The following is a 226,745-nucleotide window of genomic DNA, read 5'->3' as shown; positions in this document are numbered from 1 at the left end:
TACCCTCGCCGTACCGCTGTTCGCTTCGCGTGAGCTGTACCTGACGGCCTTCATCTACCTGCTGTTTTGGTGCAACGCCTGGTACGGCCTGTATCGCTGGCGCCGTGAATTGAACGCGCAGAACGTCTGACATGACCAGGCGATTCGCAATTGGCCTGGTGGTGGGCAAGTTCGCGCCGCTGCACCTAGGGCACGAATGGCTGATTCGTCAGGCGCAGGCCCAGTGCGAGCAGCTCGTGCTGCTCAGTTGGTCGCGACCGGAGCGTGCCGGCTGCGAGCCCGAGCGGCGGGCGAACTGGTTGCGGATACGCTTTCCCGAACTGCGCAGCTGGGTGGTGACGCCCGAGTGGGTGGCTCGGCAGCGTGCGCAGGGCCTGGCGCTGCCTGATCTGCCCGACGAATCCGAGCCCGATGCGGTGCAGCGCCAGTTCGTTGCCGACTTCTGCCTGGCCGTGCTGGGGCAGTCGGTCGATGCGGTATTCACCAGCGAGGCCTATGGCGAGGGCTTCGCGGCGCATCTGAGCCGATGCTTCGGGCGAGCGGTGCAACACGTCGAGATCGACCGGGCGCGCACGCAGGTGCCGGTGTCCGGGACACGTCTACGCGCCGATATCCATGGTTTGCGCGAGTATCTGGCGCCGCTGGTCTATGCCGACTTCGTCGAGCGCATCGCCTTGCTCGGCGGTGAGTCCACCGGCAAGAGCAGCCTTGCCGCGGCACTGGCCGAGGCGCTGGGCACGCGGCATGCCGCCGAGTACGGCCGCGAACTGTGGGAAGAGCAGGGCGGTGTGCTCGGTTATGACGACCTGCTGCGCATCGGCCGCACCCAGGTCGCGCGGGAGGGCGAGTTGGCCGGGCAGTGCCGGCGCTACCTGGTCTGCGACACCACGCCCCTGACCACGCTGTTCTACTGCCGTGAGCTGTTCGGCCGCGCCGAGGTCGAACTGGAGCAGTTGGCCGAGCGGCACTATCACCACCTGTTCCTGTGCGCCGATGACTTCCCCTTCGTGCAGGATGGTACGCGTCAGGACGAGACCTTTCGCCGTCGCCAGAACCAGTGGTACGAGCAGGAACTGACGCGGCGCGGCTGGCCATTCACCCGGCTGACCGGCTCGCTGCAGCAGCGCATCGAGCAGGTGCTGCATAGCCTGAGCGGAACCTAGTCGAGGCAGTTGGTGCGCACGGCGCACCCTACGCTCGAACGAGTGAAGCACTTGCCGGGATAGCCGCAGGTGGCTTTGCGTAGGGTGCGCTGCGCGCACCGGCTTCATAGAGCGATGCGTGAAACACGCCTGGAGTTCAGCCAGCCATAACTGCAATCACCGGCGCGCAATGTCTGGGCGGCCTTGCGACACGCTACGAAACTTGTCGGCCATCCATGGCTGGGCGAGGATGCGCGTTTTCGACCGAACCGGGATCGTCATGCGCCGTCTGCCCTCGCTCACCGCCCTGCGCACCTTCGAAGCCGCCGCGCGGCATGCCCATTTCGGCCGTGCCGCCGCCGAGCTATGCGTCACCGACAGCGCCGTCAGCCACCAGATTCGCCAACTGGAGGAACAACTGGGTAGCACCCTGTTCGAGCGTGATGGCCGTCAGGTACGCCCGACGCCCCAGGCGCGGCGCCTGCTCAGTCGTCTGCAGCAGGCCTTTGAGTTGATCGGCGAGGCCTGCGACGAACTGCGTGACCCCGGCTCGCAAGCCCAGTTGCGCATCGCGGTGACCGCCGAGCTGGCGCAGAAGTGGCTGGTGGCGCGCCTGGCCGATTTCGCCGAGCGCCATCCTCAGGTCACCCTGCACCTGCACGAGCAGCCGCTCGACGCCTCGCTGCCGGCGGCAGATATCGACATCGCCATCACCTACGGCACTGGCCCGGACGATGCCAGTGCCTACTTCGTGCGGCCGTTGCCGACCCTGCAATTCTTTCCGGTGTGCAGCCCTGGCCTGTTCAACCAGTTACCGCTCAAGCATCCGCGTGACCTGGCGCGCCACTGCCTGCTGCACGACGACCTGGACGGCAAGACCTGGACGGCCTGGCTGACCACCCATGCCGGCGACATCCGCCCCACGCGGCATCTCTATCTGGGTCATGCCGGCCTGACCATGGAAGCCGCCGCGCGTGGCCAGGGCGTGGCCATCGGCGACAACCTCACCAGCGGCGAGGATCTGGCCAGCGGTCGCCTGGTACGGCCCTTCGCCGCCCAGGTGCCCTCGCTGGGGCAGTACGCGCTGGTCTGTGAGCGCCTGCGCCTGGATAAGCCGGCGGTGGCCGGCTTCATCGAATGGTTCACCGATCAACTGGTCGACCTGTGAATTGAATTCAAGGGTTCCGCGATAAACCTCATTGGTCGCGCGCGGGCCGCGCGGGTAGTGTCTGGGCCGATTCCAGCCACCGACGAGGAGCCGCGAGATGGCCCGTACCCTGACTTCATCCCCCAAGGCCGATGGCTTTCGCCTGCCCGGCGAGTTCGAGCCCAAGCGCCGCTGCTGGCTTGGCTGGCCGGAGCGCCCGGACGTGTGGCGCAACGGCGGCAAGCCGGCGCAGCAGGTCTGGGTCGACGTGGTCAGCGCCATCGCCAGCAGCGAGCCGGTCACCGTCTGCGCCTCGGCCGCACAGTACGCCAACGCCCGCAGCCGTCTGCCGGCACAGGTGCGCGTGGTGGAGATGAGCTGCAACGACACCTGGTTCCGCGACAGCGGCCCGGCCTTCCTGGTCAACGACGCCACCGGTGAAGTGCGCGGCGTGGATTTTCAGTTCAACGCCTATGGCGGCTTCGATGGCGGGCTGTATTTCCCCTGGGACAAGGACGACCAGATCGCGCAGAAGATTCTCGAACTGGAAGAGTGCGATCGCTACCGCGCCTCGCTGATCGCCGAGATGGGCAGCATCCGCAGCGACGGCCAGGGTACCTTGCTGAGCACCAAGCAGTGCGTGCTCAACCGCAATCGCAATGGCCACCTGGGCAAGGCTGAGGTCACCCGGCGCCTGACCGATTACCTGGGCGCCGAGGAAATCATCTGGCTGCCACGTGGCTGCAAGTTCGACGAGACCGACGGGCACATCGACGACCTGGCCTGTTTCGTCAGGCCGGGCGTGGTGGTGATGCAGTGGACGGATGACCGCAGCGACCCTCAGTGGGAAATCTACCAGGAGGCCTACGATGTGCTACGCAGCGTCCGCGATGCTCGTGGCCGCACGCTGGAGGTGCACAAGCTGCCGCAACCACGAGTGCTGGAATGGAGCGCGGAGGAGGCCGAGGGGCTCGATGCGGTGGACGGCAGTATGGCGCGCCAGGCCGGGACGCTGATCTGCGCGTCCTACATCAACTTCTACACCGGCAACTCGGCGATCGTCATGCCGCTGTTCGATGACCCCAACGACCGCGCTGCCCAGGCGGTGCTGGCTGAGCTGTTCCCGCAGCATCGCATCATCGGCATCGAGCGCTCGCGCGAGCTGCTGCTCGGCGGCGGCAATGTTGGCTGTATAACGCTGCCGCAGTACGCGGCGCCCAGGGTTTAGCGATAGCGAGCGAGGATGGCGTCGAGCTCGCCATCCTCTTTCATCTGCACTATGGCCCTGAGCAAGGCCTGGGTCGGTACGTCCGCTTCGTTGCGGATGATGCAGGCCAGTGGGTCGCTGCCGATCTCGGCGATGCGCACCAGGCGTTTGTCTGCGGCGAGGTGGCGGTTGAACCAGTCCAGGGTCAGTTGGTTGGCGACGGCGAAGTCATAGCGCCGGGCTGCCAGCTTCTCCAGCACCTGATCCTGGGTACGCACATCTTCGCGCAGCAGGTCGCCGCTGAGAAAGCGTGCTTCCAGCGCGGCGTAGCCGAAGCCGAGTACCGTACCGATCCGTTCGCCAGCCTTGGGCTTGCGGTGCCGCATGTCGGCACGGGTCACCAGCACGTCGTGCTGGAACATGAACGGCAGGCTCCAGATGTACTGATGGTGCCCGCTGATCAGCCAGGCCGGGCTGACGTTGCAGCGCACGTCGATCTCGCCGTGCATCATCATGCTTTGCACGCGCAGGCGGGGCAGTACCAGCATCCTGGCCTCGCGCCCGACTTTCTGCGCCAGGCGCGATTGCAGGTCGTAGAGAATGCCGCCCACGGCTTCGCCATGCTCGATCTGCATCATCGGCATGGCGGTGCTTTCGGTGACGGCGAAGCGCAGCGCCGGCTGCTCGGCCTGCGCCTGCGTGCTAAGCAGGCAGGCCAGCAGAGCGCTCAGGCGACAAAGGGACGATGTACTCATGCAGGTGGCGATGACCAGCCGAGCGATGATGTCGTGCAGCGTGGGGTAAGCATGGCGACTCCTCGACGACCAGGCGCACGGCGAAGGTGTCACGCTTTCGTGCGCCGCTCAAGATGCTCGGGCGAAGGTCGGTGCGCTGGCTTAGGCCGGCGCCGGCTCGAAGCTGTCGGCACGCGCCATGCGCCACATGCGCTCGTAGAACTCGCCGCCGATCTGGCCGCTGAGCAGTTCGCCCGGTGCGAGAAATACATGCTGCTGCGAGAACAGCTTGATCTCGGTGGCCGACAGGCGTTGTACCAGGTGCTTGGCATCGATCTGCGAGGGGTGGTCGAGGCCAGCGGCGGCGAGCATCTCGGCCAGTGCCTTGAGCGTGTTGCGGTGGAAGTTGTAGACGCGCTGGGCCTTGTCCTCGACCACCAGGGCGCGCTGGCGCAGTGGATCCTGGGTGGCCACGCCGGTGGGGCACTTGTTGGTGTGGCACGACTGCGACTGGATGCAACCGATGGCGAACATGAAGCCGCGCGCCGAGTTGGCCCAGTCGGCGCCGATGGCCAGCACCCGGGCGATGTCGAAGGCACTGACGATCTTGCCGCTGGCGCCAAGCTTGATCTTGTCGCGCAGGTTGCTGCCGACCAGGGTGTTGTGCACGAACAGCAGGCCCTCGCGCAGCGGCACGCCAAGGTGATCGGTGAACTCCAGCGGCGCCGCGCCAGTGCCACCTTCCTTGCCGTCGACGACGATGAAGTCCGGCAGGATGCCGGTCTCCAGCATGGCCTTGACGATGCCCATGAACTCCCACGGGTGGCCCAGGCAGAACTTGAAGCCCACCGGCTTGCCACCTGACAACTCGCGTAGCTGGGCAATGAATTGCAGCAGCTCAGTTGGCGTGGAGAAGGCGCTGTGGCGCGACGGCGAGATGCAGTCCTCGCCCATTGGGACTCCGCGGGTATTGGCGATTTCCTCGGTTATCTTGTGCTTGGGCAGGATGCCGCCATGGCCCGGTTTGGCGCCTTGGCTGAGTTTGATCTCGATCATCTTCACTTGCGGGTTGGCGGCCTGGGCGGCGAAGCGCTCGGGGTCGAAACGCCCGTCGGAGGCGCGGCAGCCGAAGTAGCCGCTGCCCAGTTCCCAGACCAGATCGCCACCGTGCTCGCGGTGGTAGGGGCTGATGCTGCCCTCGCCGGTGTCGTGGTAGAACTCGCCCAGTTTCGCCCCCTCGTTAAGCGCGCGAATGGCGTTGGCGCTGAGCGAGCCGAAGCTCATTGCCGAGATGTTGAACAGGGAGGCCGAGTACGGCTGGCTGCATTGCGGCCCGCCGATCTCCACGCGAAAGCTGCACGGATCGGTGAGCGGCGCCGGGCGCATCGAGTGGCTGATGAACTCGAAGCCGTTCTGGTACACGTCGCTCAGGGTGCCGAAGGGTTTGTCGGCGCCTTCGTTCTTGGCGCGCGAATAGACCAGCGAGCGCTGGGCGCGGGAGAAGGGCAGTTGCTCGGCGTCGCCTTCGAGCAGGTACTGGCGAATCTCCGGGCGGATGCCTTCGACCAGGTAGCGGATATTGCCGAGGATCGGGTAGTTACGCCGCACAGCATGGCGTTTTTGCAGCAGATCGCCGATACCGATCAGGCTGAGCACACCGCCGAGCAGGGTGAACGGCCACAGCCATTCATGGCCCAGAAAGGGCAGGCTGGCCAGGGTGAACAGCACGCAGAAGGCAAAAAAAGCGTAACGGCTGAGTAGCGATAGGTTCATGCAGTCTCCATTGGTGCCGTGATCAAAGGCTTCACTCTAGCAGGACGCTGAAAGCTTCAGGCTAGACAGTGTGGATTGAGTATCCACAGGTTGTTGCCGGGAGAGTGCCTGCGTCGTCATGCGAGCTACCTATGGCTATCTCAAGATAGGTAGAGACTTTTTAATCGTTTTTGGTCATATAGTGGCCATATGGCCACTGATTCGGCTTGAGGACGAACGCAAACGGCTGTGGCAAACTCTTCTGATTGGGCAGGGGCCGCTATCAAAGCCCCGCTTGCTACTTCTCCATTTACCCACGCTCATCAGGCGCGGGTTTACTGCCTGAGGCCGCTCGGCGCGGCCGACAAGAGGAATGAACGTGCATAACGTCGTGATCAGTGGTACCGGCCTCTATACCCCGGCCAACAGCATTTCCAACGACGAGCTGGTGGCATCCTTCAATGCCTACGTGCAGCAGTTCAACGCCGACAATGCCGAGGCCATCGCCCGCGGTGAAGTCGAGGCGCTGAACGAATCCAGCAGTGGTTTCATCGAGAAGGCGTCGGGCATCAAGAGCCGCTTCGTCATCGACAAGGCCGGCATCCTCGACCCGCAGCGCATGGTGCCGCGCATTCCTGAGCGTTCCAACGAAGACTGGGGCATCCTCTGTGAAATGGCCGTCGGCGCTGCCAAGCAGGCGCTGGAGCGCGCCGGCAAGACCGTCGCCGATATCGACGGGGTGATCGTCGCCTGCTCGAATCTGCAGCGCGCCTACCCGGCGGTGGCCATCGAAGTGCAGGCCGCGCTGGGTATTCAGGGCTGGGGCTACGACATGAACGTGGCCTGCTCCTCGGCCACCTTCGGCATCCAGGCCGCGACCACCGCGATCCAGACCGGGCAGGCTCGCGCCATCCTCATGGTCAACCCGGAAATCTGCACCGGCCACCTCAACTTCCGTGACCGCGACAGCCACTTCATCTTCGGCGATGCCGCGACTGCGGTGATCATCGAGCGTGCCGACCAGGCCACCTCCAAGTACCAGTTCGACGTGGTCGGCACCAAGCTGCTGACCCAGTTCTCCAACAACATCCGCAACAACTTCGGCTTCCTCAACCGCGCCGCGGAAGAGGGCATCGGCGCGCGCGACAAGCTGTTCGTGCAGGAAGGCCGCAAGGTGTTCAAGGACGTCTGCCCGATGGTCGCCGAGCTGATCGCCGCGCACCTGGCGGAAAACCAACTCAACGTCAGCGACGTCAAGCGCTTCTGGCTGCACCAGGCCAACCTCAACATGAACCTGCTGATCACCCGCAAGCTGCTCGGTCGTGACGCTGAGCCGCACGAGGCACCGGTGATCCTCGATACCTACGCCAACACCAGTTCGGCCGGCTCGGTGATTGCCCTGCACAAGAACCAGGATGACCTGCCGGCGGGCAGCCTGGGGGTTCTAAGCTCCTTTGGTGCCGGTTATTCGATCGGCAGTGTAATTTTGCGCAAGCGTTGAACTCTCTGTAGGAATGCCTGATATGCACGGGGCGTTCGGCTTCGTGCGCAGGCTTGACCTACGGGAGTTCCATGTCCGATTCCGATCTCTTGGGCCGCCTGCTCGCCGGTGAGCAGAAGGCCTACCGCGAGCTGGTGGCGCGTTATCAGGGGGCGATGCGCGCGGTGGCCTACGCCATCGTCGGCAGCCGCCACGCCGACGAAGTGGTGCAGGATGCCTGGCTCGCCGTGGTGCGCAGCCTGGCAGGCTTTCAGGAGCGCGCCAGCCTCAAGACCTGGCTGCTGACCATCACCGCCAACACCGCCAAGACCCGCCTCAAGCACAACCGCCGCGAGGTGCTGCTCGACGACCTGGCCGCGCCGCATGGCACGGTGGGTGACGAGCGCTTTGCCGACGACGGTCACTGGCTGCTGGCGCCCCATGCCTGGCATCAGGACAGCCCCGAAGCCCTGCTCACCGAGGACGAATTGCGCCAGTGCCTGGAACACACCCTGGCCAGCCTGTCCGAACTGCAGGCCAGCGTGCTGGTGCTGCGCGAGCGTCAGGGCCTGGAGCTGGAGTCGATCTGTAATCTTCTCGACATCTCTCTCTCCAATGCTCGTGTGCTGCTACACCGGGCACGCCTGAAAGTCTTCGCCACCCTGGAACATTTCGAGGAGACAGGCCAATGCTGACCTGCAAGGAACTGGTCGCTCACTCCAGCGATTATCTCGACGGCCAACTGACCTTGCGCCAGCGCCTGGCCGTGCGCGCCCACCTGGCCATGTGCGGTAACTGCCGGCGTTTTATCCGTCAGATGAAACTGACCCAGGCAGTGATCCGGCAGATGCCGGAGGAGGAGCTACCCGAACTCGACGTCTTGGCCGAGCGCCTGGCGCAAAACCGGCGTAATCAGGGGTGAGCGAGAGCGTTGTTGGTTTTTCGGATATCCACCCCAGGAACAGGGCGAGTCCTGCAGCGGATCAAGGCCGATAACAATCATGGCCCCCGCGATCGATTGAACGCTTGGCCCCCGCTGCGCGAACTTCAGAATGACCAGGGTGGAAAAGCCCAGAACAGGTCGGGTATGCGAATGCAACCGCGCTGGCGACAGGTGCAAAAGCAAAGCTTCGCTCACTGCTTGTGGGGATAGTCCATATGCGACTAGTTAGGCCAAACCCAGGTGCTTTAACCATTTTCGACCTCAGGGCTAGGTTGCTCTATGCGCCAATTCCATACACTTGGCGTGTAGCCAATCTCTTCGGCTGCTTCGCCGGCAGTTATGACAACCAACTTGTTGCCGTACACGTCTTTGAACGCAAAGGAACATTCAGCGAGACCTGTGGGACACACCGATTGGATCTCGTAATAACCCTTCTTCCAGAAGTAGTCGCCATTGCCAAAGGTCATATCCCAATCGCCTCCTCGCGACCAGTGGTTCATGTATGGCTGCCACCCGGCGTGAATAAGCATTTCACGGGCCTGATCATAGTCATGTCCGCCGATACGCGGCAGAGGGGCATGTAGCGCCAACGAAGGCTGAGGAAAGAACTCAGAGTGCTGCGGCGCCCCCATTCCTCGGAGAGCCTCTCCTTCTGCTGCCACCTTCCAACGATAGAGCGTTGAGGATGAATAGGCTTGGGCATCGGTGTCGATGAGCTTGGCGCAGTTTTGGCATAGCCATATCGCGTTCTCGATAGATGCTCTATCTTCTGAGGATGCGCTTGGGTCGAATCGTGGCCCGCCTGATGCCGCCGCAGTAATGTGGGCGGCAACGCCAAGATTAATGGACTTACTAGCGTCGCTGTGTGGCCCACTGGTTGGTGCTCTGCAGGTTGGATTTGAACAACGTAAGCCAACTCGCCTTGCTAAAACGTCCTTTGTTACTTTGGAAAAATCATCGCGAGGCATATGTTTCACAGGGAGCTAAAGTTTGGTTAAGGGGCGGGCTTTAGCCCGTCCCAGTGAGCGAAGAGAACGGTTTGAACCAATTGTTAGAGCCGTTAGCCCAGAGTTGCTTTGCATGACGGGCATGACCATTTTCCGAATGTTCTAAATGCCCCGGATAGTGATGAAACTCTTACCTTTAGACTCTTGGTGTCAAAGCATGCTGTGCAAAATAGACCATCTTCTCCGTCGAATGCATAAGCACCGTCTGACAGCTTTGGAGCTTGGCTCGATCGTTGGTTGATAATTTTCTTTTGTGATTCGTTTTCTTCAAGAGCCTCTGCAAGAGCAATTTTTAAGTTAGCTGTTTCAAGCTTTGCATCTGCTAGCTCTACAGAAAGATCAGCTACAAGAATTTTGAAATCCGCATCTTCTATCTTTTTAGATAAAGCACGAAGCTTGCCAACGATTTCAATTGCGCTTTGAAGTGAGGCGATGACATCCATGATTCTTCCTCTAGGCTCTAACGATTAAGCTAACGGGCGGACAAAGGCGCAGCTTTTGGACGTCCAGCGAGCGGAGTGAGCGGTAGTTGAGCGCATTGTTAGGTGCGACTCCTCTCTTGATAATAGATCCTTTTCTTTGAGATTCGCTCGGCATCATCAATACCGTAATCCACACAAACCATTCTCCCTGCAACCACTCCCCAGTTTTCAGCCTTATATTCAATGTCGACATTGGGGTAGTAATCGCTGTAATCCTGATCGTTTGCGGATTTAACCTCCTCAAACGTAACCGGCTGGGATGCTCTGTCCATAACAAGAATAAGACCAAGAGGGCCGCAGAACCGAACGGGGCATAAGTGCTCCCACCCAAACTTCGGCCTCCATTTTCTCCATATCTCTGCTTCCCATCTGTTGCAGCGTGCCCCGCAGGTAATATTCCTTATTCGAGGTATTTTTATTGCCCATCTTGATGCAATGAAGACTCTTCGATAGACCCCTGTGGGCATGCTTTGGACACCTAACAGTGATTAGATGGATGGCGGTACTAATCCGATAGTAGAACCTTCCATCTAGCTCCGCACCATCCCGTTTCGCTTCGCACGAAAAATCCCTTCCAATCATGGCCTTATCGCTGTGCTCCGGCAGTCCGCTGTATTCGCTTGACCTCTTCTTTTTGCTCCAGCATTGCGCCTGGCACACCGCGCGGTGGATGTTCGGCTTCTGACTATCGAAAGCCTCGCCGCTGAAGCGCCTCCCACGGTGCGGTGGATGTTCCTGTGCCTGTGGGAGGGGTTCTCGGCTCTGGCATCCTGCTTCGCTCTACCTCCTGCATCCATGCAGTCGTAGCCGCGACTGGTGGCGGGCAAAGCGCCCCCGGATTTCATCCGGGCTACGAAAAATTTCAGCCTCTCTGTAACGCCCGCATCCCTGCCTCGTCCATTGCTGCGAGGGCGCCAACCTGGCCCCGTAGTCGAAACCGATGGAGAGATGCCATGAAACAACTCAATACCCTGACTGCCACCCTGGGCGCCGCACTGCTGACTTCCGTGGCCTTCACTGCCCATGCCGCCAGCAACCCCTTCGCTGCGCAGGAACTGGCCAGCGGCTACAGCCTGGCCGCTGCCGAGAAGGCGCAGGAAGGCTCCTGTGGTGAAGGCAAATGTGGTGGCGAGATGAAAGCCGACAAGGAAGGCAAGTGCGGCGAGGGCAAGTGTGGGGCCGAGAAGAAGGCTGACGCCGAGGGTAAATGCGGCGAGGGCAAGTGCGGCGGCGAGAAGAGCGAGTAAGGGCAAGGGGAGGACGGATCATGCGACTCGCAAATCTCACCGGCGCCGGCCTCGGCCTGCGGCGCGGGCTGCTCGCCGAGTTGATTAGCGATCATGCCAGCGGCGCCGACTTTCTCGAAGTGGCGCCGGAGAACTGGATCGGTGTCGGTGGCCGGCTGGGCAAGCAGTTGCGCGCCCTGAGCGAACGCCGGCCGTTGCTGTGCCATGGTCTGTCCCTCAACCTCGGCGGCTTCGCGCCGCTGAACCTGGATTTGCTGCACGCCATCAAGGGCTTTCTCGACGCGCATGGCGTGCTGGCTTACAGCGAGCATCTGTCGGCCTGCGCCGACGACGGCCAGCTGTATGACCTGATGCCGTTGCCGTTTTCCGAAGAGTCTGTGTTGCGCATCGCCGAGCGCGTGCGCATCGTGCAGGACGTGCTGGAGCGGCCGCTGATCATCGAGAACGTCTCGGCCTACGCGCGCCTGCCCGGCGAGCTGGACGAGGCGGATTTCGTTTGCGCCGTGCTGGAACGTGCCGACTGCCAACTGCTGCTGGACGTCAACAACGTCTACGTCAACAGCCTGAACTTCGGCTTCGATGCCGAGGCTTATATCGCTGCGATGCCCAGTGAGCGCATCGCCTATTTGCACGTCGCCGGGCATTACGACCAGGCGGCAGACCTGAAGATCGATACCCACGGTGCGCCGGTGATCGATCCGGTGTGGGCGCTGCTGAGCAGCGCTTATGCGCTGCATGGTGTGCGCCCGACGCTGCTGGAGCGCGATTTCAACTTCCCGCCGCTGGCCGAGCTGTATGCCGAGCTGGCGCATATCCGCAGCCTGCAACAGGCTGTGCAACCGCTGGGCAGGTATGGCACATGAGCGGCGTTCAGCAGCAGCGCGACTTCGCTGCACGTATTCGCCAGCCTGAGGCGCAGTCTTTGCTGCCGGGCATCAAGGCCGAGCGCATGGCGGTCTACGAGGAGCTGTTCTTCAACAACGTCGCCAGCCTGGTCGGAGGCGCCTTTCCGGTGCTGCGCGGGATTCTCGGGGCAGAGCGCTGGCAGCGGTTGATGCGGGCGTTCTTCGCCGAGCATCGGGCGAGCACGCCGTACTTTCTCGAGATCAGCCAGGAGTTCATCGCATGGCTGCAGCAGGGCTATCGCGCTGAGCCTGACGACCCTGCGTTCATGCTGGAGCTGGCGCACTACGAGTGGGTCGAGTTGGCCCTGGATGTCAGCGATGCGCAGTTGCCCGAGCGCGGCTGGTCGCCATTGGCCTGGCCGCTGGCGTATCGCTGGCCGGTTCAGATGATCGGTGCCGATCACTGCCCGGCGCAGCCGTCTGCCGAGCCGACCTGCCTGCTGGTTTGGCGTGATCGCCAGGATCAGGTGCGCTTCATGCAACTGGCGCCGTTCGCCTATCAACTGGCGCTGCGGCTGCAGGCCGGCGAGCCGCCTGTGCAGGCGCAGCTGGAGTTGGCCGCGGCCCATGGCCTGGCCGCTGATCGCAACTATTTCGACAATGCCCGCGCGCTGCTGGATGACTGGCAGGCGCGCGATATCTGGTTTCCGTATCCCGAGGACTGACCGCCATGATCGCTTTGCTCAATCGCTTCCAGGACGCGCTGGAGGCCACCCGGCGCCTGGATTTTCTCGGCCCGCTGTTGCTGCGCCTGTATCTGGTGCCGGTGTTCTGGATGGCCGGTATGCAGAAACTTTCCGATATCGATGCCACTGCCGCCTGGTTCGGCAATCCCGACTGGGGCCTGGGCCTGCCGTTTCCCGAGCTGCTGGCCTGGGCGGCGGCGCTGACCGAGGCCGGCGGCGCCATCCTGCTGCTGTTTGGCTTTGCCGTACGCTGGATCAGCATTCCGCTGATCATCACCATGCTGGTGGCGATCTTCGCCGTGCACTGGCCCTATGGCTGGCAGGCGATTGCCGACCCGTCCGCACCCTTCGCCAACGAGCGCGTACTGGCGGCTGCGGAGAAGCTGGAACGGGCGCGGGGCATCCTACGTGAGCACGGTAATTACGACTGGCTGACCGCCAGCGGCAAGTTCGTGGTGTTGAACAACGGCATCGAGTTCGCCGCCACTTACCTGGTGATGCTGCTGGCGCTGTTCTTCAGTGGCGCGGGGCGTTGGCTGAGCCTGGATTACTGGCTGGCGCGACGTTTCAGGTATTCGCGCTAGCCCAGCGGATTGTCCCGGCGCCGGCTCTCGCGAAACTCGCCCGGCGTCTGCCCGGTCCAGCTCTTGAAACTGCGGTGGAACGAGCGTGATTCGGTGAAGCCCAGGTAGCAGGCGATGTCCTGAATCGCCAGATCGCTGCGCAGCAGGTAGTGCTCGGCCAGTTCCTGGCGTAGCTCGTCGAGAATCTGCTGGTAGCTGGTGCCGGCCTGCTGTAGATGACGCTGCAGCGTGCGCACGGTCATGTCGAACTTCTCCGCTACCCGTTCCTTGCGCGGCAGGCCGTCCTTGAGCAGCAGGCGCAGGGCATTCTTCACCCGGCGCGGCAGCGGTTCGTCGTCATCCAGCCCGGCCATCAGGGTCAGGGCATGTTCTTCCAGTGTGCGCAGCAGATTGGCATCGGCCTGGCGCAGCGGCACGCCGAGATAGTCCAGCGGCACCAGCAGGGCGTTGCAGGGCTGTTCGAACAGCACCGGGCAGCCGAACAGTTGCTGGTATTCGGTCAGGTCGGTGGCGGCCGGTTGCGCGTGTTCGAACCAGACCTCGCGTGGCGAATGCTCGGAGTCAGCGATCCAGCGGGCGTACAGCAGCCAGGAGGCGAGCACGTTCTCGACCATATGGCGGCGCACGTCCGGTGCCTGATGTCGGCAGCTCCAGATCAGCCGCACGTGATCCTCGGCCGCCTCGATACGACTGGTGCCCATGTCGCCCACCAGCTTCTCGTAGGGCACGATGCGGCCCATGGCTTCGCCCAGGGTGGCGCAGTTCATGGCGATGTAGCCAAGCACGCTCCACGAGCCGGGCTGCACGAAACGCGCCGCATGCAGGCCGAACAAGGGATCGCCGGAAACCTCCATCAGATGCGCCAGCAGGCGCTCATGCACCTCGCTGGGCATGCGTTTGCCGTTGTCGGCCAGATCCTGCGCGGCAATACCGGCGGCGGTCAGGGCGCGGTCGATGTCCAGGCCGAGCTGTTCGGCCTGACGCAGGTATTTGAGCAGGGCGGGAACCGAGGTATAGCCGAGGTTTTCCATGGATTCTTCTTGTTCTGGGATGCCTGTCTTGATTGGCGATAGTGCTTGTCCCGATTCGACAGTGACGGAAATCGGCGGCTGGCTAGTATAGGCAGCCATAAGTGCTGATCGGAATGGGGGATGCGATGCGACGCTGGAACGGATGGGGTGACGAGGCGACCGAAGTGGAACTGCCGGCCCATGGCGAGGCCTTTCTCGCCGAGCTGGTCGGGCCGGGCCAGCGTCTGGCCGACGCCAGCCTGCAGGATGTGTTGGCGCGGGTGCCGGCGTCGCGTCTGGTGCCGCATCCGTTGATCAGTCAGGACGCCGAAGTGCGCGTGCGTCACGCCCGCGGCCAGAGCCTGCCGGACTGGCTGGCGATGCGCTCCGGTGACTTCGGTCTGTTTCCCGATGGCGTCGCCTGCCCGGAAAGCGCCGAGCAGATTCGTGAGCTGCTGGCCTGGGCGCAACAGCATGACGTGACCCTGATTCCCTACGGCGGCGGTACTTCGGTGGCTGGCCACATCAACCCGCAGGCTGGCCAGCGCCCGGTGCTGACCCTGTCGCTGGAGCGCATGACGCGCCTGCTGGATATCGACGAGGACAGCCTGATCGCCACCTTTGGCCCCGGCGCCAATGGCCCGCAGGTGGAAAGCCAGCTGCGCGCCCGTGGCTATACGCTTGGCCACTTTCCACAGTCCTGGGAGCTGTCCACCCTCGGTGGTTGGGTCGCCAGCCGCTCCAGCGGTCAGCAGTCGCTGCGTTACGGGCGCATCGAGCAATTGTTCGCGGGCGGCAAGCTGGAGACCTTCGCTGGCACCCTGGAGATTCCGACATTCCCGGCCTCGGCCGCAGGGCCCGATCTGCGCGAGCTGGTGATGGGTTCGGAAGGGCGCTTCGGGGTGATCTCCGAGGTGCGCGTGCGCATCAGTCGCCTGGCCGAGCAGGAGCGTTTCTACGCGGTGTTCCTGCCCAACTGGCAGCAGGCGCTGAGCGCCATTCGTAGCCTGGCGCAGGCGCGCGTGCCGCTGTCCATGCTGCGCCTGTCCAACGCCATCGAAACCCGTACCCAGTTGGCCCTGGCCGGTCACCCGCAGCAGATCGCGCTGCTGGAAAAATACCTGGCCCTGCGCGGCGCCCGCGACGGCAAGTGCATGCTGACCTTCGGCGTCACCGGCAGCCGGGTGCAGAACGCCGCTTCGCTGAAACAGGCGCGGCGCCTGCTGAAAGGCTTTGGCGGCGTGTTCACCGGCACCCTGCTGGGCAAGAAGTGGGAGCAGAACCGCTTCCGCTTCCCTTACCTGCGTCATGGCCTGTGGGAGCGCGGCTACCTGGTGGACACCCTGGAAACTGCCACCGACTGGTCGAACGTCGAGAACCTGCTGAACAAGGTCGAAGCCAGCCTGCGTGACGAGCTGACCGGCGACGGCGAGCGGGTGCACGTGTTCACCCACCTGTCGCACGTCTACGGCGAAGGTTCGAGCATCTACACCACCTACGTTTTCCGCCCCGGTACCGACTACGCCGAGGCCATGGCGCGCTGGCAGCGGCTCAAGGCGGTGGCCAGCCGTACCATTGCCGAGAATCGCGGCACCATCAGCCACCAGCACGGCGTCGGCCGCGACCACGCCCCTTACTTGGCCGCAGAGAAGGGCGAGCTGGGTATGGCCACGCTGCGCAGCCTGGCCACGCATTTCGATCCCGACCAGCGCCTGGCGCCTGGCGTGTTGCTGCAGGACTGAGCATGGAGCCCTGGAATGCCACCTGGCGCACGCGCGCGCTGCCTGAACTGGCCGCGCGCGACTGGGATCTGCTGGTGATCGGCGGCGGCATCTGCGGCGCCGGTATCCTCCGTGAGGCGGCGCGGCGTGGCTGGCGCTGCCTGTTGCTGGAGCAGCGCGATTTCGCCTGGGGGACGTCCAGCCGCTCGTCGAAGATGGTGCACGGTGGCCTGCGCTATGTCGCCAAGGGCCAGTTGGGGCTGACCCGTGACTCGGTGCGCGAGCGCCAGCGCCTGCTTGGTGAGGCGCCGGGGCTGGTGGAGCCGCTGAGCTTCGTCATGCCGCACTACCGCGGCGGTTTTCCCGGACCGAAGGTATTCGGCGGTCTGCTCAGCCTCTACGACGCCCTGGCCGGCAAGCGCAACCATCTGTTCTATCCGCTGCAGCAACTGCGTTACCTGGCGCCAGGCATTCGCGAGGACGGCCTGCTTGGTGGCACGCGCTTCTTCGATGCGGTGACCGATGATGCCCGCCTGGTGCAGCGCGTGCTGGGCGAGGCGCGCGCCGAGGGCGGCGAGGCACTCAACGGCATGCGCGTGGTCGAGTTGCTGCGTGAAGCGGGGCAGGTGGTCGGTGTGCTCGCCGAGGATGTGGAAACGGGCACTCAGTACCGCCTACGCAGCCGCGCCGTGGCGCAAGCCACTGGTGCCTGGGCCGACCGCCTGCGCCAGCCCGGCAATGGCCGCATTCGTCCGCTGCGTGGTAGTCACCTGCTACTGCCGAGCTGGCGCCTGCCGGTGGCGCATGCCTTCAGTTTCATGCACGCGGCTGATGGCCGGCCGGTATTCGTCTTCCCCTGGGAAGGCGCAACGGTGATCGGCACCACCGATCTCGATCATGCTGACGAGCTCGACCGTGAAGCCGCCATCAGCACCGAGGAGGTCGACTACCTGCTGGCTGCCTGCGCCCAGCAGTTCCCGGCTGCGCAGGTGAGCCTTGCCGACGTGCTGTCGACCTGGGCCGGCGTGCGCCCGGTGGTGAGCGATGGCAATGCCGGGCTGAAACCTTCGGACGAGAAGCGCGAGCATGCGCTGTGGATCGAGCCGGGCAGTGTGACGCTGGCCGGCGGCAAACTGACCACCTTCCGTCTGCTGGCGCTGGAGGTGCTGCGTGCCTGTGCCGGATTCGTCGGCAAGCCGGTGGATGATCGTGGCTGCGCCGTATTCCGTGACTGCACGCCGCCAGCCATGCCGCACCTGAGTCTGGCGCAGCAACGCCGGCTGCTTGGCCGTCATGGCCGGCAACTGAAGGATGTGCTGCGCTTGATCACGGAGATTGGCAGCGATTGCGTCGCCGGTACCGACACTCTGTGGGCTGAACTGGCCTGGGCTGCCGAAGGCGAGCTGGTGCTGCACCTGGACGACCTGCTGCTGCGCCGCACGCGCCTGGGTCTGCTGCTGGCCGAAGGCGGCCGCGCTGAGTTGCCGCGTATCCGTGCACTGTGCCAACCAAGGCTGGGCTGGAGCGATGCACGCTGGCAGCAGGAAGAGGGCGATTACCTGGCGTTGTGGCAACGCTGCTACAGCCTGCCATGACCCGGATCGCACTCCCCGTAGGGTGCGCCGTGCGCACCAACTCAGGTCTGCCAGTTGTAGCCCGGATGTAATCCGGGGATGAGTGAAGATGCCGCTCCCGGATTTCATCCGGGCTACGCATGGGCATAGGTATAACAAGAAGGATCACACCTTGAGCGAACCAAGCTACCTGCTGAGCATCGACAACGGCACCCAGAGCGTGCGGGCGCTGCTGTTCGATACCAACGGCAACCTGCTCGCCAAGGGCAAGGTCGAGCTCGACCCCTATTTCTCCAGCCAGCCAGGCTGGGCCGAACAGGATCCGGAGTACTACTGGGCCAGTCTCGGCGAAGCCTGCCGCCTGCTGTGGCAGCAGGTGGATATCGACCGCAGCCTGATCCGCGGCGTTGCTGTTACCACCCAGCGCGGCAGCATCATTCACGTCGATGAGCAGGGCGCACCGCTGCGCCCGGCAATTCTCTGGCTCGACCAGCGTCGCGCTGATGTGGCGGGGCGTATCCAGGGCCTGTGGGGCTGGTTGTTCAAGCTGGTGCGCGCCGAAGAGGCGGTCGATCACTTTCGTGGCCAGGCCGAGGTCAACTGGGTTGCCCAGCATCAGCCGGACATCGCCGATCGCGCGCACAAGGTGCTGTTGCTCTCGGGTTTTCTCACCCATCGCCTGTGTGGCCGCTTCGTTGACTCGACCAGCAGTTGCGTGGCCTACCTGCCGTTCGATTACAAGCGCCTGTGTTGGGCCGCGCCCGGCGACTGGAAATGGCAGGCGCTGAAGGTGCGCCGCGAGCAACTGCCCGAGCTGTTCAAGCCGGGTGAGCGACTGGGCCAGATCAGTGCCGAGGCCAGCCGCCATACCGGTATTCCCGAGGGACTGCCGCTGATCGCTGCCGGCGCCGACAAGGCCTGCGAGGTACTGGGTTCCGGTGCGCTGGAGCCCAGCACGGCGTGCCTCTCGTACGGCACCACGGCCACCATCAACACCACGCGCAGCCGTTACCTGGAAACCATTCCGCTGATCCCGCCGTATCCGGCGGCGCTGCCGAACCACTTCAACACCGAGGTGATGATCTACCGCGGTTTCTGGATGGTCAGTTGGTTCAAGCGCGAGTTTGGCCTGCGCGAGATGCAGCGTGCCGAGGCGTTGGGCGTACCGCCCGAGGCGCTGTTCGACGAGTTGGTCAACGCGGTGCCGCCGGGTTCCATGGGCCTGATGCTGCAGCCGTACTGGACGCCGGGAATCCGCGAGCCGGGGTTGGAAGCCAAGGGTTCGATCATCGGCTTTGGCGACGTACATACCCGCGCGCACCTCTACCGCGCGATCTTGGAGGGGCTGGCCTATGCCCTGCGTCAGGGTAAGGAGCGTATCGAAAAACGTTCAGGCACCCGTATCGAGCGCCTGCGCGTTTCCGGCGGTGGTTCGCAGAGCGATGCGGCGATGCAGCTGACGGCCGATATTTTTGGTTTGCCGGCCGAACGGCCACATCTGTACGAGACCAGCGGCCTGGGCGCGGCAATCAACTGCGCGGTGGGCCTGGGGCTGCATGCGGACTATCCGACAGCCATCGCCGCCATGACCCGCGTCGGCCAGGTATTTCAGCCCAACCCTGCGGCGCAGCGCACCTACGAGCAGCTCTACGGGCAGGTTTACCAGCGCATGTACCGCCAGCTCAAGCCGCTGTACCAGCGCATTCGCAAGATCACCGGCTACCCGGCGTAGAGCATGCGGTGGGCGTATGGACGTAGGGCGGACTCAGGAGCGAAGCGAACAGTCCGCCGCTCCTCGGTGTTACACAAATCCAGCGGCGTACTGCTTCGCGAGTACGCCCTACGCTATTTCTACTTGCCGCTTGAGGCTGCCGTCAGGCGACATCCACCAGCACGATCTCGCTGTCTTCCTGCGCTTCGACGCGGATCACCTCGACATCCGCAACGGCTACGCCGTCACGTGCCTTGGCAGCCACACCGTTGACGCTGAAGGCACCGCTCGCACCCACCAGATAGGCCTTGCGACCTGGCTGCAGGGTGTACTCGGCGCTCTGTCCAGCTTTGACCGTGGCGGCCACTAGGCGGGCGTCGGTGCGGATACGCAGTGCATCGACATCCTCCTCGTAACCGCTGGCCAGGGTGACGAAGGCTCCTGCGCGATCGCCTTTGGGGAACGGCTTGGCGCCCCAGGAGGGCGGCAGGCCGGCCTGGTTCGGCTGAATCCAGATCTGGAAGATCTTGGTGGTTTCATCCTCCAGGTTGTACTCGCTGTGGGCGATGCCGGTGCCGGCACTCATTACCTGTACGTCGCCAGCCTCGGTACGGCCCTTGTTGCCCAGGTTGTCCTCATGGCTGATCGCACCTTCGCGGACGTAGGTGATGATCTCCATGTCGCGATGCGGGTGCGGCGGAAAGCCCGAATGTGGCGCGATCTCGTCGTCGTTCCAGACGCGCAGGCGACCCCAGTTCATCCGCTCGGCGTCATAGTATTCGGCGAAGGAAAAGTGGTGACGGGCGTTGAGCCAGCCGTGGTGAGCGCCACCGAGTTGTTCGAACGGACGTACATCGATCATGGTCAATCCTCCAGTCATGCACGGGGTCAGTCCCGTGCAGCGTTGATGGATGAATGATCCATTTGGATTGGTCGATTTAAAAGCGCAATATTTGCCGTTTCAATATCTATTAATTTGATTAATTTTCGCGAAGGCCAAGCACTAGGCTTTCGCTGATCCTTTCAAGGAGGACTGCGATGCGCGAGCGCAAGGCCTGGCTGATCCTGCATGGCAAGCAGGCGTTGAACGAAGAGGTGAGAGCGGCGGTAAACGGCCTGCGTGAACGTGGCTGGGATCTGGCTGTGCGCCTGACCTGGGAAGGCGGCGACGCCGAGCGGCTGGTCGAGGAAGGATTGGCAGCCGGTTACCCAACGCTGATCGCCGGTGGTGGCGATGGTACCTTGCGCGATGTGGTCGAGGCGCTGGTCAAGGCACAGAGCGATGCGAGCCTGGCTCTGCTACCGCTGGGTACGGCCAATGATTTCGCCCACGCCGCTGGCATTCCGCTGACGCCTGCTGCCGCGCTGGCGCTGCTCGAGGTCGAACCCGTGGCCGTGGACGTGGGCATGGCCGGCGAGCGCGCTTTTCTGAACATGGCCACCGGCGGTTTCGGTTCCAACGTCACTGCCAATACCCCGGAAGAACTCAAGAAAGTCCTCGGTGGCGCCGCTTATCTGCTCACTGGGCTCAGTCGCTTTTCCGAAGTACGTGCGGCTGCCGGTCGTTTTCATGGGCCGGATTTCGAATGGCAGGGGGAGTTTCTGGCGTTGGGCATTGGGAATGGCCGTCAGGCTGGCGGTGGGCATCTGCTCTGCCCGGATGCGACCATCGACGATGGCCTGCTGGACGTATGCATTGTTCCTGCCGCGCAGGATGTGGTGAGCACCTTGGGCACGCTGCTCTCGGGCGGCATGCATGGTGTGCAGAGCGTTGCGGTCAGCGCGCGGCTGCCCTGGCTCGAGGTGGAGGCGCTGGAAGGGCTGGACTTGAATCTCGATGGCGAGCCGATGGAAAGCAAGGGCTTGCGCTTCAGCGCCGAACCCGATGCATTGCGTCTGCATTTGCCGAAGCATTCGCCGTTGCTCGGTCGCTGGTCAGGTGAAGAGGGCTAAGGCATGATGGCTGCGCGCCAGCAATGCTTCAGTCTGCCGGCAGTCCGCCGATAACCCGAACGGCAGACTAGACTCAATACATACACCTTGGAGCACAAGATGGCCGGCATCCTCGATTCAGTAGATCAACGCACGCAACTGGTCGGCGAGAACCGCCTGGAAATCCTCATGTTCCGCCTGGCCGGTCGGCAACTGTTCGCCATCAACGTGTTCAAGGTGCAGGAAGTCCTGCAGATGCCCAAGCTGACCTTGATGCCGCAGCGTCACCGCTTTGTCTGTGGCGTGGTCAACCTGCGCGGTCAGACCCTGCCGGTGATCGACCTGTCCCAGGCCATCGGCATGCGCCCACTGGTGCCGGATGAGCGCAGCACCATCATCGTCACCGAGTACAACCGCTCGGTACAGGCGTTCCTGGTCGGCAGCGTGGATCGCATCCTCAACCTCAACTGGGAGTCGATCCAGCCTCCGCCCGGCGGAGCCGGCCGTCAGCATTACCTGACCGCCATCACCAAGGTCGACGAGCAGATCGTCGAGGTCATCGACGTGGAAAAGGTGCTGGCCGAGATCGTGCCGATGAGCACCAAAGTCTCCGAGGAGAAGCTCGCCGATCCGCTGCTGGAAAAGGCGCGCGGACGCGAAGTGCTGCTGGTGGACGACTCCAGCGTCGCTCTCAGCCAGCTGCGCGATACCCTGTCGCAACTGGGCGTGCGGCTGCACATGGCCAGCGACGGTCTGAAAGCCCTCAACCTGCTGAAGAAGTGGGCTGACACCGACGAGGTCATGACCGACAAGCTGCTGATGATCTTCACCGATGCTGAGATGCCGGAAATGGACGGTTATCGTCTGACCAGCGAGATCCGCAACGACCCGCGCCTCAAGGATCTTTATGTGGTGCTGCATACCTCGTTGTCCGGCAGCTTCAACGAGGCGATGGTGAAGAAGGTCGGTTGCGACAACTTCCTCTCCAAGTTCCAGCCGGACAAGCTGGTAGACGTGGTTCGTCAACGGCTGGAGCTGGACGAACCCCGCTAGCGTTGGCGTAGGGCGGGTAACGCCCTCCGAGCGCTGATGGCCGCTTGTGTTCGCAGCTGATCTGCTAATTTTCCCCAGTCTTGGTGCTTGTGAGCATCGCCGTCAGCTCGTATAACGGCGTTTTGCCAACAGGAAGCTGCCCCATGCTGAGTCTCTCTGGACTGTACCGTTATCCGCTCAAGTCCGGCCGCGGCGAAGTGTTGCAGCGCAGTGCGGTTCACGGTCTTGGCCTGCAGGGCGATCGGCGCTGGATGTTGGTCGACGCCGACAATGGCCGTTTCATCACCCAACGCCTGTTGCCGCAGATGAGCCAGCTGAGCGCCCTGTACGATGCGCGTGGCGGCCTGACCTTGAGTGCGCCGGGTCGTGACGACCTATCGGTAACGCTGCCTGACCCTGAGCAGGAGCTACGCGGCGTTATCGTTTGGCGTGACAGCCTGCGCGTGCCGGATGCCGGCGATGAAGCGGCTGAATGGCTCAGCGCATTCTTGGGCAAATCCTGCCGCTTGGTGCAGGTGCCGGAGGAACGTACCCGTCAGGTCGATACCGCCTACGCCCAGCCAGGGGATCGTGTGGCATTCGCCGATGGTTTTCCGTTGCTGCTGATTGGTCAGGCGTCGCTGGACGATCTTTCCCAGCGTGTCGGGCAGCCGCTTTCCATGCTGCGTTTTCGCCCCAATCTGGTCGTCACCGGCAGTGAGCCGTATGCCGAAGACAGCTGGAAGCGCATTCGCATCGGCGAAGTGGAGTTCGAGGTAGCCAAGGGTTGCTCGCGCTGCATCCTCACCACCATCGATCCGCAGACCGGCGAGCGCAATGCCCAGCGCGAACCGCTGGCTACGCTCAAGACTTATCGGGAGCGCGATGGAGACGTTTACTTCGGACAGAATCTGCTGCCACGAGGCATTGGTGAGCTGCAGGTAGGAATGACGGTCGAAGTGCTGGAGTAGGGTGCGCCGTGCGCACCGGACGATCCGCTCGCGGCCGAAACAGCTGAATCATGAAGTGGCGCGACTGTCTTCGTCGCGCGGCACTGGACTGAAATGAAGTGCCGTTTTGCCCTAGTACAGAAAGTAGAGAGCCCCGATCGCACACCTGCCCGATCGGGGCTTTTGTTTTACTGGTCGTCGAAGAAACGCTCGTTCCACGCCACCAGCGGGTGCGGCGCATTGAGCTTCTGGCCGTAGATCACCGAGTAGGACAGCACGTTCTGCACGTACTGGCGGGTCTCGTCGAATGGAATGTTTTCCACCCAGACGTCGTAACTCAGGTGATTGGCGCCCCGCAGCCACTGACGTACACGACCGGGGCCGGCGTTGTAGGCAGCCGAAGCGAGCACGCGGTTGCCGTTGAACTGGCCATAGACCTGGCTCAGGTAGGCAGCGCCCAGCTGGATGTTGGTGTCCGGGTTGAGCGCCTGCTGTGGCGACGCCAGGGGGATGCCGAACTTGCGCGCGGTTTCCTTGGCTGTACCCGGCATCAGCTGCATCAGGCCCATGGCGCCGGCGTGAGAGCGGGCGTCGGCCATGAAGGCACTCTCCTGGCGGGTGATGGCGAACACCCAGCTCGAATGCAGGTCACGGCGCTTGGCTTCGCGTACCAGTTCGCTGCGGTGGGCCATGGGGAAGCGCACTTCCAGGTCGTCCCAGTACTGGGCCTGGCTGATGGTGCGAATGGCCGGGAAGTACCATTCCATTTCGTATGCGAGGCGTGCCTGGGCCACCAGCTCGTCGCGGCTGAACAGACGGCTGACGTGGTACCACTCACGGCGCCCATCGACGATCTGGCCGCGTGCATGGAATTCCATGGCGCGCTTGATACCGGCGGTGTTGCGCACTTTCTGCACCACCTTCGGATCGAGTGCCAGCGGCTGGTTGTTCAACTGATAGGGCGCCTTGACCTGATCCGCCGCCATGAAGCCATAGAAGTCGCGTTCCTTGGCCAGAGCCTGGAACAGCACTGCCGGTTGCTGGCTGTTGGGTTGGGCCAACTGCAGACTGCGTGCATTCCAGTAGCGCCAGCGGTTGCTGCTGGCCAGGTCGGACGGCATGCGTTGGGTCAGCTGATAGGCTTCATCCCAGCGGCCATGGCGCAGCAACAGGCGTGCACGCCACTCGCTGACCGTATTGTCACGCAGCTCCGGATCGTATTTGGTCATCACCTGCAGGCCGCGCAGGTCGAAGCGCTGCGCCAGGCGCAGGCCAATCTGCCGGGCGATGGCGACTTGTTCGTCGGAAGAGAACTTCATGCGCTGGGCATAGCCGTCGAGCAGGGCCATGGCATCTTCCGGATTTTGCCGGGCCAGACGGCGCAGGCCGAGGCCGACCACATCGCTCATGGCGTCATCGGCTGGCGCGAAGCGTGCGGTGTTCTTCAGCAGTTGCGGTTTCTGCGCCACCTCGACCATCAGTTTGCCGCGTTCGCCAAGCGTCGGCATGCCCTTGATCAGGAAGTTGGCCAGGCCGTAGTTGCCACTTTCCACCGCCAGCTTGGTGCGCTGCCAGCGACGTTGCTCGGTGAGCTGGCCATTGGCGGCCCAGCGCTCGAACAGCGGATCGCAGGCGTTGGGTTGGGATTTGCCCACCAGCCAGAGCTTCTCGGCGGTGGCGTTGCCTTCGGCGGTCAGGCCATGGCTGAGCTGGTATTGGCCGTAGAGGCAATCCAGTTCGGTGAAATTGAGCTTGGCGTCGTAGTGGTCGAGGAAGGGTTTCCAGTCACCCCGTTCGGCCAGAGCGCGCAACCAGCGCAGTTTCATCCAGCTGGCCTGGGGCAGGTCACCATGTTCGGCAAGAAACTTTTCTACTTCCGCATTGCTCGCCGATCTCAGGCGATTGGTCAGCTCGTCATAGGCCAAGTAGGGCGTCAGCGGATAGTCGCGCAGGGCACTGGCATAGCGCTGGTAAGGGCCTGCGTCGCCCTTGGCCAGGGCACGCTTGGCTTCGTCGTAGTACTGGCGTTGCTGCGTCAGGTTGGCGGCTTGGGCACTGGCCAGGCCAGCAGTGGTGGTGAAGATCAGGCAGGAAACTACAGAAAGAAGGCGACCGCGCATGGCATTTCCAGGGGGCAAGCAGAGAGTGGGGCAACAGGTTCCATATCGTTGCATGCCTTTAGCTTAGCGCTTCGGCGGGGCGCGGTGAATGCCGTCGCGTCAGATGGACACATGCAGAAAAAATGCGTGGCGCAGTGCCATTGCAGGTGCGTTGCCGAAGCACCGGCTACCGGGGTGGAAACGGCTACAGGCTGTCTGCAACTCGGGTAGAATGCGCCCCCTGTTTCTGGAGATGCCCATGACCCTGCTCAAGTTTGCCGATGTATCCCTCGCCTTTGGCGCCATGCCCCTGCTCGACGGCGTGTCCTGGCAGATTGCCCGGGGCGAACGGGTGTGCATCATCGGCCGCAACGGTACTGGCAAATCGAGCATGCTGCGTCTGGTCAAGGGCGATCAGACAGCCGATGACGGCGAGATCTGGCGCGCGCCGGGGCTGAAGATCGGTGAATTGCCGCAGGAGTTGCCGCGTGCCGACGAGCGCACGGTGTTCGATGTGGTCGCCGAAGGCCTGGCTGGCGTTGGCGAGTTGCTGGCGCGTTATCACCACCTGGCGCAGAACATCCATGGCGATGACGACCTCGAGCAACTGATGCACGTGCAGCAGGAACTGGAAGCCAAAGACGGTTGGCGCCTGCAGCAACTGGTCGACAGCACCCTGAGTCGCCTGCAGCTGCCGGCGGACAAGACCCTGGCCGAGCTCTCCGGTGGCTGGCGCCGTCGCGTGCTGCTGGCCCAGGCCCTGGTCTCCGAGCCCGACCTGCTGCTGCTCGACGAACCCACCAACCACCTGGATATCGGCGCCATCGCCTGGCTCGAAGAAGCATTGAAGGACTTTGGCGGCGCCGTACTGTTCATCACCCACGACCGCTCCTTCCTGCAGAACCTGGCTACGCGCATCCTCGAACTGGATCGTGGCGGCCTGATCGACTGGAACGGCGACTATGCCAGCTTCCTGGTGCACAAGGAGCAGCAGCTCGCTGCCGAGGAAACGGCCAACGCGTTGTTCGACAAGCGTCTGGCGCAGGAAGAGGTGTGGATTCGCCAGGGCATCAAGGCGCGTCGTACCCGTAACGAAGGACGTGTACGTGCGCTCAAGGCGATGCGTGCGGAGCGCTCCGAGCGGCGTGAGCGCCAGGGCAAGGCGAGCATCCAGATCGAGACGGCGGACAAATCCGGCAAGCAGGTGATAGTGGCAGAAAATGTCAGTTTTGCGCACGCAGGGGGAGTGCCGCTGGTGCGCGATTTCTCTCTGGTGCTGCAGCGTGGTGATCGTATCGGTCTGCTCGGAGCCAACGGCACCGGCAAGACCACGCTGTTGAAACTGCTGCTCGGCGACCTTGAACCCACTACTGGCACGATAGTGGCAGGTACGAAGCTGGAGGTGGCGTACTTCGATCAGTTGCGTCATCAGTTGGAGCCGGAAAAGACCGTTATCGACAACCTGGCTGAGGGGCGCGACTTCATTGTCATCGACGGTCAGAGCCGTCATGTCCTCAGCTATCTCGGAGACTTCCTGTTTAGCCCGCAACGTGCGCGTACACCGGTGAAAGCACTTTCCGGTGGCGAGCGTGCGCGCCTGCTGTTGGCCAAGTTGTTCAGCAAACCGGCGAACCTGCTGGTACTGGACGAACCGACCAACGACCTGGACGTGGAAACCCTGGAGCTACTCGAGGAAGTGCTGTTGAGCTTCCAGGGCACCGTGCTGATGGTCAGCCACGACCGGGCATTTCTCGATAACGTGGTCACCAGCACCCTGGTATTCGAGGGCGAAGGCAAGGTGCGTGAGTACGTCGGTGGCTATCAGGACTGGCTGCGTCAGGGTGGGTCGCCACGTCTGTTGGGCGTTGGCGAGACCAAGTCGGGCAAGGCCGAGCTGGCGAGTGCGATTGTCGAGACAGTAGCCCCCTCCGCAGCAACTCAGGCCACGGCAGATGCCGTGGCCGAGCCGAAAAAGAAACTGAGTTACAAGCTGCAGCGCGAGCTGGAAGCGATTCCCGGGCAGATCGATGCCCTGGAGCAGGAAATGGCGGGTCTGCAGGCGCAGATCGCCGATCCGGGCTTCTATCAGCAAGCGTCGCAGATCACCACACAAGTGTTGGCGCGCCTCGATGACCTGCAGAAGGAGTTGGACAGGTTGATCGAGCGCTGGGCAGAACTGGAAGCCTAGTAGAGAGGCTGTTCCCGTTTGCGCAGCTGCGTCGAAAACGGGAACAGACTCAAAAGGGGACGGAGAACCGCATGGCCATCGAGTACCGCATTACTCTCGACGACAATCATCAGTTCAGCTACAGGATCGAGCTGAACCGTGAGTACGATTCAGAACAAGCGCGGCAGGCACCTGCCTGGACCCGCCTCGGGCACCAGCAATGCAGCAATTGTCCGCTTAGCCGCGAGCAGTTCAGTCACTGTCCGGCGGCAGTCGACCTGCATCGTGTGATCGAGGATTTCCGTGGCCTGCCGGCCTTCAAGAAAGCCAGTGTCTGGGTGCGTACTCCCGAGCGGGAGTACACCAAGCATCTGAGCCTGGAGGAGGGGTTGCGTGCCTTGCTCGGGGTGATCATGGCCACCAGCGCGTGCCCGTTGCTGGGACGCTTGCGGCCGATGGCGCAGCACCATCTGCCGTTTGCCAATAATCAGGAGTTCATCCTGCGCGCCGTTTCGCTGTACCTGACACGGCAGTATTTCAATATGCGTGAAGGGCGCTTGGCCGATTGGGAATTGAAGGGGCTGGTTCGCCTGTTCCTGCAACTCAAGTTGGTCAATCAGGCCTTCTGGCAGCGCATTCACGACACCTGTGAAGGCGACTCCAACCTCAAGGCCTTCCTGACCTTCTTCTCCATGTCATCGAGCATGACGGTGTCGCTGGAGACTCAGCTGCAGAAGATTCGTCCGCTGATCATGAGTGCGGGCGAATCGTTCGACTGACTTTGGTGTTGTCATGGTGCAATTGAGCGGATAAACGTAGGGCGGGTGTAACCCGCCACCAGCACTCTGGCGGGTTGCACCCGCCCTACGTAGAACGGTATCCGGCATTGCTCCCAGGCGTCAGGCGCTTTTTTCCGCTTTCTTCAAACGTACCGCGAGCACGTCGCAGGGCGCACCGTGCAGCACGTCGTTGGCGGTGGAGCCGAGCAGCAGGGCCAGACCGTGGCGGCCGTGACTGCCGACGACGATCAGGTCGCAGCCTTGCTCTTCGGCCAGGCGGTGGATTTCCTGGCGCGGCTGGCCGTAAGCCAGGTGGCGCTGGTCTGCAGTGAGTTCCGGGTACTTGCCGGTAAAGCTATCCAGGCGTTCACGCGCCTGCTCGAACTGCTGCTGTTGCAGCATCGACAGATCCATTGGTACGTCGCCGCCAAACGCCATGGCCATTGGCTCGACGATGTGCACCAGGGACATCTTGGCACCACTGGCCTGAGCCAGCTTCTGTGCGCGAACCACCACGGGATCGCATTCTTCGGTCAGGTCGACGGCGACCAGAATGTGCTGATAGGGCATGGCGAACATCTCCTAAGGTTGAAAATGGCTCTGCATCAAGTATGGCCCCATTGCGTGGGACAAGTGGTGATTTGTCGTGACACTTTGCTGCAATGGATAAAGAAAGGCCCGGTGCGAACACCGGGCCTAACGGGGCCAGGCAGGCCGGAAAACAGGGGGATTACAGTTGACTGGCGGCGTATTGTGCGGAAACGCCCTCCAGTCCTTCGATGATGCTGTCGGAGTACTTGCTGATCAGGAAGGGTACTGTGTTCTCGTTGTAGTTACGCAGGGATTTCTCGATATAGCGCCACTTGGTGCCAATGGAGTTCAGTGCGGCAGTGATCTGCGGGGTGTTCTGCTGGGCACTGCTGAGGCTGTCGAGCTTGTTGGCGAATTCGCCAGCCAGCTCGTCGATGGCGCGTTCCTCGCCGCCGCCGAAGAAGCTGGCGCCGACCGAGGCGCTGCGTGAAGCATAGTCCAGAGCGATATTCTGCATCAGCAGGCTCTGCTCACGGCTTTTCTGCGTGAGCGGCGGAACGCTCTGGCCACTTTCCTGCTGAATCTTCTGATACAGCTCCTGGCTGATCGCCATCAGGCGCTGGTTGCTGTCGGCCAGGTCGGCGACCGGTTGCAGGTCGGTGAAACCCTGGGTGCGCATGGCATCCATCAATGCCTGCAGTCCGCTACGGTAGTTTTGCCAGTTGCTTTGCAATTGCGCACGCAGTGCCTTGCTGGCGTCCCCAGGCATCTCGCCCAGGCCATCCAGGTGCGCCTGGCCTTCTTGCAACGACTCGCCAATCATCCGGGCGTAGCGCTGATCCCCCTCCATGCCGTTGTACATATAGAAGTCGCCGAGGCTCTTCTGCGTCGCCAGGCGCAACTGATGCAGGCGCAGCAGATCGTCGGCTGGGGCGGCGTTGAGCATGAGTGGGGAGAGGAATGCGAAAAGGGAAGCGAGCAGGGCGCTCAGGGGAAATGCAAGCGGACGGCGGCTCGACATTGGTGACTCCGTGTGGCCCATCGTGGGGCTCGATTTGTTTTTGTATTGCCTTCGGATGGCGCTGTGCCAGCTGAAAGTGAGACGACTGTACCCGGAGCGTAGCGATTTGGCTAGGCACTCGGGCATGCCTGCAACAAACCCGAAAACGCCCGCAATGGCGCGATATTGACGCTGTTTATCGAAATTGTCTGGAGGCCACGAATGACCAGGCCTGCAGAAATCGTCGGGAAATCGACGAAAAGAGGCCAATTGACAAGCGCAGGCTTTTCCCTGAAGGTGTGCACACCCAAATCAAACGGGCGTATGAATTGAGCGTTTGCCTGGTTAGGCGCGCCATTACAGCCCGAATATCGCGTCGGTGGGTGTGTCGTACCGATTGGAGCTATGCTCGACGGCTGTGCCGTGAGCTGGCCTGCCGGTTGGCTCCGATGTGTACTGTTCAGCTTCCATACCGTGGAGATCAGTTGATGATTTACGAAGGTAAAGCCATCACGGTTAAGGCTCTTGAGAGTGGCATCGTCGAATTGAAGTTCGACCTCAAGGGTGAGTCCGTCAACAAATTCAACCGTCTTACCCTCAATGAGCTGCGCGCCTCCGTCGACGCGATCAAGGCTGACGGTTCGATCAAGGGCGTGATTGTCACCAGTGGCAAGGACGTGTTCATCGTCGGCGCCGATATCACCGAGTTCGTCGACAACTTCAAACTGCCCGACGAAGAACTGGTGGCTGGCAACCTGGAAGCCAACAAGATCTTCAGTGATTTCGAAGACCTCGCCGTGCCGACCGTTGTCGCCATCAACGGCATCGCCCTGGGTGGCGGTTTCGAGATGTGCCTGGCCGGTGACTACCGTGTCATGAGCGATAGCGCCAAGATCGGCCTGCCGGAAGTCAAACTGGGCATCTACCCGGGCTTCGGCGGTACCGTGCGTCTGCCGCGCGTGATCGGTACCGACAACGCCGTCGAGTGGATCGCCTCGGGCAAGGAAAACCGTGCCGAAGACGCCCTGAAAGTGGGCGCCGTCGATGCTGTGGTCAGCGCAGATAAACTGCAGGCCGCTGCTCTGGATCTGGTCAAGCGCGCCATCTCCGGCGAGCTGGACTACAAGGCCAAGCGTCAGCCCAAGCTGGAAAAGCTCAAGCTCAACGCCATCGAGCAAATGATGTGCTTCGAGACCGCCAAAGGTTTCGTCGCTGGCCAGGCCGGTCCGAACTACCCGGCTCCAGTCGAAGCCATCAAGACCATTCAGAAAGCTGCCAACCTCGGTCGTGACAAGGCGCTGGAAGTCGAGGCCGCCGGCTTCGTCAAGCTGGCCAAGACCTCGGTCGCCGAGAGCCTGATCGGTCTGTTCCTGAACGATCAGGAACTGAAGAAGAAGGCCAAGCACCATGACGAAATCGCTCGCGACGTGAAACTGGCTGCCGTCCTCGGCGCTGGCATCATGGGCGGCGGTATCGCCTATCAGTCGGCTTCCAAAGGTACGCCGATCCTGATGAAGGATATCCGTGAAGAGGGTATCCAGATGGGCCTGAACGAGGCGTCCAAGCTGCTTGGCAAGCGCGTCGAGAAAGGCCGCATGACTCCGGCGAAGATGGCCGAAGCCCTCAACGCCATTCGCCCGACCATGTCCTACGGTGATTTCGGCAACGTCGATATCGTCGTCGAAGCTGTGGTCGAGAACCCCAAGGTCAAGCAGATCGTGCTGGCCGAGGTGGAAGCTGTCGTGCGTGAAGACGCCATCCTGGCCTCCAATACCTCGACCATCTCCATCAGCCTGCTGGCCCAGGCGCTCAAGCGTCCGGAAAACTTCGTCGGCATGCACTTCTTCAACCCGGTGCACATGATGCCGCTGGTGGAAGTCATCCGTGGCGAGAAGTCCAGCGAAGTGGCCGTAGCCACCACCGTTGCCTACGCCAAGAAGATGGGCAAGAACCCGATCGTGGTCAACGACTGCCCCGGCTTCCTGGTCAACCGCGTACTATTCCCGTATTTCGGCGGCTTCTCCAAGCTGCTGGGCTTCGGCGTCGACTTCGTGCGCATCGACAAGATCATGGAGAAGTTCGGCTGGCCCATGGGCCCGGCTTACCTCTCCGACGTGGTCGGCATCGACACCGGTCACCACGGCCGTGATGTGATGGCCGAAGGCTTCCCGGATCGTATGGCCGTGGAAGGCAAGACCGCCGTCGACGTGATGTACGAAGCCAACCGCCTGGGCCAGAAGAATGGCAAGGGCTTCTACGCCTACGAGACCGACAAGCGCGGCAAGCCGAAGAAGGTCTCCGACCCTGCGGCCTACGAGCTGCTCAAGTCCATCGTGGTCGAAGAGCGTGAAGTCACTGACGAGGACATCATCAACTTCATGATGATCCCGCTGTGCCTGGAAACCGTTCGTTGCCTGGAAGACGGCATCGTCGACACCGCAGCTGAGGCCGATATGGGCCTGATCTACGGCATCGGCTTCCCTCCCTTCCGCGGCGGTGCGCTGCGCTACATCGATTCCATCGGTGTCGCCGAGTTCGTCGCCCTGGCCGACAAGTACGCCGACCTGGGCGCGCTGTACCACCCGACCGTCAAACTTCGCGAAATGGCCGCCAAGGGCCAGAAGTTCTTCGGTTAAGCGCGCAACGACTAGAGCGAGAATGAATATATGAGCCTGAATCCTAGAGATGCAGTGATCGTCGACTTCGGTCGTACCCCGATGGGTCGTTCCAAGGGCGGCATGCACCGTAACACCCGCGCTGAAACCATGTCGGCGCAGCTGATCAGCAAGCTGCTGGAGCGTAACGCCAAGGTCAATCCGGCCGAAGTGGAAGACGTGATCTGGGGCTGCGTCAACCAGACCCTGGAGCAGGGCTGGAACATCGCGCGCATGGCGTCGCTGATGACCCAGATCCCGCACACCAGCGCCGGCCAGACCGTTAGCCGTCTGTGTGGTTCGTCCATGAGCGCCCTGCACACTGCCGTGCAGGCGATCCAGACCGGCAACGGCGACGTGTTCGTCGTCGGCGGTGTGGAGCACATGGGCCACGTCGGCATGATGCACGGCGTCGACCCGAACCCGCACCTGTCGCTGTACGCCGCCAAGGCGTCCGGCATGATGGGCCTGACCGCCGAGATGCTGGGCAAGATGCACGGTATCAGCCGCGAGCAGCAGGACGCCTTCGGTGAGCGTTCGCACCGCTTGGCACACAAGGCCACCGTCGAAGGCAAGTTCAAGGATGAAATCATCCCGATGCAAGGCTACGACGAGAACGGTTTCCTGAAGATGTACGACTTCGACGAAACCATTCGTCCGGAAACCACCCTGGAGAGCCTGGCTGCGCTGAAGCCTGCGTTCAACCCGAAAGGCGGCACCGTGACTGCGGGTACTTCCTCGCAGATCACCGACGGTGCTTCCTGCATGATCGTCATGAGCGCCCAGCGTGCTCAGGATCTGGGCATCCAGCCGATGGCAGTGGTTCGCGCCATGGCCGTTGCCGGTGTCGATCCGGCGATCATGGGTTACGGCCCGGTGCCGTCCACGCAGAAGGCGCTCAAGCGTGCCGGTCTGAGCATGGCTGACATCGATTTCGTCGAACTCAACGAAGCCTTCGCGGCCCAGGCCCTGCCGGTGCTGAAGGATCTGAAGCTGCTCGACAAGATGGAAGAGAAGGTCAACCTGCACGGCGGCGCGATCGCTCTGGGTCACCCCTTCGGTTGTTCCGGGGCCCGTATCTCCGGTACCCTGCTCAACGTCATGAAGCAGAACGGCGGCACTTTCGGTGTCTCCACCATGTGCGTGGGCCTTGGCCAAGGCATCACCACCGTCTTCGAGCGCGTTTAAGCGTCAGCGGACAGAAACCGGGGCCCAGTGCCCCGGTTTTGCTTTTTACGGCTTTTTATTTTGGGAATAGCTCATGCAGTTGCAGCCAGGACTCTATCGTCATTACAAAGGCCCGCAGTACCGCGTATTCGGGGTGGCGCGCCATTCCGAGAGCGAGGAAGAGGTGGTGGTCTACCAGGCGTTGTACGGCGAGTTTGGTCTGTGGGTGCGGCCGCTGAGCATGTTCCGTGAAGAGATCGAGGTGGACGGCAAGCGTGTTCCACGCTTTGCTTTGGTTCAGGCCGAAGTCAGCCCTATCGGCAGTTCGGAAGTCTGACTGCGCAGCCCCTGCGCTTGACCTTCGCGCGGTCACCACTATATATAGCGGGGCCTCAAGGCTCCCTGCCTTCTATATTTCGCAATTCAGGAATTTTCTGATCCATGGGCAAATCGCTGGTCATCGTGGAATCCCCGGCCAAGGCCAAGACCATCAACAAGTACCTGGGCAGCCAGTACGTGGTGAAGTCGAGCATCGGCCATATCCGTGACCTGCCTACCAGCGGCTCGGCAAGCGCCACCAAGGAGCCTGCCAAGCGTGGCAAGGCGGCCGGTGAAGCGCCTGCGCTGTCGCCCAAGGAGAAGGCCAAACGCCAGCTGTTCACGCGTATGGGGGTCGACCCCGAGCACGGCTGGAAGGCCAAGTACGAGATCCTGCCCGGCAAGGAAAAGGTGATCGAAGAGCTGCGCCGCCTGGCCAAGGATGCCGACACCATCTATCTCGCAACCGACTTGGATCGCGAGGGGGAAGCCATTGCCTGGCACCTGCGCGAATCCATCGGTGGCGATGACAGCCGCTACAAGCGCGTGGTGTTCAACGAAATCACCAAGAAGGCGATTCAGGAAGCCTTCTCCAAGCCCGGCGAGCTGGATATCAACCGCGTCAACGCCCAGCAGGCGCGGCGTTTCCTCGACCGTGTGGTCGGCTATATGGTCTCGCCGCTGCTGTGGGCGAAGATCGCTCGCGGTCTGTCTGCCGGTCGTGTGCAGTCGGTGGCGGTGAAGTTGGTCGTGGCGCGTGAGAAAGAAATCCGCGCCTTCGTCCCGGAAGAATACTGGGAAGTGCACGCTGATCTCGGTACCGCGAAGAACGCCAAGGTGCGTTTCGAGGTGGTGCGCGAAGGTGGTGCCGCCTTCAAGCCGGTCAACGAAGCACAGGCCATGGCCGCGCTGGAGAAGCTCAAGGCTTCCAGCTACAGCGTGGTCAAGCGCGAAGACCGTCCGACCAGCAGCAAGCCCTCAGCGCCTTTCATTACCTCGACCCTGCAGCAGGCGGCGAGCAACCGCCTGGGCTTCGGCGTGAAGAAGACCATGATGATGGCTCAGCGTCTCTACGAGGCCGGCTACATCACCTATATGCGTACCGACTCGACCAACCTGTCCAACGACGCGGTGGAGATGGTGCGTGGCTTCATCGGCAGCGAGTACGGCGACAAGTACCTGCCGGGCAAGCCCAACCTGTATTCGAGCAAGGAAGGCGCTCAGGAGGCGCACGAAGCGATTCGTCCGTCCGACGTCAACCTGCGCCCGACCCAGCTGTCCGGCATGGAACGCGATGCTGAGCGCCTGTACGACCTGATCTGGCGCCAGTTCGTGGCCTGCCAGATGCCGCCGGCTGAATACCTGTCCACCAGCGTCACCGTTGCTGCTGGCGACTTCGAGTTGCGCGCCAAGGGCCGTATCCTCAAGTTCGACGGTTACACCCGTGTGCTGCCGCAGCAGAGCAAGCCGGGCGAGGACGATGTCCTGCCGGAAATGAAGGAAGGCGAGGGCCTCAAGCTGATCCAGCTCGACCCCAGCCAGCATTTCACCAAGCCGCCGGCGCGTTATTCCGAAGCCAGCCTGGTCAAGGAGCTGGAAAAGCGCGGTATCGGTCGCCCGTCCACCTATGCGGCGATCATTTCCACCATTCAGGATCGTGGCTACGTCACGGTGCACAATCGTCGCTTCTATGCCGAGAAGATGGGTGACATCGTCACCGAGCGTCTCGACGAGAGCTTCGCCAACCTGATGGATTACAGCTTCACTGCCACCATGGAAGAGCATCTCGACGATGTGGCCCAAGGTGAGCGCGAGTGGAAGAACCTGCTCGACGAGTTCTACGGCGACTTCAAGAAGAAGCTCGAAGCAGCCGAAGCCGGCGAGGGTGGCATGCGTGCCAACCAGCCGACCCTGACTGACATCCCCTGCCGCGAGTGCGGTCGGCCGATGATGATCCGTACCGCCTCTACCGGCGTGTTCCTCGGCTGTTCCGGTTATGCGCTGCCGCCGAAGGAGCGCTGCAAGGCCACCATCAACCTGGTGCCGGGCGATGAGATCGCAGCAGACGACGAGGGCGAGTCGGAGTCGCTGGTGTTGCTCGGCAAGCATCGCTGCCCGATCTGCTCCACCGCCATGGACGCTTACCTGCTGGATGAGACCCGCAAGCTGCATATCTGCGGCAATAACCCCGATTGCAGCGGCTACGAGATCGAGCAGGGCCAGTACCGCATCAAGGGCTACGAAGGCCCGAGCCTGGAGTGCGACAAGTGCGGCAGCCAGATGCAGCTCAAGACCGGCCGTTTCGGCAAGTTCTTCGGTTGCACCAATACGAGCTGCAAGAACACCCGCAAGCTGCTCAAGAATGGCGAAGCGGCGCCGCCGAAGATGGACAAGGTGGACATGCCCGAGCTCAAGTGCGAGAAGGTGGACGACACCTACGTGCTGCGTGATGGTGCTTCAGGCCTGTTCCTCGCCGCCAGTCAGTTCCCGAAGAACCGCGAGACGCGCGCTCCGCTGGTGCTGGAGATCGTCCCGCACAAGCATGAGATCGACCCCAAGTATCACTTCCTTTGCGATGCTCCGCAGAAGGATCCGGATGGCCGCCCAGCAGTGATTCGCTACAGCCGCAAGACCAAGGAGCAATACGTGCAATCCGAGGTCGATGGCAAGCCGACCGGATGGCGTGCGTTCTACGATGGTGGGAAGTGGAAGGTCGAGGACAAGCGCTGATCTCAGTGCTCTGACGAGATGCGCGTCTGGCTACAGGCTGACGCGCGTATCATGACCCGATCTGCTGTGGAGGTCGCCGCAATGGCCAAAGAAATCTATACCCGCACCAATCAAAAGATCTTCTTCGCCGGTATCGCCTTGGATAACTGGCGCAAGGCAGAGGCTTCCACGGCATTCAACGTGCAAGCGTTGGTGCAGGCCGAGCGCGAAGCAGCGCTGTTTCACCTGTATGGCGGACTGCTCGGACTGTGTCACGAAATTGCCGGCTACTACCGTATGAACGACGCTACGCCTTCGCGTGTCGAGGCCTTCGTTCAGCAGGCAGTACTCGATGGTGCGCCCAGCCCGGAGCTGGCCGAACTGGTTGAGCTGGCGCAACAGCCCGAAACCTGGATGGCGCAGCTGTTGGCTGCCTATGCTGCGCTGTTTCAGCCGCCGCGCGAGGAGCGCAAGGCCAAGGTAGACCCCTCCATGCCGCTGATCACGGCCGTCAGCGTGGGTGAGGAGCCGATTGAGCTGAGCCTCGACGATGTCGAAGCCTGGCGGCAGGATCTCAAGGCGCTGGTGCTGCGCTACCGTGAAGGGCTCAGCGAGTGCTGATTGCGTATATCTGGACAAGTGGGCTGGGGATGACCCCTGTCGGCTGTTACAATGGCGTGTTTTCGTACCGAGACTGACCCATGCCTACATCCTTTCTGGAAATCGTCGAACTGCCCGATGGGCGTATTGCCCTGCGTCGCGCAGAGGATGAAGAGGCGCTGGTGACTCTGGATTTCTCTGCCGATGCCAAGGCTTTCCTGCAGGGCCAGCATGTCGAGGTGGCCAAGGCCATGCTCAATGTGGGCGTGCAGATGGCTGGGCGACTGGCTGAAGGTGATTTCAGCAGCGAGGACGAAGGGCCGCGCGTGCTGCACTGATGACTGTTGGTCGCAAACGAAAACGGGCTCCCATTGGAGCCCGTTTTCGTTTGTGTATCGATCAGCCCAGGCTGATGTTGAGGCTCTGCGCGTTGCCCGCCCGAGCCGCTTTGGCAAGGCGTAGGCGAGTACTGTGCTCGACGGGGTGAAGCCAGCTGATCACGGTGTGGCTGCGGCCGAGCTTGAGCGCTTCTTCGGCCAGCTCCATCGCACTCTGCCCTTGGCGTGGATGCAGCAGCAGAATGCGCTCGCGGTTGAGGCCGGCGTCGCGCAACCAGGCCTGGGTCAGGCTGGCTGGAGGCGCGACCAGGGTCAGCCAGCGCGCGTCCTGATTCTGGCTCAGCTCCCGGAGAATTGGTGCCAGCAAGTGCAGGCAGTGGCCAGCAGCGCCGCGTAGAGCCAACTCGCTGAAACCCTGATCGTCTTCTGGGGAAGGAAGCAGTGCGTCGGGAGACGCGCTCGCGAGAAAAGCGTCGAACAGGGGAAGTTGGGGGCGCTCGAACGACTGCTGCAACTGCATGGGAGTCTCCTTTGCCGCTTATCGGCGAATCACGCCGACGCTCAGGCCTTCGATCACCAGATCCTGGTGTTCGAGATCCACTTCGATCGGGGAAAATTCCGGGTTCTCGGCGATCAGCCAGACTTTGTTGCCTTCGCGCTTGAAGCGCTTGACCGTCACTTCGTCATCGATGCGGGCGACCACGATCTGGCCGTTGCGTGCTTCGCGGGTGGTGTGTACGGCGAGCAGGTCGCCATCGAAGATACCGATGTCCTTCATGCTCATGCCGCGTACGCGTAGCAGATAGTCGGCTTTGGGCTGAAAGAATGCCGGGTTGATCTGGCAGGATTCTTCTACGTGCTGTTGGGCGAGAATCGGTGCGCCGGCAGCGACGCGGCCAATCACCGGCAGGCCTTCGTCTTCATTGGCTGCGCCTGGCTCGAAGCCTGGAATGCGGATGCCGCGGGAGGCGCCCGGTGTCATCTCGATGGCGCCTTTGCGTGCGAGGGCCTTGAGATGCTCCTCGGCAGCATTGGGGGATTTGAAGCCAAGCTCCTGAGCGATTTCCGCCCGGGTCGGCGGGTAGCCGTTGTCTTCCAGGCAGCGCTTGATGAAGGCGAGAATCTCGGCTTGGCGTGGCGTCAGTTTCAACATGGCGGGCTCTGTCTTTTTATACAGTGACTGGGATTATATACAGTAAGTTGCTCTTGGCAACGATCAATTTCTCTCCTTATCTGCCTGTGCTGTCGTGCGGGGTGATGAACGCGCGTCATTGCCTGTTGTAAGCTGTGACCGGTTGGCCAAAAGACGGCCGATGCGACTTGACAATTCGATAGGCTGAAACGTATGTTTCAAACGAGTGTTTGTCAGGTGATCATTCATGGCTCAGTCGGAAACCGTTGAACGCATTCTCGATGCTGCGGAACAGCTGTTCGCGGAAAAAGGCTTCGCCGAAACTTCGCTGCGCCTGATCACCAGCAAGGCCGGGGTGAACCTGGCTGCCGTCAACTATCACTTCGGTTCGAAGAAGGCGCTGATCCAGGCGGTCTTCTCGCGCTTTCTCGGGCCTTTCTGTGCCAGCCTCGAAAAAGAGCTCGACCGCCGTCAGACCAAGTCCGACGTTCAGGTCTCGCTGGAGGAACTGCTCGAGTTGCTGGTCGAGCAGGCACTGGCGGTAAAACCGCGTAGTGGCAATGATCTCTCCATCTTCATGCGTTTGCTCGGCCTGGCGTTCAGCCAGAGCCAGGGCCACCTGCGTAAATACCTGGAAGAGGTGTACGGCAAGGTATTTCGCCGTTACATGCTGCTGGTGCACGATGCTGCACCGCGCATTCCGCCGTTGGAGCTGTTTTGGCGGGTGCACTTCATGCTTGGCGCCGCGGCGTTCAGTATGTCCGGTATCAAGGCGTTGCGTGCCATGGCCGAAACCGACTTCGGCGTGAACACTTCCATCGAGCAGGTCATGCGCATGATGGTGCCGTTCCTCGCCGCCGGTATGCGTGCCGAGACGGGGGTTGCCGATCCTGCTCTGGCCGCCGCCCAACTCAAGCCGCGTAGCAAGACTACGAGCGCGCCGGCCAAAGTCTGACTGCGGTGGGCTTGCTGCGAGCCATCCGCTAAGCTAGGCGTCATGCCGGATCTCGACTTACTGCATATCTCCATTGCCGACCAGGCGCTCTACGGGTTCCGTTCGGGCCGTCTGCTCGTGCGTCTTCCTGTCTCTACTGCACTCAACGGGGCGGGGGAAAGCAACGGCAGTGGTTGCACGCCTCGTGGTTTGCATCAGGTGCGCGCGCGTATTGGCGCGGGGCTGCCACTGGCGGCGGTATTGCGCGGGCGACGCTGGACGGGTGAGGTCTGGTCGCCCGAGCTGCACCAGCAGTTTCCTGGCCGTGACTGGATCCTGACCCGCATTCTTTGGTTGAGCGGCATTGAGCCGGGGCGTAATCGTCTTGGCTCGGTCGATACGTTTCGTCGCTATATCTACCTGCACGGCACGCCGGACACGGAACCGATGGGCACGCCGTTGTCACATGGCTGCATTCGTCTGCGCAATACCGACATGCTGACGTTGTTCGAGCGTGTACCGACGCACTGTCAGGTGCGCATCGATGAGGCAGCATGCCCGCAGTGGGCCGCAGAACCCGATTTTCAGTAAGGAATACTCTTATGCAAGGCTCTTTGATGATGGACATCGCCGGTACCTGGCTGACCGCAGAGGATCGTCAGATGCTGCGCCAGCCGCAAGTGGGTGGCCTGATCATCTTTGCGCGCAATATCGAGTCGCCGCGCCAGGTGCGTGAGCTCTGTCAGTCTATTCGTGCGCTGCGCCCTGATCTGCTTTTGGCAGTGGATCAGGAGGGTGGCCGGGTGCAGCGTCTCCGTCAGGGCTTTCTGCGGCTGCCAGCGATACGTGCGATTGCCGACAACGATGATGCTGAGACGCTGGCCGAGCATTGTGGCTGGCTGATGGCGACCGAAGTGCTGGCGGTCGGGCTGGATCTGAGTTTCGCGCCAGTGCTGGATCTCGATCACCAGCGCAGTGCGGTGGTTGGCAGTCGGGCTTTCGAAGGCGATGCGCAGCGTGCCGCGTCTCTGGCCGGCGCTTTCATTCGTGGCATGCGCCAGGCTGGCATGGCGGCTACCGGTAAGCACTTCCCGGGGCATGGCTGGGCAGAGGCCGACTCGCATGTAGCGATTCCGCGAGACGAACGTAGCCTGGAAGCGCTTCGCGCTCGTGACATGCTGCCGTTCAAGCTGCTGGCTGGCGAGCTGGATGCGGTGATGCCGGCACATGTCATTTATCCGCAGGTGGACGAGCAGCCCGCTGGTTTTTCACGCCGCTGGCTGCAGGAGATTCTGCGTGGTGAGCTGGGCTTCGATGGTGTTATCTTCAGTGATGACCTGTCCATGGCCGGCGCTCATGTGGCAGGTGATGCCGGGCAGCGTATCGAGGCGGCGCTGAGTGCGGGTTGCGATATGGGGCTGGTGTGCAATGACCGTGCAGCCGCCGAACTGGCCCTTGCCACTCTGCAGTGCTTGAATGTGACCGCTCCGGCGCGCTTGGCGCGCATGCGCGGTCGTGGCCATGCCTGCACCGATTATCGCCAGGTACCACGTTGGCAGCAGGCGGTGTCCGCTCTGCGTGCCGCTCAGTTGCTGGCTTGAAGCCTACCGGGGTGGGGCGGGGCGGGGCGCGTAGGGTGCGCCGTGCGCACCGATGAGTTCATCAGGTGCGCGCGGTGCAAAGATGGATCAGAGCGGGTTGATGCGGATCAGCACGCCCAGGCTGCCGTGATCGAGATAGGTGAGCGCGTTGTCCTTCAGGCGCTGGGCGACCTTCAGGTGTTCACTGGCTTCCAGTAGACCGTCGCTGCTGAAGCGGTTGATCCACAGTTCGATATCCAGATCGGTGAATCGCTCCTGTACGAAATTCAACGTGCCCTCGACCGGGTAGTGGCCAAAATGCGCCTCGCCGCTGCTGATGGCTGCGCGATTTGGATTGCTGCCCAAGGTCTGGGCCCATGCCTTGTGCAGCAGCACCTGGTAGCCATTGCTTGCATTGAGCTTGGCGGCCTCGCTGTCGAGTGTCGTGGGGCGTTCGCTGCCGGCAATCGGTAGGGCGGTGCCGGCCCAATCGTCCGGTGCAACCTTGGGAGCCAGCACTGGCTCGCCAGCCTGGCGGAACACCAGCACCTCCACCTGGTAGAGGCGTTCGGCGAAGGCGCTCGGTGCGAGCAGGCAGAGCAGCAGGGCGATCAGGTGCAGTGGGCGCATGGAGGAGTCCTTCAGGTGGTTGGGGCAAGGCGTTCGAGCAGGGCTTCCAGGGTGTTGAAGCGTTCTTCGGCGCGCTCCATCGGTACCTGGATCTTGAACACGGTAGCGCCTTCGAACTTGTAGCGCTTGGGCTGAGCTTGGATCAGCTTGATCAGGGTCAGTGGGTCGACGCAGGTCTCTGCGGCAAATTCGATACGTCCGCCCTGCGGGCCGGCGTCGACCTTGGTGATGCCAAGCTTGTCGGCCTGCAGCTTGAGCAGGGTCAGGCGCATCAGGTTCTTGGTCGGCTCCGGCAGCAGGCCGAAGCGGTCGATCATCTCCACCTGCAGTTCCTTCAGCCCTTCTTCGTCACTGGCGTTGGCGATGCGCTTGTAGAGGATCAGGCGGCTGTGCACGTCGGGCAGGTAGTCCTCGGGGATCAGCGCCGGTACACGCAGGTTGATCTCCGGGCCGCCGCCCAGCGGCTGATCCAGATTGGGCTGCTCGCCTTTCTGGATGGACTTGACCGCACGCTCGAGCATTTCCATGTACAGGGTGAAACCCACGGCCTGGATCTGCCCGCTCTGGCCGTCGCCGAGCAGTTCGCCTGCGCCGCGGATTTCCAGGTCGTGGGTGGCCAGGACGAAGCCGGCGCCGAGATCCTGGGCATTGGCGATGGCTTCCAGGCGCTTTTCAGCGTCCGGAGTCATCTGCTTGCGTGGCGGCGTCAGCAGGTAGGCGTAGGCCTGGTGGTGACTACGGCCGACGCGGCCGCGCAGCTGGTGCAGTTGGGCCAGGCCGAATTTGTCGGCGCGGTCGATGATGATGGTGTTGGCGCTCGGTACGTCGATGCCGGTCTCGATGATGGTCGAGGCCACCAGCACGTTGAAGCGCTTGTGGTAGAAGTCGCTCATCACCTGTTCGAGATCGCGCTCGCGCAGTTGCCCGTGACCGATGCCGATACGTGCTTCGGGCACCAGTTCGGCGAGGTCGGCGGCGCACTTCTCGATGGTCTTCACGTCGTTGTGCAGGTAGTACACCTGGCCGCCGCGTAGCAGTTCGCGCAGCAGGGCTTCCTTGATGGTCGGCTTGTTGGCCTCCATGACGAAGGTGCGTACCGACAGGCGCCGCGCCGGCGGCGTGGCGATGATCGACAGATCGCGCATGCCGGCCACGGCCATGTTCAGCGTGCGCGGAATCGGCGTGGCGGTCAGGGTGAGGATATCCACTTCGCTGCGCAGGGCCTTGAGCTGCTCCTTCTGGCGCACGCCGAAACGGTGTTCCTCGTCGATGATCGCCAGGCCCAGATTCTGGAACTTGACGTCATCCTGCAGCAGCTTGTGGGTGCCGATGACGATATCCACCTTGCCTTCGGCCAGTTGCTGCACGGCGTCTTCGACTTCCTTGGCACTCTTGAAACGACTCATTACCTCGACTTTCACTGGCCAATCGGCGAAGCGGTCGCGGAAGCTGTTGTAGTGCTGTTGGGCGAGCAGGGTGGTGGGCACCAGCACCGCCACCTGTTTGCCACTATGCACGGCGATAAAGGCCGCGCGCATGGCCACTTCTGTCTTGCCGAAGCCGACATCGCCGCAGACCAGGCGATCCATCGGCTTGCCGGCCAGCATATCGCTGCGTACGGCGTCGATGGCGGCCTGCTGGTCCGGGGTTTCCTCGAAGGGGAAGCCGGCGCTGAAGGTGGCGTAGTCCAGCGCCGGGTCCTGGAAGGCGAAGCCTTCGCGGGCGGCGCGGCGGGCGTAGATATCGAGCAACTCGGCGGCGACGTCGCGTACCTGTTCGGCCGCCTTGCGCTTGGCCTTCTGCCAGACTTCCGAGCCGAGCCGGTGCAGCGGCGCCAGAGCGTCATCACTGCCGGTGTAACGGGCGATCAGGTGTAGGCTGGCCACCGGCACGTACAGCTTGGCTTCGTCGGCGTACTGCAGGGCGAGGAATTCGGCAGCCTGACCGTCGAACTCCATGGTCACCAGGCCCAGGTAGCGGCCGACGCCATGGTCGATATGCACCACCGGTGCGCCTTCGCGCAGTTCGGTGAGGTTCTTGATGACGTTGTCGCCGCCGTCACGGCCTTTCTCGCGACGACGACGCTGCATCACGCGCTGGCCGAACAGCGGGCTTTCGGCGATCAGCGCCAGTTCGTCGAGCAGCAGGCCTTCGTCTAGCGGAGCGATGCAGATGCCCAGGCGCTCGCTACCGCTGATGAACGCTGGCCAGCCGTCGACTTCCTTGGGCTTGAGCTTGAGGCGGGCGAGCAGCTCCAGCAGCACTTCACGGCGGCCGGCCGATTCGGCGCAGAACAGGATTCTGCCCGGGTGCTCCTCGATAAAGCGGCGCAGCGCCGCCAGCGGTTCGCCGGCTTTGGCCTGGATCGCCAGGTCAGGCAAGGGGCGTGCGTCGAAGCGGGTATTGCCGACGCCAGGCTCGATGTCCTGCTGGTTTGCTACCACGCGCGGCCAGCTTTTCAGACGGGCGAAGCAGTCTTCCACTGGCAGGAAGATATCGGCTGGCGGCAGTAGCGGACGTTCCGGATCAACGCGGCGGTCTTCGTAACGGTTTCTGGCGTCCGTCCAGAACTGTTCGGCGGCTTTCTCGATCCCTGGCAGGGAAAACACCTGGGTGTCACTCGGCAGGTAGTCGAACAGCGTGCCGGTTTCTTCGAAAAACAGCGGCAGGTAGTACTCGATGCCCGCGGGCGTGATGCCGGAGGACAGATCCTGATAGATCGGGCAGCGGCGGAAGTCGACGTCAAAGCGCTCGCGGAAGCGCCCACGGAAATCGGTGACGGCCTTTTTCTCCAGTGGGAACTCGCGGGCCGGTAGCAGGCGGATCGATTCCACCTTGTCTATCGAGCGCTGGGTTTCCGGGTCGAAGGTGCGCAGGGTCTCGATTTCGTCATCGAACAGGTCGATACGGTAGGGCGTGTCGCTGCCCATCGGGAACAGGTCGATCAGTGCGCCGCGTACGGTGAATTCGCCGTGTTCGTAAACCGTGTCCACGTAGCGATAGCCGGCAGCTTCGAAGCGGCTGCGCATCTCCTCGACGTCGAGTTTCTGGCCGACGTCCAGCACCAGGCTGCTACCCAGCAGGAAGCGCTTGGGTGCCAGGCGGTGCAGGGCGGTGGTGATCGGCACTACAAGAATGCCGCTGGTCAGCGCCGGAAGGCGATAGAGCGCGGCGATGCGCTGGGAAATGATGTCCTGATGCGGCGAAAACACATCGTAGGGCAGGGTTTCCCAGTCGGGAAAATGCAGCACCGGCAAGTCGGGGGCGAAGAACGCCAGTTCTTCCTGCAGGCGCTCGGCGCTCTGGCTGCCTTCTGTAAGAACGAGAGTGAAGCGGCCTGCGCTGCTGGCTGCCTCGGCGATGGCCAGAGAGAGGGCTGCACCAGGCAGATTGCCCCATTGCTGCTTGCCGGCGTTGGCCGGCAAGGACGGGAGTTTGAGTACGGACTGGGTCGTTGCGGACACGGGCGGCTCAAGGTTGCTCGGACAGGGCGCCGATTGTAGCGGGGCAGGGCGATGGTGTCAGTGTCGACAGGCGCGCATTGCTCCAGGCAGCAAGCACCGTCATAATGTAGCCCCTTTTTTCAGCCCCTACATGTGGAAGGTACTGCCCGTGACTCAGAAGCCCGACCAGTGTCTCGGTGAATGGATTGATCGTGAAGCACTCGCAGAAGCGATGATTCCGCTGATTGGTCAGCTCTATCGCAACAACAATGTGGTGACCTCGATCTATGGCCGTGGCCTGATCAACCGTTCGGTCATCGACATCCTCAAGGCTCACCGTTTTGCCCGTCACCGCCTGGCTGAAGATGCCGAGCTGTCGGTGCACGACACCTTCCCCATGCTCAAGGCGATGAGCGAGCTCAAACTGGGCGCCGCCTCCGTCGACCTGGGCAAGCTGGTTGCCAAATTCAAGGCCGAAGGTGCTGGTCGCGACGTCGTCCAGTTCGTCAAGGACGAGCTGGACGAGGTGGTTGGCAAGCAGAATGGCGCTGGTCGTGAAGGCACTGACGTCGTCCTGTATGGTTTCGGCCGCATCGGTCGTCTGCTGGCGCGCATCCTGATCGAGAAGACCGGTGGTGGCGACGGCCTGCGTCTGCGTGCCGTGGTGGTGCGCAAGGGGGCCGAGAACGACCTGGTCAAGCGCGCCAGCCTGCTGCGCCGCGACTCGGTGCATGGCAAGTTCAATGGCACCATCACCATCGATGAAGAGCACAACACCATCACCGCCAATGGCAACCTGATTCAGGTCATCTACTCCAACGACCCGGCGTCCATCGACTACACCCAGTACGGCATCAAGAATGCCCTGCTGGTGGACAACACCGGCAAATGGCGTGATGCCGAAGGCCTCGGTCAGCACCTCAAGTGCCCGGGCGTCGATCGTGTGGTACTGACCGCGCCGGGCAAGGGTGCGCTGAAGAACATCGTGCACGGCATCAACCACAGCGAAATCACCGCTGAGGACAAGATCATTTCCGCTGCCTCCTGCACCACCAACGCCATCGTGCCGGTGCTCAAGGCGGTCAATGATCAGTACGGTATCGTCAACGGTCACGTCGAGACCGTTCACTCGTACACCAACGACCAGAACCTGATCGACAACTTCCACAAGGGCAGTCGTCGTGGTCGTAGCGCCGCGCTGAACATGGTCATCACCGAAACCGGCGCCGCTACCGCTGCTGCCAAGGCTCTGCCCGTGCTGAAAGGCAAGCTGACCGGTAACGCCATTCGTGTACCGACGCCGAACGTGTCGATGGCCATTCTCAATCTGAACCTGGAGAAGGCCACCACTCGCGAAGAGATCAACGAGTACCTGCGCCAAATGGCCATGCACTCGGATCTGCAGAAGCAGATCGACTTCGTCAGTTCGCAGGAAGTGGTCTCGACTGATTTCGTCGGTTCGCGTCACGCTGGTGTGGTCGATGCCGAAGCCACCATCGCCAACGATAATCGTGTCGTGCTGTACGTCTGGTACGACAACGAGTTTGGCTACAGCTGCCAGGTGGTTCGCGTGATGGAAGACATGGCTGGGGTCAACCCGCCGGCTTTCCCGCGCTGATAGCGGGTTAGCGTGAAAAGGAACGGGAGCTTCGGCTCCCGTTTTTTATTGCCTGTCGTTCTAGGTGGCCAAATTTCCCCGTCGCTGCCAGGAAAATTTAAGAAAATTTTTCAGGATTTTTTATCGCTCTTTGTAGGGGCGGCGACCTCTCTTTACGCCTCTGCGTCATAACGCCGCATCCCGCGTGGTGGCTGGTTTTGGGGGAGTTGGCAGGGGGCAATCTCGTATCCGAACGTGACCGGCTGGACACGTCCTGACAGATGCAAGACTGTTGCCATCTGTTACCAAATGGTCAAAAAAAACAAGCGCTTGGGTGGTCAGGGTGGGGGGGGATATTTATAATCGGGCGGATTTCTTACCCGGTTTCGGTCTTGCTGTCCATGTCACCCAAAGGGCTGACGTGGTTCATTGCTTTGGGTCTTCCGACCCTCCGTCACCTAATTAAAATTTTTATAAATCAAGTGGTTAGGCAACCCTATGATCAAGATTAAGCATGGGCTCGATTTGCCCATAAAGGGAGGGCCAGCACAGCACATAGATGCTGCCAGGCCAATCCGGAGCGTGGCCGTCCTAGGCCCCGATTATCACGGTATGAAGCCAACCATGGAGGTGCAGGTCGGGGATCGGGTCAAGCTGGGACAGGTGCTATTCAGCGACAAGAAGACCCCTGGCGTTCACTTCACGTCGCCAGCAGCTGGTGTGGTCAGCGCCATTCACCGTGGTGAGCGTCGCGTATTGCAGTCGGTGGTTATCGACGTAGAAGGCGACGAGCAGATTACCTTCGCTCAGTATCCGGCCGAGCAACTGGCCAGCCTGACTCAGGAGCAGGTACGTGAGAACCTGCTGCAATCCGGCCTATGGACTGCACTGCGTACTCGCCCCTTCAGCAAGGTTCCGGCCCCCGAAGCCCAACCGAGTTCGATCTTCGTCACTGCCGTCGATACCCATCCGCTGGCTGCCGATCCGCAAGTCGTGATCACCGAGCAGGCCGCTGATTTCGAGAACGGCCTCAAGGTTCTGACCCGTCTGGCCAAGGTCTTCCTGTGCAAGGCCGAAGGTGTGAGTCTGCCGGGTGAGACGTTGACCGATGTGCGCAGCGAAAGCTTCTCTGGCCCGCATCCGGCCGGTCTGCCGGGTACTCACATTCACTTCCTTGACCCGGTCAGCGCGAGCAAGAGCGTCTGGCACATCGGTTATCAGGACGTGATCGCCATCGGCAAGCTGTTCACCACTGGGCAACTGTGGGTCGAGCGCGTCGTGGCGCTGGCCGGCCCCGTGGTGGAGCAGCCGCGTCTGCTGCGTACCCGTCTGGGCGCCAGTCTGGACGAACTGGCTGCTGGTCAGCTCAAGCCCGGCCACAACCGGGTCATTTCCGGTTCCGTATTCGGCGGTCGTACCGCTCGTGGGCCGTTCGCTTTCCTGGGGCGTTACCACAATCAGGTTTCTTGCCTGGGCGAAGGTCGTGACCGCGAAATGCTGCACTACCTGCGTGCCGGGGTGAACAAGCACTCGGTGCTCAACATCTTCGTGTCGAAGGTAATGGGCGGCAAGCTGTTCGACTTCACCACCACCACCAATGGCAGCCCGCGCGCCATGGTGCCGGTCGGCAACTATGAAGAAGTCATGCCGCTGGACATCCTGGCAACCCAACTGCTGCGCTCGCTGATCGTCGGTGATACCGAGATGGCTCAGCAACTCGGTTGCCTGGAGCTGGACGAGGAAGATCTGGCGCTGTGCACCTACGTGTGTGCCGGCAAGTATGAATACGGCCCGATCCTGCGCGACAACCTGGCCCACATCGAGAAGGAGGGTTGAGCATGGGTGTGCGTGAATTCCTCGACAAGATCGAGCACAACTTCGAGAAGGGCGGCAAGTACGAGAAGTGGTATGCCTTGTACGAAGCTGTGGACACTTTCTTCTATCGTCCTGGCAGCGTGACTCGCACCACCGCTCACGTGCGTGATGGTATCGACCTCAAGCGCATGATGATCACCGTCTGGGCTTGCACCTTCCCGGCCATGTTCTTCGGCATGTGGAACATCGGCTACCAGGCCAACCTGGTCTATGCGCAGAGCCCGGATCTGCTGGCTGCGCAGGAGGGCTGGCGCTTCGGCCTGATCGGCGCGCTGGGCGGTTTCGACCCGAGCAGCCTATGGGACAACTTCATCCAGGGTGCTGCGTACTTCCTGCCCATCTATCTGACGGCCTTCATCGTCGGTGGCTTCTGGGAAGTGCTGTTCGCTTCGATTCGCAAGCATGAGGTCAACGAAGGTTTCTTCGTCACCTCCGTGCTGTTCGCTCTGATCCTGCCACCGAGCATTCCACTCTGGCAGGTGGCCATGGGCATCAGCTTCGGTGTGGTGATCGGCAAGGAAATCTTCGGGGGTACCGGCAAGAACTTCCTCAACCCGGCACTGGTTGGTCGCGCCTTCCTGTTCTTCGCCTACCCGGCGCAGATTTCCGGTGAGGAAGTCTGGACCTCGGTAGACGGCTTCGCCGGAGCGACTGCACTGAACACCGCTGCAGCGTCCGGCATTCAGGGCGTGATCGAAGGTGGCCTGACCTGGACCCAAGCGTTCATTGGTCTGATGCCTGGCTCGATCGGCGAGACCAGCACCGCCGCCATCCTGCTCGGTGGTGCGTTCCTGCTGCTGACCAAGATCGCCTCGTGGCGCATTGTCAGCGGCGTGATGATCGGCATGATCGCCACCGCCACGCTGTTCAACGTCATCGGTTCGGAAACCAATTCGCTGTTCGCCATGCCTTGGTATTGGCACCTGGTCACCGGCGGCTTCGCCTTCGGCATGATCTTCATGGCCACCGACCCTGTGTCGGCTTCCATGACCAATACCGGCAAGTGGATCTTCGGCATCGTCATCGGCCTGCTGGTCACCGTGATTCGTGTGGTCAACCCGGCCTTCCCGGAAGGCATGATGCTGGCGATCCTGTTCGGCAACCTGTGTGCGCCCCTGATCGACCACTACGTGGTACGGGCCAACGTCAAGCGGAGGCTGGCACGTAATGTCTAAAATCAAAGAAACTCCTGTCCGCACCCTGGTGGTGGCGCTGGTCATGTGCCTGGTGTGCTCGATCGCCGTATCGGCTGCCGCACTGATCTTGCGTCCGGCCCAGCAGGAAAACGCGTTGGTCGATCGCCAGCGCGCGGTGCTGGAAATCGCCGGGCTGTGGCAGCCTGGCATGTCCAACGACGAGATTCGTGAGGTCTTCAGCGCCAAGGTCACCCCGCGTCTGGTCGACATGCGCAGCGGCCAGTTCAGCGATGCGCATGATCCGCACACCTTCGATCAGAACAAGGCCTCCAAGGAGCCGGGGCTGTCCAGCACCATTCCGGCCGCTCGCGATATCGCCTCGATCCGTCGTCTGGAGCACTACGCGGTGGTCTACGTGATCGAGCACGATGGCCAGATGGATCGCCTGATCCTGCCGGTGCGTGGCTATGGCCTGTGGTCGACCATGTACGGTTTTGTCGCACTGCAGCCGGATCTCGATACCGTCGCCGGCCTGGGTTTCTACCAGCATGGTGAAACACCCGGTCTTGGTGGTGAGATCGACAACCCCAATTGGCAAGCCAAGTGGGTCGGCAAGAAGGTCTACGACGACGGTGAGGCCGCTCTGCGCGTGATCAAGGGCAGCGTCAACCCGGAAAACCCGCAGGCTGACTACCAGGTCGACGCCATCGCAGGCGCGACCCTCACCGGCAACGGCGTCACTCACATGATTCAGTTCTGGCTTGGCGAGGACGGCTTTGGCCCGTTCCTCAAGAAGCTGGCCGCAGGGGAGGCTTGATCCATGTCCAAACCCACCATGAAAGAACTGTTGCTCGATCCGATTCTGAACAAGAACCCGATCGGCCTGCAGATTCTCGGCATCTGCTCGGCGCTGGCGGTTACCTCCAGCCTGAGCACGGCGCTGGTACTGTCCATCGCCCTGACCTTGGTCACCGGCTTCTCCGGTTTCTTCATCTCTCTGGTGCGTAGCCAGATTCCCGGCTCCATCCGCATGATCGCCCAGGTGGTGATCATCGCGTCGCTGGTGATCGTGGTCGACCAGTTCCTCAAGGCCTATGCCTACAGCCTGAGTCAGCGGCTGTCGGTGTTCGTCGGTCTGATCATCACCAACTGCATCGTGATGGGCCGGGCCGAAGCCTTCGCCATGTCCAACCCGCCGGTCGCCTCGTTCGTCGACGGTATCGGTAACGGCCTGGGCTACAGCGCCATGCTGATCGCTCTGGGTGTGGTGCGTGAACTGTTCGGTGCGGGCTCGCTGCTCGGCTATCAGATTCTGGAAACCGTCAACAACGGTGGCTGGTATCAACCCAACGGCCTGCTGCTGCTGCCGCCGTCGGCGTTCTTCCTGATCGGCCTGTTCATCTGGGCCCTGCGTAGCTACAAGACCGAGCAAGTGGAAAAGGTCGAGTACCGCATGGCGCCGCAGGTCAAGAATGAGGAGGCCTATTAATGGAACACTACATCAGCCTGTTCGTCCGTGCGGTGTTCATCGAGAACATGGCACTGGCGTTCTTCCTCGGCATGTGTACCTTCCTGGCGATTTCCAAGAAGGTCGAAACCTCCCTGATGCTGGGTCTGACGGTGATCGTGGTGATGATCATCACCGTGCCGCTGAACAACCTGCTCTATGTCTACCTGCTCAAGGAAGGCGCGTTGAGCTGGGCCGGCATGCCGGACACCGACCTGAGCTTCCTCGGCCTGATCTGCTACATCGGCCTGATCGCCGCGGTGGTGCAGATCATGGAAATGGTGCTCGACAAGTACCTGCCGGCGCTCTACAACGCGCTGGGTATCTTCCTGCCGCTGATCACCGTGCACTGCGCCATCTTCGGCGGCACGCTGTTCATGGTCGAGCGTGATTACAACTTCACCGAGAGCGTGGTCTACGGCGCCGGTGCCGGCGTCTCCTGGGCCCTGGCGATCATCCTGCTTGCCGCCATCCGCGAGAAGCTCAAGTACAGCGATCCGCCCGCCGGGCTGCGTGGCCTGGGCCTGACCTTCATCACCGTCGGCCTGATGTCGCTGGGCTTCATGTCGTTCTCCGGCGTACAGCTGTAAGGGGTTACTAATGGCTTTCGAGATTCTAGTGGCAGTCGCCATGTTCACCGGGGTCATCGTCGCCCTGGTGGCGGTGATCCTCATGGCTCGTGCGCGCCTGGTTTCCAGCGGCGACGTGAACATCGAGATCAATGGTGAGCGCACCATTACCGTTCCGGCTGGCGGCAAGCTGCTGCAGACCCTGGCCGAGAACGACATCTTCCTGTCTTCCGCCTGTGGCGGTGGCGGCACCTGCGCGCAGTGCAAGTGCATCGTCGAGAGCGGTGGCGGCGAGATGCTGTCCACCGAGGAGTCGCACTTCAACAAGCGCGAGGCTCGTGAGGGCTGGCGCCTGTCCTGCCAGACTCCGGTCAAGCAGGACATGAAGATCGAGGTTCCGGAAGAAGTCTTCGGTGTGAAAAAGTGGGAATGCACCGTCGAGTCCAACCCGAACGTCGCGACCTTCATCAAGGAGCTGACGCTCAAGCTGCCGGAAGGCGAGAACGTCGATTTCCGCGCCGGTGGTTACGTGCAGCTGGAGTGCCCGCCGCACACCGTGCACTACAAGGACTTCGACGTGCAGGAGGAGTATCGTGGCGACTGGGACAAGTTCAACCAGTGGAAGTACGTCTCCAAGGTCGACGAGACCGTGATCCGCGCCTACTCCATGGCCAACTATCCGGAAGAGCGCGGTCTGGTGAAGTTCAACATCCGTATCGCGTCGCCGCCTCCGGGTAAGGATCACTTGCCGCCAGGCAAGATGTCGTCCTGGGTGTTCAATCTCAAGCCGGGCGACAAGGTCACCGTGTACGGGCCGTTCGGTGAGTTCTTCGCCAAGGACACCGATGCCGAGATGGTCTTCATCGGCGGTGGTGCCGGCATGGCGCCGATGCGTTCGCACATCTTCGACCAGCTCAAGCGCCTGAACTCCAAGCGCAAGATCAGCTTCTGGTACGGCGCGCGCTCCATGCGCGAGGCGTTCTACGTCGAAGAGTACGACCAACTGCAGGCCGAGAACGAAAACTTCAAGTGGCACCTGGCGTTGTCCGATCCGCAGCCCGAAGACAACTGGACCGGCTACACCGGCTTCATCCATAACGTGCTGTACGAAAACTACCTCAAGGACCACCCGGCCCCCGAGGATTGCGAGTTCTACATGTGCGGCCCGCCCATGATGAACGCCGCCGTGATCAAGATGCTGGTGGATCTGGGCGTCGAGCGTGACAACATCCTGCTCGACGACTTCGGCGGCTGATATGGCCCTGCGCATCATCAAGCCCGTCATCGCTGCCGCATTAGCGGCAGCCCTGACGGGCTGCTTGTTTTCCGACACCCTGGAAAGTTTTGGCGGCCCGACCATGGGCAGCACCTACACGGTGAAGTACGTGCGCAGTTCCGGTGTGCCGCAACCCCATGAGCTGCAGCTCGAGGTGGAAGCGTTTCTCGCCGAGCTGGACGGGCAGATGTCCACCTACCGCAAGGATTCCGACATCGAGCGCTTCAACGATGCGCCGGCCGGAACCTGCCAGACCATGCCCGAACCCGTGTTGATGCTGGTGCGTTATGGCAAGGAGCTGTCGCAGATCAGTGACGGAGCCTTCGACCTGACCCTGGAGCCGCTGCTCAACCTGTGGGGCTTCGGGCCCAAAGGGCAGGGTGAGCGCGTGCCGAGTGCCGAAGCTCTGGCCGAAGTTCGTCAGCGCGTAGGGCACGAGCATCTGCGTATCGACGGACAGCAACTGTGCAAGGACGCGGCCGTGGAGGTGGATTTCAATGCCATCGCCGCCGGCTATGCCGTCGACAGCATTGGTGAACTGCTCCACCGCAAAGGTGTCCGCAGTTATATGGTCGAGGCTACCGGTGAGCTCAAGGCCGTGGGGCGCAAGCCCGATGGTTCGCCCTGGCGAATCGCGCTGGAAGAGCCGCGTGACGATCAGCGTGTGGCGCAGCGGATCATCGAGCTGGACGGTTACGGGGTTTCCACTTCCGGTGACTACCGCAACTACTTCGAGGAGAACGGTCAGCGCTACTCGCACACGCTCGATCCGTCGAGCGGGGCGCCGATCAATCACCGTCTGGCGGCTGTCACCGTCATCGTTCCGTCGGCGCTGCATGCCGATGGGTTGTCTACCGTATTAATGGTGCTTGGCCCGGATCGTGGCTATGCATTCGCCGAACGTGAGCAGATTGCCGCCTTCTTCATCACCCGTGAGAACGAAGGTTTCAGCACCCGCAGCACGCCGGCATTCGATGCGCTTTTCGGGGCGCAAGGAGAGAAACCATGACCTGGTTACTGGTATTCGTCATCATGCTGATGGTCGTACTTGGCATGGCCGTCGGCGTGCTCATGGGGCGCAAACCGATTGCCGGTTCCTGCGGCGGTATCGCCAACCTGGGGATCGAGAAGGAATGCTCCATCTGCGGCGGTGATCGCACCAAGTGCGAAGAAGCCAACGCCGAGGACGAGGCTGACAGCAGCCTGGCCTACGACGCGACCAAACGATAATGGCAGGACAGCGCGCAGATGAGTCATGCTGCGCGTTCCGATTCCTGTGGCTCGCCAATCAGGGCGGCCACTCTGGGTACCATGCTGAGCGATTGCGAAGATTTCCCCCGGAAGTTTTTGCCAGCCGTCATGCGGCCCGCGATAATCGATGCCCATCAATGGCCTGGCGCATGCCGGCGGTTGGTGCTGGGGCGCAACAATTTGAGGAGTGCTAGATGGCGGTCTACAACTATGACGTAGTGGTGCTGGGCTCCGGCCCTGCGGGCGAGGGCGCGGCGATGAACGCGGCCAAGGCCGGGCGCAAGGTGGCGGTGGTGGACAATCGTCCCCTGGTCGGCGGCAATTGCACCCACCTTGGCACCATTCCCTCCAAGGCGCTGCGTCACTCGGTGCGGCAGATCATGCAATTCAACACCAATCCGATGTTTCGCCAGATCGGCGAGCCGCGCTGGTTCTCCTTCCCTGACGTGCTCAAAAGCGCCGAGAAAGTGATCGCCAAGCAGGTCACCTCGCGTACCGGTTACTACGCGCGCAACCGCATCGATACCTATTTCGGTACGGCCAGCTTTTCCGACGAGCACACCGTCGAAGTGGTCTGCCTCAACGGTGCGGTCGAGAAACTGGTCGCCAAGAACGTCGTCATCGCCACCGGCTCGCGTCCGTATCGCCCGGCGGATGTCGACTTCCGCCATCCGCGTATCTATGACAGCGACACCATTCTCAGCATCGGCCACACGCCGCGCCGTCTGATCATCTACGGAGCGGGTGTCATCGGTTGCGAGTACGCCTCGATCTTCAGTGGTCTGGGTGTGCTGGTGGATCTGATCGACAACCGCGACCAGTTGTTGAGCTTCCTCGACTCGGAAATTTCCGATGCGCTGAGTTATCACCTGCGTAACAACAACGTGCTGATTCGTCACAACGAAGAGTACGAGCGCATCGAAGGCCTTGAGAACGGGGTCATCCTGCACCTCAAGTCGGGCAAGAAGATCAAGGCCGATGCGCTGCTGTGGTGTAACGGGCGTACTGGCAACACTGACCTGCTGGGCCTGGAGAACATCGGTATCAAGGTCAACAGCCGTGGCCAGATCCAGGTCGACGAGCACTACCGTACCGAAGTCGGCAACATCTACGCTGCCGGTGACGTGATCGGTTGGCCGAGCCTGGCCAGCGCAGCCTCCGACCAGGGCCGTTCGGCTGCCGGCAGCATCGTCGACAACGGCAGCTGGCGTTTCGTCAATGATGTGCCTACCGGCATCTACACCATTCCGGAGATCAGCTCCATTGGCAAAACCGAGCGTGAGCTGACTCAGGCCAAGGTGCCTTACGAAGTGGGCAAGGCCTTCTTCAAGGGCATGGCGCGGGCACAGATTTCCCACGAACCGGTGGGCATGCTGAAGATCCTGTTCCACCGTGAAACTCTGGAAGTGTTGGGCGTGCACTGCTTCGGTTACCAGGCTTCGGAGATCGTCCACATCGGTCAGGCGATCATGAACCAGAAGGGTGAAGCCAACACCATCAAGTACTTCATCAACACCACCTTCAACTACCCGACCATGGCGGAAGCCTATCGAGTGGCGGCGTTCGACGGCCTCAACCGGCTTTTTTGAGCGGCTCCGGCCGGCGGCCTGAGCCGGTCGGGGAGACAGGCTGGGTGGTAGCTTCCGAATGGCGCTGGCCGAATCGGGAGAGCTTCTAGCGTCTCAGGCGGCAGCAAAGAAAAACCGGCTCTTGGGCCGGTTTTTTCATTCTTGTGGGCGGGTATCCCCCGATTACCTAATGCTGATCGGATAAGGCTTGAGGTCTGGCGCGGATGGCTTTTGTAGGGTGCGCTGTGCGCACGGCGCACCCTACCCGGACATGTCTCGGCTTTTAACCGCGCAGCGTCTGCACCGCCAGGCCGGGGAAGTCGGTAATGATGCTATCGACGCCGAAATCGGCCAGGCGGCGCATCAGCGCTGGCTCGTTGACCGTCCACACTGACACGTGCAATCCCTGTTTCTGCGCCTTGAGCAATCGCTCCGGGGTGCACAGCGTCCAGTTCAGCGCCAACAGATGGCAGCCGTAATGGGCGGCGACCTTCAGTGGATCGAGCCAGGCATATTCCGCTACCAGGCCCAGTTGCAGGTGGGGTGTCAGTTCGCGTGCGGCCTTGAGCACGGCACGTGAGCTGGAGGTGATGGTGATGCGATCCTTCAGACCATGGCGCTCGACCAGCTCGGCGATGGCCAGCACGGTGCGGGCGGCGCGGATCTTCGAGGCACTCTTGACCTCCAGTTGCCAGTGTTCGAAGCGGCACTGCTCGAACAATTCATCCAGGCGCGGAATCGGGCAGGGGCGAACCCAGCCAGGGCCACTTTTGCGTGCGTCGTAGCGCACCAGGTCGGCTGCGTCATGTTCGACCACCTTGCCGCGTAGCCCGGTGGTGCGCTTGAGCGTGGGGTCGTGGATGACCATCAGCTCGCCGTCGCGTGACAGGTGCAGATCCAGTTCGCAGCGGTCGACACCATGCTCCAGGCAGCGCTGGAAGCTGGCCAGGGTATTTTCCGGGGCTTCGCCCTTGGCGCCGCGATGGCCGTAGATAAGAGTCACTGTTGCTCCTTGGCGGGGTCGAGGTGACGCGCGCGGTGATGGCGCACGCTGTTGATCACGTGATCGTATTCGAAGTAGACGCTGAATTCGCGGTAGTCCCAGCGAGTGATCGGTGGCTGGCCGACAGGCGCATGTTCCTCGTCAGCCAGGCCGAAGCGCTCCAGCACCGAGCGTTTGGACTCGCCCTTGTGCGGCAGGTTGCGCTCGTCGAGATCCGCCCCCTGGCTGCCCACCGGAATGGTCAGGGTTTCAGCGAGCAGGACGGTGGGGGCGAGCAGGGCAAGCAGAAGAACGAAGCGGTGCATGATGGGGCTCCTGAACAGCGATCACTCACGGGCCTGGCGACGCTCCAGTGCCTGTCTCTGCAGGATATGCCGAGCAAGCAGTTGACGCTGTGAGTCGGTCAACGCTTCGAACTCCGTGCCGATTTCATATTGGCCGTCGGCGCGCTGGCTGCAGTGCACCACCCGGGCACGCAGCAGAAGGCCGAGCGCCTGCGGCATCAGCACCATCTTGATCGCCAGGTGACTGTATTCGGGTACGGGCTGGGCATTGTTGAAACTGATGCCGCCTTCGGACAGCGACACCTTGCGCGGCAAGCCAATATCGCGCAGCAAGCTCTGCGCCACGGCCTGGCCAAGCAGATCGATGCGCTTGTTGATCACTTTCAGGTAATTGGCCAGGGTGCGATCGCGTTCGCTGATATGCCGCAGCAGGTGCTGTGACTCGAAGTCCATCAGATGCAGGTCGCTAAGCAGATTGAACAGCGGCGAGGCATCGTGAAGCACGTCACTGGAGTGGGCCGCTGCGCCAGAGAGCAGGGTGAATTCCAGTGCGATCGTATCCTCGATACGATAGTATTCGCGGCGATCATCTACATCGTATGTCGACATGGCGAACCCATGGCAGCGGTGGTGGTCAGAGAACTCGTTGACGATCCGGCACGTAGCGGGCTCGTACTGGTTCTGAGTGTAAGGCCGCTCGCCAGGGCCCGCCACAAGGACGTTCCTTTTTCCCCTGACCCTTCCCGACATGTTCAGACCTCTGTTCGTATACATCGGTACGCGTTACACGCGCGCAAAAAGACGAAGCCACTTCGTTTCCTTCATTTCCCTGACCTCCATGCTCGGCCTCACCCTGGGGGTGATGGTGATGATCCTGGTGTTGTCGGTGATGAACGGCTTCGACCATGAAATGCGGACCCGCGTACTGGGGATGATTCCGCATGCCACGGTCGAGTCGCCAACGCCGGTGAAGGACTGGCAGGCGCTGGCACGCCAGGTCGAGCAGCATGCGCGGGTCGAGGCCGTGGCGCCGTTCACCCAGATGCAAGGCCTGCTCACGCATGAGGGCAAGGTGCAGAAGGTGCTGATCAACGCCATCGATCCCGAGCAGGAGCGCAAGGTGTCGATCATCGACGGCTTCTTCCAGCAGGGCAGCCTGGATACGCTGCAGGCCGGCGAATTCGCCATGATCATCGGCGACAAGGCTGCGGCCAAGCTGGGCCTCAAGCTCGGTGACAAGGTCACCTTCGTCGCCCCCGAGGTCACCGTGACCCCGGCGGGCATGTTCCCACGCCTGAAGCGTTTCACCGTCACCGGTATCTTCCATGTCGGCGCCGGCGAGATCGACGGTGCCCTGGCCTTGGCCAACATCAGCGACCTGGCGCGCCTGCAACGCTGGCAGCCGGATCAGGTGCAGGGCCTGCGGTTGAAGTTCGACGACCTGTTCCAGGCACCGCGCGCGGCCTGGGAGATCGCCCAGAGTCTCGACGGCGACTTCTATGCCCGAGACTGGACGCGCACTCACGGCAATCTGTACCAGGCCATCCGCATGGAAAAGACCATGATCGGCCTGTTGCTGCTGCTGATCGTCGCGGTGGCCGCGTTCAACATCATTTCCACGCTGGTGATGGTGGTGGCCGACAAGAAAGCCGACATCGCCATCCTGCGTACCCTGGGCGCCACGCCGCGACAGATCATGGCCATCTTCATGGTGCAGGGCACGGTGATCGGCGTGGTCGGCACCCTGATCGGCGCCGTGCTCGGTATTCTCGCGGCGCTCAACATCAGCAGCCTGATCGCCGCTATCGAACGTCTGCTGGGCATCAAATTTCTCAATGCCGATGTCTACTTCATCGACTACCTGCCCTCGCAACTGCAGACCTCCGATGTGGTTACCGTCTGCGCGGCGGCGTTGCTGCTGAGCTTCTTCGCCACCCTGTATCCTGCCTGGCGTGCTGCGCGTACCCAGCCGGCCGAGGCCCTGCGTTATGAGTGATCTGATGAACGACCAAGCCAAGAATCCGCGCAACGCCGTCCTGAGCTGCCGTAACCTGGGCAAGCGCTACGAAGAGGGCCCCGAGTCCGTGGTGGTGCTCGATGGGCTCGAGCTGGAGCTGTTTCCCGGCGAGCGCGTGGCCATCGTCGGCAGTTCCGGTTCCGGTAAAAGTACGCTGCTCAACATGCTCGGTGGCCTGGATACGCCGAGCGAAGGCAGCGTATGGCTGGCGGGCGAGCAATTGTCGGCGCTCAGCGAAACCGCGCGTGGCCTGTTGCGCAACCGCGCACTGGGCTTCGTCTATCAGTTCCACCACCTGCTGGCCGAGTTCACCGCGCTGGAAAACGCCTGCATGCCGCTGCTGATCGGCAAGACGCCAATTGCCGAGGCCCGCCAGCGTGCGACCGCGCTGCTTGAGCGAGTCGGGCTGGGGCATCGCTTGCATCACAAGCCCTCCGAGTTGTCCGGTGGCGAGCGTCAGCGTGTGGCTATCGCCCGTGCCCTGGTCAATCGTCCGGGGCTGGTGCTGCTCGATGAGCCCACCGGCAACCTTGACCAACATACCGCCGAAGGTATTCAGGAACTGATGCGCGAGCTCAGCCGCGATTCCAATACCGCGTTCCTGGTGGTGACCCACGACATGCAGCTGGCGCGGCAGATGGATCGCGTGCTGAGCCTGCAGGACGGCAAGCTGGTGAGCCTCTGATGTTCCGCCCGCTGAGCCTGTTCATCGGCACCCGCTACACGCGGGCCAAGCGCCGCAACCACTTCATTTCCTTCATCTCGCTGACTTCGATGATCGGCCTGGCACTCGGCGTGCTGGCGATGATCGTGGTGCTGTCGGTGATGAATGGTTTTCAGAAGGAAATGAGCTCGCGCATTCTCGGCATGGTGCCGCACGCCATGCTCTATGGCGCCGAACCGGTCGCTGACTGGCGCGCGCTGGCTGACAAGGCCATGAGCAACCCGCAGGTGCAGGCTGCCGCGCCCTATGCCGAACTCGAAGGCATGCTGTCGCATCGCGGGCTGATGCAACCGATCCAGATTCATGGCATCGACCCGGCCGAAGAGGCCAAGGTGTCGATTCTGCCCGACCATATCCGCCAGGGCAGCCTGAGCAATCTGCAGCCTGGTGAGTTCGGCGTGGTCATCGGCGATATCACCGCGCGGCGCTTCGGCCTGCAGGTGGGTGACAAGTTGACCCTGATCATTCCCGAGCTGAGCAATGCTCCCGGTGGCGTTACCCCGCGCATGCAACGCCTGAACGTGGCGGCAGTGTTCAAGGTCGGTGCCGAGCTGGACAGCTCGCTGGCGCTGATTAACGTCGCTGACGCCGCCGCCATGCAGCGCCTGCCGGAAGGCACGGTGCCGGGCATCCGTCTGGCGCTGAAGGATCTGTACCAGGCGCCGCAGGTGTCCAAGGCGCTGGTCGCGTCACTGGGGGATGGTTACCGCGCCGATGATTGGACGCACACCCAGGGCAGCCTGTTCAGCGCGATGAAGATGGAAAAGACCATGATCGGCCTGCTGCTGCTGCTGATCGTCGCCGTCGCTGCATTCAACATCATCGCCACGCTGATCATGGTGGTGGCCGACAAGGGCGGCGATATCGCCATCCTGCGCACCCTCGGCGCCACGCCGCGGCAGATCATGGCGATCTTCATGGTGCAGGGCAGCGTGATCGGCGTGGTCGGTACGCTGATCGGCACCGTGCTCGGTGTGCTCGCCGCGCTCAATGTCAGTGCCCTGGTGGCCTGGCTGGAGTCTTTCGCCGGGCAGCAAGTGCTCAGCTCCGATGTCTACTTCATCAGCAGTCTGCCGTCTGATCTGCAATGGCTCGATGTGGCGCTGATCTGCTCAGCGGCGCTGATCCTGAGTTTCCTGGCGACGGTCTACCCGTCCTGGCGCGCCGCGCAGGTGCAGCCAGCCGAGGCGCTGCGCTACGAATAGCGGTTAGCTCGGATTTTATCCGGGCTACACTTCTGTTCGTCGGGCCAGATCGGCCCATGTGCAGGGAGCACATCAATGCGCGCAGGGATGCTGGCGCTGGCCTTGGGCTTATTGTCACTTCGATTTTTGCCGGCATTGCCGCCAGCCTGGTTGTTGCTCGTTTGTGCAGCGCTGGGCCTCGCACTGTTGGCCTCTCGCCTCTACCTAATCGGTTTTTTCCTGCTGGGCATGGTCTGGGCCTGTACCTCGGCGCAGTGGGCGCTGGATGATCGCCTGGTGCCAGCGTTCGATGGCCGCACCTTATGGTTGGAGGGGCAGGTGGTCGGGTTGCCAGCAGTCGCCAATGACGTGGTGCGTTTTCAGCTCGAAGATGCGTTGTCACGTCGCGGCGAGCTGCCGCAACTGATCCGCCTGTCCTGGCGTAATGGGCCGGAGATCCGCGGTGGGGAGCGTTGGCGTCTGGCGGTCAGTCTCCGTCAACCCCATGGTCTGGTTAATCCGCAGGCATTCGATTATGAGGCCTGGTTGCTGGCGCAGCGCATCGGTGCCACCGGTACGGTCAAGGCCGGGCAGCGCCTGAGCGAGGCGGGTGGGCTGGGGGCCTGGCGTGATCAGGTGCGTCAGCATCTGCTCGAGGTGGAGGCCTTCGGCCGCGCCGGCGGTCTTGCCGCGCTGGTGCTGGGTGACGGCTCGGGCCTGAGCACCGCCGACTGGCGCCTGTTGCAGCATACCGGCACGGTGCATCTGATGGTCATTTCCGGTCAGCACATCACCATGCTGGCCGGTCTGCTCTATGGTCTGGTAGCAGGCCTGGCCCGCCTGGGCTTGTGGCCGCGACGTTGGCCCTGGTTGCCCTGTGCCTGCGTGTTGGCATTGAGTGGGGCCCTGGCCTACGGACTGATGGCTGGTTTCGAGGTGCCGGTGCGGCGTGCTTGCGTGATGATCGCGCTGGTGCTGCTGTGGCGTTTGCGCTTCCGTCATCTGGGGGCTTGGTGGCCATTGCTGCTGGCGTTGGTGGTGGTGCTGCTGGCCGAGCCACTGGCGGTGTTGCAGCCGGGCTTCTGGTTGTCGTTCGCTGCGGTTGCCGTGCTGATAGTGGTCTTCGCGGGGCGCCTGGGTAGTTGGAGTGCCTGGCGTAGTCTGGGGCGAGCGCAATGGACAATGGCTTTCGGCCTGTTGCCAGCGATGTTGGCGTTGGGATTGCCGGTCAGCGCCAGCGGGCCGTTGGCCAATCTGATTGCCGTGCCCTGGGTGGGTGTACTGGTTGTGCCGCTGGCCTTGCTGGGAACACTGCTGCTGCCCATTCCCTGGTTGGGTGAAGGGTTGCTGACGCTGGCGGGCGGGTTGTTGGCGCTGCTGTTTCTCGTGCTGGGGCAGATCGCGTCGTGGTTGCCAGCCTGGCTGCCGTCGAGTGTGCCCTGGTGGGCGTTGCTGCTGGCGGTGTTGGGAGCAGCCTTGTTGCTGCTGCCATCGGGCGTGCCGTTGCGTCTGCCCGGGTTGTTTCTATTGCTGCCGGCACTGCTCGTGCAGAGCAAGCCTGTGCCGCATGGGTTGGCGCAGGTATGGGTATTCGATGTGGGGCAGGGCCTGTCGGTGCTGGTGCGTACCCGTGAGCACGCGCTGCTCTACGATGCTGGGCCGAGTTTCGGTGACTTCGACATGGGCGAGCGAGTGGTCTTGCCGTCGTTGCGTGCGCTCGATGTGCGGCGCCTGGATTTGCTGCTGCTCAGTCACGCTGACAACGATCATGCTGGCGGGGCCAGTGCCATCGTTCATGGCTTGCCCGTTGCCCTTGTGCGCAGTGGCGAGGTGGAGCGCCTGACGCTTGAACTGCAGGCCGAACCCTGTACCGCTCAGCGCTGGCAGTGGGATGACGTCGAGTTTCAGCTGTGGCGCTGGGCTGAGGGCGGGCCGGGTAACCCGAGTTCCTGCGTCCTGCGGGTCAGTGCCCGGGGTGAGAGCCTGCTGCTGACTGGCGACATCGACAATCGCACCGAGCGGGCATTGCTGGGCAGTGAGCTGCCAGCCCAGGCTGAATGGTTGCTGGTGCCGCACCACGGTAGTCGCAGCTCATCGAGCCCGGGCTTTCTCAACGCTGTCGCGCCGCATGGCGGGCTGTTGTCGCGTGGTCGGCACAACAGCTTCGGTCATCCCCACCCTCAGGTGGTGGCGCGTTATATCGCGCGTGACGTGGTGTTGCACGATACCGCTGAGCAGGGGGCTCTGATGCTATGGCTGGGCACTTATGGAGAGGTCAGCGGCTTGCGTGAGCAAAGGCGCTTCTGGCGGGAAAAATGAGAACCGCAGCGGTGCGTCAGGAAGGGGCTGTGCTAGAGTGGCGCCACTTTTTCGAGGGGGAATCTATACCGTGTGGGAACTGGTCAAGTCCGGCGGCTGGGTTATGCTGCCGATCATTCTCTGCTCCATCGCTGCTGCCGGCATCATTGCCGAGCGCCTGTGGACCCTGCGTCCTTCCCGTGTCGCCCCGGCCAACCTGCTGGCCCAGGTATGGCAGTGGATCAAGGACAAGAAGCTGAACAACCAGAAGCTCAAGGAACTGCGTGGGCATTCGCCGCTCGGCCAGATCCTCGCTGCCGGCCTGGCCAACTCCAAGCATGGTCGCGAGGTCATGAAGGAATGCATCGAAGAGGCCGCCGCTCGTGTCATTCATGATCTTGAACGCTACCTCAATGCCCTCGGCACCATTGCCGGTATTGCGCCGCTGCTCGGCTTGCTCGGCACCGTGCTGGCGATGATCGATATTTTCGGCGCCTTCATGGGCACGACCGGTGGTGCCAATACCCAGATGCTCGCCGGCGGTATCGCCAAGGCGCTGATCACCACGGCAACCGGTCTGATCGTGGCGATTCCGGCACTGTTCTTCCATCGTTTCCTCACCCGTCGTGTCGACGAACTGGTGGTGGGCATGGAGCAGGAGGCGATCAAACTGGTGGAAATGCTGCAGGGCGACCGTGAGGTCGATATGAGCGATGCCCCAGCCCCTGCTGCCACCGCCGAGAAACCGGGTCGCAAGGAAGGACGCAAAGCGTGAAGTTCCGGCGTAGTCGGCGTGAGAACGTCGAGATCAACCTGGCCTCACTGATCGATGTGGTGTTCATCCTGCTGCTGTTCTTCGTGGTCAGCACCACCTTCACCCGCGAGACCCAGCTCAAGGTGGATCTGCCTGAAGCGGCCAGCGGCACGCCGCCAGAGCAGACTGCTCTCAAGCAGCTGGAGATTCTGGTCGGCGCCGACGGTGCCTTTTCGGTGAATGGCCAGGCGTTGCTGGAGAGCAACCTGAGCAACCTCATGGCCGCGTTGCAGAAAGAGTCCGACGGCGACAACAGTCTGCCGCTGACCATCAGCGCCGATGGCAAGACGCCGCATCAGGCGGTGATCACTGCCATGGATGCGGCTGGCAAGCTGGGTTTCTCGCACCTGCGCATCACCACGGTGGAAGCACAGGAAGCCCCCTGAGTGAGCGCCGCCGATCGCCTGCTCGATGCCTGGTACCGTGGCCATCCGGCCCTCACGCTGCTGCGTCCGCTGGAATGGCTGTACCGCCGCGTGGTGCAGGGCAAGCGCGCCCGGTTTCTGGCCGGCGAGGGTGATATCTACCGTGCGCCGGTGCCGGTGCTGGTGGTGGGCAATATCACCGTCGGTGGCACTGGCAAGACGCCGCTGATCCTCTTTCTGATCGAGCACTGCCGTTCACGTGGGCTACGTGTCGGCGTGGTCAGCCGTGGTTATGGCGCCAAGCCGCCGAGCCTGCCCTGGCGGGTACGCAGTGAGCACGGTGCAGCGCAGGCGGGTGACGAACCTCTGTTGATCGTGCAGCGTACGGACGTGCCGCTGATGATCGACCCGGATCGCAGCCGTGCCGTGCGCGCGCTGCTGGCCGAGGAGCCGCTGGATCTGATCCTCTGCGACGACGGCCTGCAGCACTACCGCCTGGCGCGTGACCTGGAGCTGGTGTTGATCGACGCCGCCCGCGGTTTGGGCAATCGTCACTGCCTGCCGGCCGGACCCCTGCGTGAACCTGCCGAGCGTCTGAGCGAAGTCGATGCGGTGTTGCTCAACGGCGCCGAGTCTGACCGCGAGGATGGCTTCGCTTTTCGTCTGCAACCGACGGCGCTGGTGAATCTGGCCAGTGGTGAGCGTGTGGCGCTCGATCATTTCCCGCCGGGCCAGGCCGTGCATGCCGTCGCCGGTATCGGCAACCCGCAACGTTTCTTCAATACCCTCGAAGCGCTAAACTGGCGACCGGTTCCGCATCCCTTCGCCGACCATGCCCAGTACGACGCCGCCAGGCTCAGCTTCGAGCCGCCGCTGCCGCTGCTGATGACCGAGAAGGATGCGGTGAAATGCCGGGCCTTCGCCGCTGCCGACTGGTGGTACCTGGCCGTCGATGCCGTGCCCACGCCGGCCTTCGTCGATTGGCTGGATGGACAGCTGGCCCGCCTCATACCGGGGCGTACGTAACCCCATCAAGGACTCCGCCATGGACCTTAAACTGCTCGATATCCTCGCCTGCCCGATCTGCAAGGGCCCGCTGCAACTCTCCGAAGACAAGACCGAACTGATCAGCAAGGGCGCTGGTGTTGCCTACCCGATCCGCGATGGCATCCCGGTGATGCTGGAAAGCGAAGCACGCACCCTGAACACCGATGAGCGTCTGGACAAGTAAATGAGCGTAGCCTTTACCGTCGTCATCCCCGCCCGTTACGCCTCCACCCGTTTGCCCGGCAAACCGCTGCAGGACATTGCCGGCAAGCCCATGGTGCAACACGTCTGGGAGCAGGCCAGAAAGAGCTCGGCCAGCCGAGTGGTCGTGGCCACCGATGATGCGCGCATCGTCGAGGCCTGCCAGGCATTCGGTGCCGAGGTACTGCTGACTCGCGTGGATCACAACTCAGGCACCGATCGCCTGGCCGAAGTCGCCACTCAGCTCGGTTTGCCTGCCGATGCCATCGTGGTCAACGTGCAGGGCGATGAGCCGCTGATCCCTCCCGTGATCATCGATCAGGTGGCGGCCAACCTGGCGGCCAATCCGCAGGCGGGTATCGCTACCCTGGCCGAGCCCATCGAGGATGTCACTGCGCTGTTCAACCCCAATGTGGTCAAGGTGGTCGCCGACAAGCACGGCCTGGCCCTGACCTTCAGTCGGGCGCCGTTGGCATGGGCACGCGACGCCTTTGCCAAGACCCGTGATGTCCTGCCTGAAAGCGTGCCTTATCGTCGTCATATCGGCATCTATGCCTACCGCGCCGGCTTCCTGCATGACTTCGTGTCCTGGGGCCCGTGCTGGCTGGAGGATACCGAGTGCCTGGAGCAGCTTCGTGCGCTGTACCACGGCGTGCGTATCCACTTAGCCGATGCGCTCGAAGCGCCGGCCGCTGGGGTCGATACGGCTGAAGACCTGGAGCGGGTGCGCCACCTGCTGGGGGCCTGATGAAGGTTCTCTTCGTCTGTCTCGGCAACATCTGCCGTTCGCCTACTGCCGAAGGCGTCTTTCGCCACAAGCTGCGTGCTGTGGGGCTGGAGGAGCGCGTGCAGGTGGATTCCGCCGGTACCGGCGACTGGCACGTTGGCAAGGCGCCGGACAGCCGTACACGGCAGGCCGCCCTGCGCCGTGGTTATGACCTGTCCGCGCAGCGTGCACGGCAGGTCGAGGCTGCCGACTTTCAGCGTTTCGACCTGATCCTGGCCATGGATCAGAGCAACTTGCGCAACCTGCAGGCATTGCGTCCAGCCAATGCCCGTGCCGATCTCGACCTGTATCTGCGTCGTTACGAGCTGGCCCTGGATGAAGTGCCGGATCCTTATTACGGCGGGGAAGATGGCTTCGAGCAGGTGCTGGATTTGATCGAGCAGGCCAGTGATGCGTTGCTGGTCGAAATCAAGAGGCGTCTGTGAGCCTGAATCTACAGAGTGACGTTTCGCTCAAGGCCTTCAACAGTTTCGGTGTCGATGTACAGGCACGGCTGTTCGCCGAGGCGCATGACGATGAGGACGTACGCGAGGCGTTGAGCCTGGCCGCGCATCGGAATTTGCCGTTGCTGGTGATTGGTGGTGGCAGCAACCTGCTGCTCACTCGTGATGTCGAGGCGCTGGTGCTGCGCATGGCCAGCCGTGGCATCCGTATCCTCAGCGATGATGGCGAGCGGGTGTTGCTCGAGGCCGAGGCTGGCGAGCCGTGGCATCCCTTCGTGCAGTGGAGCCTGGCGCAAGGACTGAGCGGTTTGGAAAACCTCAGTCTGATCCCTGGCACCGTTGGCGCGGCACCGATGCAGAACATCGGCGCCTATGGCGTGGAGATCAAGGATCTGTTCGCTGGCCTCAGCGCGCTGGATCGACAGACTGGTGAGGTTCGTGATTTCACGCTGGACGAATGTGCCTTCGCCTACCGCGACAGCCTGTTCAAGCGCGAGGCTGGACGCTGGTTGATTCTGCGCGTGCGTTTCCAGTTGAGTCGGTTGGCATCGTTGCGCCTGGATTATGGGCCGGTGCGTCAGCGTCTGGCCGAGATGGGAATCGAAGCGCCGACGGCGAGTGACGTCAGTCGGGCGATCTGTGCGATCCGTAGTGAGAAGCTGCCGAATCCGGCCGAGTTGGGTAACGCTGGCAGTTTCTTCAAGAACCCTGTGGTGTCCTTCGAGCTGGCCGAGCAGATTCGCACGGAGCATGCCGATCTGGTCAGTTATCCGGCTGGTGACGGTTTGGTCAAGCTGGCAGCTGGCTGGTTGATCGAGCGGGCAGGGTGGAAGGGCTTTCGCGAGGGCGATGCCGGCGTGCATCGTCTGCAGGCATTGGTGCTGGTCAATTATGGTGGCGCCAGTGGCGCGCAGTTGCTGCAGTTGGCGCAGCGCATTCAGGCCGATGTACTGACGCGTTTCGGCGTCGTGCTGGAAATCGAACCTAACGTCCTTTGAGGGGTTACGCTCGTTGTAGGCGTTCGCTGCTGCAGAAATGAAAAGGGGGATGCCATGGCATCCCCCTTTTTCATCGTCGCTGAAGGATCAAACCTGAGGTTTGACCTCTTCCTTCTCGCGGCTTGCTTCTTCTTCCTGCTGCGGCTGCTCGACCACTTCGCTTGCAGTCTGCTCGCTGCTGGCAGGCGCGACTTCAGCGCTGGCTTCGGCTGCTGGAGTGGCCTCGCCCACGGCGGCTTCTGCTTCCACTGGGGCGCTTTCCACGACAGCAGGGGCTGCCTCGGCTACCACCGGTGTAGCGACAGCTGCTTCGGCGGCTTCGCGGGCCAGACGCTCGGCTTCACGCTTGCGGCGACGCACTTCACGCGGGTCGTTGGGGGCGCGACCGCCGGCGATCGGAGCGGCGGGTGCGGCTTCGACGGGCGCTTCGGTTACAACTGGAGCCTGTTCCGGCGCGGCAAGCTCGATCTCTACCTGGGCAGCGACTTCGGGCTGAGCGACGGGCTCTGGGACGTCGACCTGTGCCGGTGCCGGTGCGACCGGTGCAACTTCGGTCTCGACAACAGCGGCAGGTTGCTCGGCAGCCTCGACGACTTCCGCGGCTGCGACGGTTTCGCTGGTTTCACTTGCAGCAGGCTCTTGCTCCTGGGCAACTGCTGCTTGCTCAACGACCTGAGTCACGGGCACTTCGACCGGGGTAGGCTCGGTGGCGGCAGGGGCTTCTTCGCTAGCGACGTTGGCGCTGCTCTCGACGCTTTCGGCGACGACTGCGGCGGCAGCAACGGTAGCGGCGGCTGCGACCTGGCTTTCGCCTTCATCGGCTTCGGCGTTTTCGATCAGGTTACCGTCGGCATCACGCTGACGCTCACGACGGTTGCTGCGGCGACGCTGGCCACGGGAGCGACGGCGTGGACGCTCGCCATCATTGCTTTCCTGCTCGTCATCTTGCAGTTGCTCTTCGTTCGGCAGTGCTTCGTCCTGCAGCGCCTCGGCCTGCTCGGTACGTGGCTGGCGCTCTTCGCGCGGCGGACGTTGACGCTCTTGGCGCTCGCCACGGGGCTGACGCTCGGCACGCTCTTCGCGTTGCTCGTTACCGCCATCCAGCGGCTCGCGCAGTTCACGTACGCGTTCTTCACGCGGTGCACGCTCTTCGCGCGGCTTGCGCTCGCGGCGGTTCTCCTGGCCTTCACGCGGCTCGCGTGGGGCGCGTTCTTCACGCGGAGCACGCTCTTCACGAGGTTGGCGCTCTTCGCGCGGTTCGCGGGCCTGACGCTCTTCACGCGGAGCACGTTCTTCGCGCGGCTTGCGCTCTTCGTCGCGACGACCGCCGCGATTACGGCTCTGCTGACGACCGTTGCGGCGTTCTTCACGCGGCGGACGCTCGTTGCTCTTCTTCTCGACGACTGCTGGCTTGGCTTCTTCTTTGCCGGCGAACAGGCTGACCAGCGACTTCACCAGGCCTTTGAACAGGCTCGGCTCAGGCGCCTTGGTCGGGGCCAGTGGCGCTTGCGGCTCGGCTGCGACCGGAGCGCTGCTGCGCGGCGCGGCCTTGATTGCGGCCTCCTGGCGAACCAGGGTGCGCGTGGCGGCGGCCGGGTGAGCAGTGGCCTCTTCGGTTTCCGCAGTGGCGGCGATTTCGTAGCTGGTCTGGCCGCTCAGTGCTTCCGGGCTGTCGTCACGCAGACGCTGCACTTCGAAATGCGGCGTTTCCAGGTGATCGTTCGGCAGGATCACGATGCGCGCACGGGTGCGCAGTTCGATCTTGGTGATCGAGTTGCGCTTCTCGTTGAGCAGGAAGGCGGCGACCGGGATCGGTACCTGGGCGCGGACTTCGGCGGTGCGATCTTTCAGCGCTTCTTCTTCGATCAGGCGCAGGATGGCCAGCGACAGGGATTCGACGTCACGGATGATGCCTTGGCCGTTGCAACGCGGGCAGACGATGCCGCTGGTTTCACCCAGGGACGGACGCAGGCGCTGACGGGACATTTCCAGCAGGCCGAAGCGCGAGATGCGGCCGACCTGAACGCGGGCGCGGTCGGCTTCCAGGGCTTCACGCACCTTCTCTTCGACGGCACGCTGGTTCTTGGCCGGGGTCATGTCGATGAAGTCGATGACGATCAGGCCGCCGATGTCGCGCAGGCGCAGTTGGCGGGCGATTTCTTCAGCCGCTTCCAGGTTGGTCTGCAGTGCGGTTTCCTCGATGTCGCTGCCTTTGGTGGCGCGCGCCGAGTTGATGTCGATGGAAACCAGGGCTTCGGTCGGGTCGATGACGATGGAACCGCCGGACGGCAGCTTCACTTCACGCTGGAAGGCGGTTTCGATCTGGCTTTCGATCTGGAAACGGTTGAACAGCGGCACGCTGTCTTCGTACAGCTTGATCTTGCTGGCGTACTGCGGCATCACCTGCTGGATGAAGCTCAGGGCCTCTTCCTGGGCTTCGACGCTGTCGACCAGGACTTCGCCGATGTCCTGGCGCAGGTAGTCGCGGATGGCGCGGATGATGACGTTGGATTCCTGATAGATCAGGAACGGGGCAGGGCGGCTGGTGGAGGCTTCCTTGATGGCGCTCCACAGTTGCAGCAGGTAGTCGAGATCCCACTGCATTTCTTCGCTGGAGCGACCGAGGCCGGCGGTACGCACGATCAGGCCCATGTCGGCCGGCGCGTTGAGGCCGTTCAGTGCTTCGCGCAGTTCGTTGCGCTCTTCGCCTTCGATGCGGCGGGAGATGCCACCGGCACGTGGGTTGTTCGGCATCAGTACCAGGTAACGACCTGCGAGGCTGATGAAGGTGGTCAGGGCTGCGCCCTTGTTGCCGCGTTCTTCTTTCTCGACCTGGACGATGACTTCCTGGCCTTCCTTGAGCACGTCCTTGATGTTGACGCGGCCGCCTTCAGGAGACTTGGAGAAGTATTCGCGGGAGATTTCTTTGAGGGGGAGGAAGCCGTGACGTTCGGAGCCGAAGTCGACGAAGGCGGCTTCGAGGCTGGGTTCGACGCGAGTGATGCGGCCTTTGTAGATGTTGGCCTTCTTCTGTTCGCGGGCGCCGGACTCGATATCCAGATCGTAGAGTTTTTGGCCATCTACCAAGGCAACACGCAACTCTTCGGGCTGAGTTGCGTTAATTAGCATTCTTTTCATGTGGTACCAATGGATTCCGGGGCTACCGGAAGCCACGTTAGGCACACACGACTCTCAGGGTCGGTGTCAGGCGCGTCAGAAACGGTCGTAAATCGTTCCACTGTCGAGCGACGGCCAGTCATCAGAGGTGGCGGTCGCGACGGACGTCTCCTGCTTGCTGTGGTGACAGAAAGCACTCAGTCAGGAAGAGGAATCAACTGAAGGTCGCGGACGAGATGAGGCGTCTTTGATCAAGCCAGGGCTACGCAGGCCGACAGTTGTACATCTCCACCCTACACGTATCGCTGAAAATCGGGTGCCGCGCGCGGATTCCGCAGCGGTTGTCATTTACCGCGACCGCCTTGTCAGGGCGAGTCGCGCATCATACTCAAGGCGTTATTTCCGAACTCTTCGTGGCCACTTCGCGGCCTTTCTAACTCTGAAGAATCCGTCGGACGGCCTCACGTCCTGAATGGTTTGCGCGGGCAGGGGATGGCAAGGTTGGCGATCATCCGCAGGCCAGGCCGCTTTTGGCGGCGTTCGCGACTATATCAGTAATGATTAAGTGCTTCAATTCCATAAAAAATTGTTATGATTGCGCGATGACTACTCCTGCCTCTCCAACCTCCGGCGTTCAGCTGATCGAGGTTGCACCGGAACTCGCCGGCCAACGCATCGACAACTTCCTCAGGACACAGCTCAAAGGTGTGCCCAAGACCTTGATTTACCGCATCTTGCGCAAGGGAGAGGTGCGTGTGAACAAGGGGCGGATCAAGCCCGAATACAAACTCCAGGCCGGTGACATCGTGCGTGTGCCGCCGCTGCGTCTGGCTGAGCGCGATGAGCCTGAGCCGCTGGCGCAGGGGCTGCTCGAGCGCCTCGAAGCGGCCATTGTCTATGAGGACAAGGCACTGATCGTGCTGAACAAGCCGGCCGGTATTGCCGTGCATGGTGGTAGCGGCCTGAATTACGGGGTGATCGAGGCGTTCCGCCAGTTGCGTCCCGATGCCAAGGATCTGGAACTGGTACATCGGCTGGATCGCGATACCTCGGGCCTGCTGATGATTGCCAAGAAACGCAGCATGCTGCGCCATCTACATGAACAGTTGCGTGGCGACGGTGTCGACAAGCGCTACATGGCCTTGGTACGTGGCCATTGGGCAACCGCCAAGAAGCAGATCAATGCGCCATTGCAGAAGAGCAATCTGCGTTCTGGCGAGCGCATGGTCGAGGTCGATAGCGAGGGCAAGGAGGCGTTGACGCTGTTTCGTGTGCTGCGCCGTTTCGGTGAGTTCGCCACCTTGGTCGAAGCCAAGCCGGTGACTGGGCGTACCCACCAGATTCGTGTGCATGCCAAGCATGCTGGGCACTCCATTGCGGGCGACTCCAAGTATGGAGATGACGATTTCACTCGTGAAATCCGCGACTTGGGCGGCAAGCGCCTGTTCCTGCATGCCTACGAGTTGCATGTGCCATTGCCTGATGGCGGTGTGTTGAAGCTTGAGGCACCTGTGGATGAGATGTGGGCGAAAACCCTGGAGCGCCTGAGTGCCTGACTATCGGCTGCTGATCTTCGATTGGGACGGCACCTTGGTGGATTCCATCGGCCGTATTGTCGAGGCCATGCATCGTGCCGCTGACGTGGTTGGCCTGGTGCGCTGTAGTGACGCCGAGGTGCGCGGCATTATCGGCTTGGAGTTGGGGCATGCCATCCAGACCCTCTATCCGGAACTCCATGAGCCGGCTCGACTCGAAGTCATCCGTCGCGCCTACAGTGAGCAATACCTGCTGCTGGAGCGTGAACCCTCGCCGTTGTTCGAGGGTGTGAAGGAGTCGCTCGAAGCATTTCGTGAGCAGGGTTATCACTTGGCGGTGGCGACGGGCAAAGGGCGCAATGGTCTGCATCGTGTGCTGGCGGATAAAGGGTGGCTGGACTATTTCGATGTCACGCGCTGTGCGGACGAGACTGCCGGCAAGCCCGATCCGCGCATGCTGCACGAGATTCTGGCGCACTGCGGCGTGTCTCCTGAGCGTGCGCTGATGGTTGGGGATTCGACTTTCGATCTGTTGATGGCGCGTAATGCGGGTGTCGATAGCGTTGCTGTCGGGTACGGTGCTCAGCCGCTGTCGGTGCTGCGTGAGTGTGGGCCGCGCCTGGCTATCGAGCAATTCAATGAACTGCGTACGTGGCTGGAGAGTTATCCGCTACGGCGCGAAGCAAAGGTGAGCGAACATGTCGGATGAGTGGAAGTCATCGGCCTCCTCCCAGGGCGAGGATGCCAAGAGCTGGAAGCTGCTGGAAAAGGCCTTATTGTCCAGTGTGCAGGAGCAGCGACGTTCGCGGCGCTGGGGGATCTTCTTCAAGTTCCTGACTTTCATCTATCTGTTTGGCGCATTGGTGCTGTTCCTGCCGATCCTCGATCTGAAAAAGACCTCGACGAGCGAAGGGCATACGGCATTGATCGAGATTCGCGGGATGATCGCCGATCGCGAGGAGGCCAGTGCGGACAAGGTGGTCGGTAGTCTGCGTGCCGCCTTCGAGGATACTGGCACCAAGGGTGTGATCCTGCGCATCAATAGTCCGGGCGGCAGTCCGGTGCAGTCCGGCTACATCTATGACGAGATCCGCCGTCTGCGTGGTGAGTACCCGCAAACCAAGGTGTATGCGGTGATCTCCGATCTGGGGGCTTCGGGCGCCTATTACATTGCCAGTGCGGCGGACGAGATCTATGCCGACAAGGCCAGTCTGGTTGGCTCCATTGGTGTGACTGCGGCCAGTTTCGGTTTTGTCGAGACGATGGAAAAGCTCGGTGTCGAGCGTCGCGTCTACACCTCGGGTGAGCACAAGGCGTTTCTCGATCCCTTCCAGCCGCAAAAGGAAGAAGAGACCCGTTTCTGGAAGACCGTTCTCGATACCACGCATCGTCAGTTCATCGACAGTGTGAAGAAGGGGCGTGGTGAGCGGCTGAAGGCGGACGAGCATCCCGAACTGTTCTCCGGGTTGGTCTGGTCGGGTGAGCAGGCGCTGCAGTTGGGGTTGGTCGATGCGCTGGGTAGTGCCAGCTATGTCGCACGCGAAGTGATTGGTGAGAAAGAGTTGGTCGACTTCACTGTGCGTGATACGCCGTTCGATCGTTTCGCCAAGCGCCTGGGAACCAGTGTCGCGGATCGTATTGCACTGTGGATGGGCTTCCAGGGGCCGGCGCTGCGTTAGGGCGTGGCCCCGTAGGGCGGGTGAAGCCCGTCGACCGAGATTGGTGGGTTGCACCCGCCCTACGGCACTTCTATTCCTTCGTTGATCAGCATGTCCACCAGGCGAATGAGAGGCAGGCCGATCAGGCTGCTGGCATCTTCGCCTTCGGTGCTGCGAAACAGGCTGATGCCCAGTCCTTCGGATTTGAAGCTGCCGGCGCAGTCGAATGGCTGTTCACGTTGCAGGTAGCGCAGTATCTGTGTGTCGCTGAGCGAGCGGAAGTGCACGGTAAAGGGCACGCAATCGACCTGGCAGCGACCGCTCTGGCTGTTTAGCAGTGCCAGGCCTGTGAGAAAAGTCACGCTGCTGCCGCTGGCGGCGCGCAGCTGCTTCTGGGCGCGCTCCAGGTCGTGGGGCTTGCCGAGAATCTGCCCGTCGCCGAGTACGGCGACCTGGTCCGAACCGATGATCAGGTGGTCGTTGTATCGCTCGGCCAGTGCGCGCGCCTTCTCCTCGGCCAGGCGTTTGACCAGGTCGATGGCAGTTTCATCTTCGCGGCGGGTCTCGTCGATGCTCGGTGATTGCCAGGTGAAGGGCAGTTGCAGGCGGTCGAGCAGTTCGCGGCGATAGGGTGAGCTGGAGGCGAGCAGCAGTGCAGGCACGGTCTCTTCCTTCTTTTATATAGAGGGGCGGCAAATTCTACTGACCTCGCCCCTGTGGTGACAGGCTGAATTTCCTTTGACAGAGGCAGGGTGCATCCCTAGAATGCTGCGCCTATGTTGAATGGGCCGATTCCACCTCACGTTGATCCGCGCAAGCTCGCCGACCGCGAAGCTACCCTTGAAGGGCAGCTCGAACTGGCCAGCCTGCAGCGTCTCTGCGACCCGCTTGCCGATACGGCTGGCGTGGTGCAGGCGAAGTTTCATTTCGCCCGTGATGAGCAGAAAACTGTGGTTATCCGCAGTGAGCTCGAGGTTGAGGTCAAAATGGTCTGCCAGCGTTGTCTGGAGCTGGTCGCGCTACCCATCCGCAGCGAATGTGAATACGCAGTGGTTCGGGTTGGAGCGAACACTCAGTCCTTGCCGAAGGGCTACGACGTGCTGGAAGTGGGCGAGGAGCCGCTGGAGCTGCTCGGTCTGGTCGAGGAAGAGTTACTTCTCGCACTGCCGATCGTTCCTGCTCATGCCCCAGGTGATTGCCAGCAGCCGGACGGTCTCGATGAGCCCGAGCCAGGCGAGGACGAGGTATCGCGGTCCAACCCGTTCAGTGTATTGGCGCAGTTAAAGCGTGACCCAAACGTTTAGGAGTTAATGAGTTATGGCTGTTCAGCAGAACAAAAAATCCCGTTCCGCCCGCGACATGCGTCGTTCGCACGACGCTCTCGAGGCCAGCACCCTGTCCGTAGAGAAGAGCACCGGTGAAGTTCACCTGCGCCACCACGTTTCTCCGGAAGGTGTGTACCGCGGTCGCAAAGTGATCGACAAGGGCGCTGACGAGTAATCCTTGTCCGCCTCGATCATCGCGATTGATGCAATGGGTGGGGACTTCGGTCCCCGCTGCATTGTTCCGGCCTGCATTGCTGCGCTGGCCGAATTCCCCTCGCTACATCTGGCCCTTGTCGGCCAAGCCCCCCTTATCGAAGAACAGCTCGCTCGCCATTCTGGCGTCGATCGCGCTCGCCTGCAGGTTCATCACGCCAGCGAAGTGATCGCCATGGACGAGCGTCCGGCCCAGGCCTTGCGTGGCAAGCCCGATGCCTCGATGCGTGTGGCGCTGGAGATGGTGCGTCAGCGCCAGGCGCATGCCTGCGTCAGTGCCGGCAATACCGGTGCGCTGATGGCGTTGTCGCGCTATGTGCTGAAGACGCTGCCGGGTATCGACCGGCCCGCCATGGTCAGCCCGATTCCCACCGAGCGTGGCCACTGCTACTTGCTGGATCTGGGTGCCAACGTCGACTGCAGTGCCGAGCACCTCTACCAGTTCGCCATCATGGGCGCCGTGGCGGCCGAGACGCTGGGCGTGTCTCGACCACGAGTCGCTTTGCTCAATGTCGGTACCGAAGACATCAAGGGCAATCAGCAAGTGAAGTTGGCGGCCAGTCTGCTGCAGCAGGCTCGTGGGCTGAACTTCATTGGCTATATAGAGGGCGATGGGGTGTATCGCGGTGAGGCCGATGTAGTGGTGTGCGACGGCTTTGTCGGCAACATCCTGCTCAAATCCAGCGAAGGCCTGGCGCGGATGATTACCGGGCGGGTCGAGACGCTGTTCAACGAGGGTTTCTTCGCTCAGGCGGTAGGCGCCTTGGCGATGCCGTTGTTGCGGCGACTCAAGGCTGATCTGGCGCCGGCAAGACACAATGGCGCGAGCTTTCTCGGTCTGCAGGGCATTGTCGTCAAGAGCCACGGCGCGGCTGGGCAGGAGAGCTTTCAAAGCGCCATCCGTTGTGCGTTGCGCGAAGTGCAGGAAAATTTGCCGCAGCGACTGCATGGTCGACTTGAAGACTTGTTGTTGTAGACTCGTCGCCTTCGTTGGCCAGGACACATCGCCTGGAATGTGACCGCGACACGCGGCTTGCCATCCAACTGTCAGTTTTCTGCGCCGGATTCGTTCTGGTGTGGTTTTTTCGACTCAAGGGACTTTTTCATGTCTGCATCCCTCGCATTCGTCTTCCCCGGTCAGGGTTCGCAAGCCCTGGCCATGCTCGCCGATCACGGTGCCCAGCAGAAGCTGGTGCTCGATACGTTCGGCGAGGCCTCTGAAGCGCTCGGCTATGACCTCTGGGCATTGACCCAGCAAGGGCCGGAAGAGCAACTGAACCAGACCGACAAGACTCAGCCGGCCATTCTCACCGCTTCCATCGCCTTGTGGCGCCTGTGGCAGGCCGAGGGCGGCGCCAAGCCGGCATTCGTCGCCGGTCATAGCCTGGGTGAATACTCCGCTCTGGTGGCTGCTGGCAGCATTGGCTTGGTCGATGCCGTGAAGCTGGTGGAGCGTCGTGGTCAGTTGATGCAGCAGGCCGTACCGGCCGGGCAGGGTGGTATGGCTGCCATCCTTGGTCTGGAAGATGCCGATGTGCTGGCCGCTTGCGCCGAAGCGGCGCAGGGCGATGTGGTCAGCGCAGTGAACTTCAATGCGCCGGGTCAGGTGGTGATCGCAGGTAGCGCTGCTGCCGTCGAGCGCGCCATCGAGGCCTGCAAGGCGCGTGGTGCCAAGCGCGCCATGGCACTGCCGGTCAGCGTGCCGTCGCACTGTGCGCTGATGAAGCCGGCCGCCGAGCGTTTCGCCGAGTCGGTCGAGGCCTTGAACTGGCAAGCGCCACAGATTCCGCTGGTACAGAACGTCAGTGCCGCAGTGGTATCGGATCTGAACACTCTCAAGGCCGACTTGCTGGCGCAGCTGTACAGCCCGGTGCGTTGGGTCGAGTCGATGGTGCGTCTGTCCGAGCAGGGCGTGACCGACCTGGTCGAGTGCGGCCCAGGCAAGGTACTGAGCGGTCTGAACAAGCGCTGCGTCAAAGGCATCAATACCCATAATCTGGATACCCCCGACGCTTTCGCCGCTGCTCGTGCAGCTCTGGCCTGAAACGGGTTTTGAAAGGAGAAGAACATGAGTCTGCAAGGTAAAGTCGCGCTGGTCACTGGCGCCAGTCGTGGTATCGGCCAGGCAATCGCCCTGGAGCTGGGCCGTCAGGGCGCCATCGTCATCGGCACCGCCACCAGTCCTTCGGGCGCCGAGCGCATCGCCGAGACCCTGAAGGCCAATGGCGTCGAAGGTGCCGGCCTGGTGCTCGATGTGAGCAACGACGAATCCGTTGCCACCACCCTCGAACACATCCAGCAACATCTTGGTCAGCCGCTGATTCTGGTCAACAACGCCGGCATCACCCGCGATAACCTGATGCTGCGCATGAAGGACGACGAGTGGCATGACGTCATCAACACCAACCTGAACAGCCTCTACCGTCTGTCCAAGGCCGTGCTGCGCGGCATGACCAAGGCGCGTTTCGGGCGCATCATCAACATCGGCTCCGTGGTCGGTGCGATGGGCAATGCCGGTCAGGTCAACTACGCAGCAGCCAAGGCCGGTCTGGAAGGTTTCAGCCGTGCCCTGGCGCGTGAAGTCGGTTCTCGCGGTATCACGGTCAACTCGGTAGCGCCTGGTTTCATCGATACCGATATGACTCGCGAACTGCCGGAAGGTCAGCGCGATGCACTGCTGACGCAGATTCCGCTGGGCCGTCTGGGTCAGGCAGAAGAGATCGCCAAGGTGGTCGGTTTCCTGGCTTCCGATGGCGCAGGTTATGTCACAGGGGCTACTATCCCGGTGAACGGCGGTATGTACATGAGCTAAAAAGGGCGCCTTCGAATGATCGAAGGCTCTCGAATGTGACGCGAGCCATCAGAAAACTGTCATAGTGGCTGTCTAAAATCCGTTATAAAGCTGCAACAGGTTTATAGACAGATCGTTGAAGTGTTCCTGGGGGCTCCCCGGCATTCAGCTTGAAATGCTAAAAACCCTTTCTATACACTTGGCCGCTACCAGCTGCCTGGATTTGTCCAATAGGAGTGAAAACAAGGTATGAGCACCATCGAAGAACGCGTCAAGAAAATCGTTGCCGAGCAACTTGGCGTCAAGGAAGAGGAAGTCACCAACAGCGCTTCCTTCGTTGAAGACCTGGGTGCCGACTCTCTTGACACCGTTGAGCTGGTGATGGCTCTCGAGGAAGAATTCGAGACCGAGATCCCGGACGAGCAAGCCGAGAAGATCACCACCGTTCAGGAAGCTATCGACTACGTGACTGCCCACGCGCAATAAGTCACAGTCAGCTTTCTGACCGAGAGAAGCCGCACTGCCCTAATCAGGCGTGCGGCTTTTCTTTACGTGCAAGGCGCCTGCAGCGCCTGAGTAGAACAAGAGGAGATTGCTGTGTCGCGTAGACGCGTCGTGGTTACCGGTATGGGCATGCTGTCGCCGCTGGGTAACGATGTGCCGAGCAGCTGGCAGGGCATTTTGGCCGGGCGCAGTGGCATCGGTCTGATTGAACACATGGACCTGTCCGCCTACTCCACCCGTTTTGGCGGGTCGGTCAAAGGTTTCAATGTCGAGGAGTACCTCTCCGCCAAGGAGGCGCGCAAGCTCGACCTATTCATTCAGTACGGCCTCGCTGCGTGCTTCCAAGCAATGCGTGACTCCGGTCTGGAGGTCACTGACGCCAATCGTGAGCGTATCGGCGTGGCCATGGGCTCCGGCATCGGCGGCCTGACCAATATCGAGAACAACTGCAGATCGCTGCATGAGCAGGGGCCGCGGCGTATTTCGCCGTTCTTCGTGCCGGGCTCGATCATCAATATGATTTCCGGCTTCCTGTCGATCCATCTGGGTCTGCAGGGGCCGAACTACGCCATTACCACGGCGTGCACCACGGGTACCCATTGCATTGGTATGGCCGCACGCAACATCGCCTATGGCGAAGCTGACGTGATGGTTGCCGGTGGCGCCGAGATGGCTGCCTGCGGTCTGGGTATGGGTGGTTTCGGCGCTGCTCGCGCACTGTCGACTCGCAACGATGAGCCGACCAAGGCAAGTCGTCCCTGGGACAAGGGTCGTGATGGTTTCGTGCTCTCCGATGGTTCTGGCGCCCTGGTGCTGGAAGAGCTGGAACATGCCAAGGCGCGTGGCGCCACCATCTATGCCGAGCTGATTGGCTTCGGCATGAGTGGCGATGCCTTCCACATGACTTCGCCGCCCGAAGATGGCGCCGGTGCTGCCCGCTGCATGAAGGCGGCGCTGCGTGATGCTGGCATCAATGCCGATCAGGTGCAGTACATCAACGCTCACGGCACTTCGACCCCGGCTGGCGATATCGCCGAAGCCGCGGCAGTCAAGAGCGTGTTCGGTGATCACGCCTACCAGCTCTCGGTCAGCTCGACCAAGTCGATGACCGGCCACCTGCTTGGCGCCGCTGGTGCGGTGGAGGCGATCTTCAGCGTGCTGGCGATCCGTGATCAGGTCGCGCCGCCGACGATCAACCTGGACGAGCCGGACGAAGGCTGCGATCTGGACTTCGTTGCGCATCAGGCCAAAGCCAGGCCGATCGAGATCGCCCTGTCGAACTCCTTCGGCTTTGGCGGCACCAACGGCTCGCTGCTGTTCCGTCGGTTCAACGGCTGATGCGCAGCTGGGTCAACGGCGCGCCCGGCGAGCAGTTGTCGGTTCGCGACCGTGGCCTGGCTTACGGCGATGGTCTGTTCGAGACCATCGCCGTGCGCGGTGGGCGTATCCCGCTGCTGGCGCGACATTTGGCGCGCCTGGCCGATGGTTGTCGGCGCCTGTCCATCCCGCTCGATCTGGCGCAGATGGAGGCCGAATTACAGGCCTTCGCTGCGCAGCTCGGCGAGGGGGTGGCCAAGCTGGTCGTCACCCGCGGCGAGGGGCAGCGAGGTTACGCACCGCCACAACCCTGCCAGCCACTGCGTATCCTGCAGGCGGCTCCGCTGCCGCAGTATCCCGCTGTGCATGCCGAGCAGGGCGTGCGTCTGTTCCCCTGCGTAACCCGGCTGGCCGAGCAACCTGTATTGGCCGGACTCAAGCACCTCAACCGCCTGGAGCAGGTATTGGCGCGTGCCGAGTGGCAGGATGCCGAGTGCGCCGAAGGGCTGATGCGTGACAGCAGCGGCCGTGTCATCGAAGGGGTGTACAGCAATCTGTTTCTGGTCGTGGCCGGCGGGCTGGTCACTGCCGATCTGTCGCGCTGTGGGGTGGCCGGTGTGATGCGCGCCGAAATCCTGCAGCAGGCGCAGTTGCTCGGGTTGTCCATCGAGTTACGCGATATTTCCTTCGCCGAACTGCTGAGTGCGGACGAAGTCTTTCTCTGCAACAGCCTCTACGGCATCTGGCCTGTGCGGGCGCTGCAAGAGCGACACTGGTCGGTCGGGCCGCTCACCCGTAAACTGCAGGCCATCGTTTGCGACCTACTGAGTAAATAACTGGTGCTACGCAAGATTTTGGTGCTGCTCGAATGCGGCGTGCTGCTGGCTGCGTTGCTGGTGGTGGGAGCCGCCTGGCAACAGCAGAGGGCGCTGGAGCAACCCCTGCATCTGACTGAAGAAATGCTGCTGGAGGTGCCGACCGGTGCCACCCCGAGCGGTCTGCTCAATCGCCTGGAGGCGGAGGGCGTGATCGACAATGCCCTTTGGCTGCGTCTTTACTGGCGATTCAACCTGCGCGCGCCAGCCTTGCACAGTGGCGAGTATCGACTGCTGCCCGAGCACACTGCCAAGGACATGCTTGGTCTGTGGCAGCGTGGTGAAGTGGTGCAGTACAGCCTGACCCTGGTCGAGGGCTGGAATTTCCGCCAGGTGCGTGCTGCGTTAGGTCGCCAGGAGCGCCTTGAGCAGCGTCTGGCCGATCTTACCGACGCCCAGTTGATGGAGCGTCTAGGTCTCGCCGGACAGAACCCGGAAGGACGCTTCTTCCCCGATACCTATCGCTATGTGCGCGGTATGAGCGATGAGGATCTGCTCAAGCAGGCCAATGCGCGTCTCGAAGCCGTACTGGCTGAGGAATGGCAAAAGCGTGCCGAGGGCTTGCCCTATCGTGAGCCCTACGATGCCTTGATCATGGCGTCGATGATCGAGAAGGAAACCGGCGTACCCGAGGAGCGCGGTGAAATCGCCGGGGTATTCGTGCGCCGCCTGCGCATCGGCATGCGTCTGCAGACCGACCCCACGGTGATCTACGGTATGGGCGAGCGCTACAACGGCCGTATTACCCGTGCCGACCTGCGTACGCCGACGCCCTACAACACCTACACCATCGATGGCATGCCGCCCACGCCGATCGCCATGGTCGGCCGTGAGGCGATCAATGCGGCGCTCAATCCGCTCGATGGTTCCACGCTGTATTTCGTCGCACGAGGCGACGGCAGCCATGTGTTCTCCAGAACCTTGGACGAGCACAACCGCGCGGTGCGCGAATACCAGCTCAAGCGCCGTGCCGATTACCGTTCCAGCCCCGCACCACGCGCGGCTGCCGACACTGAATAAGGGCAATCCGTGACCGGTCTGTTTATTACTCTGGAAGGCCCGGAAGGCGCCGGTAAAAGCACCAATCGCGAGTACCTCGCCGAGCGTTTGCGCGAGCAGGGCGTCGAGGTGCTGCTGACCCGTGAGCCGGGCGGTACGCCGCTGGCCGAGCGTATTCGCGAATTGCTCCTGGCACCCAGCGACGAGCCCATGGCGGTCGATACCGAGCTGCTGCTGGTATTCGCCGCGCGTGCCCAGCATCTGCAACAGGTCATTCGCCCGGCCTTGGCCAAGGGCAGCGTGGTGCTGTGTGACCGTTTCACCGATGCCACATACGCCTACCAGGGCGGTGGGCGAGGGCTGTCCATCGAGCGCATCGCGCAACTGGAGCAGTTCGTTCAGGGTGAGTTGCGCCCGGATCTGACCTTGATCTTCGACTTGCCGGTCGAGGTCGGTCTGGCGCGTGCGGCTGCACGTGGCCGTCTGGATCGCTTCGAGCAGGAAGGTCGTGGTTTCTTCGAGGCGGTACGTCAGGCCTACCTGCAACGCGCTGAGCAGGCACCGCAGCGCTACCGCGTGCTGGACGCCGGGCAGACCCTGACTCAGGTGCAGGCCGATATCGATGCCTTGCTGCCGAGCCTGCTGGAGGCCTGCCGTGGCTGAAGTCTATCCCTGGCAGGAGACGCTCTGGCAGCAATTGGCCGGGCGTAGTCAGCATGCCCATGCCTACCTGCTGCATGGCCCGGCGGGCATCGGCAAGCGTGCGCTGGCCGAGCGCCTGATGGCCAGCCTGTTGTGCCAGAAGCCGAATGCGCTGGAGGCTTGCGGTAATTGCAAATCCTGCCACCTGCTGGCTGCTGGCACTCATCCGGATAACTTCGTCCTCGAACCCGAGGAAGCGGACAAGCCGATCAAGGTCGATCAGGTGCGCGAACTGGTCGAGTTCGTGGTGCAGACCGCTCAGCTTGGTGGGCGCAAGGTGGTGCTGCTGGAGCCGGCAGAGGCCATGAACCTCAATGCGGCCAACGCCTTGCTCAAGAGCCTGGAAGAACCGTCCGGCAATACCGTTTTGTTGCTGATCAGCCATCAGCCCAGCCGCCTGCTACCGACCATCAAGAGCCGTTGTGTTCAGCAGGCCTGCCCACTGCCGAGCGAGGCGATGAGTCTTGCCTGGCTGGCCAAGTCGTTGCCCGATCTGGGTGACGAAGAGCGTGCCGATCTGCTGACCTTGGCTGCGGGTTCGCCTTTGGCGGCGTTGCGTTTGCAGGAGCAGGGCGTGCGTGAGCAACGAGCCCTGGCTGTGGATGGCGTGAAGAAACTGCTCAAGCAGCAGGTGGCGCCGAGCCAATTGGCCGAGAGCTGGAAAGCGCTGCCGATGAACCTGTTGTTCGACTGGTTCTGTGATTGGGCGCAACTGATGCTGCGCTATCAGCTGACTCAGGATGAACGAGGGCTTGGCCTTGCCGATATGCACAAGGTCGTGCAGTACCTGGCGGACAAGACGCCGCAGTCCAGGGTGTTGGCGATGCAGAGCTGGCTACTGGAGCAGCGTCAGAAAGTGATGGGCAAAGCCAACCTCAACCAGGTGCTGCTGCTGGAGGCTCTATTGGTGCAGTGGGCGGCATTGCCTGGTACCGACCGCCGTTGATGCAAGGTTCTGGCGGATTCGGCAGGGCGTCACATTCTGCTAGCAGTATGCTGGCCAGCGGTTTGCACGCGAGCCCGCACAGGCCCTAGAATCGGGCACTACGCAATAGCTGCCAGGAATGCGCCAATGAGCCTGCCACCCAATCTGGGCCCCCGTAACGGAATTCTGTCCCTGACCATCAAGGACAAGTCCGTGCTCTATGCGGCGTACATGCCTTTTATCAAGAATGGCGGCCTCTTCATCCCCACCAACAAGAGCTACAAGCTTGGTGACGAAGTGTTCATGCTGCTCAACCTGATGGACGAGCCGGAAAAGATTCCGGTGGCCGGCAAGGTAGTGTGGATCACCCCGAAAGGCGCCCAGGGCAACCGCGCTGCCGGTGTCGGCGTGCAGTTCAATGACGGTGACAACACCGCGCGCAACAAGATCGAGACCTACCTGGCCGGTGCGCTGAAGTCCGACCGCCCGACCCATACGATGTAAGTCATCTGGCCGCGAACTCGTATCGTCGCGGCTAAAGCCCCTCCCGCACGACCAGGCATCCGCCGCTTTCGATTACAATTCGGGCTTTGTCATTGCCCGAGTTGTCGCTGTGCTGATCGATTCCCACTGCCACCTAGACCGTCTCGACCTCGCCGCCCATGGCGGTTCGCTGGATGCTGCCCTGGACGCGGCGCGTGCCGCAGGTGTTGGCCATTTCCTGTGCATCGGCGTGAGTGCCGACAACGCCGCAACAGTGAAGAACCTGGCCGAGCGTTACCCGGATGTCGATTGTTCGGTTGGCGTTCACCCACTGGATCTCGAGCCTGGCGCTGAGCCTGCTCTGGATTGGCTGCTCGGCGAGTTGGCGCATCCGAAGGTGGTGGCCATCGGCGAGACGGGGCTGGACTATCACTACGAGCCGGAGTCCGCCGCGTTGCAGCAGGCCTCGTTCCGGCTGCATCTGGACGCCGCGCGTATCACCGGCAAACCGGTGATCGTGCATACCCGCGAAGCCCGCGCCGATACCCTGGCATTGCTGCGCGAAGCGGCGCTGCCGCAGGCCGGCGTGCTGCACTGTTTCACCGAAGACTGGGAAATGGCCAAGGCGGCGCTGGATATCGGTTTCTATATTTCGCTGTCCGGTATCGTCACCTTCCGCAATGCCGAGGCCTTGCGCGAGGTGGCGCGTCAGGTGCCGGTCGACCGTCTGCTGGTGGAAACCGACTCGCCTTATCTGGCGCCGGTGCCCCATCGTGGCAAACCCAACCTGCCGCAATATGTGCGTGAAGTGGCCGAGTACCTGGCCGTGCTGCGTGGCGTGAGTTACGAGACGCTTGCCGAGCAGACCTCGAGCAACTTCAAACGTCTGTTCCCGCTGGCGAGCGTGGCCTGACACACAACGAACTGTAGGGTGCGCCATGTGTTCAGCCGGGGGACATGGTAAACACCTGTCGGGAGACATGGGTAACAGGTTGATGATCATGTTGCCCGTTGCCTCAGGTCTATTTGACGCAGCGTTTTGCGGATGAATACCACATCGTAGACACCCTCTTCAGCGGTTGAGCGTATGGCGACCTTCTCTCCATACAGACCTCCGCTTACGAAGACGTTGAGCCCTTTGAAATACACCTGCCCGGTCTGACGTACGTTTACAACGTGATCTCCCGGTTCATATTCGATGGCTGGCAGTTGCTCCGGGTAGTTTCGTGGACTTGGCCGATAGCGCTCTATGGGCGGCCGTTGATCAAGTGCTTCATGCGGACGGTAATGGTTGTACTCGTCTCGCCAACGGCTCATCACTTGCTGACAATGCTGCAAGTCGCTGAACGCGCGATGCAGCACTTCGCGTTTGAGTGTCTGGTGGAAGCGCTCCAGCTTGCCCTGAGTCTGTGGATGATGAGGTCGGCTATGGCTGACTTCGATCCCCAGCCGCATCAGCCAAACCTCCAGCTTCGATAGCCCACCGGCAATATTCGAACCCCAAGGCGGCCCATTGTCGGCGGTGATACGCAGCGGCAAGCCGTACTGACGGAAAACCTCGATCAGATGTGGTTTGACCAGTTCCAGTCGCTCTCCCTGGCAGGCTTGCAAGCAGAGCGAAAAGCGCGAGTGATCGTCCAGCAGGGTCAAGGGATGACAACAAGGCGAACGGCGATCATTGAGGGGGACGTTACCCTTGAAGTCGATCTGCCAGAGGTCGTTCGGGTTGGGATGCTCGAAACGGCGGTTAGCCGGCGCTTGCGACTGTTCATTGTGGTAGAGGACGTGGCAATCGTAGCGCTTGAGGATTGCGTCGATGGTGCTGTGGTGAGGCGGATCAATAGCTGCAGTCATCAACAAGCTTCGCAGTTTGCGAGCGCCCCAATAGGGATAGCGGTGGTGCAATTGCACCACCGTTTGTTCCAGCTTCGGATCGCTACGCCCTGGACTGCTCAGAGGACGCCGAGATCGATCCTGCAAGCCTGCATCGCCTTGCTCACGGTACCGAGCCAGCCACTTGTAGCCAGTTCTGGGACTGATGCCATACCGCCGACAGAGCTCCCGCACATTACTTTGGGGCTGCCCCGCCAGCAGAACAAACTCTCGCCTTATCGACATAGTGCTTCGCTCCAGCCACGGCATCATTCGATCTCCCAATTCGATGAACACCGTAAGCCTAAATGCGTTACCTATGTCTCCCGACACCCGTTACCTATGTCCCCCGGCTGAACACCATGCGCACCAAGCGATATAAGGTGTGGAATCGGCGCTGGGTTACACCGCGCCCAGATTCTGTGAAATCAAGGCGGCTGACCCTTCCTACAGAAGCGTCGATCTGCTGAGCAAAAAAAACCCGGATTCTGGGGGATGAATCCGGGTCAAGACCATTAGGAGTAAATCAAGGTACGCGATCCACGGTACCTTGGCTGGCGGGGCACTTGGGGGGAGATGCCGCACACCAGTAAGTTCCAGTATTGGTCATGAGAGGCGAGCGTCCAGGCTGAATTGGGTGTTTTTTAAACAGATTTGGAATACCGCGGCCGCTGCTGAGTCCTCACCCTTTTGCCAGCTGGGTTAGAAGCCCCAGTGTTTCCTCGATCACCTGCTCACTGGTATAGAAATGAGGCGACAGGCGGACACCTGGCCCACGTTGTACGCAGATCACCTGCTCCTCGCGCAAGCGCTGATAAAGCGTCGGATTCTCCCAGCCCGCCAGGCTGAAGCTGAGAATGCCGGCGCGGCGTGCTGTGTCGAGAGGGCTGTGGATGACTGAGCCGGGTAGTGCACGAATGCCATCGCTCAGACGTTGCACCCGTTCTTCCACCAGTGCGCCGACCTTGTCCATACCGACCTCCTCGAGCAGCGACAGGCTCGCCTCCAGGGCGAAGGCGCCGAGCATATTCGGGCTGCCGCACTCGAAGCGCCGTGCGCTGCGTGCCGGCTGCCAATCCGTGCGGGTGTAGTCGCCGGCATGTTCGAGCATGTGCCAGCCGTATTCGTGCAGCTTGAGTTGGCCGCGCACTTCGCTGCGGCAATAGAATACGCCCAGACCTTCCGGGCCGAGCATCCACTTGTGACCGTCGGCCATGGCGAAGTCGCAGTCATAGGCCTGGACGTCGAAGGGCAGGGCGCCGAGCTGCTGGATGGCATCGATGCAGAACAGTACGCCGTGCTGACGGCAGCCCCGGCCGAGACGCGGCAGATCCAGGCGCAGGCCGCTGGCGAACTGCACGGCGCTGATCGACAGCAGGCGTGTGCGTGGTGTGATGGCGGCGAGCAGGTCGGCTTCAGGGTCTGCACCGCTCAGGCTGACCTCGACCACCTCTACGCCTTGAGCGGCCAATGCCAGCCAGACGATGCGGTTGGAGGGAAACTCCTCGTCGCTGATGATCACCTGGTCGCCCGGGCGCCAATCCAGGCCGAAGGCCACGAAGGAGAGTGCTTCGGACGTATTCTTGACCAGTGCGATATCGCCGGTGCTTGATGCGTTCATCAGACGCATAAGGCGTTCGCGTAGGCTACGCTCCAACTTCAGCCAGTCTGAATAGTCACGTGCGCCACTGCTCACGTTCACTTCGGAGAACTTCCGAACCGCTTCAGCACTGCGTTTCGGCCAGGGAGCGACCGCCGCGTGGTTCAGATAGCGCAGTCCGTTTTCTTGGGGAAACTCATCATGAAACACGTACATGGTCGGATGATCCGTGCAATTTGGCGGCATTTGGGCATAATAAGCGGCTTCGATTTTTGACCCCATAGTCCCTTTATGCAGAAAGAACCCCGTAAGGTCCGCGAATTCCGTCGCCGCGAGCAAGAAATTCTCGATACCGCGCTGAAACTCTTCCTCGAACAGGGAGAGGACAGCGTTACCGTCGAGATGATCGCTGATGCGGTCGGTATCGGCAAAGGCACTATCTACAAGCACTTCAAGTCCAAGGCGGAGATCTATCTGCGCCTGATGCTCGACTACGAGCGCGATCTCAACACGCTGCTGCATTCGGCTGATGTGGATCGCGACAAGGAAGCGCTGTCGCGTGCCTACTTCGAGTTTCGCATGCGTGACCCGCAGCGCTACCGCCTGTTCGACCGCCTGGAAGAGAAGGTGGTCAAGGGCAACCAGGTGCCGGAGATGGTCGAGCAGTTGCACAAGATCCGTGCTTCCAACTTCGAGCGTCTGACCCAGTTGATCAAGGGGCGCATCGCCGAAGGCAAGCTGGAAGACGTACCGCCGTACTTCCACTACTGCGCCGCCTGGGCGCTGGTGCATGGCGCCGTGGCGCTGTACCACTCGCCGTTCTGGAGCAACGTGCTCGAGGATCAGGAAGGCTTCTTCCAGTTCCTTATGGATATCGGTGTGCGGATGGGTAACAAGCGCAAGCGCGACGCCTGATCAGAGGCCGCTTTTCGTCTCATCGACCATGACCTGTCATGGTCGGTGGCGCGATATACTCCAGCCATTCCTCCTCTGGAGTTCTCCATGATCGTCGACCGCCAGGGCAGACGCTTTCGCAATCTTCGTGTCAGCCTGACTGCTGCCTGCAACTACGCCTGCACTTACTGTGTGCCGAACGGCAAGCGCCTGGTTGCTGCTCAGGACGAGCTCTCGGCCGACGCCATGGCACGTGGTGTGGCTTATCTGATCGAGGCGGCCGGCATCGAACGCCTGCGTATCACCGGTGGTGAGCCTCTGGTCAGCACGCGCCTGGAACCCTTCCTGCGCCAGGTCAGCCAGCTCGGCCTTGACGACATCAGCCTGACCACCAATGGCCAGTTGCTCGGGCGCAAGCTGCCGTTGCTGGTGGAGTGCGGTATCCGCCGCCTGAATGTTTCCCTCGATACCCTCGACGCTGGCGCCTTTCGCAGTATCGCTCGTGGCGGTGACCTGGCCACCGTGCTCGCAGGCATGGAAGCGGCGCGCGAAGCCGGGATGAAGATCAAGGTCAACATGGTGCCGCTGCGCGGACAGAACCTGGATCAGGTATTGCCGCTGCTGGAGTACTGTCTGGAACGTGGCTTCGAGCTGCGCTTCATCGAACTGATGCGCATGGGCCACCTGGCGCGCGATGGCAATGCATTCAACCAGCAGTTTGTCGGCTTGCCCGAGCTGCTGGAGCTGATCGGCAGCCGTCACCAGTACGTCCAGGCCAGCGCTCCGGTGGATGCCACGGCGATGCGCTATGCCATTCCCGGTGCGGGTCACTTCGGTGTGATCGCCAACGAGAGCGTACCGTTCTGCCGTACCTGCTCGCGCCTGCGTCTGTCGTCCACCGGCTGGCTGCATGGCTGCCTGTCGTCGAGCAACCGCCACTTCGTCGGCGACTTGCTGGACAAGCCGCGTCACCAGGCCTTGCCGGCATTGCAGCGACTGCTGGTCAAGGCGTTGGGCGACAAACAGGATCTGGCCTTCTCCGGCGGCGTCACGGTGATGAAGATCATCGGTGGTTGATGCTGCCTTCGCTGCCGCCTGCAGGCCGCAGGCTGTTTCAAGCCCCTCCCAAAACAACGGTGCCGCGTCAGGCTTGCATAGCGACGCGGCACTGTTGCATTTCGTGCCTGCCTCGAATCAGCGGTTGCCCATGCGCTGCAGGTTGGCGGGTTTGAAGATGTCGCGTGAGGGGATCGGCTGGGTGAAGTCGAGCGTGCTGCTCTCTTCGTTTTCCAGCTTGTGCACCACGTAGCGACGCGATTGCAGGTCGTAGAACACGTCGATCGACGACCAGATGGTGGGCAGGTCGTAGAAGTTGGTGAGGTAGCCCATGCCGACACGCCAGAGTTCGCCACGGCTGTCGTAACGGTCGGTCATCGCCACCTGCCAGCTGTCCTCATCGAAGTACAAGGTGCGTTTGGAGTAGATGTGGCGCGCCGAACCTTTCAGGGTGCCTTCTACGACCCACACGCGGTGCAGTTCGAAGCGGGTCTGCTCGGGGGCGAGATGGCCGGGCTGGATCAGCTCCTTGTATTTGATCGACGGGCTGAGGATACGGTAGTTGTTGTAGGGGATGTACATCTCCTTTTTGCCGACCAGCTTCCATTCGTAGCGATCCGGCGAGCCGTTGAACATGTCCCGGTCGTCCAGCGTCATCAGGTTGTCGGAGTTTTCTTCCGGCGTGTCATAGGCCAGGGTCGGGGCGCGGCGAACCCGGCGCACGCCCGGTACGTAGCCCCAGGCCATGCGCGGTTCCTTGACCTGATCCAGCGTCTCGTAGACCAGCGCCGCCTGGCCGGCGATGCGGGCAGGGCTGCGGGCGGACGCCAGGTAGTAGAACAGGATGTTGTCGAGCTTCGCCGGGTCGCCATCCTTGATGTAGTAGTTGAACAACACACGCTGGTCGAAGGTGCTGAGGTTGTAGGCGCCGTTTGCCTGAACCGTGGCCTCGGAGAGGTTGCGCACCAGATAAGTGCCACGATAGCGCGCGATATGGTTCCACACCGCTTCCACGCCGCTCTGCGGGATGGGGAAGGGGATGCCGCCATAGGCATTGGTGAAACCGTTGCCACCGCCTACCAGGGTGGCGCTGGTAGCGTTCTTGCGGGTGTTGGCGTAGACCCAATCTGGCGCTGCTGCGGTGCGACGGGTCTGATAGACCGGGTAAGACAAGGTCTGTGGATAGGTCTTGAGCATGGCGATCTGGCCGTCCGAGAGCTTGTCCCGGTATTGCTCGAAGTTCTGCGCGGTGATGGTGAACAGTGGTTTGTCGTCGGGGAATGGATCGACATAGTGTTTGCCGGGCGTGAAGCCGGCGGGGGCGACGGTCAGGCCGCCATCCCAGGCCGGGATACTGCCGTCCGCGTTGCCGGCCCTTTCGCCGCCCAGCGGGGTGAGTTCGCCATCGAGGCGTTCAGCCTCCTGGGCGCTGATGGCTGCGTGCGCGATGCCAAGACTGAGAGAAGCTGCCGTTGCCAATGCCAGCAGGCAGCGTTTGCTGGAGAGTAGTGAGGTGCGCATGATGGGTCTCGTAATGGGAATGCTTGGCTGTCGTTAGAACGAGTACTGCATGTCGAAACTGACGTTGTCCCGGTCGCGGATCAGGTTGCTGGTGCCGGCGCCGGTGAACGCGGTGTATTGCAGGCTGGCCTCGAAGCGCCCCATGTAGTTGGCGCGCACGCCGACGGTGTAGGCCTTGCGACCTTCCATGAAGCTGCCGGTCAGGTGCGAGTTGCCCTTGAAGTCGTAGCTGTGAACGATGAAAGGCGAGAGGTTCACCCCGGCGTACACGTCGCTCCAGGTGCCACTCATGCTCACCGTGTAGCCATAGGACTCGCGGTCGATCGGGTTCGAGGCCAGGTCAGGCGAGCCGACGAACTTGCGTTTCTCCGCCGTCGGGGCGTAGCCGGTGTAGGTCAGGCTGCTGCCGTGCAGTTGCTCGGTGGCGACTTCCGCGACGCCGATCAGCGAGTCGAAGCCCAGCGAAGGGCCGAAGTTGTAGATGGTGCCAAGCGAGGCGTTGAAGGCTTCGACGCGCTCGTAGTTGGCGACGCGCCCGCCACGACACAGGCGCTGGTTTGCCACCTGGCCGCAGGCTGCGCTGTCTGCGACGTTGCCGTCGTAGATCGACGAGGTGCCAGCCAGGCCTTGGGTGAGCAGGTCGCCGAGGATGTCGTTGGTCGCACTCACGGCAATCGGCATGTTGGGTTTGTAGGCCAGCTCGCCGAATACCGAGGCATTACCGACGGTGGTGCTGAAGCTGACCCCCATTACGCGCACGTCCTCGACGTACTTGCGGCGTACGTTGGAATTCAGCGACATGTCGACGGTAGCCAGTGCTTGCGCGGTTTGGGCGCCGAGAATCGAAGCCAGGGTGTTCATGTCGACACCGCGGTAGCCGTCGAAGTCGACCTGCTGCACCGGTTCCTTGGTGTGGTAATTGACGTAGTAGAAACCGAAGTCGGTGTAGTTCAGCGATTCGGCGATGTAATGCAGGCTGATGCCGAACTGGCCACTGTCACGCGCCTCGGCATCGGAACCGACGTTGCCGACCTTGAAGGTGCCGGTGGTGGGGTCGATGTAGCGCGTTGCGTTGTGGGGGCCGCTGCCGATACCGCCGGGCAGGGCGCTGGCGAAGTCATAGGCGGCCAGTGCCGGGATCAGATCGGGGATGGTGGCATAGGCCGCTTCACCGCCAGCACCGAAGATGTCGGTGGTGGAGTAGTACGAGCCCACCGGATCCATCGCGGTCTCTTTCCACTTGAACTGGTAATAGGCCTCGAGGTTGAGGCTTTCGGTCAGGCCGACGTTGAAGCTGAGCGCCTCCACCGGCGTGATGACTTCCTTGATCTGTGCGCCGGGCAGTCGGTATTTCGTCGCGTTGAGCGGGTTGGCGACGCCGACGCCACGGTAGAACAGACCCTCGCCCCAGTTGAATACCTGCTTGCCGAAGCGCGCCGACAGGGGGCGCTCAAACACGTCCCAGGTGCCGTAAACGTAGGCATCGAGAATGTCGCCGGAGCGCCCGGCTGCGTGGCGCGTATCGCGGGTGAAACTGTCGTTGTCCGGGTAGTTCTGACTGGGCTCGTTGTTGGGGTTGTTCTTGTTGAAGTCGGTACGCTTGTCCATGATCTGCGTGTCATAGAACGCCGTACCGCGCACGAAAACGCCGTAGTTCTGGTAGCGGGCTTCGAGTTCGGAGGTGACCTTGAAGACTTCCGAGGCCAGCCCGGTGTCGAAGTTACGGTTGCCGTCGTTGCCATTGATCGCGTCGTTATCCTTGGCCTGACCCTGGACTCGCCAGAACTGTCCGTACGACACGGTGGTGTCGAGGGTGCCAGAGACTTCTCCGTCAGCGAAACTGAATTCGATGGCATTGACGGCGGTGCTGAAGGAAAGTGCGGATGCCAGCCCGAGCAGTGCGAAGCCATGCTTCGTCTGATGCCGCCGAGCCAAGGAGTAGGTGGTCATGATACTGCTCCACAGGTGTTGTTGTTTTTGTGAAAGCGTGTCATCGCGGGTGCAAGGCGGGCCTCATCACGGCTGTGTTAATCTGACGACACGTGACATCAAGATTAATCTGAAGGCAGGTCATGTCAATTTGTTTTGGCGTGTTTCATTCTGTTTTATCAGGGGCTTTGTTGCGATAATTAGAGTCATTGCAGGTTCGCTGATGCCTACTTGCTTCGTCGAATCTATCTGACTACAAGTGAAACCATATTTGGGGTGTTGAATGAGCAAGGGAAGCGGAGCAGGGGAGCGATCCTATCGCGGTGTGAGCCAGGAGCAGCGGGTGAAAGTGCGCCGGGAGGCGTTCCTTCAGGCGGGGATTCATCTATTCGGTTCGGCCGGCTATCGGGCGACCACCGTTCGCGATCTGTGTGCCCATGCCAAGCTCACCGATCGTTACTTCTACGAGTCGTTCAGCGGTACTGAAGATCTGCTCTGCGAGGTCTACGCCCTGGTCATGGGCGAGATCGAGCAGCGTATCAGCGCGCAGGTGCAGGGGATCAGCGCCGGCACTGCGGATGAGCAGCGAGCTGTTCTCACGAGCTTCTTCGAATGCATGCGCGACCCTTACGTCGCGCGCATCGTGCTGGTCGAGGTACTGGGCGTGAGTGAGCGGGTCGATAACCTGTATCAGCAGAACAACCTGCGCTTCTGCAACATCTTCCTGAGCGGTATGGGGCGTCTGTATGGCGGTCTCAAACCGGTCGCATCGGAGCTTTACGTGTGCATGGGGTTGCTCGGCGCGATCAACCAGATGGCGGTGTTCTGGCACCTGAGCAATTACCGCGACCCCATCGAGCAACTGGCCGAGAGCGCCAGGGCGATCATCGAGGGGTGCGCCAACTGAGGGCGCACCCGCATCGACTCAGTTCGGCGGGAACACCGAGCTGTAAGCCCCCAGTTCGACGAACACGGATTTGACCTTGGTGTGTTCGTACAGCGCATCGATGCCGTTTTCCTGGCCCAGGCCTGAGAGTTTCTGACCGGCTACCGGCATGTGCGCCGGTACCTGGCCCCAGGTGTTGATCCAGCAGATCCCTGCCTCCAACGCATGCACGATTCGGTGCGCGGTCGCCAGATCCTGGGTGACCACGCCGCCAGCCAGGCCCAGCTCCGAATCGTTGGCACGACGTAGCACTTCACTTTCGCTGTCGAAGCTCAGAATGCTCATCACCGGCCCGAAGATTTCCTCACGGACGATGCGCATCGTGTCGGTGCAGTCGGTGAATACCGTCGGCAGCAGGTAGCTGCCCGAGGCCAGGGTTGTAGCGCTCGGTGCGCCGCCACCGGTTAGCAGGCGTGCCTCTTCTTCGATCCCGCTGCGGATGTATCCCATCACCTTTTCCCTGTGTTCCAGGCTGACCAGCGGGCCGAAACGGGTGGCCGGGTCTGCCGGATCACCGATGGCGATTGCTCTGACGCGCGCCAGCAGCAACTCCTCGAACCTGGCCTTGACGCTGCGGTGGACGAAGACGCGGGTGCCGCTGGTGCACACCTGGCCGCTGCTGAAGAAGTTGGCCATGGTGGCGATGTCCGCGGCACGCTCAAGGTCGGCATCGGGCATGATGATCAGCGGTGATTTGCCGCCCAGCTCCATGGTCGTCTTCTTAAGTGTGCCAGCGGCCGCACTCATGACCTTCATGCCTGTCGGGACGCTGCCGGTGAAGGACACCTTGGCGATTCCCGGATGCTCGATTAGCGCGCGGCCGACCTCATGGTTGCCCTGCAGCACATTGAACAGGCCTGCGGGAACGCCGGCTTCCACCAGCAGTTCGGCCAGCCGATGGGTGCTCAGCGGCGTCACTTCGCTGGGCTTGAACAGCATGGCGTTGCCGGCTGCCAGAGCAGGCGCCAGTTTCCACATCGCGATCTGCACCGGGTAGTTCCAGGCACCGATGCCGGCGACGACTCCCAGTGGTTCGCGGCGGGTGTAGGTGAACGCGCTGCCGTTCACCGGGGATTGGCGCCCCTCCAGCGCTGCCGCCAGCCCGGCGAAGTAGCGCATCACCGCCACGCCGCCAGCGATGTCGACGCGTGCGGTGTCGTGTATCGGTTTGCCGGTGTCGGCCGTTTCCAGGTGGGCGAGTTCCTCGTTGTGCCGGGCGATGAGGTTCGCGGCATCCAGCAGGATGCCGGTGCGTGCAGTCGGGTTCAGCGCCGCCCAGGTGCGTTGGGCCTGCGCGGCCTGGCGTACGGCCTTGTCGATCTGCGCCTTGCTTGCCTGCTGGACGTGTGCGAGCACCTGGCCGTTGGCTGGGTTGAGGGTGGTGAAGCTGTCGCCACCTTCCACCACATGGTGTTCGCCGCCAATGAACTGGCCGATCAGTTTGGTTTCCATCTATGTGGCTCCGTGTTCGCTCAAGCGCAGGTTCTGTGGGCGGGCAGGAAGCGCCCATAGGATTGGGAGTGGCCCAGATCCTCGGCGTAGCCCTCGTCACGGCTGTAGGCGACGCTGCCGTTGACCAGGGTGGCCAGCACGGCACGGTCGTTGCGGTTGACCAGGCGCATCAGCGAGGTGTTCTCGATGCAGGCTTCCGTCACCTGGTCGAGGCTTTCGTCCAGGCCGCTCGGGTCGATGATGGCGATGTCCGCACGCGACCCTACGTACAGGTGTCCCGCATCCAGGCCGTACCAGTTGGCCAGTTCCGAGGTGACGCGGGCCACTGCTGCGCCGGTGCTCATGAACGATTTGCCGGTGCGCTCGGCGTCGTGCACGTACTTGAGCAGGCGCAGTGGGAAGTTGTAGAAGGCCAGACCGCGAATATGTGCGCCTGAATCGGCGAAGCCGACGTGCACGTTCGGGCTCCTGATCAGGGTGCGCATCACGTCCTCGCGGTTGTTGCCCATCAGTACGGTCCAGACCAGGTCGGTCTTGTAGGTCACGGCGAGGTCGAGGAAGCAGTCCACAGGATCTTGCCCGCGCCGGGTGGCAACCTCGGCGAAGTTCTTGCCGATCAGCGATTGATCCGGGCAAGCGACGATGTAGGCGTCGGAGAAGTCGCGATGCCACAGGCCGATCTTCGAACCGCTCTGAATGTCGCGCTTGAACACCTGGCGAAACTCGGGTTTGGCGGCTTCCGCGTACTGATCGGCCTCGTTCTGGAAGTTACGCAGAATCAGGCCGCCGGAGAATTCATCAAAGTTGTTGAAGTTGAGGCCGGCGCTGTACACGCGCAGCGGGGCGGGCAGGAACTGCCACTTGAGATTGCCCTGCAGCAGCCAGTTGGAAATCCAGCCGCTGAGCCGCGCCTGCATGTGCAGCAGCGGCGCGACCTTCAGATCCAGTGCGGTCAGCAGCGTGGTTTTCAGCTTCGGGCGGAACCAGCCGGCAGTGGCGAACATCAGTCGTACCGCGCTGCTGGGTTCGGCCACATCCGGGGCGCCCTGGAGAATCGCGCCGCGCTTGCGCAGCGTAGCGAACAGGCGCTTGAACTCCTTCCAGCTGGCGAAGGTGGAGGGCAGTGGGCGCGACCAGGCACGTTCGCCAGCAACGCGGTCGATCTTGGTCTTCATCACCGACAAGCCGAGGAAGCCATTGTCGAGCGCATCGTTGAGCAAGGTTTCCATGTGGCGCATCTCGGCTTCGCTGGGCGTGCGCTCGGTCGTTGCATCCAGCAGCCCCATGGCGGCGGAGCGAATGTCCGAGTGACCGATGTAGCAGGCCACGTTAGGGCCCAGCGGCAAGCCTTCGAGGAAGCTGCGGTACTCCGACGGAGTGCTCCACTGCTTCTTCTCCTTGAGCAGCGAGAGCACGTGATCGTGAGGAATGGACTCGACTCGACTGAACAGATCCGCGCAGTCCTCAGCGCTGGCCGCCACCATGCTCAGCGAGCAGAGGCCGGTGGCCACCGTGGTGACGCCATGACGGATCGACTCCTTCAAGGCCGCGGACGTGAGGATTTCGGCATCGTAGTGCGAGTGCATTTCCAGGAAGCCTGGCATCACCCAGCAGCCCTTGGCATCGATTACATTCTGACAATTTTTGTCATCAGTAATGTTGCTTCCAACAGCTGCAATCTTTCCTGCCTTGATCGCGACGTCAGCCTTGACGCCATTTTCATTGACGCCATCGAAGACGATGCCGTTTCTGATGACCAAATCATAGTTCATTGTTCTTGTCCTGTAATTTGACTACAACTGACATCAGAATACAGGCGAAGCAATACCTGTCAATACACCGGGTGGTGGCTTATCGGAAGGCTTGCATCTGGCTCGTAAGTACCTGAAGCATCCGGCTGGAGGCCATGGACAGACGTCGGCCGGCACGCGTTATCAGGTGAGCCTCGGCTTCCAGGAACAGCGGATGATCGATATCGCGGCAGAAAATCTCGCTGGATTTCAACTCGCTATCGATGGCGAACGCGGGAAGAAAGGCGATGCCCAATCCCGATTTGGCGAACTGTTTCAGGGTGGCGATGGAGTTGGTGGTCATCACCGGATCGAAGCGCACCTTCTCGGCGAATTCCAGTACATCCAGCAACTGGCGCACGCCATGGGTGGGGTAGGTGACGGCCAGCGGGTAGTTCAGCAGATCCCTGGCCTTGAGCGGCGTTTCCGAGCCGCGCAGCGGAGAGTCCGCGCCGAAGATGACCTTCATCGGTTGCTTGCGCACGGAGCGTGAAACCAGCTTGGGGTGGCTGGGCGGGTTATAGACCAGGCCGATTTCCGCCTCGTCTTCGAGCACCTTGCGGATCACCTCGTTGGTGCCTGCCGAGTCCAGGCTCAGCTTGATCCCCGGGTGCTCACGGCAGAATCGGCCGAGTGGGCCGGCCAGGATGTCGTTGATGAAGCCTTCACCCAGCACCACGCTGACGCGGCCCGAGCGCATTTCGCGCAGCGATTGCAGCCGAGCCTGCAAGTCCGCGACGTGGGCCTCCTGTTCACGGTGGAACTCCAGCACCTGCAGCCCGGCGTCCGTCACGGCGACGCCGCGACCGCGGCGTTCCAGCAGCGCCGTGCCCAGCTCGGCCTCGAGTAACTGAACCTGCCGGGTGACGGCTGATGGCGCTACGTTGAGCAGGTCGGCGGCTGCACGGATGCTGCCCAGGCGAGCCGCTTCGTAGAAGTACGCGATGCGGGAAAGATTCAGCGAACTGGACATCGGATCACCTCTGCGGTGTTCGAATTAAGAGAACAAAAAGTGAAATTCTGTTGATTGAAGTCACTCTTTCTCGATCCTAGCATCAGCCCCACTCCAGCGGACAACACAAATTCCGCTCACTCTTTTGGGCTGCTCAGCATGCGACCGAGCGTTTCTCATCGCGCCAGAGAAGAACTTCAACGGGCTGGCCCGAACGCGTCCGTGGCGTTCCGTGCCGAGGCCGTTCGTTCAGCAGAGCAGCGCGCCCTGCACCCGGCGCCGACGAGCCGTCGGCTGCCACGTCCATCCGCCTTACAAGAAAACCGCCGTAGTCCGCTTGCCGTCACGCCCTGCGCGTGTTGACGGTGCGGCCGACTCCATCTGCCTGAAGGGCCTTGAAATGCCATCCGAAACCTTTCTCACTGCATACCCCTGGGTCGAGCGACTGATCCGCCTGGACACCACCAGTGCCTTGTCGAATCTGCACCTGATCGAGGAGGTGCGTGGCTATTTCTCGGCCCATGGCATCGACAGTGTGCTGACCTATGACGAGGACAGACGCAAGGCCAACCTGTTTTCCACGGTGCCGGCGCATGACGGCAGCGTGACCGGCGGACTAGTGCTTTCCGGCCATACCGATGTCGTGCCGGTGAAGGGGCAGAACTGGACGTCCGATCCCTTCGTGCCTGCCGTACGTGACGGCAAGTTGTATGGCCGTGGCGCCTGCGACATGAAGGGCTTCATCGGTGTGGCGCTGGAAATGTTGCCGGTGATGCTGGCGTCGAAGCTGTCGGCGCCGCTGCATTTCGCGCTGTCCTACGATGAAGAAATCGGCTGTGCCGGTGCGCCGTCGATGGTGCGTGATCTGGTGGCGAGGGGGGTGGCACCCAAGGGTTGCGTGGTGGGCGAGCCGACCGGCATGGGCATCGTCGTGGCGCATAAGGGCATCAACGCCTATCGCTGTTGCGTGCGTGGCCATGCGGCGCATTCGTCCCTGCAACCGCAGGGCATCAATGCCATCGAGTACGCGGCCCGGCTGATCACCTTCATCAGCGATCTGGCGCGTCAGTCGGCGGCCGAGGGCCCCTTCGACAATGGCTTCGATGTGCCCTACAGCACGGCGCAGACCGGCACCATCCAGGGCGGCATCGCCATCAATACCATTCCCGAGCACTGCGAATTCCAGTTCGAGTTTCGCAACCTGCCAGGTATCAACCCGGACGCCATTTTCGAGCGCATCGAGCAGTACGCGAAGCAGGTGCTGCAACCCGAGATGCAGGCTCGCATCGAGGGAGCGGGGATCTCGTTCGAGACCATTTCCCGTGCCCCGGCGCTGGACAGCGGCGAGAAGGCCGCGCTCTGCGCCCTGATCGCCGGGCTGCGTCAGGACAGCGCCACGCGCCAGGTTTCCTACGCCACCGAGGCCGGATTGTTCCAGGAGGTCGGGGTGCCGACCATCGTCTGCGGCCCCGGCCATATCGCCCAGGCCCACAAGGCCGACGAGTACGTCGCGCTCGAGCAACTGGCCGAGTGCGAGCGCTTCCTGCGTCAGTTGATCGCCAGCCAGAGCCTCTAGGCCCAGGGCTGCCGCTGCATTCCAGAAAACAAACACAACAGGTGGAGTCGAGCATGAACATCAGGCAGTCGGAGCTGGATACCGGCGCGGCGCATACGCTGCCGCAAACCCGGGTCAACGGTATTTTCATCGGCACCATGGCGCTGTCCTTGCTGGGGGTATGGCTGTCCGTATTCGCCCCCATTCAGGTGCTGCTCGCCCAGCAGATGGAGTTGATCGCTCCACTGGGCAAGGAGGCCGCGCTGGGCATGGTGATGGGGTTGGGCTCGGCGGTGGCGCTGCTGGCGCAGCCGCTGATCGGCGCCATGTCTGACCGGACGACGCTCCGGCTGGGACGGCGCCACCCCTGGAACCTGGCCGGCATCGTGCTGGGCGCGCTGGCGCTGGTGATGCTCGGTCAGCAGACCAGTCTTCCTGGCGTCCTGTTGTGGTGGGGCGTGGTGCAACTGGGTACGAGCGCGGTGCTGTGCTCGGTGACCGCTGCCGTGCCGGATCGTGTGCCGCTGCAGCAGCGCGCGACCGTCAGTGCCTGGAACGGCGTGACGCTGTCCATGGCCGTGGTGATCGGCGCGATGCTGACGACCGTATTCACCTCGGGCATCGCCAGCGGTTACCTGCTGGTGGCGGTGGGCTTCGTACTGTTTTCCACGCCTTTCATCCTGGCGACTCGCGACCAGTCGATTACCAAGGCATCGCTGCCACCCTTCAGCTTTTCCGGATTGCTGAAAAGCTTCTGGATCAGCCCGAAGAAGCACCCCGATTTCGCCTGGGCCTGGTCGACGCGTTTTCTGGTGGGGTTGAGCAGTGCGACCGGCACCATGTTCTTTCTCTACTTCCTGCGCGACGGGCTGCAGTACGAGAAGCTGTTCCCCGGTGAGCGCGCCGAGGACGGCTTGCTGATTCTGGTACTGATCTACACGACGGCGGTGGTGTTGTCGGCCTTCGTCAGCGCGATCATTTCCGACCGCACCGGGCGTCGGCGGATCATCGTGGTACTCGCTGGGCTGGTGATGGGTTGCGCGTCGCTGCTCCTGGCGTTCTGGCAGAGCTGGCCGCTGGCGATGCTGTCTTCGGCCGTGCTGGGGCTGGGCTATGGCGCCTATGTCGCGGTGGATCAGGCGCTGATCAGCCAGGTGCTGCCCAGCTCGTCCGACCATGCCAAGGATCTGGGTGTGATCAACATCGCCATCGTCGGGCCGCAGATCTTGGCGCCGATTATCTGTGCGCTGCTGATCACCCAGCTGGGCGGCTATCACGCCTTGTACGCCTTCTCGGGGTTGGTCGGGATACTCGGCGGTTTGCTGGTGTTCAAGATCAAGAGTGTGCCGTGAGGCTGTACTCGTGTAGCTAAAAGAAACGCCGCGACTCTCTTCGAGGATCGCGGCGTTTTTCGTGGGCGGCTGTCAGGGTTTGTGTCGTGTCACGCCCAATGCAGTCAGGCGCTGGTGTCTTCGAGCGTGCGGCCATTCGCCCGGGCGGTTGTGAGCGCTGCCACTGCCAGGTGCATCTCCTCGCGCGCGCTGCGGCTCACGCCCATCATGTTGGCGAAACCGTGGATCAACCCAGGCGCTCGACGCCGTTGTGTGGCTGGAGCGCAGGCCTTGAGTCGTGTGGCATAGCGTTCGCCTTCGTCGCGTAGCACATCGAACTCTGCGGTCGCGACATAGGCGGGTGGCAGGCCTTGCAGCGAGGTGGCGAGCAGCGGCGAAAGAGCGGGATCGGCGTAATTGCCCTGCGGCGCATAGAGCGCTTTGGCCCAGTCCATCTGCGCTTCACTGAGCACGTAGCCGCTGCTGAAAAGGCGGTACGACTCGGATTTGTTCAGTACGTCCATGACCGGATAGAACAGCAGCTGAAAGTGCGGCATCGGCAGGTTCGAGGTCGTCAGTCGCTGGCAGAGGGAAGCGGCGATATTGCCGCCGGCACTGTCGCCGCCGATCGCGACGAAGCAGGCTTCGCTGCCTGGCAGCGACAGCGCGAATCGATAGGCAGCCAGCGCATCGTCCAGTGCCGCCGGGTAGGCATGTTCGGGGGCGAGCCGATAGTCGACCGAGAGCACGCGAATGTCGGCGTGTCTGGCGATGAATCGGCAGATGGAGTCGCAGCTGTCCAGGCCGCCTGAAACCCAGGCTCCGCCATGGAAGTAGATCAGGATTCCACTGGATGTTGGGGTTCCCAGGTAATACCGCGCCGGGATTTCCTCAGCCCTGCTCGGTATGCGCAGGTCACTGACACTGTGTAGCGCAATCTCCGGGCCGCCGAACGTCCAGGCGTCGAGATCGGTCTGCGCTCGTACTTGGGCAATGGGACGGTTCTGTGGGCTGGCGGCTTCTATGTCGCCCATCAGGCGCAGGAACATCGACACCTCCGGACAAAGCCTGTGGCCGGGAAGATCCAGGCGACCCGCGCCTATCCGTTGCTGAATCGAGGCAGGCAGTGCCCCCAGCGCTTGAACGGCAAACTTCATCAGGTGATGTGAGACACTTCTGCGCATGAGGGGCGGTCATCCGAAGGTGATTGGGGGGAGGGTTCCATCCTAGTTTCGCCGGCGAGTGGTGAACAATCGCCAGCTCTTCGCTGTTTTGTTCTGTTAATTCGAACGGCGCGCCGGGCGGGATATCCGCGAGCGAGTCCGCCTTGATCGGGAGGCTGGCGCAGAACCTGCATTCCCTCCTTATCCGCCGGTTTTCCGTCACCGGTACGAGGAGGATTCATTCATGCGTAACCTGCTTCTATTGGTGGCGCTGCTGGGGCTGGCTGGCTGCATGAAGGTCAGCGACATGGCCAGTGGCGCCGAATACCACCTGCGCGATGCCGGGTTTCTCGATCATGGCCGCACTGAGCGCATGGCTTCGCGGCGCCTGCAGCAGGACTCCTTCATCTATATCGCTCAAGGGCACTTCGTGCCGCCGGGGCACGGCTATCCGCGGCCCAATGTGGTGGCCGAGGAAGCCTTCAAGGGCTTCGTTGAATACTTCCCGCTGGTGCGTCGTGCGCGCCAGCCGGCCGGCCTGGACGAGGCAATGACCGAAGCGCGTGCGGCAGGCGCGCACTATCTGTTATACGCCCGCTTCGCCTATAGCGACGACCGCATCGGCACCATGGAGGAGTGGGAAGATCAGGAGGCCGTGGATCGCCTCGGCACCGACCGTGCGGTGATCCAGTTGATGTTGATCGAAACCAACACTCGCTATCTGGTGGACACCGCACGCATTCGCAGTCGCGGCGGATTCCTGACGTTCTACGACGTACAGCCGCAGGACATCATCGGCCCGCCACTGCGTGACTACGCGCGTAGCCTGCTGGGTGTGGCGAACTGACTAGGTGCCGCGGCTGATGCTCCAGCGAGGGTAAGGTATCCTCGTCGGTCTGACCCGTTATGTCGGGCAACGGACGAGGAGAGAGCATGAGCGATCCAGGCAAGGCCGGCGACCTGCTGGCGCAGATCCCCAAGGGCGAAGGCAAGGGCCTGCCCCCCGTGCACCTGTGGAACCCCGATTTCTGTGGCGATATCGACATGCGTATCGCCCGCGATGGCACCTGGTACTACCTGGGTACGCCCATCGGTCGCAAACCCATGGTGCGACTGTTTTCCACCATCATCCGCCGCGATGGCGACGACTACTTCCTGATCACGCCGGTGGAGAAGGTCGGTATCCAGGTCGAGGACGCTCCCTTCGTTGCCGTGACTCTGCAGGTCGAGGGGGAGGGCGAGGCGCAGGTGCTGCGTTTCACCACCAATGCCGAGGACGAAGTCGTGGCGGGTGCCGAGCATCCGATCCGTGTGGAGATCGATCCTGCGACACTCGAGCCCTCGCCGTACATTCTGGTGCGGCGTAACCTCGAAGCATTGATTCATCGCAACGTGTTCTACCAGCTGGTGGAACTGGCGGTGGAGCGTGAGGTCGACGGAGAACCCTGGTTGGGCGTGTGGAGTGGCGGGCAGTTCTATCCCATCGGGCCTGTGCCAGTCTGAGCGACCATGCCCAGCAGCACTGCCGCGAGTGAGCCTGGGGGGAGGCGCAGGTGCGTATGACGCACCCTACGGATTTGACAGGAGACGCAGATGGATGAGCATCGCATCGAGACCGAACGCCTGACGCTACGCCCACCGCAACCTCAGGACGCGGCCGAGGTGCAGCGTTTGGCCGGAGATTTTCGCATTGCCGATGTCACCGGCAGCATTCCTCATCCCTATCCACCCGAGCTGGCGCAGCAGTGGATCGAGCGCTGTGCGCAGGACTGGGCCAGTGGCGTGGCGGCCCACTTCATCATCACCGAGTCCGACAGCGGCAGGCTGGTCGGCAGCATGGCGCTCAAGGACATCAGGCGAGGTGAAGCCGAGGTGGGTTACTGGATCGGCGTGCCGTACTGGAGCCGTGGTTACGCCAGTGAAGCCTGCAGTGCGCTGGTGGATTTCGCCTTCCGCCAGCTGCGCCTGCGCCGCTTGCACGCCAGCCATCTGGCGCGCAATCCGCAGTCTGGCCGGGTGCTGTTCAAGGCCGGTTTCCGCCACCTGGGGCTGGGCCACAGCGAGTGCGGTTGCCAGGGCAAGGTCGAACCGGTCGAACTCTACGAGCGGGTCTCCGGCGAGTAACCTGACTGCCTGTCAGCGCACCCGGTCGCGGCTCTGCACCGCCAGATCCAGCGCTTTCTGCATATCCAGCCGCGCCGAGCGGCCCACGTCCTTGTCGCTCATCTTGTAGTTGCGTTCCGACGGCAGGATGGGCGCGGTCAGGTCTTCGGCGTCCATCGGTTCGAAGTCGTAATCACCGCCAATGGTCATGGCGCTGCGGCGCAGCAACATGCGCACTTGTTCCGGTTGCAGGCGCGGGTTGATCGACAGCATGGCGGCGACTACGCCGGTCACCAGCGGTGTGGCGTAGGAGGTGCCGCAATGCACGTCGCCGGTGGCGTCGATCTCGCGAGTGGAGGCACGCGCGCAGGCCGCTGCGGTGATGTCGACGCGCATGTCGACATTCGACGAGTCGCGTTTGACCACGTAGGTCGGGTCGTCGATTTCGACCTCTTTCTCCTTGTTGCGCTGATGTCCGCCGACCACCAGCAATTGCTCGGTGATGAAGGAGGAGGGCAGGCGGTATTCGTCCCGGCCGGAGTAGGACGAACCGTTACCAGCCGAGTTGATCACCAGCACGTCCGGGTGCTCCTCACGCAACCACAGGAAGAACTCCTCCAGCAGTTCTTCGTAACCGCTCATGGCGATGCCGGAGCGCACCAGCGAGTCGATCTCGTCGCCTTCGACATTGCGTGTGCCGACCCGGTGAATGCCCCAACTCCAGTTGAGTACGCGTACGCCGTCCTCCACCAGATTGACCGACGCGGCGATATTGGCGGTGATGCCGGCGTCCGAGTTGCGCTCGACGATCACCTCGAAGCCCTGGCTGGCCTTGTCCAGCCCGCGCAGGAATCCGGTGTTGCCACCCTTGTCCCAGTGAGCGGCGAGAATACCGGCAACGGTGCTGCCATGGTTGTCCGGCTCGTCGGCATCGCGCGCATAGACGCAGGTGCGCGGTTTGCCATCTGGGCAGGCGCCCAGGTAGTCGGCGAAGTCGGGCGCGTCGAAATCGACATTACGCTCGATCACGCCGACGCGGATCGGCTCGGCTTCGATAGGCGAGTCGCCTGCAGGTATGCGCCGCTGGTAATAGTTGACCGCATCCATGAAGCGATTCGCCGCCCACTCCTCGGAGTTCTTCTCCGGTTTGCGTGCCGGCTTGCGCGCGGCTTCGCTTTCTTCACCGCGCTCCGGCGCGCTTTCTTCCACCACCACGGCGTCGACGCTGGTTTCGCTGCCAATGCGCAGCACCAGTGCATCGCGCTCGGTCAGGTTCTTCACCGGCAGGCGCAGCTGGTAGACGTTCAAGGGGGGTATGGCGCCGACTACCTTGGCGTCATATTTCTTCGCCAGGCGTTTGGCCTCGTCGAGGCCGTCGTGGCTTTCCTCGATCAGCAGGCTGACCAGGTCGACGTAGGTGGTCAGGCCGTCCATGTTCTTCGCCACTTCATCCGGGCCGGCGGCGAGCACATGGCTGCGATGCCGCGACAGCCAGACCGGGTTGCTGGAGCGTGAGCCGTCCTCCAGCCACAGCGCCGCGCTGCGATGTTCGTCGCTGTTCAACTGCAGGCGTAGGCCGTCACCGCTGCGCTTCACCGCCGAGGCGGGCAGGGTATCGTCGCCGAGCCGCAACCTGGGCAGCTTCTCGCCAAGGCCACTCACCTGCAGGCACCAGTCCTGACGCTCAGTGGCGAGCAGATCGCCGCAGCGTTGCAGGCTCTGGATGCGCAGAGGCTCCTGCGCACTGGCAAGAGGGTTCAGCACAGCCATGACCAGGGCAGCGAGAAGGGGGCGGTTGAGCAGCATGGGGCAGAGCCTCCGTAGCAAATGTTCTGCCTTTTTCCGACTTTCTCCGCCGCGCTTCGTTCAGATGGGTTATGCCGTGCCGGTCGCGTGAGAATGTGCGCATCGGTCACACCGCTTCGTCGATAAATGGTTATATTATTACGTTTCTCACGCCCATAATTCGAAGCCTTTCATGTCCTCCAATCGCCTGCTCTCGATCGATGCCCTGCGCGGCTTGGTCATCCTCTTCATGTTGCTCGATCACGTTCGCGAAACCTTCTACCTGCATCAGCAGGTGGGCGACCCGATGGACGTAACGGCTACGGAACCTGCGTTGTTCTTCAGTCGCACCCTGGCGCACCTGTGCGCGCCGGTATTCATTTTGCTCACCGGACTTTCGGCCTTTCTCTACGGCGAGAAGCAGATGAGTCGTGCGGCGACCTGTGCCTTTCTGTTCAAGCGCGGGCTGTTCCTCGTGGTACTGGAGCTCACCCTGGTCAACTTCGCCTGGACGTTCCAGTTCCCGCCCACGGTGATCTACCTGCAAGTGATCTGGGCCATCGGCCTGAGCATGTTGGCGCTGTCTCTGCTGCTATGGCTGCCGCGCGCGCTACTGGCCGTGCTGGGCCTGGTGCTGGTGACCGGGCACAACCTGCTCGATGGCTTGCACTTTCCGCTGGAGTCGGCGATGCACGTGCCGTGGGCGGTGCTGCATGACCGTGGCTGGATCGAGTTCTCCGACACGCTGCGTCTGCGTACCTCGTACCCGGTATTGCCGTGGATAGGCGTGATCGCGCTGGGCTATGTGATCGGCCCGTGGTTTCGCTGGTCGAGCGCGCCTGAGCAACGCCTGCAGCATTTACGCACTGCCGGTTTCGGCGCGCTGACACTGTTCGTGGTGCTGCGCCTGGTCAATGGCTATGGCGAGAAGCCCTGGGCAATCGAGGAGACCGGCCTGCAAATGCTGATGGCATTGTTCAACATCACCAAGTACCCGCCGTCGCTGCTGTTCCTGGCATTGACGCTGGGGCTTGGCCTGCTGCTGCTGGCGTATTTCGAGCGGCGCAATGACGGCCGCATGGTAAGGGTTCTGGCCGTATTCGGCAGTGCGCCGATGTTCTTCTATCTACTGCACCTGTACGTGCTGAAGCTGCTCTACGTCAGTGCCCTCGCCATCTGGGGCGCGAACCAGGGGCACTACTTCGGTTTCGATTCGATGCCCTGGGTGTGGGCCGCCACGGTGCTGTTGGCTGTGTTGTTGTTCCCGCCGACGCAGTGGTTCGCCCGGCTCAAGGCGCGTCGCCGTGACATCCGCTGGTTGAAATACCTCTGAGCCGCCGTGGCGGGCGATGCCAGGCATCGCTCCGCCTCTACGCGATGCCTGCCTTTTCCAGCAGCGCCTGCTCGTCCACCTCGTCGATCTGCTCGGCCTTCATGAAGCGTTCGGCGTAGCGCCGATGAATACCGCTGCGCAGGAACAGGGCGAACAATTGCGGATCGATGTGCGCGCCCTTGCACATGCCGACCATGATGTTCAGCGCTTCGGACAAGGTCTTGCCCTTCTTGTAGGGGCGATCCACCGCGGTCAGCGCTTCGAAGATATCGGCAATCGCCATCATGCGTGCCGGCAGGCTCATCTGCTCGCGGGTCAGGCGCTTGGGATAACCAGTGCCGTCCATTTTCTCGTGATGACCACCGGCGATTTCGGAGACGTTGCGCAAGTGCTTGGGGAAGGGCAGCCGGTCGAGCATCAGGATGGTCTGCACGATGTGGTGGTTGATGATGTAGCGCTCTTCGGCCGTCAGGGTGCCGCGGGCGATGCTCAGGTTATGCAGTTCGCCACGGTTGAACTTGTATTGCGGCACGTCCAGTTTGAAGCCCCAGCGATTGTCCGCCGTGATCGATTCCTGGGCCGCACGCTCGATCAGGTGTTCGGGGCGGTCTGCCAGCAACGGCTCTTCCACCGGCAGGCTGGCGGCAGGCGACTGTTCCAGGCGTTTGCCTTCCTCCCAGGAGACTCCTAGCCGATTGTCGAGGGTACGCAGCCAGCGCCGTTCGGCGATCTGTCCAAGGCGCGCCTGGTCGGCATCGGCCATGGCCTCGCCGCCGAGGTTGATGCGGGCGATGAAGGCGAACTCGTCATCCAGGGTCGCCAGCAGTTCCTCGCGCAGGGCGGCCAGCGCCGTTTCGTCGCCGCCTTCGGCGCGACCTTTCCAGTAAGCGATCCAGGCATCGCGCTTGAGCACTTCGAAACGCATGCGTATTTCATGGATGCGGTCGTAGAGGGTCTCCAGCTTGGTTGCCTTGTCCACCACGTACTCGGGGGTGGTGACCTTGCCGCAATCGTGCAGCCAGGCGGCGATGTGCAGCGCCTCCCACTCCTCGTCGCTGGGCTTGTAGTCACGAAACTCGGGGGCGTCGCTGTCGGCAGCGGCGCGGGCCAGCATCAGGGTGATTTCCGGTACGCGCTGGCAGTGGCCGCCGGTATAAGGGCTCTTGGCGTCGATGGCGCCGGCGATCAACTGGATGAAGGCGTCGAGCAACTGTTTCTGCCTGGCCAGCAGGCGTTGGCTTTCGATACACAGCGCGGCGCTGCCGGACACCGCATCGACGAAAGCCACACGCTCCGGGCTGAGCATGCTTTCGCTGTTCTCGCCGGTATCGCGTTGCAGCAGCACCAGCACGCCCACCGTATCGCCCTGGCGGTTGTGCAGGCCGGCCGCGATCAGGTGCAGGCGTGGGCTATCGACCATCGCCAACAGGCGCCGGAAGATCCCGGCCTGATCGAAGCCGATGGAGGTGGCGCTGCTGGTGCCACCGGTCGCGGGCCTGCGTAGCCATTCAGGCAACTGCGGATCGTCATGGCGAATACCGTGAAGGTCGGCCTCGCTGAGCGGGCGAGCCTGTCCGTCGATCACCAGCCCCTGCGGTTCCAGGCGGCCGGTGTCGCTGTCGAGCAGGTAGAGCAGGCCGCCCTGAGCGCTGCTGATGGACACGGTGGCGTCCATCACGCGCTTGAGCAGCGTTTCGAAGTGGGTTTCGGCGGAGAGGCTGGCGGCGATATCGAGGAAGCTCGACAACGTGTCTTTCATGCTGCTCATCGACACGGCCAGTTGGTCGACCTCCAGAATCGGCGAGCGGCCGCTGGCTGGGTGAGTGAAGTCGAAACGGCGTATGGCCTGTGCTTCCTGTACCAGGCTGCGCAGCGGTTTGACCACCAGGCGCGAGGTCAGCCAGCCCAGGGGCAGGCACAGCAGCAGGGTGGTCAGGGTGATCAGCGCGCCTTGCCAGCGAATGCGGTAGGCCTCGGCCAGCATCTCCTGTTCGGGCACCAGCAGTGCCAGGTGCAAGCCTTGCGGGCCACCTTCCTGAATATGTCGGTGGGCCATGACCCAGCGCTGCTTGGCCAGCTCGACGACGCCCTGATCCTGCTCGGTTAGGTCGCCCGCCAGCAGCTCGCCAAGCGCCGGGTTGAGTTCGCGCACCTTGACCAGCGATACCTTGCCGTCGACCTCCTTGAGCAGGCGGCTGCTGTCGATGTAGGCCACGGCATTGCCGTCGGCATCGGCCAGTACCACTTCACTGTTGGGTGTGACGCGATGGCTGGCCAGCGTGGCGGACAGGTCGTCTAGGGTCAGGTCGGCGCCGAGCACGGTGGTCAGGCCGCTGCGTCTGGCCAGGGTGGTGCCGATTTCCTGGGTCGAGAAGAACAGGTAGGGCGCCGTGGTGATCTGCCCACCATCGCTGCGCGCGCGTTTGAACCAGTCGCGCTCACGTGGATCGTAAGGTTCGCTGAGCTTCTGGCGGCGGCTCAGCTGATTCAGCGAGCCATCGTAGAACAGGTAGTCGCTGGCGGTGCCGGTGGCGCTGCGGTCGATCGACCAGACCTGATAGGCCGCCTTGTCGGGGGCATCGAAGCGCTGCTTGAGCATGTCGCTACGCAGCGGGCGCACCATGAAGAAATCACCATCCTCGTAGCCCAGATAGACCGAGGCCAGCTTCGGATTGTCGCGCAGCGCCTGGACGAACAATGGCAGCAGGGCCAGGCGATCCTCCAGGTTGTTGGCCTGGGTCGATGGGTTCAGGGCCAGCAGGCTGAGCAGATGACGGATCGGTCGATAGGTGCTGTCCAGATCCTTCTGCACATCGACCTGAATGCGTTCGAACAGCGTCTCGCTGCTGGAAAAGATCAGGCGGCTGGTCTGCTGATAGTTGAACAGCCCCAGGATCACCCCGGTAAACAGCAGGAGCAGGGTGAACAGAACGCTGATATGGACGTGTAGGGGAAAGCGGCGTTGGCGGGGAACAGCGGTGTTGGACATCGCACTTCACTCCTTGCTGGCGCTGCAGGCTCCAACAGCATAGTGAAGAGTGAGCGAATCTGCCGAAACGTTATAAAGGCTGCTGCGAACCATCCTCGTTCTTGTTCGACTTGTTCAGTTGCAGGCGTAGTCCGTGTACCAGCAAGGCTACTGTCAGGGTCAGGGCGACACCGATCAGGGCGTTGAGCAGGCGCACTTCGGCCAGGTGCCAGTCCTGTGCCAGGCTCTCGGCCAGCAGTACGAAGCACAGGGTGGTCTGCAGTACGAAAAGCCCATAGTGGTTGGCCTGCAGCGCACGGCTGAGGATCACCAGCACCAGCAGGGTCATCACCATCAGCGGCGGGCTTTGCAGGCTGTGACCGAAGAGGATCAGCAGACCAGCCGCTGCCAGACTGGCCAGGCTGGCTTGCAGGGCACGCACCAGGCTGCCCTGGAATTCCAGTTGCAAGGTGCTGATCACTGTCAGGGTCAGCCAGTAACCACGTGACAATCCGGCCAGGTTGACGATCAGCCCCGATGCGGCGAAGGCCAGCATGCACGCCAGGGCATGCAGACGCCATTGCTGGCGTGGCAGGCGCTGGGCGTGGCGCTTGAGCACCTTGAGGATGGCCAGAAAGCGCGGCATGTACGGCCACATGCGCAGGCCGTGGAGGCCACGCAGGCCGAAGGCCAGCAGCATCACCCAGAGTCCGCCGAGAATGAACAGCATGGCCACCGCATAAGGGTTGTGCAGGTTGCCGATGCCGAACTGTCCCTGGCCGAGGCACAGGCAGATGCACAGGCCGATGCCCAGCTTGCCGGCCTCGCTACCGAAGCGTTGCAGCCAGGCCAGCAGCAGGCCGAAGGCGGCGAAGATGCCCAGGCTGATCAGCGGGTGACTGCCGGCCCAGAAACCGAGGCCTGCGCTGCAGGCGCCGAGACCGGTGAGCAGCAACATGCGCAGCATGCCAAAGCGGTGCAGCGGGTTGGCCTGGGCGGCCTGGAAGGCGCCTGCCGAGGCCCAGAGAAAACCGCTGTGCGCGGTGGTCAGGCCGAGCAACAACGGCAGAGCACAGCCTAACCCGGCGACCACCGCCGGGCCCCAGGCCGGTGGTCCGGCATGCCAGGTGAAGCTGTTGCGAATCAGGTTCTTCATGGGGTAACGGAACGTCCGGTCATCTCCCTTGCCATTTCCGTAGCGTAGCTGTCGGTCATGCCGGCGATGAAGTCGATCACGCGCATGAACGAGCGGTACAGTGGCCAGCCCGGTTCGGGAGCGTAGTAGCTGAGCAAATCGAGAATACGCCGGTGCTTGAATGACGGCGCACGTCCGCCGTGTTGTTCCAGCACCGCGCCGCAGAAGGCGTTGAGCAGGATCTCCAGGGTGGTGTAGGCGCCGATCTCATGCAGGGTCTTGCGCTTGTCGTGGAAGATCTTTTCCCGGGCCAGCAACTTGGCGCTCTGCACGCAGTGTTTCGCCGCGCCATGCATGTGCTCGACCAGGTCGCCCTGCAGGCGGCCGGCAAGCAGGTCATGCTGCTGCTCGACGAAGGCTCCGGCGGCGGCATTGGTCAGGTGTTCGATGGCCTTGCCGCGCAGGATCGCCAGTTTGCGCCGACGTGAATCCTTGGGGCCGAGCTGGCGATAGGTTTCCGGCAGGTCGTCGCCGACCAGATCGAGTAGCAGCGCTTCCACTTCGCTGTAGTCGAGCAGCTCCATCTCCACGCCGTCTTCCAGGTCGATCAGGCCGTAGCAGATGTCGTCCGCCGCCTCCATCAGGTAAACCAGCGGGTGACGCGCCCAACGCTGTGCTTCCAGTTGCGGCAGCTCCAGCTTGGCGGCGATCTGTTCGAGCAGTGGCAGTTCGCTCTGGTAGCAGCCGAACTTGTGCTTCTTGTAGCCCTGCGCGTCTGCGTGGCGGGCTGTCCAGGGGTATTTCAGATAGGTGCCGAGCGTGGCGTAAGTCAGGCGCGTGCCGCCATCGAACTGGTGATATTCCAACTGGGTGAGCACGCGAAAGCCCTGGGCATTGCCTTCGAAATTGAGAAAGTCGGCGCGCTCGACATCGCTCATCGCGTCCAGCCAGCCCCGGCCGGCCGCTTGCTGGAACCAGTAGCGAATGGCGTCTTCGCCGGAGTGGCCGAAGGGCGGATTGCCGATGTCGTGGGCCAGGCAGGCCGACTGCACGACCATGCCCAGATCGCTCGGCGTACACCAGTCCGGCAGGTCGTCGCGCAGCATCTCACCGACGCGCATGGCCAGCGAGCGGCCGACGCAGCTGACTTCCAGCGAATGGGTCAGGCGGGTGTGGATGTGGTCGTTGCTCGACACCGGATGCACCTGGGTCTTGCGGCCCAGGCGGCGGAAGGCGCCAGAGAAGATGATGCGGTCGTGATCCTTGTGGAAGGGACTGCGCCCCAGTTCTGCCGAGCTGGGTGCGGGTTTGCCGAGACGTTCACGGGTGAGCAGGGTGTGCCAATCCAAGGCCGATCCTCGCCGGGTTGATCCAGGCCCCTAGCTTGGGTGTTCGGGCAGCAGCCTGCAAGCCTGGGTTGCCTAAAGACCCGCGGCGTCGATATCGACCAGCAGCAGGCGGCGGCCGTTGTCGATGAACTGGCCGGCGGTCAGGCAGTACTGGTTGCTGGTGGCGTCGCGGTAGGTGGTGGACAGCGTCAGGCGGCGTTCTTCCCAACCTTCTGCAAGCAATTGATAGAAGTAGGGGCGCCATGACCAGTTGTGCCCGAGGTAGCGGTCGTCGGCCTGCCAGCTCTGCTTGCGCCATTCCAGGTTCGGCGTGAGCTGGGTGCCATGGCGGTCGCATTGATAGATGCGCAGCAACCAGGGGTAGTTGTCCGGAGCTTTCAGGCTGGTTGCCGGTGCGCCACTTTCGGCCCATAGCCTCAGTTCGCTCATCAGTTCCGCCAGTTGCTGACGCAGGCTGACCAGGCGCGCGCGCTCGGCGAGTTTCTGCTGCACGTAACTGTCACGCAGGCGGGCGAAACGTCCGACGAAGGCATCGCTGGCGAACAGTGCTTCTTCCGGCCTGGCGAACAGGAAACCCTGCACGTAGCGAGCGCCGCACTCCAGGGCGAAGTTCAGCTCGGCTTCGGTTTCCACGCCCTCGGCGATGATCCAGCAGCCGGTCTTTTCCGCCATTTGCGCCAGCGCCTTGACCACTTCACCGCTCGGCCCGCCGCGTGCGGCCTCCTGAAAGAGGCGCATGTCGAGTTTGAGAATGTCCGGCTGCAGGGCCAGCACGCGGTCGAGCTGCGAGTAGCCGGCGCCGAAATCGTCGATGGCGATGCGTGCGCCGGCTTCGCGGTAGCGCGACACCACGTCGGGCAGACGCTGGCTGGCGCCGCCGAGTTCGGTGATTTCGAAAACGATGCGTGTCGGGTCGATGCCGCTGCGTTGTAGCTGGATCAGGCTGGGTAGCGGTTGTGCCGGGCGCAGGCGACTGATCCAGCGTGGCGAGATGTTGAGGCTGAGGAACCAGTCGCTCGGTGCCTGGTGGAAGCGGCTCAGTGCATCCTCGCGCACCTGACGGTCGAGGCGGCGCAGCGCGGCGGGCGGGGTTTTCGGGTCGGCGAAAAGCGGCCCGGCCGAGTGAGCCTGGCCATTGGCATCGCGCAGTCGAGCCAGCGCCTCGACACCCGCGATACGACCGGTCGCGGTGTCGATGAAGGGTTGGAAGACGGCAAACGGCAGTCCGTCGAGCACCTGGAATCCTTAGCAGCGAGCGGTTGATCCGCCAACGTGGCGGTTTGATAGCTCAATCTAGCAAGATTGCGGCCAGCCCAGGTCTAGACCAATGTCGGGTTCAGTCGATGCCGCTTTGCCGGCGCCGGAGGAGTGGCGCGATGATCAGCGCCAGGCGCAGCCAGCGCCGCCAGCCGCGCTTGCCGCCGAGCAATCCAGCCAAAGCCAGGGCGCCTCCCGTGAGCAGAAATGGTGCATTGCCCTGGCGCAGGCGTTGGCCGTAGTCACGCACCTGCTTGAGTGGCTGGGTGATCTGCAGCACTTCGTGGCGAAGCTCCTGGCGGTGCATTTCCAGGCGCATGCGCAGCACGGCCTTGCGCAATTCGCGGCGTGAGGCGCCTGGGGGCAGGGTGGGAGTCGTCATGGCAGCAGTTGCTCGCGGTCGCGTTGCAGTTCTTCGAGGCTGGCGCTGAAAGGGGCCGCCGCGTTGCGCAGGCTGAGGAGTAACCAGGTGCCACAACCCAGCAGGCCGAAGCCATAGAACAGGCACAGGCCTGTGGCCACCGCCAGGCGATGGGTTTCCCAGTAGACGATCAACAACAGGGCGGACAGGCCGATCAGCAGGAGCAGGGCGAAAGCCAGGCACAGCCCGCCCAGAAGCAGGGCTCGCAATGCCTGGTTGCGCTGGTCTTCGAGTTCGTGGGCCAGCAGCGCCACATGGCCCTGGAGCAAGCCCAGCAGGGCTGCCCCCAGGCGCCGTGGCGATGGCCCGTTGGACATGGGAGCTGTCAACGTCGGCTGATCAGCAGGCCGAGTACCAGGCCGACGGCGGCCGAAAGGCCCAGCGCCTGCCACGGGTGTTTGTGTACGTAATCCTCAGTGGCGTCGACGGCCATCTTGCCCTGTTCGCGTAGGCCGGCTTCGGCGTTGTGCAGGGTTTCACGGGCGCGGCCCAGGCTGCTGCGGATATCGTCGCGCAGTGCTTCGGCCTGTTCGCCGGCGAGGCTGGCAGAGTGCTGGAGGAGCTTCTCGGTGTCGCTGACCAGAGCCTGGAACTCGTCCAGCAGGGCGTCCTTGGTGCTTGGAGTAGCGGCTTTACGTGGCATGGTGAGCAATCCTCTGCGTTGAGTATGTATGCCTTACGAGTGCGCTGGAGCGCCAGGGTTCCACAAGAATAGTCTGAAAGTGAGTGGGTTGGCGTTTGGTACAGCGCTTGCATTTTGCTGGTGCGTAAAACTCGTCCGGTGCTCTGTGGTGGTGCCTTTCGAGATAAGCCCAGGATGGCATGAGCGACGAATAACCCATTAATTTATAAGAAATAAATACCAGATTTCCGGTTTCTGGATGCGCCATTCTGGAGCTTCCTGCCGGTGCGTTCGAGGGCGCCCCTCAAGATCTTGCTGCATTGCGGTGCAGAAAATCTTCGATATGCCTTCGTTTGGTGCTTTTTCTTCACTGCCGGAGTTTCCTTCCTAGATGGAAAACATCAACAGTGCCGTGGCCACTCTGATCCACGGCTCCAATACCCTGTTCATCCTGCTGGGTGCGATCATGGTGCTGGCCATGCACGCGGGCTTCGCCTTTCTCGAGGTTGGCACGGTGCGGCAGAAGAACCAGGTCAACGCCTTGTCGAAGATTCTTTCCGACTTTGCCATCTCGGCCCTGGCCTATTTCTTCATCGGCTACTGGATCGCCTACGGCATCAACTTCCTTGAACCGGCTGCAGTGCTTACCGAGAACCACGGTTATGGGCTGGTGAAGTTCTTCTTCCTGCTGACCTTTGCCGCAGCGATTCCGGCGATCATCTCTGGTGGCATCGCCGAGCGCGCCAAGTTCGGCCCGCAGTTGTGCGCCACGGCGTTGATCGTGGCGTTCGTCTATCCCTTCTTCGAAGGCATGATCTGGAACGGCAACTACGGCTTGCAGGCCTGGCTCGAGGCGCGTTTCGGCGCCGGCTTCCATGATTTCGCCGGTTCCGTGGTGGTACATGCCATGGGCGGCTGGCTGGCGTTCGGTGCCGTGTTGCTGCTCGGTCGTCGCAATGGTCGTTATCGTGACGGCAAACTGGTTGCCATGGCGCCGTCGAACATTCCGTTTCTAGCGCTGGGCTCGTGGATCCTGATCATCGGTTGGTTCGGCTTCAATGTGATGAGCGCGCAGACGCTCGAAGGTGTCAGCGGCCTGGTAGCGGTCAATTCGTTGATGGCCATGGTCGGCGGTACCGTCGCAGCGTTGCTGGTGGGGCGTAATGACCCGGGCTTTCTGCACAACGGCCCGCTGGCCGGCCTGGTGGCGATCTGCGCTGGCTCCGATCTGATGCATCCGATTGGCGCGCTGGTGACCGGCGTCGTGGCCGGTGCGCTGTTCGTCTGGGCATTCACCGCCACGCAGGTGAAGTGGAAGATCGACGATGTGCTGGGTGTCTGGCCATTGCACGGCTTGTGCGGCATTTGGGGTGGCATCGCCTGCGGTATCTTCGGGATGCAGGCTCTTGGTGGTCTGGGCGGCGTGAGCCTGGCCAGCCAGCTGATCGGTACCGTGCTGGGTGTGGTGGTGGCGTTGCTGGGTGGTTTCCTGGTGTATGGCCTGCTCAAGGCCTCGTTGGGCATTCGTCTGAGCCAGGAGGAGGAGTACAACGGCGCTGACCTGTCGATTCACAAGATCGGTGCGGTCAGCCAGGACTGAGAAGCCATGGGACGCCGCCTGTCAGCGTCTACGGCGAATGAAATTGATAAAGCGTAATACCTGCCATGGATGGTGGTCTTCGTAGGGTGTCGCGGGGCCGCCCAGGCTGTGCGCACCGAAGTACCAGAGGCTATCCTCTGGTGCGCATGGCGCACCCTACGTAACTGAGAGGCTGTCTGTCAGCGTTTGCGGCGGGCAATAAAAAACCGGGCGTTGGCCCGGTTTTTTCGTTTGCTTGCGGATCAGTCGCGACGACCTTCCACCGCCTTGCCGTCGACCGTGCCCTCCTTGAGCATGATCTGGTATTCCTTGCCGTCGGTTTCCACCTGATGCAGGCGAACCAGCAGGTGGCCCCAATCCTTGGCGAACCACAGCACGGTCTTGCGGGTGCTTTGTGTGGGGTCGCGTACGCGCTCGACCTTGATTGCGTCGATCAGGCCAGCCTTGGTGCGTACCACTTCCTCGCCCAGTACGCGGAAGTCATAGGTTTCGATCTCGTCACCGTCGACCACCTGGTAGCTGACGCTCTTCTTGCCGGCAGCGACGTCCTGCTGCAGGGCGATCTGGTAGGTCGACTTGTCCAGCAGGCCGCGGTTGAGCGGGAGGCGCACGGCGTCACCACGATCCGTACCGATCACCTGCTTCTGTTCCCAGTCGAAGTCCTGCTCGACCTTCTTGCCTTTGCCCAGACCACTGCGGTTGAGGCGGTAGGTCAGCGGCAGCAGGGCACCGTTGTCGACGCGGAAGGTGCTTTCTTCGGTGAGGCCGGCGACCAGCATCGAGGCTTCGAAGTTGAGCGTCCAGCGACCGTCGTCCTCGCGCTTGAGGCTGCGCTCGGCGCTACCGCTGACCGGCAACTGCTTCCAGTCAGCGGTGTAGCTGGCAGAGAAGGGCTGCAGTTCATCGGCAAGGGCGGGCAGGCTGAACAGAGTCAGGGCGAGCAGCAGGGCACGACGCATAGAGTCTCCTAGGTTCGAATCGGGTGGCCGCTGGCAGGCAGCGGCATGCCATCCAGCATTGCGCCTTGAGCGCCAAGACGCAAGCGGCCTTCGGCAAACCAGCGTACGGCCAGCGGATAGATGCGGTGTTCCTGCTGGTGTACGCGGCGGGCCAGGCTTTCGGCCGTGTCGTCTGCCTTAACCGGCAGTACAGCTTGTACGACCAGAGGGCCACCATCGAGTTCCTCGGTAACGAAGTGCACGCTACAGCCGTGCTCGGCGTCGCCGGCCTCGAGAGCCCGCTGATGAGTGTGCAAGCCTTTGTGCTTGGGTAGCAGCGAAGGATGGATATTCAGCAGGCGGCCGTTGTAATGCTGGACGAAGCCCGGCGTGAGGATGCGCATGAAGCCGGCGAGCACCACCAGATCAGGCTGGTGGGCGTCGATTGCCTGGATCAGGGCGGCGTCGAATGCCTCTCTGCCGTCGAACTGCTTGTGATCAAGCAGTTCGGTGGCGATCCCAGCCTGTTTCGCACGCTCCAGGCCAAAGGCATCGGCGCGGTTGCAGACCACCGCAGCGATGCGGGCCGGGTTGCCGTCGTGGCCGATGCTGTCGATCAGCGCCTGCAGATTACTGCCTGATCCGGAGATCAGGACGACGACATTACAGGGCATCAGTGGGCTTTCAGGTTGTTCAACTGAACCTGGGCCGCGCCTTCTACCGCTTCGGTGATCTGGCCGATGACCCACGGGGCTTCGCCACTGGCACGCAGGCTGGCAAGGGCGGTTTCGACCTGATCCTGAGCCACGCAGATGACCATGCCGACGCCGCAGTTCAGCACGCGGTGCATCTCGTGCTCGTCGACGTTGCCTTGTTGCTGCAGCCAGTCGAACACGGCCGGGCGCGTCCAGCTGGCCACGTCGATGACGGCCTGGGCGCCTTTGGGCAGGACGCGTGGGATGTTGTCCAGCAGGCCGCCGCCAGTGATGTGGGCCATGGCTTTGACCGCGCCGGTGTCCTTGATCAGTTTGAGCAGCGGCTTGACGTAGATGCGGGTTGGCGCCATCAGCAGGTCAGCCAGGGCTTTGTCGCCGAGTTGTACCTGCTCGATGTCGGCGCCGGAGACTTCGATGATCTTGCGGATCAGCGAATAGCCGTTGGAGTGCGGGCCGGAGGAGGGCAGGGCGATCAGCGCGTCGCCGGTGACGACCTTGGAGCCGTCGATGATCTCGGCCTTTTCCACCACACCGACGCAGAAGCCGGCCAGGTCGTAGTCTTCGCCTTCGTACATGCCCGGCATCTCGGCCGTTTCACCGCCGACCAGGGAGCAGCCGGCCAGTTCGCAGCCGGCGCCAATGCCGGTGACCACGGTGGCGGCCACGTCGACGTTGAGCTTGCCGGTGGCGTAGTAATCGAGGAAGAACAGCGGCTCGGCGCCGCAGACCACCAGGTCGTTGACGCACATTGCGACCAGATCCTGGCCGATGCTGTCGTGCTTGTTCAGGTTCAGCGCCAGGCGCAGCTTGGTGCCGACGCCGTCGGTGCCGGACACCAGAACCGGCTGTTTGTAGCCGGCCGGAATTTCGCACAGGGCGCCGAAGCCACCCAGGCCACCCATGACTTCCGGACGGGCAGTGCGCTTGGCGACGCCTTTGATGCGTTCGACCAGGGCCTCACCGGCATCGATGTCGACGCCTGCGTCCTTGTAGCTGATGGAGGGTTGCTTGCTCATAGATCCGGGCCTTTGAATGGGGAGTTCGTGTAGGCGCCGACGTGGCGCAGGCTCATCCAAGGAGCCCGGCGCGCGTACCGGCTGGCGAAGGCGCGCGATTTTATCAGGCTTGCCCGGTAGCGGCCACTCGCACGCGTGCGCTTCGTCGCAGGCACTGGCTCTGGTTGCCGGGGCTTGAGCGGCTGTTTAAGGTATAGGCCTTTGCGCACGGCTGCCGTGCCACTATCCCTTTGCGAGAGCCCGCCATGCGCCTGTCTGTCCGCCTGATGTTTTTCTGTCTGTCGCTGCTGAGCCTGCCGGCCCTGGCTGCGCCGGTCGCTGGTTTGTATCAGGTACGCGAGGCCGTTGCAGATCAGCAGCCGGAAAGCCGTGATGCCGCCATGCAGAAAGCCTTGCAGACGCTGGTGCAGCGTCTCACCGGGGATGCCAAGGCGTTGCAGAGTGCCGGGCTGGAGGGGCTGCGCAAGGATCCGCAGCAGATCGTCAGTCAGTATGGTTTCGAAGGCGATGCGCTGGTCGTCGAGTTCGACCCGGCCAGTACCGATCGTCAGTTGCGCCAGGCCGGTCTGGCCCTCTGGGGCGCCAATCGTCCGGCCATCCTTACCTGGTGGCTCAATGAATCTCCAGAAGGCAGCCAACTGATCGGCGAAAGCCAGAGCGCAGCGGCAGGGCTGCGTGACGCCGCTCAGCATCGCGGTTTGCCCTTGCGCCTGCCGCTGGCCGATTTGAGCGAGCAACTGGTCGCCACGGGCGATGCATTGATGGCCAATGACCCGCAAGCGCTGCGCGAAGCTTCCGAACGCTACGGCGCCGATGCCTTGTTGGCAGTGCAGGCGACCGAGAGTGGCGGCAGCTGGCAGGCGACCTGGCGTTTGTGGCTGGGTGACGAACGTGAGCAAGGCAAGGCTGAAGCGGCTGATCAGGCAGCGCTGGCCGATGCGGTGATGCTGGCGGTGGCTGAGCGTCTGGCCCCGCGCTTTCTGGTCAAGCCCGGCGCAGCGCAGAGCCTGACGTTGGTGATCGAGGGCGCTGATCTGGGCCGTTTCGCCGCTCTGGAGCGCCTGCTCGAGCCGTTCGCCGCACGTTTGCAGGAGATCGATGGCCAGCGTCTTGTTTATCAGGTCAGTGCCAGCCCGGAGCAACTGCGCGCGCAATTGGCGCTGGGGCAGTTGCAGGAAGTCACCGAACCGTTGGATGCCAGCGAGCCGGTAGACAATCCAGAGAGCGCCGGTGAGCAGGCACCACAGGTGAAACCGCGCAGCGATGAGATGCGCTTCCGCTGGTAGAATTTCTGCAGGGCCAACACAGCCCCGTTACGCGGCGCCTTCCTGGCGCCGTTTCGCATCGAGGACGCGAGCATGACCGATTCCACCCGTTGGCTATGGATGGCTGGGCTGTTTCTGCTCGGCTGGCTGTTGTACTTGTTGCATCCGATTCTGTCCCCCTTCCTGATCGGCATCCTGCTGGCCTATCTCGGTGATCCACTGGTCGACCGCCTGGAGCGCCATCGCCTGTCGCGCACCGGCGGCGTGGTCGTGGTGTTCACCCTGTTCGCCCTGGTGCTGTTGATTCTGCTGCTGGTGCTGGTGCCCATGCTGGGGCGGCAATTGGTGCGCCTGTATCAGTTGGCGCCAGAAATGCTCGACTGGCTGCAGGGCACGGCCTTGCCCTGGTCGCAATCGCATCTGGGTTTGCAGGATGACTTGTTGCAGGTCGATCAGCTCAAGCAGGTCTTTACCGACAACATTGGCAAGACTACTGACGTGCTCAAGGCCGTGCTGGCCCAGGCCACGTCTTCGGGGCTGGCGTTGCTCGCCTGGTTGGGCAATCTGCTGCTGATTCCGGTGGTGAGCTTTTACCTGATGCGCGACTGGGACGTGCTGGTCGAGCGCGTGCGGCGTCTGCTGCCGCGTCAGCGTGAAGGATTGATCGTCAAGCTGACCGGCGAATGCCACGAGGTGCTCGGTGCCTTCCTGCGTGGCCAATTGCTGGTAATGCTGGCGCTCAGCATCATCTACGCCACTGGGCTGATGCTGGTGGGCCTGGAGCTGGGGCTGCTGATCGGCGTGCTGGCTGGCCTGGCGAGCATCGTGCCCTACATGGGCTTCATCGTCGGTATCGGTGCGGCGCTGACTGCTGCGCTGTTCCAGTTCGGCCTCGACCCATATCCGCTGATCGGTATCGGCGTGGTGTTCATGATCGGCCAACTGCTCGAAGGCATGGTGCTGACGCCCATGTTGGTGGGTGATCGCATCGGCCTGCACCCGGTCGCGGTGATCTTCGCGATCCTCGCGGGCGGCCAGCTGTTTGGTTTCACTGGCGTGCTGCTGGCACTGCCGGTTGCTGCCGTGATCATGGTTTTGCTGCGTCATGCTCATGATTTATATAAACTTTCCGGCCTTTACGGAGAGTCCAACAGCGGTTCCGACGAGCCGCCGAGTCCTGCATGAAACCAATCCAGCTGCCTCTGGGGGTGCGTCTGCGTGATGACGCCACCTTCGCCAACTACTACCCCGGCGCCAATGCCGCGGCTCTGGGCTACGTCGAGCGCCTGTGCGAGGCCGATGCCGGCTGGACGGAAAGCCTGATCTATCTATGGGGCGCCGAAGGCGTAGGGCGTAGTCACTTACTGCAGGCAGCTTGCTTGCGTTTCGAGCAGCGTGGTGAGGCAGTGGTGTATCTGCCGCTCGGTGAGGTGGTGCAACACGGCCCGGAGTTGCTCGATAACCTGGAGCTCTGTGAGCTGGTCTGCCTCGATGATCTCGATGCAGTGGCCGGACGCAGCGACTGGGAAGAAGGGCTGTTTCACCTGTTCAATCGCCTGCGTGACAGTGGCCGGCGCCTGCTGCTGGCCGGCACCATGTCCCCGCGTGAGCTGCCGATCCAGTTGCCCGACCTCAAGTCGCGCTTGACCCTGGCTCTGGTTTTCCAACTGCACGAGCTGTCCGACGAGGACAAGCTGCGCGCCTTGCAGTTACGCGCTTCGCGCCGTGGCTTGCAGATGAGCGATGACGTTGGGCGCTTCATCCTTACCCGGGGTGAGCGCAGCATGAGCGCGCTGTTCGAGTTGCTGGAACGCCTCGATCAGGCCTCGCTGCAGGCTCAGCGCAAGCTGACCATTCCCTTCCTCAAGGAAACCCTGGGCTGGTAGAGGTGAAGGACAGGCGCTGAGATGCCACTAGTCCTGTCGCGCGTTCTCCGGCTCGTGTTCCGCCATGAAGCTGCGAATCGCCGCCGCGCAGGTTCGTGGTTGCGTTTGCAGAACGAAGTGCGGGCCTTCCAGGCGCACTTGGCGTAGATCGTTGCAGTAATCGGTCAGGCGCTTGGCGGTCTTCGCCGTGACCAGTCGATCCTGTTGCGGCCACAGGTGCAGCGCCGGCAAGGCGAGGTGTTGCTGCGGTGCGTGCAGTGTTGCCAGGCTGGCAAGGCGCGCGCGCACCAGTGACTGATCCAGCCGGCGGATTTCCCCTTGCACAAGCCTGAGTTCTGCGTCGCTGGCCTGGTGGCCGAGACACAGGGTGCGAAGTATCCAGGGACGTGTCGCCAGTGCCAGAGGTATGGGCAAGTGCCTGAGCAAGGCCAGAGGCGCGAAAGGGCTGGTCAGGAATGAGGCGGCGAAGACAAGGCCGCGCAAGCCTTCGGGGTTTCGCAATGCCAGGCAGTAGGCCAGCGGGCCGGAGAAGGATTCACCCAGCAGCATGAAGGGCGTGTGGCCCAGCTCATGGATCAGCCTGTCGGCCAGGCTGTCGTAATCCTGCGGCCCCTGCTCCGGCAGGGGGAGCACCTGACAGTCAATGCCCTGAAGCGCGTCGAGCAATGGCATGAAGAGGTGGCTGCTGCCGTTCAGACCGGGCAGCAGCACCAGGCGCATCAGACTTCCCCAGCCAGCTTGCGGTCGTACTGGAAACGCCAGCGGGTGTAGAGCAGCGCGCTGCAGAACAGGCCGAAGCTGATCACCGCTTCCAGCACGCCGAACAGCGCGCGCGCCGGGTCGATGGCGGCGAGCACGCCCTGGATGAAGTAGATATTGACCACGAAGCAGGCCCAGGCATGAGCGCGCGCGTTGCCCATCAACAAACCTGGGGCGAGCAGAATCAGCGGCAGCAACTGGATGGCCAATACCACCGAGATACGCGCGCCATGCAGGTCGGCGAACACCAGGTTCCACACCAGCACCAGGCCCAGCAGGGCGATGAAGCTGAACAGGCTCAGGGCGCGGCTGAGCTTCAGTCGCGGTTGCAGCCATTCGAGACTAGGCAATGTTTTTTTCGCTCGGGCCACGATCAGTGCTCCAGTTTGCCGGCGATTTTCGCCAGGCGTTGGCCGAGTGCGCGGCACAGGGCGGTTTCATGTTCGTCCAGTGCGCGTTTCCCGTCGCCGCCGGCATGGTGGCTGGGGCCGTAGGGGGTACCGCCGCCGCGGGTTTCGAGCAGTGCCGATTCGCTGTAGGGCAGGCCGCAGAGCAGCATGCCGTGGTGCAGCAGGGGCAGCATCATCGACAGCAGGGTGGTTTCCTGGCCGCCGTGCAGGCTGGCGGTGGAGGTGAACACACCAGCGGGCTTGCCCACCAGTTCACCGGTCAGCCACAGGTTGCTGGTGCCATCGAGGAAGTATTTCAGTGGTGCGGCCATGTTGCCAAAACGGGTCGGACTGCCCAGCGCGAGGCCCGAGCAGTTCTTCAGGTCATCCAGGGTGGCGTACATGGCGCCGTCATCCGGCACGCTCGGTGCGACGGCCTCGCATTCGCTGGACACCGCAGGCACCGTGCGCAGACGTGCCTCCAGACCGGCCATTTCGACGCCGCGGGCAATCTGTCTGGCCATCTGCGCGGTAGCGCCGTGGCGACTGTAGTAGAGCACCAGGATATAGGGTGTGCTCATGCCAGCAGCTCCAGCACTTTTTCCGGCGGGCGACCAATCACGGCTTTGTCGCCGGCAATCAGAATCGGGCGCTCGATCAGCTTGGGATGCGTGACCATGGCCTCGATCAGTTGCGCCTCGCTCAAGCTGGCGTCGCCCAGGCCCAGTTCCTTGTACTCATCTTCACCCGTACGCAGCAGGTCGCGGGCTGCAATGCCCAGCTTACCCAACAGGCTCTTGAGTTCGGCGGCGCTGGGTGGCGTCTCCAGATAGCGCACGACAACTGGCTGCAGCCCACGGGCTTCGAGCAGTTCCAGGGCCCCGCGGGATTTGGAGCAGCGCGGGTTGTGATAGAGGGTCAGGTCGGTCATGGTGGCTCGCATCCGGCTTGAAGTGGCGGCTATTCTAACCGCCTGATCCGTAGATGCACGCAAGCGGCTAATGCGACCTTTTCACGCGGCGCATTGTCTGAACGTTTTTGGGGCTAAGGAGAGGTCATGCGGGGGCGTTTGAAGGACTGGGTGGGGTTCTGGTTTAGCCTGTATCAGCGTTTCGTGGAGAACCGTGGTGCCGGCAACGCGGCGGCGCTGACCTACACCACGCTGTTCGCTGTCGTGCCGATGATGACCGTTACCTTCGCCATGCTTTCGGCGATCCCGGCATTCAAGGGCGTTGGCGAGGACATCCAGGGGTTCATCTTCCACAATTTCGTGCCGTCCACCGGCGAGACGGTGCAGGAGTATCTGCGCGAGTTCACTACCCAGGCGCGACAGCTGACCTGGTTTGGTGTGGGGCTGCTGGCCGTTACCGCCTTCCTCATGCTGGTGACCATCGAGAAGACCTTCAACGTGATCTGGCGGGTGCGTCAGCCGCGCCGCGGTATGTCCAGCTTCCTGCTTTACTGGGCGATTCTCAGCCTCGGGCCGCTGCTGCTCGGTGCGGGTTTCGCGGTGAGCACCTACATCGCTTCTCTGTCGCTGATTTCCGGGCCGGATGCAGTGGTCGGCGCCAAGACGCTGCTCTCTTTCGCACCGCTGTTATCCAGCATCGCGGCGTTCACCTTGTTGTACGCGGCAGTGCCCAACACCCGCGTGCCTTTGCCGCATGCTCTACTCGGCGGTTTGTTCAGCGCCATCCTGTTCGAGGTCGCCAAGGCGTTGTTCGGTCTTTATGTGCGGCTCTTTCCCGGCTATCACCTGATCTATGGCGCCTTCGCCACGGTGCCGTTGTTCCTGGTGTGGATCTACTTGTCCTGGCTGATCGTCTTGCTTGGCGCCGAAATGGTCTATGGCCTGTCGCAGCCCCGCCACTGGCGTCGCGAGCCCATCGCCAAGGCCTTGATCCTGCTGGTTGTGCTGCGTCTGTTGCTGAAGCGCCAACAGAAGGGTGAGGCGCTGCATTATGGCGACATGCAACGTGCTGGCTGGCGTTTGCCTGAGGATGAATGGAGTCAGGTGATGGACTTTCTTGAGCGCGAACACCTGGCCTGCAAAGCCAGTGGCGGCGGCTGGGTGTTGTGCCGTGACCTGCACAATTTCTCCCTGCACCAACTGCTCGAGTGCAGCCCATGGCCACTGCCGAGTCTGTCGCAGTTGCCAGCGCAACTCGACGAGCCCTGGTACCCGGCATTGCGCGAGGCGCTAGAGCGTTTGCAGGTCGAGAGAGAGGAGCAGTTCGGGGCCAGCCTTGCCGAATGGCTACCGGGCAAGCGGTGAGTCGGCCAGATCTCGAATGCCGGATATGTCCTGAGAGAGCTGATTGCTAATTGGAGTGACAAAAAACGTCATTTTACGGCGCTGACATTCTGCGATGTGGCCTTGGGCGGCAACCTGGCGTCAGAGAATGCGCTACACAGGGACTGGCACGCTTCTGGCAACGACAGAATCGGTTGCTATCGAACTGCCAGCAGGGCAGGGATCGCTAAGGAATGAAGCAGTAATGACGAGCGATAAACGAGTGATTCACCTTCATCGGCGAGACCCGCAGGAAGCGCTGACGCGGCTCAACCGTATCACCGGTTTGCGATTCGCGCGCTGGCCGGAATCGCTGCTCGACCATGTCGCTCCCGAGAACGTGCCGCAACCTGCCGATGAGACGGCTCAGCCGCCTTCGCCCTGCCCAGGCGTCTCCTCGGGCTGAAAGCAGAAACCTCTGCACTGCTCGGGTTTTGTTTTTCCGCGGCCGTTTCAGGCCAGTGCCTGGCGAGTCTCGCTGTTGGCCAGCTCGACGGCCTGAACGAAGAATTCCTCGACTACCAGACTTTGCGCCGGCACTGCCGAGCGCAGGCGCACCTGCATGTCTTCGATCCTCTGCCGCACGGGCATGCGAGCGATGCCCGAGAGCAGGATCTTGCCATGTGCATTGACCTTGCCGTGGTCGATATTGACCTCGCGGCGCTTGTCGCCGTCGCGGTAACTGACCAATAGCGATACCGGCAGATTGGCCAGCCCTGGCAGCTGTAACCAGGCGGCTACGTTGTATTCGGCTACGCGTCCTTCGTAGGGGGTGACCAACAGGCGAGCGGCGTCGACGATGCGCGAAGGCACGGAGCCGATCAGCTTGTCTTGCGCTTGGGACATGGTGGAATTCCAGGCAGGGTGAGACTTCAGGGCCAGGAATTATAAGCAGCCCCCAGCCAACGAAACTGTGCGCTCGGCAGACAGCTGGCGTGACTGGGGTCGCAGTTTCGCCCAGCCGAAGCTCGGCTGGGGAGGCGCGCAGTGGATCTCAGGCCAGGCGTAGTGGGTGACGCGTGACAGAGGGCGTCTCCAGGTTGCTCTCGGGCAGCGGCAGGATCGCCTGGTTGTGTACGCTGACCAGCTGCAGCCAGAGATTCTCGCCGGTGCTGAACTGGCCTTTGGGTAGCCACAGGCCGTGATGCCAGCCATTGCCCGGTGCCGGTGTGCTTTGCAGCACGCCCGGATGGGTTTGCGCGTTTGGCGCGCGCCGTAGCCAGACCGGACGCGGCAGGCCCTTGAGATAGCGCAGCCCCAGGTGCAGCCCCTCGCTGCCGAGATGACGCCAGCGCACCAGGGCGAGGGTCGGCGTGCTGTTGGTCAATAGCAGTACCAACTGCCCGACTTGCAGCAGGCCGCCTTCATTGGCATTGCACAGCAGTCTTGCGCCGCCGGGGCTGGCGTCGAGAATCTGGGTTTCGGTGCGTTGCGGCAGTTTGTCCAGCAATTGCGCGTGAATCGCCGACAGTCCAACGACCAGGCCGCATTGCCCGGTGAACTCGGCGCGTTCGTGGCGACGTTGTTGACGGCCCAGCCAGTGCTGGCGTACGCGTTCAAGGAGTTGGCGTTCCTGCGGGCTTTGCAGGGGCGCGGGCTCATGCAAGGCGATCAGCAGGGCGCCGAGTTCGAAGCGCCGCAGGTTGGCCGGTTCGCCTTCGATGTTCTGATCGAACGTCAGGCAGGCCTGGGATTCGCTGAGGTCGACCACCGGGCCTTCGCTGTCGTCTTCCTCGTCCCAGGCCTGCAAGCGTGCCAGGTCGGCGAGGGGCGCGAGGGCGCTGAACAGGGTCAGGCATTCGCCTTCGGCGAGATGGAAGGGGTTGCTCAGGGCCAGGAGCAGCATCTGCTGGTAGAGGCCGCGCAGCGTGCTTGCCGGTCTCGGCTGGAAGGCTGCCGCGACGGGTTCATCCAGGCATTGCTGGTGTTCGCCGATCCAGTACAGCAGGTGGCTGTCGCGCCACAGGTTCGCCGGGGGTTCCTGATACAGCTGGTAATGGCGTAGCAACTGTTGCGCGAGAAAATGCTGGGCCATGTACAGGCACCAGGCCAGGTGCGGCAGCGACGGCTGGCGGCCCTGGAGAATCTGCAGCAACAGCCGCTTGAAGCCGATCGCCAGTTCACCGCACAGGCGCACGAACAGGGTACTGGGTGCGTGGGCGCGATTGACCAGCGTGGCGTAGTGGCGGTATTCGTCACTGAAGTTTTGCAGCGCTCGCTGCCTTTCCAGTAAGGTCAGGCCACTGCGATTGAGCGTGAACAACAGGCCGAGCACTTGCTGCAGGCCGTTGTCGAGCTCCAGATGGCGTGCGCTGGCGAGCCGTTCGACGATTTCCGCCGGCGATACACTGCTGTCTTCGCGGATGTCCGGTACTTCCAGGCGCAGGGCATCCAGCGTCATATCAACCCCGAGTGGACGAGGATCGAATACATGGGCTTACGGCTCCGGATTGTCGGCAAGGCTGTCTTGGGTATCTGTGCCGCCTTGTTGCTGGCGGCATGTGCCGAGGATTTCGGCCCTGATCAGCATGGACGAAAGGTAACGGCTGACAGCCTGGATGGCCAGTGGCTAGTCATTAATTATTGGGCCGAATGGTGCGCGCCTTGTCGTACTGAAATTCCCGAGCTAAACGCCCTGGAAGAAGAGCTGCAGAAACACTCGGCTCGGGTGATCGGGGTGAACTTCGACGGATTGCAGGGCGAGGATCTCCAGCGTGCGGCGGATAGCTTCAAGATTCGCTTCATCGTTCTTGCGCAAGACCCAGCGGCGCGTTTCGAGCTGCCGCACAACGACGTGCTGCCGGTGACCTATATCGTCGATGACAAGGGCCGGATGCGCGAACGCCTGGTCGGTGAGCAGACTGCCGCTGGCGTGCTCGCCCACTTGCAACGCCTGCGCGGCGAATAGAGGCGTGTAGGGTGCGCCGTGCGCACCACGAATAACGTGGTGCCTGCTCGGTACGGGCCTCACGATCCCCTATGATCGGTGACACTTACCAGCCCGGTACCCCGCTCATATCGGGCAGATGGTGGGCGATGCCCTTGTGGCAGTCGATGCACGTGGCTTCGCCGCTGGCCAGCGCGCTGGAGTGCATCTGCCGGGCACGCGGACTCTGCTTGGTGAAGTCCATGTAGTCGAAGTTGTGGCAGTTGCGGCACTCCAGCGAGTCGTTGGCCTTGAGTCTGGCCCATTCGTGTTCGGCCAGCTCGCGGCGTTTCTCCAGAAACTTCTCGCGGGTGTTGATGGTGCCGAAGATCTTGCCCCAGACCTCTTTGGAGGCCTGCATCTTGCGCGCGATCTTGTCCGTCCACTGATGCGGCACATGGCAGTCGGGGCAGGTGGCGCGTACGCCGGAACGGTTGCTGTAGTGGATGGTGTCCTGCAATTCGACGAACACGTTGTCGCGCATCTCGTGGCAGGAAATGCAGAATTGCTCGGTGTTGGTCGCTTCCAGTGCGGTATTGAAGCCGCCCCAGAAGATGATCCCGGCAATGAAGCCGCCGAGGCTGAGAAAGCCCAGGCTGTAATGCACGCTCGGTCGGCGCAGGATGCCCCAGTAATCCTTGAGCAGGGCGAGTAATGACTTCATGAGGCCTCCTCAGGGCTTGTGAATAAATCTACTGCGCTCGGCATCTCGCATTCGGCTGTGCTCGATTTCAATACACTCCGCTTGCTGCGCGCAGGCGAAACGCGACCTGCGTTCGCTCGCGACGATTTCTTCATAAGCCTCCTCACGGCTTCGCTGCATCGGTTGCTTCATCGCTCAGCAACTGATCGATGTTGCGGAAGGTATTGCCCACCAGCGGTTTCACCTCCTGCTGGGTCACGTGGCACTGGGTGCAGAAGTAGCGCCGTGGTGACACCGCGGCCAGCGCCTGGCCGTCACGATCCATGTAGTGGGTGATGCTGATCATCGGTGCCTGGCTGCGTGCGCTGCCGGCACGGCTGTGACAGCTCAGGCACTTGTTGCCGTTGGCGTCGACCTGGTAGCCACGAATGCTGTGCGGGATGGTCGGTGGCTGTTCCGGGTAATTGCGTTCACGCTTGATGTCCTTGTTCTCTTCGTTACCGAGCGCGGGGGCCGGGAATTCCTGAGTGAGGGTGCCGCCGGGGCGGCGACCATCTGGTGCAGGGGCATCGAGGGGATAGTTCAGCTCGCTGGCAACGGCCATACCGAAGGCGCAGACGAGCAGCAGGGGCAGATAACGCAGGCTCATGACAGTGCTCCTCAGGCCAGGCTGATCAGTTCGATCTTCACCGCACACTTCTTGTAGTCGGTCTGCTTGGAGATCGGGTCGGTGGCGTCCAGAGTGACCTTGTTGATCAGCTTGTTGGCATCGAAGAACGGCACGAAAACCAGGCCGCGCGGCGGCTTGTTACGGCCACGGGTTTCGATACGTGCACGTATTTCGCCGCGCCGGCTGATCACCTTGACCTCGCTGCCACGCCGGGCCTTGAGCGCCTTGGCGTCATCCGGATGCATGTACACCAGGGCGTCGGGTATTGCGCGGTGCAGCTCCTCGACGCGTTGGGTCATGCTGCCGGTGTGCCAGTGCTCCAGTACCCGGCCGGTGCTGAGCCAGAACGGGTAATCATTGTCGGGTGCTTCGGCGGCTGGCTCGTAGGGCAGGGCGAAGATCAGCGCACGTTTGTCCGGGTAACCGTAGAACTGCACGCTACTGCCTTTTTCCACGTAGGGATCGAGGCCTTCGCGATAGCGCCAGCGGGTTTCCTGGCCATCCACCACCGGCCAGCGCAAGCCGCGTGCGGCGTGGTAGCTGTCGAAGGGGGCCAGGTCGTGGGCATGACCGCGGCCGAACTGGGCGTATTCCTCGAACAGGCCTTTCTGCAGATAAAAGCCGAAGGCCTTGGCTTCGTCGTTGGCATAGCCCGACTCGATCTGCTCGACCGGGAACTGGTCGACCTGGCCGTTGGCGAACAGCACCTGATACAGCGTCTTGCCCTTGTGTTGCGGCGACTTGGCCAGCAACTCGGCAGGCCAGACTTCATCGGTGGTGAAGCGCTTGGAAAATTCCACCAACTGCCACAGGTCGGACTTGGCCTCGCCTGGGGCATGCACCAGTTGGTGCCAGAACTGCGTGCGGCGCTCGGCGTTGCCGTAGGCACCTTCCTTTTCCACCCACATGGCACTGGGCAGGATCAGGTCGGCAGCCTGGGCGGAAACCGTCGGGTAAACGTCAGAGACGATGACGAATGCTCCCGGGTTGCGCCAGCCGGGCAGAACCTCCTGCATGATGTTGGGGCCGGCCTGCATGTTATTGCTGACCTGGGTCCAGTAGACCTTGAGCACGCCATCCTTGAGCTTGCGGCTCTGCTCGACGGCGTGGAAACCGGGTTTTTCCTGAATGGTGCCGTCCGGCAGTTTCCAGATCTTCTCGGCAGTGGCACGGTGTTTCGGGTTGGTCACCACCATGTCGGCGGGCAGACGATGGGAGAAGGTGCCGACTTCGCGCGCGGTGCCGCAGGCCGATGGTTGGCCGGTGAGCGAGAAAGGGCTGTTGCCCGGCTCGCTGATCTTGCCGGTCAGCAAATGGATGTTGTAGATCAGGTTGTTGGCCCAAACACCGCGGGTGTGCTGGTTGAAGCCCATGGTCCAGAACGACACCACCTTGCGTTTCGGGTCGGCGTACAGCTCGGCCAGCGCCTTGAGGCGCTCTGCCGGCACGCCCGATTCCTTGGCGGCGCGCTCCAGGGTGTAGGGTTTGACGAAGGCCGCGAACTCCTCGAACGACATGTCGCTCCAGGTATTGGCCTTGCTGGCGTTCTTGGCCTGCATTTCCAGCGGGTTGTCGGCGCGCAGGCCGTAACCGATGTCGTCAGCGCCTTTGGCGAACTTGGTGTGTTTGCTGACGAAGTCCTTGTTCACCGCGCCGGTTTCGATGATGTGGTTGGCGATGTAATTGAGGATCAGCAGGTCGGTCTGTGGCTTGAATACCATGGGAATGTCGGCCAGATCGAAGCTGCGGTGTTCGAAGGTCGACAGCACGGCGACCTTGACGTCCGGTTTGCTCAGGCGCCGGTCAGTGACCCGGCTCCACAGCACCGGATGCATCTCGGCCATGTTCGAGCCCCACAGCACGAAGCTGTCGGTGGCTTCGATGTCGTCGTAGCAGCCCATCGGCTCGTCCATGCCGAAGGTGCGCATGAAGCCCATCACCGCCGAGGCCATGCAGTGGCGCGCGTTGGGGTCGATGTTGTTGGAGCGGAAACCGGCCTTCATCAGCTTGTTGGCCGCGTAGCCTTCCCAGATCGTCCACTGGCCGGAGCCGAACATGCCGACAGCCTCGGGGCCGTGCTCACGCAACGCCTCCTTGGTCTTCTGCGCCATGATGTCGAAGGCCTGTTCCCAGCTAACCGGCTGGAACTCGCCCTGCTTGTCATACACGCCGTTCTTCATGCGCAGCAGTGGCTGGTTGAGGCGGTCGACGCCGTACATGATCTTCGACAGGAAGTAGCCCTTGACGCAGTTCAGGCCGCGATTGACCTCGGCCTTGACGTCGCCGTGGGTGGCGACCACGCGGTTGTCGCGGGTCGCCACCATCACGCTGCAGCCGGTGCCGCAGAAGCGACAGGGCGCCTTGTTCCAGTCCAGGCGGGTCATGTCCGCCTCGGTGATCAGGTTGCTGGCAGTACTGATGAAGGGCAGGCCGGCGGCGGCTGCAGCGATGGCAGCAGCGTTGGCTTTGGCAAAGTCACGGCGGGAAAGCTTCACTCTGGTTCTCCCTCTGGGGTGAGGAGTTCGTGGTAGACCAACGCAGCGTTGAGAACCCCCGGCAGGCTGTTGATCTGATCGATTCTGTCGAGGATGTGGCGCTCGTGTGTGGTTTCCAGAACCACCACCAGCTTGCCTTGAGGGCTCTCCTGATGAAGTTCCAGGCCATCGAGCTGGCGCAGGTTGGTTTTGACTGCATCGAGCAGTTCGGGGCGGATGTGAATCAGCAGGCTGGCTATATGCACGGTTTCTTCGGCCATCTTCCGTGGCTCCGTTGTTTCATGTGGGCGTCAGTGGGGCGGGCCGGGTGGCCCCAGGAGCATCTGCATGAACCAGATGAAGAATCCGTAGCCACCCACCAGGGCGATCGAGAGAAGGGGAAAGAGGCAGACCACGAGGAAAACGAACAGGCGGGTTTCCTTGCCTTTCGACGCGCGGTGTTCAGGCGTGTTGTCCATGCGCTTGGCTCCGTTTCGTTCAACGTTCAGGCTAGACCTTAGTTTTATTAAGGGCAAAGCGTGTTGAGGTGGGTCAGGGTTTGGGCCACTTGGAGGGTGGTATGACTCGGGAGATCGGTAGCGTGCTAATATTTATGCCGTTACCTGCTTCATGTCCCGTGAGTCCCGTCCCCGATGTCCGCTACCCATCTCACCCGTGGCAGTACCGCCTATCGGCGCGCCACCCTGGCGCTGTTCTGCGCCGGTTTCGCCACCTTCGCCATGCTCTATTGCGTGCAACCACTGCTACCGCTGTTGGCGGCGCATTTTCGCGTTTCCGCGGCCAGTAGCAGCCTGGCGCTATCTTTGACGACGCTGAGCCTGGCGCTGTGCCTGCTGGTATCCGGCGCGCTGGCGGAGAGCTGGGGGCGCAAGCCGGTGATGGCTGCGGCGCTGGGGCTGGCGGCGCTGCTGGGTATCGCCTGCGCTTTGGTGGAAGAGTGGGGCAGTCTGCTGATTCTGCGGGCGCTGCTCGGGCTGGCGTTGAGTGGGCTACCGGCATTGGCCATGGCCTATGTTGGCGAGGAGTTCGACCCCGAGTCGCTGCCGGCAGCCATGGGGCTGTATATCGGTGGCACGGCACTGGGCGGCTTGCTCGGCCGTCTGCTGGCGGGCCTGCTCAGCGACCTCGGTGGCTGGCCGTGGGCGTTGGGCGGTATCGCCGGGCTCGGTCTGCTGGCGCTTGGGCTGTTTCTCTGGCTGTTGCCGCCGTCACGCCATTTCACTGCTCAGCCACTGTCGCTGCGCGGGCTGCTGCGCAATTTCGCTTTGCACCTGGGTAACCCGCGTTTGCGGGTGTTGTTCGCCCTGGCTTTCCTGTTGATGGGCGGCTTCGTGGCCTTGTTCAACTATGTAGGGTTTCGCCTGGCCGGTGAGCCGTTCAATCTCTCGGCCACGGTGATCGGTCTGCTGTTCACCGTTTACCTGCTGGGTATCTTCAGCGCGGGTTGGGCTGGGCGCCTGGTGCCGCGCTTCGGGGCGCGGCAGGTTCTGCATGGCGGGATCGGCCTGATGCTGCTGGGGGTGGCGCTTTGCGCGACGCCCTGGCTGAGTGCGGCGGTGGTCGGGTTGGCATTGTTCACCCTGGGTTTCTTTGCCGCGCATGCGGTCGCCAGCGGCCAGGTCGGGGCTCATGCGCAAGGCGCCAAGGCACAGGCTTCGGCGCTTTATCTGTGCGCGTATTACCTGGGTTCCAGCCTGGTCGGCTATGTCGGTGGTTATGTCTGGGAGCACGCCGGTTGGTGGGCATTGCTCGTCGTTCTGGCGTCCTTGTTCATGCTCGCTGCGGCCCTGGTGCGACGTTTGTAGCTGTTTGCCGCTCGTTCAGTGCAGGTTCAAGGAGGGTTCAGCGGCGATTCAGTACTCTTCCGGCAGACTCGTTGTCGAGTTGATCACAACCGAAACGAGAGGAACGATTCGATGAAAATCACCCTGAACCGTATTGCATTCGCTACCTGCCTGGCCCTCGGCGCTACCGCTGCGCAGGCCAATGACAATTTCGTCGGCCTGACCTGGGGCCAGACCGACAACAACATCCAGAAGTCCAATGCGCTGAATGCCAACCTGGACAATCCCAAACTGGACAAGGTAATCAATGGCACCGGTACCTGGGGCGTGCGCGCTGGCCAGAAGACTGCCGATGGCCGTTATTACGCGACCTACGAGCATGTTTCCGACAGCAATAATGGCTACAAGCTGCGCCAGCAGAACCTGCTCGGCAGCTATGACATGTTCGTACCGCTGGGTGACAACAACACCAAGTTGTTCGGTGGTGTGACTGCTGGCCTGGTCAAGCTGGAGCAGAACAGCCGTGGCTTCTCGCGTGACAGCAACGTCGGCTACGCGGCAGGCCTGCAGGCCGGTATCCTGCAGGAACTGAACAGCAATACGTCGATCGAAGCCGGCTATCGTTATCTGCGTACCAATGCCAGCACAGAAATGGCGCCGCATGGCGAGGGCAAGGCCGGGTCGCTGGATCTGCACAGCACCTCGCAGCTCTATCTTGGTGCCAACTTCGCCTTCTGACGGAGGCTTCGTTTCACCTGGCCGGGCATCAGTCCGTGTGAAAACGTAGCGAGCGAAGGTCAGGCAAGGCGAGAACCGGCGAAGAGGCGCAGTTTACGAGTTGTAAATGAGCACTCTGAGCCGGTTTTTAACGCAGCATGGCCGAGCGCAGTAGTTTTCACGCCGACTGATTTGCTCGGCCTTCGTACAACTGAGAAAGGGAGAGTGTCATGAAATTGTTGGTGGTGGAGGATGAGGCGCTGCTGCGTCACCATCTGTTCACTCGCCTCAGTGAGAACGGGCATGTAGTGGACGCCGTGCGAACCGCCGAAGAGGCGCTGTATCGGGCCGAGTCGTTCAACCATGACCTGGCTCTGGTCGACCTCGGCCTGCCGGGCATGAGCGGCATCGATCTGATCCGTGAGCTGCGTAGCCAGGACAAGAACTTCCCGATCCTGATTCTCACCGCGCGGGGCAACTGGCAGGACAAGGTCGAAGGGCTTTCCTGCGGTGCTGACGATTACGTGGTCAAGCCGTTCCAGTTCGAAGAGCTGGAGGCGCGCCTGAATGCCTTGTTGCGGCGGTCTTCCGGGTTTACCAAGTCGACCATCGAGGCTGGCAATCTGGTGCTCGATCTCAATCGCAAGCAGGCGACCGTCGATGAGCAGTCGTTGCAACTCACCGCTTACGAATACCGAATTCTCGAATACCTCATGCTCCATCACCAGCAAGTGGTGGCCAAGGAGCGGCTGATGGAGCAGCTCTATCCGGGCGACGATGAGCGTGATCCCAATGTCATCGAGGTGCTGGTCGGCCGCCTGCGGCGCAAGCTGGAGACCGTGCTGAACGACAAACCGATCGAAACCGTGCGTGGCCAGGGCTACATGTTCAACGAGCGCTGCAAGTGAGTCGAGCGCGCGCCGTTCTGCGCAAGCTGCGGATTCGCCTCGGTTCACTGCGCTTGCGCCTGATGTTGGCCAGTGCAGCGCTGGCGATGCTGTTCATGTTGTTGCTGATGCCGGTGCTACAGGGCGTGTTTCTCATGGCCCTGGAGCAGACGGTGGAGAAACGTCTGGCCTCCGATGCAGCCGCGCTGATTTCGGCAGCGCGTATTCATGATGGCCAATTGAGCATGCCGGACAAGATGCCGGACGAGGAATTCGACAACCTCGATTCGCACTTGCTGGGCTTCATCTTCGACCGCGAGGGCAAGCTGATCTGGCGCTCGCGTTCCTCCATCGATGAACTGGTGCGTTACTTGCCGCGCTACGACGGCCGCGGCCACGAGTTCGTGCGCATCCGCGACGAGAATGGCCAGGAGTATTTCGTCTACGACATCGAGGTCGACCTGGTTCGCGGCGACGAGACGGCCCTGAGCATCGTCACCATGCAACCGACGCGCGAATACCAGACGCTGTTCGACGGTTTTGCCTGGCAATTGCGCCTGTGGTTGGGGATCGCGCTGCTGGTTCTGCTCGGCCTGCTCTGGTTCGGCCTGACCTGGGGTTTTCGCAGTCTGCGAGGGCTCAGCGACGAGCTCGATGGCGTGGAGGCGGGAACCCGCCAGCGCCTCAGTGATGATCACCCGCGTGAGCTGTTGCGCCTGACCAATTCGTTGAACCGCCTGCTCGACAGTGAACGTCGTCAGCGCGAGCGTTATCGCGATTCTCTGGAAGACCTCGCCCATAGCCTGAAGACGCCGCTCAGCGTGCTGCAGGGCATGGGGGAAACCCTGGCGGTGCAACCGGAGAACCGCGAACAGGCGCAACTGATGCAGGCGCAGATCGAGCGCATGAGCCAGCAGGTTGGCTATCAGCTGCAGCGTGCCAGCCTGCGTCGTAGCGGCCTGGTGCGCCACCGCGAGCGGGTGTGGCCGTTGCTCGATGGCCTGTGCCGGTCGTTGGACAAGGTCTACCGCGACAAGCGCGTGGAGGCGACGCTGGACGTGCCCGAGCATAGCCAGATCACCATGGAGCGCGGCGCGCTGATGGAACTGCTCGGCAACCTGCTGGAGAACGCCTACCGGCTATGCCTGCACCGGGTGCACATTCGCCTGGAGCCACTGGCAGGAGGCTGCCTGATCACCATCGAGGACGATGGTCCTGGCGTGCCGCCGGATCAACGCGCGCGCGTGTTGCAGCGCGGCGAACGCCTGGATGCGCAGAATCCGGGGCAGGGCATCGGCCTGGCGGTGGTCGAGGACATCGTCGAGAGCTACGACGGTGAACTGAGCCTGGAAGAGTCGGAGTTGGGCGGGGCGTGTTTCCGGGTGCGCTTGTACGATTGAGGGTGTAGGGTGCGCCGCGCGTACCGTCGCTTTCCACGGTGCGCCTAGCGCACCCTGCTGTCGTGCTCAGAGGTGCGTCGCGAAACGCTCCACGGCCTTGACCACGCGCTGCGCGCCATCCTGGATTTCTTCGATCACCTGACCGGCCTGGGCGGACAGTTCCAGGCCGAGTTCGGCCTGGCTCTTGCCGCGGTCGATGATCTCCACGGCACGTTCGGCGAGTTGCTGGTTCTGCCCGACCACGCTGGTGATTTCCACGGTGGCGGCGCTGGTGCGTGAGGCCAGTTGACGAACTTCGTCGGCGACCACGGCGAAACCGCGGCCCTGCTCGCCAGCACGCGCCGCCTCGATGGCCGCATTGAGTGCCAGTAGATTGGTCTGCTCGGCAATGCTGCTGATGTTCTTGACGATGGAACCGATCAGCTGGGACTGCTTGTCCAGCGCCTCGATGCCTTGCGCTGCTTCCTGCATGCGGTTGGCCAGTTCGCGCATGGCGTCGAGCATCTGCTGCACCACGGCGGCGCCGTTTCGTGCGCTGCTATCGGTGCCTTTGGACGTCTCGAAAGCGATGCCAGCGGCTTCGGCCACTTCCGCCTCGCGCATGACCTGGTCGGTGATCACGGTGGCGAACTTGACCACCTTGTACAGCCGGTTGTTGGCGTCGGTAATGGGGTTGTAGGAGGCTTCCAGCCAGACATCGCGGCCGAGGCTGTCCACGCGTTTAAAGCGGTCGACGACGAATTCGCCTCGGCGCAGCTTGTCCCAGAACGCCTTGTACTGCGGTGAGTTGGCTTCAGCCGGATCGCAGAAGATGTTGTGATGCTTGCCTTGAACTTGCGCCAGGGTGTAGCCCATCGAGTCGAGGAAGGGCTTGTTGGCGGTGAGCACCACGCCATCGAGGTTGAACTCGATCACGGCAGTGGAGCGCTGCAGCGCCTTGATCAGATTCTCATGCTCGCGCGAGGACTCGATGGTGCGAGTCAGGTCGCTGGCAAACAGCGAGAACTGTTTGATTCGCCCCTGGCTGTCGCGAATAGGCTGCAGGATCGAGCGCAACCACGCCTCTTCACCACTACCACGCTTGAGACGAATGACGCCAGCCAGATGCTCGCCACGCTCCAGTGCATGGCGAACACGATGGTGAAAGTCCAGGTTGCGCACGTGCTCGGGAATCATCTCCAGCAGGCTGCGGCCATGCAGTTGCTCGGCGCGGTAGAGCATTTCCTGCTCGAAGTTGCGGTTGACCGATTCGATACGACCCTGTGGATCCAGATACAGGGCGAGCATTTCCTCGTTCAGGCTTGAGCGTACCTGTTCGATGGACGCCAGTTCTTCACGCAGGACTTGCAGCTCTTGTTTCAGGCGGGTGGCGAACATCGTAGGGGCTCTCTGGATTAGGCGCTGGAGATATGTCGGCCTTGCCTGGCGATTGTTTAAGACAAAATCCCTTGGATGTCCGGGTAATTGTTTCGATCTATGGCAGCTTCGCTTTGGCCTTTCTCAGCCTTCCTGGGCTCGATAGGCGCCTGGCGTCAGCCCTGTCCATTTCTTGAAGGCGCGGTGGAAGGCCGAAGGTTCGGAGAAACCGAGCTGCTCGGCGATGTCCTGGATCGCCAGTTCGTCGCGGCCCAGGTGATAGATGGCCAGGTCGCGCCGCAGATGATCCTTGAGCTCCTGAAAGCTGGTGCCTTCTTCGCGCAAATGGCGCCGCAGCGTTTGCGGGCTGGTGTGCAGGTGTTGGGCGACGTGTTCCAGGTCGGCCCAGGTGCGACAGTCCCGGCCCAGCAGGCGGCGGATCTGACTGGTCAGGCTGTCGCCGCCATCCGGGCGTGCCAGCAGGTCGGCGGGGGAGTGCTGGAGAAACTGCTTGAGCGTACGTTCGTCCTGCAGCAGCGGCATGCTCAGGTAGCGGGCATGGAACAGCAGGCTGGTCTGTCCGGCGGAGAACCGCCGGCTGCAGGGGAACAACAGCTCGTACTCGGCGGCGTGCTCCGGTTCGGGGTAGGCGAAGGTGGCTTCTTCCAGGCGAATGCGCTGGCCGATCAGCCAACTGCCGAGGCGGTGCCAGATCACCAGCAGGCTTTCCACCAGGAAGTGATCCGGATCCCACAGGGTGCTGTCGTCGACGCTCAGCCGCGCCCAGTCGCCTTCGCGCTGCAGGCGGATCACCGGTGCGTCCGGGAACAGGCTGTAGAACAGCGCGCCGCGGCTCAGAGCCTTTTCTAGGCTGCGGCAGTGGATGATGGCGTGACCCATCATGGCGAAGGTGCCGCGTCGGCTCGGCTGGCGACCGAAGCCCAGGTATTCGTCATCCAGCGCTTCCCAGAGCAGCTGCATCAGCCGGGCGAACTGCTCGGGAGCGATGCGTGCGCGGGGTTCCTGAAGGATCGCCGGCTGGATGCCAGCACCGCGCAGAATGCCCTCGCAGGCCAGGTTCTGACGCTGGGCGCCGCGCAGGGCGGCGCGGACGAAATGGCTGGCGATGGTGCGTTCGCGCATGGGCAGGCCCGTCGAGGGTGGTCGCCGATGGTAGCCAGAGCAGCCTGCACCCAACAAGTCACTGGCATGACCCATGTGCGGATGGATATCCGCCAGGCCCTGGCATCTGGTCGTGCGGAAATCCGCCACAGATGAAATTATTGCTTGGCTATCTAAATATATAAGTCATTGTTTTTATTGGTATTTATATATTTTTTTGGAATGGCATGCGGCTTGCGATAAGGCGAGCAAGGCTGCGGCTCACGCGCCTCGACAATAAACCCCTCCAGATGGAGGGAACATGCTTACAAAAGGGCTACGCAGTATCGGAAGGATGCACTGCGTGGTCACTGAGGAACTGCCATGACGACCGACGTTATCCGTCAACCGTTCTACAAAATGCTCTACGTACAGGTTCTGGTCGCAATCACCATCGGCATCCTGCTCGGCCACTTCTACCCGGAAACCGGTGTAGCGCTGAAGCCGCTCGGCGATGGTTTCGTCAAGCTGATCAAGATGGTCATTGCCCCCATCATCTTCTGCACCGTGGTCAGCGGCATCGCGGGCATGCAGGACATGAAAGCGGTGGGTAAAACCGGTGGTTACGCACTGCTGTACTTCGAGATCGTCTCCACCGTCGCCCTGATCATCGGTCTGATCGTGGTCAACGTAGCGCAGCCAGGCGCTGGCATGCATATCGATCCGAGCACCCTGGACGCCAGCAAGATCGCCGCTTATGCCCAGGCGGGCGAGGCGCAGAGCACCATCGGCTTCCTGCTCAACGTGATCCCGTCCACCGTGGTCGGCGCCTTCGCCAATGGCGACATCCTGCAGGTGCTGTTCTTCTCGGTGCTCTTCGCCTTCGCCCTGCAGCGCATGGGTGATTTCGGCAAGCCGGTGCTGGAGTTCATCGACCGCATCGCCCATGTCATGTTCGGCATCATCAACATGATCATGAAGCTGGCGCCCATCGGTGCCTTCGGTGCCATGGCCTTCACCATCGGTCAGTACGGTGTCGGCTCGCTGGTGCAGCTCGGCCAGTTGATGATCTGCTTCTACATCACCTGCGTGTTCTTCGTCCTGGTGGTGCTCGGCGGTATCGCCCGTGCCCACGGTTTCAGCGTCGTACGCCTGATCCGTTACATCCGTGAAGAGCTGATGATCGTGCTCGGCACCTCGTCGTCCGAATCGGCACTGCCGCGCATGCTGACCAAGATGGAGAAGCTGGGCGCGAAGAAATCCGTAGTCGGCCTGGTGATCCCCACTGGCTACTCCTTCAACCTCGACGGTACGTCCATCTACCTGACCATGGCGGCGGTGTTCATCGCCCAGGCCACCGATACGCCGATGGACATCGGCCACCAGATCACCCTGCTGCTGGTGCTGCTGGTCGCGTCCAAAGGTGCTGCGGGCGTGACCGGTAGCGGTTTCATCGTCCTGGCCGCGACCCTGTCCGCTGTTGGCCACTTGCCGGTTGCCGGTCTGGCGCTGATCCTCGGTATCGACCGCTTCATGTCCGAAGCTCGCGCGCTGACCAACCTGATCGGCAACGGCGTGGCCACTATCGTGGTCGCCAAGTGGTGCAAGGAGCTGGACGAAGACACCCTGCAGCGCGAGCTGGCATCCGGTGGCAAGCCTGAGGTTGCCGCTGCTCCGGCCAATCGCGAACTGGTCTGACGTACTGCTCCTGCCACGCACAGGAGTCACCTTCTGCCCGCCTTCAAGGCGGGCTTTTTTTGGCCTGGCGTTACGTGACCGAATGGGTCAACCCGGCTGAGCGCATGGGTCATTGAGCAGGGCGAGGCGGCGCACCTAACCTTCGTGCAATAACAAGCAGCGGAGGAACCGCACCATGCAGCGCAACCATTTCGATACCGAGCACAACCTGTTTCGCGACGCGTTCGCCGCCTTCCTGAACAAGGAGGTGGTGCCGCATCAGGAGGCCTGGGAGGAGGCGGGTGTGGTGGATCGCAGCGTCTGGCGCAAGGCTGGCGAGATGGGGTTCCTGCTGCCCTGGGCGGATGAGGAATACGGCGGCTCCGGGCTCAAGGACTTTCGCTACGAACAGATCATGTGCGAGGAGTTGGCGCGCATCAACGAACCGGGATTCATGCTGCCGCTGCACTCGGCGTTGTGCGGCCCTTATATCGCCGAGTACGGCAATGCCGAGCAGAAGGCGCGCTTCATGCCGGGCATCATCAGTGGCGAGACCATTCTCGCCGTGGCCATGACCGAGCCTTCGGCCGGTTCCGACCTGGCCGGCATGCGCACCACCGCCGTGGACAAGGGCGATCACTGGTTGCTCAACGGCTCCAAGGTCTTCATCTCCAACGGCTACCTGGCCGATGTGGTGATCGTCGCAGCCAAGACCGACCCGGCCAACAAGCACGCCATGGGCCTATTCCTGGTGGAGCGCGGCATGCCCGGCTTCGAGCGCGGCAAGAAGCTGAAGAAGCTCGGCATGCACAGCCAGGACACCGCCGAGCTGTTCTTCAATGAGGTCAAGGTGCCCAAGGAAAACCTGCTGGGTGATGCCAAGGGCGGTTTCTTCTACCTGATGAACATGCTCGCCCAGGAACGCCTGACCAACGCCTGCGGCGCGGTGGCCGGGGCAGAGGCCGCGTTGCAGACCACCATCGAGTACGTGAAGGAGCGCCAGGCCTTTGGCCGGCCGGTTTCGCACTTCCAGAACACCCGCTTCAAGCTGGCGGAAATGCGTACGCAGATCGACGTGGCGCAGGTGTTCACCGACCGCTGCGTGGTGGATCACAACCAGAAGAAGCTCACCCCCGAGGTGGCGGCCGAGGCCAAGCTGTTCACCACCGAACTGCTCGGCAAGGTGGTGGACGAGGGTGTGCAACTGCACGGCGGCTGGGGCTACATGTGGGAGTACCCGATCTGCAAGATGTACGCGAACGCGCGTATCCAGCGCATCTTTGCCGGCACTTCGGAAATCATGAAGGAGATCATCAGCCGCGGGATGAAGCTGTAGGATCGTGCAGGCTTCATCCGTAGGGCGGGTGCAACCCGCCATCGGCGCTCTGGCGGGTTGCACCCGCTCTACGGGCAGCTACCTATAACAAAAACCAAGGTCAGCGCGATGAGTCAATCCCTGCAACTGCCTCTCGAACGCTTCAACCATTGGCTGCATCGGCAGCCCGATGCCATCTGGCTGCGCCAGCCTGTAGAGGGCGTCTGGCATGACTACAGCTGGCGTCAGGTCGACGACCAGGCGCGTCGGCTGGCCAGCGCGCTACAGGCGCTGGGCTGCGTACCGGGCGAACGCGTGGCCCTGTTGGCGAAGAACTGCGCCGAATGGTTCATCAGTGACCTGGCGATCCAGCATGCCGGGTTGATCAGTGTGCCGCTGTATCCGCTGCAGGCGCCGGAGCAGATCGCCTATGTGCTGGAGCACGCCGGTTGCAAGGTGATACTGGTGGGCAAGCTGGACGAGCCGGACAAACTGGCGACCGGTATCGCGCCGCATATCACCCGCATTGCCATGCCGTATCCGACCATGTCTGCCGAGCATCAATGGCAGGCCTTGCTGGCGGCGCATGAACCGCTGCCCGGCACGCATCTGCAGCATGGCGAGGATCTGCTGTCGATCCTCTACACCTCCGGTACCACGGGGCAGCCCAAGGGCGTCATGCTGTCAGCCCATGCCATGGCCTATTCCGCCGCGAATGCCACGGCGGAGATGAAGATGACGCCGCAGGATCAGTTCTTCTCCTACCTGCCGTTGTCGCATGCGGCCGAGCGCTTCCTGGTGGAATTCAACAGCCTCTATTGCGGCGCGTCGGTGGCCTTCGTCGAGTCGCTGGAGACGTTCGCCAGCGACTTGCGCCAGGTTCGTCCGACGGTCTTCTTCTCGGTGCCGCGGTTGTGGACGCGCTTCCAGCAGGGCGTGCTGGAAAAGCTGCCAGCACAGAAGCTCGAGCGTTTGCTGCGTATCCCGCTGCTGGGGCGTCTGGTGGCCCGCAAGGTGCGCGCAGGGCTCGGCCTGGATCGCGCACGCATTCTGGTATCCGGCGCCGCGGCGATTTCCACCGGTTTGCTGGCCTGGTATCAGCGCCTGGGCATGACCATCTGCGAGGGCTACGGGATGACCGAGCACTTCGCCTATGGTTGTTTCAACCGACCCGGGCAGGTGCGCTTCGGCACGGTCGGCCGACCGATGCCGCATTTGCAGCTGCGCATCGATGACAGTGGGGAAATTCTGCTGCGTAGCGAGACGCTGATGCAGGGCTATTACCGCGAGCCGGAAAAGACCGAGGAAACCCTCAAGGATGGCTGGCTGCACACCGGCGACCGGGGGCAGCTGGATGACGCGGGTTATCTGCGCATTACCGGACGGGTCAAGGACATCTTCAAGACCAGCAAGGGCAAGTACGTGGCGCCGGCGCCCATCGAAGGTGAAATCGCCAAGAGTCACTGGATCGAGCAGGTGTGCCTGATGGGCAGCAACCTGGATCAACCGGTGGCGCTGATCGAACTGTCGCCGGCCGCACGCCAGCAGCAGTGCCAATCGCTCGATCAGTCCCTGGCGGAGCATCTATCCGTGCTCAATCAGCAGTTGGCTCCGCATGAGCGGATCAGCCATTTCTATCTAGTAAACGAGCCCTGGACGGTGGATAACGGCTGCATGACGCCGACCATGAAGATTCGCCGCAATGTGCTGGAAGCACGCTATACCGAGGTTGTCGCCAGATTGCCTGGTGATGAAGTCATCGTCTGGGAAGACTGATCCGCAGGGCGGGGGAAATCCGCCACTGAACCATTGGGCGGCTCGCGCCGCATCGTCAGAATTGGAGTCACCATGTCCGGCCCGCTGTCATCGTTGAAAATTCTCGATTTCTCCACCTTGCTGCCGGGGCCGTTCGCTTCGTTGCTGCTGGCCGACATGGGTGCCGAGGTGTTGCGGGTGGAGTCGCCCACACGCATGGATCTGGTGCGCGTGTTGCCACCGCACGATGGGGGTACGTCCACCAGCCACGCCTACCTCAATCGCAACAAGCGCAGCATTGCCCTCGACCTCAAACGCCCCGAAGCGGTGGAAGTGGTCAAGCAACTGGTGAGCGAATACGACATCGTGCTGGAGCAGTTCCGCCCAGGCGTGATGGACAAGCTGGGCGTTGGCTATGAGGCACTGAAGGCGATCAATCCGCGGCTGATCTACGTCTCGATCACCGGTTACGGCCAGAGTGGGCCTTATCGCGACCGTGCTGGACACGACATCAACTACCTGGCGTTGGCCGGCATCGCCAGCTACACCGGCCGCCGCGACAGCGGGCCGCTGCCACTGGGCGTGCAACTGGCCGATCTGGCCGGTGGCTCGTTGCACGGTGTGATCGGCCTGCTTGCGGCCGTGGTGCAGCGCCAGGTAACCGGTCTGGGCCAGCAGGTCGATGTGAGCATGACCGACTGCGCCTTCAGCCTGCATGGCATGGCCGGGGCTGGCTTCCTTGGGGCCGGTGTACAGCCTGAGATGGAAAACCAGGCGCTCAATGGGGGCAGCTTCTACGACTACTACCGCACCCGCGACGGCCGCTGGTTCTCCGTTGGCAGTCTGGAGCCGCAGTTCATGCAGCAGTTCTGCGCCGCCATCGGCCGACCCGAGCTGGCCGCACGTGGCTTGTCGCAGAAGCCCGAGGATCAGCAAGCGCTCAAGCGCGAGATCGAAATCGAGTTCGAGAAACGCGACTTTTCCGAGTGGAGCCAGGTGTTCGCCGAGCTGGATGCCTGTGTCGAACCCATGCTGCCTCTGGCCGAAGCGGTCGAGCACCCGCAGATCAAGGCGCGTGGCCTGGTGGTGGAGGTGCCGCGCGAAGGATTGCCGGCGCAGTCGCAACTGGCCTGCCCGTTGAAGTTCTCCGAAGGTTTGCCGCCGCCCAGGCATGTGGGAACGGCAGTCGGCGCACACACCGAGCAGGTGCTGGCGGAGTTGGGGTATGACGCCGAGCGGATTGCCGCGTTGAGGGCGGCCAGGGCGCTGGGGTGAGCCGCAAGGTGCAGCGCGTGGCGATTGCCGGTGCGCGCGGCGCACCCTACGGGATTTCGAGGCTGGCGTAGCCGGTGTGCGCGCTTTCGATGCGGGTGTAGGGTGCGCTGTGCGCACCAATGCCTTATGGAGGGCCTACGGTCATTCCTGGCGGTGTTCACCAGTGAAGTGCAGCGTCACCTTGCAGCGTCGGCAATAGTAGCGACGCCCCTTGGCCACTAGGGCATGGCGCTGAGCGGAGAAGGGAAACTCGCCATCGGGGCAACTGCAGCGATAGATGAAACGGCTGACCTGGCGTCGCTCCACCTCGTAGCTGTGGCAGCGATGTGGCGGCAGTTCGTACACGCCACGCATGATCAGTTGCCACTCTTCGCCATGCGGCTGAATGCGTGGGCCGAACAGTTGGTGGGCGATCATGTGGGCCACTTCATGAGGCACCGTCTGACGCAGGAAGTCTTCGTGATTGTCCCGGTACAGCTGCAGGTTGAAGCGCAGCTTGTTTTCCGTCAGGTGCGCGACGCCAGCTTTCTGCCCACGCAACTTGAAGCTGACTTCGGGGCGGGTAAAGCGTTGCTTGAAGAAGGCTTCGGCCTGTTGGTAGCAGGCTTCGACACGGGCGTGAATCTGTTCGGGCATGGTGGGGCGCAGGTGCAGGCTGACGGCGAATTATGCCGCAAGCCGGCAGCCAGCGCAGGTATCACTCGTCGCCAGGTGCCTGCATTCGCTCCTCCTGCGTGCCGCGACTCTGATCCTGCTGCACGGTGCGCTGATAGTCCGGCTCCAGGGTATACGTCCAGAACAGGATCATGTTGACCAGGATGGTCACGATGACCAGCAGCCCCACGCCAAGCATCGAGGAGGCGTAGAGAAAGCCCTGCTGGTTGTCGATGCGCATGAAGCGCGGCAGCCCGACGTACATCAGGTACGCGGCATGGGCGCAGGCGAGCAGCAGCACGCCGATCGCCAGCCAGCGCGTGGGGTAGAGCGCTGCGATACCGGCCAGAAAAAAGGGCGTGCAGGTGTAGGCGATGAAGCCGATGCACTGGTTGAAGGTGGGCCTGGCTTCGAAGGTACGCGACATGTAGCGCAGGAAGTAGCCCATGATGATCACGCCAATCAGGGTGGCCAGGTAGAGCAACACACTCAGTTGCAGTGCGCTTATCGCTTCCAGGCGGATGCGCTCCTCGTCGACCAGGCTCCAACCGACCCAGTGAGTGCCGATGAACAGGCAGACTGCCGGCAGCAGGCTCCAGAACAGTAGGTAGGGCAGGTAGCTGGCGCTGTTGCGTTCCTCGTCCTGGCGAATGGCCGTCCAGGCCTGGTCGGGGTGAGTGAGGACGGTGAGAGGGTTCATGAACATAAGGAGATTCCATCCGTTGACTGCTTCTAAAGTTGGGGCAGTCATAACGCCGGGTGGTTCAACCCAAATCTTTTCCCCGCAATGACAAGGCCGCCCGAAGGCGGCCTGTCGTTCTCTGAGTGTACGTTCGATTCAACTGGTGTAGACCGGGCCGACGCCCATGCCCCAGAGAATGACCGAGCTGGCGATCATGGCCACCAGCACCACAAGGCCTACTGCAAGCACCGAGCTGGAGAACATGAAGCCCTCGTCTTCTGGGATGTTCATGAACGTCGGGATGCCGACATAGAGCAGGTACACCGTGTAACAGATGGCGACCGTGCCGACGACCATGCCTAGCCACAGGTGCGGGTAGAGCGCCGCGAGGCCGGCGATGAACAGCGGAGTAGCGGTATAGGCCGCGAACACGATGCATTGGGTCAGGCTTGGGTTGGCGTCGTATGTGCGCGCCATCCAGTGGATAAAGGCGCCCATCACGGCCACGCCGGCAAGCATCGCCAGATAGGACATGATGGTCATCACCATCGCACTGCCTTCGGTCAGCATTACCGGGGCTCGGTCACCGATGGCCCAGCCTACCTGGGTGGTGCCGATGTAGGCCGAGATTGCGGGAATTGCCGCAAGGATCAGCACATGAGTGAGGTACATGTGGCTGATGGATTCCTCCTCGCCACGGATTTCTTGCCATTCTTGGTCGGGATGGGTGAAGAGCCCCCAAACGTGGTGGATCATGTCAGACACCTCCTTTTTCTTATTACGGTCGCCCCCCAGCGGAAGACCGGTGCGCATGCAGCGTTACCGGGTGCCAGACCGAATCTATGCGACCTTATGTCGCAGTATAGGCAGGGGCTGGAGGGCGCGTGGTGTCTGGCTTTAGAGCAAATCGCTCTCTATCCGTCAGCTGTAATAGCGCTCAAGAATTTCCATGGCTTTGTTGATCGACTGCAACCGCTCTGTGCTGCCGCCTCGATCCGGATGGTGCTGGCTGACCAGCTGTCGGTAGCGGTGCTTGATACGCGTCATATCCAGTGGTTTTTCGTCGTCCAGTTCGAAAAGCCCCAGAGCGGCCTGCTTTTCTTCACCGCCCTGCATGCGCGTCCAGAAGCTGGCCAGCAGGCGTTCGACGTCGCGCTCATCGGTATCGCGTAGGTTGTCGAGGTTCAGGTAGTAGTCACGTAGCGCATCGTGCTCACTCAGGGCCGAAATACCGGGTTGGTAAGGCAGAAGCTGAATGCAGAGAGGGCTGATTTGCAGCAGATGGGCTTGCTGCTGCCAAAGCGTATCGCGCAGACGATACAGCGCGTTGAACAGCAGAAAGTGAGTGCGAAAAAGGACCAGCTTGTCGGTCAGTGGCAGGTTGGGTAGATGGCCGCTGTGGCCGGCCTTGAGCTGCTGGATCAGTGCGTATTCGGCCAGCCCGTCAGGGGCTGCCTGCAACAGTTGCAGCACCTGCTCGGCAAGGTCGAGGCTGGGGTCTAGGTCGTCATTCATCGCGCGAGCCTAGCATTTAAGCGTCGACGGGGTAGGGCACGCGTGGCTTTATGCGTAAAATGTCGCGCTTTCGTTCCTACCCCCGGACTTCGACGCACCATGGGCACCCTTTCGGTCAACCAGAACAAACTGCAGAAGCGCATTCGCCGCCTGGCCGGCGAAGCCATCACCGACTTCAACATGATCGAAGATGGCGACAAGGTGATGGTCTGCCTGTCCGGTGGCAAGGACAGCTACACCATGCTCGACGTGCTGCTGTACCTGCAGAAGGTGGCGCCGATCAAGTTCGAGATCGTCGCGGTGAACATGGATCAGAAGCAGCCCGGCTTCCCTGAGCACGTGCTGCCGGCCTACCTGGAATCGATCGGCGTGGCGTACCACATCATCGAGAAGGACACCTACTCGGTGGTCAAGGAGAAGATTCCCGAGGGCAAGACCACCTGCTCGCTGTGCTCGCGCCTGCGCCGCGGCACCCTGTACACCTACGCCGATGAGATTGGCGCGACCAAGATGGCGCTGGGGCACCACCGCGACGATATCCTGGAAACCTTCTTCCTCAACATGTTCTACGGCGGCACGCTCAAGGCCATGCCGCCCAAGCTGCTGTCCGACGATGGCCGCAACGTGGTGATCCGCCCGCTGGCCTACTGCGCCGAGGCCGATATCGAGGCCTACAGCCAGCTCAAGGAGTTCCCCATCATCCCGTGCAACCTGTGCGGTTCGCAGGAGAACTTGCAGCGCCAGGTGGTCAAGGAGATGCTGCAGGACTGGGAGCGCAAGAGCCCGGGCCGCGTCGAGATCATGTTCCGCGCCCTGCAGAACGTGCACCCCTCGCAACTGGCCGACCGCAACCTGTTCGACTTCAAGAGCCTGAAGATCGACGACAGCGCCACGCCGCGCTTCCTTGATGTGATGAGCCTGTAAGCCATCGCGGCTAAAGTCCCTCCCACAGTTCGCGTCGCATGTGGGAGGTGCTTTAGCCGCGACGCTTGCCAGGCCATAAACGCCTGGAGTATGTTTCGGCCATCGCTTTGGAGAATTCCATGTCCGCCAGCCTCAACCTCCTGTCCATGCTGCAAGCCGGTGCCTCGCGCGCCGCGTTGGCGCGTGTGCAGTCGGTCGCGGCTGCGGCGTATTACTTCTTTGGGTATTGGTTTAGCCACAGGCGCGCCTGATACCCCACAGGCGGCCTGAGACACCAGGGTCGCCACCAGAGACGTTTTCCAGAAAACCCCCGGTCGGCAACCCGACCGGGGGTTTTGTTTTTTCCGGCCGAAAACGGCCACAGATCGAGGACTCACAGATGAACCGTTATTACCGCAACTACCGCAACGACTGGCGATTTAGCAGCGTCACCTGCGCCCAGACACCTTTGCCACGAACACTCAGTTAGCGCCGCCGCGGCATCGACCGCGCCGGCCAAGGAACCGCCAGATCATGAACGCATCCGTCTCCGCTCAACTCGCTTGCCCCGTTACCGCTATCACCCGCCGCAGCGCCCAGCCGCTGCCCAGCCCCGCCGTCTTGCGCCAGCGCCTGCCGTTGTCTGCCTCACTTGCCGAGCGTATCGCCGCTGATCGCGACGCCATCCGCGCCGTGCTCGATGGCCGTGACTCACGCCTGCTGGTGGTGGTCGGCCCCTGTTCCCTGCACGACCGCGCCAGCGCCCTCGAATACGCCGAGCGCCTGGCCGAGCTGGCGCCGCAGGTCGATGACCAACTGTTGCTGGTGATGCGCGCCTACGTGGAAAAACCACGCACCACCGTCGGTTGGAAAGGGCTGCTGTACGACCCACAGCTGGATGGCAGCGCTGACATGGCCGAAGGCCTGCGCCAGTCGCGGCAACTGATGCTGGATATTCTCGAGCGCGGCTTGCCGCTGGCCACCGAGCTGCTGCAACCGATGGCGGCTGGCTACTTCGACGATCTGCTCGGCTGGGCGGCGATTGGTGCACGCACCAGCGAGTCGCAGGTGCACCGCGAGATGGTCAGCGGCCTGGATCTGCCGGTTGGTTTCAAGAACGGCACCGACGGCAGTGTCGGCATCGCCTGTGACGCCATGCGCTCGGCGGCGCACCCGCACCAGCACTTCGGCATCGACGACCTCGGCCATCCGGCCCTGCTACACACCGCCGGCAACCCGGACACTCATCTGGTGCTGCGCGGTGGTCACGGCGCGCCGAACCATGACGCTGGCAGCGTGGCGGCCGCGCGCGAGGCTCTGCAACGTCAGGGCATCGCGCCGCGCATCATGGTCGACTGCAGCCACGCCAACAGCGGCAAGGATCCGCTGCGTCAGCCTGCGGTGCTGGATAGCGTGATCGACCAGCGTCTGGCGGGCGATACCAGCCTGCGTGGAGTGATGCTGGAGAGCCACCTGTTCGACGGCTGCCAGGCGCTGTCCGGCGAGCTGCGTTACGGCGTATCGATCACCGATGGCTGCCTGGGCTGGGGCGGTACCGAGGCTGCGTTGCGCCAGGCTGCCGAGCGTTTGCGCGGGTAGGGCGGGTGCAACCCGCCGGTTCGAGATTGGCGGGTTTCACCCGCCCTACGGTTTTACAGGGCTTGCGGTGTTCGGCTTACTGCATGCAGGCTTCGTCATCCGTTTCATGAAGGGTTCGATTCATGCGTGATTACAAGTGGTTGCACGAGTTCTGCCTCAACCGTTTCGGCTCGGTCAAGGCGCTGGAGGCCATGCTGCCGAAGCCGCGCAGCGACGCCGAGCTGCGTGCACTGAGCGATGACCGCTACCTGTCGTTGATCAGTTTGCGCATCTTCCGTGCGGGCCTCAAACACAGCCTGGTGGATGCCAAATGGCCGGCGTTCGAGGAAGTCTTCTTTGGCTTCGATCCGGAAAAGGTAGTGCTGATGGGCGCCGAGCGTCTGGAGAACCTGATGCAGGATGCGCGGCTGATCCGCCATCTGGGCAAGCTGAAGAGCGTGCCCCGCAATGCCCAGTTCATCCTCGACGTGCGCCGCGAGAAGGGCAGTTTCGGCGCGTTGATCGCTGACTGGCCGGTAAGCGATGTCGTCGGCTTGTGGAAATACCTGGCCAAGCACGGCAGTCAGCTGGGTGGATTGTCTGCACCGCGCTTTCTGCGCATGGTGGGCAAGGACACCTTCATCCCGACCGACGATATGGTCGCGGCGCTGAAGGCACAGGGCGTGATCGACAAGGCACCGACCAGTCAGAAGGATCTGGCTGCGGTGCAGGCTGCTTTCAACCAGTGGCACGCCGAAAGCGGCCGACCGCTGTGCCAGCTATCGGTGATGCTGGCGCACACGGTCAATCACTGAGTGAGTCCTGTAAGGCCTCCAGCCATTCCTTGGGCACGTCGCGCTTCATCGCCAATTGGCATTGCTGGCTGTCCGGGTCGAAGACAATCACCGCTTCACCCTTGTCCAGGGCTCGGCGAACCCGCTGTACGCGGGTTTCCAGCGGGGTTTCGTCACCGTTGTCGGTGCCGTCGCGGGTGACGAAGTCTTCGATCAGCGCGGTGAGCGTTTCGGCTTGCAGCAGGTGAGCGGGGATCAGCACGGTAGGGAGGCTCCAGTTGGCGCTGTCTATGATAGAGCTGTCGCCGACTCCCCGCGACAGCGCCTGCTGGGCATCTCTAAAAACTACCTGCGTTGTCATCGCTGCGTTAAAAACAGGCTCAAAATGCTCATTTACAGCTCGTAAAGTCGAGCGCGACTCCGAGCGTTTTTCGCCTGTTTTTGCGGGGCCGCCATCGGTATTGCGCTGACTGCCTCGCCTACGTTTTTAGAGATGCCCTGCAGTCAGGAACCGGACATTTTCAGGTAACGCTCCAGCGTGCTGTAGAGCAATGTGCTGTCCAGCGGCTTGCCGAGGAAATCGTCCATGCCGGCATCCAGGCCGTGCTGGCGGTGTTCATCGAGGATGTGTGCGGTCAGGGCGATCACGGGCACCGCGCCAAGCTGTCTGTCGTGTTCCAGGCGGCGAATCTGCCGGGTAGCTTCGAAGCCGTCCATCACCGGCATCTCGCAATCCATCAGGATCAGGTGTATGGCGTCCGGGGCGCGGCTGTATTCGTCGAGGGCGGCCTGGCCGTTGGTCACCAGGCGCACGCTGTAACCGCGTTTCTTCAGAAACCCCTGAACCACCAGCTGGTTCACCGGGTTGTCCTCGGCGACCAGGATGCAGGGGGCGTCGCCATTGTCGCTACGTATCTCTCTGACCAACTGATGTACCTGTGCTTTGGGTTTTTCGTAGAGTCCGCGCAACGCCTGGCGCAGGGCGTTGATCGCCATCGGTTGGGCCAGGTGCTGCAGGCGCAGCCCCTGGCTCGTCGGCAATTGCTGGCAGGCCTCGGGTGGGCACACCAGCAGTACGCGCTGCTGTATCTGCAGCATGGGTCTGAGCGAGTCGAGCCAGTGATTGACGCTACCGGGCCAGGGGGCCATCAGTACCAGCAGCGGTGGTGCGTCGAAGTCTTCCAGATAGTCTTGCAGGCGTTCGGGCGTCTGGCAGCGTTCGGTGCGCATGCCCCAGCGGCCGAGCAGTCGACTCAGGGCATCCAGGCCGAGGCCGTCGAGCGAGGCGAGCAGGGCGGTGCGCCCGGCCAGCAGGCGGGTGAGTTCGTCAGGGGCTTCCTGTTCGCCGAGTAGCGGGATGTCGAAGGCGAAGCGAGTACCCTGGCCGAGGGTGCTCTGCACCTCGATACGTCCTCCCATCATCTCCACCAACTCCTTGCTGATGGCCAGGCCCAGGCCGCTGCCGCCATAACGGCGGGTGGTGCTGGAGTCGCCCTGGGCGAAGGATTCGAACAGCTGCGCCAGAGCCTGCTCGCTGATGCCGATGCCGCTGTCACTGACGGCGAAGATCAGGTGCGGATGACCGTGGCTATCGCTACGGCGGCTGACGCTGATCGCCACATGGCCTTCTGCGGTGAATTTCAGGGCGTTGCTGAGCAGGTTCATCAAGATCTGCTTGAGGCGTGTCGGGTCGCCCTGGATACGTCGTGGCACGCCGCTTTCGAGGCTGACATAGAGGCGCAGGCGCTTGTCCAGGGCCTGGCCGGTGAACAGGCTGAGGGTCTCGGAAATCAGGTCTTCGAGATCGAATTCGATCTGTTCCAGGCTGAGCTTGCCGGATTCGATGCGGGCGTAGTCGAGGATGTCGTTGATCACTGCCATCAGCGAGCTGCCGGAACTGGAGATGGTGTCGACGTAGAAGCGCTGGCTACGATCCAGCGGCGTTTCGCGCAACAACTGCAGCATGCCCAGCACGCCATTGAGTGGCGTACGAATTTCGTGGCTCATCTTGGCTAGGAAGCGGCTCTTGGCCTGGCTCTCGAACTCGGCCTGTTCCGCTGCGCGGCGTGAGCGGAAGCCTTCTTCCTTGAGCAGGTTGATGCGGTCGGCAAGACCGATGGACAGGGTGATCAGCTCGATGGTCACGCCGATCTTCACCGCCGTGGCACCGAACACGCCGAACACCTCGAGCCCCAGCGAGCCGGTGGTGGCCTGGATGAAGGCGAACAGCAGGATGGCCCAGGCCAGGGTGTAGTAAGAACCGTAGCGCACGCCGCGGCGCCAGGCGTAGATGCCGGTGAGCAGCAGTGCCAGCGACACCAGCGATACCGTGACGCTGGCCAGGATGTTCCAGGCGGCGAAGCCCACCAGCGGTACCGACAGCAGGCAGCCAACGCAGATCAGCATCATCAGACGCAGGCCCGTATCCAGTTTCGGGAAGTACTGGCGGGCATGGAGAAAGTGGCGGCTGAACTGGATGGCGGTGAGGCAATGCACGTACATCAGGATGTAGATGCTCACCGACTGGAAAGCCACATGCTCGGGCAGCAGCTTGAACAACATGCCGTCGAAGCAGGCGGCCAGCAGGCCAACGTTGAGGTTGTAGGCCAGGTACCAGAGGTAGGCCGCTTCGCGCAGCGACAGATAGAGGAACAGGTTGTAGCAGAACATCGCGAACAGCACGCCGTAGAACGCGCCGTTGAAACCCATCAGATTTTCCTGTGCCGCCGCGCTGGCGCCATAGGTGCTGAAGAACAGCGGCACGAACACCGTGCTGGTGGTGTCCACACGCAGCAGTAGGGTGCTGACGCCGGGTTCCAGCTGCATGGGAAACCAGAAGTTGCGCACCTGTACCGGCCGCTGCGAGAAGGCGAAGCTGTCGCCGCTTTCCTGTTCCAGGCGCGAACCGTCGGGCCTGATGAGATAGACCTGCAGATGGTCGAGCAGCGGATAGTTGACTTCCAAATAGCCGCCCAGCGAGTGCTCCAGGCCATTGAGCAGGCGTATCTTGAACCACCACACCGAGTCGTTCTTGCCCAGGTTCGCGTGTTCGCTGCGTAGGCCTTTGAAGGCGTCGTCGTCCAGTGCCTGGATCTGTTCGACGCTCAGGGTGCCGTCTACGTCTTCGTAATAGCTGGTGTAGGTGCCCAGGGAAATACGTATGTCGTCGCTGTCCAGCGGCGCAGGCGTAAGGGCCCAACTTGGGCAGGCAAGCCATAACAACAGCAAGGCCAGGCAAAGACGAGGCATCCGTGAACCTCAGTAGGCCATGACAAATGGCCGGAGTCATTTTTTAACGTCGCGGGGCGACGTCCCTAGGGGTGGCCGGCAGGGAGAGCAGGCCATAAAAAGGGGAGCGCATGCTCCCCAGTCGTCCTTTTGTGTCACTTTGCCTTTATGCGCCCAAGCCTTCAAGCGTCCCGATCATGTTGGCCGACCAGGCTGTCCACGGGGGGCACACGGGTATCGCTTTCCATCTGTGCGTCGTGCTCCAGCTGGTGACTGAAACGCTCCAGCGAACCCTGGGCTGGTTGCGCATCACTGGCGAATACCGGCGGGCTCATCATGTAAGCCGTGAGCAGGCGGCTAAGGGCCTTGAGACTGTCGATATGGGTGCGTTCGTAGCCATGCGTGGCGTCGCAACCAAAGGCCAGCAGCGCGGTGCGGATATCGTGGCCGGCGGCCACCGCCGACTGCGCATCGCTATGGTAGTAGCGGAACAGATCGCGACGTACCGGCACTTCCTGTTCGGCGGCCAGGCGCAGCAGCTGGCGTGACAGGTGGTAGTCGTAGGGCCCGCCGGAGTCCTGCATGGCAACGCTGACGGCGTGTTCGTTGGACTGCTGGCCTGGTGCGACCGGGGCGATGTCGATGCCGACGAACTCGCTGACGTCCCAGGGCAGGGCTGCCGCAGCGCCGGAGCCGACCTCCTCGGTGATGGTGAACAGCGGGTGGCAGTCGATCATCGGCTGCAGGCCGTGATCACGGATCGTCTTCAATGAGGCCAGCAGTGCAGCGACACCGGCCTTGTCATCGAGGTGACGGGCACTGATATGGCCACTCTCGGAAAACTCGGGCAGCGGGTCGAAGGCGACGAAATCACCCACGGCGATGCCCAGTGAGTCGCAGTCGGCGCGTGTAGCGCAGTAGGCATCGAGGCGCAGCTCGATGTGATCCCAGCTCACCGGCAGGGTATCGACGGCGGTATTGAAGGCGTGTCCCGAGGCCATCAGCGGTAGCACGCTGCCACGGATCACGCCGTTGTCGGTGAACAGGCTGACGCGACTGCCTTCGGCGAAGCGACTCGACCAGCAGCCCACCGGTGCCAGGCCGAGACGGCCGTTGTCCTTGATCTCGCGGACGATGGCGCCAATGGTGTCGAGGTGCGCGGAGACGGCGCGGTCGAAGCGCTCGTACTCGCTCTGGCGACCGCGCAGGGTGGCGCGGATGGTGCCACGACGGGTCAACTCGAAGGGAATCTCCAGCTCTTCGAGACGCTCGGCGACATAGCGCACGATGGTGTCGGTGAAACCGGTGGGGCTGGGGATGGCGAGCATCTCCAGCAGCACCTTCTGCATGTAGTCGAGATCGGGTTCGGGTAGTTGTTGCATGCAAGCTCCTCGGCGTTCAGGTTTCCCCTCTCCCGTTTGCGGGAGAGGGCCGGGGCAGGGCGCTCAGCTCGGTGCGTGACTGAGCGGGAACAGCAGGTCGATGAAACGCTCGGCGGTCGGCTGCGGCTCGTGGTTGGCCAGGCCAGCGCGTTCGTTGGCCTCGATGAACACGTAGTCGGGCTGGTCAGCGGCAGGCACCAGCAGGTCGAGCCCTACCACCGGGATTTCCAGCGCCCGAGCGGCTTTGATCGCGGCGTCGCGCAGAGTCGGGTGGAGGATCGCGGTAACGTCCTCCAGGGTGCCGCCGGTGTGCAGGTTGGCGGTCTTGCGTACTGCCAGGCGCTGGCCGGCAGGCAGCACGCTGTCGTAGTCGAGGCCGGCACCGTGCAGGGTGCGCAGGGTTTCGGTGTCCTTGGGGATGCGGCTCTCGCCACCGGTTGCAGCCTGGCGCCGGCGGCTCTGCGCGTCGATCAGTTTGCCGATGCTGTGGCGGCCATCGCCGATGATTTCTGCCGGGCGACGGATGGCCGCGGCCACCACCTCATAGCCGATCACCAGCACGCGCAGGTCATGGCCCTCGTGATAGCTCTCCAGCAGTACGCGTTGATCGAACACGCGGGCGCGCTCGATGGCTTCCTGGACTTCACCCGGTGTACGCAGATCGACCGCCACCCCTTGGCCCTGTTCGCCATCGACCGGCTTGACCACCACCGAGCCGTGTTCGGCGAGGAAGGTGGCGTTGTCTTCGGCGCTGCCGGCCAGGCATTGCGCCGGCACACTGAGAGCCGCGCGCGACAGGGTGCGATGAGTCAGGCGCTTGTCCTGGCAGAGGGTCATGCTCACCGCGCTGGTCAGGTCGCACAGCGATTCACGGCAGCGAATGCGCCGGCCGCCCTGGCTGAGGGTGAACAGCCCGGCTTCGGCGTCGTCCACCTGCACCTCGATGCCGCGGCGCAGTGCCTCGTCGACGATGATCCGGGCGTAGGGATTGAGTTCGGCCTGCGGGCCGGGGCCGAGGAACAATGGCTGGTTGATGCCGTTCTTGCGCTTGAGGCTGAAGGTTTGTAGCTCGCGAAAACCCAGCTTGGCGTAGAGCTTTTTCGCCTGCTTGTTATCGTGCAGCACCGACAGGTCGAGGTAGCTCAAGCCGCGGCTCATGCAGTGTTCGATCAGGTGGCGTACCAGCACTTCGCCGACGCCGGGGCGGCTGCACTGCGGGTCGACCGCCAGGCACCAGAGGCTGCTGCCGTTTTCCGGGTCACGGAAGGCGCGCTGGTGGTTCAGGCCCATCACGCTGCCGATCACCGCACCGCTGTCCTCATCTTCTGCCAGCCAGTAGGTCGGGCCGCCTTCGTGATAGGGCGTGAGTTTGTCCGGGTCGATCGGCAGCATGCCGCGTGTCTGGTACAGGCAGTTGATCGCCTGCCAGTCCGCCTCGTTCTGCGCCCGGCGAATGCGAAAGCCGCGGAAGCTGCGGCGCGCCGGACGGTAGTCGGTAAACCACAGGCGCAGGGTATCGGAGGGGTCGAGGAACAGTTGCTGCGGGGCGTGCGCCAGCACCTGGTGCGGCGCGGCGACGTACAGGGCGATATCGCGCTCACCCGGTTGCTCGCCGAGCAGTGCTTCGGCCAGGTCGCTGGCATCCGGATAGGTGTGACCGATCAGCAGGCGCCCCCAGCCGCAATGAATGGCTTGCGGCTGGCTGGGCTGGCTGGCGTGATCTTCGGCCAGGCGTGCCTGTAGACGCTCGTAGGAGGGTGTCTGGCCGCGCAGCAGGCGCTGGTTGAAGGCAGTGGAGCGCATGAAATAGTAGTCCCTGTCCGTTATCACTACGTCCGGTCTGAGCCGAATCGTCATTGAGTCGCGACAAACCCCGGACTTGCCGGGCGACGACCATTGATCCTGCAAGAGCGGCCCGCAGGCCGCTCCGTGTGAGTTACAGGCCCTGTTCGCTCAACCACAGGTTGAGCGCCGCGAGTTGCCACAGCTTGGAGCCGCGCAGCGGCGTCAGCTGGCTTTGCGGATTGGTCAGCAACTGGTCGAGCATGGTCGGGTTGAACAGGCCGCGATCCTGGCTCGGGTCGAGCAGCAGGTCGCGTACCCAGCCGAGGGTGGCGCCCTCCAGGTGTTTGAGGCCTGGCACCGGGAAATAACCCTTGGGCCGGTCGATCACCTCGCTGGGGATGACCTTGCGCGCGGCTTCCTTGAGCACATGCTTGCCGCCGTCAGGCAGCTTGAACTGCGCCGGGATGCGCGCCGACAGTTCGGCCACGCGGTAGTCGAGAAAGGGCGTGCGCGCCTCCAGGCCCCAGGCCATGGTCATGTTGTCCACGCGCTTGACCGGGTCGTCGACCAGCATCACCGTGCTGTCCAGGCGCAGCGCCTTGTCCACGGCAGCCTCGGCGCCAGGCATGGCGAAATGTTCGCGAACGAACTCGCCGGCCATGTCGCCGGTCAGCCAGGCGGGCTGTACGCAGGCGGCATATTCGTCGTGCTCGCGATCGAAGAAGGCGGCGCGGTAGGCGGCGAAGGCATCCTTGGCGCCATCGACCTGCGGGTACCAGTGGTAGCCGGCGAACAGTTCGTCGGCGCCTTGGCCGCTCTGCACCACCTTGCAGTGCTTGGCCACTTCACGCGAGAGCAGATAGAAGGCGATGCAGTCGTGGCTGACCATCGGCTCGCTCATGGCGCGGAAGGCCTGCGGCAACTGATCGAGAATCTCGTGCTCGCCGATGCGCAACTGGTGGTGGCGGGTGGCGAAGCGCTGGGCGATCAGATCCGAATACTGGAATTCGTCACCACGCTCGCCACCGGCATCCTGGAAGCCGATGGAGAAGGTCAGCAGGTTGTCCACGCCGGCTTCGCGCAGCAGGCCGACCAGCAGGCTCGAGTCGACGCCGCCGGAAAGCAGCACGCCGACATCCACGGCGGCACGCTGGCGGATGGCCACGGCTTCGCGCATGGTGTCGAGCACTTGCTCACGCCATTCTTCCAGGCCGTAACCGGTTTCCTCGCCTTGTGGGCCGAATTGCAGCGACCACCAGGTTTTCTGCTGAACCTTGCCGTCGGTGTCGACACGCATCCAGGTGGCTGGCGGCAGTTTCTCCACGCCGGCCAGGATGGTGCGCGGTGCCGGTACCACGGCGTGGAAGTTCAGGTAGTGGTTGAGCGCGACGGCGTCCAGCGTCTTGGCAATGTCGCCGCCTTGCACCAGCGCCGGCAGCGACGAGGCGAAGCGCAGGCGTTCGCCGGTACGCGACAGGTAAAGCGGTTTGACGCCGAGACGGTCGCGGGCGATGAACAGGCTCTGTTTGTCACGTTCCCAGACGGCGAAGGCGAACATGCCGTTGAGCTTGGGTAGCAGCGCCTCGCCCCAGGCGTGATAGCCCTTGAGCAGCACTTCGGTGTCGCCACCAGAGAAGAATCGGTAGCCCAGGGCTTCCAGTTCGGCGCGTAATTCGGGGTAGTTGTAGATGGCGCCGTTGAATACCATCGAGAGGCCGAGATCACTGTCGATCATCGGCTGGCCCGAGGCTTCGGCCAGATCCATGATCTTCAGGCGGCGATGGCCCAAAGCGATGGGGCCTTGGCTGTGGAAGCCGTGGGCGTCGGGGCCGCGAGGGGCCAGGTGGTGGGTGATGCGCTCGACTGCCGCCAGATCCGCGGGGCGTCGATCAAAACGTAGTTCTCCAGCTATTCCGCACATATTTCCTTACCGGTGTTGCCGTTGGGGAGAGTGGTTCGGGCAGGCCGAACCTTTTACACCAAAACAAGAAAATGCTTTCATGTCAAAGTTTTGGGTAGTGTGTATTGGTGCTTATGGCTGATAAAAAAGTTCCTTCTGAAATGGATTTGTCATCTGTCATGGCGTTCGAAATGCCGCTGTTTCAGGCCCTGCGGCGCCTGCAGCAGGCAGGGGAGGTGCATGCCAAGCGCCTGGCCCGTTTCGGTGGCCTGACCCCCATGCAGTTGATGGTGTTGCAGGTGCTGGCCAGCGAGACGCGCCTGACTGCCAGCGTGCTCAGCAGTCGGGTCAGCCTGACGGCGGCGACCCTCTCCGGGCTGCTCGATCGCCTGGAGGAGCGCGGCCTGCTGCAACGTCAGCGCGACGATCAGGATCGACGTCGCCAATGGTTGTTGATCAGCGATGCCGGTCGTGAACTGATTCAGCAGGCGCCTTCGCTGATGCCGCCTGAGTTTAATCAGCGTTTCGCTGCCCTGACCGAGTGGGAGCGGCACAGCCTCACGGCGGCGCTGCTGCGCGCCGCCGAACTGTGCGGGGAGATGGAATGAGGAGCGCCGTTGAACTCGCCTTTTGCAGAAAAAATTCAAGCAGGGTGTTGACTTAGCATCGCCGCCTGCATAAAGTGCGCGCCTCGCTAAGGCACATGGGTGATTAGCTCAGCCGGGAGAGCATCTGCCTTACAAGCAGAGGGTCGGCGGTTCGATCCCGTCATCACCCACCATAGCCTTAGAGAGAAGGACGAAAGTCCACCGACGCGCAGCGGTAGTTCAGTCGGTTAGAATACCGGCCTGTCACGCCGGGGGTCGCGGGTTCGAGTCCCGTCCGCTGCGCCATTATTTCCCAGATCGACGTTTCGTCGGTTTGAGATGGCAAAGCCCGCAAGGGCGCCATCAGATGCAACAACGCTTCAAGAGTTTTCTGGACGAAAGTCCAACCGACACGCAGCGGTAGTTCAGTCGGTTAGAATACCGGCCTGTCACGCCGGGGGTCGCGGGTTCGAGTCCCGTCCGCTGCGCCATATACGAAACCCGCTGATCGCAAGATCAGCGGGTTTTTTATTGCCTGTCATCCCGGACGATCGCCCTGCGGCTTTTCGTCATCTTGTCTTCATCTCGACAACGTAGCTTGCTAATGAACAGACGAGAAGACTCAGGAGAACGCAGATGGATGACTATCAGGAAGAATTGCTCGAGCGCGGCGCCCTCGATCAGGATGCGTCCGACGTCGACGACGCCACCGAGCTTTGACTGTCACTATCGACCCGGCGCTGCGCGCGTCGATAGTCGCCCGGCGTTTGCCCGAGCCAACGTTTGAAGGCGCGCTGGAAGGCTTCGGCCGAGGCGAAGCCGAGCAGATAGGCAATCTCACCGAAAGCCAGTTCGGTGTCGCGGATATAAGCCGTGGCCAGGTCGCGGCGGGTGTCGTTGAGGATGGTGCGAAATTGCGTGCCTTCCTCGGCCAGCTTGCGCCGCAGTGTCCAGCTGGGCAGGTGCAGGCTGCGGGCGACTTCCTCCAGGTCTGGTTCGTGCCCGTGCAGCAATGGGCCGAGCAGCTGGATCACCCGTTCACGCAGGCTACGGGTGCGGGTCAACTGCTCCAGTTCGCGTTCGCACAATTCCACGAGATGGCGCCAGGTGCCTGGGCAATGCTGCGGATTGCGCAAGGCCAGGCTTTCGTTGCTCAGGCGCAGGCGATTGGCGCTGGCGCTGAACTCCAACGGACAATCGAATAGCGCTTCGTAGCGTTCGCCGTACTCAGGGCGCGGGAATTCGATCTCGACCTTTTCCGGGGTGATGGGGCGGCTGACCACTTGGCTCAGATTGGTCTGCCAGCCGGCCAGCACCGAATCCACTACGAAGCGGTTGTAAGCGTTGTAGGGACTGATCGAGTAGAAGTGCAGCCAGGCGCCGCGTGCGTCTTCGCTGAAGCCAGAGCGCCCTCGGTAGTTGGCGGCATACAGCGGCTCGAAACGGGTCAGCGTGCGCGCGGCTTCGCGCAGATTGGGCGCTTGCGCAGCGCAGATGCCGGCCAGGCCGACCTGGCTGAGGCGACTGTGGTGCCCCATCTCCAGGCCCAGTGCCGGGTCGTCACACAGGGCAACTGCACTGTGCCCGAGGCGCATGAAGCGTGGGATCGACAAGCGTGCACGTGGCTCGCTCAGGCGCGTGGCGTCCAGGCCGAATTGTTCGAGCAAGGGTTCGGGGCTATGGCCTTTGGCGCGCAGTGCGTCAGCCAGCGCCTGGGTGAACCCGACGGAAAGATCGCCCAGGCGAACGCGTGAGGCTTTCATAACCACAGGTTGATCAGTTGTGCGCCAGGGGCGCTGGCGCCTCGGCTCAGTTGCCCGGCATCGTATGCCAGGGCCTGGGATTGCCCGCTGCGTTCCCACAGCCTTCCGCGCAAGTGGACTTGTAGGCCGGCGCGGATGCCCTGGGCCTGCAGTTGCTGATTGAGCTGCCCATCATTCGAGTGGCTTTGCAGGTCGCTGGGCATGGCGAGCAGTTCGATCTGCTCGTCAGCCAGTGCTTTATCGCCTGAGAGTTGGCTGGCGTCGCCGCCGAGCAGGACACCGAGCTTGCCGGCCGGCGTGTCGAGTGCCTGCAGTGCACTGGGTGCGGTGGTGGCGAGCGTGCTTGCGCTGAACAGGTGGCGCTGCGGCTGGCCCAGTGGATGGCCGGCCGGGTCGAATACCAGGCTGACGTTGTACAGCGGCCCGCGGCCAACTTCGAGACGGCCGAGCTCCACGCGCGGTTCGGGCAGGACGATGGAGCCGGCCACCAGGGTGATACCGTAATCGCGAGCCAATTCGCCGAACAACTGCTGATAGTCACGTGCCATTGCTTTGGCCTTGGTACGCAGCAGCGCATCGTCCAGTCGTGTGTCGCCTTCGGCGCTGAACAGGGCGCTGAGGAAGTCCAGAGGATTGCTCGCCGCCAGCCACTGCAAGGCCTCGTGGCGTTCACTGGCGCGGTAGAGCTCTTCCTTCTCGCCGACGGCTAGCAACCAGGTGCCGATGTGTTCGGGCAGTACGACGACGGTGCGCTCGCTGAGCATGCCTTGCTCACGGGCGTGATCCAGATAGGCAGCCAGTTTCAGGCGCAGGCGGCCAACGCTCTGGTAGTCGGCGGCGAACAGTTCCGGCTGGATGCCCAGCAGGTTGCCGCGCGAGCCGGGCTGGCCGAGGTCGAGTGCGACCTGGCTGCGCAGATCGGACAGGTAGTGGCCGCTTGGACGCTGCTCGATCCAATGGGCGTAGCTGCCAAGGCCGGCCAGCAGCGCAAGCGAGAGCAAGAGAGTGATCAGTAAGCGCATTTCAGGATTTTCAGCTTCAGTGCGGTGCAGGTTAGGTCGGTCGAGCCGTGCTGCCAAGCCATGTTGCTATTTTTGATCATTATCTTGTTAGTTTTGATCATTGAGCATGCCATGCAGCCTCTTTATCGTCTGGCTCCATAACCGACCGCGTGACCATGAGACCGCGGCAATCCGTGAACTGCACCGCGATGTGGAGATTTCCATGACTGCTCGTTACCCGCACATGCTGGCCCCGCTCGACCTCGGCTTCACCACGCTGAAAAACCGCACGCTGATGGGCTCCATGCACACTGGTCTGGAAGAAAAGCCGGGCGGTTTCGAGCGCATGGCGGCCTATTTCGCCGAGCGCGCCCGTGGTGGTGTCGGCCTGATGGTCACCGGTGGCATCGGCCCGAACGAAGAGGGTGGCGTGTATTCCGGCGCGGCCAAGCTGAGCACGCCGGAAGAAGCCGAGAAGCACAAGATCGTCACCCAGGCCGTGCATGAGGCCGGTGGCAAGATCTGCATGCAGATCCTGCATGCCGGGCGTTATGCCTACAGCCCCAAATCCGTGGCGCCGAGCGCCATTCAGGCGCCGATCAACCCGTTCAAGCCCCGTGAGCTGGACGAGGAGGGCATCGAGAAGCAGATCGCCGACTTCGTCAATTGCTCCGTGCTGGCCCAGCAGGCCGGCTATGACGGTGTCGAGGTGATGGGCTCGGAAGGCTACTTCATCAACCAGTTCCTGGTTGCTCACACCAACCACCGCACCGACCGCTGGGGCGGCAGCTACGAAAACCGCATGCGCCTGCCGGTGGAGATCGTCCGTCGTGTGCGCGAAGCGGTTGGCCCGAACTTCATCATCATCTATCGCCTGTCGATGCTTGATCTGGTCGAAGGCGGCAGCACCTGGGACGAGATCGTGCTGCTGGCCAAGGCCATCGAGAAGGCCGGCGCCACCATCATCAATACCGGTATCGGCTGGCACGAGGCGCGTATCCCGACCATCGCCACCAAGGTGCCGCGCGCGGCCTTCACCAAGGTCACTGCCAAGCTCAAGGGCGAAGTCGGCATCCCGTTGTGCACCACCAACCGTATCAACACGCCGGAAGTTGCTGAGCAGGTACTCGCCGAGGGCGATGCCGACATGGTGTCGATGGCGCGTCCGTTCCTCGCCGACCCGGACTTCGTCAACAAGGCCGCCGAAGGCCGTGCCGACGAGATCAATACCTGCATCGGCTGCAACCAGGCCTGTCTGGATCACACCTTCGGCGGCAAGCTGACCAGTTGCCTGGTCAACCCGCGTGCCTGCTACGAGACCGAGTTGAACTACATCCCCACCACCACGGTGAAGAAGGTCGCCGTGGTCGGTGCCGGCCCCGCAGGACTGGCGGCCTCCACCGTTGCGGCCGAGCGTGGCCACAGCGTGACCCTGTTCGATGCGGCCGGCGAGATCGGTGGCCAGTTCAACGTGGCCAAGCGTGTACCGGGCAAGGAAGAGTTCTTCGAGACCCTGCGCTACTTCAAGCGCAAGCTGGAAACTACTGGCGTCGACGTGCGCCTGAATACCCGTGTGTCGGTGGATGACCTGGTCAAGGGCGGCTTCGACGAGATAATCCTAGCCACTGGTATCGCCCCGCGTACGCCGGAGATCCCGGGCATCGAGCATGCCAAGGTGATCGGTTACCTGGATGCGATCCTCGAGCGCAAGCCGGTCGGCCAGAAGGTCGCAGTGATCGGTGCTGGCGGCATCGGCTTCGATGTCTCCGAATACATCACCCACCAGGGTAAGGCCACCAGTCTCGACCGCGACGAGTTCTGGAAGGAGTGGGGCATCGATACCGCGCTGGAAGCGCGTGGTGGCGTGGCTGGTGTGGTGGCGCACCCGCACCCGGCGGCGCGCGAGGTGTTCCTGCTGCAGCGCAAGAAAACCAAGGTCGGTGATGGCCTGGGCAAGACTACCGGTTGGATTCACCGCACCGGGCTGAAGAACAAGAACGTGCAGATGCTCAATAGCGTCGAGTACGTGAAGGTCGACGATGCCGGCCTGCATATCCGCATCGCTGGTGGCGAGGAGCAGGTGCTGCCGGTCGACACCGTGATCGTCTGCGCCGGCCAGGATCCGCTGCGCGAGCTGCAGGAAGGGCTGGAAAGCGCCGGTCAGCGCGTACACCTGGTCGGTGGCGCGGATGTCGCCGCCGAGCTGGATGCCAAGCGGGCGATCAATCAAGGTTCACGCCTGGCGGCTGAGCTGTAATGACGACGCCCCGCTCAGTGCGGGGCGTTTGCTATCTGGCCTGACAATAACAAGGAGAAGCCGATGTCTCTCAACGCCCAACTGCATCCTGCCGCCGCTGCCAGCCTGGAACGCTGGCACCAGTTCATCGCCGCCAAGGATCTCAGCGCCTTGCCCGAGTTGCTGCACACACAGGCCGTATTCCGCTCGCCCATGGCGCACACGCCTTATCCGGGCGCGCAGGTGGTCAACCTGATCCTCAATACCGTGCTCAAGGTGTTCGAGGACTTCGCCTATCACCGCGAACTGGCCACGGCCGATGGCCTCAACGTGGTGCTGGAGTTCTCTGCGCGGGTCGCCGGGCGTGAGCTGAAGGGGATCGACATGATCCGTTTCGACGAGTCGGGACGGATCGTCGAGTTCGAAGTGATGGTTCGGCCGATGAGTGGACTGCAGGCTCTTGGCGCGGAAATGGCGCAACGTCTGGCGCCATTTCTCGCCGCAGCCAAAGGCTGAGTTCTGCCTCAGAGCCTGTTCAAAGTCTCGCGAGCTAGAGCCAGGCAATACCGATGGCGGCCCCGCGAATCGAGCGAAGAACGCATTGGGCTCGCATTCGAGTTTACGAGCTGTAAATGAGCATGACTCGCTTCGCTCACCCCTCCGGGGCCGCACTAAAGTGCGTTAGCCGCAAGCGGCTTCTGACCGGGCTGGCGTTCCAGCTTGATTTCAACGCTGCATGGCCGACGCGCAGCAGACTTTGAACACGCTCTCAGCGCAGAATGCCAGCCTCGCGATAGAAGCGCTCGGCTCCTGGGTGCAGTGGAATCGGTAGCCCGCTGACGGCTCGCTCCAGGCTGATGTCGCGGGCCGCTGGGTGCGAGTCGGCCAGGCGATCGAGATTCTCGAACAGTAACCGGGTCATCTCGTAGGCCAGCTCGTCCGGCACGCTGGTCTGACTGACCAGAATATTGGTGATGGTGGCGGTCGGCACATCGTTGGTCTGCCCTGTGTAGGTGCCAGCCGGAATGATGCCTGACTGATAGGCGCCGCTGCCGATGCGCGCGACGATGTCCGGCGGGATCGCTACGAAGGTAATGGCGACCCGCTCAGCCAGTTCGCGAATCGCCGCCATGCCCAGGCCAGCTGACTGCAGGGTGGCGTCCAGTTGCCCTTTCTCGATCAATTCGACTGACTCGGCGTAGGGCTTGAATTCGACATGGCCCATGTCCCTGTAGCTCAGGCCGGCAGCCTTGAAGATGGCCCGTGCGTTGAGTTCGGTGCCTGAACGCGGCGCGCCGACGGAAATCCGCTTGCCGCGCAAGTCCTGCAGGCTGTTGATCCCCGACTCCTTGCTGGCGACGATCTGGATGTAGTTCGGATAGATGCCGGCGATGGCGCGAAGCCTGTCGCGCGGGGCTCTGAAACCGGCGTCCTCGTCACCTTTCCAGGCATCGGCCACCGAGTCGCCAAGAGCGAAGGCGAGCTGGCCGCGGGCGATCTGCAGCAGGTTGAGGTTTTCCACTGAGGCCTTGGTGGCCCGCACCGTCGTGTCCGAATTGTCGATGCCCTCACTGTAGAGTGTGGAGAGGGTCATGCCCAGCGGGTAATAAACCCCGCTGGTGCCTCCGGTGAGAATGTTGATCGAAGTGGGGTTGGCATGGGCGTTGGGGCTGTTGACCAGCATCGCGGCAGCGACGAGCAGGCCAAGACGCTTGGTTAAGCGCATGGAATTTCTCCGTTGTTGTTATGTTTTTGGCCGGGAAGGTTTCAGGTAAGTGGGATATTCGTGGCCAGGCTTCGCCCGTATCGAGTTGAGCGAGGGAGTAGGGGAGTGCGATGGCGAAACATGGCTGACCTCTTATCTTTTTTATCAGTCCTGTCTGCACGGTCATGGCGTGCGGACAATCAGGGACTGAGCAGTTGGCGTGCCAGCCTCGACTGCTCGCGTGCTAGAGCGCGCGAAGTGATCGGGTGTCAGGTTTGCTCGGCGGAAAGATGCTGACGGGTAATGCGTGGTGAGCGGAAATTCGCCTATTTCTCTCCGGACAGACGCAGGACGCCAGGCTGTTCTCGCTGAAGGCGGAGGGGGCTGCTTTACCGGCTTCGTCACAGTTTCGCGCAGCCAGCGGTCCATCTGTCGCCTGGGGCCGGTCGAGTGCCAACCGAGTCACATTGCCGCGGCTGGGTTTTCCCCTAGACTTGCCTGACCGATCAAGGACGACATCTGCGCCAAAGCTTGTACTGCTCTGGTGCACGATGCCGTGCGCGCATATTCCCCCGTTGGTTCAGAGGGTCTTCGATGAGCATGCAGAACAAGCCGCAGATGGTGGAAGCCGTGATGTTCTTCAGTGAGCGCGGTATCTGCAAACAGATGATGTTCCCTGAATTCGAAGCCTTGCTCGATGGTGTGGTGAACATGCCCGAGTTCGCCGATGAACAGATGCGGGCGGTTTTCGTGGTGATCAACCCGCGTCTGCTGGTCAGGGCTGCGGTGTTCTTCTATCTGGATTTCGACGAGGATGGTCGGCCTGACAAGGGCTGGAACATTCCTCTGCAACACCTGTCCGAGCGTGCCGGTCGTGGGCCTGATCTGGGTGCTGGACCGATCCGCCTGGCCTGCCGCAGCCAATGCCCGGTTTCCTGGCACCAGATGCATTTGTGGGATCCCAGCCTGGCGCCGGGGCAGAACGATCTGGTGATCCTGCGCGATGCAGTCAAGCGCAACCAGCTTGGCCTGCTGGTCGAGGACGAGAGTGCCCCGGCCGTGGTGGCCGAGCGCTTGCAGGTGGCGTCCGAGGACAAATGGTACGCGCCCGATCCGGCCAAGGAAGTGGCCGCCCAGTTGGCGCAGAAGATGGATCAGGAGCACCGCGCCAAGACGGCCCAGCTGATTCAGCAGCAACGCCTGCGTATCACCAGCCTGACCCAGCAGCACGAAGAGGAGCTGGCCAAGTTCAAGCTGGCCAGCGAGGAGCAGAGCAAGAACCTGCAGGGGCAGATTCACGGGTTGCACCAGGCATTGCGTCAACAGGAAGAGCTCAACGCCAACCTCAAGGCGCAGCTGGCGGCGCAGGCCGAAAGTTTTCAGCGCAGTCGCGAAGAAATGGCTCAGCAATTACGTGCACTGGAGCGCCATGGGCGTACCGAAGGCGACATCCTGCGCGCCCAGTTCGACGGCGAGTTGCAGGCGAAGGTCGCCGCTGCTGTGGCGCACTATCAGGAACAGATTGCCATCCGCGATGTGGAGCTGGCCTACCGTAATGAGCTCGATACCCAGCTACAGGCCGAGGTCGAACGGCTCAAGCGTGAGCGTGACGAGTTCGCCAGCCAGGGAGGGGATCAGACCCTTGAGCGTCTGGCCAAGCTCGGCGTAGTCTTCGTGGTTTATCACCCTGGCGCCGGGCACCTGACCATTGCGCTGCAGGATGTCGCGCGTTATCAGGACAACCCCATGGCCTACGCTGCCGCCAAGTGCTTCGTTTCCGAAGAACAGTACCGCCATTGGTTGGCTCATTATCAGCAACCGAGCTGCGACACGACGCTGCCCAGTGGCGAGCGTTGTGGCATTCCCATCGACCGGGTGGACTCGCCCAGTCGTTTCACCCTCGGCGATTCCAACTGCTGCACGCGCCACAAGGCCAGCGGCCGCCTGCGTACCGTTAGCTGATCTTGGCACTGCGATTCCCTGATTGGTGCCCACAGGCGCCTCTGCAACCGGTAAAACTGGACTGGCTCGAGGCGGCCGGCATCGAGCTGGCCTGCCTGCGTCTGGATCTGATCGATCCGTTGGTATCGGGCAATAAATGGTTCAAGCTCGCTGCGCATCTACGTGCAGCCGAGGCCAGCGCTGCGCAAGGCGTGATCAGCCTGGGCGGCGCGCACTCCAATCATCTGCATGCGCTGGCTGCGGCGGGCAAGCGCTTCGGCTTCGCCACCGTTGGCTTGCTGCGGGGTGAGCCGCAGCGAACGCCGACCATCGATGATCTGCAAGCGCTGGGTATGCAATTGCACTGGCTGGGTTATGCCGGTTACCGGGCACGTCATCAGGCCGACTTCTGGCAGCCCTGGTTGGCGCGCTACCCCGGTTTTCATCCGGTAGGCGAAGGCGGTTTGAGCCTGGCAGGTGCCGACGGTTGTGGCGTTATGGTCGACATGGTGCAGGCGCAATTGCAGCGCATCGGCTGGTCGGATTTCGATGCCTGGTGGTTGCCGGCCGGCACCGGCACGACCCTGGCTGGTCTGGTGTTGGGCGAGCAAGGACAACGCCTGGTGTATGGCGCCCTGGCGGTTCCTGCCAGCCACGGCGTCGCTGCGCAGGTGGCGGCGTTGCTGGACGAGGCTCAGGTTGCGGGGCAGGGCTATCGCCTGGTCGAAGCGGCGCGCGGTGGTTTTGCGCGGCTGGATGAGCCGCTGCGCCAGTTCATCTTACGTACCGAGCAAGACTGTGGCCTGCCGTTGGAGCCTGTCTATACCGGCAAGGCATTGCTGGCGCTGCGCGATTTTTGCGGCAGCGGCCATCTTCCTCGCGGTTCTCGCCTGATCTTCGTTCATACTGGCGGCTTGCAGGGCCGCCGCGCGCTGATGGGCGCCGACTACACTCAGGTCTGACCAGCGGAGTCTGGAAATTCTCATGAACGAACCTCTCACTCCCGAGCAGTTACGCATTCTCACCCCGCTCAATGTGCTGTCCGAGCAGCAATGGCGTGAGTTGCGTAGCCAACTGGTGCCGCAACCGTTGCTGGCCGGCCAGTTGTTGTTCCGTCAGGGAGACCAGGCTCGCCTCACGTATTACCTGCTGGCGGGCGAACTGCAATTGCAGGATGCCGAGGGGCGGACGCAACGCGTGTCGGCAGGCAGCGAGCTCAGCTGTCATCCGCTTTCCCCCGCAATGCCGCGTCTGCATGAGGCACGCGCCCTGAGCGATATCAGTGTGCTGATGATCGACAGCGCCATGCTCGACCGCCTGCTGACCTGGCGCCTGGCCTATCAGGATCTGTTGCTGGCGATGCAGCAGGGTGGCGCTGACATCGAATGGCTGGAGCGGCTGCTGGAGAACCCGCTGTTCACCAAGGTGCCGCCGACGAACGTACAGAACATGCTCGGCCGCTTGCAGCGTATCGAGATCGAAGCGGGGCATCAGGTTCTCACCGAAGGCGAGGCGGGCGACTGCTGTTTCTTCCTCGAAAGCGGGCGCGCCGAGGTGATTCGCAGTGCCGGCAGTGATCGTCAGGTGTTGGCCGAGCTGGAGGTCGGCGCCTGCTTTGGTGAGGAGGCGTTGTTGTCCGACCGGCCACGCAATGCCACGGTGACGATGGTCGAGCAAGGCAGCGTGCTGCGTCTGGATCGTCAGGATTTCTTCGCTCTGCTCAAGGCACCGGTGGTGGCCGAGGTTTCTCTCGGGGAAGCGGCCAGGCTGTTGACGCAGGGGGCGCAATGGCTGGATGTGCGGCTGCTGGAGGAGTACGAGAAGGCGCATGCGCCACAGGCCTTGCACATGCCCTTGCAGCTACTGCGGCTGAAAGCCCGCCTGCTGGACAAGTCGCGTACCTACCTGTGCTATTGCGACAGCGGCAAACGCAGTAGCAGTGCGGTGTTTCTGCTCTCGCAGCTGGGCTATAGCGTCTATGCCCTGCGCGGTGGCCTGGACGCCTTGCCGGCGGTACAGCGTGATGCGCTGCTTTGCGAGAATGGGGCAGGGTATCTGGCGCGCTCTGGCGGACGTACCGAACGTAGCCGGTAGGGGCGTGCCACTTTCGTAGGACGGGGGAGCCCCGTCAGGCTGGTGATGACGGGTTGTACCCGCTCTACGACGGCCACTGATCACTGACCAGGAAGATGCGCTCGGCCTCGCGCCAGTCGCCTTTCGAGTCGGGCTCCAGGCGTACCAGCAATTGCGCGCGATTTTGTGTCGGCAACGCTGCCAGCCATTGTTGGAACGTCTCCTCTGGCCAGCGCTCGCCACCGTCAATCAGCGCCGGCGCCAGCCAGGCCAGCCTTGGCAGCGGTTGCCAGCATGCCCCAGGCCGTTCGGCGCCGAACTGGTTCCAGTCGCTTTGACGCAGCCAACGGCCCCGGCAATGTGCAGGGGTTGCTCCGCGAGGTGACGAGCAACCGTCGGGCCATGGGTAGAACAGATAGCCGCCGAGCCAGAAGGCCGCGCGGGTCTCGGCCAATTGCAGTTCGTTCAGTGCGCCTCGTGTTTCACGGCGTGACGACAGAGGCAGCTGGTGCTGGGCGAGATGGCTTAGCTTCAGATCGAGTCGGTCATGGCTGCCAGGGCCTAGCCAGTGAGCGGCATCGCTGCCTCCCGTGCCCAGGTAGAACTTGACCGCCAGCTCCAGGTGGTGCTCGCCCTCGGCGTCGCGCAGGAGCAGATCCAGCTCTCCCAGGGTCTGGCCGTTCTGGCGAATCGGCAGATTGGCAGCGACGATTTCTATATCCGGTGCGGCGTGCAGGGCGAATTGCCAGAGACGCTCATAGTGCATGCCGAGGCGCCGCACCGGCTTTTCTGCCAGCCAGGCATGCAGGACGCTGGCATCCTTGTCCTGCTTCGCCAGCCAGTTCGTCAGCAACTGCGGCTGCTGCAACCAGCGACTGGCCTGCAGAGGATGGCGCTGGGTTTTCGTTGTCTCACCCAGCAGGGGCGGCGAGAGCAGCACCCACGCCAGGTCGCGTACCGCCGGGGTGCGCAGCGTCTGCAACAGCGCGTGCAGCGAATCGGGAGTGGTCATGACCCGAGCATAGCGCGGTTTGCCGGGGCCTTGGCCTTTGGCCGATAATCCCTGTTCGTTTCTTATTCGGCTGTCGGGAGTCCCATGGATCAATTTCGCAATGTCGGCATCATCGGGCGCCTGGGCAGCACGCGGGTGTTGGAGACCGTGCGCCGGCTCAAGCGCTTTCTCATCGACCGCCATCTGCATGTGATCCTCGAAGACACCATCGCTGAGGTACTACCCGGCCACGGCTTGCAGACATCCTCGCGCAAGATGCTGGGCGAAGTGTGCGATCTGGTGATCGTCGTCGGGGGTGACGGCAGCATGCTCGGCGCCGCGCGCGCGCTGGCGCGACACAAGGTGCCGGTGCTGGGTATCAACCGCGGTAGCCTCGGTTTTCTCACCGACATTCGTCCCGACGAGCTTGAGCTCAAGGTGGCGCAGGTGCTGGAAGGCCAGTACCTGACCGAGAACCGCTTCCTGCTCGAGGCCGAGGTACGCCGCCAGGGCGAAGCCATCGGCCAGGGCGATGCGCTCAACGATGTGGTGCTGCACCCGGGCAAATCGACACGGATGATCGAGTTCGAGCTGTACATCGATGGCCAGTTCGTTTGCAGTCAGAAGGCCGATGGCCTGATCGTCGCCACGCCCACCGGCTCGACCGCTTATGCCTTGTCCGCTGGCGGGCCGATCATGCATCCCAAGCTCGATGCCATCGTCGTGGTGCCGATGTACCCGCATACCCTGTCCAGCCGGCCCATCGTGGTCGATGGCAACAGCGAGCTGAAGATCGTCGTATCGCAGGATCTGCAGATTTATCCGCAGGTCTCCTGCGATGGCCAGAACCACTTCACCTGTGCGCCGGGCGACACCCTGCACGTGGCCAAGAAAGCGCAGAAGCTGCGGTTGATCCATCCGCTGGATCACAATTACTACGAGGTCTGCCGTACCAAACTGGGCTGGGGGAGCCGTCTCGGAGGGCACGACTGAATGTCCCTCGACCCTCGTCGTGGCTATGACCTGATCGGTGATATCCACGGGTGTGCGCGCACGCTCGAACGTTTGCTCGAATGCCTTGGTTACAGCCGGCAGGGTGGCGTGTGGCGCCATCCTTCGCGCATGGTGATCTTCCTTGGCGATCTGGTCGACCGTGGCCCTGGCATTCGCGAAACCCTGCACCTGGTGCATGACATGGTTCGTGCTGGCCAGGCGCTGTGCATCATGGGCAACCACGAGTTCAATGCGCTGGGCTGGAGCACGCCGGCGCCGCCGGGTAGTGGCCGCCATTACGTGCGTGAGCACAGTCCGCGCCACCAACGCCTGATGCGTGAAACACTGGCGCAGTTCGAGGCGTATCCACTGGAGTGGCGCGAGTTTCTCCACTGGTTCTACGAGATGCCGTTGTTCATCGATGCCGGACGCTTCCGCGTCGTCCACGCCTGCTGGGATGACGAGCTGATCACGCCACTCAAATCGCAATTTCCCGATGGCTGCATCGACGAGCATTTTCTCCAGGCGGCGGCCGTGCCTGGCAGTTTCGCCAACATGGCGCTGGATCGCCTGCTGCGTGGTACCGACATGCGTCTGCCGCATGGCCTGACCCAGACCAGCGGCGACGGCTTTACTCGTTCGTACTTCCGCACCAAGTTCTGGGAAGAGAATCCGCAGACCTACGGCGACATCGTGTTCCAACCCGATGCCTTGCCGGAGCTGGCCGCACAGACGCCGCTGACCGAGCTGCAGAAGGACGAGTTGCTGCGCTATGGCGCCCACGAGCCGTTGTTGTTCGTCGGTCACTACTGGCGGCGTGGCAAGCCGGCGCCGATTCGCCCGAACCTGGCCTGTCTGGATTACAGCGCAGTGATCGGTGGCAGGCTGGTGGCCTATCGGCTCGATCAGGAGCATCGCCTGGATGCGAGCAAATTCGTCTGGGTCGATGTCGACCCGCAGGAGGCGCCACGATGACGGCTGTCGCTGTACTACGTTTGCCGCTTGAGGTCGATCTGAGTGGCTTCGTCGCCTTGCTGCAGCGGTTGCACGTTCCGCACCGGGTAGCAGTGCTCTGGGTACCTGGCGAGGAGCTTGCCGAACAGGTGCGGGAGCTCTATGCGCGTCATCCGCAGGGTGATGCCTCTGGTGAGCCGCAGAGCGTTGCCCCGCCGCGCGAGGGCTTCGTGGCTCAATTGCGGCGCAGCCCGATAACGGCGCTGGTGCTGTTGAGCACCTTCATCGTCTTCGCCGTGACCCTGGCTGGCGAGAATTTTTCCGCCATTCGTTGGCTGAGCTTCGTCGATTTTCGAATCGACGGTGAGCACATCTATCTGACCTATCTGGATGCCACGCTCGCAAGCGGCCAGTGGTGGCGCCTGATCACGCCGATGCTGATCCATTTCGGCTGGCTGCACCTGGCGATGAACAGCCTGTGGTACTGGGAGCTGGGACGACGCATCGAGTTTCGCCAGGGCGCAATTGGCCTCCTTGGGCTGACCCTGCTGTTCGGCCTGGCGTCGAACTTCGCCCAATACTGGTGGGCCGGGCCGTCGCTGTTCGGTGGCCTGTCCGGCGTGCTCTATGGATTGCTCGGGTATTGCTGGATCTACCAGCGGTTGGCGCCCAACCCGGTCTATCGCCTGCCGCCCGGCGTGCTGGTGATGATGCTGGCCTGGCTGGCGATCTGCATGACCGGCATTTTCGAACTGCTGCAATTTGGCGCCATCGCCAATGCCGCGCACGTTGGCGGTTTGCTCACCGGCTGCCTGATCGGGCTGCTTGGCGGTATGCTGGCGCGACGTAGCGTTTGATTCGACTTTAGTGTTTCGGCGGGTTTCACCCGTCCTACGATTTACCTGGAGACCTGTATGTCGTCCTTTCTCGATGCGATTGAAAACATCACCCCGGAAATCTACGAGAGCCTCAAGCTGGCCGTGGAAATCGGCAAGTGGCCCGATGGCCGCAAGCTCACCCAGGAGCAGAAGGAGCTGAGCCTGCAGGCGATGATCGCCTGGGAAGTGCAGAACCTGCCGGAGGAAGAGCGCACCGGGTACATGGGCCCGCAGGAATGCAGCAGCAAATCCGAGCCGGTGCCCAACCTGTTGTTCAAGTCCTCGGATACCCTGCACTGATGAGTGAGTTGGGACGTGGCTCGCTGAGCAAGATGAAGGCGCACCTCGACGCGCCTGTGCAGTACGCCTTCCGCCTGGGCGACGAAGAGGTACCGGTCAACCCGCTGGTGGGCAAGCACCTACGCCTGGAATACCTCGGCGCGATCCATTGCACGCACTGCGGGCGCAAGACCAAGACCAGTTTCAGTCAGGGCTATTGCTATCCCTGCATGCAGAAGCTGGCGCAATGCGATGTCTGCATCATGAGCCCGGAGAAGTGTCACTACGACGCCGGCACCTGCCGCGAGCCGAGTTGGGGCGAGCAGTTCTGCATGACCGATCATATCGTCTATCTGGCCAACTCCAGCGGCGTGAAGGTCGGCATCACCCGTGCCAGCCAGGTACCGACACGCTGGATCGACCAAGGCGCGACCCAGGCGCTGCCCATTCTGCGCGTAGCCACCCGGCAGCAGTCGGGCTTCGTCGAAGATCTGCTGCGCAGCCAGGTGGCAGACAAGACCAACTGGCGTGCGCTGCTCAAGGGCGACGCCGCGCCAGTCGACCTGCTGGCCATTCGCGAGCAACTGTTCGACCACTGTGGCGCGGGCATCACCGAGCTGCAGCAGCGCTTCGGCCTGCAGGCCATCCAGCCGCTGTCCGCTGCCGAGGTGCTGGAAATTCGCTACCCCATCGAAGCCTATCCAGCCAAGATCACCAGCTTCAATCTGGACAAACTGCCATTGGCCGAAGGTACCCTGCTCGGTATCAAGGGCCAGTACCTGATGTTCGATACCGGTGTGATCAATATCCGCAAGTACACCGCCTACCAGTTGGCCGTCCATGAGATCGCCGCCTGACACCCGATGCCACTGGCGCACGAAGCGCCGCAGACGAGAGGCCAAGCGCCATGCGCACCGAACAATCCAAGACCATCTACCTCAAGGATTATCAGGTTCCCGATTACCTGATCGACGAGACCCACCTGACCTTCGAGCTGTTCGAGGATCACAGCCTGGTGCATGCGCAACTCGTCATGCGGCGCAACCCGGAGGCTGGCGCGGGTCTGCCGAAGCTGGTACTCGATGGTCAGCAGCTTGAACTGTTGCACCTCAAGCTCGACGATCGCGAGCTGGGCGAGGGCGATTACAGCCTGACCGACAGCCACCTGACCCTGCTGCCGACCCAGGAGCATTTCGTGGTCGACAGCAGCGTGCGCATCCACCCGGAGAGCAATACCGCGCTGGAGGGCCTGTACAAGTCCAGCGGCATGTTCTGCACCCAATGCGAGGCCGAGGGTTTCCGCAAGATCACCTTCTACCTCGACCGCCCGGATGTGATGAGCAAGTTCACCACCACGGTCAGCGCCGAGCAGCATGCCTACCCGGTGCTCTTGTCCAATGGCAACCCGATTGCAAGCGGCAGCGAGGAGGGCGGTCGGCACTGGGCGACCTGGGAAGACCCGTTCAAGAAACCGGCCTATCTGTTCGCCCTGGTCGCCGGTGATCTCTGGTGCGTGGAAGACAGCTTCACCACCATGAGCAACCGTGAAGTGGCGCTGCGCATCTATGTCGAGCCGGAGAACATCGACAAGGTGCAGCACGCCATGGACAGCCTCAAACGCTCGATGAAATGGGACGAGGAGGTCTATGGCCGTGAGTACGATCTCGACATCTTCATGATCGTCGCGGTCAACGACTTCAACATGGGGGCCATGGAGAACAAGGGCCTCAATATCTTCAACTCCAGCTGCGTGCTGGCCAAGGCCGAGACTGCCACCGATGCCGCGCACCAGCGGGTCGAGGCGGTGGTGGCGCACGAGTACTTCCACAACTGGTCGGGTAACCGCGTGACCTGCCGAGACTGGTTCCAGCTGTCGCTCAAGGAAGGCTTCACCGTGTTCCGCGACAGCGAGTTCTCCGCCGACACTCACTCGCGCACCGTCAAGCGCATCGAGGATGTGGCCTACCTGCGTACCCACCAGTTCGCCGAGGACGCCGGCCCCATGGCTCATCCGGTGCGCCCGGACGCGTACATGGAAATCTCCAACTTCTACACCCTGACCATCTACGAGAAGGGTTCGGAAGTGCTGCGTATGATCCACACCCTGCTCGGGCCGGAGCTGTTCCGCAAGGGCTCGGATCTGTACTTCGAGCGCCACGACGGCCAGGCCGTGACCTGCGACGACTTCGTCAAGGCCATGGAGGATGCCAGTGGTGTCGACCTGACTCAGTTCAAGCGCTGGTACACCCAGGCCGGTACGCCGCGCCTGGAGGTCAGCGAGGCCTATGACGCGGCTGCGAAGCGCTACAGCCTGACCTTCCGTCAGAGCTGTCCGGCCACGCCTGGGCAGAGCGAGAAGCTGCCGTTCGTGATTCCCGTAGCGCTCGGCCTGCTCGATGCCCAAGGCAATGAGCTGCCGTTGCGCCTGCAAGGCGAGAGCTCCGCCAGCGGCACCAGCCGCGTGCTGTCGGTCACCGAAGCCGAGCAGGCCTTCACCTTCGAGGCCGTCTCCGAACAGCCGCTGCCTTCCTTGCTGCGCGGCTTCAGTGCGCCGATCAAGCTGCACTTCCCCTATGACCGCGATCAGCTGATGTTCCTCATGCAGCACGACAGCGACGGCTTCAATCGCTGGGAAGCTGGGCAGCAATTGTCCGTGCAGGTGTTGCAGGAGCTGATCGGCCAGTACCAGCGCGGCGAGGCTCTGAGTCTGGATCAGCGCCTGGTCGCTGCGCTGCGCACCTTGCTCGAAGACGAGTCGCTGGATCAGGCCATGGTCGCTGAAATGCTCTCGCTGCCGGGCGAGGCCTACCTGACCGAGATCAGCGAGGTGGCTGACGTCGAGGCCATCCACGCTGCTCGCGAGTTCGCCCGCAAGGAACTGGCTGCCGCGTTGTTCGCTCCACTGTGGGCGCGCTACCAGACCAACCGAGAGCTCTCCAAGGCTACGCCTTACGTGGCCGAGGCGGCGCACTTCGCCCGCCGCAGCCTGCAGAACATCGCGCTGTCCTACCTGATGCTCAGCGAGAAGCCCGAGGTGCTTGCGGCCTGTGTCGACCAGTTCGACAACGCCGACAACATGACCGAGCGCCTTGCCGCGTTGGCAGTGCTGGTCAACTCTCCGTTCCAGGAAGAGCAGGGCAAGGCCCTGGCCATGTTCGCCGACTTCTTCAAGGACAACCCATTGGTTATGGATCAGTGGTTCAGCGTGCAGGCTGGCTGCCCGCTACCGGGAGGCTTGGAGCGTGTGCATGCGCTTATGGAGCATGAGGCCTTCACCCTGAAGAACCCGAATAAGGTGCGTGCGCTGATCGGTGCCTTCGCCAACCAGAACCTGATCAACTTTCACCGTGCGGACGGAGCGGGCTACCGCTTTCTTGCCGATCAGGTGATCACCCTCAACGCCCTCAACCCGCAGATCGCTTCGCGCTTGCTGGCGCCGCTGACTCGCTGGCGCAAATATGGCGAGGCTCGCCAGGCGCTGATGAAGGCAGAGCTGGAACGCATCCTCGCTTCCGGAGAGCTGTCCAGCGATGTCTATGAGGTGGTGAGCAAGAGCCTGGCCTAAGACGGGTTTTGCTGTACAAAAAGTGTTACCGGTCTCTGGCTGGTAACACTTTTTTGTTACCCAATGGAATGTGTATGCGATCTCTTATTCGTTTGCACACTAAAGTTAGGGCTTCACGACTTGACAGTCGTGAGGCCTTCATCACGTCACGAGGCTGTAAGCCCCGTGGCGAGTGGCATAAAGCGTCGGATCGTAGGACAAAGTGCGCCAGATTTTCCGTGAATTGCTGACGCATTGGTCAGTGGCTGATCAGTCACGAAAAGAAACTGGCCAAAGGCTCTTGCAAGCGTGTTTGCGCTGATACACCCGTTTGAATTGGCACCATGGTTGCAACGCCGTGCTGGATTTGACTGCGCGTGATGGCGCTTTGGTCGCTTAACCCTTTTGCTGCACCCACAAAAACAAGCCGTCGCCAGTACGGCATATCGCGACCCGGTTACGGGATCGCTCAAAAGAATGATCTGTCCACGGAGTGAGTCTCGATGGAAATTAAGTCCCGCAAGCCCGTTCTACGTTTTGCCCCGGCCAAGGCCGGCTTTGCGTTCGCTGGTGTTCTGCCATTGCTGGTCGCCGCCCAGGCTCAAGCGGTGGAGTTCAGCTTCGCCGATAACGAAATCACCGGCTCCATCGACACCACTATCTCCTACGGCCAGCTGTGGCGTGTTCAGGGGCAGGACAAGACCAACAACGACATCAACACCAACGACGGCAACCGCAATTTCGATACCGGCCTGGTTTCCGAGGTGTTCAAGATCACCAGTGACCTAGAGGCCTCCTACCGCAACTATGGTGTATTCATCCGCGGTACTGCTTTCTATGACACCCAGATCATGGACAAGCGCAACGATTACTACGACGCCAATACTCCGGCCCAGCCTAGCCAGAGCTACCCGCGCGACAACACCTTCACCCGCGAAACCCGCCACAAGGCCGGCCGTGATGCGCAGATTCTCGACGCCTATGTCTATGGCAACTGGGATATCGCCGACATGCCGGTTTCCGGCCGCTTCGGTAAGCAGGTGTTCAACTGGGGCGAGGGTCTGTTCTATCGCGGTGGTGTGAACACCACCAATCCTGTCGATGCTGCCAAGTTCCGCCTGCCGGGCTCGGAAGTGAAGGAAGTGCTGGTGCCGGTCGAAGCGCTGAGCTTCAACATCGGCCTGACTGACAACCTTTCGATGGAAACCTTCTATCAGTTCAACTGGAAAGAAACCGCAGTCGATCCAGTTGGTACTTATTTCTCCGAGACAGACCTTTTTGCCGACGGCGGGAATACGGCTTACAACGACTTCTCGCGAACCGCGCTCGGCGCCAGAAACCCACTTCTGCTCAATAATACCGTTCTGGGTGTTTACAATAATCCTACTCTAATCGGCCAGAGTCAGGCTGTTTTCGGCGCGTTGGGTCTGTATCAAGGGCCGGGTGGGAAGACGTTCGTTTATTCGGGTGATCAGATCGCACAAGTGGCCAAGATCGGCGGTGACCTGAATGCAAAGAATGACGGCCAATATGGTGTTGCGTTTCGCTATATAGCAGAAGAGCTCAACTCTACCGAGTTCGGTTTCTACTTCGTCAACTACCATGGCAAAGAACCTAGCATCTATGCGGACTTGAACGGTTATCAAGGTGTCAATGTCGGTGCTCTCGCGGGGGCGCTGGGTAATGCGTCGCTTGCTGGTGGCCTAGCTACTGCGGATCTGCTGGCTAACGTGCAGGCTCGCAGGGAGTACGCGGAAGATATCCGTATGTATGGCCTCAGCTTCAATACAACGGTTGGCCAGACGTCGGTCTTCGGCGAGCTTTCCTACCGTCCTAACCTGCCTATCGGTATCGCAGCGACCAACGATTTGCTGGGTGACCTGGTAGGGCAAGGTGCACAGCTTGCCGATAACTCTGGCGCGCTGCCAAACGCTGGAACAGCGGTCATCGCCGGGCGGCAGGTCGCTCGTGATGGTTCCATCAGCAACTACACCCGCGTAGAGGCCTTCAATACATCCTTTGGGGCCATTCATAATTTTGGTCCGACGCTGAGCTTTGATTCCCTGTTCGGTATCGCAGAACTCGCTTCCGAGCATGTGCGCGGCGATAGCCTGAAGTACACGGATTACCAGGGTAATGTCCGTTATTATGCTGGGCGTCCAAACAACTCCTACATTTCGAACTATGGGCGCGACGACCAAATCAACAAGAATGCCTATGGCTACACCTTGGTGCTCTCCGGTACCTGGAACGACGTCTACGCCGGCGTGAACCTGTCGCCGTTCGCCGTGTTCAAGCATGACTTCGAAGGCAACTCTCACCAGACCGGCAACTTCGTAGAGGGCCGCAAGGCATACACCGTTGGTATGCGCGCCAGCTACCTGAACAGCCTGGAAGCCGAGATTCAGTACACCGAGTTCTACGGCGCAGGCCAGAACAACGGTGCACGTGATCGCGACAACATCGGCCTCAACGTCAAGTATTCCTTCTAATACCTATAACCAGAAACGCGCCGGGCGCCTTGGGCGCCCGGCAATACTCTTCACGGAGAATTACCCATGCTGAACAAGCACAGGCTGATGGCTGTAGCCGTTGCACTGGCGTTTTCCGCCGGCTCCGCACTGGCTGCCGTTTCCCCGCAGGAAGCTGCCAAGCTCGGCGACACCCTGACTCCTTTCGGCGCCGAGAAGGCCGGCAACGCTGCCGGTACCATTCCCGCCTGGACGGGTGGCATCACCCAGGCTCCGGCTGGCTACACCCGCTCGGGCCAGCACCACGTCAATCCGTTCCCGGACGACAAGCCGCTGTTCACCATCACCGCGGCCAATCTGAGCCAGTACGAGGCCAATCTGACGCCGGGTCAGATCGCCATGTTCAAGGCTTACCCGGAAACCTATCAGATGCCGGTGTACCAGACCCGTCGTTCCGGCTCCGCGCCGCAATGGGTCTATGACAACACCATCAAGAACGCCACCACCGCCAAGCTGGTCGACGGTGGTAACGGTTTCTCCGATGCCTATGGCGGTATCCCGTTCCCGATCCCGCAGAACGGTGTCGAGGCGCTGTGGAACCACGTCGCTCGCTACCGCGGTACCTACATCGTGCGTCGTGCCTCGGAAGTGGCAGTGCAGCGCAATGGCGCCTACTCGCTGGTCACCTCGCAACAGGAAGCACTGTTCAAGTACTACCTGCAGAACGGCTCCTTCGCCGATCTGAACAACATCATGTTCTACTACCTGTCCTTTACCACCAGCCCGGCGCGTCTGGCCGGTGGCGCGGTGCTGGTTCATGAGACGCTGGATCAGGTCAAGGAACCCCGTCAGGCCTGGGGCTACAACGCTGGTCAGCGTCGCGTGCGTCGTGCGCCGAACCTGGCTTACGACACCCCGATCGCTGCGGCTGACGGTCTGCGCACTGCAGACGACACCGACATGTTCAACGGTGCCCCGGATCGCTACGACTGGAAACTGGTTGGCAAGAAGGAAATCTACATCCCGTACAACAACTACAAGGTCACCAGCCCTGACGTTAAGTACAAGGATCTGCTGCAGGTCGGTCACCTCAATCCGGCACTGACCCGTAACGAGCTGCACCGCGTATGGGTTGTCGAGGGCACGCTGAAGTCCGGCGCTCGCCACATCTACTCCAAGCGTACCCTGTTCCTCGACGAGGACAGCTGGCAGGCTGCGGTGGTGGATCAGTACGACGGCCGTGGTGAACTGTGGCGTGTCTCCATCGCCTACCTGAAGAACTACTACGACCTTCCGACCACCTGGTCCGCGCTCGATGTGTTCCATGATCTGCAGGCGCGTCGTTACCACGTGCAGAACCTGGACAACGAAGAGAGCAACACCATCGACTTCACCCAGGCCACTCCGGACGACGGTTATTTCAAACCAGCTGCCCTGCGTCGCCGCGGCACTCGATAATAGTCGTGTAGTCTCACGTGAAGGCCGCTACAGTAGTAGCGGCCTTTTCGTATCAGTCCGGCGAATAGGCTGTGATAAAGCGGTTCGACCTTACAAAACATAACGTCGCGCTGATTGTCAGGGCTTTCCGAAGCTCGCTAGGATGAGTGGCCTGGTAAGAGTCTCTTCACGAGCTTGCGAGCTAGAGCAATGCAAGGCAAAAACAGGCGAGGAAGCAGAGTGTACTTTTGTACATGAGCATGACTCGCTTCGCTCGCCCCTTCGGGGCCGCACTGAAGTGCGTTGGCCGCAAGCGGCCTACCGAGCTTGGTTTTAACGCAGCAGGGCCGACGCGCAGCAGATCGTGAACAGGCTCTAAAGGCAGTACCGCCTATAACAAGAAAGGGGGAAGGTATATGAGTGAGCCCGTCATGCGGCGCACCCAGTCCGGTCTGGCGTCGATTCTGGCGCGCAAACCGGCGCTCCGTGTCCATTCGCCGCTGGCTAAAGCGCTCTCGCTGTGCAGTGTGCTTTCCGTTCTGGTTCTTGCCGCCGCACCCGTGCATGCCGAAACCTCGGCTGCCGCAGAGGCTGGTTATTCCATCGAATCGCCCAAGGCGGTTCACAGCTTGTTGCTCGACGTCGTCAACACGGGCCAACGCCTGGTCGTTGCCGGTGATCGTGGCCACATTCTCTATTCCAATGATCAGGGACAGACCTGGGTGCAGGCCAAGGTGCCGACCCGGCAGATGCTCACGTCCCTGTTTTTCCTCGATGCGCAGCATGGTTGGGCTGTCGGTCACGATGCCGTGATTCTCGCTACAACCGATGGCGGCGAAACCTGGGTCAAGCAGTTCGACGATCTCGAGCGTGAAGCCCCTCTGCTGGATATCTGGTTCAAGGATGCCGATCACGGCTTTGCCGTTGGCGCATACGGGGCGTTGCTGGAAACGCTCGATGGCGGCAAGACCTGGGACGACGTCAGCGATCGCCTCGACAACGAAGATGCCTATCACCTCAACGGCATCGCCGCCGTCAAGGACAGTGGCCTGTTCATCGTGGGCGAGATGGGCGTCATGTTCCGTTCCGCCGACTGGGGCGAGAGCTGGGAGAAGATCGCAGAGCCGCCCTACGAGGGCTCGCTGTTCGGCGTGATGGGAACCGATCAGAGCGGTGTTCTGCTGGCTTATGGTCTGCGCGGCCATCTGTTCCGTTCCAGCGATTTCGGTGACAGCTGGCAGCAAATTCGACTCGAGAACCCCGGCAACGGCCCGCTGGAATTCGGCCTGTCTGGTGCGGTTTTGCTGGCTGACGGCTCCATCGTGGTGGTCGGGCACGGTGGCACGGTACTGAAGAGTGAGGACGGTGGGCGCAGCTTCAGCCTGTTCAATCGTCCGGATCGTCTGTCCCTGGCAGCGGTAGCTGCAGGTGACAAGGGTCAACTGGTTCTGGTTGGGCAGGGCGGTGTTCGCCTGGCTACACCGACTGGCGCCATGCCGACCGCACAATAATAAGGGGTAGTCTTCGATGACCGATCATCACCAGGACAAGGCGAGCTTTCTCGAGCGCCTGATCTTCAACAATCGGCCGGCGGTCATTCTGCTCTGTCTGCTGACCACCATCTTCCTGCTCTATCAGGCTACCCAGGTTCGTCCCTCGACCAGCTTCGAGAAGATGATCCCGCTGTCGCATCCGTTCATCGAGAAGATGATGGAGCACCGCAACGACCTGGCCAACCTCGGCAATACCGTGCGTATCTCGGTAGAGGCCAAGGACGGCGACATCTTCGCCAAGGAGTACATGGAAACGCTGCGGCAGATCCATGACGAGGTCTTCTACATCAATGGCGTCGACCGCTCCAACCTGAAGTCGCTGTGGAGCCCGAGCGTACGCTGGACCGAAGTGACCGAAGAAGGTTTCGCCGGCGGCGAAGTGATTCCGCAGACCTATGACGGCAGCGCGCAGAGCCTCGAAGAGCTGCGCAGCAACGTGCTCAAGTCCGGGCAGATCGGCCGTCTGGTGGCGAACAACTTCAAGTCCAGCATCATCGACGTGCCGTTGCTGGAGTCCTATCCGGATCCTAACGATCAGGGCAAGCTGATCAAGCTGGATTACCAGAAGTTCTCCCACGAGCTGGAAGAGAAGATCCGCGACAAGTACCAGTTGGAAAACCCCAATGTACAGATCCACATCATCGGTTTCGCCAAGAAGGTGGGTGACCTGATCGATGGCCTGATCATGGTGGTGGGCTTCTTCGCCATCGTACTGCTGATCACTTTCGTCCTGCTGTACTGGTTCAGCTGGTGTATCCGCAGCACCATCGGCGTGCTGGTCACCACCCTGATCGCGGTGGTCTGGCAGTTGGGCTTGATGCACCTGGCCGGCTTCGGTCTCGATCCGTACTCGATGCTGGTTCCGTTCCTGATCTTCGCTATCGGCGTGTCCCACGGCGTGCAGAAGATCAACGGTATCGCGTTGCAGTCCAGTGGCGCCGAGAACTCGCTGATGGCGGCGCGGCGTACCTTCCGCCAGTTGTTCCTGCCCGGCATGATCGCCATCCTGGCTGATGCCGTGGGCTTCATCGCATTGCTGATCATCGACATCGGCGTGATACACGAGCTGGCCATCGGTGCTTCCATCGGTGTGTTGGTGATCGTTTTCACCAACCTCATCCTGTTGCCTGTGGCGATCTCCTATCTGGGTATCAGCAAGAAGGCGGTCGAGCGTAGCAAGAAGGATGAAGTGACCGAGAAACCGATGTGGCGCCTGCTGTCCAAGGTCGCTCATCCCAATGTGGCGCCATTCATGGTGGTGCTGGGCCTGCTTGCTGGCGTCAGCTGCTTCTTCTATCAGAAGGCCCACCTGCAGGTCGGCGACCTCGACCAGGGTGCGCCGGAGCTGAGGCCGGACTCGCGCTATAACCTGGATAACGACTTCATCATCCAGAACTACTCGACCAGCTCCGACGTGTTGGTGGTGATGGTCAAGACGCCTGCCGAAGGGTGCTCCACCTACGAAGCCCTGTCCGCCATGGACGAGCTGATGTGGAAGATGGAGAACACCAAGGGCGTGCAGTCCGCGATTTCCATGGTCACGGTGTCCAAGCAACTGATCAAGGGCATGAATGAGGGCAACCTGAAATGGGAAACCCTGTCGCGTAACCAGGACGTGCTGAACAACTCCATCGCCCGTGCTGACGGTCTGTACAACGCCGACTGCTCGTTGGCGCCGGTGTTGCTGTTCCTCGAGGATCACAAGGCCGAGACGCTCAAGCGTACCGTTGCGGCGGTGCAGGCGTTCGCTGACGAGCACAACCGCGATGGCCTGGAGTTCCTTCTGGCTGCCGGTAACGCAGGTATCGAGGCGGCGACCAACGAGGTGATCTCCACCTCCGAGTTGCTGATGCTGACGCTGGTCTACCTGTGGGTGGCGATCATGTGCCTGATCACCTTCCGCTCGATCCCGGCGATGATCTGCATCGTGCTGCCGCTGATCCTCACCTCGATTCTCGGCAATGCGCTGATGGCTTTCCTCGGCATCGGCATGAAGGTCGCGACCCTGCCGGTGATCGCACTCGGCGTGGGTATCGGTGTGGACTATGGCATCTATATCTACAGCCGCCTGGAAAGCTTCCTGCGTGCGGGGCTGCCGCTGCAAGAAGCCTACTACCAGACGCTCAAGTCGACCGGTAAGGCCGTGCTGTTCACCGGTCTGTGCCTGGCCATCGGCGTAGCGACCTGGATGTTCTCGGCGATCAAGTTCCAGGCCGACATGGGCCTTATGCTGACCTTCATGTTCATCGTCAACATGTTCGGTGCCATGCTGCTGCTGCCGGCACTGGCGCGCTTCCTGATCAAGCCCGAGAAGCTGGTGGGCAAGAAGGGTGGTTCGCTGCTGGCTCACTAAGACAGGCAGTGTTTAACGAAAACCGCGGCCCTTGGGCCGCGGTTTTTTCGTTATAGGCCCTAGGGAAGGGCGCGCGTCGTACGCCTACCGAAGTGCGCCAACGTTCACGTAGGGTGCGCCGTGCGCACCGCTGATATTGCTGCCCTTGAGGCGATTCGTCGCCTGGAGAGATCTCGTCAGCAGTCAAGGTCGATCCGATGCGCCGGAGCCGGGAGCCGGTGCGCGCGGCGCACCCTACCACGTGTGGCTGCGATCATCCGTGGGGTGCGCCATGCGCACCGGTGGATATTGCTGTCAGCGTGGATAGAGCGGCGGCAAGGCGCTGCTTTCCTGCGGCGCCGCGCTAGGCTCCTGGCTGGCGGGCAGGCTGCGAATGGCTTTCCACAGCTCTTCGCCTTGCCAGAACTGGCCGCTTTCGCTGTAGAGGGCGCCGTTGAGACCGTCGAGAGCATCCGACAACGGCACGTAGCGCGCCGCCATGTCGGCCAGGGTTTCCGGTTGCTGGCGCGCCCAGGCGTCGAGGGCGTGGCGGGTGGCCTGGGCGTCGCCGGCCAGGCAGGCGCGCTTGAGGTCGTCGAGCAGGGTGCGCGGGCTTGGGCCGGTCTGCGCGGCGCGCTGGATCGCCGGTTGGCGACGGGCATGCCACCACAGACCGAAGCCGATCAGCGTACTCAGGCTCAGCAGGGCGCAGGCCAACTGCCAGGGCCACAGCGCCGGCCCTTCGACCACCTGGGTGGTCACCATCGGCGTATTGGGTTGTTCGTCGTTCTGCAGTTGAGGATTCTCGGCAACCTGCAACGTGCGAGCTGACAGGGTGGTGCGCTCCAGGCTGTCGGTCTGGGTATTCCACCACACCACCTCCAGCGGCGGCAGATCGAAACTGCCGCTGCGATTCGGCACCAGCGCCTCACGCTCTTCACGTGTACCGATCATGCCGGTTTCGCTCTTCTGATCGCTCAGCTGCGGTTGATCCGGATACCGGCGCAGGCCATCGACCTGGGTGGCCGGCAAGGGCGGTAGCTGGGCACTGGACAAGCCGTCGACCTTGAGGATAAGCCTGCGTGTCAGCGACTCGCCGACCTGGCTCTGCTCCGGTTGCGGGTTCCAGGTTTCCGCCAGGCCCAACGCACGTGCCGGTAGCCAGGGGGCGTCGGCCGGATAACTGGCAGGCTTGGCTTTGACATGCAGCGGGATGTCCGGCGACTTGACCCGCGAGACCTTGCCGGCGCGCGGGCCGAAGGGCAGGAAGTCGTTGCCGCGTGAGCGGTCGACCAGGGTCGCGCTGAACATCTGCCCGGGGATGGTCAATTCACCGCTGCGCTGTGGGTAGATGGCGTACTGCAGCTCGATGACGCCATGGCGCACGCCGCCGATATTCTTCTCGTAGGTGCGCGGTTCACCCAGCTGTTCGATGCGGGCATCGTTCATCTGCAGCGGCGTCAGGCTGCTGTCGTCATACATCGAAACCGAATGGTAGATGCGCAACGTCAGTACCGCCTGGGCCTGCACGTAGATACTGTCCTGATCGAGGCTGGCGTCGATGAATACCGGGGCCAGTTGCTCGCCGCCGGCTGACTTGCTGCGTGCCTCGACGTGCAGGGTAATCGGCAGGGTTTCGGCGTCTTCCAGGCGGATCGGCGGGATCACCACGTCGCCGCTCTGGCGCGGTTGCAGGGTGAGAATCCAGCGCGTGCTGGCGCGTGGGGTGTCGCCAATGCTGCTCAGGCGGTTGACCTGGCGGCTGCCGAGCACCTCGAAATGTTCATCCAAGGGGCTCAGATCCGGCCTGCCGAAGCGGGTCGGGTCGGTCGACTCGAGGGTCAGCACCACGGTTTCGCCTTCACTCAGGCGGGTGCGGTCGACGCTGGCGAAGAAGGCTTCGGCATGGGCCTGACCGGCCAGCAGAAGGAGGAGCATGAGCAAACGCTTCATCGGGAGGATTCCTGACGCTGTTGCTGTTCGTACCAGAATTTTCGCCGCAGCAGCTCGGCAGGGTCATCCGGGATCTGTCGCAACCATTGTTCCATTGCCTGGCGGCGTTCATCGGCCGAGCCCATGTCCGTATCCTGTGTCGATGGTTCGCCTGAATCGGTATCCGCTGTTTCTTCGCTGGGCAGCGTTTGCTCGGAGGGGCTGGCCGCGTTGTCTTCGGGGCTTTGCGGCTGATTGTTGTCAGCGCTGTCATCCGCACGCTTTGGCGTGGCGGGTTGGCTGGGCGCCGAGTCCGAGCTTTGGCCGGCAGGGGCTTCGCTGGGCTCTTCGTCGCCCTCATCCTGCGCTTGCGTCTGCGAGTTTTCGTCAGCGCTCTGCTGTTCCTGGCGCTGACGCAGCGCTTCTTCGACCAGGGCGCGATTGTACTGCGCCGCTTCCAGTTCGTGCTGGCGCTCCAGCGCCTGGTCGTAGGCGTCCAGAGCCGCCTCCAGTTCGCCTGACTTGGCCAGTGCATTGCCGCGGTTGTAGTGATCGGCGGCGCTGTCGCCCTGGGCAAAACGCTCGGCCGCACCGGTATAGTCACCGGACTCGAAGAGCGCCTTGCCTTGCCACTGCAGATCCTGGAAACGTTGCGCCGCTTCATCCGGGCGGCCGGCATCGAGCAGGTGCTGGCCCTGCTGATCCGGGCGTAGCCAGAGGTCGTCGAAGGTAAAGGCATGGCTGGTCTGCGGCGGCAACATCAACAGCAGGGGCAGGCAGAACAGCCAGCCGCGTCGGCCTGCGCAGGCAGCGAGCAACAGCAGCGGCAGCAACAGCCAGTAGCCCTGGTCGATATGACTGTCGAGCAGGGTCGGCTCGGTGGCGTCACGCAGGGCTGTAGGGCCGTCGAGCAGGCCCAGGCGCTTGAGGTCTTCATCATCGAGGCGGATCGGCGTGTAGCGGCCATCATGGTTTTCGGCGACTTCACGCAGGCCGCGGGCGTCCAGGCGGGGGATGAGGATGGCGCCACGCTCGTCCTTGAGAAAACTACCGTCCTCCTGGGCCACCGGGGCGCCTTCACGGCTGCCGACGCCGAGAATCAGCAGGGGCACCGAGCGTTTTTCCAGTGCCTTCTGAATACCGCTGCGCTCCTGTTCATCCAGGGCGCTGGTGATGAGCAGCAGGCGACCCTGGCCCAGTTGCGCCTGATCCAGCAATTGCAGGGCGCGGCTGACGGCCAGGTCGGCGCGGCGGCCTGGCTCTGGCATCAACGAGGGTTTCAGTGCTTCGAGCAGGTTGCGGCTGGTGGCCAGGTCATCCGACAGTGGCACCAGGCTGTGGGCGCTGCCGGCATAGACGATGATGGCGGTTTGCGCGTCGTTGCGTGCTTCGAGCAGGTCGAGCAGTTTGCGCCTGGCTTGCTCCAGGCGATTGGGCGTGCCATCGGTGGCGAGCATCTGCGGCGTCAGCTCCAGCAGCACCAGTAGCGGGTCGGCAGGTTTCTGATTACTTTGCTCGACACGCTGCCAGCTCGGGCCGAGCAACGCCACCACGGCCAGCAACCAGGCCAGGCCGAGCGCCAGCCAGGGCAGCTTGCTGGTGCGGCCATCGCCGCCCTTGAGCAACACCTGATGAAACGCTGCCGGTAGCAGCAGTTGCCAGCGCCCGCTCTGTCGTTCGCGGTGCCACAGGCGCCACAGCAACCAGGCGAGCAGTGGCACCGCCAGCAGCCACAAGGGTCGTAGCCATTCCGGCCAGAGCAGGCTCATGTGCGCCTCCGCAGGCGTTGTGGCAGGTCGGGCCAGAGGATCTGGCTGACCAGCAGCACGGAGCCGAGCAACGCCAGTGCCAACGGCCAGGCATACAGCGCCTGTGCCGGGCGGGCGAGGGTGGGCTGCTGGGCGACGGGTTCCAGGCGATCCAGGCTGCGTTCGATCTGTTCCAGCTCGGTCTGGTTGCGTGCACGGAAATACTCGCCACCAGTGGCGTCGGCAATCGCGCGCAGCGTCGGTTCGTCCAGGTCGAGGCCACTGGTGAAGCCCAGGGCGCCGAGTACGCCGCCTTGTTGCGGGTCGGCGCCGATACCGATGGTGTAGATGCGCACGCCTTCGTCGGCTGCCAGCTGTGCCGCGAGCATTGGCTCGATTTCGCCGCCGTTGTTGGCACCATCGGTGATCAGCACCAGCACGCGGCTTTGCGTCGGCCGTTGGCGCAGGCGTTTGACCGCCAGGCCGATGGCATCTCCGATGGCGGTGTTCTTGCCGGCGATGCCGATCAACGCCTCGTCCAGCCAGGTGCGGACGGTATGGCGGTCGAAGGTCAGCGGCGCCTGCAGGTAGGCCTGACTACCGAACAGGATCAGCCCGACGCGATCACCACGGCGATCCTCGATGAAGTCACCGAGCAGACGTTTGACCAGCTCCAGACGGCTGATCGGTTCGTCGTCCCACTGCATGTCGGCGTAATCCATCGAGCCGGAAACATCCACCGCCAGCAGCAGGTCGCGACCGCTGGCCGGCAGCGGCAAGGGTTCGCCGACCCACTGTGGCCGTGCCGCCGCGCACAGCAGCAACAGCCAAAGCAGCGCCAGCGGCGCTTGCTGACGCCAGCTCGGCAATGCCGCGCGCGCGCGGCGGCCGCTCATGCTCTGCAGTTCGTCGAGAAAGCCCACGCGCAGCGCGGCATCGCCACTGTCGGCCGGCGGCAGCAGCAGGCGCAGCAGCCAGGGCAACGGCGCCAGCAGGAATATCCAGGGCCAGGCGAACTCAAACATGCTTGCGAATCCAGGTGGCGACGGCCAGGTCGAGTTCCGTGATGGCCTTGTCGCTGAGGGTGCACTGCGGTTTGTAAGCGCCTTCGACGAGAATCATCCAGCGTGTCAGGCCTGCCGCCGGACAACGGTTGTCGAGAAAGGCCAACCAGGCGCGGCTGCTCAGGATATGACTGCCCGCGTCCGGATAGCGTTCGCGGCACAGGCGCTTGAGCAGGGCGTTGAGCTGTTGCAGCCAGGGGCCCGCGTCCTGGCCATCGTAGGGTTTGCGCAACTGCGCCAGTTCGTCCAGCGCAGCCTGGCGCAGGGGATCGAGTGCCTGTTCGCGAACGACCTGGCGCGGCCTGTTGCGCCAGCGCTGCAACAGGTGCCAGAGTCCCCAGCCGAGCAGCGGCAGGAGCACGGCCAGCAACCACCAGCCAGGAGCGGGTGGCCACCAATGCACTGGCGGAGGGTCGATCAGTGGCTGCAACTGCTCGAGTGGATTCATGGCGCCTTCCTCGGGCGCAGCGCACTGAGTTGTTCCTGCAGTTGCTCGACCAGTTCGAACTGGGTGCTCAGCGGCAGCAGTGGGACGCCGAGTTTTTGCGCCAGACGTTGCCAGCGTTGTTCGCGCGTTTGCGCCTGCTCCCGGTAGCGCTGACGCAGGTCGCCGTTGTGGCTGTCCAGTTCCAGCTGGGCATCGTTCTGGGTGAAGCGCAGCAGGCCGGCGGCGGGCAGGGCGTGATCGAGCGGGTCGGACAGCGGCAATAGCAGCAGGTCGGTATGACGGGCGAGCAGGGTCAACTGCTGCTCGGCGTTATCGCTCAGCGCGCGTTCGTCGCACAGCACCACCACCAGACTGCCAGGACGCAGCACTTCACGAGCGCGGCGCAAGGCCAGGCCGAAGGCATCGCGCACCCCGCCAGGCTGTGGCTCCGGCTGCAAGGCCTGATTGGCGCGTGCCAGCAGGTTGAGCAGTTGCAGCAGGCTCTGCTTGCTGCGCCGTGGTTTGACTTCGTGATGCTCGTTGTCGGCGAATACCAGGCCACCGATACGGTCGTTGTGGCCGAGCGCGGCCCAGGCGACCAGTGCTGCCGCCTGCGCTGCCAATACCGATTTGAAGCACAGGCTGGAGCCGAAGAACAGGCGCTGGCTCTGTTCGGCGATGATGAAGATGGGGCGCTCGCGCTCTTCGTGGAACAGCTTGGTGTGCGGCTCCTGGGTGCGTGCGGTGACGCGCCAATCGATGGTGCGCACATCGTCGCCGGCCTGGTAGACGCGCACCTGATCGAAGTCCACGCCGCGCCCACGCAGGCGCGAATGGTGCAGGCCGATCAACGGGCTGCGTCGCGCCGGCGTGGAGAACAGCGGCACTTCATGCACCTTGTGGCGCATGTCGATCAGCTCGCCGAGGGTGACGTGGATGCCGGGTTGGTTGGCCGGGGTTTGCATGGACATCAGCACGTAGCCCGGATGCAATCCGGGAGGCAGGATGAACCAACCCCGGATTGCATCCGGGCTACGGGAGGGGATTGCGCTGCGAGCAGCTGCATCAGGCCACCGCCACCACATCGAGGATGCGCTGGATCACGCGATCCTGATCCACCCCCGAGGCTTCGGCTTCGAACGAGAGAATGATGCGGTGGCGCAGCACGTCGAACAGCACCGCCTGGATGTCTTCGGGGCTGACGAAGTCGCGTCCGGCCAGCCAGGCGTGGGCACGGGCGCAGCGATCCAGGGAGATCGAGCCGCGTGGGCTGGCGCCGTAGGCGATCCAGTCGGCCAGCTCGGCATCGAACTTGGCCGGGGTGCGGCTGGCCATCACCAGTTGCACCAGGTACTCCTCCACGGCATCGGCCATGTACAGGCCGAGGATTTCCTTGCGCGCGGCGAAGATCGCCTGCTGGCTGACCCGGTGTTCGGGCTTGGCTTCGCCGTTGAGCGCATCGCCACGGGCCTGGGCGAGAATCTTGCGCTCCACGGCAGCATCGGGGAAACCGATCTTCACATGCATCAGGAAACGGTCGAGCTGGGCTTCCGGCAACGGGTAGGTGCCTTCCTGCTCGATGGGGTTCTGCGTGGCCATGACCAGAAACAGCGGTGACAGGTCGTAGGTGCTGCGGCCTACCGATACCTGGCGCTCGGCCATGGCTTCGAGCAGCGCCGACTGCACCTTGGCCGGTGCGCGGTTGATCTCGTCGGCCAGCACCAGGTTGTGGAAGATCGGCCCCTGCTGGAACACGAAGCTGCCGGTTTCCGGGCGGTAGATCTCGGTACCGGTGATGTCTGCCGGGAGCAGATCTGGAGTGAACTGGATGCGGTGGAACTCACCCTCGATGCCTTCGGCCAGCTCCTTGATCGCTTTGGTCTTGGCCAGGCCGGGTGCGCCTTCGACCAGCAGGTGGCCATCGGCGAGCAGGGCGACCAGCAGGCGGTCGATGAGCTTGTCCTGGCCGAGAATCTGGCTGGAGAGGAATTGTCGCAGGGCGACCAGCGCGTCACGGTGTTCCATCGTCGGGCTCTTCTGGGCAATGGGCGAGCGCTGTTTTCAGCCTCGCGTGCAGACCGCCGACTTTAATGCATTTGCGGCTTCAGCCGCTATGCATCGCGTGCGCGTTATGACCGGCCTCTCAACAGATGTGAGTAACGGTGGCGGGTTGCACCCGCCCTACGCAGTAGACCGGTTATTGCCACTGTTTCAGCAGTTCGCGTTGCTGGCGTTGAGCACTCTCTTGGGTACTGGGCGTCAGGCGTACCTTCTGTCCGGGCAGGCACTGGGCCAAACGGGCAACGGCTTGAGGCGTCAACGCACCGAGGCGTGGATAACCGCCGATGGTCTGCCGGTCGTTGAGCAGGATGATCGGCTGGCCATCAGGCGGCACCTGCACCGCGCCCAGGGGAATGCCTTCGGAGATCATCGAGCCACGGTTGCATTGCAACTGCGGGCCATTCAGGCGAATGCCCATGCGGTCGGCGCGGGTGTCGATCAGCCAGTCGCAGTTGAACGCATCGAACAGGCTCTGTCCGCCGAAGTCGCCGATCTGCGCGCCCAGCACCAGCGGCAGGCGAGGGCAGGACGAGTAGTGTGGAATCTGTTCCCGAGGGACTTCTCGCACGGACTCGGTGGTGCCGGCCCAGCTCAGTTCGTCGCCGTTGGCCAGGGCCTGGCCGTTGCCGTGCAGGCCACCGAGGCCTTCGCGCAGCATGCTGGCGCAACTGCCGAGTACCTCCGGTGCCAGGAAACCTCCGGGGGCGGCAAGGTAGGCACGGGCGCCCTGGCGTGGCTGGGCGAACGTCAGGCGTTGGCCGGCACGCACGCGGAAACTGCGCCAGGGCTGCAGGTTCTGTTCATCCAGGCGCGCGCCCAGGTCGGCACCTGCAAGCGCCAGCGTGGCGTCGCGGGTGCATTCGAATTCGCCATTGCCGAGGGTGATTTCCACCACGGCGGCGGTCAGTGGATTGCCCAGCAGCCAGTTGGCCCAGTACTGCGCGATCCAGTCCAGCGCGCCGCTCTGGGTCACGCCCAGGTGGCGTACGCCAAAACGGCCGGCATCCTGCAGTTGGATGAAAGGGCTGCTACGCACGATGCGCAGCCCATTGCTGGTCTGGGTCATTGCAAGGTCTCCAGAGGGCTGTCGTCGCCGCCCAGGCGGATGAACTCGGCACGTTCGACCGGCACGAAACGCACCCGGTCGCCCGGTTGCAGCAGGCTGTAGCCTTCGATGTCATCGCCGAAGAGTTTCACCGGGGTGCGCCCCAGCAGGTTCCAGCCGCCGGGGGAGGTCACCGGGTAGGCTGCGGTCTGGCGCTCGGCAATGCCGACGCTGCCAGGCGCGATGCGTTTACGCGGAGTGCTCAGGCGTGGCGTGGCGAGTAGCTCTTCGACCAAGCCCATGAAGGCGAAACCCGGGGCAAAGCCCAGAGCGAAGACCTGGTACGTGTGGTCACTATGGCGGGTGATCACCTCGGTCTCGCTGAGGCCGGTGCGTTCGGCCAGCAGTGCCAGTTCCGGTCCGACGCTGCGGTCGTACCAGGTGGGCAGGCAGTGTTCGCGGCCGCTGCCGGTCACGGCAGGTTGCAGGCCTTCGAAGGCTTGGGCCACCAGGGCGCGAACCTGCTGCGCGTCGAGCAGGGTCAGGTCGTAATGCAGCAGCAGCGTGGTGTAGGAGGGCACCAGGTCGATCAGTGCCGTGCAGAAGACTTCCTTCAGGCGCAGGCTGGCGGCCAGCATCCAGGGCATGTTGTCTTCGTCGATCTGTTCGAACAGACGCAGGATCAGGCTATCGATGCCGGCGACTTCGAGCCGTGGGGTGGGTGCTTTCATGCCTGATCCAGCGTGTCGAATGCCTGGCGGATACGTTTGACTGCGGCGACCGAGCTGGCGTTGTCGCCATGCACGCACAAGGTCTGAGCCCGCAGCAACAGGGCGCTGCCATCGCTGGCGACCAGGGTCTCGCCACGTGCCAGGGTCACGGCCTGGTCGACGATGATTTCGCTGTCGTGGTGCACCGCGTCGGGCAGCTTGCGGCTGACCAGAAAACCCTCGGCGTCGTAGGCGCGGTCGGCGAAGGCCTCGAACCACAGCGTCAGGCCGTACTCGTCGCCCAGCGCCTGGAACTGGCTGTTGTCGCGGGTGCACATCAGCATCAGCGGCAGGTGGCGGTTGTACTTGGCCACGGCGCTCATCACCGCACGCAGCGTGGCGGGCTTGCGCATCATGTCCTGATACAGCGCGCCGTGCGGTTTGACGTAGCTGACGTGGCTGTCCTGGCTACGGCAGATGCCTTCCAGTGCACCGATCTGGTAGAGCATCAGGTCTTCGACTTCCTGCGGCGTGCAGTCCATCGAGCGGCGACCGAAGCCGACCAGATCCTGATACGCGGTGTGCGCGCCGATGCGCACGCCATGTTCGACCGCCAGGGCCACGGTCTTGCGCATGGTGCCGGGATCGGAGGCATGGAAGCCGCAGGCGATGTTGGCGCAATCGATGAAGGGCATGACCTCGGCGTCCAGGCCCATGGTCCAGGCGCCGAAGCTTTCGCCGATGTCGCAATTCAGAAGCAGGCTATTCAAGGGAGCATCCTAATCGTGGCTTGCATGTGGAGGACGTCTAGTGGACAGCGCGCAGGCTGTTCTAATGGTTGTCGTTTATTTTTCAGAGTGCCGCCTGAGGCGTCCAACTAATAAAAACATCCGCCCGAGATAGGAAAAGCTGATGGTGGCGGGTATCGGATTTTCTGATCGGACGACTCCGTTTTTTCCCGTTGGACAGTGTCGCCTCAGCGCTCGACAGTGAGCCCCGTGAGACGCTCCTTGGCGCTGTTTTGGCGCACCCCCGGTTCCCGTACCGGGGGACTTTGCTTTCCGCTGTGCAGAAGTCGGGCCGATTCTGCACCAGACCACCTGTCCAGTGGGGAACTCCATGAAGACCGTACACTGCGTGTCGGCGCTCTGCGCTCTGCTTGTCGCTTTGCCCGTGGCCTTTCCCGTACAGAGTAACGAACGCTGGTCGATGTCCGTCGAGCAACCTGCGGGCAACTTCATCAGCCGTGTCGCGGTGGACTTCGCCAGAAACGTACGACAGGCCACCCAGGGCCATCTGGACATTCGCGTACATCCCAACTCTGCCCTGTATCGGCGCCTGGATGTGAAGCCAGCGGTGAGCCGTGGCGATATTCAGCTCGGCGACCTGTTCATGTCGGCGCTGGGCAACGAAGACCCGATCTACGAGCTGGACAGCCTGCCGTTTCTCGCCACCGATTACGAGCAGGCACGCAAGCTCTGGGCAGTCAGCCGCAGCGCGATCGAACAGCGACTGCTGGCCGACGGTGTGCGTCTGGTCTACGCGGTGCCTTGGCCGGCACAGAGTCTGTTCAGTGATCGCCCTCTGCAGCATGTTGGCGATCTGCGTGACCTGCGCTTTCGCAGTTACAACCCGACCATTTCACGCCTGGCGCACCTGCTGCACGCGCAGCCGACGACCATCAACACCGAGGACGTGGCACAGGCCTTTCGTGATGGCAAGGTCGACGTCATGCTGACCTCCAGTGCCACGGGTATGGATCTGCGCGCCTGGGATTTCGTTTCCCACTTCTACGATGTCAGGGCGTTCATTCCCAAGAACATCGTCATCGTCAACGAACGGGCCTTCCAGCGTTTGCCCGAAGCGCACCGGCAGGCGTTGTTGCATGCCGGCGAGCGCGCCGAGCGGGCCGGCTGGGAGCTTTCCTGGGCGCTGACCGGGTATCAGACACGCATGCTGGCCCGGCGCGGCATTACCGTCGTGCAGGACATTCCGCCGGCGCTGCATCAGGGGCTCACCGAGGTTGGCCAGACCCTGACCAACGAGTGGCTGGCGCGTGCGGGCGAGGATCGCGCACGCATCATCGATGACTATCTCGAGGGCGGCGAACACTAGAGTCGCAGCCAGTCGGTGCGCAAGGCCCGACCGATGGATATCGGCCGGGCCTTTTCGTTCAGACCAGGCGGAACTGGCTGGCGCTACGGCCGAGGGCATCGACCTGGGAAGAAAGGCCTTCGGTGTGATGGCCAAGGTTATGCCGCAGATCCTTGCTCTGGCCGGTATGCAGGTTGATGGACTCCATCTTGTCGGCGATGTCCTCGGTGGTGGTGGACACTTCTTCGATCGCCACCACGACCTGATTCATTTCGCCGTTGAGGCGCTCCATGGCCTGGGTGATGGAGTCGATGGCGTTGGCCACGTCACCGGCATGGCGTTCGCTGTCTGCCGCGAGACCGAGGCCGTTGCTCATCAACTGATGCATGTGCCGGGTCTGCTGCTGGAACTCGCCGACGATGGCGCTGATGTCGGTGGTAGCGGCGACGGTTTTCTGGGCCAGCGAACGCACCTCATCGGCGACCACCGAGAAGCCACGTCCGGCTTCACCGGCCCGCGCAGCTTCGATGGCGGCATTGAGCGCGAGCAGGTTGGTCTGATCGGCCAGGCTGTTGATCACATCGACGATACCGCTCACGCGAGCGCTGCTTTGCCCCAGTGCGTCGACCTGAGCGTGCGTGTCCTGGATCAGCTGGGCCAGGCGGCTCATGCTTTCGACACTGGCAGCGATCACCTGGCCGCCGTTGCGCGCGGCATCGTAGGCGCTGCTGGTTGCCGTGCCGACCTCGGCGGTGCGCTGCGCCATGTCGTTGAGCGTGGCGCTGATCTGTTGCGAGGCGGAAGCGGCCTGTTCGGTCTGCATTTCCACCTGCATGCTGTTGTCGCCCAGTTGGCGCATGGCATCACCGAGATGGCCATGCAGGCGACCCAGCTCGCCGTTGGCGTTGACCACCTGGGAAACGATGCCGCCGATGCCCTGGATCATGCGGTTGGCGGCAGCGGCCAGCTGGTTGAATTCATCCTTGGGGTTGTTGCCCACCGGCAGCTTGCCGGTCAGGTCGCCGGAGGCCACCTGGCTGAGCAGTTGCGTGGCATTGTGCAGACGTGCCACCAGCACGCGCGAGGCCTGCAGCAGGGTGATGGTGAGCAGGCCGGCGACGATGACGAAGCTCAGACCCATGATCCACTGCGCAGAGCTGCGTGCCTGCTGCGCGTCCGTTTCGGTTCGTGCCAGCAAGCCGCCTTCGAGGTTGCGGCTTTGCGCGTCGACACTCTCCTGTAGCTGCCGGGCAAGTTCGGTGATCTGCCGGTTGGCCGCGTTGATGCGTTCGATGCTCTGCTGCGCCTGGTTGAAGGCTGCCGAGAACTTCTGCGCATTCTGTCCGATAGGGGTTTCCTGCCAGTCCAGATCAGCGATCTTGGTCTGCAGTTCGCCGATGGCGGCCAGGGCGGTTTGGGCGAAGGCGTCATCGAAGGTCGACAGGTAGTCACGCTGCGCGCTCAGGGCTTCGCTGATGGCGGGCTGGATCAGGCTGATGGTGATGGATTCGAGTTCGCGTGCGCTGTCAGCCAGAACTTTGCGCTGGCCCTCGAAGGGGCTCAGGCCCAGGGCTTGATTGAGGGTCAGCCAGGTGCGTTGTTCGGCCACTTCTCGCTGCAATACCGTCTCGATCTGCTGGGCATCTTCGATCAGGCTGGCGTCATTCAACGGCTTGGCCTGTTCCACGAGTTGTCTGACGAGCGTCTCCAGCTCGGACAGATGCGCGGTGTAGCTGGCCACGTCGTTGGGGCTCAGTTGCTGTCGCTGCGCGCTGGTACGCCACCACTGGTTCATCAGCTCCGTGGTCGCGCTGGCGTAGGCGCCGGCACTGCTGCGCGCCTGCAGCGCATCGCCCAGGCGCTGGTTAGCCCAGAATGAAGCGGCCGCCATCAGCGTCAGACTGATCAGGGTCAGTGCGACGAGCAAACGGAATTTTTGTTGCCAGGACAGTAAAAAGCTCACGATAACGCCTCGCCATCTTCTTCAGGATGATTCTCAGGAGTCGGCAAGTTGTCATACAACTTGAAGAAAAGTCTATGGCCGTACTGCCTCCCGAGAAATGAAAAACGGGGCCTAAGAAGGCCCCGTCGGTGCGTCGCTATCACCAGAGTGGCAGTGTGTAGCTGAGAATCAGGCGATTCTCGTCGAGATCGTTGCCGAAGTTGGAGCGAACCGTAGCGTTACGCCATTTTAGCCCGAGGTTCTTCAGCGGGCCGCTCTGCACCACGTAGGTGATGTCCATGTTGCGTTCCCATTCCTTGCCTTCGCTGCTGCGACCGGCAACCTCGACGTTGTCGCCGGAGATGTAGCGGGTCATGAAGGTCAGGCCGGGGATACCGATACTGGCGAAGTTGTAGTCGTAACGCACCTGCCAGGAGCGTTCCTCGGTGTTGGCGAAGTCGTTGATCTGCACGAAGTTGACCAGGAACGGGTCGCTGCTGGCGATGTACGGGAACGGGTCGTCACCGCTCATGCGCTGGTAGCCGGCACCGAAGGCGTGGCCACCCAGGCTGTAGGTGAACATGGCACCGAAGGCCTTGTTGTCGAGGTCGCGGAAGTTGCCGTCCTCGCGGCTCTGCGAATAGCGCAGGTCGCTCTTGAACGACTGGCCATCGCCCAGCGGCAGCACGTGCACCAGGGTGCCGTAGTACTGCTGGTAGACATCCTCGAGGGTGCCGTAATGCAGGCCGGCGGTGAGCTGCGGGGTGATCTTGTATTCGCCGCCGCCGAACACGAAGGAGTCGCTGTTGCCGCCGATACGGTTGCCCGTCATCTCGGTGTAGTCGGTGGAGCTGTTGGCCTTGATGCGGTTGATCTTGCCGCCCTGCAGGGTCAGGTTGTCGATTTCCTGAACGTTCAGCAATGCACCCTGGAAGGTCTGCGGCAGCAGGCGTGAATCGTTGGCCGAGACGATCGGGCTGCGAAAGTGCAGGGCGCCGGCTTTCAGCGTGCTGTTGGAGACCTTCACCTTGGCGGTCAGGCCGAGCTTGGAATATTCGTCCTGCGAGCCGCCGGAACGATCCGCCGGAAGCAGGCCGCTACCGGCGGTGCCATCGCCGGAGTCGAGCTTCAGACCGAGCATCCCCAATGCATCGATACCGAAGCCGACGGTGCCGTCGGTGTAGCCCGATTCCATGCGCAGCAGAAAGCCCTGCGCCCATTCCTCCGCCTTGTCACGGGCGCCGCTCTGGCGGAAATCGCGGTTGAAATAGAAGTTGCGCATCTCGACGCTGGCTTTGCTGTCAGCGATGAAATCGGCATGCGCGAGGGTTGGCAGGCCGCCGCCGAGCAACAGCGCGGATGCCAATGGGTAATGGGGTTTCATGGTGCAGTGTCTCCTGTTGGGAGCGCGCAGCCGACGAGAGCGGCTGCTTGGCAGAGCGCGTTTTGAATGATGTTGTTGTGGTCTGCGCAGAGCGCGGCGCCATTCTTCAAAGCGTTTCGAGACGGCGTCCAACGAGAAAAAACAGGGGCGGGCGATAAGAAAATTCATCCGCCGAATAGAATTTGCCTGGCATGCAACCTGCTACGCCCGACGCTGGGAAACGCAGTTGGCGAGGCCCGTTCTTTCAGCATTTCGAAGAGGCGTCGTGGCATGAACCTGAGATTTCTCGAGACCTTCGTCTGGGTGGCGCGGCTGAAGAGCTTCCGCCTCACCGCGGAGAAGCTTTTCAGCACCCAGGCTTCCATTTCCAGCCGTATCGCTGCGCTCGAGGACGAACTGGGCACGCGTTTGTTCCTGCGTGACTCCAAGGGCGTTTCCCTCACCCCGGAAGGGCAGAAGGTGCTCGAGTATGCCGAGCGCATGATCGACACCATGCACGCCATGAAGCAATCGATCAGTGATACCGGCAGCATTCAGGGACGGATTCGTGTGGGGGCGATGGATACCGTCATTCACACCTGGCTGAGTCCGTTCGTAACACGGGTGATGGAGCGCTACCCGGGGGTGGAGATCGAATTGACCGCCGACACTGCGCGCAACCTCAACGAGCAGTTGCTCAAGGGCTATCTGGACATCGTGTTTCAGACCGACATGGTCAACGGCGACAGCGTGCGCAATCTCGAACTGGCCAGTTTTCCGGTGCGCTGGATCGTGCCCACTGGTTCGCTCTACCACCGCTCCTATGCCTCGATGGACGAGCTGGCGCGCGAACGCATCATCACCTTCTCGAAGAACTCGCGACCGCATCAGGACATTCTCAATCTGCTGCACATCGGCAACGTCAGTGCGCCGCGCATCAGTTGCGTGAACTCCATCGCCGCCATGACGCGGCTGATCCGCGATGGTTTCGGGGTCGGCGCCTTACCGCCGGCACTGGTGCGCGACGAACTCAAGCAGGGGCTGCTGACCATTCTCGAAGACGTGCCCGAACCACCGTCGCTGCCAGTGGTAGCCACCTGGCGCACCGGTGTTGGCCTGGAACTGAGCGAGGACATCATCTCCCTGGCCTGTGAGGCCCTGGGTGCCTATGTAGAAGAGATGGGGCAGGGAATGATGACCTTTATGGCGCCTCAGGCCGAGCAGAAACTCGCCTGATTTTCCTGCTGTTACCTGCCTTGATGATCGCCCGTTTATGGTGCGCGGAGGCTGCTTTTGCCTCGTTTCGTCTCATAACGATTTCCGATCATGCGCCCCCGGTTTTTCTAGTTGGACAGGGTTGGACGATCTGCCGAGACTCGGTTTCGTCCACACCTTGGCGCCTCGACCAGCGCCCATAACAACGATCAGGAGCATTGCATGAAAAGTACCGCATCAGGTTTTGCACTTTCCGCTCTGGCCGCGTGCCTCATCGGCTTTTCCAGCGTGAGTGCGCAGGCCGCCGAGCGCTGGAACATGAGTGCCGAACAGCCCGACGGCAACTCCATCACCAAGGTTGCCAAGGCCTTCGCCAAGGACGTTACCGACGCCACCAATGGCGAACTGCAGATTCGTGTGCACAGCAACTCCGCACTGTTCAAACGTCCGGAAGTGAAGCGTGCGGTGCAGACCGGGCAGGTTCAGCTCGGTGACGTATTGATGTCGGTTCTGGGCAACGAGGATGCGATCTTCGAAATCGACAGCGTGCCGTTCCTCGCGCGCAACTATGACGATGCCAAGAAGCTCTGGGAGGTCAGTCGTCCGGCTGTCGAAGCGCGTCTGGAGAAGCAGGGCGTCAAGCTGCTCTATGCCATGCCCTGGTCGCCACAGAGCATCTTCACCAAGACCCCGATCAATACCATGGCCGATTTCAAGGGCATGAAGTTTCGCGCCTATAACCCGGCCACCTCGCGTATGACCGAGCTGATGGGCGCCGTGCCTACCGTGATCCAGACCGGTGAAGTGCCGCAGGCCTTCAGCACCGGCATGATCAGCGGCATGCTGACCTCGCCGACCACGGGCGTGGATACCCAGGCCTGGGACTTCTCCAAGTACTACTACGACGTCAAGGCGTTCATCCCGAAGAACTTCGTGATCGTCAACGCCCGTGCTTTCGCGCGTCTGCCTGAAGCGTCGCAGCAGGCCGTACTGGCGGCCGCCAAGCGTGCGGAAGAGCAGGGCTGGGCCGCCGCCCAGGCGGAAACCAGTGCACTGGTGGCGACCCTGGCGGAGAACGGCATGGAAGTCAGCGAAAGCGCTCCGAGCGAAGTGGAAGCGGGTTTCGAAAACATTGGTGCGACCATGGCTGCCGAGTGGCTGCAGCGTACCGGTGATGAAGGCAAGGCGATCATCGACGCCTACCGCAATTGATCCAGGGCGGCGCGCTCGCCGCGCCGCCTCCCGGGTGGGTTCTCCAGGGCCCGCCCATCGCTTCCTTCGCGTGCGAGGCATTCGTCTCATGAGTTGGCTACGTAAGTTGTACACCTTGTCCGGCCTGTTGGCCGGTCTGTTTCTGATCCTTATCTGCGTGCTGATCGTGGCGCAGATTCTGGCCCGGCAGTTCGGCACCATGATTCCGTCCACCGACGAATTCGCTGCCTACTGCATGGCTGCTTCGGGTTTTCTGGCGTTGCCCTATGCGCTGATGCGCGGCGCGCACATTCGTGTCGAACTGCTCTTTCGCATTCTGCCGCAGCGCAGCCTGTTCGCCGTCGAGGTGCTGGGCAACATGGTCGGCTTGCTGATCGCCGCCTATCTGGCCTGGTACTGCGCGCTGTTCGTGCTGGAGTCCTACGAGTTCAAGGAAGTCTCTTCCGGTCTGTTACCGATCCCGATGTGGATACCGCAGATACCGATGGTGCTGGGCACCGTGATCCTGGTGATCGCCATGGCCGAGCGCCTGGTACTGGTGTGCCGTGGGCAGCGCTTCGAAGACCAGACGCCTGGCGTGATGAGCGAGTGAGTGCCGCGTCCCCAATTAGGGAGTCTCTAAAAACGTAGGCGAGGTAGTCAGCACAAGGCAAAAACAAGCGAAAAAGCGGAGTTTACGGGCTGTAAATGAGCATTTTGATCGGACTCGCGCACGAGCTTGTTTTTAACGCGGTGATGACAACGCAGGTAGTTTTTAGAGGCGCCCTTTAGATGTGGCGGCAAATGCCGTCTAAAACAACAGTGAGTTCGCCGTGGAATACACAATCATTGCAATCACCCTGCTGGTGGCGTTGTTCGTCCTGCTTGGCGGTGGTGTCTGGGTTGCCCTGTCTCTGCTGGGCGTCGGGATCATCGGCATGGAGCTGTTCGGCGGGGCGCCTGCCGGTTCTATTCTCGCCTCCACCAGCTGGACGGCCAGTGCCAGCTGGACACTGACGGCGCTGCCGCTGTTCATCTGGATGGGTGAAATCCTCTATCGCACCAAACTCTCGGAAGACATGTTCCGTGGCCTGTCGCCCTGGGTACGCGGTCTGCCGGGACGGCTGTTGCACGTCAACGTCCTGGGCTGTGGCATCTTCGCCGCGGTCAGTGGCTCCTCTGCCGCGACCACCGCCACCATCGGCCGCATTTCGCTGCCCGAGCTGAAGAGCCGTGGCTATCCGCAAGGCGTCGCCATGGGCTCGCTGGCTGGTGCCGGCACCCTGGGGTTGCTGATTCCGCCGTCGATCATGATGATCGTCTATGCCGTGGGCGCGCAGGTATCGGTGTCACGCCTGTTCATCGCCGGCATCCTGCCGGGCCTGTTGCTGCTGGTGGTTTTCTCCGGCTACCTGATGATCTGGTCGAAGCTCAATCGCGGCCAGCTACCGCCGGAAGAACCGGCGCTGCCACTGCGCGAGAAGCTGCGCCGGGCGCGTTTGCTGATTCCTGTGGTGGCACTGATCGTCGCCGTGATCGGCTCGATCTACACCGGTGTGGCGACCGCTACCGAAGCGGCGGCGCTGGGTGTGGTCGGTGCGTTGTGCATCGCCCTGTACTCGCGCTCGCTGACGGTCGAGACCTTCATGTCCAGCCTGCTCGGCGCGGTGTGCACCTCGTGCATGATTTTCTTCATCCTGCTCGGCGCCGCTTACCTGACCGCCGCGATGAGTTTCACCGGGCTGCCGTCGGCACTGGCCGACTGGATCATCGCCAAGCAGATGTCGCCCTATGTGCTGCTGGCTGCGTTGCTGGTGTTCTTCATCATCCTCGGCAGTTGCCTGGATGGCATCTCGATCATCCTCCTGGCCACTGCGGTGATCCTGCCGGCCGTGCAGGCGGCAGGTATCGATCTGCTGTGGTTCGGCATCTTCATCATCCTCACCGTGGAGATGGCGCAGATCACGCCGCCGGTTGGCTTCAACCTGTTCGTGATCCAGAACCTCACCGGGCGCGACATGTGGACGGTGGCCAAGGCCAGCTTCCCGTTCTTCCTGTTGCTGGTGCTGACGGCGATTCTCATCACCCTGTTCCCGCAGATCGTCCTGGCACTTCCCGAAGCGATGCGCGGCGCCTGAGTCGCTTCCCTGCTCCGCCCGCTCTTCGCGGGCGGGGCAGGGGTCGCAGAGCGCACCGCCCGGGTGCGCCCTTGACCGAAAATGTCGCAGCCTCGCAAGCGGCTGCATACCGTCCCTCGTTAAGCTGATCCGCCATATGTGACCGATCGGTCGCCATTCTTCGTTACGGTTCTTGCGCTGCCTGCCGCTGTCATTGGCGCTTCATGGACTAACGTTGAACTAACGCGTGGATGGCGTGATCAAGACCTGCGATTGCCTTCCTGTCGAACCCACCAGCCAAATGGAGCATAACCATGGCGTTCTTTACGGCGGCCAGCAAAGCCGACTTCCAGCACCAACTGCAAGCGGCCCTGGCTCAGCACGTGAGTGAGCAGGCGTTGCCACAAGTGGCGCTGTTCGCTGAACAATTTTTCGGCATCATCGCGCTCGAGGAGCTGATTCAGCGGCGCCTCTCCGACCTGGTCGGCTGCACCCTGTCAGCCTGGCGCCTGTTGGGCAGCTTCGATCCGGCTGAGCCGCAGGTGCGGGTCTTCAACCCGGATTACGAAAAGCACGGCTGGCAGAGCACTCACACCGCGATCGAGGTGTTGCACCCGGATATCCCGTTTCTGGTCGACTCGGTGCGTATCGAACTCAACCGCCGTGGTTACAGCATCCATACCCTGCAGAACAGCGTGCTCAGCGTGCGCCGTGACAAGAACGGCAACCTGCAGGAAGTGCTGGCCAAGGGCAGCACCGGCAAGGGCGTTACCCAGGAATCGCTGATGTTCCTGGAGATAAACCGATGCGCCAGCAATGCCGACATGAAATCGCTGCACAGCGCGCTGCTGGAGGTGCTGGAAGAGGTGCGCCTGAGCGTGGCCGACTTCCAGCCGATGAAGGCCAAGGCACTGGAGCTGCTCGGCAAGCTGGACAAGAGCAAGCTGAAGATCGAAGCGGCCGAGCTGGAGGAGGTCAAGGTCTTCCTGCAGTGGCTGCGCGACGACCATTTCACCTTCCTCGGCTATGAAGAGTTCACCGTGCACGAGGCGGCCGACGGTGGCTATATCGAGTACGACGAAAGCTCGCTGCTGGGCCTGTCCACACGCCTGCGCAAGGGCCTGAGCCGCGCTGACCTGCATATCGAACCCTACGCCCTGAACTACCTGCGCGAGCCGATGCTGCTGTCCTTCGCCAAGGCCGCGCAGCCGAGCCGCGTGCATCGTCCGGCCTACCCGGATTTCGTCTCTATCCGAGAGATCGACGCCAAGGGCAAGGTGATCAAGGAATGCCGTTTCCTTGGCATCTACACCTCCATCGCCTACAGCGAGAGCGTGCGCGAGATTCCCTATATCCGCCGCAAGGTCGCCGAGGTGGAGAAACGCTCCGGCTTCACCGCCCATGGCCACCTGAGCAAGGAGCTGGTCAAGGTGCTGGAAGTGCTGCCGCGCGACGATCTGTTCCAGACGCCGGTGGACGAGCTGTTCAGCACCGCGCTGTCGATCGTACAGATTCAGGAGCGCAACAAGGTGCGCCTGTTCCTGCGCTTCGACCCCTATGGTCGCTTCGTCTACGCGCTGGCCTACGTGCCGCGCGACGTGTATTCCACGGAAACCCGCCTGCGTATCCAGCAGGTGCTGGTCGACCGCTTGCAGGCCAGCGACTGCGAGTTCTGGACTTACTTCTCCGAGTCGGTCTTGGCGCGTGTGCAGTTCATCCTGCGCGTCGACCCCAAGAACAAGCTCGATATCGATCCGCAGCAGCTCGAACGCGAAGTGATCCAGGCTTGCCGTTCCTGGACCGATGACTACGCCGCGTTGATCGTCGACAGCCTCGGCGAAGCCAAGGGCACGCGCGTGCTGGGCGATTTCCCGAAAAATTTCCCGGCCGGCTATCGCGAACGTTTCGCCCCGCATTCGGCGGTGGTGGACATGCAGCACCTGCTCCGACTGAGCGCCGAGCGGCCGCTGGTGATGAGCTTCTACCAGCCGCTGGCGCAAGGCGACCAGCAACTGCACTGCAAGCTCTACCACGCCGACACGCCGCTGCCGCTGTCCGATGTGCTGCCGATTCTGGAGAACCTCGGCCTGCGCGTACTTGGCGAGTTCCCCTACAAGCTGCGCCGTGCCGATGGCCGCGAGTTCTGGATTCACGACTTCGCCTTCACCTATGCCGAGGGGCTGGATGTCGATATCCAGCAGCTCAATGACACGCTGCAGGATGCCTTTATCCATATCGTCGGCGGTGACGCCGAGAATGACGCCTTCAACCGCCTGGTGCTGACTGCGGCCATGCCCTGGCGTGATGTGGCACTACTGCGTGCCTACGCGCGCTACCTCAAGCAGATTCGCCTGGGTTTCGACCTGAGCTACATCGCCGCGACCCTGATCAACCATGCCGATATCGCCAAGGAGCTGGTGCGCCTGTTCAAGACGCGCTTCTACCTGGCACGCAAACTTAGCGCCGAGGATCTGGAAGACAAGCAGCAGAAGCTCGAGCAGGCCATCCTCGGTGAGCTGGACAACGTCGCGGTGCTCAACGAAGACCGCATCCTGCGCCGTTACCTGGATCTGATCAAAGCCACTTTGCGTACCAACTTCTACCAGTTGGGTGAGGGCGGTCAGGCCAAAGGCTACTTCAGCTTCAAACTCAGCCCACGGTTGATCCCGGACATTCCACGTCCGGTGCCGAAGTTCGAAATTTTCGTCTACAGCCCGCGCGTCGAGGGCGTGCACCTGCGCTTCGGTGATGTCGCCCGTGGTGGCCTGCGTTGGTCCGACCGCGAGGAGGACTTCCGTACCGAGGTGCTCGGCCTGGTCAAGGCGCAGCAGGTGAAGAACGCAGTGATCGTGCCGATGGGCGCCAAAGGCGGCTTCGTGCCGCGCAGGATGCCGGTCGGTGGTTCGCGCGACGAGGTGATGGCCGAGGGTATCGCCTGCTACCGCATCTTCATTTCCGGCCTGCTCGACATCACCGACAACCTCAAGGAGGGCGAGGTGGTGCCGCCGCAGAACGTGGTGCGCCACGATGCCGACGACCCCTATCTGGTGGTGGCGGCGGACAAGGGCACCGCTACTTTCTCTGATATCGCCAATGGCATCGCTGCCGAATACGGCTTCTGGCTGGGCGACGCCTTCGCTTCGGGCGGCTCGGCTGGCTACGACCACAAGGGCATGGGCATCACCGCCAAGGGCGGCTGGGTTTCGGTGCAGCGCCACTTTCGTGAGCGCGGCATTGATGTGCAGAAGGACAACGTCACTGTGATCGGCATCGGCGACATGGCCGGCGACGTTTTCGGCAATGGCCTGTTGCTATCGCAAAGCCTGCAACTGGTGGCGGCTTTCAACCACATGCACATTTTCATCGACCCCAATCCGGACGCGGCCAAGAGCTTCGTCGAGCGCAAGCGCCTGTTCGAGCTGCCGCGTTCGAGCTGGGCCGACTACGACGCCAAGCTGATTTCCGAGGGTGGCGGCATCTTCCTGCGCAGTGCCAAGAGCATCACCATCAGCCCGCAGATGAAGGAACGCTTCGATATCGCCGCCGACAAGCTGGCACCGACCGAGCTGCTCAATGCATTGCTCAAGGCGCCGGTGGATCTGCTGTGGAACGGCGGTATCGGCACCTACGTGAAATCCAGCAAGGAAAGCCACGGCGATGTCGGCGACAAGGCCAACGACGCGTTGCGCGTGGATGGCTGCGAGCTGCGCGCCAAGGTGGTGGGCGAGGGCGGCAACCTGGGCATGACCCAGCTTGGCCGTGTCGAATTCGGCTTGAATGGTGGCGCCAGCAACACCGACTTCATCGACAACGCCGGTGGCGTGGACTGCTCCGACCATGAGGTGAACATCAAGATCCTGCTCGGCGAGATCGTCGCCGCCGGCGACATGACCGAGAAGCAGCGCAACAAACTGCTCGCCGAGATGACCAATGACGTCTCCGAGTTGGTGCTGGGCAACAACTACAAGCAGACCCAGGCGCTGTCGCTGGCCGAACGTCGTGCCCGTGAGCGCATCGGTGAGTACAAGCGCCTGATGAACGCGCTGGAGGGCGCTGGCAAGCTCGATCGTGCCCTGGAGTTTCTGCCGACCGACGAGGCGCTCAACGAACGTGCCTCCAGCGGCCGCGGCCTGACCCGTCCGGAACTGTCGGTGCTGATCTCCTACAGCAAGATCGACCTCAAGGAGTCGCTGCTCAAGTCCCTGGTGCCGGATGACGACTACCTGGCTCGCGAAATGGAGACCGCGTTCCCGGCGATCCTCACCGAGAAATTCGGCGACGCCATGCGCCGTCACCGCCTCAAGCGCGAGATCGTCAGCACGCAGATCGCCAACGACCTGGTCAACCACATGGGTATCACCTTCGTGCAGCGCCTGAAGGAGTCCACCGGCATGAGCGCGGCCAACGTCGCGGGTGCCTACGTGATCGTGCGCGACCTGTTCCGCCTGCCGCACTGGTGGGCGCAGATCGAGGCACTGGACTACAAGGTGCCGGCCGAGCTGCAACTGCAGTTGATGGATGAGCTGATGCGTCTGGGCCGTCGTGCCACGCGCTGGTTCCTGCGCAGCCGCCGCAACGAGCTGGATGCCGCGCGTGACGTGGCGCATTTCGCACCGCGTATCGAAGCGCTGGTCGGTCGCCTGGATGAGCTGCTCGAAGGTCCGGCACGCGAGCAGTGGCTGGCGCGCTATCAGGGCTTCGTCGAAGCGGGCGCACCGGAGGAGCTGGCCCGTGTGGTCGCGGGCACCACGCACCTCTACACGCTGTTGCCGATCATCGAGGCGGCGGACGTCACCGGCAAGGACGCCAGCGAAGTGGCCACGGCCTACTTCGCCGTCGGTGGCGCGCTGGATCTGTCCTGGTATCTGCAGCAGATCACTGGCCTGGCGGTGGAAAGCAACTGGCAGGCGCTGGCCCGCGAAGCCTTCCGTGATGATCTGGACTGGCAGCAACGGGCGATCACCGTGTCGGTGCTGCAGATGGCCGATGGCCCGCAGGAGATCGAAGCGCGTGTGGCCCTGTGGCTGGAGCAGCATCATCGCCTGGTGGATCGCTGGAAGGCGATGCTCACCGAGCTGCGTGCGGCGACTGGCAGTGACTACGCCATGTACGCGGTGGCCAACCGCGAGCTGATGGATCTGGCGCAGAGCGCCTGATCTGCGGCTGAAACGAGAAAGCCCCGCCAAGTGCGGGGCTTCTTCGTTTCAGTCGGGTGAGGCTGTCATCGGTGCGCATGACACACCCTACGGCGGTACACGCGATGCGGTGTGTCGTAGGGTGCGCCGTGCGCACCGTCATCGCCTCGGTCAGCGCAGCATCTGCTCAACCAGGCGTTTCTCTTCGGCCAGCTCACGTTGGCGTGCATCGATGCGCGAGGCCAGCTGGAAGTTGTTGCTGGCGCGACGCTTGGCGAAGTCGAGCTGTTCGATGGCCTGGTTGTAGTCGCCGACCAGGGCGAAGTATTCGGCACGCGCCTGGTGCAGGCCGATGGTGTTGCCGCTCAGGCCGCGAACCTCTGCGACCTGATACCAGACATCGGGATCCTTGGGTCGGGTCTTGAGCAGCTCGTCCAGCGCACGTTCGGCGTCGCGCACGCGCTGCTGCTTGAGCAACAGATCGATGTGCGTCTGCTGCAGCGGGTAGTTGCTGGGGTACAGGGTGAGCAGGCGCTGCTGGCGGCGTTCGGCGGCATCCAGGCGATTGGCGGCCATATCGATTTCGATCTGCGCCAGGTTGTAGACGATATCGTCCGGCTCCTTGCTCAACAGCGGTGCCAGGGTCTGACCTGCTTCGGCGAGCTGACCGGATTTCATCTGCGCCAGTACCAGGCCGTAGCGCGCGGCGTCAAGATTGGGGTTCTCGTCGAGCATGGCGCGAAAGCGCTTGGCGGCAACGCCCGGCGTCTCTTCATAGGTCAGCTGCACGCGGGCGCGCATCAACTGGTAACGCAGGCTGTCCTCGCGCCCTGCCGCCGGGTATTGCTCGGCGCGGTTGCGGGTGTCGGCGATACGCGATTCGGACACCGGGTGAGTCAGCAGGAATTCTGGCGGCCGCGCGTCATAACGGTACTGACGCATCAGGCGCTCGAACATCAGCGGCATGGCGCGTGGGTCGTAGCCGGCCTTTTCCAGGTTGACCAGGCCGATACGGTCGGCCTCCTGCTCGTTCTGCCGGGAGAAGCGCCGTTGCTCCTGAATCGCAGCGGCCTGGGTGGACATGATCGCGGCTATGCCGGCATCGCCTGCACCTGCGGCGGCAGCGACGATACCGGCGAGCATGGCTGCCATCAGCGGCAATTGCATGCGCTGCTGGGCCTCGACGCCACGGGCGAAGTGACGCTGTGACAAGTGCGCCAGTTCGTGCGCCATCACCGACGCGTACTCGGCCTCGGTCTGGGCATAGAGGAACAGACCACCGTTGACCCCGACGATCCCGCCGGGGGCGGCGAAGGCGTTCAGTTGCGGGCTGTTGAGCAGAACGAATTCCAGGCGGCGATCCTGCAGCTGGCTGGTTTCCGACAGGCGATAGACGCTGGTCTCGACGAAGTCCTTGAGCTGCGGATCGTCCAGTTGCGACACCTGGCCACGCAGCAGGCCGAGCCAGGCGCGGCCGAGTTGGTGTTCCTGCTGCGGCGAGACGATCGAGGAACTGGCATCGCCCAGCGACGGAAGATCACTGGCGCCGGTATGCGCGGCAAACAGGCAGGCGAGCGTCAACAGGGTAGGGCGCAGAAAAGTCATGCACTCAGAGCTCTCAGGCGGCAAAGGCGTTACTGTAGCCGGCCAGCCACTGCGCTGGCCAGGGTTGTAAGGGCTTGGGTATCCTAGCCGCTTTCATGGAGTAAACGATGACAGACGTACCGGCTTTCGATGCCGAACTGGACGCCTGCGGGCTCAACTGCCCGCTGCCTTTGCTCAAGGCCAAGCTCGAACTCAATCGCCTGGCCAGCGGCGCGGTGCTCAAGGTGAGTGCCACCGATGCCGGCTCGCAGCGCGATTTCCGGGCCTTTGCCAGCCTGGCCGGGCATGCCCTGTTGCATGAAGAAGTCGAGGCTGGCGTCTACCGTTATTGGCTACGCAAGGCTTGATCGCTTGTAGCAGCCTGCAACACATCCCGCCGTCGTAGCGCGTCATGTCTCATGCGCAAGGCGTATGAGAGCGCCGGTATTTTCCGGCATCAAGGAATTTCCGATGGTCAAGGTTCTACGTAATTGGGTGCATCGCTACTTCTCCGACGAGCAGGCAGTGGTGCTGGCCGTGTTGCTGGTGCTCGGCTTCGGCGTAGTGCTGACCCTGGGCGGCATGCTCGCCCCGGTGCTGACCGGCATGGTGCTGGCCTTTCTGATGCAGGGGCTGGTCAATGGCCTGGAACGCTTGAAGGTGCCGCAGGTATTGGCCGTGTGGATCGTCTTCACCCTGTTCATGGGCGGGTTGGCGGTTTTCCTGCTGGTGCTGATGCCGTTGCTCTGGCAGCAGCTCAGCACCCTGTTCAACGAGCTGCCACGCATGGCTGCCGAATGGCAGTCGATGTTCCTGCTGCTGCCGGAGCGTTACCCGAATCTGATCACCGATGCGCAGATCGTCCAGCTGATGGACAGCATGCGCGGCGAGACGGGCAAGATGGGCCAGTGGGCGCTGTCGTTCTCGCTGTCCAGCCTGCCGATGCTGATGAGTCTGATGATCTACCTGGTGCTGGTGCCGATCCTGGTGTTCTTCTTTCTCAAGGATCGCGAGCTGATCGGCCAGTGGTTTCGTGGTTACCTGCCGCGTGAAAGGGCGCTGATCACCCAGGTCGCGCAAGAGATGAACGAGCAGATCGCCAACTACATTCGCGGCAAGTTCATCGAGATCGTCGTCTGTGGCGTGGCGACCTACATCGCCTTTGCCTACCTGGGTCTCAACTACGCCGCGCTGTTGGCATTGCTGGTCGGCCTGTCGGTGGTGGTGCCGTATATCGGCGCAGTGGTGGTGACGGTGCCAGTGGCGCTGATTGCGCTGTTCCAGTGGGGGTGGAGCGACCAGTTCATCTACCTGATGGTGGTCTACGGCATCATCCAGGCGCTGGATGGCAACGTGCTGGTGCCGTTGCTGTTCTCCGAGGCCGTCAACCTGCATCCGGTGGCGATCATCTGTGCCGTGCTGCTGTTCGGCGGGCTGTGGGGCTTCTGGGGCATCTTCTTCGCCATTCCCCTGGCGACGTTGTTCAAGGCAGTGCTCAATGCCTGGCCGCGAATCGAGCCAGAGCCTGTACAAGCCTGACCGGGGCGGGTAGGAGCGGTTTCAGCCGCGAAGTGCGCAGACCTGTTACCAGCCCAATGAAAAAGGCCGCAAACGCGGCCTTTTTCAGGTTTCAGGGGTATCCAGCAATGCCGTAGGGTGCGCCGTGCGCACCGACAAACACCATCGCCGGCGCACTTAGCCCTTGTGCAGCGCCTCGGCGGCTGCCAGCACCTTGTCGACGTGGCCGGCAACCTTCAGGTTGCGCCACTCCTCGCGCAGCACGCCATCCTTGTCGATCAGGAAGGTGCTACGCACGATGCCCATGTACTCCTTGCCGTAGTTCTTCTTCAACTGGTAGACGCCGAACTGGTCGCACAGCTCATGCGCCTCGTCGCTGATCAGCTCGAAGGGGAACTCCTGCTTGCACTTGAAGCTTTCGTGTTTCTTCAGGCTGTCCATCGACACACCGAAGATCACTGTATTGGCCGCCTGGAACTGTTCGAAGCGGGCGCGGAAGTCCATGCCCTCGGTGGTGCAGCCCGGTGTGGCGTCTTTCGGGTAGAAGTACAGCACCACCTGCTTGCCCTTGAGATCGGACAGCCTCACCTGCTGGCCACTGGTGGCCTGGGCCTGGAAGTCGGCGACGGGTTGGTCGATGGCTACGGTCATGGGGACTCCTTCAATAGAGGCGGTCGATGATCTCGCGAGCTGGCGCCATGCAAGGCCGCGGAGGTTACACGCTATAAATGAACTGGCCGGATCTGTTGCCGGCGCAGCAGAGCGTCACGGGTTCTGCGGGCGCCAGGGTTCTATCAGCGCATCCAGATTCAAGGCATCGGCAAAGTCCAGGAACTGGTCACGCAGCCAGCTGATCTGCGTGCCCGCTGGCAGCGTCACGGTCAGCGTGGCGTTGAGCATGGTGCCGCCGGTCTGTGGCGCCTGATAGGTGTCGCAGGTCAGGCTTTCCAGTTCGACGCGGTGGTCGATGAAGAACTGGCACAGCTCGTTGAGAATGTCCGGACGATACACCGCGCTGACGTAGGCAACGTACGGCAGAGCCTGCGGGCGAACTTCGGCGGCGGCGCTGCGAATCACATTGACCGAGAAATCATGCTTCTTGGCCAGCGCGGGCAGGCCGGACTCCAGGCGAGCCAGGGCATCCCAGCTGCCGGATACCTGCAGCACCAAAGCGCTGAACTCTCCATGGCGGCTCAGGCGGGTGCTGATAACGGCACAGCGGTTTTCATGGCTGGTGCGGCTGAGCAGGTTGGTCAGGGCCATGGCATCGCGGCCGAGGGCACTGATAACGAGGAATTGTTCGCGAACGGGGGGGGTGGACATGCAGCCTTCCTAAAGCGATGAACGGTCTGCGCACTGGCAGCCACAGACCAAAGACAGCAGGTTAGCGAAAAGCACCGCTCAGGGGAATGGCGGCACCGCGTGCCGAGGGCGACGATGAGTGCCGACAAGCCCTTGTCCGTTGCTTGTGCCGGACTGGTGGCACCAGTACCATTACGGCTCAATTTTTCCGGCAGGAGCGGTTGCATGATTGCGGGCAGTATGGTGGCACTGGTCACGCCCATGGATGCGCAGGGTGGTCTGGATTGGGAGGCCCTGAGCAAATTGGTGGATTTCCACCTGCAAGAGGGCACCAATGCCATCGTCGCGGTCGGCACCACGGGTGAGTCCGCCACGCTGGACGTGGGCGAGCACATCGAAGTGATCAAACGCGTGGTCAAGCAGGTTGCCGGCCGCATCCCAGTGATCGCAGGCACCGGTGGCAACTCTACCCGTGAATCGGTCGAGCTGACCCGGGCCGCTCAGGAAGTCGGCGCCGACGCGGCGCTGCTGGTCACGCCGTACTACAACAAGCCGACCCAGGAAGGCCTGTACCTGCACTTCCGCCACATCGCCGAAGCCGTGGCCATCCCGCAGATCCTCTACAACGTACCGGGCCGCACCGTGTGCGACATGCTGCCGGAGACCGTCGAGCGCCTGTCGAAGATCGACAACATCATCGGTATCAAGGAAGCCACCGGCGACCTGCAGCGTGCCCAGGAAGTACTGGATCGCGTCAGCAAGGACTTCCTCGTCTACTCCGGCGACGATGCCACTGCCGTGGAACTGATGCTGCTCGGTGGCAAAGGCAACATCTCCGTTACCGCCAACGTCGCGCCGCGTGCGATGAGCGACCTGTGCGCCGCCGCCATGCGTGGCGAGGCGGCCATCGCCCGCGCCATCAACGACCGCCTGATGCCTCTGCACAAGGCGCTGTTCCTGGAATCCAACCCGATTCCGGTGAAATGGGCACTGCACGAAATGGGCTTGATGGGCGACGGTATTCGCCTGCCGCTGACCTGGCTCAGCCCGCGTTGTCACGAACCGCTGCGCCAGGCCATGCGCCAGTGCGGTGTATTGGCTTAATCTCAAGGATTCTACGCATGAAGCGACTGGCCGGATTTTCCGCCCTTGCTCTGATCGTCTCCAGCACCAGCGGTTGTGGTTGGCTCTGGGGTGAAAATGGCTATTTCCGTGATCGGGGCACTGATTATCTGGAGGCGCGTCAGACCGCCCCGATGCAGCTGCCGCCCGATGTCCAGGCCAAGCGTCTCGACCCGCTGTTGCCGGTGCCTGCACAGATCGCCAGCAGCACTGAAACCCCGGCCGAGTTCGAAGTGCCGCGTCCGCTGGCACTGCAGGTGCGCGCCGATGAGCGCGAGTTCAGTCTGCAGCGCAGTGGCGATTCGCGTTGGGTCGTGGCCCAGCGCGTACCGGCCGAAGTCTGGCCGCTGGCCCGCCAGTTCTTCGAGGACAACGGCTTCCGTATTGCCGAAGAGCGTCCGCAGACCGGTGAATTCACCACCTCCTGGCAGCGTTTCGACGAACTCTCCGCTGGCATGGCGCGTCGCCTGAGCAGCCGTGTTTCCGGCGTTGCGCCGGACGCTGAAACCCGCGTGCGCGTGCGCATCGAGCCGGGCGTACAGCGCAACACCAGTGAAGTCTTCGTGACCAGCGCCGAGCGTCCGGCCGGCAGCACAGCCGATGTCGGCTTCGCCGCCCGCAGTGGCAACGCCAGCCTGGAAGCCGCACTGCTCGACGAAATGCTGGTGAGCATGGCTCGCGGTGTGGAGCAGGGCGGTTCGGTTTCCCTGCTCGCTGCTCGCGACTTCGATGCACCCAGCCGCGTCAGCCTGAGCGAAGATGGCAACGGCAACCCGGTACTCAACCTTGGTGCCGATTTCGACCGCGCCTGGTCTGGCGTCGCCCGCTCGCTGGAGCTTGCTGACGTACGCGTCGACGACCTTAACCGAAGCCTTGGCCTGTACTACATCAACCTGGCCGAAGGTGCCCAGGTCAATGAAGAGAAGCCAGGTTTCTTCGGTCGCATGTTCGGCAGCGCGCCGAGCAAGGAAGAGATCGAAGCCCGCGCCGAGCGCTATCAGGTTCGCCTGACTCCGGTTGGCGATGGCGTGCAGGTCACCGTGGAAAAAGACCTCAACACCGTTGCCCCGGCCGATGTATCGCGCCGCGTGCTGAGCCTGATCCAGGACAACCTCGGCTGATCGCATCGCGACTCAGCCATTGATCGATGGGCGAAACCCTCCAGGGTTTCGCCTGTTTTGTTTGCCAGAAACGGAAATGCCGACATGAGCACACCCACCACCCTGAGCCTCAAAAAGATTTACTCGGGCAAGGTTCGCGACCTCTACGAAATCGACGACAAGCGCATGCTGATGGTGGCCACCGATCGTCTGTCGGCATTCGACGTGATCCTCGAGCAGCCGATTCCGGAGAAGGGCAAGATCCTCACCGCTATCTCCAACTTCTGGTTCGACAAACTGGCTGACGTGGTGCCCAACCACTTCACCGGCGACAAGATCGAGGACGTCGTGCCGGCTGCCGAACTGCCGCTGGTCGAAGGCCGCGCCGTGGTCGCCAAGCGCCTCAAGCCGGTTGCCGTGGAGGCCATCGTGCGTGGTTATATCGCTGGCTCCGGCTGGAAGGAATACCAGAAGAGCGGCACCGTCTGCGGCATCGCCCTGCCGGCAGGCCTGAAGGAAGCGGCCAAGTTGCCGCAGCCGATCTTCACTCCCTCGACCAAGGCCGCCGTAGGTGATCATGACGAGAACATCAGCTTCGAACAGTGCGAAGCCATCATCGGTGCCGAACTGGCCGCCAAGGTGCGTGACACCGCTATCGCGCTGTACACCGCTGCCGTCGAGTACGCTGCCACTCGCGGCATCATCATCGCCGACACCAAGTTCGAATTCGGTTTGGATGAGGACGGCACTCTGACCCTGATGGACGAAGTGCTGACTCCGGACTCCAGCCGCTTCTGGCCGGCCGACAGTTATGTCGAAGGCCAGAACCCACCGAGCTTCGACAAGCAATTCGTGCGTGACTGGCTGGAGTCCACCGGCTGGAACAAACAGCCCCCGGCCCCGACCGTACCGGCAGACGTGGCGCAGAAGACTGCCGACAAATACCGCGAAGCACTGACCCGCCTGACGGTATAAGCCTTAGCGTCAGGCTGGCCTGGGCTCAATAAAAACGCCGCGCTCCGTGAAGGAGGGCGGCGTTTTTGTATGCGTGGCCTGCGTTTCAGGCTACGAGGTCAAGCCTGGCGCGCAGGACTTGGTCAATGAAGAGCCTGAACCAATATTGGCTAGCCGGTTATCGCCCGTGCTGCGATACACCCTCGCCAGCCACCTCGTCATGAGCGACGCGAACATACTGACCCTACATAAAATCGGGGGGCATACCACTTTGACGCATGACCATGCGCTATACACAGCTTGTCTCAGTTCGTCGTCAGGTTCGGGCCTGCCGCTGATAATCAGCGTTTTCTCGATATCACCACCCATGGCACATCCGACGGCGCGTGCTTTCCAGTGCCGTGAGCATTGTTTGGCATGAACACTGGTCTGTCCCGGAACTAGTGGACAGATAGTTAAAGAGTTACTGTTCGCATAGCGCCGCTAGAACTCCATCGGACTGAGATAGCCCAGCGTCAAGTGGCGGCGGCGGTGATTGTAAAAGCGGATGTAGTCGAACAGGTCGGTTTTCGCCTCCTGGTAGCTGGCGTAGCGAGTCAGGTACACCCGTTCAGCCTTCAGCGAACGGAAGAAACTCTCCATCGCAGTGTTGTCCGCTCCCCGGGCGTGAATGGCTGGGCACGATGCGATGTCGCCGCAGCAAGGTCTGGTAATCGTACGCGCAGTATTGGCTGTCACGATCCTAGTGCAGCAGTACCTCGGTTTGCGGCTGTCGGCGAGCAACGGCTATCTCTAATGCGGCGTGTACCAGGGCCTGCTGCATCCGATGGTGCATCGCCCAACCGACAACAGCTCGTGACGGCGGCCAGATACAGCCAGCCTTGGGCCGCCCGTACGTAGGTCATGTCCGAGACCCAGTACCGATTAGCGCGATCTGAAGCGAACTGGCGATTCAGGTGATTCGAGGCAATCGGCAGAGCATGGCGACTGCTGGAAACCAGTCGCCAGCGCTTGCGCGAACGAACGCGTAGACAGGCTTCGCGCGTCAGTCGAGCCACCAAGTGTCGACCACACGCATGCCCCATGCCCGCCAACTCGGCCTTGATTCGGCGATGGCCATAGATCCCATTCATCTCGTGGTGGATGCAGCGGATCTCCTTGCTCAGACGCCGATTCGCCATCGCTCTCGCCAAAGGTGGTCGCTGCTGCCAGGCATAGAAGCCGCTGCGCGACACCCGCAGCAGACGACACAGCGGCGCTACGGGATAACGACCGGTCAGCGCCTCAATGGCGCGGAACTTAACTTCGCAGGCTGCGAGAAGATGGCGAGTGCCTTTTTTAAAACATCGCGCACCATGGCGACCTGAGCCAGTTGCTGGCGTAGCCGGCGCAGCTCTGCACTCTCGCCATCACCTTGCTGTTCGAACTGGCGCTTCCATTTGCCCAACAGGCTTTCAGCGATGTCCTGCGTCTCGGCTACATGACGAAGCGGCTCGCCGGCAAGCATTTGGTCTACCGCCTCGCGTTTGAAAGATTCGGGAAAACATCGTCTGGTCTGGGTCATGAACACTCCTTGCGGCGGACATTATCCACCTTAAGTCAGTGTCCACTCTGCCTGGGACAGACCAGTTAAAACATAGGTTGGCGTTGGTTGCGCGCTCTGTTGGTGGGCTGAAGCGGATCGCCGCCCTGCCCACCCTACGCGAGATCGGGCTCAGTCCCAGCCTTTTGGGCATTGCACGCAGCCGGGCATGTTGGCGTCCTGGAAGTTGCCGAAGCGGGTGCGGGCACCGGTGAGGTTGGCGTTCTCCAGGTTGGAGCCGCCGAGCTTCACTTCCTGCAGGTTGGCATCTTCCAGATGCGCGCCCTTGAGGTCGGCTTTGCTCAGCCAGGTCATTTCCAGGTTGGAAGCTTGCAGTTGGACGTTGTGCAGCTTGGCACCGGAAAGACGGGCGAATTCCAGGTTTGCGGCGCGCATGTCGGCACCTTCGAATTCGGCAGCCTGGGCGAACAGCCCCCAGCCGCTGATGGCCACCAGGCTGGCGCCGGAGAGGTCGGCCAGGCGCAGGTTGCTTTGTTGCAGGCTGGCGCGGGTGAGGTTGGCGCCACGCAGCTTGGCTTTTTCCAGGTTGGCCAGGTCGAGGTTGACGTGGCGCAGGTCGGCGCCGGAAAGGTCGGCACCGGCAAGATCCATGCGGCGCATATCCAGGTTACGCAGGTCGGCGCCACGCAGGTTGGCGTTGGGGCATTTGCTGTCGGGTTCGATGCGGCAGCCATTGATCTGCGGCACGCCGTCGTTCGGAGTTTCGGCGCCAATGGCGTGGCTGCCGAGTACCAGCAGCACGACTGGAATCAGCAGGGGTAGATAGTTCATGGCGAGTCCTCGGTGTGATGACCTGATTCGCTTCGCGGCTTTAGCCGCTCCCACGGGAAGACGATGGGGCGTCTGGGTAGGGTGCGCCGTGCGCACTACTAGGGCAGCGCAGATGGCGAGATGGAAACGCGAAAAGCTGGTGCGTATGGCGCACCCTAGGGTGCGCCATACGTTCAGCCATTAGCGTTTGGCGGTGGTCTTGTCCCAGCTCGGCAGCTTGAACACCCAGAAGGAACCACCCTGGGCGACCGGCTTGGTCAACTCGGCCATGTCGCCGCCCCACAGCGGTACGGCGCCGCCGTATCCGGCAGTCACGCCGATGTACTGCTCACCGTCCTGTTCCCAGGTGATGGGCGGGGAGATGATCCCGGTGCCGACCTGGAACTTCCACAGCTCCTTGCCGTTCTTGGCGTCGAAGGCCTTGAAGTAGCCGTCGCCGGTACCGGTGAACACCAGGTTGCCCTTGGTGGCGAGCACGCCGGCCCACAGCGGCAGGCGCTCCTTGTGTTCCCAGGCCACCTTGCCGGTGGTCGGGTTCATCGCGCGCAGGATGCCGACGTGGTCGTCGAACAGGCGCTTGATGCGGAAGCCCATGCCCAGGTAGGCGGAGCCTTTCTTGTAGTGCGCTTCCTCGGCCCAGTAGTCCTCTTTCCAGTGGTTGGCCGGAACGTAGAACAGGCCGGTGTCCTGGCTGTAGGCCATCGGGTTCCAGTTCTTGCCACCGAGGAACGGCGGGGAGACTTCGACCACTTCACCCTTGCTTTCGCCGGGCTTGGGCTTGGGCGGACGCTGGCCTTCGTTTTCTACCGGGCGACCGGTTTCCAGGTCGATATGGCTGGCCCAGGTGATCTTGTCGACGAAGGGGAAGGCGTTTTTCAGCTTGCCGTTGGCGCGATCGACCACATAGAAGAAGCCGTTGCGGTCGGCGTGAGCGGTGGCCTTGGTGACCTTGCCGTCCTTGTCCTTGTAGTCGAACAGCACCAGCTCGTTGTTGCCGGAGAAGTCCCAGGCATCGTTCGGGGTGTGCTGGTAGAACCACTTCACTTCTCCGGTGGTCGGGTCGACGCCAACCTGGCCGGAGGTGTACAGGCTGTCGTAGTCCTTGGGATTGCCTCCGTCGGCGGTACGTGCCCAGCCGTTCCACGGCGCCGGGTTGCCAGCCCCGATGATGATGGTGTTGGTTTCGGCATCGAAGCTGGCGCTCTGCCACGGGGCGCCACCGCCCTGGCTCCAGGCTTCCTTCTTGCCGGTCGGGTGGTTGGGATCATCCGGCCAGCTCGGTGCTTTCACGTCGCCGGTCGGCGTGCTGTCCTTGCCGTTCAGGCGGCCCATGTGGCCTTCGACGAACGGACGCATCCAGACCTCTTCGCCGGTGTCCGGGTCGCGGGCGAACAGGCGGCCGACCACGCCGAATTCGTCGCCGGAGCTGCCGTGGATCAGCAGCACTTTGCCGGTCTTGCCGTCTTTGACGATGGTCGGTGCGCCGGTCATGGTGTAGCCGGCGGAGTGATCACCGAATTTCTTGTTCCAGACGACCTTGCCGGTGTCCTTGTTCAGCGCCACGACACGGGCGTCGAGGGTGCCAACGTAGATCTTGTCGCCATAGATGGCGGCGCCGCGGTTGACCACGTCGCAGCACGGACGGATGTCATCGGGCAGGCGATGGCTGTAGGTCCACAGGCGTTTGCCAGTCTTGGCGTCGAGGGCGAATACCCGCGAGTAGGAGCCGGTCACATAGACCACGCCGTCATGGATGATGGCCTGGGATTCCTGGCCGCGCTGCTTCTCGTCACCGAAGGAATAGCTCCACGCCGGGGTGAGCTTGAACACGTTCTCGGCGTTCACCTGGGCCAGCGGGCTCCAGCGTTGGGCATTGGTGCCCATGCCGTACTGCAGCACGTTGTTGGTAGTGGTGTGGTCGTTGGCAATGTCTTCCCAGGTGACCGGCTTGGCGGACGCGCCCTGGCTCAGTGCCAGGCCGCCGGCCAGCATCAATGCAAGCGCCAGGGGACGCGGGGTGCTGGGTAGGTTTCTTGTTGTCATCGTTGTGCTTCCCATTGGAGGTGGTAGGTCGCTGCCGGGCCTCTCTACGAACTGTCTGCGTGTCATCGCTGACGTTTTAGAGATGCCCTGCAGTGGCAAGCCGATGGTGGAATCCGGCCGCTTCGGCGCCTACGGAAAAACTCCCGCCTTTGCCGGGAGGATTTCCCGGTCGGGCCATGACTTGGCCTTGCTGCCAAGGCATCGACAAAACCCCCACCCAAGCCCTACTACCAAGGGACTAGAGCGCGACCACCAAAGCAGCATTCGGCGCTTTGCGCGGCCTTTCTAAGATGGTCGCCACGAGCTCTGTATGGGCTGTCTTGCGTGCATTAGATGAGGTCCTAGCCATGAATAAGAAGATCCAAACCACCTTGGCGCTGGTGTTGCTCGCCGCGTCGACCACTCTCTGGGCGCACGGTGACGTGGTTCCGCAAGCGGTCAATACCGACGGCCTGGAGCCGCTGGGTGAGGAATGGCTGGACGAGAACCCCTACCGTGGCAACCCGCGTGCCATCGAAATCGGTTCCTCGGCTTACAACCAGAACTGCGCTGCCTGTCATGGCCTGGAAGCCAAATCTGGTGGTATTGCCCCGGATTTGCGTCTGCTGGAGCCGGGTGCCATGGGTGACGAATGGTTCAAGGAGCGGGTGATCAACGGTGCGGTGCGTGATGGCCGCGTGTACATGCCGAAGATGGCCAACTTCCTCAGTCAGGAAGCGCTGTGGGCGGTACGCAGCTATCTGGAGAGCGTGCACGTCGAGGAGTGAGGCTCGATGATAAATCTGCTGCGCTTGGCATCTCGCGCTCCGGCGGTGCTCGCAATGCTCATGCACTTCAATGCATTCCGCTTGCTGCGCGCACGCCCCGCGCGACCTGTCATCGCTCGCGACGATTGCTTCACCAGCTCTCGCGCCATGCGCCGGCTGCTCCTGTTATGCAGCCTGCTGCTGTGCCTGGGTACCGCCCAGGCACAGGTGCGCGACTTCGACCGCATCACCGAGTCGGGCACCCTGCGAGTGGCGCTCTACCAGAACTTCCCGCCGTACAGCTACGAACAGGACGGCCAGCCGCGTGGCGTCGACTACGAACTGGCCAAGGCGTTGGCCGAAGGGCTCGGCCTGAAGCTGGAGCTGATCTGGGCACCGCCGGGTGAAAAACTCGATGATGACCTGCGCGACTACATCTGGCGTGGTCGGGTGACCGCGCAGGGGCAGTTGGCCGATCTGATGCTGCGCGTGCCTTACGACCGCGACTATGCGCAGATGCGCAACGAGCTGGGTGAGCTGGTCAACGAGCGCGTGGTGATGTTCGGCCCCTATCAGCGCGAGCGCTGGCAGTTGGCGTTCGATCGCCGTCGCCTGCCCGAGGTGCCGAGCATTGTTGCGCTTCGCCAACACCCGGTCGGGGTGGAAGTGGAGAGTGTGCCGTCGTTCTATCTGAGCTCGGTACAGGGCGGCATGCTCAGCAAGGAAACCCGTCATTACCCGACGCCTGAACTGGCCTTTGCTGCCATGCGCGGCGGCGAGGTGGATGCGGTGATGGCGCTGCGTGGCGAGGTGGACTGGCTGGTGCATGAGGCCGATGACCCGCAACTGGCGCTGGCGGAGAACGCTTATCCGGACATGGGCCGACAGATCTGGGAGATCGGCATGGCGGTGCACGAGACCAATCGGCAACTGGCCTATGCCCTGGAAGAACAGCTGGAAACCCTGATTCTCGACGGCTCGCTCGAACGCCTGTATGCGCGTTATGGCCTGCGTTACGAGAAGCCTGAACAATACCAATAGGGTGCCTCTAAAAACGTAGGCGAGGCAGGCAGCGCAAGGCAAAGACAGGCGAAAAAGCGCAGTTTACAAGCTGTAAATGAGCATTTTGAGCCTGTCTTTAACGCAGCGATGGCAACGCAGGTAGTTTTTAGAGGTACCCGATAGCGGTTTCAGCCGCAGCGGAGGTGAACGATGGATTGGCGTAGCCTGATGTTGCTGGCCCTGTTTGCCTGGGCCTGGGAGGCGCGGGCAGCCGCGCCCGATCCAGTCACCTCGGTGATGTGGGACTACTACCACCAGCGTCTGCTGAACGGTGAGGCCTTCGTCTTCGACGACAAGATTCGTCTCGAGGTGCCGCCTTTTGCCGAGGATGCGCGCCAGGTGCCGATTCAGATCGACGCCAGCGCCTACCGCGGCAAGGTCAAGCGCATCCTGGCCTGGGCTGAGCTCAATCCGATCCCTCGTATTCTCGATTTCGCCCCCGGCGAGCAACTGGAGCCGAGCCTGGCCATTCGCATTCGTGTCGAGCAGGCCACGCCGATTCGCGCGGCGGTGCTGACCGACGATGGCGTCTGGCATATCGGTTCGGCGCGGGTGGAGGCGGCTGGTGGCGGTTGTACCGCGCCCAGCGTGGTGCGCGCCGAAGCCGGCTGGGAGGAGCGCCTCGGTCAGGTGCTGGGCAAGCGCTTCGTGCGCGGCGAGGACAGCCGCCTGCGCCTGCAGGTATCGCACCCGATGGACAACGGCCTGATTGGCGGCATTCCCGAGTTCTACATCGAAGAGGCCGAGCTGCGCGGTGCCGACGGCCAGGTGTTGGGGCGAATCGAACTGTTCCCGGCGGTCAGCGAGAACCCGACGCTGACCTTCGACCTGCGTGGTGATCAGCACGCCGAGCTGTGGCTACGCGATAACAACGGCAACGAATTCCAGGCCGAGTTCTGAGAACCGGTCGGTAGGGTGCGCCGTGCGTACCCATTATTTCCAAGGCACTTCTGAACACGTAGGCGAGGCCGCCAGCGCGAGGCAGAACCAGGCGAAAAGTGGTCGGATTCACGCACGAGCTTGGTTTTAACGCAGCGCTGGCAACGCAGATGGTTCTTAGAGGTGCCCTCTAGGGGGCTTCCATGCGCTGGATACTATTGCTGACCTGCTTGCTCGCCAACCTGG

Annotated in this window: 206 protein-coding genes, 3 tRNA genes and 2 pseudogenes (2 of these 211 only partly in view); 127 read left to right on the top strand and 84 right to left on the bottom strand. The window is 62.4% G+C overall.

Features of this window, described 5'->3' with window-relative positions:
* The 4 genes from pnuC to aguA form a co-directional block, all read left to right on the top strand.
* On the top strand, window positions 1-130 hold the end of the coding sequence (pnuC, locus tag HS968_RS17255; RefSeq protein WP_182367495.1) for a nicotinamide riboside transporter PnuC. It extends 437 nt beyond the left edge of the window; 130 of the gene's 567 nt are visible here — the last part of the coding sequence; the start codon falls outside the window, past its left edge; the stop codon is at window positions 128-130.
* 1 nt (window position 131) lies between these two features.
* Window positions 132-1,163, top strand: coding sequence for an AAA family ATPase (locus tag HS968_RS17250; RefSeq protein WP_182367492.1), 1,032 nt, complete (start codon window positions 132-134; stop codon window positions 1,161-1,163).
* 259 nt (window positions 1,164-1,422) lie between these two features.
* Window positions 1,423-2,310 carry a LysR substrate-binding domain-containing protein gene (locus HS968_RS17245; RefSeq protein ID WP_182367490.1) on the top strand — a complete coding sequence of 296 codons (888 nt, stop codon included), beginning with the start codon at window positions 1,423-1,425 and terminating at the stop codon, window positions 2,308-2,310.
* 97 nt (window positions 2,311-2,407) lie between these two features.
* Window positions 2,408-3,517, top strand: coding sequence for an agmatine deiminase (gene aguA / locus HS968_RS17240; RefSeq protein ID WP_182367487.1), 1,110 nt, complete (start codon window positions 2,408-2,410; stop codon window positions 3,515-3,517).
* Here aguA and HS968_RS17235 read toward each other — a convergent pair.
* Window positions 3,514-4,251: a substrate-binding periplasmic protein gene (locus HS968_RS17235; RefSeq protein WP_182367483.1), complete on the bottom strand. Its 738-nt coding sequence runs from the start codon at window positions 4,249-4,251 to the stop codon at window positions 3,514-3,516. The two genes, aguA and HS968_RS17235, sit on opposite strands and share 4 nt — an antisense overlap.
* Window positions 4,252-4,392: 141 nt before the next feature.
* Entirely contained in the window at window positions 4,393-6,003 is a 1,611-nt protein-coding gene (locus HS968_RS17230; RefSeq protein WP_182367480.1) for an FMN-binding glutamate synthase family protein, read from the bottom strand.
* A 358-nt stretch (window positions 6,004-6,361) separates the two neighbouring features.
* Here HS968_RS17230 and HS968_RS17225 point away from each other — a divergent pair, with 358 nt between their 5' ends.
* From HS968_RS17225 to HS968_RS17215, 3 genes are all read left to right on the top strand, one after another.
* Window positions 6,362-7,483 (top strand): beta-ketoacyl-ACP synthase III, encoded by a 1,122-nt coding sequence (locus HS968_RS17225; RefSeq protein ID WP_182367477.1) that lies wholly within the window; start codon window positions 6,362-6,364, stop codon window positions 7,481-7,483.
* 71 nt (window positions 7,484-7,554) lie between these two features.
* Window positions 7,555-8,157 carry an RNA polymerase sigma factor gene (locus HS968_RS17220; RefSeq protein ID WP_182367474.1) on the top strand — a complete coding sequence of 201 codons (603 nt, stop codon included), beginning with the start codon at window positions 7,555-7,557 and terminating at the stop codon, window positions 8,155-8,157.
* A complete protein-coding gene (locus HS968_RS17215) occupies window positions 8,151-8,384 on the top strand; it encodes an anti-sigma factor family protein (protein ID WP_182367471.1) in 234 nt (77 codons plus the stop codon). The genes HS968_RS17220 and HS968_RS17215 overlap by 7 nt, the downstream gene beginning before the upstream one ends.
* Window positions 8,385-8,650: 266 nt before the next feature.
* Here the strand turns inward: HS968_RS17215 and HS968_RS17210 are convergent, their stop codons facing one another.
* The 3 genes from HS968_RS17210 to HS968_RS17200 form a co-directional block, all read right to left on the bottom strand.
* Window positions 8,651-9,373: a hypothetical protein gene (locus HS968_RS17210; protein WP_182367468.1), complete on the bottom strand. Its 723-nt coding sequence runs from the start codon at window positions 9,371-9,373 to the stop codon at window positions 8,651-8,653.
* A 92-nt stretch (window positions 9,374-9,465) separates the two neighbouring features.
* Window positions 9,466-9,855 (bottom strand): hypothetical protein, encoded by a 390-nt coding sequence (locus HS968_RS17205; protein WP_182367465.1) that lies wholly within the window; start codon window positions 9,853-9,855, stop codon window positions 9,466-9,468.
* 98 nt (window positions 9,856-9,953) lie between these two features.
* The gene (locus HS968_RS17200) at window positions 9,954-10,361 is read right to left on the bottom strand and encodes a hypothetical protein (RefSeq protein ID WP_182367462.1); all 408 of its coding nucleotides are present in this window, start codon (window positions 10,359-10,361) and stop codon (window positions 9,954-9,956) included.
* 486 nt (window positions 10,362-10,847) lie between these two features.
* On the opposite strand from HS968_RS17200, the gene HS968_RS17195 reads away from it, so the two are divergent.
* Genes HS968_RS17195 through HS968_RS17180 form a run of 4 tightly spaced genes read left to right on the top strand, consistent with a single transcriptional unit; the run spans window position 10,848 to window position 13,316 of the window.
* The gene (locus HS968_RS17195; RefSeq protein WP_072425981.1) at window positions 10,848-11,141 is read left to right on the top strand and encodes an HvfA family oxazolone/thioamide-modified RiPP metallophore; all 294 of its coding nucleotides are present in this window, start codon (window positions 10,848-10,850) and stop codon (window positions 11,139-11,141) included.
* A 20-nt stretch (window positions 11,142-11,161) separates the two neighbouring features.
* Window positions 11,162-12,004 (top strand): HvfB family MNIO-type RiPP peptide maturase, encoded by an 843-nt coding sequence (locus HS968_RS17190; RefSeq protein WP_182367459.1) that lies wholly within the window; start codon window positions 11,162-11,164, stop codon window positions 12,002-12,004.
* A complete protein-coding gene (locus HS968_RS17185) occupies window positions 12,001-12,711 on the top strand; it encodes an HvfC family RiPP maturation protein (protein WP_182367456.1) in 711 nt (236 codons plus the stop codon). The genes HS968_RS17190 and HS968_RS17185 overlap by 4 nt, the downstream gene beginning before the upstream one ends.
* Before the next feature lie 5 nt (window positions 12,712-12,716).
* Entirely contained in the window at window positions 12,717-13,316 is a 600-nt protein-coding gene (locus tag HS968_RS17180) for an HvfX family Cu-binding RiPP maturation protein (protein ID WP_182367454.1), read from the top strand.
* On the opposite strand, the gene gliR is transcribed toward HS968_RS17180, so the two are convergent.
* Window positions 13,313-14,347 (bottom strand): AraC family transcriptional regulator GliR, encoded by a 1,035-nt coding sequence (gene gliR, locus HS968_RS17175; protein WP_182367452.1) that lies wholly within the window; start codon window positions 14,345-14,347, stop codon window positions 13,313-13,315. The two genes, HS968_RS17180 and gliR, sit on opposite strands and share 4 nt — an antisense overlap.
* Before the next feature lie 125 nt (window positions 14,348-14,472).
* On the opposite strand from gliR, the gene HS968_RS17170 reads away from it, so the two are divergent.
* From HS968_RS17170 to HS968_RS17160, 3 genes are all read left to right on the top strand, one after another.
* A complete protein-coding gene (locus HS968_RS17170; RefSeq protein ID WP_182367449.1) occupies window positions 14,473-16,068 on the top strand; it encodes an FAD-binding oxidoreductase in 1,596 nt (531 codons plus the stop codon).
* A 2-nt stretch (window positions 16,069-16,070) separates the two neighbouring features.
* Window positions 16,071-17,642, top strand: coding sequence for a glycerol-3-phosphate dehydrogenase/oxidase (locus HS968_RS17165; protein WP_182367447.1), 1,572 nt, complete (start codon window positions 16,071-16,073; stop codon window positions 17,640-17,642).
* Between the two features lie 151 nt (window positions 17,643-17,793).
* Window positions 17,794-19,353, top strand: coding sequence for an FGGY-family carbohydrate kinase (locus HS968_RS17160; RefSeq protein ID WP_182367444.1), 1,560 nt, complete (start codon window positions 17,794-17,796; stop codon window positions 19,351-19,353).
* 142 nt (window positions 19,354-19,495) lie between these two features.
* Here the strand turns inward: HS968_RS17160 and HS968_RS17155 are convergent, their stop codons facing one another.
* Window positions 19,496-20,194 (bottom strand): pirin family protein, encoded by a 699-nt coding sequence (locus HS968_RS17155; protein ID WP_119692850.1) that lies wholly within the window; start codon window positions 20,192-20,194, stop codon window positions 19,496-19,498.
* 176 nt (window positions 20,195-20,370) lie between these two features.
* On the opposite strand from HS968_RS17155, the gene yegS reads away from it, so the two are divergent.
* The 3 genes from yegS to HS968_RS17140 all read left to right on the top strand — a co-directional run bounded on the left by yegS (window position 20,371) and on the right by HS968_RS17140 (window position 23,267).
* Entirely contained in the window at window positions 20,371-21,285 is a 915-nt protein-coding gene (gene yegS / locus HS968_RS17150; protein WP_182367441.1) for a lipid kinase YegS, read from the top strand.
* A 99-nt stretch (window positions 21,286-21,384) separates the two neighbouring features.
* Window positions 21,385-22,317 carry a chemotaxis protein CheV gene (locus HS968_RS17145; protein WP_182367438.1) on the top strand — a complete coding sequence of 311 codons (933 nt, stop codon included), beginning with the start codon at window positions 21,385-21,387 and terminating at the stop codon, window positions 22,315-22,317.
* Window positions 22,318-22,460: 143 nt separating this feature from the next.
* Window positions 22,461-23,267: an MOSC domain-containing protein gene (locus HS968_RS17140; protein ID WP_182367436.1), complete on the top strand. Its 807-nt coding sequence runs from the start codon at window positions 22,461-22,463 to the stop codon at window positions 23,265-23,267.
* A gap of 167 nt (window positions 23,268-23,434) precedes the next feature.
* On the opposite strand, the gene HS968_RS17135 is transcribed toward HS968_RS17140, so the two are convergent.
* On the bottom strand, window positions 23,435-25,366 hold the full coding sequence (locus HS968_RS17135; RefSeq protein WP_182367433.1) for a transglycosylase SLT domain-containing protein: 1,932 nt from the start codon (window positions 25,364-25,366) through the stop codon (window positions 23,435-23,437).
* A gap of 238 nt (window positions 25,367-25,604) precedes the next feature.
* On the opposite strand from HS968_RS17135, the gene HS968_RS17130 reads away from it, so the two are divergent.
* On the top strand, window positions 25,605-27,533 hold the full coding sequence (locus HS968_RS17130; protein WP_182367430.1) for an ATP-binding cassette domain-containing protein: 1,929 nt from the start codon (window positions 25,605-25,607) through the stop codon (window positions 27,531-27,533).
* 71 nt (window positions 27,534-27,604) lie between these two features.
* The gene (locus HS968_RS17125) at window positions 27,605-28,291 is read left to right on the top strand and encodes a DUF6901 family protein (RefSeq protein ID WP_182367427.1); all 687 of its coding nucleotides are present in this window, start codon (window positions 27,605-27,607) and stop codon (window positions 28,289-28,291) included.
* A 120-nt stretch (window positions 28,292-28,411) separates the two neighbouring features.
* Here HS968_RS17125 and HS968_RS17120 read toward each other — a convergent pair whose 3' ends face one another.
* A complete protein-coding gene (locus HS968_RS17120; RefSeq protein WP_106742671.1) occupies window positions 28,412-28,861 on the bottom strand; it encodes a universal stress protein in 450 nt (149 codons plus the stop codon).
* A 160-nt stretch (window positions 28,862-29,021) separates the two neighbouring features.
* Entirely contained in the window at window positions 29,022-29,843 is an 822-nt protein-coding gene (locus HS968_RS17115) for a hypothetical protein (protein ID WP_182367424.1), read from the bottom strand.
* Between the two features lie 467 nt (window positions 29,844-30,310).
* Here HS968_RS17115 and fadB point away from each other — a divergent pair, with 467 nt between their 5' ends.
* The 6 genes from fadB to HS968_RS17085 all read left to right on the top strand — a co-directional run bounded on the left by fadB (window position 30,311) and on the right by HS968_RS17085 (window position 37,608).
* A complete protein-coding gene (gene fadB, locus HS968_RS17110; protein WP_182367421.1) occupies window positions 30,311-32,458 on the top strand; it encodes a fatty acid oxidation complex subunit alpha FadB in 2,148 nt (715 codons plus the stop codon).
* Between the two features lie 30 nt (window positions 32,459-32,488).
* Window positions 32,489-33,664, top strand: a complete 1,176-nt coding sequence (gene fadA / locus HS968_RS17105; protein ID WP_119692841.1) for an acetyl-CoA C-acyltransferase FadA — start codon at window positions 32,489-32,491, stop codon at window positions 33,662-33,664.
* Between the two features lie 73 nt (window positions 33,665-33,737).
* Complete coding sequence (locus tag HS968_RS17100; protein WP_119692840.1) at window positions 33,738-33,980, top strand: DUF1653 domain-containing protein; 243 nt, start codon at window positions 33,738-33,740, stop codon at window positions 33,978-33,980.
* 104 nt (window positions 33,981-34,084) lie between these two features.
* A complete protein-coding gene (gene topA / locus HS968_RS17095; RefSeq protein WP_182367418.1) occupies window positions 34,085-36,691 on the top strand; it encodes a type I DNA topoisomerase in 2,607 nt (868 codons plus the stop codon).
* A gap of 81 nt (window positions 36,692-36,772) precedes the next feature.
* The gene (locus tag HS968_RS17090; RefSeq protein ID WP_182367416.1) at window positions 36,773-37,291 is read left to right on the top strand and encodes a DUF6586 family protein; all 519 of its coding nucleotides are present in this window, start codon (window positions 36,773-36,775) and stop codon (window positions 37,289-37,291) included.
* A gap of 80 nt (window positions 37,292-37,371) precedes the next feature.
* Window positions 37,372-37,608 (top strand): hypothetical protein, encoded by a 237-nt coding sequence (locus HS968_RS17085; protein WP_106736367.1) that lies wholly within the window; start codon window positions 37,372-37,374, stop codon window positions 37,606-37,608.
* A 61-nt stretch (window positions 37,609-37,669) separates the two neighbouring features.
* On the opposite strand, the gene sulA is transcribed toward HS968_RS17085, so the two are convergent.
* The gene (gene sulA, locus HS968_RS17080; RefSeq protein WP_182367413.1) at window positions 37,670-38,128 is read right to left on the bottom strand and encodes an SOS-induced cell division inhibitor SulA; all 459 of its coding nucleotides are present in this window, start codon (window positions 38,126-38,128) and stop codon (window positions 37,670-37,672) included.
* A gap of 18 nt (window positions 38,129-38,146) precedes the next feature.
* Window positions 38,147-38,761 (bottom strand): transcriptional repressor LexA, encoded by a 615-nt coding sequence (gene lexA, locus HS968_RS17075; protein WP_106736365.1) that lies wholly within the window; start codon window positions 38,759-38,761, stop codon window positions 38,147-38,149.
* 226 nt (window positions 38,762-38,987) lie between these two features.
* Between lexA and HS968_RS17070 the strand changes: the two genes are divergently transcribed.
* Genes HS968_RS17070 through nagZ form a run of 3 tightly spaced genes read left to right on the top strand, consistent with a single transcriptional unit; the run spans window position 38,988 to window position 41,275 of the window.
* Window positions 38,988-39,695, top strand: a complete 708-nt coding sequence (locus HS968_RS17070; RefSeq protein ID WP_179622023.1) for a TetR/AcrR family transcriptional regulator — start codon at window positions 38,988-38,990, stop codon at window positions 39,693-39,695.
* 42 nt (window positions 39,696-39,737) lie between these two features.
* Complete coding sequence (locus HS968_RS17065; RefSeq protein ID WP_182367410.1) at window positions 39,738-40,265, top strand: L,D-transpeptidase; 528 nt, start codon at window positions 39,738-39,740, stop codon at window positions 40,263-40,265.
* 11 nt (window positions 40,266-40,276) lie between these two features.
* Complete coding sequence (gene nagZ, locus HS968_RS17060) at window positions 40,277-41,275, top strand: beta-N-acetylhexosaminidase (protein ID WP_182367407.1); 999 nt, start codon at window positions 40,277-40,279, stop codon at window positions 41,273-41,275.
* Between the two features lie 87 nt (window positions 41,276-41,362).
* On the opposite strand, the gene HS968_RS17055 is transcribed toward nagZ, so the two are convergent.
* On the bottom strand, window positions 41,363-41,884 hold the full coding sequence (locus HS968_RS17055; RefSeq protein ID WP_179622021.1) for a CsiV family protein: 522 nt from the start codon (window positions 41,882-41,884) through the stop codon (window positions 41,363-41,365).
* Window positions 41,885-41,895: 11 nt separating this feature from the next.
* Window positions 41,896-45,348: a transcription-repair coupling factor gene (mfd, locus tag HS968_RS17050; protein WP_182367404.1), complete on the bottom strand. Its 3,453-nt coding sequence runs from the start codon at window positions 45,346-45,348 to the stop codon at window positions 41,896-41,898.
* Between the two features lie 130 nt (window positions 45,349-45,478).
* Between mfd and HS968_RS17045 the strand changes: the two genes are divergently transcribed.
* From HS968_RS17045 to sthA, 10 genes are all read left to right on the top strand, one after another.
* Entirely contained in the window at window positions 45,479-46,945 is a 1,467-nt protein-coding gene (locus HS968_RS17045) for a glyceraldehyde-3-phosphate dehydrogenase (protein WP_182367401.1), read from the top strand.
* A gap of 477 nt (window positions 46,946-47,422) precedes the next feature.
* Window positions 47,423-48,760, top strand: coding sequence for a Na(+)-translocating NADH-quinone reductase subunit A (locus tag HS968_RS17040; RefSeq protein ID WP_182367397.1), 1,338 nt, complete (start codon window positions 47,423-47,425; stop codon window positions 48,758-48,760).
* A 2-nt stretch (window positions 48,761-48,762) separates the two neighbouring features.
* Entirely contained in the window at window positions 48,763-49,974 is a 1,212-nt protein-coding gene (locus HS968_RS17035) for an NADH:ubiquinone reductase (Na(+)-transporting) subunit B (protein ID WP_182367394.1), read from the top strand.
* Entirely contained in the window at window positions 49,967-50,752 is a 786-nt protein-coding gene (locus HS968_RS17030; protein ID WP_182367392.1) for a Na(+)-translocating NADH-quinone reductase subunit C, read from the top strand. Before HS968_RS17035 ends, HS968_RS17030 begins: the two co-directional genes overlap by 8 nt.
* Window positions 50,753-50,755: 3 nt before the next feature.
* Window positions 50,756-51,424: an NADH:ubiquinone reductase (Na(+)-transporting) subunit D gene (locus HS968_RS17025; RefSeq protein WP_106736355.1), complete on the top strand. Its 669-nt coding sequence runs from the start codon at window positions 50,756-50,758 to the stop codon at window positions 51,422-51,424.
* Window positions 51,424-52,032 carry an NADH:ubiquinone reductase (Na(+)-transporting) subunit E gene (nqrE, locus tag HS968_RS17020; protein WP_182367389.1) on the top strand — a complete coding sequence of 203 codons (609 nt, stop codon included), beginning with the start codon at window positions 51,424-51,426 and terminating at the stop codon, window positions 52,030-52,032. Before HS968_RS17025 ends, nqrE begins: the two co-directional genes overlap by 1 nt.
* Before the next feature lie 10 nt (window positions 52,033-52,042).
* On the top strand, window positions 52,043-53,266 hold the full coding sequence (gene nqrF / locus HS968_RS17015; protein WP_179622016.1) for an NADH:ubiquinone reductase (Na(+)-transporting) subunit F: 1,224 nt from the start codon (window positions 52,043-52,045) through the stop codon (window positions 53,264-53,266).
* A gap of 1 nt (window position 53,267) precedes the next feature.
* On the top strand, window positions 53,268-54,296 hold the full coding sequence (locus HS968_RS17010; RefSeq protein ID WP_179622015.1) for an FAD:protein FMN transferase: 1,029 nt from the start codon (window positions 53,268-53,270) through the stop codon (window positions 54,294-54,296).
* Window positions 54,293-54,517 (top strand): (Na+)-NQR maturation NqrM, encoded by a 225-nt coding sequence (gene nqrM, locus HS968_RS17005; RefSeq protein ID WP_119692826.1) that lies wholly within the window; start codon window positions 54,293-54,295, stop codon window positions 54,515-54,517. The genes HS968_RS17010 and nqrM overlap by 4 nt, the downstream gene beginning before the upstream one ends.
* A 215-nt stretch (window positions 54,518-54,732) precedes the next feature.
* A complete protein-coding gene (gene sthA / locus HS968_RS17000; protein ID WP_119692825.1) occupies window positions 54,733-56,127 on the top strand; it encodes a Si-specific NAD(P)(+) transhydrogenase in 1,395 nt (464 codons plus the stop codon).
* Between the two features lie 262 nt (window positions 56,128-56,389).
* Here sthA and HS968_RS16995 read toward each other — a convergent pair whose 3' ends face one another.
* From HS968_RS16995 to HS968_RS16985, 3 genes are read right to left on the bottom strand one after another with little or no spacing between them, the layout of a single operon-like run.
* Window positions 56,390-57,109, bottom strand: a complete 720-nt coding sequence (locus HS968_RS16995) for a glycerophosphodiester phosphodiesterase (RefSeq protein ID WP_182367387.1) — start codon at window positions 57,107-57,109, stop codon at window positions 56,390-56,392.
* On the bottom strand, window positions 57,106-57,414 hold the full coding sequence (locus tag HS968_RS16990; protein WP_182367384.1) for a phosphodiesterase: 309 nt from the start codon (window positions 57,412-57,414) through the stop codon (window positions 57,106-57,108). Before HS968_RS16990 ends, HS968_RS16995 begins: the two co-directional genes overlap by 4 nt.
* A gap of 21 nt (window positions 57,415-57,435) precedes the next feature.
* Window positions 57,436-58,002: a PilZ domain-containing protein gene (locus HS968_RS16985; protein WP_119692822.1), complete on the bottom strand. Its 567-nt coding sequence runs from the start codon at window positions 58,000-58,002 to the stop codon at window positions 57,436-57,438.
* A gap of 139 nt (window positions 58,003-58,141) precedes the next feature.
* Here HS968_RS16985 and HS968_RS16980 point away from each other — a divergent pair, with 139 nt between their 5' ends.
* The 11 genes from HS968_RS16980 to murB all read left to right on the top strand — a co-directional run bounded on the left by HS968_RS16980 (window position 58,142) and on the right by murB (window position 68,271).
* Window positions 58,142-59,389, top strand: coding sequence for a lipoprotein-releasing ABC transporter permease subunit (locus HS968_RS16980; protein ID WP_179622013.1), 1,248 nt, complete (start codon window positions 58,142-58,144; stop codon window positions 59,387-59,389).
* Between the two features lie 4 nt (window positions 59,390-59,393).
* Complete coding sequence (gene lolD / locus HS968_RS16975; RefSeq protein ID WP_119692820.1) at window positions 59,394-60,095, top strand: lipoprotein-releasing ABC transporter ATP-binding protein LolD; 702 nt, start codon at window positions 59,394-59,396, stop codon at window positions 60,093-60,095.
* On the top strand, window positions 60,095-61,339 hold the full coding sequence (locus tag HS968_RS16970) for a lipoprotein-releasing ABC transporter permease subunit (protein WP_119692819.1): 1,245 nt from the start codon (window positions 60,095-60,097) through the stop codon (window positions 61,337-61,339). Before lolD ends, HS968_RS16970 begins: the two co-directional genes overlap by 1 nt.
* 75 nt (window positions 61,340-61,414) lie before the next feature.
* Window positions 61,415-63,637: a DNA internalization-related competence protein ComEC/Rec2 gene (locus HS968_RS16965; protein WP_238338850.1), complete on the top strand. Its 2,223-nt coding sequence runs from the start codon at window positions 61,415-61,417 to the stop codon at window positions 63,635-63,637.
* 70 nt (window positions 63,638-63,707) lie between these two features.
* The gene (locus HS968_RS16960) at window positions 63,708-64,391 is read left to right on the top strand and encodes a MotA/TolQ/ExbB proton channel family protein (RefSeq protein WP_106736342.1); all 684 of its coding nucleotides are present in this window, start codon (window positions 63,708-63,710) and stop codon (window positions 64,389-64,391) included.
* Complete coding sequence (locus HS968_RS16955; RefSeq protein WP_119692816.1) at window positions 64,388-64,816, top strand: ExbD/TolR family protein; 429 nt, start codon at window positions 64,388-64,390, stop codon at window positions 64,814-64,816. The genes HS968_RS16960 and HS968_RS16955 overlap by 4 nt, the downstream gene beginning before the upstream one ends.
* Window positions 64,817-65,821 (top strand): tetraacyldisaccharide 4'-kinase, encoded by a 1,005-nt coding sequence (lpxK, locus tag HS968_RS16950; protein ID WP_182367381.1) that lies wholly within the window; start codon window positions 64,817-64,819, stop codon window positions 65,819-65,821.
* Between the two features lie 19 nt (window positions 65,822-65,840).
* The gene (locus HS968_RS16945) at window positions 65,841-66,026 is read left to right on the top strand and encodes a Trm112 family protein (protein WP_013714804.1); all 186 of its coding nucleotides are present in this window, start codon (window positions 65,841-65,843) and stop codon (window positions 66,024-66,026) included.
* On the top strand, window positions 66,027-66,791 hold the full coding sequence (kdsB, locus tag HS968_RS16940) for a 3-deoxy-manno-octulosonate cytidylyltransferase (protein WP_182367378.1): 765 nt from the start codon (window positions 66,027-66,029) through the stop codon (window positions 66,789-66,791).
* Window positions 66,791-67,255 (top strand): low molecular weight protein-tyrosine-phosphatase, encoded by a 465-nt coding sequence (locus tag HS968_RS16935; protein ID WP_182367376.1) that lies wholly within the window; start codon window positions 66,791-66,793, stop codon window positions 67,253-67,255. Before kdsB ends, HS968_RS16935 begins: the two co-directional genes overlap by 1 nt.
* Window positions 67,252-68,271, top strand: coding sequence for a UDP-N-acetylmuramate dehydrogenase (murB, locus tag HS968_RS16930; RefSeq protein WP_182367373.1), 1,020 nt, complete (start codon window positions 67,252-67,254; stop codon window positions 68,269-68,271). The genes HS968_RS16935 and murB overlap by 4 nt, the downstream gene beginning before the upstream one ends.
* A gap of 87 nt (window positions 68,272-68,358) precedes the next feature.
* On the opposite strand, the gene rne is transcribed toward murB, so the two are convergent.
* Window positions 68,359-71,409: a ribonuclease E gene (rne, locus tag HS968_RS16925; RefSeq protein ID WP_182367370.1), complete on the bottom strand. Its 3,051-nt coding sequence runs from the start codon at window positions 71,407-71,409 to the stop codon at window positions 68,359-68,361.
* Window positions 71,410-71,990: 581 nt separating this feature from the next.
* Here rne and rluC point away from each other — a divergent pair.
* Genes rluC through sppA form a run of 3 tightly spaced genes read left to right on the top strand, consistent with a single transcriptional unit; the run spans window position 71,991 to window position 74,602 of the window.
* Window positions 71,991-72,944 carry a 23S rRNA pseudouridine(955/2504/2580) synthase RluC gene (gene rluC, locus HS968_RS16920; protein WP_106736335.1) on the top strand — a complete coding sequence of 318 codons (954 nt, stop codon included), beginning with the start codon at window positions 71,991-71,993 and terminating at the stop codon, window positions 72,942-72,944.
* Window positions 72,937-73,632: an HAD-IA family hydrolase gene (locus HS968_RS16915; RefSeq protein WP_182367367.1), complete on the top strand. Its 696-nt coding sequence runs from the start codon at window positions 72,937-72,939 to the stop codon at window positions 73,630-73,632. The genes rluC and HS968_RS16915 overlap by 8 nt, the downstream gene beginning before the upstream one ends.
* Window positions 73,622-74,602, top strand: coding sequence for a signal peptide peptidase SppA (sppA, locus tag HS968_RS16910; protein WP_179622005.1), 981 nt, complete (start codon window positions 73,622-73,624; stop codon window positions 74,600-74,602). The genes HS968_RS16915 and sppA overlap by 11 nt, the downstream gene beginning before the upstream one ends.
* 59 nt (window positions 74,603-74,661) lie before the next feature.
* On the opposite strand, the gene HS968_RS16905 is transcribed toward sppA, so the two are convergent.
* Window positions 74,662-75,243, bottom strand: a complete 582-nt coding sequence (locus tag HS968_RS16905) for a Maf family protein (protein ID WP_182367364.1) — start codon at window positions 75,241-75,243, stop codon at window positions 74,662-74,664.
* Between the two features lie 114 nt (window positions 75,244-75,357).
* Between HS968_RS16905 and HS968_RS16900 the strand changes: the two genes are divergently transcribed.
* From HS968_RS16900 to HS968_RS16840, 13 genes are all read left to right on the top strand, one after another.
* Window positions 75,358-75,885 (top strand): YceD family protein, encoded by a 528-nt coding sequence (locus tag HS968_RS16900; protein ID WP_074675227.1) that lies wholly within the window; start codon window positions 75,358-75,360, stop codon window positions 75,883-75,885.
* Window positions 75,886-75,898: 13 nt separating this feature from the next.
* Window positions 75,899-76,081, top strand: a complete 183-nt coding sequence (gene rpmF, locus HS968_RS16895) for a 50S ribosomal protein L32 (protein WP_003245185.1) — start codon at window positions 75,899-75,901, stop codon at window positions 76,079-76,081.
* 3 nt (window positions 76,082-76,084) lie between these two features.
* On the top strand, window positions 76,085-77,095 hold the full coding sequence (gene plsX, locus HS968_RS16890; RefSeq protein WP_182367361.1) for a phosphate acyltransferase PlsX: 1,011 nt from the start codon (window positions 76,085-76,087) through the stop codon (window positions 77,093-77,095).
* Between the two features lie 129 nt (window positions 77,096-77,224).
* The gene (gene fabD, locus HS968_RS16885; protein ID WP_182367358.1) at window positions 77,225-78,163 is read left to right on the top strand and encodes an ACP S-malonyltransferase; all 939 of its coding nucleotides are present in this window, start codon (window positions 77,225-77,227) and stop codon (window positions 78,161-78,163) included.
* A 24-nt stretch (window positions 78,164-78,187) separates the two neighbouring features.
* On the top strand, window positions 78,188-78,931 hold the full coding sequence (gene fabG / locus HS968_RS16880; RefSeq protein ID WP_090426132.1) for a 3-oxoacyl-ACP reductase FabG: 744 nt from the start codon (window positions 78,188-78,190) through the stop codon (window positions 78,929-78,931).
* A gap of 228 nt (window positions 78,932-79,159) precedes the next feature.
* The gene (gene acpP / locus HS968_RS16875; RefSeq protein WP_003245177.1) at window positions 79,160-79,396 is read left to right on the top strand and encodes an acyl carrier protein; all 237 of its coding nucleotides are present in this window, start codon (window positions 79,160-79,162) and stop codon (window positions 79,394-79,396) included.
* Window positions 79,397-79,507: 111 nt separating this feature from the next.
* A complete protein-coding gene (fabF, locus tag HS968_RS16870; RefSeq protein ID WP_182367355.1) occupies window positions 79,508-80,752 on the top strand; it encodes a beta-ketoacyl-ACP synthase II in 1,245 nt (414 codons plus the stop codon).
* Window positions 80,752-81,567 carry an aminodeoxychorismate lyase gene (pabC, locus tag HS968_RS16865; protein WP_182367352.1) on the top strand — a complete coding sequence of 272 codons (816 nt, stop codon included), beginning with the start codon at window positions 80,752-80,754 and terminating at the stop codon, window positions 81,565-81,567. The genes fabF and pabC overlap by 1 nt, the downstream gene beginning before the upstream one ends.
* Window positions 81,568-81,570: 3 nt before the next feature.
* Complete coding sequence (gene mltG, locus HS968_RS16860; protein WP_106736328.1) at window positions 81,571-82,626, top strand: endolytic transglycosylase MltG; 1,056 nt, start codon at window positions 81,571-81,573, stop codon at window positions 82,624-82,626.
* Between the two features lie 9 nt (window positions 82,627-82,635).
* The gene (gene tmk / locus HS968_RS16855; protein WP_182367349.1) at window positions 82,636-83,268 is read left to right on the top strand and encodes a dTMP kinase; all 633 of its coding nucleotides are present in this window, start codon (window positions 82,636-82,638) and stop codon (window positions 83,266-83,268) included.
* Window positions 83,261-84,253, top strand: coding sequence for a DNA polymerase III subunit delta' (locus tag HS968_RS16850; protein WP_119692800.1), 993 nt, complete (start codon window positions 83,261-83,263; stop codon window positions 84,251-84,253). The genes tmk and HS968_RS16850 overlap by 8 nt, the downstream gene beginning before the upstream one ends.
* Before the next feature lie 126 nt (window positions 84,254-84,379).
* Window positions 84,380-84,736: a PilZ domain-containing protein gene (locus HS968_RS16845; protein ID WP_003245164.1), complete on the top strand. Its 357-nt coding sequence runs from the start codon at window positions 84,380-84,382 to the stop codon at window positions 84,734-84,736.
* Window positions 84,737-84,845: 109 nt separating this feature from the next.
* The gene (locus HS968_RS16840; RefSeq protein WP_106736325.1) at window positions 84,846-85,628 is read left to right on the top strand and encodes a TatD family hydrolase; all 783 of its coding nucleotides are present in this window, start codon (window positions 84,846-84,848) and stop codon (window positions 85,626-85,628) included.
* Between the two features lie 86 nt (window positions 85,629-85,714).
* Here HS968_RS16840 and HS968_RS16835 read toward each other — a convergent pair whose 3' ends face one another.
* On the bottom strand, window positions 85,715-86,857 hold the full coding sequence (locus HS968_RS16835; protein ID WP_182371612.1) for an IS481 family transposase: 1,143 nt from the start codon (window positions 86,855-86,857) through the stop codon (window positions 85,715-85,717).
* Window positions 86,858-87,269: 412 nt separating this feature from the next.
* Window positions 87,270-88,403 (bottom strand): aminotransferase class V-fold PLP-dependent enzyme, encoded by a 1,134-nt coding sequence (locus tag HS968_RS16830; protein ID WP_182367346.1) that lies wholly within the window; start codon window positions 88,401-88,403, stop codon window positions 87,270-87,272.
* 75 nt (window positions 88,404-88,478) lie between these two features.
* Here HS968_RS16830 and HS968_RS16825 point away from each other — a divergent pair, with 75 nt between their 5' ends.
* Both HS968_RS16825 and HS968_RS16820 read left to right on the top strand, forming a co-directional pair.
* Window positions 88,479-89,102 (top strand): TetR/AcrR family transcriptional regulator, encoded by a 624-nt coding sequence (locus HS968_RS16825; protein ID WP_106736323.1) that lies wholly within the window; start codon window positions 88,479-88,481, stop codon window positions 89,100-89,102.
* Between the two features lie 87 nt (window positions 89,103-89,189).
* Window positions 89,190-90,158 (top strand): GTP 3',8-cyclase MoaA, encoded by a 969-nt coding sequence (locus HS968_RS16820; RefSeq protein ID WP_182367343.1) that lies wholly within the window; start codon window positions 89,190-89,192, stop codon window positions 90,156-90,158.
* 117 nt (window positions 90,159-90,275) lie between these two features.
* Here the strand turns inward: HS968_RS16820 and HS968_RS16815 are convergent, their stop codons facing one another.
* On the bottom strand, window positions 90,276-91,658 hold the full coding sequence (locus HS968_RS16815) for a DUF1329 domain-containing protein (protein ID WP_182367340.1): 1,383 nt from the start codon (window positions 91,656-91,658) through the stop codon (window positions 90,276-90,278).
* Between the two features lie 33 nt (window positions 91,659-91,691).
* Window positions 91,692-93,608 (bottom strand): DUF1302 domain-containing protein, encoded by a 1,917-nt coding sequence (locus HS968_RS16810; RefSeq protein ID WP_182367337.1) that lies wholly within the window; start codon window positions 93,606-93,608, stop codon window positions 91,692-91,694.
* 262 nt (window positions 93,609-93,870) lie between these two features.
* Between HS968_RS16810 and HS968_RS16805 the strand changes: the two genes are divergently transcribed.
* Complete coding sequence (locus tag HS968_RS16805; RefSeq protein WP_106736319.1) at window positions 93,871-94,494, top strand: TetR/AcrR family transcriptional regulator; 624 nt, start codon at window positions 93,871-93,873, stop codon at window positions 94,492-94,494.
* Between the two features lie 18 nt (window positions 94,495-94,512).
* Here HS968_RS16805 and betB read toward each other — a convergent pair whose 3' ends face one another.
* The 3 genes from betB to HS968_RS16790 all read right to left on the bottom strand — a co-directional run bounded on the left by betB (window position 94,513) and on the right by HS968_RS16790 (window position 98,748).
* On the bottom strand, window positions 94,513-95,985 hold the full coding sequence (gene betB / locus HS968_RS16800; protein ID WP_182367334.1) for a betaine-aldehyde dehydrogenase: 1,473 nt from the start codon (window positions 95,983-95,985) through the stop codon (window positions 94,513-94,515).
* 20 nt (window positions 95,986-96,005) lie between these two features.
* Window positions 96,006-97,757 (bottom strand): N-acyl-D-amino-acid deacylase family protein, encoded by a 1,752-nt coding sequence (locus HS968_RS16795; protein ID WP_182367331.1) that lies wholly within the window; start codon window positions 97,755-97,757, stop codon window positions 96,006-96,008.
* A 79-nt stretch (window positions 97,758-97,836) separates the two neighbouring features.
* Complete coding sequence (locus HS968_RS16790) at window positions 97,837-98,748, bottom strand: LysR family transcriptional regulator (RefSeq protein WP_182367328.1); 912 nt, start codon at window positions 98,746-98,748, stop codon at window positions 97,837-97,839.
* A 379-nt stretch (window positions 98,749-99,127) separates the two neighbouring features.
* Here HS968_RS16790 and argE point away from each other — a divergent pair, with 379 nt between their 5' ends.
* Together argE and HS968_RS16780 are read left to right on the top strand one after the other, a co-directional pair.
* Window positions 99,128-100,303: an acetylornithine deacetylase gene (argE, locus tag HS968_RS16785; RefSeq protein WP_182367324.1), complete on the top strand. Its 1,176-nt coding sequence runs from the start codon at window positions 99,128-99,130 to the stop codon at window positions 100,301-100,303.
* Window positions 100,304-100,356: 53 nt separating this feature from the next.
* Complete coding sequence (locus tag HS968_RS16780; protein ID WP_119692790.1) at window positions 100,357-101,634, top strand: MFS transporter; 1,278 nt, start codon at window positions 100,357-100,359, stop codon at window positions 101,632-101,634.
* A 104-nt stretch (window positions 101,635-101,738) separates the two neighbouring features.
* Here HS968_RS16780 and HS968_RS16775 read toward each other — a convergent pair whose 3' ends face one another.
* Window positions 101,739-102,662, bottom strand: coding sequence for an alpha/beta hydrolase (locus HS968_RS16775; protein WP_182367321.1), 924 nt, complete (start codon window positions 102,660-102,662; stop codon window positions 101,739-101,741).
* A 358-nt stretch (window positions 102,663-103,020) separates the two neighbouring features.
* Here HS968_RS16775 and HS968_RS16770 point away from each other — a divergent pair, with 358 nt between their 5' ends.
* From HS968_RS16770 to HS968_RS16760, 3 genes are all read left to right on the top strand, one after another.
* On the top strand, window positions 103,021-103,623 hold the full coding sequence (locus tag HS968_RS16770) for a DUF4823 domain-containing protein (protein WP_106736312.1): 603 nt from the start codon (window positions 103,021-103,023) through the stop codon (window positions 103,621-103,623).
* A gap of 86 nt (window positions 103,624-103,709) precedes the next feature.
* Entirely contained in the window at window positions 103,710-104,279 is a 570-nt protein-coding gene (locus HS968_RS16765) for a DUF1285 domain-containing protein (protein ID WP_182367317.1), read from the top strand.
* A 90-nt stretch (window positions 104,280-104,369) separates the two neighbouring features.
* On the top strand, window positions 104,370-104,900 hold the full coding sequence (locus HS968_RS16760; RefSeq protein ID WP_182367315.1) for a GNAT family N-acetyltransferase: 531 nt from the start codon (window positions 104,370-104,372) through the stop codon (window positions 104,898-104,900).
* Between the two features lie 12 nt (window positions 104,901-104,912).
* Here the strand turns inward: HS968_RS16760 and HS968_RS16755 are convergent, their stop codons facing one another.
* Complete coding sequence (locus HS968_RS16755) at window positions 104,913-106,685, bottom strand: S8/S53 family peptidase (protein WP_182367312.1); 1,773 nt, start codon at window positions 106,683-106,685, stop codon at window positions 104,913-104,915.
* Window positions 106,686-106,857: 172 nt separating this feature from the next.
* Here HS968_RS16755 and HS968_RS16750 point away from each other — a divergent pair, with 172 nt between their 5' ends.
* Complete coding sequence (locus HS968_RS16750) at window positions 106,858-107,997, top strand: DUF1624 domain-containing protein (protein WP_182367309.1); 1,140 nt, start codon at window positions 106,858-106,860, stop codon at window positions 107,995-107,997.
* 37 nt (window positions 107,998-108,034) lie between these two features.
* Here HS968_RS16750 and HS968_RS16745 read toward each other — a convergent pair whose 3' ends face one another.
* The 7 genes from HS968_RS16745 to HS968_RS16715 form a co-directional block, all read right to left on the bottom strand.
* Complete coding sequence (locus HS968_RS16745) at window positions 108,035-110,986, bottom strand: HD domain-containing phosphohydrolase (protein ID WP_182367306.1); 2,952 nt, start codon at window positions 110,984-110,986, stop codon at window positions 108,035-108,037.
* A 70-nt stretch (window positions 110,987-111,056) separates the two neighbouring features.
* On the bottom strand, window positions 111,057-112,121 hold the full coding sequence (locus tag HS968_RS16740; RefSeq protein WP_182367303.1) for an FUSC family protein: 1,065 nt from the start codon (window positions 112,119-112,121) through the stop codon (window positions 111,057-111,059).
* Window positions 112,118-113,449, bottom strand: a complete 1,332-nt coding sequence (locus HS968_RS16735) for a deoxyguanosinetriphosphate triphosphohydrolase (protein ID WP_119692782.1) — start codon at window positions 113,447-113,449, stop codon at window positions 112,118-112,120. The genes HS968_RS16740 and HS968_RS16735 overlap by 4 nt, the downstream gene beginning before the upstream one ends.
* A gap of 72 nt (window positions 113,450-113,521) precedes the next feature.
* A complete protein-coding gene (locus HS968_RS16730) occupies window positions 113,522-114,685 on the bottom strand; it encodes an EAL domain-containing protein (RefSeq protein WP_182367300.1) in 1,164 nt (387 codons plus the stop codon).
* A 100-nt stretch (window positions 114,686-114,785) separates the two neighbouring features.
* Window positions 114,786-115,088: a hypothetical protein gene (locus tag HS968_RS16725; protein WP_119692780.1), complete on the bottom strand. Its 303-nt coding sequence runs from the start codon at window positions 115,086-115,088 to the stop codon at window positions 114,786-114,788.
* Entirely contained in the window at window positions 115,085-115,444 is a 360-nt protein-coding gene (locus HS968_RS16720) for a phage holin family protein (protein WP_119692779.1), read from the bottom strand. Before HS968_RS16720 ends, HS968_RS16725 begins: the two co-directional genes overlap by 4 nt.
* Window positions 115,445-115,452: 8 nt before the next feature.
* On the bottom strand, window positions 115,453-115,770 hold the full coding sequence (locus HS968_RS16715) for a DUF883 family protein (protein ID WP_182367297.1): 318 nt from the start codon (window positions 115,768-115,770) through the stop codon (window positions 115,453-115,455).
* Between the two features lie 370 nt (window positions 115,771-116,140).
* Between HS968_RS16715 and HS968_RS16710 the strand changes: the two genes are divergently transcribed.
* On the top strand, window positions 116,141-117,349 hold the full coding sequence (locus HS968_RS16710; protein ID WP_182367295.1) for an ammonium transporter: 1,209 nt from the start codon (window positions 116,141-116,143) through the stop codon (window positions 117,347-117,349).
* Between the two features lie 242 nt (window positions 117,350-117,591).
* On the opposite strand, the gene HS968_RS16705 is transcribed toward HS968_RS16710, so the two are convergent.
* From HS968_RS16705 to purM, 3 genes are read right to left on the bottom strand one after another with little or no spacing between them, the layout of a single operon-like run.
* On the bottom strand, window positions 117,592-118,308 hold the full coding sequence (locus tag HS968_RS16705) for a DUF3108 domain-containing protein (protein WP_119692776.1): 717 nt from the start codon (window positions 118,306-118,308) through the stop codon (window positions 117,592-117,594).
* 8 nt (window positions 118,309-118,316) lie between these two features.
* Window positions 118,317-118,961 carry a phosphoribosylglycinamide formyltransferase gene (gene purN, locus HS968_RS16700; protein ID WP_119692775.1) on the bottom strand — a complete coding sequence of 215 codons (645 nt, stop codon included), beginning with the start codon at window positions 118,959-118,961 and terminating at the stop codon, window positions 118,317-118,319.
* Window positions 118,961-120,019, bottom strand: coding sequence for a phosphoribosylformylglycinamidine cyclo-ligase (gene purM / locus HS968_RS16695; RefSeq protein ID WP_119692774.1), 1,059 nt, complete (start codon window positions 120,017-120,019; stop codon window positions 118,961-118,963). Before purM ends, purN begins: the two co-directional genes overlap by 1 nt.
* A 245-nt stretch (window positions 120,020-120,264) precedes the next feature.
* On the opposite strand from purM, the gene HS968_RS16690 reads away from it, so the two are divergent.
* The 3 genes from HS968_RS16690 (at window position 120,265) to hda (ending at window position 123,170) form a co-directional block, all read left to right on the top strand.
* Entirely contained in the window at window positions 120,265-121,305 is a 1,041-nt protein-coding gene (locus HS968_RS16690) for a DUF2066 domain-containing protein (RefSeq protein WP_182367293.1), read from the top strand.
* Between the two features lie 72 nt (window positions 121,306-121,377).
* A complete protein-coding gene (locus tag HS968_RS16685) occupies window positions 121,378-122,469 on the top strand; it encodes an AI-2E family transporter (RefSeq protein ID WP_119692772.1) in 1,092 nt (363 codons plus the stop codon).
* The gene (gene hda, locus HS968_RS16680; RefSeq protein WP_106736295.1) at window positions 122,466-123,170 is read left to right on the top strand and encodes a DnaA regulatory inactivator Hda; all 705 of its coding nucleotides are present in this window, start codon (window positions 122,466-122,468) and stop codon (window positions 123,168-123,170) included. The genes HS968_RS16685 and hda overlap by 4 nt, the downstream gene beginning before the upstream one ends.
* A 27-nt stretch (window positions 123,171-123,197) precedes the next feature.
* Here hda and HS968_RS16675 read toward each other — a convergent pair whose 3' ends face one another.
* From HS968_RS16675 to arsC, 4 genes are read right to left on the bottom strand one after another with little or no spacing between them, the layout of a single operon-like run.
* A complete protein-coding gene (locus HS968_RS16675; protein ID WP_182367291.1) occupies window positions 123,198-123,890 on the bottom strand; it encodes an alpha/beta fold hydrolase in 693 nt (230 codons plus the stop codon).
* Window positions 123,890-124,300, bottom strand: coding sequence for a DUF2069 domain-containing protein (locus HS968_RS16670; protein ID WP_182367289.1), 411 nt, complete (start codon window positions 124,298-124,300; stop codon window positions 123,890-123,892). Before HS968_RS16670 ends, HS968_RS16675 begins: the two co-directional genes overlap by 1 nt.
* A gap of 2 nt (window positions 124,301-124,302) precedes the next feature.
* The gene (gene wrbA, locus HS968_RS16665; protein WP_119692769.1) at window positions 124,303-124,899 is read right to left on the bottom strand and encodes an NAD(P)H:quinone oxidoreductase; all 597 of its coding nucleotides are present in this window, start codon (window positions 124,897-124,899) and stop codon (window positions 124,303-124,305) included.
* Window positions 124,896-125,249, bottom strand: coding sequence for an arsenate reductase (glutaredoxin) (gene arsC / locus HS968_RS16660; RefSeq protein WP_182367287.1), 354 nt, complete (start codon window positions 125,247-125,249; stop codon window positions 124,896-124,898). The genes wrbA and arsC overlap by 4 nt, the downstream gene beginning before the upstream one ends.
* A 126-nt stretch (window positions 125,250-125,375) precedes the next feature.
* Between arsC and HS968_RS16655 the strand changes: the two genes are divergently transcribed.
* Both HS968_RS16655 and HS968_RS16650 read left to right on the top strand, forming a co-directional pair.
* Window positions 125,376-126,593 carry a YihY family inner membrane protein gene (locus HS968_RS16655; RefSeq protein WP_182367285.1) on the top strand — a complete coding sequence of 406 codons (1,218 nt, stop codon included), beginning with the start codon at window positions 125,376-125,378 and terminating at the stop codon, window positions 126,591-126,593.
* Window positions 126,594-126,816: 223 nt separating this feature from the next.
* Window positions 126,817-127,017 (top strand): hypothetical protein, encoded by a 201-nt coding sequence (locus HS968_RS16650; protein ID WP_182367284.1) that lies wholly within the window; start codon window positions 126,817-126,819, stop codon window positions 127,015-127,017.
* Between the two features lie 47 nt (window positions 127,018-127,064).
* On the opposite strand, the gene HS968_RS16645 is transcribed toward HS968_RS16650, so the two are convergent.
* Window positions 127,065-127,457, bottom strand: coding sequence for a hypothetical protein (locus tag HS968_RS16645; protein ID WP_182367283.1), 393 nt, complete (start codon window positions 127,455-127,457; stop codon window positions 127,065-127,067).
* 148 nt (window positions 127,458-127,605) lie between these two features.
* The gene (locus tag HS968_RS16640; protein ID WP_182367282.1) at window positions 127,606-129,012 is read right to left on the bottom strand and encodes a PilZ domain-containing protein; all 1,407 of its coding nucleotides are present in this window, start codon (window positions 129,010-129,012) and stop codon (window positions 127,606-127,608) included.
* A gap of 30 nt (window positions 129,013-129,042) precedes the next feature.
* Here HS968_RS16640 and HS968_RS16635 point away from each other — a divergent pair, with 30 nt between their 5' ends.
* Complete coding sequence (locus HS968_RS16635) at window positions 129,043-129,519, top strand: TlpA disulfide reductase family protein (protein WP_182367281.1); 477 nt, start codon at window positions 129,043-129,045, stop codon at window positions 129,517-129,519.
* Between the two features lie 85 nt (window positions 129,520-129,604).
* On the opposite strand, the gene HS968_RS16630 is transcribed toward HS968_RS16635, so the two are convergent.
* The 5 genes from HS968_RS16630 to HS968_RS16610 all read right to left on the bottom strand — a co-directional run bounded on the left by HS968_RS16630 (window position 129,605) and on the right by HS968_RS16610 (window position 133,803).
* Complete coding sequence (locus tag HS968_RS16630; RefSeq protein WP_119692764.1) at window positions 129,605-130,201, bottom strand: cytochrome c3 family protein; 597 nt, start codon at window positions 130,199-130,201, stop codon at window positions 129,605-129,607.
* Window positions 130,202-130,343: 142 nt separating this feature from the next.
* Window positions 130,344-130,829 (bottom strand): nitrate reductase cytochrome c-type subunit, encoded by a 486-nt coding sequence (locus HS968_RS16625; protein ID WP_182367279.1) that lies wholly within the window; start codon window positions 130,827-130,829, stop codon window positions 130,344-130,346.
* Window positions 130,830-130,840: 11 nt separating this feature from the next.
* Window positions 130,841-133,345: a nitrate reductase catalytic subunit NapA gene (gene napA, locus HS968_RS16620; protein ID WP_182367277.1), complete on the bottom strand. Its 2,505-nt coding sequence runs from the start codon at window positions 133,343-133,345 to the stop codon at window positions 130,841-130,843.
* Window positions 133,342-133,605, bottom strand: a complete 264-nt coding sequence (locus HS968_RS16615; protein ID WP_182367275.1) for a chaperone NapD — start codon at window positions 133,603-133,605, stop codon at window positions 133,342-133,344. Before HS968_RS16615 ends, napA begins: the two co-directional genes overlap by 4 nt.
* 30 nt (window positions 133,606-133,635) lie before the next feature.
* Window positions 133,636-133,803 carry a periplasmic nitrate reductase, NapE protein gene (locus tag HS968_RS16610; protein WP_182367273.1) on the bottom strand — a complete coding sequence of 56 codons (168 nt, stop codon included), beginning with the start codon at window positions 133,801-133,803 and terminating at the stop codon, window positions 133,636-133,638.
* Window positions 133,804-133,977: 174 nt separating this feature from the next.
* Between HS968_RS16610 and HS968_RS16605 the strand changes: the two genes are divergently transcribed.
* The 4 genes from HS968_RS16605 (at window position 133,978) to HS968_RS16590 (ending at window position 138,133) form a co-directional block, all read left to right on the top strand.
* Window positions 133,978-135,150 carry an MFS transporter gene (locus HS968_RS16605; protein ID WP_119692759.1) on the top strand — a complete coding sequence of 391 codons (1,173 nt, stop codon included), beginning with the start codon at window positions 133,978-133,980 and terminating at the stop codon, window positions 135,148-135,150.
* 111 nt (window positions 135,151-135,261) lie between these two features.
* Window positions 135,262-135,867: a porin family protein gene (locus HS968_RS16600; protein ID WP_238338849.1), complete on the top strand. Its 606-nt coding sequence runs from the start codon at window positions 135,262-135,264 to the stop codon at window positions 135,865-135,867.
* Window positions 135,868-136,076: 209 nt separating this feature from the next.
* Window positions 136,077-136,754, top strand: a complete 678-nt coding sequence (locus HS968_RS16595) for a response regulator transcription factor (protein WP_119692758.1) — start codon at window positions 136,077-136,079, stop codon at window positions 136,752-136,754.
* Window positions 136,751-138,133, top strand: a complete 1,383-nt coding sequence (locus HS968_RS16590) for an ATP-binding protein (protein ID WP_179621968.1) — start codon at window positions 136,751-136,753, stop codon at window positions 138,131-138,133. The genes HS968_RS16595 and HS968_RS16590 overlap by 4 nt, the downstream gene beginning before the upstream one ends.
* A 66-nt stretch (window positions 138,134-138,199) precedes the next feature.
* Here HS968_RS16590 and HS968_RS26780 read toward each other — a convergent pair.
* The 3 genes and pseudogenes from HS968_RS26780 to HS968_RS16580 form a co-directional block, all read right to left on the bottom strand.
* Window positions 138,200-138,628, bottom strand: a pseudogene (locus HS968_RS26780) (methyl-accepting chemotaxis protein); the annotation flags it as partial.
* A 153-nt stretch (window positions 138,629-138,781) separates the two neighbouring features.
* Window positions 138,782-139,420 (bottom strand): annotated as a pseudogene (locus HS968_RS26775) (PAS domain-containing protein); the annotation flags it as partial.
* Window positions 139,421-139,633: 213 nt separating this feature from the next.
* A complete protein-coding gene (locus HS968_RS16580; RefSeq protein WP_179621966.1) occupies window positions 139,634-140,632 on the bottom strand; it encodes an AraC family transcriptional regulator in 999 nt (332 codons plus the stop codon).
* A 342-nt stretch (window positions 140,633-140,974) separates the two neighbouring features.
* On the opposite strand from HS968_RS16580, the gene HS968_RS16575 reads away from it, so the two are divergent.
* The 4 genes from HS968_RS16575 to HS968_RS16560 all read left to right on the top strand — a co-directional run bounded on the left by HS968_RS16575 (window position 140,975) and on the right by HS968_RS16560 (window position 146,612).
* Window positions 140,975-142,288, top strand: a complete 1,314-nt coding sequence (locus HS968_RS16575) for a dicarboxylate/amino acid:cation symporter (protein ID WP_182367268.1) — start codon at window positions 140,975-140,977, stop codon at window positions 142,286-142,288.
* 175 nt (window positions 142,289-142,463) lie between these two features.
* Entirely contained in the window at window positions 142,464-143,603 is a 1,140-nt protein-coding gene (locus HS968_RS16570) for an acyl-CoA dehydrogenase family protein (RefSeq protein WP_182367266.1), read from the top strand.
* A 108-nt stretch (window positions 143,604-143,711) separates the two neighbouring features.
* A complete protein-coding gene (locus HS968_RS16565; RefSeq protein WP_182367263.1) occupies window positions 143,712-145,358 on the top strand; it encodes an AMP-binding protein in 1,647 nt (548 codons plus the stop codon).
* Between the two features lie 72 nt (window positions 145,359-145,430).
* Window positions 145,431-146,612 (top strand): CaiB/BaiF CoA transferase family protein, encoded by a 1,182-nt coding sequence (locus tag HS968_RS16560; protein ID WP_182367261.1) that lies wholly within the window; start codon window positions 145,431-145,433, stop codon window positions 146,610-146,612.
* Between the two features lie 141 nt (window positions 146,613-146,753).
* Here the strand turns inward: HS968_RS16560 and HS968_RS16555 are convergent, their stop codons facing one another.
* The 4 genes from HS968_RS16555 to HS968_RS16540 form a co-directional block, all read right to left on the bottom strand.
* Window positions 146,754-147,248 carry a SprT family zinc-dependent metalloprotease gene (locus HS968_RS16555; RefSeq protein WP_106736272.1) on the bottom strand — a complete coding sequence of 165 codons (495 nt, stop codon included), beginning with the start codon at window positions 147,246-147,248 and terminating at the stop codon, window positions 146,754-146,756.
* 61 nt (window positions 147,249-147,309) lie between these two features.
* On the bottom strand, window positions 147,310-147,972 hold the full coding sequence (locus HS968_RS16550; RefSeq protein ID WP_182367260.1) for a Yip1 family protein: 663 nt from the start codon (window positions 147,970-147,972) through the stop codon (window positions 147,310-147,312).
* Window positions 147,973-148,104: 132 nt separating this feature from the next.
* Window positions 148,105-148,704: a Yip1 family protein gene (locus HS968_RS16545; protein ID WP_182367258.1), complete on the bottom strand. Its 600-nt coding sequence runs from the start codon at window positions 148,702-148,704 to the stop codon at window positions 148,105-148,107.
* A gap of 165 nt (window positions 148,705-148,869) precedes the next feature.
* The gene (locus tag HS968_RS16540; protein WP_182367257.1) at window positions 148,870-149,463 is read right to left on the bottom strand and encodes a DNA-J related domain-containing protein; all 594 of its coding nucleotides are present in this window, start codon (window positions 149,461-149,463) and stop codon (window positions 148,870-148,872) included.
* A 99-nt stretch (window positions 149,464-149,562) separates the two neighbouring features.
* Between HS968_RS16540 and ttcA the strand changes: the two genes are divergently transcribed.
* The 4 genes from ttcA to HS968_RS16525 all read left to right on the top strand — a co-directional run bounded on the left by ttcA (window position 149,563) and on the right by HS968_RS16525 (window position 152,759).
* Entirely contained in the window at window positions 149,563-150,387 is an 825-nt protein-coding gene (gene ttcA / locus HS968_RS16535; protein ID WP_072425395.1) for a tRNA 2-thiocytidine(32) synthetase TtcA, read from the top strand.
* Between the two features lie 119 nt (window positions 150,388-150,506).
* Window positions 150,507-150,638, top strand: a complete 132-nt coding sequence (locus tag HS968_RS26540; protein ID WP_272970049.1) for a hypothetical protein — start codon at window positions 150,507-150,509, stop codon at window positions 150,636-150,638.
* 262 nt (window positions 150,639-150,900) lie between these two features.
* Window positions 150,901-151,965: a 3-deoxy-7-phosphoheptulonate synthase gene (locus HS968_RS16530; protein WP_182367255.1), complete on the top strand. Its 1,065-nt coding sequence runs from the start codon at window positions 150,901-150,903 to the stop codon at window positions 151,963-151,965.
* Window positions 151,966-152,087: 122 nt separating this feature from the next.
* Window positions 152,088-152,759: a DNA-3-methyladenine glycosylase I gene (locus tag HS968_RS16525; protein ID WP_182367253.1), complete on the top strand. Its 672-nt coding sequence runs from the start codon at window positions 152,088-152,090 to the stop codon at window positions 152,757-152,759.
* On the opposite strand, the gene HS968_RS16520 is transcribed toward HS968_RS16525, so the two are convergent.
* From HS968_RS16520 to HS968_RS16500, 5 genes are all read right to left on the bottom strand, one after another.
* Window positions 152,749-153,000, bottom strand: coding sequence for a YheU family protein (locus HS968_RS16520; protein WP_119692745.1), 252 nt, complete (start codon window positions 152,998-153,000; stop codon window positions 152,749-152,751). The genes HS968_RS16525 and HS968_RS16520 overlap by 11 nt on opposite strands.
* A gap of 242 nt (window positions 153,001-153,242) precedes the next feature.
* A complete protein-coding gene (locus HS968_RS16515) occupies window positions 153,243-155,987 on the bottom strand; it encodes a hybrid sensor histidine kinase/response regulator (RefSeq protein ID WP_182367251.1) in 2,745 nt (914 codons plus the stop codon).
* A gap of 161 nt (window positions 155,988-156,148) precedes the next feature.
* Window positions 156,149-157,348 carry an osmoprotectant NAGGN system M42 family peptidase gene (locus HS968_RS16510; protein ID WP_119692743.1) on the bottom strand — a complete coding sequence of 400 codons (1,200 nt, stop codon included), beginning with the start codon at window positions 157,346-157,348 and terminating at the stop codon, window positions 156,149-156,151.
* Window positions 157,349-157,411: 63 nt separating this feature from the next.
* Window positions 157,412-159,151, bottom strand: a complete 1,740-nt coding sequence (gene ngg / locus HS968_RS16505; RefSeq protein WP_182367250.1) for an N-acetylglutaminylglutamine synthetase — start codon at window positions 159,149-159,151, stop codon at window positions 157,412-157,414.
* Window positions 159,152-159,284: 133 nt separating this feature from the next.
* Window positions 159,285-161,054, bottom strand: coding sequence for an N-acetylglutaminylglutamine amidotransferase (locus HS968_RS16500; RefSeq protein WP_182367248.1), 1,770 nt, complete (start codon window positions 161,052-161,054; stop codon window positions 159,285-159,287).
* A 113-nt stretch (window positions 161,055-161,167) separates the two neighbouring features.
* On the opposite strand from HS968_RS16500, the gene HS968_RS16495 reads away from it, so the two are divergent.
* The 4 genes from HS968_RS16495 (at window position 161,168) to HS968_RS16480 (ending at window position 162,111) form a co-directional block, all read left to right on the top strand.
* The gene (locus HS968_RS16495) at window positions 161,168-161,641 is read left to right on the top strand and encodes a MarR family winged helix-turn-helix transcriptional regulator (RefSeq protein WP_182367246.1); all 474 of its coding nucleotides are present in this window, start codon (window positions 161,168-161,170) and stop codon (window positions 161,639-161,641) included.
* Window positions 161,642-161,738: 97 nt separating this feature from the next.
* Window positions 161,739-161,814 (top strand) — tRNA-Val (locus HS968_RS16490).
* 35 nt (window positions 161,815-161,849) lie between these two features.
* A tRNA-Asp gene (locus HS968_RS16485) sits at window positions 161,850-161,926 on the top strand.
* A 108-nt stretch (window positions 161,927-162,034) separates the two neighbouring features.
* Window positions 162,035-162,111: transfer RNA gene (locus tag HS968_RS16480), tRNA-Asp, on the top strand.
* A gap of 189 nt (window positions 162,112-162,300) precedes the next feature.
* Here the strand turns inward: HS968_RS16480 and HS968_RS16475 are convergent.
* On the bottom strand, window positions 162,301-163,383 hold the full coding sequence (locus HS968_RS16475; RefSeq protein ID WP_182367245.1) for an AraC family transcriptional regulator: 1,083 nt from the start codon (window positions 163,381-163,383) through the stop codon (window positions 162,301-162,303).
* Window positions 163,380-164,405 (bottom strand): carbon-nitrogen hydrolase family protein, encoded by a 1,026-nt coding sequence (locus HS968_RS16470; protein ID WP_182367243.1) that lies wholly within the window; start codon window positions 164,403-164,405, stop codon window positions 163,380-163,382. The genes HS968_RS16475 and HS968_RS16470 overlap by 4 nt, the downstream gene beginning before the upstream one ends.
* Window positions 164,406-164,607: 202 nt before the next feature.
* Between HS968_RS16470 and HS968_RS16465 the strand changes: the two genes are divergently transcribed.
* Entirely contained in the window at window positions 164,608-166,641 is a 2,034-nt protein-coding gene (locus HS968_RS16465; protein ID WP_182367241.1) for an NADPH-dependent 2,4-dienoyl-CoA reductase, read from the top strand.
* Window positions 166,642-166,704: 63 nt separating this feature from the next.
* Window positions 166,705-167,136, top strand: a complete 432-nt coding sequence (locus tag HS968_RS16460) for a nuclear transport factor 2 family protein (RefSeq protein ID WP_182367239.1) — start codon at window positions 166,705-166,707, stop codon at window positions 167,134-167,136.
* A gap of 253 nt (window positions 167,137-167,389) precedes the next feature.
* On the opposite strand, the gene HS968_RS16455 is transcribed toward HS968_RS16460, so the two are convergent.
* Window positions 167,390-168,346, bottom strand: a complete 957-nt coding sequence (locus HS968_RS16455; RefSeq protein WP_182367237.1) for a TAXI family TRAP transporter solute-binding subunit — start codon at window positions 168,344-168,346, stop codon at window positions 167,390-167,392.
* A 573-nt stretch (window positions 168,347-168,919) separates the two neighbouring features.
* Between HS968_RS16455 and HS968_RS16450 the strand changes: the two genes are divergently transcribed.
* From HS968_RS16450 to HS968_RS16440, 3 genes are read left to right on the top strand one after another with little or no spacing between them, the layout of a single operon-like run.
* Window positions 168,920-170,287, top strand: a complete 1,368-nt coding sequence (locus HS968_RS16450; RefSeq protein ID WP_182367235.1) for a chromosome partitioning protein ParA — start codon at window positions 168,920-168,922, stop codon at window positions 170,285-170,287.
* 8 nt (window positions 170,288-170,295) lie between these two features.
* On the top strand, window positions 170,296-171,228 hold the full coding sequence (locus HS968_RS16445; RefSeq protein WP_407681663.1) for a 1-aminocyclopropane-1-carboxylate deaminase/D-cysteine desulfhydrase: 933 nt from the start codon (window positions 170,296-170,298) through the stop codon (window positions 171,226-171,228).
* 22 nt (window positions 171,229-171,250) lie between these two features.
* Complete coding sequence (locus HS968_RS16440; protein ID WP_182367231.1) at window positions 171,251-172,360, top strand: cyclic nucleotide-binding domain-containing protein; 1,110 nt, start codon at window positions 171,251-171,253, stop codon at window positions 172,358-172,360.
* A 64-nt stretch (window positions 172,361-172,424) separates the two neighbouring features.
* On the opposite strand, the gene HS968_RS16435 is transcribed toward HS968_RS16440, so the two are convergent.
* Window positions 172,425-173,351: a DUF1853 family protein gene (locus HS968_RS16435; protein WP_182367229.1), complete on the bottom strand. Its 927-nt coding sequence runs from the start codon at window positions 173,349-173,351 to the stop codon at window positions 172,425-172,427.
* Between the two features lie 84 nt (window positions 173,352-173,435).
* Between HS968_RS16435 and HS968_RS16430 the strand changes: the two genes are divergently transcribed.
* The 10 genes from HS968_RS16430 to HS968_RS16385 all read left to right on the top strand — a co-directional run bounded on the left by HS968_RS16430 (window position 173,436) and on the right by HS968_RS16385 (window position 187,792).
* Window positions 173,436-174,323, top strand: coding sequence for an NAD(+) kinase (locus HS968_RS16430; protein ID WP_106736245.1), 888 nt, complete (start codon window positions 173,436-173,438; stop codon window positions 174,321-174,323).
* A complete protein-coding gene (locus tag HS968_RS16425) occupies window positions 174,324-175,298 on the top strand; it encodes a metallophosphoesterase (protein WP_119692730.1) in 975 nt (324 codons plus the stop codon).
* Entirely contained in the window at window positions 175,295-176,134 is an 840-nt protein-coding gene (locus tag HS968_RS16420) for a rhomboid family intramembrane serine protease (RefSeq protein ID WP_182367227.1), read from the top strand. The genes HS968_RS16425 and HS968_RS16420 overlap by 4 nt, the downstream gene beginning before the upstream one ends.
* A 57-nt stretch (window positions 176,135-176,191) precedes the next feature.
* Window positions 176,192-176,455, top strand: a complete 264-nt coding sequence (locus tag HS968_RS16415) for a YeaC family protein (RefSeq protein WP_074681470.1) — start codon at window positions 176,192-176,194, stop codon at window positions 176,453-176,455.
* Window positions 176,455-177,291: a DUF2797 domain-containing protein gene (locus tag HS968_RS16410; RefSeq protein ID WP_182367225.1), complete on the top strand. Its 837-nt coding sequence runs from the start codon at window positions 176,455-176,457 to the stop codon at window positions 177,289-177,291. Before HS968_RS16415 ends, HS968_RS16410 begins: the two co-directional genes overlap by 1 nt.
* 50 nt (window positions 177,292-177,341) lie before the next feature.
* Window positions 177,342-179,999: an aminopeptidase N gene (gene pepN, locus HS968_RS16405; protein WP_182367222.1), complete on the top strand. Its 2,658-nt coding sequence runs from the start codon at window positions 177,342-177,344 to the stop codon at window positions 179,997-179,999.
* Between the two features lie 482 nt (window positions 180,000-180,481).
* Window positions 180,482-182,470: a DUF1302 domain-containing protein gene (locus HS968_RS16400; protein ID WP_182367220.1), complete on the top strand. Its 1,989-nt coding sequence runs from the start codon at window positions 180,482-180,484 to the stop codon at window positions 182,468-182,470.
* 66 nt (window positions 182,471-182,536) lie between these two features.
* A complete protein-coding gene (locus HS968_RS16395; RefSeq protein ID WP_182367218.1) occupies window positions 182,537-183,907 on the top strand; it encodes a DUF1329 domain-containing protein in 1,371 nt (456 codons plus the stop codon).
* A gap of 410 nt (window positions 183,908-184,317) precedes the next feature.
* A complete protein-coding gene (locus HS968_RS16390) occupies window positions 184,318-185,397 on the top strand; it encodes a WD40/YVTN/BNR-like repeat-containing protein (protein WP_182371639.1) in 1,080 nt (359 codons plus the stop codon).
* A 16-nt stretch (window positions 185,398-185,413) separates the two neighbouring features.
* Window positions 185,414-187,792, top strand: coding sequence for an efflux RND transporter permease subunit (locus tag HS968_RS16385; RefSeq protein WP_119692723.1), 2,379 nt, complete (start codon window positions 185,414-185,416; stop codon window positions 187,790-187,792).
* A 294-nt stretch (window positions 187,793-188,086) separates the two neighbouring features.
* Here the strand turns inward: HS968_RS16385 and HS968_RS16380 are convergent, their stop codons facing one another.
* The 9 genes from HS968_RS16380 to HS968_RS16340 form a co-directional block, all read right to left on the bottom strand.
* Window positions 188,087-189,724 carry a BatD family protein gene (locus HS968_RS16380; protein ID WP_182367216.1) on the bottom strand — a complete coding sequence of 546 codons (1,638 nt, stop codon included), beginning with the start codon at window positions 189,722-189,724 and terminating at the stop codon, window positions 188,087-188,089.
* Window positions 189,721-191,472: a VWA domain-containing protein gene (locus HS968_RS16375; protein WP_182367214.1), complete on the bottom strand. Its 1,752-nt coding sequence runs from the start codon at window positions 191,470-191,472 to the stop codon at window positions 189,721-189,723. The genes HS968_RS16380 and HS968_RS16375 overlap by 4 nt, the downstream gene beginning before the upstream one ends.
* Entirely contained in the window at window positions 191,469-192,476 is a 1,008-nt protein-coding gene (locus HS968_RS16370) for a vWA domain-containing protein (protein WP_182367211.1), read from the bottom strand. The genes HS968_RS16375 and HS968_RS16370 overlap by 4 nt, the downstream gene beginning before the upstream one ends.
* Window positions 192,469-192,963, bottom strand: coding sequence for a DUF4381 domain-containing protein (locus HS968_RS16365; RefSeq protein WP_182367209.1), 495 nt, complete (start codon window positions 192,961-192,963; stop codon window positions 192,469-192,471). The genes HS968_RS16370 and HS968_RS16365 overlap by 8 nt, the downstream gene beginning before the upstream one ends.
* A complete protein-coding gene (locus HS968_RS16360) occupies window positions 192,960-193,907 on the bottom strand; it encodes a DUF58 domain-containing protein (protein ID WP_182371638.1) in 948 nt (315 codons plus the stop codon). Before HS968_RS16360 ends, HS968_RS16365 begins: the two co-directional genes overlap by 4 nt.
* A gap of 100 nt (window positions 193,908-194,007) precedes the next feature.
* On the bottom strand, window positions 194,008-194,967 hold the full coding sequence (locus HS968_RS16355) for an AAA family ATPase (protein WP_119692718.1): 960 nt from the start codon (window positions 194,965-194,967) through the stop codon (window positions 194,008-194,010).
* A 172-nt stretch (window positions 194,968-195,139) separates the two neighbouring features.
* Window positions 195,140-196,069 carry a 5-oxoprolinase subunit C family protein gene (locus HS968_RS16350; RefSeq protein ID WP_182367207.1) on the bottom strand — a complete coding sequence of 310 codons (930 nt, stop codon included), beginning with the start codon at window positions 196,067-196,069 and terminating at the stop codon, window positions 195,140-195,142.
* A complete protein-coding gene (locus HS968_RS16345; protein WP_182367204.1) occupies window positions 196,066-196,779 on the bottom strand; it encodes a 5-oxoprolinase subunit B family protein in 714 nt (237 codons plus the stop codon). The genes HS968_RS16350 and HS968_RS16345 overlap by 4 nt, the downstream gene beginning before the upstream one ends.
* Window positions 196,776-197,528 (bottom strand): 5-oxoprolinase subunit PxpA, encoded by a 753-nt coding sequence (locus HS968_RS16340; RefSeq protein ID WP_182367201.1) that lies wholly within the window; start codon window positions 197,526-197,528, stop codon window positions 196,776-196,778. The genes HS968_RS16345 and HS968_RS16340 overlap by 4 nt, the downstream gene beginning before the upstream one ends.
* A 349-nt stretch (window positions 197,529-197,877) precedes the next feature.
* Between HS968_RS16340 and HS968_RS16335 the strand changes: the two genes are divergently transcribed.
* Window positions 197,878-198,873, top strand: coding sequence for a TRAP transporter substrate-binding protein (locus HS968_RS16335; protein WP_182367198.1), 996 nt, complete (start codon window positions 197,878-197,880; stop codon window positions 198,871-198,873).
* A gap of 58 nt (window positions 198,874-198,931) precedes the next feature.
* Here HS968_RS16335 and HS968_RS16330 read toward each other — a convergent pair whose 3' ends face one another.
* Both HS968_RS16330 and HS968_RS16325 read right to left on the bottom strand, forming a co-directional pair.
* A complete protein-coding gene (locus tag HS968_RS16330; RefSeq protein WP_182367195.1) occupies window positions 198,932-200,815 on the bottom strand; it encodes a methyl-accepting chemotaxis protein in 1,884 nt (627 codons plus the stop codon).
* A gap of 139 nt (window positions 200,816-200,954) precedes the next feature.
* Window positions 200,955-202,178: an OprD family porin gene (locus tag HS968_RS16325; protein ID WP_119692712.1), complete on the bottom strand. Its 1,224-nt coding sequence runs from the start codon at window positions 202,176-202,178 to the stop codon at window positions 200,955-200,957.
* 270 nt (window positions 202,179-202,448) lie between these two features.
* Here HS968_RS16325 and HS968_RS16320 point away from each other — a divergent pair, with 270 nt between their 5' ends.
* From HS968_RS16320 to HS968_RS16300, 5 genes are all read left to right on the top strand, one after another.
* Entirely contained in the window at window positions 202,449-203,393 is a 945-nt protein-coding gene (locus tag HS968_RS16320) for a LysR family transcriptional regulator (RefSeq protein WP_182367191.1), read from the top strand.
* Window positions 203,394-203,594: 201 nt separating this feature from the next.
* The gene (locus tag HS968_RS16315) at window positions 203,595-204,584 is read left to right on the top strand and encodes a TRAP transporter substrate-binding protein (RefSeq protein ID WP_106736224.1); all 990 of its coding nucleotides are present in this window, start codon (window positions 203,595-203,597) and stop codon (window positions 204,582-204,584) included.
* Between the two features lie 88 nt (window positions 204,585-204,672).
* Window positions 204,673-205,176: a TRAP transporter small permease gene (locus HS968_RS16310; protein WP_179621932.1), complete on the top strand. Its 504-nt coding sequence runs from the start codon at window positions 204,673-204,675 to the stop codon at window positions 205,174-205,176.
* A gap of 220 nt (window positions 205,177-205,396) precedes the next feature.
* Window positions 205,397-206,701, top strand: a complete 1,305-nt coding sequence (locus HS968_RS16305; RefSeq protein ID WP_182367189.1) for a TRAP transporter large permease — start codon at window positions 205,397-205,399, stop codon at window positions 206,699-206,701.
* A gap of 293 nt (window positions 206,702-206,994) precedes the next feature.
* Window positions 206,995-211,836 (top strand): NAD-glutamate dehydrogenase, encoded by a 4,842-nt coding sequence (locus tag HS968_RS16300; protein ID WP_182367186.1) that lies wholly within the window; start codon window positions 206,995-206,997, stop codon window positions 211,834-211,836.
* 150 nt (window positions 211,837-211,986) lie between these two features.
* Here HS968_RS16300 and HS968_RS16295 read toward each other — a convergent pair whose 3' ends face one another.
* Window positions 211,987-213,420 carry a M48 family metalloprotease gene (locus tag HS968_RS16295; protein ID WP_182367183.1) on the bottom strand — a complete coding sequence of 478 codons (1,434 nt, stop codon included), beginning with the start codon at window positions 213,418-213,420 and terminating at the stop codon, window positions 211,987-211,989.
* Between the two features lie 107 nt (window positions 213,421-213,527).
* Here HS968_RS16295 and HS968_RS16290 point away from each other — a divergent pair, with 107 nt between their 5' ends.
* Both HS968_RS16290 and HS968_RS16285 read left to right on the top strand, forming a co-directional pair.
* On the top strand, window positions 213,528-213,767 hold the full coding sequence (locus HS968_RS16290) for a sulfurtransferase TusA family protein (RefSeq protein ID WP_106736219.1): 240 nt from the start codon (window positions 213,528-213,530) through the stop codon (window positions 213,765-213,767).
* Window positions 213,768-213,870: 103 nt separating this feature from the next.
* Window positions 213,871-214,938 carry an AI-2E family transporter gene (locus tag HS968_RS16285; protein ID WP_182367180.1) on the top strand — a complete coding sequence of 356 codons (1,068 nt, stop codon included), beginning with the start codon at window positions 213,871-213,873 and terminating at the stop codon, window positions 214,936-214,938.
* Window positions 214,939-215,094: 156 nt separating this feature from the next.
* On the opposite strand, the gene HS968_RS16280 is transcribed toward HS968_RS16285, so the two are convergent.
* A complete protein-coding gene (locus HS968_RS16280; protein ID WP_182367177.1) occupies window positions 215,095-215,568 on the bottom strand; it encodes a peroxiredoxin in 474 nt (157 codons plus the stop codon).
* Window positions 215,569-215,682: 114 nt separating this feature from the next.
* Window positions 215,683-216,240, bottom strand: coding sequence for a glycine cleavage system protein R (locus HS968_RS16275; protein WP_106736216.1), 558 nt, complete (start codon window positions 216,238-216,240; stop codon window positions 215,683-215,685).
* Between the two features lie 204 nt (window positions 216,241-216,444).
* On the opposite strand from HS968_RS16275, the gene dapA reads away from it, so the two are divergent.
* From dapA to HS968_RS16260, 3 genes are all read left to right on the top strand, one after another.
* Complete coding sequence (dapA, locus tag HS968_RS16270; protein WP_106736215.1) at window positions 216,445-217,323, top strand: 4-hydroxy-tetrahydrodipicolinate synthase; 879 nt, start codon at window positions 216,445-216,447, stop codon at window positions 217,321-217,323.
* Between the two features lie 17 nt (window positions 217,324-217,340).
* On the top strand, window positions 217,341-218,462 hold the full coding sequence (gene bamC / locus HS968_RS16265; RefSeq protein ID WP_119692702.1) for an outer membrane protein assembly factor BamC: 1,122 nt from the start codon (window positions 217,341-217,343) through the stop codon (window positions 218,460-218,462).
* 84 nt (window positions 218,463-218,546) lie between these two features.
* Window positions 218,547-219,416 carry a phosphoribosylaminoimidazolesuccinocarboxamide synthase gene (locus HS968_RS16260; protein ID WP_182367174.1) on the top strand — a complete coding sequence of 290 codons (870 nt, stop codon included), beginning with the start codon at window positions 218,547-218,549 and terminating at the stop codon, window positions 219,414-219,416.
* A gap of 462 nt (window positions 219,417-219,878) precedes the next feature.
* On the opposite strand, the gene HS968_RS16255 is transcribed toward HS968_RS16260, so the two are convergent.
* From HS968_RS16255 to exaA, 5 genes are all read right to left on the bottom strand, one after another.
* Window positions 219,879-220,037: an IS3 family transposase gene (locus HS968_RS16255; protein ID WP_182367172.1), complete on the bottom strand. Its 159-nt coding sequence runs from the start codon at window positions 220,035-220,037 to the stop codon at window positions 219,879-219,881.
* 92 nt (window positions 220,038-220,129) lie between these two features.
* Window positions 220,130-220,528, bottom strand: a complete 399-nt coding sequence (locus HS968_RS26770; RefSeq protein ID WP_407681662.1) for an IS3 family transposase — start codon at window positions 220,526-220,528, stop codon at window positions 220,130-220,132.
* A gap of 143 nt (window positions 220,529-220,671) precedes the next feature.
* Window positions 220,672-220,959, bottom strand: coding sequence for a transposase (locus tag HS968_RS16245; RefSeq protein ID WP_182367169.1), 288 nt, complete (start codon window positions 220,957-220,959; stop codon window positions 220,672-220,674).
* Between the two features lie 150 nt (window positions 220,960-221,109).
* Window positions 221,110-221,769, bottom strand: coding sequence for a pentapeptide repeat-containing protein (locus tag HS968_RS16240; protein WP_119695129.1), 660 nt, complete (start codon window positions 221,767-221,769; stop codon window positions 221,110-221,112).
* A gap of 180 nt (window positions 221,770-221,949) precedes the next feature.
* Window positions 221,950-223,812, bottom strand: a complete 1,863-nt coding sequence (gene exaA, locus HS968_RS16235) for a quinoprotein ethanol dehydrogenase (RefSeq protein WP_182367167.1) — start codon at window positions 223,810-223,812, stop codon at window positions 221,950-221,952.
* Between the two features lie 347 nt (window positions 223,813-224,159).
* Here exaA and pedF point away from each other — a divergent pair, with 347 nt between their 5' ends.
* From pedF to HS968_RS16215, 4 genes are all read left to right on the top strand, one after another.
* Window positions 224,160-224,579: a cytochrome c-550 PedF gene (gene pedF, locus HS968_RS16230; RefSeq protein ID WP_106742511.1), complete on the top strand. Its 420-nt coding sequence runs from the start codon at window positions 224,160-224,162 to the stop codon at window positions 224,577-224,579.
* Between the two features lie 147 nt (window positions 224,580-224,726).
* Window positions 224,727-225,599: a substrate-binding periplasmic protein gene (locus HS968_RS16225; protein WP_182367165.1), complete on the top strand. Its 873-nt coding sequence runs from the start codon at window positions 224,727-224,729 to the stop codon at window positions 225,597-225,599.
* Window positions 225,600-225,770: 171 nt separating this feature from the next.
* Window positions 225,771-226,520 (top strand): quinoprotein dehydrogenase-associated SoxYZ-like carrier, encoded by a 750-nt coding sequence (locus HS968_RS16220; protein WP_182367163.1) that lies wholly within the window; start codon window positions 225,771-225,773, stop codon window positions 226,518-226,520.
* 182 nt (window positions 226,521-226,702) lie between these two features.
* A protein-coding gene (locus HS968_RS16215; RefSeq protein WP_182367161.1) for a quinoprotein relay system zinc metallohydrolase 1 crosses the window boundary here: on the top strand, window positions 226,703-226,745 show its 5' portion. Its footprint extends 884 nt past the window's final position; the window shows 43 of its 927 coding nt (coding positions 1-43); its start codon is at window positions 226,703-226,705; the stop codon falls past the right edge of the window.

It is taken from the genome of Pseudomonas berkeleyensis (assembly GCF_014109765.1).
GTDB lineage: Bacteria > Pseudomonadota > Gammaproteobacteria > Pseudomonadales > Pseudomonadaceae > Aquipseudomonas > Aquipseudomonas berkeleyensis.
Note: the sequence above shows the minus strand (reverse complement) of the source record. Positions and strands in the feature narration are given on the sequence as shown.

Excerpts from the sequence above, each read along its gene's own strand:
- HS968_RS17250 (WP_182367492.1), top strand. The coding sequence starts at position 132 with ATGACCAGGCGATTCGCAATTGGCCTGGTGGTGGGCAAGTTCGCGCCG.
- HS968_RS17245 (WP_182367490.1), top strand. The coding sequence starts at position 1,423 with ATGCGCCGTCTGCCCTCGCTCACCGCCCTGCGCACCTTCGAAGCCGCC.
- aguA (WP_182367487.1), top strand. The coding sequence starts at position 2,408 with ATGGCCCGTACCCTGACTTCATCCCCCAAGGCCGATGGCTTTCGCCTG.
- HS968_RS17235 (WP_182367483.1), bottom strand. The coding sequence starts at position 4,251 with ATGAGTACATCGTCCCTTTGTCGCCTGAGCGCTCTGCTGGCCTGCCTG.
- HS968_RS17230 (WP_182367480.1), bottom strand. The coding sequence starts at position 6,003 with ATGAACCTATCGCTACTCAGCCGTTACGCTTTTTTTGCCTTCTGCGTG.
- HS968_RS17220 (WP_182367474.1), top strand. The coding sequence starts at position 7,555 with ATGTCCGATTCCGATCTCTTGGGCCGCCTGCTCGCCGGTGAGCAGAAG.
- HS968_RS17215 (WP_182367471.1), top strand. The coding sequence starts at position 8,151 with ATGCTGACCTGCAAGGAACTGGTCGCTCACTCCAGCGATTATCTCGAC.
- HS968_RS17210 (WP_182367468.1), bottom strand. The coding sequence starts at position 9,373 with ATGCCTCGCGATGATTTTTCCAAAGTAACAAAGGACGTTTTAGCAAGG.
- HS968_RS17205 (WP_182367465.1), bottom strand. The coding sequence starts at position 9,855 with ATGGATGTCATCGCCTCACTTCAAAGCGCAATTGAAATCGTTGGCAAG.
- HS968_RS17200 (WP_182367462.1), bottom strand. The coding sequence starts at position 10,361 with ATGCCCACAGGGGTCTATCGAAGAGTCTTCATTGCATCAAGATGGGCA.
- HS968_RS17195 (WP_072425981.1), top strand. The coding sequence starts at position 10,848 with ATGAAACAACTCAATACCCTGACTGCCACCCTGGGCGCCGCACTGCTG.
- HS968_RS17190 (WP_182367459.1), top strand. The coding sequence starts at position 11,162 with ATGCGACTCGCAAATCTCACCGGCGCCGGCCTCGGCCTGCGGCGCGGG.
- HS968_RS17185 (WP_182367456.1), top strand. The coding sequence starts at position 12,001 with ATGAGCGGCGTTCAGCAGCAGCGCGACTTCGCTGCACGTATTCGCCAG.
- HS968_RS17180 (WP_182367454.1), top strand. The coding sequence starts at position 12,717 with ATGATCGCTTTGCTCAATCGCTTCCAGGACGCGCTGGAGGCCACCCGG.
- gliR (WP_182367452.1), bottom strand. The coding sequence starts at position 14,347 with ATGGAAAACCTCGGCTATACCTCGGTTCCCGCCCTGCTCAAATACCTG.
- HS968_RS17170 (WP_182367449.1), top strand. The coding sequence starts at position 14,473 with ATGCGACGCTGGAACGGATGGGGTGACGAGGCGACCGAAGTGGAACTG.
- HS968_RS17165 (WP_182367447.1), top strand. The coding sequence starts at position 16,071 with ATGGAGCCCTGGAATGCCACCTGGCGCACGCGCGCGCTGCCTGAACTG.
- HS968_RS17155 (WP_119692850.1), bottom strand. The coding sequence starts at position 20,194 with ATGATCGATGTACGTCCGTTCGAACAACTCGGTGGCGCTCACCACGGC.
- yegS (WP_182367441.1), top strand. The coding sequence starts at position 20,371 with ATGCGCGAGCGCAAGGCCTGGCTGATCCTGCATGGCAAGCAGGCGTTG.
- HS968_RS17145 (WP_182367438.1), top strand. The coding sequence starts at position 21,385 with ATGGCCGGCATCCTCGATTCAGTAGATCAACGCACGCAACTGGTCGGC.
- HS968_RS17140 (WP_182367436.1), top strand. The coding sequence starts at position 22,461 with ATGCTGAGTCTCTCTGGACTGTACCGTTATCCGCTCAAGTCCGGCCGC.
- HS968_RS17135 (WP_182367433.1), bottom strand. The coding sequence starts at position 25,366 with ATGCGCGGTCGCCTTCTTTCTGTAGTTTCCTGCCTGATCTTCACCACC.
- HS968_RS17130 (WP_182367430.1), top strand. The coding sequence starts at position 25,605 with ATGACCCTGCTCAAGTTTGCCGATGTATCCCTCGCCTTTGGCGCCATG.
- HS968_RS17125 (WP_182367427.1), top strand. The coding sequence starts at position 27,605 with ATGGCCATCGAGTACCGCATTACTCTCGACGACAATCATCAGTTCAGC.
- HS968_RS17120 (WP_106742671.1), bottom strand. The coding sequence starts at position 28,861 with ATGCCCTATCAGCACATTCTGGTCGCCGTCGACCTGACCGAAGAATGC.
- HS968_RS17115 (WP_182367424.1), bottom strand. The coding sequence starts at position 29,843 with ATGTCGAGCCGCCGTCCGCTTGCATTTCCCCTGAGCGCCCTGCTCGCT.
- fadB (WP_182367421.1), top strand. The coding sequence starts at position 30,311 with ATGATTTACGAAGGTAAAGCCATCACGGTTAAGGCTCTTGAGAGTGGC.
- fadA (WP_119692841.1), top strand. The coding sequence starts at position 32,489 with ATGAGCCTGAATCCTAGAGATGCAGTGATCGTCGACTTCGGTCGTACC.
- HS968_RS17100 (WP_119692840.1), top strand. The coding sequence starts at position 33,738 with ATGCAGTTGCAGCCAGGACTCTATCGTCATTACAAAGGCCCGCAGTAC.
- topA (WP_182367418.1), top strand. The coding sequence starts at position 34,085 with ATGGGCAAATCGCTGGTCATCGTGGAATCCCCGGCCAAGGCCAAGACC.
- HS968_RS17090 (WP_182367416.1), top strand. The coding sequence starts at position 36,773 with ATGGCCAAAGAAATCTATACCCGCACCAATCAAAAGATCTTCTTCGCC.
- HS968_RS17085 (WP_106736367.1), top strand. The coding sequence starts at position 37,372 with ATGCCTACATCCTTTCTGGAAATCGTCGAACTGCCCGATGGGCGTATT.
- sulA (WP_182367413.1), bottom strand. The coding sequence starts at position 38,128 with ATGCAGTTGCAGCAGTCGTTCGAGCGCCCCCAACTTCCCCTGTTCGAC.
- lexA (WP_106736365.1), bottom strand. The coding sequence starts at position 38,761 with ATGTTGAAACTGACGCCACGCCAAGCCGAGATTCTCGCCTTCATCAAG.
- HS968_RS17070 (WP_179622023.1), top strand. The coding sequence starts at position 38,988 with ATGGCTCAGTCGGAAACCGTTGAACGCATTCTCGATGCTGCGGAACAG.
- HS968_RS17065 (WP_182367410.1), top strand. The coding sequence starts at position 39,738 with ATGCCGGATCTCGACTTACTGCATATCTCCATTGCCGACCAGGCGCTC.
- nagZ (WP_182367407.1), top strand. The coding sequence starts at position 40,277 with ATGCAAGGCTCTTTGATGATGGACATCGCCGGTACCTGGCTGACCGCA.
- HS968_RS17055 (WP_179622021.1), bottom strand. The coding sequence starts at position 41,884 with ATGCGCCCACTGCACCTGATCGCCCTGCTGCTCTGCCTGCTCGCACCG.
- HS968_RS17045 (WP_182367401.1), top strand. The coding sequence starts at position 45,479 with ATGTGGAAGGTACTGCCCGTGACTCAGAAGCCCGACCAGTGTCTCGGT.
- HS968_RS17040 (WP_182367397.1), top strand. The coding sequence starts at position 47,423 with ATGATCAAGATTAAGCATGGGCTCGATTTGCCCATAAAGGGAGGGCCA.
- HS968_RS17035 (WP_182367394.1), top strand. The coding sequence starts at position 48,763 with ATGGGTGTGCGTGAATTCCTCGACAAGATCGAGCACAACTTCGAGAAG.
- HS968_RS17030 (WP_182367392.1), top strand. The coding sequence starts at position 49,967 with ATGTCTAAAATCAAAGAAACTCCTGTCCGCACCCTGGTGGTGGCGCTG.
- HS968_RS17025 (WP_106736355.1), top strand. The coding sequence starts at position 50,756 with ATGTCCAAACCCACCATGAAAGAACTGTTGCTCGATCCGATTCTGAAC.
- nqrE (WP_182367389.1), top strand. The coding sequence starts at position 51,424 with ATGGAACACTACATCAGCCTGTTCGTCCGTGCGGTGTTCATCGAGAAC.
- nqrF (WP_179622016.1), top strand. The coding sequence starts at position 52,043 with ATGGCTTTCGAGATTCTAGTGGCAGTCGCCATGTTCACCGGGGTCATC.
- HS968_RS17010 (WP_179622015.1), top strand. The coding sequence starts at position 53,268 with ATGGCCCTGCGCATCATCAAGCCCGTCATCGCTGCCGCATTAGCGGCA.
- nqrM (WP_119692826.1), top strand. The coding sequence starts at position 54,293 with ATGACCTGGTTACTGGTATTCGTCATCATGCTGATGGTCGTACTTGGC.
- sthA (WP_119692825.1), top strand. The coding sequence starts at position 54,733 with ATGGCGGTCTACAACTATGACGTAGTGGTGCTGGGCTCCGGCCCTGCG.
- HS968_RS16990 (WP_182367384.1), bottom strand. The coding sequence starts at position 57,414 with ATGCACCGCTTCGTTCTTCTGCTTGCCCTGCTCGCCCCCACCGTCCTG.
- HS968_RS16985 (WP_119692822.1), bottom strand. The coding sequence starts at position 58,002 with ATGTCGACATACGATGTAGATGATCGCCGCGAATACTATCGTATCGAG.
- HS968_RS16980 (WP_179622013.1), top strand. The coding sequence starts at position 58,142 with ATGTTCAGACCTCTGTTCGTATACATCGGTACGCGTTACACGCGCGCA.
- lolD (WP_119692820.1), top strand. The coding sequence starts at position 59,394 with ATGAACGACCAAGCCAAGAATCCGCGCAACGCCGTCCTGAGCTGCCGT.
- HS968_RS16970 (WP_119692819.1), top strand. The coding sequence starts at position 60,095 with ATGTTCCGCCCGCTGAGCCTGTTCATCGGCACCCGCTACACGCGGGCC.
- HS968_RS16965 (WP_238338850.1), top strand. The coding sequence starts at position 61,415 with ATGCGCGCAGGGATGCTGGCGCTGGCCTTGGGCTTATTGTCACTTCGA.
- HS968_RS16945 (WP_013714804.1), top strand. The coding sequence starts at position 65,841 with ATGGACCTTAAACTGCTCGATATCCTCGCCTGCCCGATCTGCAAGGGC.
- kdsB (WP_182367378.1), top strand. The coding sequence starts at position 66,027 with ATGAGCGTAGCCTTTACCGTCGTCATCCCCGCCCGTTACGCCTCCACC.
- HS968_RS16935 (WP_182367376.1), top strand. The coding sequence starts at position 66,791 with ATGAAGGTTCTCTTCGTCTGTCTCGGCAACATCTGCCGTTCGCCTACT.
- rne (WP_182367370.1), bottom strand. The coding sequence starts at position 71,409 with ATGAAAAGAATGCTAATTAACGCAACTCAGCCCGAAGAGTTGCGTGTT.
- rluC (WP_106736335.1), top strand. The coding sequence starts at position 71,991 with ATGACTACTCCTGCCTCTCCAACCTCCGGCGTTCAGCTGATCGAGGTT.
- sppA (WP_179622005.1), top strand. The coding sequence starts at position 73,622 with ATGTCGGATGAGTGGAAGTCATCGGCCTCCTCCCAGGGCGAGGATGCC.
- HS968_RS16900 (WP_074675227.1), top strand. The coding sequence starts at position 75,358 with ATGTTGAATGGGCCGATTCCACCTCACGTTGATCCGCGCAAGCTCGCC.
- rpmF (WP_003245185.1), top strand. The coding sequence starts at position 75,899 with ATGGCTGTTCAGCAGAACAAAAAATCCCGTTCCGCCCGCGACATGCGT.
- fabD (WP_182367358.1), top strand. The coding sequence starts at position 77,225 with ATGTCTGCATCCCTCGCATTCGTCTTCCCCGGTCAGGGTTCGCAAGCC.
- fabG (WP_090426132.1), top strand. The coding sequence starts at position 78,188 with ATGAGTCTGCAAGGTAAAGTCGCGCTGGTCACTGGCGCCAGTCGTGGT.
- acpP (WP_003245177.1), top strand. The coding sequence starts at position 79,160 with ATGAGCACCATCGAAGAACGCGTCAAGAAAATCGTTGCCGAGCAACTT.
- pabC (WP_182367352.1), top strand. The coding sequence starts at position 80,752 with ATGCGCAGCTGGGTCAACGGCGCGCCCGGCGAGCAGTTGTCGGTTCGC.
- HS968_RS16845 (WP_003245164.1), top strand. The coding sequence starts at position 84,380 with ATGAGCCTGCCACCCAATCTGGGCCCCCGTAACGGAATTCTGTCCCTG.
- HS968_RS16835 (WP_182371612.1), bottom strand. The coding sequence starts at position 86,857 with ATGCCGTGGCTGGAGCGAAGCACTATGTCGATAAGGCGAGAGTTTGTT.
- HS968_RS16830 (WP_182367346.1), bottom strand. The coding sequence starts at position 88,403 with ATGTACGTGTTTCATGATGAGTTTCCCCAAGAAAACGGACTGCGCTAT.
- HS968_RS16825 (WP_106736323.1), top strand. The coding sequence starts at position 88,479 with ATGCAGAAAGAACCCCGTAAGGTCCGCGAATTCCGTCGCCGCGAGCAA.
- HS968_RS16820 (WP_182367343.1), top strand. The coding sequence starts at position 89,190 with ATGATCGTCGACCGCCAGGGCAGACGCTTTCGCAATCTTCGTGTCAGC.
- HS968_RS16815 (WP_182367340.1), bottom strand. The coding sequence starts at position 91,658 with ATGCGCACCTCACTACTCTCCAGCAAACGCTGCCTGCTGGCATTGGCA.
- HS968_RS16810 (WP_182367337.1), bottom strand. The coding sequence starts at position 93,608 with ATGACCACCTACTCCTTGGCTCGGCGGCATCAGACGAAGCATGGCTTC.
- HS968_RS16805 (WP_106736319.1), top strand. The coding sequence starts at position 93,871 with ATGAGCAAGGGAAGCGGAGCAGGGGAGCGATCCTATCGCGGTGTGAGC.
- betB (WP_182367334.1), bottom strand. The coding sequence starts at position 95,985 with ATGGAAACCAAACTGATCGGCCAGTTCATTGGCGGCGAACACCATGTG.
- HS968_RS16795 (WP_182367331.1), bottom strand. The coding sequence starts at position 97,757 with ATGAACTATGATTTGGTCATCAGAAACGGCATCGTCTTCGATGGCGTC.
- HS968_RS16790 (WP_182367328.1), bottom strand. The coding sequence starts at position 98,748 with ATGTCCAGTTCGCTGAATCTTTCCCGCATCGCGTACTTCTACGAAGCG.
- argE (WP_182367324.1), top strand. The coding sequence starts at position 99,128 with ATGCCATCCGAAACCTTTCTCACTGCATACCCCTGGGTCGAGCGACTG.
- HS968_RS16780 (WP_119692790.1), top strand. The coding sequence starts at position 100,357 with ATGAACATCAGGCAGTCGGAGCTGGATACCGGCGCGGCGCATACGCTG.
- HS968_RS16775 (WP_182367321.1), bottom strand. The coding sequence starts at position 102,662 with ATGTTCCTGCGCCTGATGGGCGACATAGAAGCCGCCAGCCCACAGAAC.
- HS968_RS16770 (WP_106736312.1), top strand. The coding sequence starts at position 103,021 with ATGCGTAACCTGCTTCTATTGGTGGCGCTGCTGGGGCTGGCTGGCTGC.
- HS968_RS16765 (WP_182367317.1), top strand. The coding sequence starts at position 103,710 with ATGAGCGATCCAGGCAAGGCCGGCGACCTGCTGGCGCAGATCCCCAAG.
- HS968_RS16760 (WP_182367315.1), top strand. The coding sequence starts at position 104,370 with ATGGATGAGCATCGCATCGAGACCGAACGCCTGACGCTACGCCCACCG.
- HS968_RS16755 (WP_182367312.1), bottom strand. The coding sequence starts at position 106,685 with ATGCTGCTCAACCGCCCCCTTCTCGCTGCCCTGGTCATGGCTGTGCTG.
- HS968_RS16750 (WP_182367309.1), top strand. The coding sequence starts at position 106,858 with ATGTCCTCCAATCGCCTGCTCTCGATCGATGCCCTGCGCGGCTTGGTC.
- HS968_RS16745 (WP_182367306.1), bottom strand. The coding sequence starts at position 110,986 with ATGTCCAACACCGCTGTTCCCCGCCAACGCCGCTTTCCCCTACACGTC.
- HS968_RS16740 (WP_182367303.1), bottom strand. The coding sequence starts at position 112,121 with ATGAAGAACCTGATTCGCAACAGCTTCACCTGGCATGCCGGACCACCG.
- HS968_RS16725 (WP_119692780.1), bottom strand. The coding sequence starts at position 115,088 with ATGACGACTCCCACCCTGCCCCCAGGCGCCTCACGCCGCGAATTGCGC.
- HS968_RS16720 (WP_119692779.1), bottom strand. The coding sequence starts at position 115,444 with ATGTCCAACGGGCCATCGCCACGGCGCCTGGGGGCAGCCCTGCTGGGC.
- HS968_RS16715 (WP_182367297.1), bottom strand. The coding sequence starts at position 115,770 with ATGCCACGTAAAGCCGCTACTCCAAGCACCAAGGACGCCCTGCTGGAC.
- HS968_RS16710 (WP_182367295.1), top strand. The coding sequence starts at position 116,141 with ATGGAAAACATCAACAGTGCCGTGGCCACTCTGATCCACGGCTCCAAT.
- HS968_RS16705 (WP_119692776.1), bottom strand. The coding sequence starts at position 118,308 with ATGCGTCGTGCCCTGCTGCTCGCCCTGACTCTGTTCAGCCTGCCCGCC.
- purN (WP_119692775.1), bottom strand. The coding sequence starts at position 118,961 with ATGCCCTGTAATGTCGTCGTCCTGATCTCCGGATCAGGCAGTAATCTG.
- purM (WP_119692774.1), bottom strand. The coding sequence starts at position 120,019 with ATGAGCAAGCAACCCTCCATCAGCTACAAGGACGCAGGCGTCGACATC.
- HS968_RS16690 (WP_182367293.1), top strand. The coding sequence starts at position 120,265 with ATGCGCCTGTCTGTCCGCCTGATGTTTTTCTGTCTGTCGCTGCTGAGC.
- HS968_RS16685 (WP_119692772.1), top strand. The coding sequence starts at position 121,378 with ATGACCGATTCCACCCGTTGGCTATGGATGGCTGGGCTGTTTCTGCTC.
- hda (WP_106736295.1), top strand. The coding sequence starts at position 122,466 with ATGAAACCAATCCAGCTGCCTCTGGGGGTGCGTCTGCGTGATGACGCC.
- HS968_RS16675 (WP_182367291.1), bottom strand. The coding sequence starts at position 123,890 with ATGCGCCTGGTGCTGCTGCCCGGTCTGAACGGCAGCAGCCACCTCTTC.
- wrbA (WP_119692769.1), bottom strand. The coding sequence starts at position 124,899 with ATGAGCACACCCTATATCCTGGTGCTCTACTACAGTCGCCACGGCGCT.
- arsC (WP_182367287.1), bottom strand. The coding sequence starts at position 125,249 with ATGACCGACCTGACCCTCTATCACAACCCGCGCTGCTCCAAATCCCGC.
- HS968_RS16655 (WP_182367285.1), top strand. The coding sequence starts at position 125,376 with ATGCGGGGGCGTTTGAAGGACTGGGTGGGGTTCTGGTTTAGCCTGTAT.
- HS968_RS16650 (WP_182367284.1), top strand. The coding sequence starts at position 126,817 with ATGACGAGCGATAAACGAGTGATTCACCTTCATCGGCGAGACCCGCAG.
- HS968_RS16645 (WP_182367283.1), bottom strand. The coding sequence starts at position 127,457 with ATGTCCCAAGCGCAAGACAAGCTGATCGGCTCCGTGCCTTCGCGCATC.
- HS968_RS16640 (WP_182367282.1), bottom strand. The coding sequence starts at position 129,012 with ATGACGCTGGATGCCCTGCGCCTGGAAGTACCGGACATCCGCGAAGAC.
- HS968_RS16635 (WP_182367281.1), top strand. The coding sequence starts at position 129,043 with ATGGGCTTACGGCTCCGGATTGTCGGCAAGGCTGTCTTGGGTATCTGT.
- HS968_RS16630 (WP_119692764.1), bottom strand. The coding sequence starts at position 130,201 with ATGAAGTCATTACTCGCCCTGCTCAAGGATTACTGGGGCATCCTGCGC.
- HS968_RS16625 (WP_182367279.1), bottom strand. The coding sequence starts at position 130,829 with ATGAGCCTGCGTTATCTGCCCCTGCTGCTCGTCTGCGCCTTCGGTATG.
- HS968_RS16615 (WP_182367275.1), bottom strand. The coding sequence starts at position 133,605 with ATGGCCGAAGAAACCGTGCATATAGCCAGCCTGCTGATTCACATCCGC.
- HS968_RS16610 (WP_182367273.1), bottom strand. The coding sequence starts at position 133,803 with ATGGACAACACGCCTGAACACCGCGCGTCGAAAGGCAAGGAAACCCGC.
- HS968_RS16605 (WP_119692759.1), top strand. The coding sequence starts at position 133,978 with ATGTCCGCTACCCATCTCACCCGTGGCAGTACCGCCTATCGGCGCGCC.
- HS968_RS16600 (WP_238338849.1), top strand. The coding sequence starts at position 135,262 with ATGAAAATCACCCTGAACCGTATTGCATTCGCTACCTGCCTGGCCCTC.
- HS968_RS16595 (WP_119692758.1), top strand. The coding sequence starts at position 136,077 with ATGAAATTGTTGGTGGTGGAGGATGAGGCGCTGCTGCGTCACCATCTG.
- HS968_RS16580 (WP_179621966.1), bottom strand. The coding sequence starts at position 140,632 with ATGCGCGAACGCACCATCGCCAGCCATTTCGTCCGCGCCGCCCTGCGC.
- HS968_RS16575 (WP_182367268.1), top strand. The coding sequence starts at position 140,975 with ATGACGACCGACGTTATCCGTCAACCGTTCTACAAAATGCTCTACGTA.
- HS968_RS16570 (WP_182367266.1), top strand. The coding sequence starts at position 142,464 with ATGCAGCGCAACCATTTCGATACCGAGCACAACCTGTTTCGCGACGCG.
- HS968_RS16565 (WP_182367263.1), top strand. The coding sequence starts at position 143,712 with ATGAGTCAATCCCTGCAACTGCCTCTCGAACGCTTCAACCATTGGCTG.
- HS968_RS16560 (WP_182367261.1), top strand. The coding sequence starts at position 145,431 with ATGTCCGGCCCGCTGTCATCGTTGAAAATTCTCGATTTCTCCACCTTG.
- HS968_RS16555 (WP_106736272.1), bottom strand. The coding sequence starts at position 147,248 with ATGCCCGAACAGATTCACGCCCGTGTCGAAGCCTGCTACCAACAGGCC.
- HS968_RS16550 (WP_182367260.1), bottom strand. The coding sequence starts at position 147,972 with ATGTTCATGAACCCTCTCACCGTCCTCACTCACCCCGACCAGGCCTGG.
- HS968_RS16545 (WP_182367258.1), bottom strand. The coding sequence starts at position 148,704 with ATGATCCACCACGTTTGGGGGCTCTTCACCCATCCCGACCAAGAATGG.
- HS968_RS16540 (WP_182367257.1), bottom strand. The coding sequence starts at position 149,463 with ATGAATGACGACCTAGACCCCAGCCTCGACCTTGCCGAGCAGGTGCTG.
- ttcA (WP_072425395.1), top strand. The coding sequence starts at position 149,563 with ATGGGCACCCTTTCGGTCAACCAGAACAAACTGCAGAAGCGCATTCGC.
- HS968_RS26540 (WP_272970049.1), top strand. The coding sequence starts at position 150,507 with ATGTCCGCCAGCCTCAACCTCCTGTCCATGCTGCAAGCCGGTGCCTCG.
- HS968_RS16530 (WP_182367255.1), top strand. The coding sequence starts at position 150,901 with ATGAACGCATCCGTCTCCGCTCAACTCGCTTGCCCCGTTACCGCTATC.
- HS968_RS16525 (WP_182367253.1), top strand. The coding sequence starts at position 152,088 with ATGCGTGATTACAAGTGGTTGCACGAGTTCTGCCTCAACCGTTTCGGC.
- HS968_RS16515 (WP_182367251.1), bottom strand. The coding sequence starts at position 155,987 with ATGCCTCGTCTTTGCCTGGCCTTGCTGTTGTTATGGCTTGCCTGCCCA.
- HS968_RS16510 (WP_119692743.1), bottom strand. The coding sequence starts at position 157,348 with ATGCAACAACTACCCGAACCCGATCTCGACTACATGCAGAAGGTGCTG.
- ngg (WP_182367250.1), bottom strand. The coding sequence starts at position 159,151 with ATGCGCTCCACTGCCTTCAACCAGCGCCTGCTGCGCGGCCAGACACCC.
- HS968_RS16500 (WP_182367248.1), bottom strand. The coding sequence starts at position 161,054 with ATGTGCGGAATAGCTGGAGAACTACGTTTTGATCGACGCCCCGCGGAT.
- HS968_RS16495 (WP_182367246.1), top strand. The coding sequence starts at position 161,168 with ATGGCTGATAAAAAAGTTCCTTCTGAAATGGATTTGTCATCTGTCATG.
- HS968_RS16475 (WP_182367245.1), bottom strand. The coding sequence starts at position 163,383 with ATGAAAGCCTCACGCGTTCGCCTGGGCGATCTTTCCGTCGGGTTCACC.
- HS968_RS16470 (WP_182367243.1), bottom strand. The coding sequence starts at position 164,405 with ATGCGCTTACTGATCACTCTCTTGCTCTCGCTTGCGCTGCTGGCCGGC.
- HS968_RS16465 (WP_182367241.1), top strand. The coding sequence starts at position 164,608 with ATGACTGCTCGTTACCCGCACATGCTGGCCCCGCTCGACCTCGGCTTC.
- HS968_RS16460 (WP_182367239.1), top strand. The coding sequence starts at position 166,705 with ATGTCTCTCAACGCCCAACTGCATCCTGCCGCCGCTGCCAGCCTGGAA.
- HS968_RS16455 (WP_182367237.1), bottom strand. The coding sequence starts at position 168,346 with ATGCGCTTAACCAAGCGTCTTGGCCTGCTCGTCGCTGCCGCGATGCTG.
- HS968_RS16450 (WP_182367235.1), top strand. The coding sequence starts at position 168,920 with ATGAGCATGCAGAACAAGCCGCAGATGGTGGAAGCCGTGATGTTCTTC.
- HS968_RS16440 (WP_182367231.1), top strand. The coding sequence starts at position 171,251 with ATGAACGAACCTCTCACTCCCGAGCAGTTACGCATTCTCACCCCGCTC.
- HS968_RS16435 (WP_182367229.1), bottom strand. The coding sequence starts at position 173,351 with ATGACCACTCCCGATTCGCTGCACGCGCTGTTGCAGACGCTGCGCACC.
- HS968_RS16430 (WP_106736245.1), top strand. The coding sequence starts at position 173,436 with ATGGATCAATTTCGCAATGTCGGCATCATCGGGCGCCTGGGCAGCACG.
- HS968_RS16425 (WP_119692730.1), top strand. The coding sequence starts at position 174,324 with ATGTCCCTCGACCCTCGTCGTGGCTATGACCTGATCGGTGATATCCAC.
- HS968_RS16420 (WP_182367227.1), top strand. The coding sequence starts at position 175,295 with ATGACGGCTGTCGCTGTACTACGTTTGCCGCTTGAGGTCGATCTGAGT.
- HS968_RS16415 (WP_074681470.1), top strand. The coding sequence starts at position 176,192 with ATGTCGTCCTTTCTCGATGCGATTGAAAACATCACCCCGGAAATCTAC.
- HS968_RS16410 (WP_182367225.1), top strand. The coding sequence starts at position 176,455 with ATGAGTGAGTTGGGACGTGGCTCGCTGAGCAAGATGAAGGCGCACCTC.
- pepN (WP_182367222.1), top strand. The coding sequence starts at position 177,342 with ATGCGCACCGAACAATCCAAGACCATCTACCTCAAGGATTATCAGGTT.
- HS968_RS16400 (WP_182367220.1), top strand. The coding sequence starts at position 180,482 with ATGGAAATTAAGTCCCGCAAGCCCGTTCTACGTTTTGCCCCGGCCAAG.
- HS968_RS16395 (WP_182367218.1), top strand. The coding sequence starts at position 182,537 with ATGCTGAACAAGCACAGGCTGATGGCTGTAGCCGTTGCACTGGCGTTT.
- HS968_RS16390 (WP_182371639.1), top strand. The coding sequence starts at position 184,318 with ATGCGGCGCACCCAGTCCGGTCTGGCGTCGATTCTGGCGCGCAAACCG.
- HS968_RS16385 (WP_119692723.1), top strand. The coding sequence starts at position 185,414 with ATGACCGATCATCACCAGGACAAGGCGAGCTTTCTCGAGCGCCTGATC.
- HS968_RS16380 (WP_182367216.1), bottom strand. The coding sequence starts at position 189,724 with ATGAAGCGTTTGCTCATGCTCCTCCTTCTGCTGGCCGGTCAGGCCCAT.
- HS968_RS16375 (WP_182367214.1), bottom strand. The coding sequence starts at position 191,472 with ATGAGCCTGCTCTGGCCGGAATGGCTACGACCCTTGTGGCTGCTGGCG.
- HS968_RS16370 (WP_182367211.1), bottom strand. The coding sequence starts at position 192,476 with ATGTTTGAGTTCGCCTGGCCCTGGATATTCCTGCTGGCGCCGTTGCCC.
- HS968_RS16365 (WP_182367209.1), bottom strand. The coding sequence starts at position 192,963 with ATGAATCCACTCGAGCAGTTGCAGCCACTGATCGACCCTCCGCCAGTG.
- HS968_RS16360 (WP_182371638.1), bottom strand. The coding sequence starts at position 193,907 with ATGCAAACCCCGGCCAACCAACCCGGCATCCACGTCACCCTCGGCGAG.
- HS968_RS16355 (WP_119692718.1), bottom strand. The coding sequence starts at position 194,967 with ATGGAACACCGTGACGCGCTGGTCGCCCTGCGACAATTCCTCTCCAGC.
- HS968_RS16350 (WP_182367207.1), bottom strand. The coding sequence starts at position 196,069 with ATGACCCAGACCAGCAATGGGCTGCGCATCGTGCGTAGCAGCCCTTTC.
- HS968_RS16345 (WP_182367204.1), bottom strand. The coding sequence starts at position 196,779 with ATGAAAGCACCCACCCCACGGCTCGAAGTCGCCGGCATCGATAGCCTG.
- HS968_RS16335 (WP_182367198.1), top strand. The coding sequence starts at position 197,878 with ATGAAGACCGTACACTGCGTGTCGGCGCTCTGCGCTCTGCTTGTCGCT.
- HS968_RS16325 (WP_119692712.1), bottom strand. The coding sequence starts at position 202,178 with ATGAAACCCCATTACCCATTGGCATCCGCGCTGTTGCTCGGCGGCGGC.
- HS968_RS16320 (WP_182367191.1), top strand. The coding sequence starts at position 202,449 with ATGAACCTGAGATTTCTCGAGACCTTCGTCTGGGTGGCGCGGCTGAAG.
- HS968_RS16315 (WP_106736224.1), top strand. The coding sequence starts at position 203,595 with ATGAAAAGTACCGCATCAGGTTTTGCACTTTCCGCTCTGGCCGCGTGC.
- HS968_RS16310 (WP_179621932.1), top strand. The coding sequence starts at position 204,673 with ATGAGTTGGCTACGTAAGTTGTACACCTTGTCCGGCCTGTTGGCCGGT.
- HS968_RS16300 (WP_182367186.1), top strand. The coding sequence starts at position 206,995 with ATGGCGTTCTTTACGGCGGCCAGCAAAGCCGACTTCCAGCACCAACTG.
- HS968_RS16295 (WP_182367183.1), bottom strand. The coding sequence starts at position 213,420 with ATGACTTTTCTGCGCCCTACCCTGTTGACGCTCGCCTGCCTGTTTGCC.
- HS968_RS16290 (WP_106736219.1), top strand. The coding sequence starts at position 213,528 with ATGACAGACGTACCGGCTTTCGATGCCGAACTGGACGCCTGCGGGCTC.
- HS968_RS16285 (WP_182367180.1), top strand. The coding sequence starts at position 213,871 with ATGGTCAAGGTTCTACGTAATTGGGTGCATCGCTACTTCTCCGACGAG.
- HS968_RS16280 (WP_182367177.1), bottom strand. The coding sequence starts at position 215,568 with ATGACCGTAGCCATCGACCAACCCGTCGCCGACTTCCAGGCCCAGGCC.
- HS968_RS16275 (WP_106736216.1), bottom strand. The coding sequence starts at position 216,240 with ATGTCCACCCCCCCCGTTCGCGAACAATTCCTCGTTATCAGTGCCCTC.
- dapA (WP_106736215.1), top strand. The coding sequence starts at position 216,445 with ATGATTGCGGGCAGTATGGTGGCACTGGTCACGCCCATGGATGCGCAG.
- bamC (WP_119692702.1), top strand. The coding sequence starts at position 217,341 with ATGAAGCGACTGGCCGGATTTTCCGCCCTTGCTCTGATCGTCTCCAGC.
- HS968_RS16260 (WP_182367174.1), top strand. The coding sequence starts at position 218,547 with ATGAGCACACCCACCACCCTGAGCCTCAAAAAGATTTACTCGGGCAAG.
- HS968_RS16255 (WP_182367172.1), bottom strand. The coding sequence starts at position 220,037 with ATGGAGAGTTTCTTCCGTTCGCTGAAGGCTGAACGGGTGTACCTGACT.
- HS968_RS26770 (WP_407681662.1), bottom strand. The coding sequence starts at position 220,528 with ATGAATGGGATCTATGGCCATCGCCGAATCAAGGCCGAGTTGGCGGGC.
- HS968_RS16245 (WP_182367169.1), bottom strand. The coding sequence starts at position 220,959 with ATGACCCAGACCAGACGATGTTTTCCCGAATCTTTCAAACGCGAGGCG.
- HS968_RS16240 (WP_119695129.1), bottom strand. The coding sequence starts at position 221,769 with ATGAACTATCTACCCCTGCTGATTCCAGTCGTGCTGCTGGTACTCGGC.
- exaA (WP_182367167.1), bottom strand. The coding sequence starts at position 223,812 with ATGACAACAAGAAACCTACCCAGCACCCCGCGTCCCCTGGCGCTTGCA.
- pedF (WP_106742511.1), top strand. The coding sequence starts at position 224,160 with ATGAATAAGAAGATCCAAACCACCTTGGCGCTGGTGTTGCTCGCCGCG.
- HS968_RS16225 (WP_182367165.1), top strand. The coding sequence starts at position 224,727 with ATGCGCCGGCTGCTCCTGTTATGCAGCCTGCTGCTGTGCCTGGGTACC.
- HS968_RS16220 (WP_182367163.1), top strand. The coding sequence starts at position 225,771 with ATGGATTGGCGTAGCCTGATGTTGCTGGCCCTGTTTGCCTGGGCCTGG.